The organism is Faecalibacterium sp. AF27-11BH, from assembly GCF_003603005.1.
In the GTDB taxonomy this organism is placed as follows: Bacteria; Bacillota; Clostridia; order Oscillospirales; family Ruminococcaceae; genus Faecalibacterium; species Faecalibacterium taiwanense.
In genome coordinates this window covers 1-183,022 of the sequence record NZ_QVGS01000003.1, presented here as the reverse complement: position 1 = coordinate 183,022, position 183,022 = coordinate 1, and the positions used below count along the sequence as shown (strand labels likewise).

The 183,022-nt window shown below is 55.2% G+C and carries 171 protein-coding genes, 4 tRNA genes, 1 other RNA gene, 4 pseudogenes and 3 riboswitches; of the genes and pseudogenes, 61 read left to right on the top strand and 119 right to left on the bottom strand.

All coding sequences use genetic code 11. From position 1 onward, the window contains the following. From DWY76_RS14185 to DWY76_RS05020, 4 genes are all read left to right on the top strand, one after another. The coding region (locus DWY76_RS14185) for a hypothetical protein (protein WP_207665828.1) at positions 1-190 on the top strand (190 nt) is incomplete at its 5' end. Positions 191-294: 104 nt separating this feature from the next. Next, positions 295-615, top strand: a complete 321-nt coding sequence (locus DWY76_RS14335) for a DUF3801 domain-containing protein (RefSeq protein ID WP_120080186.1) — start codon at positions 295-297, stop codon at positions 613-615. 138 nt (positions 616-753) lie between these two features. Further along, positions 754-1,020, top strand: coding sequence for a DUF4315 family protein (locus DWY76_RS05025; RefSeq protein ID WP_120080184.1), 267 nt, complete (start codon positions 754-756; stop codon positions 1,018-1,020). After that, positions 1,010-1,735, top strand: coding sequence for a DUF4366 domain-containing protein (locus DWY76_RS05020; RefSeq protein ID WP_165852571.1), 726 nt, complete (start codon positions 1,010-1,012; stop codon positions 1,733-1,735). The genes DWY76_RS05025 and DWY76_RS05020 overlap by 11 nt, the downstream gene beginning before the upstream one ends. Positions 1,736-1,781: 46 nt before the next feature. Here the strand turns inward: DWY76_RS05020 and DWY76_RS05015 are convergent, their stop codons facing one another. Beyond that, complete coding sequence (locus tag DWY76_RS05015) at positions 1,782-2,687, bottom strand: NYN domain-containing protein (protein ID WP_120080182.1); 906 nt, start codon at positions 2,685-2,687, stop codon at positions 1,782-1,784. 349 nt (positions 2,688-3,036) lie between these two features. Here DWY76_RS05015 and DWY76_RS05005 point away from each other — a divergent pair, with 349 nt between their 5' ends. From DWY76_RS05005 to DWY76_RS04985, 5 genes and pseudogenes are all read left to right on the top strand, one after another. Further along, positions 3,037-3,483, top strand: a complete 447-nt coding sequence (locus DWY76_RS05005; protein ID WP_120080178.1) for a DUF3846 domain-containing protein — start codon at positions 3,037-3,039, stop codon at positions 3,481-3,483. 29 nt (positions 3,484-3,512) lie between these two features. After that, positions 3,513-3,755: pseudogene (locus tag DWY76_RS05000) on the top strand (DUF6054 family protein); the annotation flags it as partial. A 19-nt stretch (positions 3,756-3,774) separates the two neighbouring features. After that, the gene (locus tag DWY76_RS04995) at positions 3,775-4,116 is read left to right on the top strand and encodes a hypothetical protein (RefSeq protein WP_243111937.1); all 342 of its coding nucleotides are present in this window, start codon (positions 3,775-3,777) and stop codon (positions 4,114-4,116) included. Positions 4,117-4,225: 109 nt separating this feature from the next. Beyond that, complete coding sequence (locus DWY76_RS04990; RefSeq protein WP_165852570.1) at positions 4,226-5,008, top strand: hypothetical protein; 783 nt, start codon at positions 4,226-4,228, stop codon at positions 5,006-5,008. Further along, on the top strand, positions 5,005-5,172 hold the full coding sequence (locus DWY76_RS04985) for a hypothetical protein (RefSeq protein WP_207665827.1): 168 nt from the start codon (positions 5,005-5,007) through the stop codon (positions 5,170-5,172). Before DWY76_RS04990 ends, DWY76_RS04985 begins: the two co-directional genes overlap by 4 nt. Before the next feature lie 66 nt (positions 5,173-5,238). On the opposite strand, the gene DWY76_RS04980 is transcribed toward DWY76_RS04985, so the two are convergent. Then, positions 5,239-5,314, bottom strand: a tRNA-Ala gene (locus tag DWY76_RS04980). Between the two features lie 537 nt (positions 5,315-5,851). Continuing rightward, on the bottom strand, positions 5,852-6,262 hold the full coding sequence (locus DWY76_RS04975) for a hypothetical protein (protein ID WP_120080174.1): 411 nt from the start codon (positions 6,260-6,262) through the stop codon (positions 5,852-5,854). Between the two features lie 248 nt (positions 6,263-6,510). Between DWY76_RS04975 and DWY76_RS04970 the strand changes: the two genes are divergently transcribed. The 3 genes from DWY76_RS04970 to sigG all read left to right on the top strand — a co-directional run bounded on the left by DWY76_RS04970 (position 6,511) and on the right by sigG (position 9,427). Beyond that, complete coding sequence (locus tag DWY76_RS04970) at positions 6,511-7,350, top strand: sigma-E processing peptidase SpoIIGA (protein ID WP_120080172.1); 840 nt, start codon at positions 6,511-6,513, stop codon at positions 7,348-7,350. Positions 7,351-7,398: 48 nt separating this feature from the next. After that, positions 7,399-8,103, top strand: coding sequence for a sigma-70 family RNA polymerase sigma factor (locus DWY76_RS04965; protein WP_005945695.1), 705 nt, complete (start codon positions 7,399-7,401; stop codon positions 8,101-8,103). Positions 8,104-8,659: 556 nt separating this feature from the next. Beyond that, complete coding sequence (gene sigG, locus DWY76_RS04960; protein ID WP_005945678.1) at positions 8,660-9,427, top strand: RNA polymerase sporulation sigma factor SigG; 768 nt, start codon at positions 8,660-8,662, stop codon at positions 9,425-9,427. 49 nt (positions 9,428-9,476) lie between these two features. On the opposite strand, the gene DWY76_RS04955 is transcribed toward sigG, so the two are convergent. Beyond that, positions 9,477-9,725, bottom strand: coding sequence for a sporulation transcriptional regulator SpoIIID (locus DWY76_RS04955; RefSeq protein WP_005945675.1), 249 nt, complete (start codon positions 9,723-9,725; stop codon positions 9,477-9,479). A 110-nt stretch (positions 9,726-9,835) separates the two neighbouring features. Continuing rightward, positions 9,836-9,935: riboswitch (TPP riboswitch) on the top strand. A gap of 82 nt (positions 9,936-10,017) precedes the next feature. Here DWY76_RS04955 and DWY76_RS04950 point away from each other — a divergent pair. The 3 genes from DWY76_RS04950 (at position 10,018) to bilS (ending at position 11,419) form a co-directional block, all read left to right on the top strand. Further along, a complete protein-coding gene (locus DWY76_RS04950; protein ID WP_097775318.1) occupies positions 10,018-10,647 on the top strand; it encodes an energy-coupled thiamine transporter ThiT in 630 nt (209 codons plus the stop codon). A gap of 141 nt (positions 10,648-10,788) precedes the next feature. Further along, a tRNA-Ala gene (locus tag DWY76_RS04945) sits at positions 10,789-10,864 on the top strand. A 63-nt stretch (positions 10,865-10,927) separates the two neighbouring features. Next, positions 10,928-11,419: a flavodoxin family protein BilS gene (gene bilS, locus DWY76_RS04940; protein ID WP_005945663.1), complete on the top strand. Its 492-nt coding sequence runs from the start codon at positions 10,928-10,930 to the stop codon at positions 11,417-11,419. A gap of 92 nt (positions 11,420-11,511) precedes the next feature. Here the strand turns inward: bilS and DWY76_RS04935 are convergent, their stop codons facing one another. Both DWY76_RS04935 and yfcE read right to left on the bottom strand, forming a co-directional pair. Continuing rightward, the gene (locus tag DWY76_RS04935) at positions 11,512-12,348 is read right to left on the bottom strand and encodes a DNA glycosylase (protein ID WP_120080170.1); all 837 of its coding nucleotides are present in this window, start codon (positions 12,346-12,348) and stop codon (positions 11,512-11,514) included. Continuing rightward, complete coding sequence (gene yfcE, locus DWY76_RS04930) at positions 12,348-12,893, bottom strand: phosphodiesterase (RefSeq protein ID WP_120080168.1); 546 nt, start codon at positions 12,891-12,893, stop codon at positions 12,348-12,350. The genes DWY76_RS04935 and yfcE overlap by 1 nt, the downstream gene beginning before the upstream one ends. A 309-nt stretch (positions 12,894-13,202) precedes the next feature. Here yfcE and DWY76_RS04925 point away from each other — a divergent pair, with 309 nt between their 5' ends. The 4 genes from DWY76_RS04925 (at position 13,203) to DWY76_RS04910 (ending at position 18,524) form a co-directional block, all read left to right on the top strand. Then, entirely contained in the window at positions 13,203-14,534 is a 1,332-nt protein-coding gene (locus DWY76_RS04925) for an MATE family efflux transporter (RefSeq protein ID WP_097775315.1), read from the top strand. 198 nt (positions 14,535-14,732) lie between these two features. Next, complete coding sequence (locus tag DWY76_RS04920; RefSeq protein WP_120080166.1) at positions 14,733-16,124, top strand: sodium:alanine symporter family protein; 1,392 nt, start codon at positions 14,733-14,735, stop codon at positions 16,122-16,124. Positions 16,125-16,540: 416 nt separating this feature from the next. Beyond that, positions 16,541-17,497 (top strand): pyruvate kinase, encoded by a 957-nt coding sequence (pyk, locus tag DWY76_RS04915; protein ID WP_120080164.1) that lies wholly within the window; start codon positions 16,541-16,543, stop codon positions 17,495-17,497. 94 nt (positions 17,498-17,591) lie between these two features. Next, complete coding sequence (locus DWY76_RS04910) at positions 17,592-18,524, top strand: carbohydrate kinase family protein (RefSeq protein ID WP_097775313.1); 933 nt, start codon at positions 17,592-17,594, stop codon at positions 18,522-18,524. A 72-nt stretch (positions 18,525-18,596) separates the two neighbouring features. On the opposite strand, the gene pyrB is transcribed toward DWY76_RS04910, so the two are convergent. The 3 genes from pyrB to DWY76_RS04895 are packed head-to-tail and all read right to left on the bottom strand — an operon-like array spanning position 18,597 to position 22,072. Continuing rightward, on the bottom strand, positions 18,597-19,544 hold the full coding sequence (gene pyrB / locus DWY76_RS04905; protein ID WP_044954226.1) for an aspartate carbamoyltransferase: 948 nt from the start codon (positions 19,542-19,544) through the stop codon (positions 18,597-18,599). Beyond that, the gene (locus DWY76_RS04900) at positions 19,541-20,842 is read right to left on the bottom strand and encodes an adenylosuccinate synthase (RefSeq protein ID WP_120080162.1); all 1,302 of its coding nucleotides are present in this window, start codon (positions 20,840-20,842) and stop codon (positions 19,541-19,543) included. Before DWY76_RS04900 ends, pyrB begins: the two co-directional genes overlap by 4 nt. 6 nt (positions 20,843-20,848) lie before the next feature. Beyond that, positions 20,849-22,072: an argininosuccinate synthase gene (locus DWY76_RS04895; protein ID WP_097775311.1), complete on the bottom strand. Its 1,224-nt coding sequence runs from the start codon at positions 22,070-22,072 to the stop codon at positions 20,849-20,851. A 152-nt stretch (positions 22,073-22,224) separates the two neighbouring features. Here DWY76_RS04895 and DWY76_RS04890 point away from each other — a divergent pair, with 152 nt between their 5' ends. After that, positions 22,225-23,136 carry a LysR family transcriptional regulator gene (locus DWY76_RS04890; protein ID WP_120080160.1) on the top strand — a complete coding sequence of 304 codons (912 nt, stop codon included), beginning with the start codon at positions 22,225-22,227 and terminating at the stop codon, positions 23,134-23,136. A gap of 195 nt (positions 23,137-23,331) precedes the next feature. On the opposite strand, the gene DWY76_RS04885 is transcribed toward DWY76_RS04890, so the two are convergent. The 6 genes from DWY76_RS04885 to DWY76_RS04860 form a co-directional block, all read right to left on the bottom strand. Continuing rightward, the gene (locus DWY76_RS04885; protein ID WP_044954198.1) at positions 23,332-23,808 is read right to left on the bottom strand and encodes a pyridoxamine 5'-phosphate oxidase family protein; all 477 of its coding nucleotides are present in this window, start codon (positions 23,806-23,808) and stop codon (positions 23,332-23,334) included. Positions 23,809-23,847: 39 nt separating this feature from the next. Next, entirely contained in the window at positions 23,848-24,261 is a 414-nt protein-coding gene (locus tag DWY76_RS04880; RefSeq protein ID WP_097775308.1) for an SseB family protein, read from the bottom strand. 52 nt (positions 24,262-24,313) lie between these two features. Beyond that, on the bottom strand, positions 24,314-25,246 hold the full coding sequence (locus DWY76_RS04875) for an AEC family transporter (RefSeq protein ID WP_120080158.1): 933 nt from the start codon (positions 25,244-25,246) through the stop codon (positions 24,314-24,316). A gap of 82 nt (positions 25,247-25,328) precedes the next feature. After that, positions 25,329-26,165, bottom strand: coding sequence for a PRD domain-containing protein (locus DWY76_RS04870; protein ID WP_005945634.1), 837 nt, complete (start codon positions 26,163-26,165; stop codon positions 25,329-25,331). A gap of 39 nt (positions 26,166-26,204) precedes the next feature. Further along, positions 26,205-27,659 carry a glycoside hydrolase family 1 protein gene (locus DWY76_RS04865; RefSeq protein WP_120080156.1) on the bottom strand — a complete coding sequence of 485 codons (1,455 nt, stop codon included), beginning with the start codon at positions 27,657-27,659 and terminating at the stop codon, positions 26,205-26,207. Next, the gene (locus tag DWY76_RS04860; RefSeq protein ID WP_120080154.1) at positions 27,656-29,530 is read right to left on the bottom strand and encodes a beta-glucoside-specific PTS transporter subunit IIABC; all 1,875 of its coding nucleotides are present in this window, start codon (positions 29,528-29,530) and stop codon (positions 27,656-27,658) included. Before DWY76_RS04860 ends, DWY76_RS04865 begins: the two co-directional genes overlap by 4 nt. Before the next feature lie 444 nt (positions 29,531-29,974). Here DWY76_RS04860 and yiaK point away from each other — a divergent pair, with 444 nt between their 5' ends. Then, the gene (gene yiaK, locus DWY76_RS04855) at positions 29,975-30,976 is read left to right on the top strand and encodes a 3-dehydro-L-gulonate 2-dehydrogenase (protein ID WP_120080152.1); all 1,002 of its coding nucleotides are present in this window, start codon (positions 29,975-29,977) and stop codon (positions 30,974-30,976) included. 54 nt (positions 30,977-31,030) lie between these two features. On the opposite strand, the gene DWY76_RS04850 is transcribed toward yiaK, so the two are convergent. From DWY76_RS04850 to DWY76_RS04775, 14 genes and pseudogenes are all read right to left on the bottom strand, one after another. Beyond that, entirely contained in the window at positions 31,031-31,930 is a 900-nt protein-coding gene (locus tag DWY76_RS04850; RefSeq protein WP_120080150.1) for an NAD(P)H-hydrate dehydratase, read from the bottom strand. 1 nt (position 31,931) lies between these two features. Next, positions 31,932-34,532 carry a TetM/TetW/TetO/TetS family tetracycline resistance ribosomal protection protein gene (locus DWY76_RS04845; protein WP_097781656.1) on the bottom strand — a complete coding sequence of 867 codons (2,601 nt, stop codon included), beginning with the start codon at positions 34,530-34,532 and terminating at the stop codon, positions 31,932-31,934. 230 nt (positions 34,533-34,762) lie between these two features. After that, the gene (gene gpmI, locus DWY76_RS04840) at positions 34,763-36,289 is read right to left on the bottom strand and encodes a 2,3-bisphosphoglycerate-independent phosphoglycerate mutase (RefSeq protein WP_120080148.1); all 1,527 of its coding nucleotides are present in this window, start codon (positions 36,287-36,289) and stop codon (positions 34,763-34,765) included. 97 nt (positions 36,290-36,386) lie between these two features. After that, complete coding sequence (gene tpiA / locus DWY76_RS04835; RefSeq protein ID WP_005945612.1) at positions 36,387-37,157, bottom strand: triose-phosphate isomerase; 771 nt, start codon at positions 37,155-37,157, stop codon at positions 36,387-36,389. 107 nt (positions 37,158-37,264) lie between these two features. Continuing rightward, positions 37,265-38,473, bottom strand: a complete 1,209-nt coding sequence (locus DWY76_RS04830) for a phosphoglycerate kinase (protein ID WP_005945608.1) — start codon at positions 38,471-38,473, stop codon at positions 37,265-37,267. Between the two features lie 490 nt (positions 38,474-38,963). Further along, positions 38,964-39,452 carry an Rpn family recombination-promoting nuclease/putative transposase gene (locus tag DWY76_RS04820; protein ID WP_243111935.1) on the bottom strand — a complete coding sequence of 163 codons (489 nt, stop codon included), beginning with the start codon at positions 39,450-39,452 and terminating at the stop codon, positions 38,964-38,966. A 140-nt stretch (positions 39,453-39,592) separates the two neighbouring features. Further along, positions 39,593-39,760, bottom strand: a pseudogene (locus tag DWY76_RS04815) (UDP-glucose 6-dehydrogenase); the annotation flags it as partial. 465 nt (positions 39,761-40,225) lie between these two features. Beyond that, positions 40,226-40,456, bottom strand: a complete 231-nt coding sequence (locus DWY76_RS04810; RefSeq protein ID WP_120080146.1) for a DUF6718 family protein — start codon at positions 40,454-40,456, stop codon at positions 40,226-40,228. 158 nt (positions 40,457-40,614) lie between these two features. Then, the gene (locus DWY76_RS04800; RefSeq protein ID WP_165852569.1) at positions 40,615-40,896 is read right to left on the bottom strand and encodes a helix-turn-helix transcriptional regulator; all 282 of its coding nucleotides are present in this window, start codon (positions 40,894-40,896) and stop codon (positions 40,615-40,617) included. 60 nt (positions 40,897-40,956) lie between these two features. Beyond that, the gene (locus DWY76_RS04795) at positions 40,957-41,328 is read right to left on the bottom strand and encodes a hypothetical protein (protein WP_133300791.1); all 372 of its coding nucleotides are present in this window, start codon (positions 41,326-41,328) and stop codon (positions 40,957-40,959) included. A gap of 14 nt (positions 41,329-41,342) precedes the next feature. Beyond that, entirely contained in the window at positions 41,343-42,161 is an 819-nt protein-coding gene (locus DWY76_RS04790; RefSeq protein ID WP_120080138.1) for a hypothetical protein, read from the bottom strand. Positions 42,162-42,174: 13 nt separating this feature from the next. Then, entirely contained in the window at positions 42,175-44,001 is a 1,827-nt protein-coding gene (locus DWY76_RS04785) for a recombinase family protein (protein WP_120080136.1), read from the bottom strand. After that, positions 43,998-44,489 carry a hypothetical protein gene (locus tag DWY76_RS04780; protein WP_120080134.1) on the bottom strand — a complete coding sequence of 164 codons (492 nt, stop codon included), beginning with the start codon at positions 44,487-44,489 and terminating at the stop codon, positions 43,998-44,000. Before DWY76_RS04780 ends, DWY76_RS04785 begins: the two co-directional genes overlap by 4 nt. Next, positions 44,473-45,462, bottom strand: a complete 990-nt coding sequence (locus DWY76_RS04775) for an AAA family ATPase (RefSeq protein ID WP_120080132.1) — start codon at positions 45,460-45,462, stop codon at positions 44,473-44,475. Before DWY76_RS04775 ends, DWY76_RS04780 begins: the two co-directional genes overlap by 17 nt. 525 nt (positions 45,463-45,987) lie before the next feature. On the opposite strand from DWY76_RS04775, the gene DWY76_RS04770 reads away from it, so the two are divergent. Then, on the top strand, positions 45,988-46,332 hold the full coding sequence (locus DWY76_RS04770) for a helix-turn-helix transcriptional regulator (protein ID WP_120080130.1): 345 nt from the start codon (positions 45,988-45,990) through the stop codon (positions 46,330-46,332). Between the two features lie 173 nt (positions 46,333-46,505). On the opposite strand, the gene DWY76_RS04765 is transcribed toward DWY76_RS04770, so the two are convergent. The 10 genes from DWY76_RS04765 to DWY76_RS04720 form a co-directional block, all read right to left on the bottom strand. Beyond that, positions 46,506-48,173 carry an AAA family ATPase gene (locus tag DWY76_RS04765; protein ID WP_120080128.1) on the bottom strand — a complete coding sequence of 556 codons (1,668 nt, stop codon included), beginning with the start codon at positions 48,171-48,173 and terminating at the stop codon, positions 46,506-46,508. A gap of 114 nt (positions 48,174-48,287) precedes the next feature. Beyond that, positions 48,288-49,898, bottom strand: a complete 1,611-nt coding sequence (locus DWY76_RS04760; protein ID WP_133300790.1) for a recombinase family protein — start codon at positions 49,896-49,898, stop codon at positions 48,288-48,290. Positions 49,899-49,905: 7 nt separating this feature from the next. After that, positions 49,906-50,298, bottom strand: coding sequence for a TnpV protein (locus tag DWY76_RS04755; protein ID WP_120080124.1), 393 nt, complete (start codon positions 50,296-50,298; stop codon positions 49,906-49,908). 20 nt (positions 50,299-50,318) lie between these two features. Further along, complete coding sequence (locus tag DWY76_RS04750; protein WP_120080122.1) at positions 50,319-51,896, bottom strand: recombinase family protein; 1,578 nt, start codon at positions 51,894-51,896, stop codon at positions 50,319-50,321. 16 nt (positions 51,897-51,912) lie between these two features. Beyond that, positions 51,913-53,520, bottom strand: a complete 1,608-nt coding sequence (locus DWY76_RS04745; protein ID WP_207665826.1) for a recombinase family protein — start codon at positions 53,518-53,520, stop codon at positions 51,913-51,915. Positions 53,521-53,821: 301 nt separating this feature from the next. Then, a complete protein-coding gene (locus tag DWY76_RS04740) occupies positions 53,822-54,097 on the bottom strand; it encodes a DUF6870 family protein (RefSeq protein WP_133300789.1) in 276 nt (91 codons plus the stop codon). Between the two features lie 15 nt (positions 54,098-54,112). Then, positions 54,113-54,949, bottom strand: a complete 837-nt coding sequence (locus tag DWY76_RS04735; protein WP_120080116.1) for an ATP-binding protein — start codon at positions 54,947-54,949, stop codon at positions 54,113-54,115. Further along, positions 54,946-55,647 carry a replication initiator protein A gene (locus DWY76_RS04730; protein WP_120080114.1) on the bottom strand — a complete coding sequence of 234 codons (702 nt, stop codon included), beginning with the start codon at positions 55,645-55,647 and terminating at the stop codon, positions 54,946-54,948. The genes DWY76_RS04735 and DWY76_RS04730 overlap by 4 nt, the downstream gene beginning before the upstream one ends. 105 nt (positions 55,648-55,752) lie before the next feature. Further along, the gene (locus tag DWY76_RS04725) at positions 55,753-57,414 is read right to left on the bottom strand and encodes a relaxase/mobilization nuclease domain-containing protein (RefSeq protein ID WP_165852567.1); all 1,662 of its coding nucleotides are present in this window, start codon (positions 57,412-57,414) and stop codon (positions 55,753-55,755) included. Next, complete coding sequence (locus DWY76_RS04720) at positions 57,386-57,781, bottom strand: plasmid mobilization relaxosome protein MobC (RefSeq protein WP_120080110.1); 396 nt, start codon at positions 57,779-57,781, stop codon at positions 57,386-57,388. The genes DWY76_RS04725 and DWY76_RS04720 overlap by 29 nt, the downstream gene beginning before the upstream one ends. A gap of 997 nt (positions 57,782-58,778) precedes the next feature. Between DWY76_RS04720 and DWY76_RS04715 the strand changes: the two genes are divergently transcribed. Further along, entirely contained in the window at positions 58,779-59,165 is a 387-nt protein-coding gene (locus DWY76_RS04715; protein WP_165852566.1) for an alpha/beta hydrolase, read from the top strand. 40 nt (positions 59,166-59,205) lie between these two features. Then, complete coding sequence (locus tag DWY76_RS04710; protein WP_120080107.1) at positions 59,206-59,517, top strand: hypothetical protein; 312 nt, start codon at positions 59,206-59,208, stop codon at positions 59,515-59,517. Between the two features lie 119 nt (positions 59,518-59,636). On the opposite strand, the gene DWY76_RS14325 is transcribed toward DWY76_RS04710, so the two are convergent. The 26 genes and pseudogenes from DWY76_RS14325 to DWY76_RS04580 all read right to left on the bottom strand — a co-directional run bounded on the left by DWY76_RS14325 (position 59,637) and on the right by DWY76_RS04580 (position 84,664). Next, entirely contained in the window at positions 59,637-60,431 is a 795-nt protein-coding gene (locus DWY76_RS14325) for a hypothetical protein (protein ID WP_243111933.1), read from the bottom strand. A 2-nt stretch (positions 60,432-60,433) separates the two neighbouring features. Further along, the gene (locus DWY76_RS04700) at positions 60,434-60,817 is read right to left on the bottom strand and encodes a VOC family protein (RefSeq protein ID WP_120080105.1); all 384 of its coding nucleotides are present in this window, start codon (positions 60,815-60,817) and stop codon (positions 60,434-60,436) included. 131 nt (positions 60,818-60,948) lie between these two features. Further along, on the bottom strand, positions 60,949-61,278 hold the full coding sequence (locus DWY76_RS04695; protein WP_120080103.1) for a hypothetical protein: 330 nt from the start codon (positions 61,276-61,278) through the stop codon (positions 60,949-60,951). Between the two features lie 74 nt (positions 61,279-61,352). Continuing rightward, positions 61,353-62,147 carry a hypothetical protein gene (locus DWY76_RS04690; RefSeq protein WP_120080101.1) on the bottom strand — a complete coding sequence of 265 codons (795 nt, stop codon included), beginning with the start codon at positions 62,145-62,147 and terminating at the stop codon, positions 61,353-61,355. Positions 62,148-62,277: 130 nt separating this feature from the next. Beyond that, positions 62,278-63,180 carry a sugar phosphate nucleotidyltransferase gene (locus DWY76_RS14320; protein ID WP_243111947.1) on the bottom strand — a complete coding sequence of 301 codons (903 nt, stop codon included), beginning with the start codon at positions 63,178-63,180 and terminating at the stop codon, positions 62,278-62,280. A gap of 48 nt (positions 63,181-63,228) precedes the next feature. Beyond that, positions 63,229-63,552: pseudogene (locus DWY76_RS14495) on the bottom strand (VanZ family protein); the annotation flags it as partial. Between the two features lie 447 nt (positions 63,553-63,999). Further along, complete coding sequence (locus tag DWY76_RS04680; protein ID WP_120080097.1) at positions 64,000-64,776, bottom strand: acyltransferase; 777 nt, start codon at positions 64,774-64,776, stop codon at positions 64,000-64,002. A 16-nt stretch (positions 64,777-64,792) separates the two neighbouring features. Further along, the gene (locus DWY76_RS04675) at positions 64,793-66,235 is read right to left on the bottom strand and encodes an oligosaccharide flippase family protein (RefSeq protein ID WP_120080095.1); all 1,443 of its coding nucleotides are present in this window, start codon (positions 66,233-66,235) and stop codon (positions 64,793-64,795) included. 68 nt (positions 66,236-66,303) lie between these two features. After that, a pseudogene (locus tag DWY76_RS04670) lies at positions 66,304-67,122 on the bottom strand (glycosyltransferase); the annotation flags it as partial. 49 nt (positions 67,123-67,171) lie between these two features. Then, complete coding sequence (locus DWY76_RS04665; RefSeq protein ID WP_120080091.1) at positions 67,172-68,152, bottom strand: DUF6625 family protein; 981 nt, start codon at positions 68,150-68,152, stop codon at positions 67,172-67,174. Beyond that, positions 68,133-68,615 carry an acyltransferase gene (locus DWY76_RS04660; RefSeq protein WP_347562225.1) on the bottom strand — a complete coding sequence of 161 codons (483 nt, stop codon included), beginning with the start codon at positions 68,613-68,615 and terminating at the stop codon, positions 68,133-68,135. The genes DWY76_RS04665 and DWY76_RS04660 overlap by 20 nt, the downstream gene beginning before the upstream one ends. Before the next feature lie 240 nt (positions 68,616-68,855). Continuing rightward, positions 68,856-70,133, bottom strand: a complete 1,278-nt coding sequence (locus DWY76_RS04655) for a hypothetical protein (protein WP_120080089.1) — start codon at positions 70,131-70,133, stop codon at positions 68,856-68,858. A gap of 4 nt (positions 70,134-70,137) precedes the next feature. Then, positions 70,138-71,202, bottom strand: a complete 1,065-nt coding sequence (locus DWY76_RS04650; RefSeq protein WP_120080087.1) for a glycosyltransferase — start codon at positions 71,200-71,202, stop codon at positions 70,138-70,140. A gap of 51 nt (positions 71,203-71,253) precedes the next feature. Then, positions 71,254-72,465 (bottom strand): glycosyltransferase family 4 protein, encoded by a 1,212-nt coding sequence (locus DWY76_RS04645; RefSeq protein WP_120080085.1) that lies wholly within the window; start codon positions 72,463-72,465, stop codon positions 71,254-71,256. A 1-nt stretch (position 72,466) separates the two neighbouring features. Continuing rightward, entirely contained in the window at positions 72,467-73,471 is a 1,005-nt protein-coding gene (locus DWY76_RS04640) for an acyltransferase (RefSeq protein ID WP_120080083.1), read from the bottom strand. After that, the gene (locus DWY76_RS04635) at positions 73,458-73,748 is read right to left on the bottom strand and encodes a hypothetical protein (RefSeq protein ID WP_207665825.1); all 291 of its coding nucleotides are present in this window, start codon (positions 73,746-73,748) and stop codon (positions 73,458-73,460) included. The genes DWY76_RS04640 and DWY76_RS04635 overlap by 14 nt, the downstream gene beginning before the upstream one ends. 67 nt (positions 73,749-73,815) lie before the next feature. Next, positions 73,816-74,706 carry a glycosyltransferase family 2 protein gene (locus tag DWY76_RS04630; RefSeq protein WP_008369183.1) on the bottom strand — a complete coding sequence of 297 codons (891 nt, stop codon included), beginning with the start codon at positions 74,704-74,706 and terminating at the stop codon, positions 73,816-73,818. A gap of 18 nt (positions 74,707-74,724) precedes the next feature. Beyond that, positions 74,725-75,354: an acyltransferase family protein gene (locus DWY76_RS04625; protein ID WP_279221594.1), complete on the bottom strand. Its 630-nt coding sequence runs from the start codon at positions 75,352-75,354 to the stop codon at positions 74,725-74,727. 339 nt (positions 75,355-75,693) lie between these two features. Beyond that, positions 75,694-76,875, bottom strand: coding sequence for a radical SAM protein (locus DWY76_RS04615; protein WP_055260470.1), 1,182 nt, complete (start codon positions 76,873-76,875; stop codon positions 75,694-75,696). Further along, positions 76,868-77,929, bottom strand: coding sequence for an acyltransferase (locus DWY76_RS04610; RefSeq protein ID WP_243111930.1), 1,062 nt, complete (start codon positions 77,927-77,929; stop codon positions 76,868-76,870). Before DWY76_RS04610 ends, DWY76_RS04615 begins: the two co-directional genes overlap by 8 nt. 24 nt (positions 77,930-77,953) lie before the next feature. Next, entirely contained in the window at positions 77,954-79,153 is a 1,200-nt protein-coding gene (locus DWY76_RS04605) for a glycosyltransferase (RefSeq protein WP_120080077.1), read from the bottom strand. A gap of 3 nt (positions 79,154-79,156) precedes the next feature. Further along, positions 79,157-80,287 carry a glycosyltransferase family 4 protein gene (locus tag DWY76_RS04600; RefSeq protein ID WP_120080075.1) on the bottom strand — a complete coding sequence of 377 codons (1,131 nt, stop codon included), beginning with the start codon at positions 80,285-80,287 and terminating at the stop codon, positions 79,157-79,159. Positions 80,288-80,376: 89 nt separating this feature from the next. Continuing rightward, positions 80,377-80,775, bottom strand: a complete 399-nt coding sequence (locus DWY76_RS14540; protein ID WP_207665824.1) for a hypothetical protein — start codon at positions 80,773-80,775, stop codon at positions 80,377-80,379. A gap of 503 nt (positions 80,776-81,278) precedes the next feature. Beyond that, positions 81,279-82,310 (bottom strand): type I glyceraldehyde-3-phosphate dehydrogenase, encoded by a 1,032-nt coding sequence (gap, locus tag DWY76_RS04590; protein ID WP_005945602.1) that lies wholly within the window; start codon positions 82,308-82,310, stop codon positions 81,279-81,281. A 198-nt stretch (positions 82,311-82,508) separates the two neighbouring features. Then, the gene (locus DWY76_RS04585; protein WP_120080073.1) at positions 82,509-83,294 is read right to left on the bottom strand and encodes a hypothetical protein; all 786 of its coding nucleotides are present in this window, start codon (positions 83,292-83,294) and stop codon (positions 82,509-82,511) included. Continuing rightward, positions 83,294-84,664, bottom strand: a complete 1,371-nt coding sequence (locus DWY76_RS04580; RefSeq protein WP_120080071.1) for a citrate synthase — start codon at positions 84,662-84,664, stop codon at positions 83,294-83,296. Before DWY76_RS04580 ends, DWY76_RS04585 begins: the two co-directional genes overlap by 1 nt. A gap of 246 nt (positions 84,665-84,910) precedes the next feature. Here DWY76_RS04580 and spoIID point away from each other — a divergent pair, with 246 nt between their 5' ends. After that, the gene (gene spoIID, locus DWY76_RS04575; RefSeq protein ID WP_120080069.1) at positions 84,911-85,915 is read left to right on the top strand and encodes a stage II sporulation protein D; all 1,005 of its coding nucleotides are present in this window, start codon (positions 84,911-84,913) and stop codon (positions 85,913-85,915) included. 53 nt (positions 85,916-85,968) lie between these two features. Here spoIID and DWY76_RS04570 read toward each other — a convergent pair whose 3' ends face one another. Beyond that, positions 85,969-86,988: an alpha-hydroxy-acid oxidizing protein gene (locus DWY76_RS04570; protein ID WP_005945594.1), complete on the bottom strand. Its 1,020-nt coding sequence runs from the start codon at positions 86,986-86,988 to the stop codon at positions 85,969-85,971. After that, a complete protein-coding gene (locus tag DWY76_RS13940; RefSeq protein ID WP_165852564.1) occupies positions 86,985-87,170 on the bottom strand; it encodes a hypothetical protein in 186 nt (61 codons plus the stop codon). Before DWY76_RS13940 ends, DWY76_RS04570 begins: the two co-directional genes overlap by 4 nt. 66 nt (positions 87,171-87,236) lie before the next feature. On the opposite strand from DWY76_RS13940, the gene DWY76_RS04565 reads away from it, so the two are divergent. From DWY76_RS04565 to DWY76_RS04555, 3 genes are all read left to right on the top strand, one after another. Continuing rightward, positions 87,237-87,328: transfer RNA gene (locus tag DWY76_RS04565), tRNA-Ser, on the top strand. Between the two features lie 130 nt (positions 87,329-87,458). Beyond that, a tRNA-Ser gene (locus tag DWY76_RS04560) sits at positions 87,459-87,550 on the top strand. A 117-nt stretch (positions 87,551-87,667) separates the two neighbouring features. Then, a complete protein-coding gene (locus tag DWY76_RS04555; RefSeq protein ID WP_165852563.1) occupies positions 87,668-88,543 on the top strand; it encodes a hypothetical protein in 876 nt (291 codons plus the stop codon). A 63-nt stretch (positions 88,544-88,606) separates the two neighbouring features. Here the strand turns inward: DWY76_RS04555 and DWY76_RS04550 are convergent, their stop codons facing one another. Next, a complete protein-coding gene (locus DWY76_RS04550; RefSeq protein ID WP_120080067.1) occupies positions 88,607-89,335 on the bottom strand; it encodes a 4Fe-4S dicluster domain-containing protein in 729 nt (242 codons plus the stop codon). A gap of 86 nt (positions 89,336-89,421) precedes the next feature. Here DWY76_RS04550 and DWY76_RS04545 point away from each other — a divergent pair, with 86 nt between their 5' ends. Then, a complete protein-coding gene (locus DWY76_RS04545; protein WP_120080065.1) occupies positions 89,422-90,072 on the top strand; it encodes a Crp/Fnr family transcriptional regulator in 651 nt (216 codons plus the stop codon). 71 nt (positions 90,073-90,143) lie between these two features. On the opposite strand, the gene DWY76_RS04540 is transcribed toward DWY76_RS04545, so the two are convergent. Further along, positions 90,144-90,953: an RICIN domain-containing protein gene (locus DWY76_RS04540; RefSeq protein ID WP_120080063.1), complete on the bottom strand. Its 810-nt coding sequence runs from the start codon at positions 90,951-90,953 to the stop codon at positions 90,144-90,146. Between the two features lie 373 nt (positions 90,954-91,326). Between DWY76_RS04540 and DWY76_RS04535 the strand changes: the two genes are divergently transcribed. The 4 genes from DWY76_RS04535 to DWY76_RS04520 all read left to right on the top strand — a co-directional run bounded on the left by DWY76_RS04535 (position 91,327) and on the right by DWY76_RS04520 (position 96,164). After that, positions 91,327-92,709 carry an MATE family efflux transporter gene (locus DWY76_RS04535; protein WP_120080061.1) on the top strand — a complete coding sequence of 461 codons (1,383 nt, stop codon included), beginning with the start codon at positions 91,327-91,329 and terminating at the stop codon, positions 92,707-92,709. A 141-nt stretch (positions 92,710-92,850) separates the two neighbouring features. Further along, complete coding sequence (locus DWY76_RS04530) at positions 92,851-94,470, top strand: DUF5046 domain-containing protein (protein ID WP_120080059.1); 1,620 nt, start codon at positions 92,851-92,853, stop codon at positions 94,468-94,470. A gap of 20 nt (positions 94,471-94,490) precedes the next feature. After that, the gene (locus DWY76_RS04525) at positions 94,491-95,492 is read left to right on the top strand and encodes a substrate-binding domain-containing protein (RefSeq protein ID WP_097775289.1); all 1,002 of its coding nucleotides are present in this window, start codon (positions 94,491-94,493) and stop codon (positions 95,490-95,492) included. An 84-nt stretch (positions 95,493-95,576) separates the two neighbouring features. After that, positions 95,577-96,164, top strand: coding sequence for a transporter (locus DWY76_RS04520; protein ID WP_097781646.1), 588 nt, complete (start codon positions 95,577-95,579; stop codon positions 96,162-96,164). Positions 96,165-96,230: 66 nt separating this feature from the next. Here DWY76_RS04520 and plsY read toward each other — a convergent pair whose 3' ends face one another. The 8 genes from plsY to DWY76_RS04480 all read right to left on the bottom strand — a co-directional run bounded on the left by plsY (position 96,231) and on the right by DWY76_RS04480 (position 103,933). Beyond that, positions 96,231-96,893: a glycerol-3-phosphate 1-O-acyltransferase PlsY gene (plsY, locus tag DWY76_RS04515; protein ID WP_005944253.1), complete on the bottom strand. Its 663-nt coding sequence runs from the start codon at positions 96,891-96,893 to the stop codon at positions 96,231-96,233. A gap of 27 nt (positions 96,894-96,920) precedes the next feature. Then, on the bottom strand, positions 96,921-98,264 hold the full coding sequence (der, locus tag DWY76_RS04510) for a ribosome biogenesis GTPase Der (RefSeq protein WP_120080057.1): 1,344 nt from the start codon (positions 98,262-98,264) through the stop codon (positions 96,921-96,923). Positions 98,265-98,420: 156 nt separating this feature from the next. Further along, positions 98,421-99,752 carry a DUF512 domain-containing protein gene (locus DWY76_RS04505; RefSeq protein ID WP_165852562.1) on the bottom strand — a complete coding sequence of 444 codons (1,332 nt, stop codon included), beginning with the start codon at positions 99,750-99,752 and terminating at the stop codon, positions 98,421-98,423. A 93-nt stretch (positions 99,753-99,845) separates the two neighbouring features. Next, complete coding sequence (gene rpmF / locus DWY76_RS04500; protein WP_005920250.1) at positions 99,846-100,025, bottom strand: 50S ribosomal protein L32; 180 nt, start codon at positions 100,023-100,025, stop codon at positions 99,846-99,848. 26 nt (positions 100,026-100,051) lie between these two features. Continuing rightward, positions 100,052-100,552 carry a YceD family protein gene (locus tag DWY76_RS04495; protein WP_097781644.1) on the bottom strand — a complete coding sequence of 167 codons (501 nt, stop codon included), beginning with the start codon at positions 100,550-100,552 and terminating at the stop codon, positions 100,052-100,054. Between the two features lie 141 nt (positions 100,553-100,693). Continuing rightward, positions 100,694-101,098 carry a hypothetical protein gene (locus DWY76_RS04490; protein ID WP_005944262.1) on the bottom strand — a complete coding sequence of 135 codons (405 nt, stop codon included), beginning with the start codon at positions 101,096-101,098 and terminating at the stop codon, positions 100,694-100,696. A 51-nt stretch (positions 101,099-101,149) separates the two neighbouring features. Next, complete coding sequence (locus DWY76_RS04485) at positions 101,150-102,481, bottom strand: glucose-6-phosphate isomerase (protein ID WP_097775285.1); 1,332 nt, start codon at positions 102,479-102,481, stop codon at positions 101,150-101,152. Between the two features lie 213 nt (positions 102,482-102,694). Continuing rightward, entirely contained in the window at positions 102,695-103,933 is a 1,239-nt protein-coding gene (locus DWY76_RS04480; RefSeq protein WP_120080056.1) for a D-alanyl-D-alanine carboxypeptidase family protein, read from the bottom strand. A 214-nt stretch (positions 103,934-104,147) separates the two neighbouring features. Between DWY76_RS04480 and DWY76_RS04475 the strand changes: the two genes are divergently transcribed. From DWY76_RS04475 to DWY76_RS04460, 4 genes are all read left to right on the top strand, one after another. Further along, on the top strand, positions 104,148-104,504 hold the full coding sequence (locus DWY76_RS04475; protein WP_120080054.1) for a twin-arginine translocation signal domain-containing protein: 357 nt from the start codon (positions 104,148-104,150) through the stop codon (positions 104,502-104,504). A 177-nt stretch (positions 104,505-104,681) separates the two neighbouring features. Beyond that, on the top strand, positions 104,682-105,977 hold the full coding sequence (mtaB, locus tag DWY76_RS04470; protein WP_097776570.1) for a tRNA (N(6)-L-threonylcarbamoyladenosine(37)-C(2))-methylthiotransferase MtaB: 1,296 nt from the start codon (positions 104,682-104,684) through the stop codon (positions 105,975-105,977). A gap of 250 nt (positions 105,978-106,227) precedes the next feature. Then, positions 106,228-107,778 (top strand): 4Fe-4S dicluster domain-containing protein, encoded by a 1,551-nt coding sequence (locus DWY76_RS04465; RefSeq protein ID WP_120080052.1) that lies wholly within the window; start codon positions 106,228-106,230, stop codon positions 107,776-107,778. A 208-nt stretch (positions 107,779-107,986) separates the two neighbouring features. Next, positions 107,987-108,460 (top strand): pilin, encoded by a 474-nt coding sequence (locus DWY76_RS04460; protein WP_097775281.1) that lies wholly within the window; start codon positions 107,987-107,989, stop codon positions 108,458-108,460. Between the two features lie 54 nt (positions 108,461-108,514). Here the strand turns inward: DWY76_RS04460 and DWY76_RS04455 are convergent, their stop codons facing one another. Beyond that, complete coding sequence (locus tag DWY76_RS04455; RefSeq protein WP_044954007.1) at positions 108,515-108,718, bottom strand: hypothetical protein; 204 nt, start codon at positions 108,716-108,718, stop codon at positions 108,515-108,517. Positions 108,719-108,901: 183 nt separating this feature from the next. Here DWY76_RS04455 and DWY76_RS04450 point away from each other — a divergent pair, with 183 nt between their 5' ends. The 7 genes from DWY76_RS04450 to DWY76_RS04415 all read left to right on the top strand — a co-directional run bounded on the left by DWY76_RS04450 (position 108,902) and on the right by DWY76_RS04415 (position 117,201). Continuing rightward, the gene (locus DWY76_RS04450; protein ID WP_242702906.1) at positions 108,902-109,738 is read left to right on the top strand and encodes a bifunctional hydroxymethylpyrimidine kinase/phosphomethylpyrimidine kinase; all 837 of its coding nucleotides are present in this window, start codon (positions 108,902-108,904) and stop codon (positions 109,736-109,738) included. Between the two features lie 14 nt (positions 109,739-109,752). Then, positions 109,753-110,259, top strand: coding sequence for a tRNA (cytidine(34)-2'-O)-methyltransferase (locus DWY76_RS04445; protein ID WP_120080048.1), 507 nt, complete (start codon positions 109,753-109,755; stop codon positions 110,257-110,259). Further along, the gene (locus tag DWY76_RS04440) at positions 110,250-111,140 is read left to right on the top strand and encodes a DegV family protein (protein ID WP_005944288.1); all 891 of its coding nucleotides are present in this window, start codon (positions 110,250-110,252) and stop codon (positions 111,138-111,140) included. The genes DWY76_RS04445 and DWY76_RS04440 overlap by 10 nt, the downstream gene beginning before the upstream one ends. 224 nt (positions 111,141-111,364) lie before the next feature. Continuing rightward, a riboswitch (PreQ1-III riboswitch) is annotated at positions 111,365-111,465 on the top strand. A gap of 7 nt (positions 111,466-111,472) precedes the next feature. After that, positions 111,473-111,997, top strand: a complete 525-nt coding sequence (locus tag DWY76_RS04430) for a QueT transporter family protein (protein WP_005944292.1) — start codon at positions 111,473-111,475, stop codon at positions 111,995-111,997. A 19-nt stretch (positions 111,998-112,016) separates the two neighbouring features. Next, the gene (locus tag DWY76_RS04425; RefSeq protein WP_120080046.1) at positions 112,017-112,667 is read left to right on the top strand and encodes an HAD family hydrolase; all 651 of its coding nucleotides are present in this window, start codon (positions 112,017-112,019) and stop codon (positions 112,665-112,667) included. Between the two features lie 396 nt (positions 112,668-113,063). Beyond that, complete coding sequence (gene secA / locus DWY76_RS04420; protein ID WP_120080044.1) at positions 113,064-115,904, top strand: preprotein translocase subunit SecA; 2,841 nt, start codon at positions 113,064-113,066, stop codon at positions 115,902-115,904. A 76-nt stretch (positions 115,905-115,980) separates the two neighbouring features. Then, entirely contained in the window at positions 115,981-117,201 is a 1,221-nt protein-coding gene (locus DWY76_RS04415) for a M20 family metallopeptidase (protein ID WP_120080042.1), read from the top strand. A 195-nt stretch (positions 117,202-117,396) separates the two neighbouring features. Here the strand turns inward: DWY76_RS04415 and DWY76_RS04410 are convergent, their stop codons facing one another. From DWY76_RS04410 to DWY76_RS04395, 4 genes are all read right to left on the bottom strand, one after another. Further along, positions 117,397-118,320, bottom strand: coding sequence for a hypothetical protein (locus DWY76_RS04410; protein ID WP_243111928.1), 924 nt, complete (start codon positions 118,318-118,320; stop codon positions 117,397-117,399). A gap of 24 nt (positions 118,321-118,344) precedes the next feature. Continuing rightward, the gene (locus tag DWY76_RS04405) at positions 118,345-119,664 is read right to left on the bottom strand and encodes a competence/damage-inducible protein A (protein WP_120080038.1); all 1,320 of its coding nucleotides are present in this window, start codon (positions 119,662-119,664) and stop codon (positions 118,345-118,347) included. A 5-nt stretch (positions 119,665-119,669) separates the two neighbouring features. Next, entirely contained in the window at positions 119,670-120,869 is a 1,200-nt protein-coding gene (gene thiI / locus DWY76_RS04400; protein ID WP_005944312.1) for a tRNA uracil 4-sulfurtransferase ThiI, read from the bottom strand. Between the two features lie 355 nt (positions 120,870-121,224). Continuing rightward, positions 121,225-122,376, bottom strand: coding sequence for a cysteine desulfurase family protein (locus DWY76_RS04395; RefSeq protein ID WP_120080036.1), 1,152 nt, complete (start codon positions 122,374-122,376; stop codon positions 121,225-121,227). 233 nt (positions 122,377-122,609) lie between these two features. Further along, a riboswitch (ZMP/ZTP riboswitch) is annotated at positions 122,610-122,696 on the top strand. 212 nt (positions 122,697-122,908) lie between these two features. On the opposite strand from DWY76_RS04395, the gene DWY76_RS04385 reads away from it, so the two are divergent. After that, positions 122,909-124,570, top strand: coding sequence for a formate--tetrahydrofolate ligase (locus DWY76_RS04385; protein ID WP_120080034.1), 1,662 nt, complete (start codon positions 122,909-122,911; stop codon positions 124,568-124,570). 50 nt (positions 124,571-124,620) lie between these two features. Here the strand turns inward: DWY76_RS04385 and DWY76_RS04380 are convergent, their stop codons facing one another. Further along, the gene (locus DWY76_RS04380) at positions 124,621-125,523 is read right to left on the bottom strand and encodes a GDSL-type esterase/lipase family protein (RefSeq protein WP_005944322.1); all 903 of its coding nucleotides are present in this window, start codon (positions 125,521-125,523) and stop codon (positions 124,621-124,623) included. 240 nt (positions 125,524-125,763) lie between these two features. Here DWY76_RS04380 and DWY76_RS04375 point away from each other — a divergent pair, with 240 nt between their 5' ends. Continuing rightward, positions 125,764-126,048: a hypothetical protein gene (locus DWY76_RS04375; RefSeq protein ID WP_097775268.1), complete on the top strand. Its 285-nt coding sequence runs from the start codon at positions 125,764-125,766 to the stop codon at positions 126,046-126,048. Positions 126,049-126,091: 43 nt separating this feature from the next. On the opposite strand, the gene DWY76_RS04370 is transcribed toward DWY76_RS04375, so the two are convergent. From DWY76_RS04370 to DWY76_RS04250, 25 genes are all read right to left on the bottom strand, one after another. Then, positions 126,092-126,682: a CD1247 N-terminal domain-containing protein gene (locus tag DWY76_RS04370; RefSeq protein ID WP_118526304.1), complete on the bottom strand. Its 591-nt coding sequence runs from the start codon at positions 126,680-126,682 to the stop codon at positions 126,092-126,094. Positions 126,683-126,768: 86 nt separating this feature from the next. Beyond that, a complete protein-coding gene (efp, locus tag DWY76_RS04365; RefSeq protein ID WP_005928281.1) occupies positions 126,769-127,326 on the bottom strand; it encodes an elongation factor P in 558 nt (185 codons plus the stop codon). Between the two features lie 119 nt (positions 127,327-127,445). Beyond that, the gene (locus DWY76_RS04360) at positions 127,446-128,312 is read right to left on the bottom strand and encodes a TIM barrel protein (protein WP_120080032.1); all 867 of its coding nucleotides are present in this window, start codon (positions 128,310-128,312) and stop codon (positions 127,446-127,448) included. Then, positions 128,309-128,812 carry a YqeG family HAD IIIA-type phosphatase gene (locus tag DWY76_RS04355; protein ID WP_120080030.1) on the bottom strand — a complete coding sequence of 168 codons (504 nt, stop codon included), beginning with the start codon at positions 128,810-128,812 and terminating at the stop codon, positions 128,309-128,311. Before DWY76_RS04355 ends, DWY76_RS04360 begins: the two co-directional genes overlap by 4 nt. Before the next feature lie 108 nt (positions 128,813-128,920). After that, on the bottom strand, positions 128,921-129,097 hold the full coding sequence (rpsU, locus tag DWY76_RS04350; protein WP_005928271.1) for a 30S ribosomal protein S21: 177 nt from the start codon (positions 129,095-129,097) through the stop codon (positions 128,921-128,923). A 221-nt stretch (positions 129,098-129,318) separates the two neighbouring features. Beyond that, a complete protein-coding gene (leuS, locus tag DWY76_RS04345; RefSeq protein ID WP_120080028.1) occupies positions 129,319-131,868 on the bottom strand; it encodes a leucine--tRNA ligase in 2,550 nt (849 codons plus the stop codon). 248 nt (positions 131,869-132,116) lie between these two features. Further along, positions 132,117-132,500, bottom strand: a complete 384-nt coding sequence (gene rsfS / locus DWY76_RS04340) for a ribosome silencing factor (protein ID WP_005944348.1) — start codon at positions 132,498-132,500, stop codon at positions 132,117-132,119. Between the two features lie 22 nt (positions 132,501-132,522). Continuing rightward, the gene (locus DWY76_RS04335) at positions 132,523-133,896 is read right to left on the bottom strand and encodes an LCP family protein (RefSeq protein ID WP_242961883.1); all 1,374 of its coding nucleotides are present in this window, start codon (positions 133,894-133,896) and stop codon (positions 132,523-132,525) included. Between the two features lie 138 nt (positions 133,897-134,034). After that, on the bottom strand, positions 134,035-134,613 hold the full coding sequence (gene yqeK / locus DWY76_RS04330; protein WP_005944360.1) for a bis(5'-nucleosyl)-tetraphosphatase (symmetrical) YqeK: 579 nt from the start codon (positions 134,611-134,613) through the stop codon (positions 134,035-134,037). Further along, positions 134,564-135,247 (bottom strand): nicotinate (nicotinamide) nucleotide adenylyltransferase, encoded by a 684-nt coding sequence (gene nadD / locus DWY76_RS04325; protein WP_120080026.1) that lies wholly within the window; start codon positions 135,245-135,247, stop codon positions 134,564-134,566. Before nadD ends, yqeK begins: the two co-directional genes overlap by 50 nt. A 2-nt stretch (positions 135,248-135,249) precedes the next feature. Then, positions 135,250-135,546, bottom strand: coding sequence for a YhbY family RNA-binding protein (locus tag DWY76_RS04320; protein WP_005944364.1), 297 nt, complete (start codon positions 135,544-135,546; stop codon positions 135,250-135,252). A 14-nt stretch (positions 135,547-135,560) separates the two neighbouring features. After that, a complete protein-coding gene (gene rdgB / locus DWY76_RS04315) occupies positions 135,561-136,193 on the bottom strand; it encodes an RdgB/HAM1 family non-canonical purine NTP pyrophosphatase (protein WP_120080024.1) in 633 nt (210 codons plus the stop codon). Between the two features lie 13 nt (positions 136,194-136,206). Then, a complete protein-coding gene (gene ftsY / locus DWY76_RS04310; RefSeq protein ID WP_120080022.1) occupies positions 136,207-137,157 on the bottom strand; it encodes a signal recognition particle-docking protein FtsY in 951 nt (316 codons plus the stop codon). 31 nt (positions 137,158-137,188) lie between these two features. Then, positions 137,189-140,746, bottom strand: a complete 3,558-nt coding sequence (gene smc, locus DWY76_RS04305; RefSeq protein WP_005944372.1) for a chromosome segregation protein SMC — start codon at positions 140,744-140,746, stop codon at positions 137,189-137,191. Beyond that, positions 140,747-141,421 carry a ribonuclease III gene (gene rnc, locus DWY76_RS04300; RefSeq protein ID WP_005944374.1) on the bottom strand — a complete coding sequence of 225 codons (675 nt, stop codon included), beginning with the start codon at positions 141,419-141,421 and terminating at the stop codon, positions 140,747-140,749. Between the two features lie 231 nt (positions 141,422-141,652). Beyond that, complete coding sequence (plsX, locus tag DWY76_RS04295) at positions 141,653-142,669, bottom strand: phosphate acyltransferase PlsX (protein WP_120080020.1); 1,017 nt, start codon at positions 142,667-142,669, stop codon at positions 141,653-141,655. Between the two features lie 15 nt (positions 142,670-142,684). After that, positions 142,685-144,058, bottom strand: coding sequence for a methylenetetrahydrofolate--tRNA-(uracil(54)-C(5))-methyltransferase (FADH(2)-oxidizing) TrmFO (trmFO, locus tag DWY76_RS04290; RefSeq protein WP_120080018.1), 1,374 nt, complete (start codon positions 144,056-144,058; stop codon positions 142,685-142,687). A gap of 12 nt (positions 144,059-144,070) precedes the next feature. Further along, positions 144,071-146,155: a type I DNA topoisomerase gene (gene topA / locus DWY76_RS04285; protein ID WP_097781621.1), complete on the bottom strand. Its 2,085-nt coding sequence runs from the start codon at positions 146,153-146,155 to the stop codon at positions 144,071-144,073. A 128-nt stretch (positions 146,156-146,283) separates the two neighbouring features. After that, a complete protein-coding gene (gene dprA, locus DWY76_RS04280) occupies positions 146,284-147,420 on the bottom strand; it encodes a DNA-processing protein DprA (protein ID WP_120080016.1) in 1,137 nt (378 codons plus the stop codon). Beyond that, positions 147,417-148,199, bottom strand: a complete 783-nt coding sequence (locus tag DWY76_RS04275) for an RNA methyltransferase (RefSeq protein ID WP_120080014.1) — start codon at positions 148,197-148,199, stop codon at positions 147,417-147,419. The genes dprA and DWY76_RS04275 overlap by 4 nt, the downstream gene beginning before the upstream one ends. A 203-nt stretch (positions 148,200-148,402) precedes the next feature. Further along, a complete protein-coding gene (gene rplT / locus DWY76_RS04270; protein ID WP_005928218.1) occupies positions 148,403-148,753 on the bottom strand; it encodes a 50S ribosomal protein L20 in 351 nt (116 codons plus the stop codon). 54 nt (positions 148,754-148,807) lie between these two features. Then, on the bottom strand, positions 148,808-149,011 hold the full coding sequence (gene rpmI / locus DWY76_RS04265; RefSeq protein WP_005935556.1) for a 50S ribosomal protein L35: 204 nt from the start codon (positions 149,009-149,011) through the stop codon (positions 148,808-148,810). 18 nt (positions 149,012-149,029) lie between these two features. Beyond that, complete coding sequence (gene infC, locus DWY76_RS04260) at positions 149,030-149,581, bottom strand: translation initiation factor IF-3 (RefSeq protein ID WP_101956507.1); 552 nt, start codon at positions 149,579-149,581, stop codon at positions 149,030-149,032. A gap of 389 nt (positions 149,582-149,970) precedes the next feature. Beyond that, positions 149,971-153,693 carry a UvrD-helicase domain-containing protein gene (locus tag DWY76_RS04255; protein WP_120080012.1) on the bottom strand — a complete coding sequence of 1,241 codons (3,723 nt, stop codon included), beginning with the start codon at positions 153,691-153,693 and terminating at the stop codon, positions 149,971-149,973. Further along, the gene (locus DWY76_RS04250) at positions 153,690-157,046 is read right to left on the bottom strand and encodes a PD-(D/E)XK nuclease family protein (RefSeq protein ID WP_120080011.1); all 3,357 of its coding nucleotides are present in this window, start codon (positions 157,044-157,046) and stop codon (positions 153,690-153,692) included. Before DWY76_RS04250 ends, DWY76_RS04255 begins: the two co-directional genes overlap by 4 nt. A gap of 151 nt (positions 157,047-157,197) precedes the next feature. Between DWY76_RS04250 and ruvX the strand changes: the two genes are divergently transcribed. Continuing rightward, positions 157,198-157,629, top strand: a complete 432-nt coding sequence (ruvX, locus tag DWY76_RS04245) for a Holliday junction resolvase RuvX (protein WP_044954016.1) — start codon at positions 157,198-157,200, stop codon at positions 157,627-157,629. 231 nt (positions 157,630-157,860) lie between these two features. On the opposite strand, the gene DWY76_RS04240 is transcribed toward ruvX, so the two are convergent. Beyond that, entirely contained in the window at positions 157,861-158,604 is a 744-nt protein-coding gene (locus DWY76_RS04240) for a peptidylprolyl isomerase (RefSeq protein ID WP_243111926.1), read from the bottom strand. Between the two features lie 239 nt (positions 158,605-158,843). Here DWY76_RS04240 and DWY76_RS04235 point away from each other — a divergent pair, with 239 nt between their 5' ends. From DWY76_RS04235 to DWY76_RS04225, 3 genes are all read left to right on the top strand, one after another. After that, the gene (locus DWY76_RS04235; protein ID WP_044954017.1) at positions 158,844-159,155 is read left to right on the top strand and encodes a DUF1292 domain-containing protein; all 312 of its coding nucleotides are present in this window, start codon (positions 158,844-158,846) and stop codon (positions 159,153-159,155) included. A 22-nt stretch (positions 159,156-159,177) separates the two neighbouring features. After that, a non-coding RNA gene (ssrS, locus tag DWY76_RS04230) (6S RNA) lies at positions 159,178-159,382 on the top strand. Positions 159,383-159,474: 92 nt separating this feature from the next. Beyond that, positions 159,475-160,122: an AhpC/TSA family protein gene (locus tag DWY76_RS04225; RefSeq protein ID WP_097776540.1), complete on the top strand. Its 648-nt coding sequence runs from the start codon at positions 159,475-159,477 to the stop codon at positions 160,120-160,122. A gap of 152 nt (positions 160,123-160,274) precedes the next feature. Here the strand turns inward: DWY76_RS04225 and DWY76_RS04220 are convergent, their stop codons facing one another. Genes DWY76_RS04220 through DWY76_RS04205 form a run of 4 tightly spaced genes read right to left on the bottom strand, consistent with a single transcriptional unit; the run spans position 160,275 to position 163,087 of the window. Further along, positions 160,275-160,478, bottom strand: coding sequence for a DUF378 domain-containing protein (locus DWY76_RS04220; protein ID WP_243111924.1), 204 nt, complete (start codon positions 160,476-160,478; stop codon positions 160,275-160,277). A 59-nt stretch (positions 160,479-160,537) separates the two neighbouring features. Continuing rightward, the gene (gene ispE, locus DWY76_RS04215; RefSeq protein ID WP_097781615.1) at positions 160,538-161,413 is read right to left on the bottom strand and encodes a 4-(cytidine 5'-diphospho)-2-C-methyl-D-erythritol kinase; all 876 of its coding nucleotides are present in this window, start codon (positions 161,411-161,413) and stop codon (positions 160,538-160,540) included. A gap of 10 nt (positions 161,414-161,423) precedes the next feature. Beyond that, on the bottom strand, positions 161,424-162,608 hold the full coding sequence (locus DWY76_RS04210) for an aminotransferase class I/II-fold pyridoxal phosphate-dependent enzyme (RefSeq protein WP_005944411.1): 1,185 nt from the start codon (positions 162,606-162,608) through the stop codon (positions 161,424-161,426). After that, a complete protein-coding gene (locus DWY76_RS04205; RefSeq protein WP_005935606.1) occupies positions 162,608-163,087 on the bottom strand; it encodes an Lrp/AsnC family transcriptional regulator in 480 nt (159 codons plus the stop codon). The genes DWY76_RS04210 and DWY76_RS04205 overlap by 1 nt, the downstream gene beginning before the upstream one ends. 232 nt (positions 163,088-163,319) lie before the next feature. Here DWY76_RS04205 and DWY76_RS04195 point away from each other — a divergent pair, with 232 nt between their 5' ends. From DWY76_RS04195 to DWY76_RS04155, 9 genes are all read left to right on the top strand, one after another. Further along, positions 163,320-163,589 carry an ACT domain-containing protein gene (locus tag DWY76_RS04195; protein WP_005944416.1) on the top strand — a complete coding sequence of 90 codons (270 nt, stop codon included), beginning with the start codon at positions 163,320-163,322 and terminating at the stop codon, positions 163,587-163,589. Between the two features lie 18 nt (positions 163,590-163,607). Then, a complete protein-coding gene (locus tag DWY76_RS04190; protein ID WP_120080007.1) occupies positions 163,608-164,975 on the top strand; it encodes a PFL family protein in 1,368 nt (455 codons plus the stop codon). A 77-nt stretch (positions 164,976-165,052) separates the two neighbouring features. Further along, complete coding sequence (locus DWY76_RS04185) at positions 165,053-165,670, top strand: stage II sporulation protein R (RefSeq protein ID WP_243111922.1); 618 nt, start codon at positions 165,053-165,055, stop codon at positions 165,668-165,670. 52 nt (positions 165,671-165,722) lie between these two features. After that, on the top strand, positions 165,723-166,193 hold the full coding sequence (locus DWY76_RS04180) for a peptidoglycan-binding protein (protein ID WP_120080005.1): 471 nt from the start codon (positions 165,723-165,725) through the stop codon (positions 166,191-166,193). A 213-nt stretch (positions 166,194-166,406) separates the two neighbouring features. Beyond that, on the top strand, positions 166,407-167,549 hold the full coding sequence (locus DWY76_RS04175; protein WP_120080003.1) for an exonuclease SbcCD subunit D: 1,143 nt from the start codon (positions 166,407-166,409) through the stop codon (positions 167,547-167,549). Then, positions 167,546-170,350 (top strand): SMC family ATPase, encoded by a 2,805-nt coding sequence (locus tag DWY76_RS04170; RefSeq protein WP_120080001.1) that lies wholly within the window; start codon positions 167,546-167,548, stop codon positions 170,348-170,350. Before DWY76_RS04175 ends, DWY76_RS04170 begins: the two co-directional genes overlap by 4 nt. 66 nt (positions 170,351-170,416) lie before the next feature. Then, positions 170,417-170,845, top strand: coding sequence for a hypothetical protein (locus DWY76_RS04165; RefSeq protein ID WP_243111920.1), 429 nt, complete (start codon positions 170,417-170,419; stop codon positions 170,843-170,845). Positions 170,846-170,941: 96 nt separating this feature from the next. Then, the gene (locus tag DWY76_RS04160) at positions 170,942-171,163 is read left to right on the top strand and encodes a PC4/YdbC family ssDNA-binding protein (protein ID WP_120079997.1); all 222 of its coding nucleotides are present in this window, start codon (positions 170,942-170,944) and stop codon (positions 171,161-171,163) included. A 2-nt stretch (positions 171,164-171,165) separates the two neighbouring features. After that, entirely contained in the window at positions 171,166-171,747 is a 582-nt protein-coding gene (locus DWY76_RS04155) for a hydrolase (protein ID WP_120079995.1), read from the top strand. Between the two features lie 64 nt (positions 171,748-171,811). Here DWY76_RS04155 and DWY76_RS04150 read toward each other — a convergent pair whose 3' ends face one another. The 5 genes from DWY76_RS04150 to DWY76_RS04130 all read right to left on the bottom strand — a co-directional run bounded on the left by DWY76_RS04150 (position 171,812) and on the right by DWY76_RS04130 (position 178,762). After that, the gene (locus tag DWY76_RS04150; RefSeq protein WP_120079993.1) at positions 171,812-174,160 is read right to left on the bottom strand and encodes a diguanylate cyclase; all 2,349 of its coding nucleotides are present in this window, start codon (positions 174,158-174,160) and stop codon (positions 171,812-171,814) included. Between the two features lie 148 nt (positions 174,161-174,308). Continuing rightward, positions 174,309-174,848: a hypothetical protein gene (locus tag DWY76_RS04145; RefSeq protein WP_133300786.1), complete on the bottom strand. Its 540-nt coding sequence runs from the start codon at positions 174,846-174,848 to the stop codon at positions 174,309-174,311. Positions 174,849-174,883: 35 nt separating this feature from the next. Continuing rightward, entirely contained in the window at positions 174,884-176,056 is a 1,173-nt protein-coding gene (ftsZ, locus tag DWY76_RS04140; RefSeq protein ID WP_044954030.1) for a cell division protein FtsZ, read from the bottom strand. 108 nt (positions 176,057-176,164) lie between these two features. Continuing rightward, positions 176,165-177,469, bottom strand: coding sequence for a UDP-N-acetylglucosamine 1-carboxyvinyltransferase (locus tag DWY76_RS04135; protein ID WP_120079989.1), 1,305 nt, complete (start codon positions 177,467-177,469; stop codon positions 176,165-176,167). A gap of 153 nt (positions 177,470-177,622) precedes the next feature. After that, the gene (locus DWY76_RS04130; RefSeq protein ID WP_120079987.1) at positions 177,623-178,762 is read right to left on the bottom strand and encodes a putative peptidoglycan glycosyltransferase FtsW; all 1,140 of its coding nucleotides are present in this window, start codon (positions 178,760-178,762) and stop codon (positions 177,623-177,625) included. A 102-nt stretch (positions 178,763-178,864) separates the two neighbouring features. On the opposite strand from DWY76_RS04130, the gene DWY76_RS04125 reads away from it, so the two are divergent. Further along, on the top strand, positions 178,865-180,754 hold the full coding sequence (locus DWY76_RS04125) for a penicillin-binding transpeptidase domain-containing protein (RefSeq protein WP_120079985.1): 1,890 nt from the start codon (positions 178,865-178,867) through the stop codon (positions 180,752-180,754). Positions 180,755-180,811: 57 nt separating this feature from the next. Here DWY76_RS04125 and DWY76_RS04120 read toward each other — a convergent pair whose 3' ends face one another. After that, positions 180,812-181,405 (bottom strand): xanthine phosphoribosyltransferase, encoded by a 594-nt coding sequence (locus tag DWY76_RS04120; protein ID WP_005944437.1) that lies wholly within the window; start codon positions 181,403-181,405, stop codon positions 180,812-180,814. A 228-nt stretch (positions 181,406-181,633) separates the two neighbouring features. On the opposite strand from DWY76_RS04120, the gene DWY76_RS04115 reads away from it, so the two are divergent. Next, the gene (locus tag DWY76_RS04115; RefSeq protein ID WP_097775237.1) at positions 181,634-182,503 is read left to right on the top strand and encodes a patatin family protein; all 870 of its coding nucleotides are present in this window, start codon (positions 181,634-181,636) and stop codon (positions 182,501-182,503) included. The last annotated feature ends 519 nt before the right edge of the window (positions 182,504-183,022 follow it).

The following is a 183,022-nucleotide window of genomic DNA, read 5'->3' as shown; positions in this document are numbered from 1 at the left end:
CCTTTTTCTGCGTCTGTATAAAAAGAAAAGCACCATACTTCCTACGAAGTACAGTGCTTTTTTGGTGGAGAATACCGGGCCGATTCTGATCACGGTGACCCTCTTGCAGTCCATGCACGGCGCTCTCCTGGGTGAGCTAAGCCCTCACTCGTTTGGCAACAACAAAAAAGCACCACACGTTTCTGTGTAGTGCTTTTTCCTTCTGGTGGAGATTACCGGGCCGATTCTGATCACGGTGACCCTCTTGCAGTCCATGCACGGCGCTCTCTTGGGTGAGCTAAGTCATTCAACATTATGATCTCCACCACCAAGCTGTCTGCCCGGACTGTCCTGCGGGCAATAAAGGCGGCGTTTCGGCTGTACCAGTCCAAGGCGTCCCAAGGCAAGCAGAGCGTCCGAACTCTGTTGCGGCAAAACCGGGGCGTGTCCAGCATCTCTGCCCTGAAAAATATCCGCAAGTATATCGACATGGTGCTGAATAAGCAGCAGCTTTCCGCACCGGGCGGTAAGACCCCGGAGAAGGAGTCGGTGCTGAAGAAGTTGAACGATAGCAAGGCAGCACTTGAACAGAAAAAATCACAGACCCAGCCAAAAGAAAGCGAACACACATTGTAAAAGGAGAAGCGCAAGTGAGCAAAACTATCACATTGACCAAACATCGCCCCGCTGACGGACTGTTGACCATTCACTCGTCCTACTGGGAGAAGCATCTCGCCGGGTTCGGACGGCTTTCAAAATGATTGGAGGAGTTTTATGAGCGAAAAATCGGATAAGCTGCGGGCGATGTTGGCAAAAGAGAAGGAACGCCGCATCAAACTGAACAATCGTATCGAAATTTTGGAGCGGCGCATTCAGGAGGAGGATTCCGCCGAGGTCAACGAGATGGTGCGGACTGCAAAGGTCACGCCGGAACAGCTTGCCGCCCTGCTGCGGCAGTCGGCCACCACTACCCCGAACCCGGCTGCGCTGTCCGCTGTGGGTGCAACTTTTGAGAAGGAGGACGATTCGGATGAAGATTAAGAGATTTGGCACACTGCTGGTGTCGGCGGTTCTGTGCATCGGCATGGCAGCTCCCGCTTTTGCCTTTGAGGGCGATTCCACCCCGGTGGAACAGCCGGTTCTGCCGGAAGTGGTGGAGGAAGATGTTGTCACCGTCACGGACGAAACCTCTGGTGCCCTGACCCCGGAAGGCAACCTGACGCTGGTGGACGACTACCACACCAACTATTCTGATGGCAGCGGACAGCAGTTCATTACGCTGGTGTCGAAGTCGGGTGCGACTTTCTATCTGGTGATTGACCGCAACGCCAAGGGGCAGCAGACCGTCCACTTTATGAACCTTGTAGACGAAGCCGACCTTCTGGCTCTGATGGAGGAAGATGCTGCCGATGCCTATACCGCTGAAAAAGAAGCAGCGGCGCAGGCTGAACAGGATAAGCTGAAAGCCGAGGAAGAAGCCAAGAAAGCCGCAGAAGAAGCGGCGGCATCCGGCGAGGAACAGCCCAAGGAAAACAAGGTCACAAAGATCGCATCCGGCTTTCTGGGCGTAGTCGTGCTGATTGCGCTGGCGGCAGGCGGCATTTTCTACGCTTTCGCAAAGCAGAAGCAGAAAAAGCAGGCCGAAAAAGAAGCCCTTGACCCCGATGCAAACTACACCGAGGACAAGGGCGATTTTGAGATTCCCACCGAGGACGAGCCGGAGGACACCGGTGAGGAGAACAACACAGAAGCATAATTTATTGGCGGCGTTTGCCGCCTTACATATACATCCGACAGTCTGTTTAGTCGTTTTCGTTGCTCACACAACGGTATACGGCAATGATGTTGGGCTTTTCTCCGACTATTTTCACATCATACTTTTCAGGGAAGTTCTTGAGGAAAAGGCTCAACTTTTGGAAACCATAAGTTCGGCTATCAAAGTCTGGCTTTGCTCTTCTTAAGAACAGTCCTACCTTTGCTACATTGACCCACCCATCCTCGTCTTGGAAGGTATCATAGGCTTTTTCCAATAAAGCATGAATTTCGTTTAGATCATTTTTCTTTTCGGAATTCTCTTCAGCGGGGACAGAACTAGCAATTGGAGTTGAATCCGTTTTCTGTGCATCCTCCTTGAGTTGCTTTGTAGATTCTTCTTTTTCGTTGTTCGGAGATATAGGCACTTCCGCTTTTTCTTTTTGGGGAGAACTAGCAGCATCTTGTTCATCGCTTGGGGAAGAACTAGCAACATCGTGTGCATCGTTCCCTTCAACTGAAGAAGAGCAGTTTTCCAAGAAGAGAAACTCATCGCAGGCATTCCGGAAAGCAACAGGGGTTTTTTGCTCACCAACTCCCATAACATAAACCCCTGCTTCACGCAATTTTATTGCCAACGGAGTATAGTCACTGTCGCTTGAAACAATAACAAACGCATCATAAAGGTTTGTATACAAAAGTTCTATGGTATCAATTACCAGTGCCATGTCTGTTGCGTTCTTGCCCGAAACATAGTCGAATTGCTGCTCAGCTTTGATTGCCAACCGTTTGATGATCTCACCCCAGTTTTTTAACGTTGGTTTATGCCAGTTGCCATAAGCACGCTTTACTACAATTCTGCCGCGTGTTGAGATTTCATGAAACACATCTTCCAATTTTGAAATTTGGGTATTATCGGCATCAATCACCACGGCGATTTTTTGAAGTTCCTGCATTGAAATTCACCCCTTCTGTTGCTTTTATAATCATTATATCTCGCACTATATGAAAATTCAACTCAAATATACAGCCTTTCTCTGCCGGAAGGACAATGACCACTTCCTTATTCTTCCGAGCATTTATGAGAAGCTGGACTTGGATGACTGGCTTCTGGCACACCTGTTTTTCTACGACAAAGACGGAAAACGGTGTATCGGTGTGGAACTGTCGGAGGTTGACTGATGCGATTTGTCTTTGGGTTTATGCTGTTTGAAACCGGCGCTTTTTTCGGCTTCTTTGTGGCAGCGCTGTTGAATGCCGCCCGTGCCGGGCAGGAGATCACCATCAAATTCAAGGAGGACGATAATGGAACAGAACGAGAACACTCTGTCGGTGCTGAAAATTGCACCGGGACAGTATCCGCAGCAGGTCGAGATCGATAACGACTTGAAGGCTTTGCAGCAGGTTGTGGGCGGCTCCATCGGCGCAAGCTATCCTTTTGAAGATCCGGTCGCCATTGTCTACAACGATGATGGCAAGCTCATGGGTCTGCCGCTGAACCGTGCCCTGTGGGACGAGGACGGGCTTATGTACGATGTCATTGCCGGAACCTTTCTGGTGGTGGGACTGGGAGAGGAGGATTTCACATCGCTCTCCCCGGAACTGGCGCAGAAGTACGAAGAAGAATTCCATCAACCCGAAGCCTTTCTCCCTCTGGGGCGTCGCCTGATGGTCATTCCGGTGCCGGATGAATCGATTCGGAGTGATGCAGAAAAGGCTGTGAGCAAGCCCCCGGTGGAACATGACCGTTAAGCTGAATTCCTCTCAGGGAGGTGGTAACGATGCAGGAAGAAATCGAGCATAAGACGGTCAACTTTGCCATCTCGACCACAAAATTGTCTGCCCGCACCTTGCTGCGCGGGATGCAGTTTCTGCTGCGGCAGTACGACAAGCACGCTTCACAGGGCAAGCAGTCCATGAAGCGGCTGGTACGGCAAAACCGTGGCGTGACCAATGGAGATAACCCGATTCGGCTGTCTGCAATTACCGCAGGCGGCAGTCAAGCGGTCTTCTTCAAAATCAATCAACATATTTACTAATGGTATGTATCTTTGGGGATTGCCCCGCATAAATGATATTCAGTCTGTAAATATCACGTATCCGAGTGTCACGGATGATGTTAAAGAAATTTCGAGCAGTGAGGACATTGAGTTAGCCTTAAAGCTAACGGGATTTCTGAAATATGATTTATTTGGGGAAGTGAATAGCGAAGAAGAACCCGCTATTACAATTACTTATTTTCTCAAGGATGGAACAAGCAAAACAATCTCCGCTAATAACACTACTGTCTGGTGGAACAATAAAATTCATGTAATCAAGGACAAGGAAATGTTTGTCAACCTAACAGAGGGAATTTTCTTTCTGGAAGATTTACAAACAAAGTAAATCAATTCCTGTTTGACGGACTATCAAATTATTACACACCCTCTGCGGGCGACCCTCAAAACGGTTGCCCGCTATTTTTATACCCTAAAATCTGAAGAAGGAGGCCAAAATGCCAAGCAAAACCGAAGAATACCTTGCCCTTGCCCAGCGCACGGCGAACGGCTTGACTCGGTACTGGGAAAGCTGGACGGACTATCTGACCACCGCATCCCGGCTGTACAAGTACCCCTTTGCAGACCAGTTGATGATCTACGCTCAGCGGCCCGATGCTACCGCCTGCGCCGACTACGATATCTGGAACAACCGGATGAACCGCTATGTGCGCAGGGGCTCCAAAGGCATCGCTCTGCTGGATGAATCCAGCGGATACCCGCGTCTGCACTACGTTTTTGATGTGTCGGACACCGGTGTGCGCCGCAATTCTCGTGACCCCGACCTGTGGCAGTATAACGATGATTTGAAACAGCCTGTTTCCGATGCGCTGACTGCCGCATACGGCATCAGCCATGAACGGGTCAGTCAGCAGCTTGCCGATATTGCCGGAAAGCTGGTCGCAGATTATTGGGACAACAACAGTGAAGATATCCGCGCCATCGTTGACGGTTCGTTCCTGATGGACTATGATAGTGCCGGGTTGGAAATGCAGTTCAAGTCTGCCGCCGCAATCAGCATCACTTACACGCTGCTGGAACGGTGCGGATTTGAACCGGATGGCTATTTTGACAAAGACAGTTTTCAGGCTATCTACAATTTTTCCACCCCGGACACTGTCTACACACTCGGTGCCGCAGTCAGCGACATCAGCCGCGAAGTCCTGCGCACCGTAGAGCGGGCAGTCAAAACGACCATCCGCCGCCGAAACAATGAAAGGAGCCAGCATACGAAGAATTGATCTCTTACGCAGACCTGTACGATAGTGCCAGCTTTGAAGCAAAAAAGATGATCGTCAGCCAGCTTATCCGCAGGGTAGAAGTTTATCGCGGATACCAAATCCATGTGGACTTCAACTTTGATCTTGCACAGTATTTGGAGAATAGCGATGAACTTGCTTGCTGACAAACACAAAAACACCGTTGACTTCGATTTGAAATCAACGGTGTTTGTAACTCTTATTTGAGCCAATGGTGGAGAATACCGGGATCGAACCGGTGACCTCTTGCATGCCATGCAAGCGCTCTCCCAGCTGAGCTAATCCCCCATAATTTTCCAGAAGTAGAAACCTCTGGAAAAGAGATGCTCAAACAAGAAACGTTTTATGAAGTTCAGTCATGGGGGTGCGTGAGCGCACTGCTTGGGCTCCCAGCTGAGCTAATCCCCCATAAATTCCAGAAGCAAGCCTCTGGAATGGAAAATCTTTAGTGGGAACTTAATCGTCATCAGCCATCGCTGTGGGGGTGTGTTTCTGGGTGCATCGTGCTCCCAGCTGAGCTAATCCCCCAGATGTTCGTGCCGTGCCTGACGACGTGATTTATTATATCAGCACATCCGGGAGTTGTCAACTGTTTTTTGAAAAATTCTGCAGCAGTTTGTCTGCCATCGGGAAATTGTTTTTGAATGGGTTATTCTCATTCCATCCCTGCGCCGTTTTCCCACAGCCTGCTAAGTTTTTTATGCAAACAAAAACCCCGCACAAAACAATTGCTTGTCTTGTGCGGGGCCTCTCTAGCTCTTTTACCTGACACAACAAACGCTATGTCAAATCAAACTATCTATCCTATTCAGGAAAGATTAGTTATTAGAGAGTGGGCAGAGTGCCTTTCTTAGTTTCCAGACCGATGGAGCCGCTGCCCAGGGTGTAGATAGCGGACAGGCCGCCCAGGATCTGCATGCCAGCATTCAGAGCGCCAACAGCAAAGCCCCAGTTGCCGCCGAAGGTGTTGTAGCCCTTGTTGTAAGCCTTATCCAGATTCGTAACAGAGAAGCCGATCACATCGCCGGGAACGTAGTTGCCATCGAACAGCTGGCCCAGAATGGAGCTGGTGTACGCATCCAGGAAAGAGTTGCCAACGATCTTGATCACGTTAGCGGAAACGTTCTGCCAGTTCTCAGTCTTCATAGCAGGAGCCAGGACATCAACCAGGCTACCACCAACAACGTAGGTCATCTCGTTTTCTGCAACAGCAGAGAAGTTTGCAGGCATCATCATAATGAATTTCTCCCTTCAAATTTAGAAAGATATTTGCAAGCCATTTGTTTGGCTTACGTCCCTTACTAGGATGGCAATAATATACCACACTTTCCAGAAATGTTCAAGTACTTTTTTGAAAAAAATGTGAAAAATGTGATAGACTGTGAAAATCCGGTCTCAAAATTCTTACAGAAGCCGCTTTTTTGCACACAGCGACATGGTTTTTTGCAGAATTGGAAGATACTGGAATTTGAAAGGGATCGTGTATGAAAACCGTGATCTATCTGGACGAACTGCTGCTGACGAACTTTCTGGCCGCAGCAGCGCTGCTTTTGGGCGCAGGGCTTTTGTGTGCGCGGCAGTGCAGCGGCCTGCGGCTGATGGCGGGCAGTGCGGCAGCGGCAGCAGCTTCGCTGGGCATTCTGCTGCCGGAGCTGCCCGGCCCTGCAGCTTTCCTTTATAAGGTGTTCACCTGCTGTGCCGCTGTAGCTGCGGCTTACGGCGTGCCGGGCCTGCGCAATTTTGTGCAGCTGTGTGTGTGGTATCTGCTGCTGAACCTGCTGCTGTGCGGAGCCGTGCTGCTGCCCGGAGTGCAAAGCGCAAATCTCTGCGTCTATCTGCCGCTGTCTCCGGGCCGGCTGCTGCTGTGCTGCGGTGCAGTGCTTGCCGTGCTGCGCGGCGTACTGTTCTGCTTTGGCCGTGCAGGCACCCGCTGCTTTGCCGCTGTGCTGGAGCTGGAAGGTGCAGCCCTCTCCGTACAGGCTTTCTGCGACACCGGCTTCTCAGTGCAGGACCCGCTGACCGGGCAGGCAGTGGTTCTGGTCTATTATCCTGCCGTGCGCAGCGCCCTGCCGCAGGAGCTGCGCACATTTCTGGACCGTTATTTTGCCTGCGGCACGGCACCGCCGCCGGAGCTGCGGGTGCGGCTGGTGCCCTGCACCACCATTGCCGGGCACTGCGTGCTGCCTGCCGTTCCGGCCAAGGCCCTGCGCACCAGCAAAGGCAGTGCAGCGGGCATTCTGGCCGCATTCTGCCGCCCGGAAACGCAGCAGCCATGGACAGCTCTGCTGGGCAGCGAACTGGCCGTACAGCTGGGCATCCGCTGAGAAGCGTTTGATGCGATCGATACTTATAGATGTACAGGAGGGGTATTCATGTTTCATGTTCTGCACCGGTTCTGGCGTTGGCTCCTTGCACGGCTGGGCTATTGCGGCGGCGCACATTTTCTGGCGGGCGCGCCCAGCCTGCCCCCGCCCCTGACCCCGGAACAGGAAAAAGTCCTGCTCTCCCGTATGGCTGCAGGCGATGCCGCTGCCCGGGACGACCTGATCACCCACAACCTGCGGCTGGTGGTGTACCTTGCCAAAAAGTATGAAAGCAGCGGTGTGCCTGCCGAGGACATGATCAGCATTGGCACCATCGGGCTGATCAAGGCGGTGAACACCTTCACGCCGGAGCGCAGCATCAAGCTGGCCACCTACGCCAGCCGCTGCATCGGCAATGAAATTCTGATGTACTTACGCAAAAGCTCCAACCGCCGTCAGGAAGCCAGCATCGACGAACCGCTGAACGTGGATGGCGACGGCAACGAGCTGCTGCTTTCCGATATTCTGGGCAGTGATGAGAACCAGATCAGCCAGCGGCTGGAGCAGGATGCGGAGCGCGCCGTTCTTCGCCGGGCCGTGGACAGCCTGTCCCCTCGGGAACGGCAGATCATGGAGCTGCGCTTTGGTCTGGCGGACGGCATTGAGCGCACCCAGAAGGAGGCCGCCGACGCACTGGGCATCAGCCAAAGCTACATTTCCCGGCTGGAAAAACGGATCATCCATACCTTAAAAGTACAATTGGAAAACGAGTGAGGTGAAAAAACGCGGACTGCCGCCCGCTGGGCTTGACAATCCACGCTGATTTGCGTATAATAAAACTACAAAAGGCGCTGGCCCTGCAAACGGCTAGTTCCTTACCGGATTAGTCAAGAAAAGATGACCGCTCGGATTGGGACTCGAGGCGGTCATTTTTTCTTTTTGTCATCACTGTGAGAAACAGTCCATGTAATTTCAAACGTAACGTAGATTGCTCCGCCGAGAAGCGTGAGCAGAAGCACGACCTGTTCAAACGTCATGGTGCATCCCCCCTTTCCGCCTTTGGGCATCCGGGGAGAACGAGATCTTCAAGAAAAAATCGTCTTTAGCCGGCACCCAAGTACCGGTAAGGACTAGCCGCCTGCGTTTGTGGGCACAGCGCCTGATGGCGGCGTTGCCGCCGCAAATACAGCATATCATAAATCTGCACGAAAAACAATATTTTGCCGCGCTTTCCTGTCAAACGGGAAAGCGCACAGTTTTTTCCACGCATACAATGCCGCTGCGCATCCCATACTCCCGGTGAAGATCAAAACAGACCGGGGGCGTTTGGATGTACAACAAAGTGGAGCTGTGCGGCATGAACACTGCAAAGCTGCCTGTGCTGACCGAAGCCGAAAAGCGGGAACTGCTGGCCCGCGCCCACGCCGGTGATGCGGCAGCCCGGGAACAAATGGTGGAAGGCAACCTGCGGCTGGTGCTCAGCGTGGTGCAGCGGTTCGCCCAGCGCGGCGAAAATCTGGACGACCTGTTTCAGGTGGGGTGCATCGGGCTTATCAAGGCCATCGATCATTTTGACCCCGCTCAGCCGGTGCGCTTTTCCACCTACGGCGTGCCCATGATCATTGGCGAGATCCGGCGCTTTCTGCGGGACAACAACGCCCTGCGGGTGAGCCGCAGCCTGCGGGATACCGCCTACCGGGCCATGCAGAGCCGCGAAGCGCTGGAAAAGCAGCTGGGCCGCGAGCCGACCATGGACGAGATTGCCCAGGCGGCGGGCCTTGCCCGGCGCGAAGTGACCGCCGCGCTGGAATCGGTGGTGGAGCCGATCAGTCTGGAAGAGCCGGTGTACACCGATGGCGGCGATGCGATGTATGTGATCGATCAGGTGCGGGACCCGGACGGCGAGGACAGCTGGATCAGCGGGCTGCAGTTCCGGCAGACCGTGGCCGGGCTGACCCCGCGGGAAAAGCGGATCATGGAGCTGCGCTACCTGCAGGGCAAGACCCAGATGGAGGTGGCGCGGGAGATCGGCATCAGTCAGGCACAGGTCAGCCGGTTGGAAAAAGGCGCACTGAGCCAGTTCCGCACCCGGGACTGAACCTAAAAAGGCGGCACAGCTTCCGTTTTGTTCGGAAGTGTGCCGTCTTTTATCTGCGGCTGTATTTGCGCCGGGTGGCCGCACCGCCGCGCAGATGCCGCTCTGCCTTATTACAGGCCAGAACCGCACGCACCTGCCGGAACAGCTCCGGCTGCAGCGTCCGCAGCCGCACCGCAACATCCTTGTGCACGGTGGACTTGCTGCACCCGAACACCGCTGCCGCCGCACGCACTGTGGCCCGGTTGGCCGCGATATATTCGCCCAGCTGTACCGCCCTCTGTTCGGGGTCTCCCTTCATATCCAGACTCCTCCCATTGTGAACTTATGGTACAGCCTATGCACAGGCCGGGGCAGATATGTTCCGCCGGGGCTTGACTTTTGCGCCGGACGCGCTATACTTTTGCATGGACATAAAAACAGGGGTGCCGAAAGGCTGAGATCCGCGTTTTGCGGAGTACCCTTTTACCTGACCGGACAATGCCGGCGTGGGAGTTTGCAGAACTGTCCGTTCTTTCACAAACCCCGTGCGCCTGCTGGAAAGCGGGCGCATTTTGTTTTTGTGTACTATCGTTCTGAGAAGAGGAATCCCTATGACCAAAACCTATTCCAAAACCCGCATTCTGGTGGAGGGTGCGCTGATGATCGCTCTGTCCACCGTTTTGAGCATGATCCAGATCCCGCTCATGCCCCACGGCGGTTCCATCACCCTGTTCAGCATGGTGCCCATTCTGGTAATGAGCTACCGCCACGGCGCAAAGTGGGGCATCATGACCGCTTTCGTCAACAGCCTGATCCAGCTTGTGCAGGGCCTTGGCAATCTGGCATACTGCCAGACCCTCACGGCACAGGTGGGCTGCGTGCTGCTGGACTACCTTCTGGCCTTCACGGTGCTGGGCTTTGCCTGCCTGATCGCAAAGCCTTTCCGCAGCCGCACCGTGGGTGTCGGTGTCAGCGCCTTTGTGGTGTGCCTGCTGCGCTTTTTGTGCAGCTTTCTGTCCGGTTACATCGTCTGGAAGGACTACGACTACGCTTTCAGCTGGATGACCGAGATCGGCTTTCCCGGCATCTCCAACATGAGCGTGGACGGTCTGTGCTGGCTGTACAGCGCCGTGTACAACGCCACCTACATGCTGCCCGAAGCCATTCTGACCACGGTCCTTGTGGTGATCCTGATCCGTGTCGCACCGCAGATCTTCGACCCGCAGAACGCAAGAGCGTAAGTTTTTTCGCAGTCATTTTTCCCGCCGGGAAGGGCATTTCCCCGGCGGGAATTTTTTTGCAGAAAATCCCAAAAAAGCTGTTGACAATCCGGCAAAGCGCTGGTATAATTACTCCTGTCGTCAGGCACGGCACAAACATCTGGGGGATTAGCTCAGCTGGGAGAGCGCTTGCATGGCATGCAAGAGGTCACCGGTTCGATCCCGGTATTCTCCACCAGAAGGAAAAGCACCGCACGGAAACGTGTGGTGTTTTTTGTTGTTACCGACCAAAGGAGAAACTATGAGCTACGCGATCGTATTCAGCAGTAAAACAGGCAACACAAAATTATTGGCAGACACGCTGCACGCCTGTCTGCCACAGGAAAACTGCTGCTATTTTGGCACCCCGGACCCTGCTGCCATGGAAGCGGACGACCTCTATGTGGGCTTCTGGACAGACAAGGGAAACGCTGACGAAAGCACTTTGGACTTTTTGAAGCAGCTGCACGGCAAAAACATCTTCCTTTTTGGCACCGCCGGCTTTGGCGGCAGTGAGGAGTATTTCAACAAGATCCTGAAAAAGGTGGAGCGTTCACTGGACAGGAGCAACACGGTCTTCGGCCGTTATATGTGTCAGGGCAAGATGCCGCTTTCGGTACGCCAGCGGTATGAGGGCATGAAAAAGCAGCCGATCCATCTGCCCAATCTGGATGCGCTGATCGAGAATTTTGACAACGCCCTTTCTCACCCGGATGCAGAAGATCTGGAACGGTTAAAGCAGGCGGTAAAATGATAAAAAGGCAGCGGTTTTCCTCAAACAGAGGAGGCCGTTGCCTTTTTTGCTTAGCGGATGATCCTACGCTCCTGCCTGCGGCTCCGCGGTTCTTATCCCACGCTTCTTTTATAAAAGAACAGGTACTGCTGCACGATGCCTGCTTCCAGCCCGAACTGCGGGAACGGGTCCTGCCCGGCAAACTCGTCCCGGATGAGCCGTTCGATCCAGACATCCACCGGCACACGGCCCACACGGCCATAGCCGAACAGACACACGCAGTTTGCCACCTTTTTGCCCACACCGTCCAGTTCCATCAAACGGGCAAAAAGTGCTTCATCGGGCAGGGAAGCCAGCTTCTTCAGGTCCAGTGTGCCCTCTGCCGCCTGCTGCGCCGCATGCAGCACGTAGCGGGTGCGGTAGCCAAGACCGCACTCCTGCAGCGCCTGCTCCCCGGCACAGCAGAGCGCTTCTGCTGTCGGGAACGCATACACCGGCCCTTCGCTATCGCTGCCCAGCCGCTCGCCAAACCGCTCCGAAAGCAGCTCTACCGCCCTGCGGATAGCCGGGATGCTCTTTCGCTGCGAGATGATGAAGCTGACCAGCATCTCCCACTCATCCTGACGCAGCACCCGGATGCCCCGGCCATATTCCATGGCACGCTGCAGAAAGTCGTCCCTGCTGTCCAGCTTTCCGCGCAGGGCGGCATAGCTGCGGCCAAGGTCGAAGTAACCGTGCCAGAAGGTTTCCCATGCGCCCGGCTCACACCGCACCGTGTAGGTTCCGCTGCGCAGTGGTCTGAGGTAAAGCAGCCGTCTCCCGGAAACAAACCGATACCAGCCCTCCGCCTGCTTCCGGGGGCGAAAGCACTGGCCGCTTTCCAGAATTTTGTCCGGGTCGAAATCATCCCGGATCTGAACCGTTTTCTCTTCCAGCTCCATTTCCCCCATCACAGCTCCAGCTCCCGGTACACTTCGCCTTCCAGCGTTTTCCAAAGGAAAGTCTCCCCTTCCAGTGTCATATAGCTATGTGCACTCCCCTCCTTCGGGATGCTCACAGAACCGGGATTCAGGTAGAGATTGCCTTCGCCGAACTCTGTCCACGCCGGAATGTGGGTGTGGCCATGCAGCAGGATATCTCCCGGAGCCAGCGGCGGCAGATTTTTCAGGTTGTGCACATGACCGTGGGTAGCGTAAACGAGCCGCCTGCCCACCGGCAGCACCGCATAGTCGGCCAGAATGGGAAAATCCAGCACCATCTGATCCACCTCAGCGTCACAGTTGCCCCGCACGCACAAAAGCGCCGGCTTCAGCCCGTTCAGGAGCGGGATGACCTCCTTCGGGGCATAGCCCTCCGGCAGGTCGTTGCGGGGGCCGTGATACAAAAGATCCCCCAGCAAAAGCAGCCGGTCTGCTCTCTCCCGCTCAAACGCTTTGATCATTTTTTTGCAATAAAACGCCGACCCGTGCAGGTCGGATGCGATCATCCATTTCATGGCAGGATTCTCCTTATTTTATAAAGTATCTATTTTTATTTTAGCCTCCCAGTGAAAAATGGTCAAGTCTATAAAAGTCATACTTTATCCGTTTGACCTCTTGACATCTGCCGGAAGCCGTGTTATCCTACAGTTAATAAAATTCGTGTGGATTTTTACAGCAGTATGCTACTTTTCGCCACACAATGACTTCAAAAAAGCCATTGTGTGGCTTTTTTGCGTCTGCGTTTGTTTTCGAGCAGTCTCGCCCTGACGATTCCGCGGCTGCAGCAATTCATTCCTTTTCTCTACAGGAGCAATGCAAACACTATGAACGAGACCTTTATGAAAGAAAAACCGGTGCTGCCGCTGTTGGTATCCATGGCGCTGCCCAATGTTATTTCCATGCTGGTGAACAGTCTGTACAACATCGTGGACAGCCTGTTCGTGGCCCGCATCAGCGAAGACGCCATGACTGCGTTGTCGCTGGTGTTCCCGATCCAGAATTTTGCCAACGCCATCGCCATCGGCTTCGGTATCGGCATCAATGCCATGATCGCACTGTACCTTGGCGCGGGCGACCACAAAAAGGCCGAGACTGCCGCCACCCACGGTATGGCGCTGAGCCTGATGCACGGCATTCTCATCACCATTGTCAGCATTGTCATCATGCCGGGCTTTTTGCGCCGGTTCACCAGCGACGCAGGCCTGATCGCATCCGGCATCACCTACTCCACCATCGTATTCCTGTTTGCCACCATCAACATGGCGGCACTGGCCTTTGAAAAGATGTTTCAGGCCGTGGGCCGCATGAAGGTGACTATGGCGGCGCTGATCTTTGGCTGTGTGTGCAATATCCTTCTGGACCCCATCCTGATCTTCGGCCTTGGCCCGGTGCCTGCCATGGGCATTGCGGGTGCGGCCCTTGCCACCGGCATCGGCCAGCTGCTGAGCCTGTGCGTTTACCTTTTCGTTTACGTCCGTACTGAGCTGCCTATCCGACTGCGCCGCAGCTGCCTGCGCCCGGATGCTGCACTGGACGGCAAACTGTATGCCATCGGCGTGCCGGCCATCCTCAATCTGGCCCTGCCCTCTCTGCTGGTTACCTTCCTGAACGGCCTGCTGGCGGGCTTTTCCCAGAGCTACGTGGTGGTGCTGGGCATTTACTACAAGCTGCAGACCTTCCTGTATCTGCCCGCCAATGGCATCGTGCAGGGTATGCGCCCGCTCATTGGCTACAATTACGGTGCCAAACAGCACGCCCGCGTGAAAAAGCTCTACGAACTCACCCTCATCATGAGTGCTGCCATCATGGCTGCGGGCACGGTCATCTGCCTGTTCGCTTCCCGCCCGCTGATGCAGCTGTTCACTTCCAACCCCGAAACCGTCGCCATCGGCCAGACTGCCCTGCGCATCATCTGTCTGGGCTTTGTGGTTTCTGCCGTATCCACCACCTCTTCCGGTGCACTGGAAGGCCTTGGCAAGGGCGCAGAATCGCTGGTCATCTCGCTGTGCCGCTACATCGTATTCATCATGCCGCTGGCCGCTGTGCTGTGCCATTTCCTTGGTGCCAACGGCGTGTGGCATGCATTCTGGATCACCGAAGTGCTGTCCGCCATCGTGGCTTACCCGGTGTACCGCAAGGCAGTTGGAAAGTGCTGAGCCTTCTTGAAAGCGCTGGACGGCGAAGGACAAGTAAAATAAAATAGTTTCAAGCAGTTGAGGGAGAGTTTGCCAAAAATCCTCCCTCTTTTTTGTGCATTTTATTTGACAGTACGCAAAAACTGCGGTAAAATAAGGTGTTTGTTTTCCGGCATTTCGGCTGGAAAAGCGCAATTTAACAGAGGATGTGGGAAAAATATGATCGAGACGATCACGGCCGTCAATCAGACGGTCAACCAATTCATCTGGGGCGTGCCCGCCATGGTGTGCATCATCGGCGTAGGCCTGCTCCTGAGCGTTCGCACGGGCTTTTTGCAGATCCGCAAATTTCCCTACGCCATCAAGATCACCATTGGACGCATGTTCCGCAAAAAAGACGCTTCCGATGGCGCCATGACTCCCTTTCAGGCAGTGTGCACCGCGCTGGCCGGCACCGTGGGCACCGGCAACATTGCCGGTGTGGCAGGCGCGATCGCCATTGGCGGACCGGGTGCCGTGTTCTGGATGTGGTGTTCTGCCCTGCTGGGCATGTGCACCAAGTTTGCCGAGGTCACGCTGGCGGTGCACTACCGTGAGCGCAGCGAGGCGGGCGAATGGGTAGGCGGCCCCATGTACTACATTAAAAACGGCCTGAGCAAGCATTGGCAGTTTCTTGCTGTGCTGTATTCCCTGTTTGGCGTGCTGACCGTGTTTGGCACCGGCAATGCCACACAGGTAAATACCATCGTTGCCGCTATCGATACCGCTCTGCTGGAGTACGGCGTGGTGGGCGGCGGTGCGCTTTCTACCCTGAACCTCGTGGTTGGCATCGCAGTGGCCATGCTGGTGGCCATGGTGCTGCTGGGCGGCATCAAGCGCATTGGCAGCGTGAGCGAAAAGCTGGTGCCCTTTATGGCTCTGTTCTACATCGTGCTGTCCGTGGGCGTTATGGTGCTGAACTTTGAGCGCCTGCCCTATGTGTTCGAGTCCATCATTGCGGGCGCGTTCAACCCGGCAGCGTTCACCGGCGGCACCATCGGCAGCCTGTTCGTCAGTATGCAGAAGGGTGTGTCCCGCGGCATTTTCTCCAACGAGGCCGGCCTTGGCACCGGCTCCATTGCCCACGCCTGCGCCGACACCAAAAAGCCGGTCAAGCAGGGCATGTTCGGCATCTTTGAAGTGTTTGCCGATACCATCGTCATCTGCACCCTGACTGCCATGGTCATTCTGTGCAGCGGCACCACCGTGAACTACGGCACCGCTGCCGGTGCAGAGCTGACCATCAGCGGCTTTACCACCACCTACGGCGGCTGGGCTTCCATCTTTACCGCCGTGGCCCTGTGCTGCTTTGCTTTTTCCACCATCATCGGCTGGGGCCTGTATGGTTCCCGGTTTCTGGTGTTCCTGTGCCGCAGCGATAAGGTGGCAAAGCCCTTCTTTCTGGTCTACTCCTTTGTGTCCATTCTGGGCGCAACGATGGATCTGGGCCTGCTGTGGAGCATTGCCGATACCTTCAACGGCCTGATGAGCATTCCGAACCTGCTCGCGTTGCTGCTGCTTTCCGGCACGGTGGTCAGGCTGACCAAAGAATTTTTTGCATCGGAGGGCTGATTGCCCACAACAAAAAGAGGCTGTTGCACTTTCGGCTAAAACGATGTGCAACAGCCTCTTTTGTTATTCGGGCAGGTGTACCGGTACCCGCGTCACACAATGCACCCAGCAATCGCCGTCCTTGCGGGTATTTCCTGCCGCGGGAGCGGGTGGTGCGCCTGTGGGAGGGCTTCAAAAAGCGTCTCGGCCTTTGCCGATAAAAAGCATCCAAAAAATACTGTACGATACCCGGAACTTTTTCAGGGCCAAACGGTTCTAAAAAGGTTCCGGGTCTTTGATTTTTCGCAATTTCCCTGCGCAGGCTGCTACCGCATTTTTTCAATCCCCTTATTCTGCCCGCGTCCGGCTCTTTTCAACCCGGACAGTTCATGTTACAATATACATTAGAAATAAAAAATGAATCGAGGGAATGAACCTTGGATTTTTATGGTACCATCGGCCCGGCCTGCGCACAGCCGGCGATCTTGCAGCACATGGTGGAAGCCGGCATGACCGGCATCCGCATGAATCTTTCCCACGGGCCGCTGGCGGCGCACACCGACTGGCTGGCCATGATCCGCGCAGCCGGCATCCGCCAGCTGCTGATCGACCTGCAGGGGCCGGAACTGCGCATCGGCACGCTGGCAGAGCCTGTTGCTCTGGTTGAGGGCAGCTCTGTACGCCTTGGCGCAGACGGCGTACCTTGCCCGGCAGCTCTGGTACAGGCGGCTGCGCCCGGGCAGCAGCTTCTGCTGGACGACGGCAAGCTTCTGGTGCAGGTCACACAGGTATTGCCGGAAGCCCTTGTGTGCACCGTGGTGCGCGGCGGCACCCTGCAGAGCCGCAAAAGCATTGCTGCACCGGGCCTTGCGGTGCCCTCGCCTACCCTGACGGAGGAAGACCTGCAGAACCTGAAAATTGCAAAGCAGTGCGGTGTTACCGGTGTGATGCTGCCTTTTGTGCGCGGCAAAGCAGATATTCTGGCCCTGCGCCATGCGCTGGAAGAAGCCGGGGCTGCGGATATCCGTATCTTTGCCAAAATTGAAAACATGACCGGTGTGCGTGCCCTGCCGGAATTCATCCACCTTGTGGATGAGGTGGTGATCGCCCGCGGAGACCTTGGCAATGCCATGCCGCTGTGGGAGCTGCCCCGCTGCCAGAAGCAGCTTTCCGCCGCCTGCCGGGCTGCAGGCGTGCCCTTTATGGTAGTGACCCAGATGCTGGACAGCATGTGCACCCGCGCCGTGCCCACCCGTGCCGAGGTGAGTGACATTTACAACGCCGTGCTGGACGGCGCGGCCAGCGTGATGCTGACCGGTGAGACTGCTGCCGGACAGTACCCGATGCAGGCCATGGAATATCTGGTGCGCACAGCGCAGACAGCCCTTGCCTGACCTTTGCGGAGTTTTTGCGCAAAAGGGATGGCGCATTGTGTCAGAATACGGTATAATAGACGTAAATATTTCTTGTTCAGAAAGGTTTTTTGCTATGGGAATCGTTGTGCTCGGTGCTGTTTTTGTGGATATCAAAGGCTATCCCCTTTCCGCCTATATTCCGGGCGGGCGCAATGCCGGCCGCATTGAGCAGGTACACGGCGGAGTGAGCCGCAACGTGGTGGAGGATATCGCCAATGTAGAGCTGCGCCCTACCTTTGTCAGTCTGGTGGACGACACCGGCATGGGACAGGATGTGATCAACAAGCTGGAGAACCACAAGGTGAACACCAAGTACATCCAGCGTGTGCCGGACGGCATGGGCACCTGGCTGGCCATCTTTGACAACGACGGCGATGTGCATGCAGCCATTTCCAAACGGCCGGATACCACTCCCCTCACCGGCCTTTTAAAGGAAAAGGGCGACGAGATCTTTGCCGACTGCGATGCCATTGCGCTGGAGCTGGATCTGGAAAAAGATACTGTAAAACAGGTGCTGCACTACGCCAAAAAGTACAACAAAAAGGTTTTTGCGGCCATTTCCAACATGAGTATTGCCATGGAGCGCCGGGATTTTCTGCAGCAGATCGATTGCTTTGTGTGCAACCAGCAGGAAGCCGGGCTGCTGTTCTCCGATGATTACGGCCATCTGGCCCCGGACGAGATGTGCAGGGTTCTGGCCGCCAATGTGCACAGCGCCAACATTCCCAGTATGGTGATCACCATGGGCGGTCAGGGTGCCGTATATGCCCGCGCCAACGGCGAGTGCGGCGTGGTGCCTGCCAAGAAGGTGGATGTGATCGACACCACCGGCGCAGGCGATGCCTTCTTTGCCGGCACCACTATCGGCCTGACCTACGGCAAAACGCTGGCCGAGTCCTGCGAGATCGGCAGCCGACTGGCCGCATCGGTCATCTGCATCACCGAGAACGTCTGCCCCCGCTTCCGCCCGCTGGAATTCGGGCTGAACATTCCGGTGGTGGATTAAAGTAATATCAGAAAGCCGGGCAGACTGCGGTCTGCCCGGCTTTCTTTTTAGGATTCGGGGAAGAGGTTTATATCATGCTTCCAGCACCTTTTTGCCGGTAACTGGATCAGGGATATCAAGCAACGCCAGAATGATAGCCATGCGGATATACACGCCATTGTGCACTTGATCAAAGTAGGCGGCACGCGGGTCGTCATCCACATCCTTTTTGATCTCGTCGATGCGGGGCAGCGGATGCAGCACCGGCATATCCTGCGGTGCCTTCTGCAGCAGCGCTTCGTCCAGCTGGTAGCAGCCTTTCAGGCGCAGGTATTCTTCCTCGTTGAAAAAGCGCTCCTGCTGGATACGAGTCATGTACAGCACATCCAGATGCGGCAGCTCGGCTTCAAGGTCAGCCGTTTCCTTATAGATCTGATGGGTCGGCTCCAGCGATTCATTCTTCACATACTGCGGCAGGCGCAGATCTTCCGGCGAGATGAACACGAACCGGTTGCCCTCAAACTGGCTCAGCGCAGCGGTCAGGGAGTGGACCGTGCGGCCAAACTTGAGGTCGCCGCAGAAGCCGATAGTCAAATGATCCAGCCGCCCCTTGCGCTGGCGGATCGTCATGAGGTCGATCATGGTCTGGCTGGGATGCGCGTGCCCACCGTCGCCTGCATTGATCACCGGCACACGTGCAGAAAGGGATGCCCGCAGCGGTGCGCCCTCTTTGGGGTGGCGCATGGCGATCACATCGGCGTAGTTGCTCACCACGCGGGCGGTGTCCTCCACCGTCTCGCCCTTGCTGGCGGAAGAAAGCTGTGCCCCTGCAAAGCCCAGTGTCTTGCCGCCCAGCCGCAGCATGGCCGATTCAAACGAAAGGCGGGTGCGGGTGGAAGGCTCGTAGAACAGCGTTGCCAGAATGCGCCCATCGCACAGGTGGGCATAGGGTGCCGGGTCGGCCTCCATCCGGTCGGCAAGATCCAGAAGGGCCAGCTGCTCTTCCAGAGAAAAGCTGTTGGGCTCAATAAAGTGTCTCACAGCCATTCTCCTTTCAGCACGAACTTCTCGCGCTCGGCTCCGGTAGAGACGAACTGGATCTCATGGCCCAGCTGCTTTTCCAGAAATTCCACGTAAGCCTTGGCCTCTTTGGGCAGCTCATCCCAGCTCTTGCAGCCGGAGATATCCTTGTTCCAGCCGGGCAGCATAGTGACCACCGGCTCTACACGGTCAAGGTCGGACAGCGGGTCGAAGCTGGGGACTTGCACGCCATCCAATGTGTAACCGGTGATCACCGGGATCTCTTTCATGCTGCTGAGCACATCCAGCTTCGTCAGGGCGATCTTGTCTGCGCCCTGACAGGTAAGGCCGTAGCGGCTGGCCACACAGTCGAAGGGGCCGACACGGCGCGGACGGCCGGTGGCCGCACCATACTCGCCGCCTGCCTTGCGCAGCTGTTCATTCCAATCCTCGCTCATGGCGTTCTCGGCGGCAAAGGGGCCTGCACCCACGCAGGTGGAGTAGGCTTTCAGCACGCCCACCACATGGTCAAGACGGCAGTTCGGAATGCCTGCGCCCAGCGGCGCATAGGCTGCCAGCGTGTTGGAGCTGGAAGTGAACGGGAAGATACCATAATCGATATCACGCATGGCACCCAGCTGGGCTTCCAGCACGATGCGCTTGCCGCTGTCGTGAGCCTGCTGCAAAAATGCACCCACATCACAGATATACGGTGCAAACTGTCCGGCCTGCATCCGGCACCATTCCAGCAGAGCATCGTAGCTCATGGGTTCCTGATGATAGCAGCCACCCAGCTCCAGATTCTTGGATTCCAGGATCATGTGCAGGCGGTCCTGCACGCGCTTTTCGTCCAGATGCAGCAGATCGCCCAGACGCAGGGTCTTTTTGCGGTATTTGTCGCTGTAGGCGTAGGCAATGCCGCGGCGGGTAGAACCAAAGGCCGCACCCTTCTGGGCAAGGCGGTCCTCTTCCAAGCCGTCCTGCACCTTGTGCCACGGCATGGAGATGGTGGCCTTATCTGAAAGTTTCAGGTTTTCTGAGCCTACCTTTACGCCGCGCTCCTCAATGGCATCCATTTCTCCGGCCAGATGGTCGAGGTCGATCACCATGCCCGCACCCAGTACGCAGACAACGTCCGGGTGCAGGATGCCGGAGGGCAGCAGGTTCAGGATGAACTTGCCCTGCTCCGTTACAACGGTGTGGCCGGCATTGTTGCCGCCCTGATAGCGGGCAACAACATCGGCATGTTCGGCTAACAGATCGATGACGCGGCCCTTGCCCTCATCGCCCCAATTGATACCAGTAACTGCGGTAAGCATAACTTCTTATTTACCTTCTTTTTCGTTATTTACAATAGCCTGTACCTTGGTGGGCAGACCATAGATGCTGATAAAACCGGTAGCATCACTCTGCTTGTAGTCGCCGCCGGCGGCAAAAGTTGCAATGTCCTCACGGTAGAGGGAATACGGAGACCAGACACCGGCATTGATCATGTTACCCTTGTACAACTCCAGACGCACCTTACCGGTAACGTTTTCCTGCGTGGAGGTGACGAAGGCGCTCAGAGCTTTGCGCAGGGGGCTGAACCACTGGCCGTCATAGACCAGCTCACCAAATGTGATGGCCAGCTCGCGCTTTTTGTGGGCAGTGAGCTTATCCAGAGTCAGAGTTTCCAGCACCTCATGAGCCTTATAGAGAATGGTACCACCGGGCGTCTCGTACACACCGCGGCTCTTCATGCCCACCAGACGGTTCTCCACCACATCGTACAGGCCGATGCCATTGCGGCCGCCGATCTCATTCAGCTTGGCAATGAGGACGGCGGGCTTCATCTTTTCGCCGTTCAGGCTCACCGGCACGCCCTTTTCAAATGCCAGCTCCACGAACTCGGACTTGTCCGGTGCGGTCTTGGGGCTGACACCCAGCTCCAAAAAGCCCGGCTTATCGTACTGCGGCTCGTTGCCCGGGTCCTCAAGGTCAAGGCCCTCATGGCTCAGGTGCCACAGGTTCTTATCCTTGGAGTAGTTGGTCTCGCGGTTGATCTTCAGCGGGATGTGATGTGCCTCGGCATAGTCGATCTCTTCGTCACGGCTCTGGATATCCCACTCACGCCACGGAGTGATGATCTTCAGGTCCGGTGCAAAGTGCATGATGGCCAGTTCAAAGCGCACCTGATCGTTGCCCTTGCCGGTGCTGCCGTGGCACACGGCATCTGCACCCTCGGCACGGGCGATCTCCACCACACGCTTTGCCAGAATGGGTCGTGCAAAGCTGGTGCCCAGCAGATAGCCCTCGTAATCGGCCCCGGCCTGCATGGTGGGGATGACGTAATCCTCCACAAATTCATCGGTCAGATCTTCTACGTACAGCTTGGAAGCACCGCTTGCCTTGGCGCGCTCTTCCAGACCTTCCAGCTCGCCCTTCTGGCCCACATTGCCGCACACTGCAATGACCTCGCAGTTGTTGTAATGCTCTTTCAGCCATGGGATGATAATGGAAGTATCCAGACCGCCGGAATAGGCCAGCACGACCTTTTTGATCTCAGACATAAGAACCGCCTCCGTTCAAACCACTTTATACTTTTGAATTCCCTCTTGCAATTTTTGATTGCGGTGTTATTATACTAGCAAGCAGAGAATGTGTAAAAAGTATCCTGCACATGATCACGATACAAAATTGACATGAAAGAGGGCACGCCGCCATGTATGTGGACTGGGAATATTACAAAATCTTTTATTATGTCGCGAAATATCAGAATTTCACCAAAGCCGCGCGGGTGCTGGGCAACAACCAGCCCAACATCACCCACTCGATGAACCGGCTGGAAAGCCAGCTGAATTGTGTACTGTTCATCCGCTCCAACCGCGGCGTTACCCTTACCCCGGAGGGTGAACTGCTTTACTCCCGCATTGCATCTGCGGCGGTGCAGATCCAGGATGCAGAAGAAGAGCTGAGCGCCAGCGCCACGCTGGAACACGGTGCGATCAGCATCAGCGCTACCGAAACTGCGCTGAACATCTACCTTGCAGAAAAGCTGCGCGCCTTCCACACGGACTATCCCGGCATCCGCCTGCGCATCTCCAACCACTCCACGCCGCAGGCTTTGCAGGCCGTGAAAAACGGCGAGGTGGATTTTGCCGTCATCACCACCCCTGCCGAGGTGGAAAGCGGCCTGAAAATGGTGGAGCTGAAGCCCTTTTATGAGGTGCTTGTGGGCGGCAGGACCTTTACTGCCCTTGCCAGCCAGAACCTTTCGCTGAAGGAGCTGAACAATTATCCGCTGATCTCCCTGAGCGACGAAAGCATGACCCGCGCCTTTTACCGGCAGTTCTTTCTGGATCACGGTGCGGTGCTGAAGCCGGATACCGAGGCTGCCACCACCGACCAGATGCTGACCCTTGTCAAAAGTGAGCTGGGCATTGCATTCCTGCCCCAGACCATGGCACAGGATGCACTGGCCCGCGGTGAGATCGTGCAGCTGCATCTGCAGGAGATCATCCCTCAGCGCTCCATCTGCCTTGTGTACGACCATCACCGCCCGCTGAACACGGCAGCCCGCAAGTTCCAGCAGATGCTGACCAAGGCGGCCCCCACGCGCCCGGAACACAGATAACCGCCGGGCCTTTCCCTGCAAACTGATCCATACGGGACTGTTGCAAAATAGCTTTCTGAAAAACCAATGCACAAAACCCGGAACCTTTTCACAGCCAAAACGGCTTAAAAAAGGCTCCGGGTTTTTGATTTTGTGCTATTTCTTTGTGCAAGTTGCTATCGCATTTTTATTTTGCAACAGTCCCCTGTTTTATTTTTACTTTTCCTGGATCTGTTTGCCGGTGAGGTGTTCAATGGTGATCTCGTAAAGCTGCACGGCCTTGATGTCCAGCGCAATTTCCTTTTCCACCTCTTCCTTGCCGGGGTAATACTTCATGCCAAGCTCCCGCACGCGGGCCTCGGTAGCAGCGGCATCGTCGATCAGATGGCAGCGGCCAAACACCACGGTGCTCTGCACATAAGGTGCCCAGTCGCCCGGCTCAAAGTGTTCGTTGCCGTAAACGGTAAAGCATACCTTATCATTCTGTTTCAGCGCGTCCACCTTCTGGCCGGACTTTGCACCGTGGAAGTAGATTTTGTCGTGCTCCTGATCGTAGTAATAATTTACCGGGATCGCAAAGGGATAGCCGTTGTCGCCGTTCACTGCCAGCACGCCCCGCCGGGACTGCTGCAGCAGGTGCTTTGCAGCTTCTTCCGGGATGGCGCGGCTGGCTCTTCTCATGGGTCTGAACATTTTTGTTTCCTCCATGTATCGCAGGTTTGCGGTGCGCACTCATGCACCCTTGATAATGCGGATGAGGGTCTTATCCAGCTGGATGGTGCGGTTCCACGGGTTCAGGATGATCCCGCTGATCTCCGGCACGGCAAGCGCTGCATCAAACAGCTTTTCCATATCCACAAGAAAGGTGGACTGCACCGGCTCGGCTCCCTTCATTTCCTCGTCAAAGCTGGTGAATGCATACCACCAGCTTGCGCCATCGGCCGTCCGGATGGCCCGCAGCTGCATCTGTTCACTGCCCAAATTGGGCTCCACCGCCACGACAAGCTGGCCATGCTCCTTTATGCGCCGCCGGATCACGGTAAGGGTGTGGGCCAGCTGTTCCTGTGTGGGCTCCTGCTGCAGGGCGGCTACCGCCTGCTCGATCTTTTCGTTGCCGTTCAGGCCCTTGTCTCTGGGTTGATTCATTGAGGTTGGTTCCTTTCTATTGTATTTTGGCAGAGGGAATAAGCGCAGCTCATCACAGCAGCAGATCGAACAGGCCGATCATTACCGGCATAGACACAATGGAAAGCAGAGTGGTCAGCACATACAGCGCGCTGGAATGCGCCGCATCGCGGTCATAGAGCTGAGCCATGGAGGTAACAGTAGCACAGGCAGGGGTGATGGCGGCAAGGTAGACCGTCATCAGGATGTTCTTGCCGTCGGCCACCCAGCTGGATGCATGGCAGACCCACAGCAGCACCAGAACCACCAGCGGGCATACCACCAGACGCAGCACTGTGGGCAGATAGTTGCGGCGGGTGCAGAACACCTCCCGCAGCGGCTTTTCTGCAATGGCCATACCGGCCAGCAGCATGCCCATCGGTCCCATCATGTTGCCCACTGTGCTCATGGTATTCTGCAGCGGTGTAGGCAGCACCACACGGAACCAGTACAGCAGTGCACCGGCTGCAATGGCGATCATGTTGATATTGGTGAGAACCTTTTTCCAGTCCAGCGCACTGCTGCCCTGCAAAAGGGAACTGGCGTGGGTCCACAGCAGCACCAGCTGCACAATGATGAATGCGCAGGAGTAAATGACATACGCATCGCCCATCAGAGCCTTGACCAACGGGATCACCAGTGCAGCGGCGTTGCTGTAGATCACATTCACCTGTTCCACGGCATCCAGCTTGAGCGGGCGGCTCAGCAGGGCGCTGAGCACCAGCAGCACTACATGGATAGCCGCCGCAATAGCCATGGAGTACAAAAGGCCCTTGCGGATCTCCGGCGTATCGTCGATCTGGAATGCGTTGATGATCACGCAGGGCGTGACCAGATACACCATGACCACCGAGAGCACCCGGCTGTCGCTGGCCTTCAGCAGCCCTACCTTGACCACAGCATAGCCCATGATCAGAATGAGGAACAGCTGTGCGATCTGCTGCATCAATAACAGACTTATCTCCATTGTTTTTTCCTTTCCCCTTCCCTTTTTCAAAACCCAAAGGGAGAGCCGCCTTCCGCAAGGCAGCTCTCCCCTTTTTCTGATTTTATTTGCCGCTCGTCAGCCGCGCCACATGCAGTGCCAGATAGGCGGTTTCCTCGTTGGGCAAAAACACGCCGTACTTGCGCAGCACAAAGGTGCGTATTTTTTCCGCGCAGGTCACCGCTGCCGGATAATTCTGCTGCATCTGCTGGAACAAAAAGTCGTCTTCGCTGTCCATCAGTTTGCCGGAGAAGAACCGCTCGGCAAAATACTGCAGGTGGCTCACGAACCGCGCATAGTGGATGCTCTCGGTGCTCACCGGGCAGTGCATACTGTAGGTGACAATGTTGGACAGCTCACCGATCAGCTGCGCTGCCCGCATGGCATCGTAGCCGGCCTGCGGGTCCTGCCGGGCGTTGACGATATGGAAGGCGATGTTGCCTGCCTCTTCGTCCGGCAGCTCGATGCCAAGCTTTGCCTTTACCTTCTGCAGGCCGCGCTGGCCCACCGCGTACTCCTTGGGATAAAAATGCTTGATTTCCCAGAAGATGCGGTTGGTCACCACAAGACCCTTTTGCTGGCGCTCCACTGCAAAATGCAGGTGGTCGGTCAGCAGCAGATAGATGTGCGCCGAAAGCTTGACTCCCAGCGACTGCTCTGCGTCGTCCACAATGTCCTGCGTCAGTTCCAGATAGGATGCCGGAATGCTGGAAAACAGCTCCAGCATAGGCTGTGCGTCCGGGTTGGACAATGGAAGGAACACGCGGTCTGAGGGCTGCCGTTCAATGGGCTCGCCCGCCTTGCGGCCATAGCCGATGCCCTTGCCCAGCAGGATGGATTCCTCGCCGCTGTCATCCTGCACCAGCACAACACTGCTGTTCAGCACCTTCTGAATGTGCATCGGTCCCTCCTCCTTCCGTTGAAACCTTAAGACTGCCGCTTAGTCCAGATCTTCGCCGTTGGAAGCAATGACCTTCTTGTACCAGTAGAAGCTGTCCTTACGGCTGCGGGCCAGAGTACCGTTGCCCAGATCATCCTGATCCACATAGATAAAGCCATAGCGTTTGGACATCTGGTTGGTGGATGCAGAGATCAGGTCGATGGGTGCCCATGTGGTGTAGCCCCACATCTCAACACCCTCATCGATGGCCTTGCCCATTTCGCTGATGTGCTGGCGGAAGTACTCTACACGGTAGGGGTCGTGGATGGAGCCGTCGGCCTCCACCACATCCTTGGCACCCATGCCGTTCTCCACCACCATCAGCGGCTTGCGGTAACGGTCATACAGCTCGATCAGGCTGTAGCGCAGGCCCTTGGGGTCGATCTGCCAGCCCCAGTCGGTGGAGGGCAGATACGGGTTCTTGACACCCAGCACGGTGTTGCCGGGGGTACGCTCTGCGTTCGGGTCCACAGACTCGGTCATGGTCATATAGTAGCTGCAGGAAACAAAGTCCACACAGCCTGCCTTCAGGGTGGCGGCATCCTCGGGCAGCATTTCCACATGGATGCCCTTGCGCTCGAACATCTTGAGGATCAGGCGGGGGTACTCGCCCCAGACATGCACATCGGCGTAGAACAGGTTTTCCAGATTCTTTGCCTGAGTAGCCAGCTCATCATCGGGTGCGCAGGTGCGGGCATAGGTGGTGAGCTTGGTCAGCATGCAGCCCACCTTGCTGCCGGGGATGATCTCGTGGCAGTCCTTTACTACCATAGCGCTGGCCACCAGCTGGTGGTGCAGGGCCTGATAGCAGGTCTCCAGCATCTTATCCTCGGGCACGCGGCTGGGGATGATGCCGGCGGTGGTGAAGGGGTGACGGATCACGCTGTCCACCTCGTTGAAGGTGAGCCAGTACTTGACCTGATCCTTGTAGCGCTCAAAGCACGCATGGCAGAACTTTGCAAAGCAGTCGATCACGCGGCGATCCACCCAGCCATTGTACTTGGTGGCCAGTGCCAGCGGCATTTCATAGTGGCTCAACGTGACCAGCGGCTCGATGCCGTTCTTGTGCATCTCAGCGAACAGGTCGCTGTAGAACTGCAGGCCCTTTTCGTTCGGCTCTGCTTCCTCGCCGGTGGGGAAGATGCGGGTCCATGCAATGGAAACGCGCAGCATGGTAAAGCCCATCTCGGCAAACAGCTTCAGGTCTTCTTTGTAATGATGGTAGAAGTCGATGCCGCGGCGCTTGGGATAATAGGTATCATCCGGGTCGGCCATGGCGGCAGCAATGTGTGCGTCGTCCATGGCAACATGGGACTTGTAATCCTTCACGTCGGTGTTGGGCTTGTAGGTGGCAACATCGGCCACGCTGGGGCCTTTGCCATCCACGTTCCATGCGCCCTCTACCTGGTTCGCGGCAACAGCGCCGCCCCAGAAAAAGCCTTTGGGGAAACTCATTTATTTGCCTCCAGTTTCAGCAGTGCGGCACCGGGCACCACAGCGCCCTCGGCCACAGTCTTGATGGTGAACTCATCGGCGTTGGTCACGACGATGGGGGTAGTTACATCATAACCGTCTGCTTTGATTCCGTCAAGGTCAAACTTCATCAGCAGCTGGCCCTTCTTGACAGTCTCGCCGTCCTTGACCTGCGGATCAAAGCCCTTGCCGTCGCGCTTGACGGTATCCATGCCGATGTGCATGAGCAGTTCAGCACCGGCATTGGTCTTCATGGAGATGGCGTGCTTGGTGCCGAACACGGACTCGATCACGCCGTCAGCGGGAGCGTACAGCTCACCCTTCTCGGGCACCACGGCAATGCCGTCGCCCAGGATCTTCTGGGAGAAAACTTCATCCTTGACCTCTTCCAGAGCAATGGCCTTGCCCTGCAGGGGGCTGCTGATGGTGGAATCCGCAGCTGCTGCGTCTGCAGCAGTCTCGGGAGCGGGTGCAGCGGTCTCATCCTCTGCGGGGGTCTCGTCCTTATACAGGAAGAAGGACAGTGCGAAGGAAGCCACAACAGAGATCACCAGACCAACTGCAGCCCACAGGATGTTCTTGCCGTTATCCGGGTCAACGAACATGGCCATGCCAGCCAGACCGGGGCCCATGGCAACGAATGCCTTGACCTTCATCAGGCCAACGAACAGACCGCCGATGAAGCTGGAGGCCACAACGGACATCATGACCTTCTTGTGCTGCAGGGTAACACCGTACAGAGCAGGCTCGGTGATGCCGAACAGGCCGGAGATGCCAGCGGAAATTGCGGTAGCGCGCAGGTTCTCGTCCTTGGTCTTCAGTGCAACGCCGAGGCAGGCACCGCCCTCAGAGATGTTGTGTGCCAGAGAAGCAGGCATGTACAGCATTTCAAAGCCGGGGTCAGAAATAGAAGCAACTGCGTAGGGGACCAGAGCCTTATGCATGCCCATGGAGATCATGAAGGGCAGCACGGCAGCCAGCAGAGCAACGGCCAGCCAGCCCAGCGTGTTGTACAGAGCCAGGATCACGGTGGTCAGCAGAGCACCGATGTTGTAGCCCAGAGGTCCGAGGACGACCAGTGCCACAGGGAAGCCAATGCCGAAGCACAGCATGGGCACAAAGAACACGCGGATGGCCTTGGGGCACCACTTGTTGGCCCACTTTTCAATAAAGGACATGAAAATGACGGTCAGGATGGCCGGGAACACCTGGCCGCCGTAAGCGATGTTCTGCAGCTTGATGCCGAGGAAGTAAGCACCGCCCTCGGTAGCCAGCAGAGCGGAAACGCTGGGGTGGATCATGGCAGCAGCCAGAGCCACAGACACCAGCTTGTTGCAGTTGAACTTGGTTGCAGTGGTGAAGGCGACCATGACGGGCAGGTAGTACAGAGCTGCATCTGCCACGCCGACGAACACCTTATAGGCGATATCTCCGCTGCTCATCAGGCCCAGAGTGCTCAGCAGCACCATCAGAGCCTTCAGAACGCCTGCACCTGCAATGGCGGGGACCAGCGGCTGGAAGATGCCGACCATGTAGTCCAGAATAATGCCGCCGATCTCTTTTTTGCCCTTGGGGGCAGCGGGAGCTGCAGCCTGACCTGCGTTGAAGGTGCCCAGCTTGAGCAGCTCATCGTACACTTCGATAACATCGTTGCCGATGACCACCTGACACTGCGGGCCGCTGGAAATAACGCCCATAACGCCGGCAGTCTTTTTCAGGGCTGCAGCATCCACCTTGGAGGTGTCTGCCAGAGTGAAGCGCAGGCGGGTGGAGCAGTGCTCGACCTGCACAACGTTCTTCTCGCCGCCAACCAAACGCAGCACGTCGGAGGCAGTCTGCTTGTAGTTCTTCATTTTGTTCTCCTTTATCTTGTGTGTGGTGGCATTTCCCTGCCGCCCGGCCGAAGCGGACAAAAGAAAAAAGACCCAACAGAATGACCCCATGTACAATTTCTCCCGGAATCATAGTATCTGGCTACAATTCACCCAAAAGAAAAGGTATTCGTCATTCCATCAGATCCTGCCTGCATTACCAGTAACATGTCCAACTGGATATTGTGGTATTAGTATATCAATCCTCTTTTCGTTTTTCAATATGACTTTTTCACAAAATAACTCTTAAAAAATTATGAAGTTCGTATATTCATTTGTTTTTTCACATAGCTGTCGGTGTGTGCTCGTGTACTCCTTTCACCGCCTGCACTGATGCCGGCCGCACATCTTGCGCACCGCGCCGCCGCTTGTTATAATAAGTGTAACGATCTGTTTATTACTTTTTACATACAGGAGGTACAATCCATGCGCATTGCTTACGAGACGATGCTGGCCGAATTTGAGCGGGTCCTGACCAAATACGGTTTCAGCCCAAAGCGTGCCCACGAAGCAGCCGAGATCTTTGCCCAGAACAGTCTGGCCGGCGTGTTCAGCCACGGGTTGAACCGCTTCCCCCGCGTGGTGGAATACCTGCGCAAGGGCGAGATTGATCCCGCCGCTGAGGCCGAGTGCATTGCCAGCTTTGGTGCCATGGAGCGCTGGGATGGCAAGCGCGGCTTTGGCCCTCTGAACGCCAAGCACGCCATGGACCGTGCCGTAGAGCTGGCACATCAGTTCGGTATTGGCATGGTGGCGCTGGGCAACAACAACCACTGGATGCGCGGCGGCACCTACGGCTGGCAGGCCGCAGACGCGGGCTGCATCGGCATCTGCTGGTCCAACACCTGCCCCAACATGCCTGCATGGGGCGCAAAGGACAACCACATCGGCAACAACCCGCTCATTCTGGCCGTGCCGCGCTCGAACGGGGAGCACATCATGGTGGATTGTGCCCTGAGCCAGTTCAGCTACGGCAAGCTGGAAACGATGCGTCTGGCCGGCAAACAGCTGCCTGTGGTAGGCGGCTACGATGCAGACGGCAGCCTGACCACCGACCCCGCTGCCATTGAAGAGACCCGCCGCATGATCCCCATTGGCTACTGGAAGGGCAGCGGTCTTTCCATCCTGCTGGATATGATCGGTACTATCCTGACGGGCGCAAACTCGGTGGCAACGATCGGCACCTTTGGCGATGAAGTGGGCCTGACCCAGATCATGATCGCCATTGATCCTGCAAAGTTCCAGTCCGCCGACCTCACCGATGCCGTCATTGATGCCATTGCCGCCGATGTGGCATCCAGTGAGCCTGCAGAGCCGGGCCGTGAGGTGCGCTGCCCCGGCATGGGTGAGCACCGCAGCCGCAAGGAAAACATGGAGCTTGGCATCCCGGCAGCCGAGGAAAAGTGGGCCGAAGTGCTGGCGATGTGATGCAATGTTAAAAGGGGTGTCTCTTCGGCAGACAGAGAGACACCCCTTTTCTTTTTATCTGTGGTTTTCCGCAAATATCCGGCCCAGCTGGGACAAGATATCATGCGGCAGCATTCCGTACTCGCCAAGCGCAGCAGCGGCACGGTCGGCAGCGGCACCGTGCAGATACACCGCGCAGGCCGCAGCTTCGTATGCAGGCAGGCCGCAGGCCAGCAGGGCCGCCGTCATACCGGCCAGTACATCTCCGCTGCCGCCCCGGGCAAGGCCTGGGTTTCCGGTAGGGTTTGTGCACACGCGGCCATCCGGTGCAGCCACCACGGTACGGCAGCCCTTGAGTACCACCACAGCGTTCCATTTTTCTGCATACTGGCAGGCAGTATTTTCACGGTCCGCATTGATCTGCGCCACCGAAAGCCCGGTGAGCCGGGCCATCTCGCCGGGGTGCGGGGTCACGATCAGCTCTCCCGCCGGGTGCGGCAGCGTTTTGCCCTCGGCCAGCAGCTGCGCGGCGGCGTTCAGGCCGTCCGCATCCAGCACCGCGCTGCCTGCAAAGCCGGGCAGCAGCTTCTGCACCAGCGTGCGTGTTTCGGCCGCGCGGCCTGTGCTCTGGGCTGTACCGCCAAGGCCCGGGCCCAGCAGCAGCACCGTCGCCTTCTGGCGCTGGAGCTGTGGAATGCTCTCCGGTGAGATGCCGCCTTCGGCCCCCACCACGCAGGGACACAGGCAGCATTCCGGCAGGCGGGCCACCGCAGCTGCCAATACCGGCTCCACGCTGGCCAGCGTTACAATGCCCGCACCGGTGCGCAGCGCACCCTCGGCAGCCAGCAGGGCCGCACCTCGGTAATATGCGCTGCCTGCCACAGCCAATACGGTGCCAAAGCTGCCCTTGTGGCTGTCGCGCGGGCGCGGCGGGATGTTGTGCCAGACAAATTCGGATGTGATCTCGGTTGACATTTTATGCTTCCCCCTGCACCAGTTTGCGGATCTGCTTTTCCACATTCTGCACTTCCTCATGGAACATGCGGGCGGAGACACGCAGCGCGCCGTGGCCCAGAATGATGATCTGCTCCATGCCGTCGGAAGTAGCCACACGCACCCGCCGCCCCTTGCCGATCTCATGAGTAACGTGCTCGATGAACATATCTGCGGTTTCGGCTTCCTTGGTGTAGACCACATGGATATTGTGGTACTGCTCAATGCTGCCGGGGCTGCCCGGCACACGATAGGCATCGAATACAAGAATAAGATTACACTTCTGGTAGCCCTGATAGTTGCACAGAATATCCATCAGCTTGTGACGGGCCGCTTCCAGACTGTCCTTTGCAAGGGCGTTCAGCTCATCCCACGCAAAGATGATATTGTAGCCGTCCACCAGCAGATATTCGGGCAGGATTTCCCACTGCTGGGCATCAAAATCCGGGCGTTCCCGCTTTTGCACCGGGCGGAATGCCGCCAGCGGGTCCCGTTTGATGGGGCCATAGGTGCGCTCGAAGATTTTGAGCAGCTCGGCATCCTCTTCCAGTGTTGCGCGGTAAGCCGCTGTCCGGCGCTGGGGCACGGTCTGCGTCTCCTGCTCCGGGCTTTTGCTTTTTCCCCAGCCGCTGTCCACATGCATGTGGCTGCGCACCTGATCCCAAGGCACCACAAAGCCCGCGCCATGGGCACAGAACACCGAATCTGCCGGGTTGTCAAGGTCGTGCTCCGGCTCGTAGCCCACAGCTTCAATGATCTCCGCCGCATTGTGGCAGGGCCGGTAGCCGTCCAGCGTCAGGGTCAGGTGTCCCCGGCCCCGGGTATAGCCCACCACCTCCATGGGGTAGCTGCGCATGGTGGCCACCGGTGCAAAACCGGTGAGCACAGCAGCCTCTTCCCCGCTTTCTGGCGGGTCAAAGCTGCCCTCCATGCGCTGGATATCGGTCATGGCACGGCCAAGGTTCTCCACCGGCACTTCCAGCCGAAAGGCATACCATGGCTCCAGCAGCTGGCTTTTGGCCAGCATCAGACCCTGCCGCACCGCGCGATAGGTGGCCTGCCGAAAATCTCCGCCCTCCGTGTGTTTAAGATGGGCGCGGCCCGCAATGAGGGTGATCTTCACGTCCGTCAGCGGCGCACCGGTCAGCACACCAAGGTGCTGCTTTTCTTCCAGATGGGTCAGCACAAGGCGCTGCCAGTTCTTGTCCAGCACTTCTTCCCGGCAGTCGGCGGCAAACTGCATCCCGCTGCCGCGGGGCAGGGGCTCCAGCTTGACATGCACCTCCGCATAGTGGCGCAGCGGCTCATAGTGGCCCACGCCCTCCATAGGCTCCGTGATGGTCTCCTTGTACAGAATGCCGCCGGGGCCGAACTCCACGTTCAGGCCAAAGCGCTCTGCCAACAAACTGCGCAGCACTTCCAGCTGCACCTCGCCCATGAGCTGCACATGGATTTCGCCCAAAGTCTCGTTCCATACCACATGGAGCTGCGGCTCCTCTTCTTCCAGCCGGTGCAGCTTGCCCAGTGCCGCGTGCACATCAGCCCCCTCCGGCAGCAGCACCTGATAGCTCAGCACCGGTTCCAGAACCGGCACATCGCTGTCGCGTTCCGCGCCAAGGCCCTCGCCCGGGCGCGCCTTGGTCAGGCCGGTGACGGCGCACACCTGCCCCGGGCCGATGGCTTCCGCCAGCGTATACTTTACGCCGGAGTACAGCCGCAGCTGGTTTGCCTTTTCCTCCCACGGCTCACCATCTGCTTCGCCGGAGAGCTGGGCCTTTACCTTCAGTTCGCCGCCAGTCACGCGCAGCCATGTCAGGCGCGTGCCCTGCTCATCCTGCGACACCTTAAACACCTTGGCGCCAAAGGCATCCAGCGCGGGAGCCGGACGGGTATAGCGGTCGATGCCGTCCATCAGAGCGTCCACGCTTTCCAGTGCATCGTTTTCGGTACGCCGCAGCGCCGAACCGAACCAGCACGGGAACACATGCCGGCGTGCAACGGCCGGGATGAGGTCCGCATCGGTCAACTGCCCGGCATCCAGCATCCGATCCATCAGGTTTTCGTCACACAGAGCCAGTGCTTCGTCCCGGTCGGCCTGCGGCACATCAAAGGCCACAAAGCCCTCGCCCAGACGGTGGTTCAGCTGGGCGAGCAGCTCTTCCCTGCTCTTGCCGGGCAGGTCCATCTTGTTCACGAACACAAAGGTGGGCACATGGTAGCGCCGCAGCAGCCGCCAGAGCGTCTCGGTGTGGCTCTGCACGCCGTCGGTGCCGCTTACCACCAGCACAGCATAGTCCAGCACCTGCAGGGTGCGCTCTGTCTCGGTGGAAAAATCCACATGGCCGGGGGTGTCCAGCAATGTGATATCCGTATTGCCCGCTGTCAACAGGGCCTGCTTGGAAAAGATGGTGATGCCGCGCGCTTTTTCAAGCGTGTCGGTATCCAGAAAGGCATCCTTGTGATCCACGCGGCCCAGCTTGCGGATCGCGCCGGAGCGGTAGAGCATGGCTTCCGAAAGGGTGGTCTTGCCGGAGTCCACATGGGCAAGGATGCCCAGAACGATTTGTTTATGCGTTGTTTCCATCCGCTTCTCCTACAATCAAAAACTCATTTTTATTGTAGCACGGATGGGGAAAAAAGAAAAGTTTTTGATTTAGAATGGGGTCGAAGCCCAAAAACGCAATTTATCTTATCGGCTTTTCGCGTGAAAAAACAGCTCTGGAAAATCCGCAGATTTTCCAGAGCTGTAAATATAAGAATAACAATTCCGCTATTCATAGCCAAAGCGAACGCGTCGGCCATTTTAACGGTCAATTACTCCACAATGATGCTCTTGCCGGTCATTTCAGCAGGCACGGGCAGACCGATATACGGCAGCATGGTGGGAGCGATATCGGCAAGGCAGCCGCCCTCACGCAGCTTCACATCGCCGCAGCCAACAGCCACAAAGGGCACCACGTTGGTGGTGTGTGCGGTGAAGGGGGTGCCGTCCGGGTTCATCATCTTCTCGGCGTTGCCGTGGTCGGCGGTGATGAAGGCGCAGCCGCCGGCCTTCAGCACAGCGGACACCACCTGATCCACAGCAGTGTCAACGGCTTCCACGGCCTTGACCGCAGCATCGAACACGCCGGTGTGGCCGACCATATCGCAGTTTGCAAAGTTCAGGATCACCACATCGTACTTGCCGCTCTCGATGCGCTTGACGCACTCGGCAGCAACCTCAGGGGCGCTCATCTCGGGCTTCAGGTCATAGGTGGCGACCTTCGGGCTGGGGATCACGCAGCGGTCCTCGCCCTCGTAGGGAGCCTCCACGCCGCCGTTGAAGAAGAAGGTGACATGAGCGTACTTCTCGGTCTCGGCAATGCGCAGCTGAGTCTTGCCATTCTCGGACAGGTACTGGCCCAGAACGTTCTTCAGCTCCACAGGCGGATAGGCGACCTCGCAGTTGGGCATGGTGGCATCGTATTCGGCCATGCAGACATAGTTCACCTGCTTGCGGCCACCGCGGCGCTCAAAGCCGGTGAACGCATCGTCGCAGAAGATGCGGGTCATCTGGCGGGCACGATCGGGACGGAAGTTCATGAAGATCACAGTGTCGCCATCCTGCACGCGGCCACCCTCACAGGTGACGCAGGGCAGAACGAACTCGTCGGTCTTGTCTGCTGCATAGGATGCCTCGATGGCCTCGGCAGCGTTGGCGGCATGATTGCCCTCGCCGTAGACAAAGGCAGCGTATGCCTTCTCTTCACGATCCCAGTTGTTATCGCGGTCCATGGCGTAGTAACGGCCGGAGACGCTGGCGATCTTGCCGATGCCCAACTCGTCCAGCTTGGCCTGCAGGTCGGCCAGGAAGCCCTTGCCGGAGTGCGGGTCGGTATCACGGCCATCAGTGATGCAGTGCAGGTAAACGTTCTTTGCACCCAGATGTTTTGCCATTTCCAGCACGCCGAACCAGTGGTCTGCGTGGCTGTGCACACCGCCGGTGCCCACCAGACCCATCAGATGGATGGCCTTGCCGGCGTCGATGGCAGCCTGCATGTTCTTGACCAGAACAGGGTTCTTGAGCATCTCACCGTCCTTGATGGACTTGGTGATGAGGGTGAGCTGCTGGTACACGATGCGGCCAGCGCCCATGTTGGTGTGGCCAACCTCGGAGTTGCCCATCTGGCCGTCGGGCAGGCCGACTGCCATGCCGGAAGCCTCGATGGTGGTCATGGGGTACTTTTCCATCAGAGCATCCAGATGGGGGGTCTTGGCGGCCACCACGGCGTTGCCGAAGGTCTCCTCCGGCACCCAGCCGAAGCCATCCATGATGCACAGAAGAACAGGTTTCTTTGCCATAAAATTGAATCTCCTTTGAATTTAACAAATCAGCGCCCGGCACAGCGCTGGAAATGCGGCGCAGCCGGGCGCTGAAACAGCTGATTTAAACCGTCGATCAGCCCTTGGTGGCTGCGTTAACGATCACTGCAAAGTCGGGAGCCTTCAGGGATGCGCCGCCGATCAGGCCGCCGTCCACATCCTTTTTGCTCAGCAGCTCCTCGCAGTTCTTGGCGTTCATGCTGCCGCCGTACTGGACAGTAGTAGCCTCGGCAACTGCCTCGCCGTACACCTCACCGATGACCTTGCGGATCTGGCCGCAGACTTCCTCAGCCTGATCGGCGGTAGCGGTCTTGCCGGTGCCGATGGCCCAGATGGGCTCGTAGGCGATCACGACATTTGCCATCTGCTCAGCGGTCACGTCGCGCAGAGCGATCTTGGTCTGCATCCGGACCAGCTCCTCGGTGACGCCCTCCTCACGCTGCTGCAGGCTCTCGCCCACGCAGATGATGACCTTCAGGCCGGCGTTCAGAGCAGCCAGAGCGCGCTTGTTCACGGTCTGGTCGGTCTCTGCAAAGTACTGGCGGCGCTCAGAGTGGCCCACGATGACGTACTCCACGCCCAGATCTACCAGCATGTCAGCGCTGATCTCGCCGGTGAAAGCGCCGGACTTCTCGAAGTGAACATTCTCAGCACCCACATGGATGTTGGTGCCCTTGGTCTTTTCCACAGCGGTGACCAGATCGGTATACGGGGTGCAGATAACCACCTCGCAGCCTGCGTCCTGCACGGCGGGGACCAGCTCGTCCACCAGAACAGCAGCCTCGGAGGCAGTCTTGTTCATCTTCCAGTTGCCTGCAATGATAGCCTTACGCTTTGCCTTATCCATGATACTCTATCTCCTTTATTTACCTTCTATCGTGCAGAAAGCTCTGCACAAACAAAAAGATGCGGCGGCGCTAAAGCCGCCGCACCCATTATGATGCCGGGATCAGATTATGCGTTCTGAATGACTGCGATGCCGGGCAGCTCCTTGCCCTCCAGATACTCCAGAGAAGCGCCGCCGCCGGTGGAGATGTGGGTCATCTTGTCGCCCAGACCCATCTGCTGCACAGCTGCTGCGCTGTCGCCGCCGCCGATCACGGTGGTAGCATCGCTCTCAGCCATAGCCTTGGCAACTGCCAGAGTGCCAGCTGCCAGAGTGGGGTTCTCGAACACGCCCATGGGGCCGTTCCACACAACGGTCTTGGATGCCTTGACAGCATCGGCAAACAGCTTCATGGTCTCGGGGCCGATGTCGCAGCCTTCCATGTCAGCCGGGATCGCGGTGACGGGAACAACAGTGGTCTCAACCGGAGCGTCGATGGGATCGGGGAAGTCCTTGATGCAGACAGCATCAACAGGCAGCAGCAGCTTCACGCCCTTCTCCTGAGCCTTGGCCATCATTTCCTTGCAGTAATCCAGCTTGGAATCGTCGCACAGGCTCTTGCCGACCTCGTAGCCCTGAGCCTTGACGAAGGTGTAAGCCATGCCGCCGCCGATGATCAGGGTATCGACCTTCTCCAGCAGGTTGGAGATAACATTCAGCTTGTCTGCGACCTTTGCGCCGCCCAGAATAGCAGTGAAGGGACGAACGGGATCGTTCACAGCGTTGCCCAGATACTTAATCTCCTTCTCCATCAGGTAGCCGACAGCGGTATCCTTGATGAAGTCGGTGACACCTGCAGTGGAGCAGTGTGCACGGTGGCAGCTGCCGAATGCATCGTCAACATATGCATCAGCCAGAGAAGCCAGCTCTTCGCTGAACTCAGGCATGTTCTTGGTCTCTTCCTTGCGGAAACGGGTGTTCTGCAGCAGAACGACATCGCCGTTGTTCATGGCAGCAACAGCAGCCTTTGCGTTCTCGCCCACAACGTTGTCGTCGTCAGCAAACACAACGGTCTTGCCCAGCTTTGCGCTCAGAGCCACAGCAACGGGTGCCAGGCTGAACTTTGCCTCGGGGCCGTTCTTGGGCTTGCCCAGATGGCTGCACAGGATGACCTTTGCGCCATCGTTGACCAGCTTCTGGATGGTGGGCAGAGCTGCGTTGATGCGGTTCTCGTTGGTGATCACACCGTCCTTCATCGGGACGTTGAAATCGCAACGGACAAGCACCTTCTTGCCGCAGTAGTTCTGATCGTCGATCGTCTTCTTACCTAAACCCATGGTAATAAACTCCTCTCAAGTTTTAATTTCTGAACTAGAGTTTCGCTCACATTCGGGGGATCTTGCCCCGTTACTCTACTATTATAAACAAAAACCGTGCACATTGCAAGGTCGCAAGATAGATAATAGTTTAACAAACATTTGCCGCTGATGCACGGAAATGTGTGTATTTTGACCGAAAGCCGCTGCCTTACCGTGTTTTCCGGCAGAACATTCCGCAAATGCGGTCATACATTCCCCATATGAACTTCTGGTTCCGCTGATCCCGCTCAAAAATTGCTTCCACACCAGCATAGCCGCTCGCCTTATACTTCCTGAAAATATTCTGCTTTCAGAGGATTATTCGACACTTCTTTTTCAAAGAATTCTTTGAAGCCTTCCTCCAATACATCCAGAAAATCCGGAGTCACCCCCCCACATATTCATGGATATCAGATAATTTTTCTGTGACCCAGCAGGTCACTTGTTCCTTAAAATGTGACCTACTGGGTCACATTTTGGCCTCAGAAGCCATCTCCGCTAGAGGGGAAAAAAGAAAATTCTGACTTCTATTGTCAAAATACGTATTTTCAAAACCATCTGACGGCTGAGTACAAATCCAGATGGAGTAGACCTTACGAATCTTCTCATATTCAGATTTTGTAAAAATCGGACCGTGCTGTGCAGAAATCATTCTGCTACAATAATAGATTGCCCGTTTCGTCAATGGGTATCCCGGCTTGAATTTTGTCTGTGCTTCCACATTGATAATCAGACGAATGACTTCTTCCTGTTCTGCACTGTCCGCAGATTTCGGTGCGATTGCGTCAAAGCGAACATCGTAGAACAATGTTCCCTCGGTCAGCGTAGAGTCCTCGTTGTTACTACCCTTGATTACATCTGTTGACTTTTTGGGTCTGTTCGTATCATCGACATGAACACCAACAGAGCCAACCTCCGGGGTTCCCTCGATGTATTTCTCAACAATATCATTCCTCATCGTGGAAGTTCAGCATTTTCACTTCCTGATAAGGCGGGCTGGAATCGCCATCGTATTTTGCCGCCTCAGCACGGTCATGCAGCTTCAGGATCATCTGGCTCAGTTTTTTCTCTTTCATCATGCGTCTTTCTTCTCCCTGTATACTTCTCAATATAATCATCTTGAATTGGAGATTTATGATTGTTAATCATATCCACTTTCGCTTGCACAATGTCAACAGCCATCACTTGATTATGCTGTGCTAACAGAACGCTAAGGGAAAGGCCGACGTATCCAGTGCCTGCTACGGCAATTTTATAATTTTTCATATTTTCATTCTCCTCACTTTTCTCTTTATAAAACAGCAATAAGCCTACGGCGGGTCGCACAAAGGCAATCCACCGTAGGCTTGAACTCTCCTTCAATCTTTATTTGCTGCTCCTTTTTGTGGGTCAAAACAGAGCTTCCAAAAGCCTCCTACATATAACCCCCAGGATTTCCCGCTTCTTGCAGTCTTTTCAACAAATAAACTTTTGAAGGACAACTCAAGCTGTCAAAACCCTTTAGTTATCGTATTTTTTCTTGGTTGACCCTATGCGGTTGTCAAGTAAGGAACAAAAATTTTTGTAAAAAAAAGCCCTACAAGGCTTTCAATCGGTTCTTACACCAATTTGAGCCTTGTAGGGCTTATCTTCTTATTCATAATTCGGGGGCTTAACCTGACTACAGATGGTATTATTCCAGCACACACCAATCGCCTGAACTGAAATACACCGCTCCCACGTACAGCATTTTTATGGACGAAGACCCTTTACAAGAGTCTGAAATTCCTGTTCTGTATCCGCAAAGTGGTAAGGCGCATACTCACCATACGCTGTTGGCCTGCTGATTGTTACAAGCTGTACTCCCTTATATCCAACCTCTGTGTTCAATTCTCTTTTTAATTCCACCAGATGCTTCCCATGCGTCGTTTTTAGAGCAAAACAACCATGTGCATTACGATCTTTTGCTACTAAATAGTACATTATTCAGCACCTCCTTAAATTCATGTTCATTCCGAATCAATCCATTTTCATACTTTTCACGCATTATCTTCCCTGTTTCCACGGGATAATTCTTTTTATATTGCTCTTTTTTCGGCATAATGCCGTCATTTAAATTGATGTTTTCCCCTGTCACCAAATCATTTGCCTTCAATAGTTTTCAATTCTTCAAGGTAATAGTCACCATGATAGAATTTAGAAACATCCATATCAAGAGCTTCAACTACCCGACAGGCCAAGCCAAAAGAGGAAGTCAAAATATTTCTTTCCCCAGATTCCAGCCTTTGATATTGACGTAAAGTTATATTGGCTCGATCAGCAACCTCTTGTTGCGTCATCCTTAACATTTGTCGTCTTTCCGATAAGACAGCCGCTGCTGTTGGAATTATCGTTTGAAAACTATCTAAAATTCCACCACTCATAATATTGGTTCCCTTCATCACGTCCATTTGGACGTATTATACGACCAAGTGGACGTGATGTCAAGTTGTACACTTTTGAGGCGAGAGGGCACTTTGTTCATCTTTTTCAAGCGAAATGATAACTGCATTTTTCTCGGCATCATACCGTCCTTTAAACTGATGGTCTTTTCCTGCCGCTAGACCATTTGCTTCCAGCAACACCTGAATGAACTGTATTCCGTTAATCATCATCCGACACTGCCCATCGGTCAGCAGCCTGTCCGGGACCTTAAAGGACATGGGATGCTCCGCAGCACACGGCGTGATTGCAATAGACTTCCGATCTTTCCTCTGCAAAACGCAGATATAGGCCGGACTTCCAAGAATACGGATAACATCCTTTCCCACATTCATTCTTCGGCTTTCTGCCGGAATTGTCACCAGCAGATTCATAATTCGTCCAGAACTCATGTCAGCATTCCTTTCTCAACAACCTCACTGCCCGGTCGTTGTACATTTTCAGGCTGTTCCGGCAAATCTGGTAATGGTGTATTTTCTGAGTCTTCACCTTGCGGTATCGGTACTGAAGTAGTGCCTGCTTCCCGTTCAGTCTCATCCAATACTGCAGAGCCCTGATACCCAATAAAATCTTCAAACAGATTCATCTGATGGCCTGCAATGTAATCAGTATAAGATTTCCCGATCCGATCCTTATAGACATCCGGGAAGAATTTTATCTGTTTCTTCTTTGTCTCACCCGTAACAGGGTCTGTGTATTCCTGTGGTTTTGGGGTGAACATGATTGCTTCTTCCAAGTCGAATAACATACAAAGGCCCTGATCTGAGTTCGCCACCCGTCCGAGTATCTTATAGCGGCATTCACGGTTCCAACTCATGATTTTGAAGATATTTTCCACAAATTCCAAAGAGGTAATATCCTTATTCACCCAGTTTTCGTCCTTCTGTCTTGCCCATTCAACAGATGCACTGTCCTCTTCCGGGCACATAATCAACGCAAGCCGCTTCTTGTTTGGATGCAGAATTGGAAGAACATACTTAATTCCTTCAAAAAGCCGGATACAGGCCATATTGAATTTCATAACGCCATATTTTATGCTTACTGCTGGCTTATTCAGCATGGAAAACTGTGTGCGCGGCGGCAGCTCATACCCATCAAATTTTTCGTACTCCAGCTCTCTTTTATACTCTTTTCGTATCTGTGCCAACTCACGAATCAGCGAGATCTCCCGAGCACTCATTTCCTGCTCCCTGCTTTTTTCTTCCATTTCACAAATCCTCCTACATCGACATTAAAAGGTCATCCAGTTCACGTTGAACTTCATTTCTGCTTGGAATTGCACCAATCATGGGGTTTTCTACGACTTGGCCGGATTCCATCACATCACGGGCCGTAATGCTCTGAACCCACTTACGCCGATATAGCCTGCATTCCAGGTTCATCGAGTATCCCTCAGCCTGTTCATAATGATTTTTCCCAATCAAAATCCGGGACTCATCCAACTCAAAGAGCAGGAATTTTGCGTTTTCCCGTTCCTGGCAGATACCACGGCACTGATAGCGGCAATTCCTTCTCCAGTTCAATGTTTGGAAGACCAGTCCAGAAAATGCTCTGGCTGAAAAAGCACTATGAACGTCATTGTCATCTCTCCAGCGCATCGCCGTTGAAGACTTACAATTGTTCTTCCGCAGGATCACGACCTGCAGAATCGGATGATAAAGCAATTCAACATCTTCGCAGTCGTCCAACCGGGTATGGCATGCCTTGCTGAAACGGATTTCATTTTTAGAAATTGTCATAACCGGGCTGCTCTGGTTGATAAAGCAAGTGCCTGAAACCGTCAGATAATCAGATAACAATGCCATATCCGACTTCTTTCCAGACCACATTTCCGTCATATCGTTCAGTTCGACCACTTCTTCCGGCAGATAGGCATTCAGGCAAAGGCTGCGGATGCTTTCGGCATTGATGCCGCTCCAATTCGGATGGATGCCAATAAATCCTTTCAATGCTCCCTGCTGGATTACCACAATATCCTGCACACCGCACTTCTTATTGCTGGATGCCACGAGATGTGCAGCCCGTGCAATCTCCGGCGAAACAATTGCTTGGTGATGTTCTGGAACGTAGGCAGAGCAGCGATTCCCGTTATTCTTTGTGACTTTGCCCAACTTGTAGTCCACCACGATGCTCTTCCGGGCTTCCAGATCACCCCAGCGACGTTCGTTTTTCATGATGTTAGCCACCATCATGCCATTCCACTCCTGCCTGCCGCGCAGGGTGCTGCGCTTCTTCTGCGTCAGGATCATTGCAATCTGCTCATAGTTGTACCCTTGAATAAATGCCAGAAAGATAAAACGTACCGTCTTTGCTTCTTCCGGCTCAATCACAAGCTGTCCATCCTTCGTATGCCGATACCCCATCAGGTCGGCCACCGGGTACTGGCCTGTCATAATACGCTGGTCATACGAAAGGATCATCCGGCGACTCTTGTTGCCCGATTCCCAATCTGCCAGAAGTGCTTGAATGTCCAAACTATATTGGCTGCTTGGATTCAGCGTGTAGATGTTTTCAGTTTCAAAGTACACGCCAATGGGATGTGCCGGGTGCATGGTTTTCAGTGCTGCGATCTGCGTCATACAATCCGAAAAATTTCGCGCAAACCGCGAAATGCTGGCGCAGATAATCAAATCCATCTTCTGGTCTTTGGCATCTCGCATCATTCGCTTAAACGCATCCCGTTTCCGCAGTGAAGTACCCGATTTTCCTTCGTCACTGTAAATATCTTCCAGACTCCAATTCTCTGTTTCCGCTATTTTTTGAGTATAATAGAGGGTTTGGTTCTCAATAGAGGAAATCTGCTCCTCGCTGGATGTACTGACACGGGCATAAACCGCCACACGTTTCAGGTCGCTGTCGTAAATCGACGGTGTCGGTTTTGCCGGACGAAAGTAATCTTTTGCCGTTTTCTGGCCCTGTTCTGTCTGCTTATGGATTCTGTCACGAATCTCTGCTTTTCGCCTTTCAGATTCCAGATGTCGGCTCTGCCAGTCTGCTCCACACGGCAGCACGTCCACATCTTCTGCCGGGATATGTTCTACGTTCATTTCTCTCCAGCCTTTGTCATTTCATGTTCCAGTCGGATTCTCCACTCAAGATAATCTTTTCTTCGGATCGATGTATATTTTTCAGCCAATTCTTTCAGGTTCTGACGCTGATTCTCAATATCAAGAATGGTGTCGACTCTTTGGTCGTCATCATCTGTAACAATGTCCACCCGCATCGGCAAATCAAACAGATATTTCAGCAGGAAACAGAAATCACAGGTATTCGCTGCAAGGTAGGCCCTTGTCTGTGAAAAAATCAGATTGACGGCACCCTTTTTGCAATCTTTGAGCAGATGCACCATTTCCGGGCGTTTATAAATTTCCTTATTCCCTGTGATGTCAATATAAACACCAACCAGCTTTTTATCGCTATCAGTTTTAAACTTTTCAGCATAGTAGGAACTGTGATAGGCTACTGCTGCATCCTTAGCGCGTTCCCACAGTTTTGCAAGTTTCACATAGCCGCCAACCTTATACTTGCGATCCATTCATAGCACCTTCTTCCGGCTGAACGCTCCAATACCATTTCCGCTTTTTCTGGTAGCAGTGGATTCCCATTTCTGTTTTTACCATCCGCGCTACTCGTTTGCTGACACCTTCATTATCTAAGCGACAATACATTTCATTTGCGCTCATATCGCCTTTTTCAAGGAAATGCTTAATCCAGTAGACAGCTTTCTGTTGCTCGGTATCAAATTCAGGTTCGGTGTCCGGCTGTTGTTTTTCAAAGAGCTGTGGCCTACATTCAAGCCACTGAAAACCACTTTCGGCAGAAATAGAGAAACGGATGTCTTCTGCCGTAGGCGCAAGACTGTTTTTGATTTGATGTACGATTCTTATATCAGGGTTCTCTGTATCTCGCTCCACCTGCAGGACGCTTCGTGCTGCTGCCACAACATCAATGCTGCCAAGGCTGCGGTACAGCCCTTTGGAGCCTTCTTTTTTATTGAGGTGCCCAATCAGAACAATAGCGCAGTCGTAGCCAGCAGCCCACATTCCAAGGCGGCGCATAAGTTTCCGTGCCCTGCCTGCGATCTGCAAATCTGAATCACTGCCAAGATAGGCCTGAATTGGGTCGATCACGACCAAGCGCGGCCGGAATTCAATGATTGCCTGACGGATGCGCTCATCGTCCAATGTAAGGCCGTTATAGACTTCTTCATTGATGAAAGCGATCTTCCCGCAATCTGCTCCGCAGCGTTCCAGACGGGGCTTTATCGTGTCTGAAACGCCATCCTCGGAGCACTGATAAATCACCTTTTGCGGCGCACCGATCTTACAGCCATCCGGGGTCTTACCTCCTGTTGAAAGTTCCGCAATCAGATTCATCATCATGCTAGACTTTCCATCGCCGGGATCACCCTGCAGCAGTGTGATTTTCCCGATTGCAATAAAGGGATACCACAGCCACCGTACATCCGTTGACTGAACTTCGCTATACAGTGTCAGCAGCCGTTCCATTTCGTTTTCCCCACTTTATTTTCGCAGCTTGATTTCATGCTTTTATTATACTCTTATCAGATGATTTTTTCTGTGAAGTGGCACTTCACATGTGCAGCAAATTGTGATGTAACACTTCACAAAATTGCCTCAGAACACACGACTGCTAGGGGTGGCCCCGCCAAATTCTGAGCCACATTTTCATCATTTTCTCTATACAAATGAAAGTACATCCGTTAACTGAACCCCGCTGTACAGCGTCAGTAACTTTTTCACTTCGTTCTCACTCACATTATCGTGCTGTTCAATTTTATGGTTTTATTATACACCTGTCAGATAATTTTTCTGTGACCCAGCAGGTCACTTATTCCTTAAAATGTGACCTACTGGGTCACATTTTGGCCTCAGAAGCCATCTCCGCTAGAGGGGAAAAACGAAAATTCTGACTTCTATGTTGGCTGCTCTTTTCGTTCTTCTTGATTCGTTTTTCCATAGGCCAGATAATAAAAGTACTCTTATGCGGGCATTCGAAAGGAAGATTTACTTATGTCCGTCAATTATGTTGCTTTGGGAAAACGTATTAGTTATTTCAGAATGCAGTGTGGTAATATCACCCAGGAAGCCTTAGCCTCTAAAATCAATCGCAGTCGTGAATTTCTGGCCAAAATTGAAAAAGGCACAGAACACCCCAGCGTTGCCACTCTGGTCGATATTACCGACGCCCTCTGCATTTCCATTGATGATTTGTTGATAGACAGTCTTCACTATTCCGTTTCAACTTCCAACACCGAATTGCATCGTCTGTTATTGGACTGCAACGAAACTGAGCAGGAAATCATTATCCGCACGGCGAAGGAGTTAAAGGCCACTCTTGTCAGCCTTGGAATTTAACATCCATCCGTATTAAAATCACAAAATAAAAAGGCCCGCATAAGCCGCAGACGCACCCTCGAATCATCTTGGGTGCTGTCTGTGGTTTATGCGAGCTTCTCTTATAATTCTTTTTCTGTATTTTAACTTATTTTAAGTTATAATACAGAATTCAAGTTAAGATTTGCTGTGAATCACTTTTTCTTTACCATGCAGCGTTTTTTAAAGAACGAAATGCCGTAGCAAAGAATTTGATCGTAATCATCCTCATACTCCTTTGCATACATCCGATCATCAATTTGCTGCAAGGCTATATCGCATTCACTTTCCAGATTTTCCAAAGCCTTCGTGTACTTTGCTTCAAAGATTGCAACGCGGGCATTAATGGAATCGTAAACGACTACATCGCTTCGGCCTTCGCCATGCTCCTTATTAGAATCCACCATATATCCGGCACCCGTGAAGATGCCCGCAAGAAAAGCATGATAGAAGTCTTCCCGATAGTCATGGTAGCTTATGGTGCGCCGGAGCAGAGCATTCATTTCCTTGGTAATGCCTTCGCTGTCACCGTTCCAGACTGCATCAAACAAAGCATTTCGATTCCACTTCTTCGTACTGTCATCGAACCATTTGATAACTGTTGTTTCAAAAATCTCTTTGATTTCTGCATTCGGAATCATAAGGGCAACCATGCCATCCGGCAACTCACCCTTATAATCTTCTTCACGCGCCTTGGTCAAGTACCCTGTCAGATACAGCGTACTCCAGAGATTATCTTCTGAGGAATGCAGGTAATCATAGGTCAGGCTTTCATCCACACGCTGAACAATGCAGCCGCCAGCCATCAGGATTTCAAGTTTATTTGTGATGGTACTCCCCGCATAGTCAATAAAGGAACGGATGATTGCATTATCGCTGGTGTTCTTCCAGTAGCTGATAGGCTTAGCTTTCGGATTGCGCTGCAGTTCCAGCAAATAATTCATTACATCCCACGGGCAGTAAACATCAAAGGCTCCGAAATGGTATCCATCATACCATTTCTTGATGTTCTCAGCCTGCGTTGTCAAGTCAGCATCCTTTAGCAGCAGGTCAACCTCACTTTGTACAAATCCGAAATACTCGTTCAGACGAGAATTTGTGATAGTATCCGATACAAAATTATTTGTTCCCGTAAAAATGCTTTCTTTCGCAATCTTTAAGCAGCCCGTAACAACTGCAAACTGAAGTGCTTGATTGTCTTTTAGGGCCTGCATCAAGCCTTTCATAACATCGAGCATTTCATTATAATAACCGTTGTTATTTGCTTTTGCTACAGGGACATCATACTCGTCTATAAGAAGAATTACAGGCTTTGCATAATAGCTCTGCATCATCGTTGTCAAAAGCATAAGGCTGCTCTTAACTTCTTTTATAGAACCATTGCCATGTGCAAGATGCTCAAACGCTGTTTTTTGGAATTCTGTAGCACTTTTACTATCAAGCAAATAAAGATGTTTGTTGTACAAATCCGCTATCACCATTGTGAGCATATCGTATGCCCCAGTGAAATCCAAACCGTCTACCTGTCGGAATGAAACAAAGACTGTAGGATACTGATTCATCCACTCATCACATAATACCTGATGCTCTGCAATTTCCAGCCCATCAAACAGTTCTTTGCTGTCTTTACGGATGTCAAAGAAGCTTTCTAGCATACTCATGCCAAGCGTCTTACCGAAACGCCGTGGTCGAGTGATAAGTGTCACTTCTGCTTTTTCGTCCAAAATTTCCGTAATCAGGCCAGATTTGTCAATATAATAAAACCCACCGTTCCGAATCTTCTCAAAGTCCGAAATACCAACTGGGATGTTCAATTTTTTCATCTCTGCTGCTCCTTTCGCGTAGCCACACACAGACTTTTTATTGCTTCTATGATACCATGAAACTCATGTTCTTACAAGAAAAACTCTGCTTACTGCATTGATTCTGGCTACGGCTCATTCTGCATAGCCTGCCAGCACATCTTCAAATGTAAAACGAATTTTCACGCTTTCATCGTTGAAAACCTCAATGCGGTCAATAAAGGTTTCCACCACATTCTGCGACAAGTGCATCACATCGCCTGCTCCTCCCACAGTATCCATCACGGCTTGCAAATTATCCGTATCCTTCTTCACAGGCTGGAAAATTTGATTTTTCTCGGTGCGAAGCCGTTGGATCTGCTCCATCTTTTCATCTTCCTGCACTCTGTAGGCATCTCTCTGCCGGATGAACTCTTCCTTACTCATATTCCCGTCGGCGTATTGCTCATACAGCGCGACGCGCTGTTTTACGATCTCTGCCTTTTCTTCACTCAGCTTTTCTTCCTGCCGTTCCAGTGCGGAGAAGCAAATCAACGCTTTGCGTTCCCGTTCGTGCAGGATTTCCAGTATATGCTCCGCCTGCTTTATCTGCACTGTCAGCGCGTTTCGGACAATCTCTTCCAGCAGTTTCTCAGAGATCGGGATTCGCTTGCAAGGGCTGTCCACCGCTGTGGCCGAAAATCTGCAGTTAAACGAGGGGCCAAGCTTCTTGAGTACACGATATTTCATCAGCTTCTGGCAGTAGCCGCAATAGACCTTGCCTTTCAAGGGATACTGGTGTTTTGTGTAGTTCCCGGCCTGATGCTTCCCATGCTGCAGCATAATGACCTTTTGTGCTTGTTCAAATTCCTCCGGGGTCACAATGGCGGCATGACTGTCCTCAATTCGTACCTGCTGTTTCAAGGGAGCGCGCAGGACCCGATGCTTGCAAGGAACCGGCATAATGAATTTCGCGCCCACATAAGTTCCCTTATACTTCTCATTTTTCAGAACATAGTAAACCGTTCCACTTGTCCAATGGCTGCGCTGCAGATCCCATGCTTTCTGCTCACTGTACACATGGTTTTCCGCCACATGATACGCTGCCGGGGTCGGGATCTGCTTTTCATTCAGGATTTTTGCGATGGTGCCTGTTCTGTTGCCCTGCAATGCCAGTTCAAAAATCAACCGCACATATCGACTGGCTACCGGGTCGAGGATTAGCTTATGACAGTCGTTCGGGTCCGGCAGGAATCCAAACGGGCGGTATCCTCCGAGATACATTCCTTTCTTCTGCATCACATGGTCGGCTGCTGCGATTTTAGCGGAAAGATCACGGCTGTAAGATGCGTTGATGATGTTCTTAATAGCTACTTCCAGTCCGCGTACATCGTTCCCGGCCTGCATTCCACTGTCATACCCATCGTTGACAGAGATGAATCGAACGCCCAGCAATGGAAAAATGCGCTCCATATAATCGCCTGCTTCGATATAATCGCGGGCAAACCGGGAAAAGTCCTTTACGATAATTGTTTTCACCTTGCCATCCTGCGCGTCCTGAATCAGCCGCTGGAACGCCGGGCGGCTCGTGGAGGTGCCGGAGTAGCCATCGTCCACATACTCCTGACGCGGCTCTGCAGCCAGTTCCGGGCGAGCCATGATATACCCCTCTACCAGTCCGCGCTGGCCCTGAATGCTGTTGCTCTCGGCCTTATCAGCACCCACATCCTCGTCTGCAAGGGAAAGCCGGTAATAGGTTCCGATCATCTGCTGCTCACCGCCTTTCAAATGTGTAGATCAATTCTGCCTTTATGATTTCCTCTGCACGATTTTCCAGATTTCTCATGCGGCGCACCCACTCCATCTGATTTTCTTCTTTCAGTTTTTCTGAAATGCTCTCCCGCTGGCTCATCTGCTCGATCAAAACCTCATATCGCTCTGCTGCCTGTTCTTCCACGTCTGCCAAAACAGCGTCCAGCTTTCCATTCAGCAGCAGGCTCTGATAATAGGCTGGTTTTCGCAGTTTCAGGTACGCCTTGTGCAGCATCCCCCAGCGGCCAACCGGACGAGTCCGTGGCACTTTCAAGGCTGGCAGGTAATAATCGCCAATCAAAATATATTCCATCCCTGTCCGGGCTTCGTAGATTTTCTCTTTCATTTCTTTCATTGCTTTGTTCTCCTTTTTCATCACAATAAAAATTCTGTATAAGTGATTTTTCCGCGGTCCACTTCGATTTTCTTTACATACTGCTGCAGATTATCTGCCGTCAAAAGGACTTCTGTGCTGCCTGCGATCTGCTTTTCCCGTTGCAATTCTTCTTGAACAACGGCCAGTTCTTTCTCTTTTTCAGCTTTCGTCTGTTTCAGTGTTGTGATTTCATTTTCCAAACCCTGCTTCAGTTCCAGAAATTTTTCTTTTGAAAGTTTTCCGAGAACATACTGCTCATAGCCACTGCGCTTCTGTGATTCCAGTCGAACGATATTGCCTGACGCCTGTTCAATTTTACGTTTTGTAGTTATTTCTTTTGATTGGAGTTTGCTTTTTCCAGAGCTTTTCCGTACCAGCTTCTGCAAATCACGGTGTTCTTCCATCCGCTGGTGCAACTCCTTGTTAATGCCGTTCCAGAGGTCTTTCTCTGAGATGGAAACATGGCAAGATGCACAGTAAAAATACAGCGTGCCATCACTTTGCCAATGACAAGCCAATTTTTCTCCGCACTTTTTGCAAAAGATTCTGCCTTTGAAGATGTTCGGATTGTTCTTTCTGCGCTGTCTGCACCACTTTTTTCGCTCTTCCTTGACTGCTTGCTCGGCTTCCCGTAATGCGGAAACTTCATCAAACAATTCCCAGCTGATAATCGCCGGATGGTTGTCCGGCACCATCCGCCAGCTTTCCCGTGGATTTTCTCCGATTTTTCGATACATTTCATCGTAGGCGATGCGGTTATAGACCATTGTTCCTGTGTAGATTGGATTTTCCAGCACCTTTGTCACGAAAACGGTCTGCCATACTGGGTCCTTTACCCGCAAGGTGTTTTTCAGGTATCCCAGCTGACAGCGGCGTGTAAAAGGTGTCTGGATTCCCTGCGCAGACAGCTTCTTTGCAATCTCGCGCTCTTTCATGCCGGATTTCTTCCAGAGAAAAATCCGAACTACCACATCGCTGACTTCCTCGTCCAGAATCAAATGATTCTGCTGATTTCTCTTGTAACCGAACGGAACAGGCGTATAGATTTCTCCTCGTGCTTCCTTGGAGCGAAAGCATGACTGAATTTTCTGGGACAGGTCTTTCGAGTACATTTCATTGATCATGCTCTTGATCGGCACCAGCATCCCGTCCCGGCTCTGGCTGTTCAGGCTATCATAATTATCATTGATGGCGATAAATCTTACGCCAAACAGTGGAAACACTTGCTCCAGATACTGACCTGTTTCCACGAAATTACGACCCAGTCGGGAGAAGTCCTTTACCACAATGCAGTTGACTTTCCGCTCCTGCAGTGCTTTCAGCAGCCGTTCAAATTCCGGGCGGTCAAAATTTGTTCCTGTGCACCGCTTGTCCGCAAACACATCCAGCAGCATCAGATCGTCCCGGTGGTTGATATACTCCTTGATATAGGAAATCTGCACTTCCAGCGATTCCGTATCCCGAAGTACATCATCGAAATCAGACAATCGTGCGTAAATTGCGGTTTTCCAGATACGGTGCGGTGCGTTTTCCGCTTCCCGCTGCGCCGCACTTACCTTCTTGCTTACTCTTGCCATAAGTCACAGCCCCCTTTTAAGCAGACACTTCACGCTGCCCCATCTGCTTTTGATGCAGTTCTTCCAGCAGGTCCGCAATTTCATCCTGGAATCGGAACGTAATTTCTACCCGATTGCCCTCATACACTTCGATTTTCTCAATCAGTTCCACGACCATCGGACGGGTGATTTCTTCCAATTTCCGATACTTACGGTACACATCCAGAAACGGATAAGCATTCGGGGCAGTCTGTAGGTTTTGCCGTTCTGCTTCCAGTTCTGTGATTTTGCGGTTATACTCTTCGATTCGCTTGCTGTACAGTTCGTTGTAGTTCAGAAAATCCTCCCGTGTGAGGATTTCGTCTGCATAATCCCCGTACAGCTTTTCCTTAATTCCCTGTGTATGGGCCTTTTCTGCAGTCAGCTGCCGAATCTGCCGTTCAATGCGCCGCACACGGTAGGGTTCCTGCTGGGCCTGCCGGATGCTTTCCACAAATTCCGCTTCCTCCATCACAATCTGGATCTGCATCAGAAGCGCGTTCCGCACGACGTTATAGAGTTTTTCATCCCGCAGATTATGGCTCGTGCAACTGCCTTTGTTCTGTTTGCTGCCGGAGCACTGATAATAGATGTACCGCTTTCCTTTATAGCTGGCCGACCTGCGTACCAGCCGGCTGCCGCAGTCCCCACAGTAAAGAAATCCTGCAAACAGGGCCACCGTTTCGGCATCGTTCGGTCTGCGAGTTTCGGTTTCCAGAATCCGCTGCACCAGTTCAAACTGCTCTGCCGAAATGATTGCTTCATGGGTATTGTCCACGATTGTCCAGTCCCGCATCGGCACATTCATTTTCTTTTTGGAGCGATAGTCCAGTCTCCTTGTCTTTCCCTGCACCAGTTTTCCGATATAGACCTCGTTGTGCAGAATGCGGTCCACTGCCTTGGCAGACCACGGCGGCTCATCGCTCTTGCGGAAATGCAGGCTCAGCTTTGCACCGCTCTGCAACTTTCGCGCAGCCGGGGACGGCACTTTTTTCGCATTCAATCGGTCTGCGATGCTCTGATTATTCATGCCACTGATCTTCCAGCGGAAAATATCTTGCACTGTTTCCGCTGCCAGTTCGTCCACAATCAGCTTGGTATGATTGCTGGGATCCTTCTGGTATCCATAGGCTGCAAAACTTCCCACAAAATCACCGCGTTTCCGCTTGACCGCAAGCTGGCTCTTGATTTTGACGGAAATGTCCCGGCAGTACGCATCGTTGAGCAGGTTCCGCATTGGGACCATGATGGAATCGCTGGTCTTCCACGCAGATTGACTGTCATAGTTGTCCGTCACTGCAATCAGCCGGACCCGCATGACCGGGAAAATACGTTCCAGATAACGCCCCACTTCAATGTAATTTCGTCCAAAGCGGGACAGATCTTTCACCAGAACACAGTTTATGGTCCCCTGCTCCAGTTCCCTGAACAGGTTTTGGAACGCAGGCCGTTCAAAGTTTGAGCCGGAGTAGCCATCATCCACAAACTCATCCACGATGCACAGTTCCGGGTGGTCTGCAGTATAGGCTTCCAGCAGGGTGCGCTGGTTTGCAATACTGTCGCTCTCTGTCTTATCGCCATCTTCACGGGATAAACGCAAATACAAAGCTGTACGATAACGAGTTGAATTTTGCTGTGTTCTCTTCCGCGAATTTATATCAGGGTATAACAAAAGCCTTCCACCTCCTTAACGAATCGGCAATACTGTTCGTCAGAGAAGCGAAAGGCTCCACATTTTTTTGTAGAACAAGCCTACCGAGCAAGTTCTGCTCAGTTTGCACATTCCTATTTTCTTACCCACAAACAGCTTACCAGAATCATCATCCTTTGTCCAGTGCTTTATCACATTAAAGTATGAAATTTTCTGTGTGATTTTTCAGCAGCTTGCCGAAATATTCTCTGCCTTTTCAGCTGGCCGATTGAAAACACCTGCCAATGCGCTCAGACAGTGTACTGCTCCCTCTCGGTACAAAGTTCAGCTTCACAATGATTCCGTTGTCCAGATAGCAATAAGGATTTCCGACCTTATCCAGCAGATTTTTCAGCCTTTCCTCTTGTGGCAATCCGTGTTCCACTGCATCCCGCGGCAGTTCCTGCAGTTCATGCTGTTCTATCGTGCGGATGTCCCGGTTCTTCATCTGGCGGATCTGCGCCAGCCAATTCATTGTGCCGTTTTCTTTCAATCGCGTTCCTCCCATTCAGGCCAGAAGTGTTTTCAGCAAGTTCAATTTTGCCTGTCCTATGTTCTTTCTCATACTGGGACCTGTGCAGGCAATCGGTGTACACAGTTCCAGCAGACGGTCATAGATACGGGCGTGTGCGGTATCCTGCGAGTTCTTCAACTCCGTCAGAGTCAGGTTCGTGGTAATGATCAGCGGTTTCTGGCTGCGGTAGCGGCTGTCGATGATGTTATAAATTTGCTCCAATGCATATTCCGTGCCGCGCTCCATGCCAAAATCATCAATGACAAGCAACGGATAGCCGCAGAGCCTATCCACGACTTCATTCCGCCCGGAAAAGGCGTTATTCAGTTCATTCATAATTCGGGCAAAATTCGTCATGCAGACGGCCACTTCCTGTTCCATCAGGGCATTGGCAATGCAACCCGCCATAAAACTCTTGCCTGTACCAACACCGCCCCAGAGCAGCAGCCCCACATTCTTTCCCCGCATTTCCGGCCAATAGTCCACATACCGCTGCGCCAGATGCATCTGTGGGTTCTGCCCATGATCGTTTTCAAATGTCCAGTGCTGCATCGCCCAGTCGGTAAAGCCCTGCAGCTTCAACCGCCGCACGTTCTCGTGATGCAGCCTTGCCCGCTCTTCTTCCTCCTGCTTTTTCCTAGCTTCTTGTCGGCACTGGCATTCAGCCGGATGGCGGTCACGCCCAAACAGCTTTCTTCCGTTTGGGAAGAACGCTTCCTTGGGGGTATTGCAGCTGCCGCAGTACAGCAGCCCATCTTCTGCAACATAGTCCTGCGGTTCCACAGAGATCGTCATAAGCCTGTCCATCGCTGTCTGGATCGTTTCCGTCATAAACTTTCCTCCTTGTTGTAGGTATAGTCCGGGATGCCTGCTCCCGGTTTCTGTTGTCTTTTCTTCCGTGCCGACCAACTGCGCAGGGTCGCCGCATGGTCTGCGTACTTCCTGCCTGTAGACTGCATATAGATTGAAAGGTCATCAATCAAGGAATCCAACTCTGCAATTTCCATTTCCAGTTCCGAATAATCTTCCAGAAAAACATTCCGATATCGCCCATACGCTTCTTTAGTTCTATTCAGTTGGTTCAATCTTAGGTTGTTCTTATTTATTTGGTTAGGTGTGCAGTTTTGCGCAACCGTATTGCCCACTTTTGAGCAATCAGGCTGCTCATTTTTGACCATCTCGACTGTGCATTTCTGCGCAGTAGATGGGAAGCTTAGGAACACCTGGTTTGGCTTGGAAAAGCCATTGGACCGCCGTTCGATCAGCCGTGCGGCTTCCAGTTCCCGCAGGGCACGGGTGACACTGGAAATGCTGCTCTGAAGATCTTCCGCCAGCCCTGCCAACGGATAGAGCACATATGCCCGGCCCTGCACATCCACCCAGCCGTTCTTCTGCGAAAGAGTCATACGGTCCAGCAACAGAACATACGTCAATCGTGCCGTATGGGAAAGGCTCATCTGCAGCAGAAATTTCGGATAAGGGAAATAAGCGGGTAGTGGGGTTTGTGCTTTGATGTACTCTTTACTCAAACTTCCTCCTAATCGTTTTCAAAAGTCCCTGCCGAATGGGAAAGCCCTGCACAGGCTTACGCATCCGGCAGGGTTCCGGGGTGCGGGGTGGAAGACCCTGCTGATTTACAGGCTCATATCATAGCTGCGCTTCTTGCGTTTCGGTTGACGCTCGCGCTGTTCCTGTCGAGCCTGCTCCTGCCTTGCCTTTTCGCGGACTCTAGCCTCCCACTCGCGTTTCCATGCAAGGTCGGATTTCATTTCATCGTTTTTTCGGAAGATGCTGTACACATTATCCGATGCAATTTCCAGACGCCGGGATTCTTCCCTCAGGGGAGCATATGCCTTTTTCCTCTCCGCGATTTCTTTCGTCAGTTCTTCTTTCCGCTGTTTCAAGGATTTCAGCGATGGCAGCTTTCCATCGTTTTCTTCCCGGAAATATTTCACGGATTCTGCATAGGCGTCCAATTCCTTGGAATGCTCTGCACGGAATTTCTTCTTGAAAATTGCTTTCGCAAATTGCTGCTGGACATCTTTTGTAGAAAGATACTGCCCCGCATAATGAATCTGTTCATTGGTTTTGTACAGTTCATCCTCTGCCTGTGACAGCCGTTCATACGCTGCCTGCGCATTGGACTGTGCTGTCTTACACAGATCGTTCAGTTCCGTCAGGTCGTTGATGTTGTTTTCCTGTACCCATACCAGCGTTTCAGCCATTTTCTGCAAATTGCTGATTTTGACCTTTAGCGCATACGCCAGATTTTCCTGTGCCTTGACATTCTCCTGCAGGTCCACAACGAGCCGCAGCCTAGTTCTGGTCGTAAAGATCAGTATGGGGTCTTCCTTGTACCGCAGATTCTTCTCGGCGTTCTGAACAAAGAATCCTTCCAGACATTCTCTTTTGCAGCTTTCTCCCAGAGAACGCTCCGATATGAACTTGTTCCGTTCCGGCGGCAGATAGCTGTAACGCCCACGTTGTGTTTTGACAAAAATGTCATATTCATCCTGTAGGATGTTTTGAAAATCTTCATACGAGATTGCTTTCTCACGAGCAGCGGCAACGGCATCCCGGATAAGCTGTTTCTGTGTTTGAAATTTTGTCGGGTTTGGCGTAAAACCTTCCTTTTCGATTTCCTGTTTTTTCTCATCCAGCCGCCGCTGCGCCCAATACTCCGCTTCGGTCACGCCCGTTCTGGATGGCGACAGCAAATCGACCTGATGCAGAAATTCGCGTTGGCATAAATCCATGAGGGATTTCTGCAGATGCTTCAGGTACTCGTTTGTTACATGGTGCTTGTACCCTGCCTTGCAGTCGATGGGTCGCTCCATGAAGGGCTGCTGGGGCACATCCAATTTTCGCAAGCTGTTGATTACGATATGGACATGAATGTTGCCGCTGCCATTGTGCCCGTCCATGTGCGTACAGACCAAAGCCTGATGCCCCGGAAAATTCGCTTTTGCATATTCCAGTCCAAGCTCCTGCGCCCGTTTCCCCGTCAAACAATTTTCTGTGCTGTCCCGTGGATCAAAGCTGATGATGTAATGGTGGCTTTTGATTTCATTCTTGTTTTTGTTCTTCTGATATTCGCGGTTCAACTGCTGGCAGGCCGCATCAAAGGAATAGGGTTCACAGTTCAGACCGTCCAGATAAAACTCATCCCGCATGATGCGATTTCCGTTTTGGTCAAGGATCGGAGTTTTCCGAAGCTCGTCATGTTTGAAAATCAGATACTCCAGCGCAGCACCATAGTTGGAACTCTTACTTGCGATATGCTTTAAGATTGCCATAGTTCTTTCCTGCCATTTCTGCGACCTGCTCCCGCATTTCAAAAATGCAGGAAATCGCATGGTTGATGTTTTCGTGCATCGCACAGGACTGGATACCGCCGCTGTTGATGAAAGCCGCGATCTGGTTCAGGTTGTTTCCGATGGCGGCAAACTCCCGTGTGATGGCTTCGATCTCGTCCGGGTGGACATAGAACACATACGAGGTATTCACGCGACCTTTCATCAGCATCTGCGCTGCAAATTGAGAGAGGGTCATCCCGGCATCTTCTGCCTGCCGGTATAAAAGTTCATGTACTGTTTCTGTAACTCGTGCGGAGATTACTTTTGTCTTTACGATAGATTTCACTTTTTTCTTCGTCCGTGGCATGGGGTCTCCTTTCCAAAATCAAAAATTTGATTTTCCCGGCAGTGCATCTGCACTCCGGCTGTGACCTGCTGCGACAGGCCACCAACAGGCAAAATCATGTGATTTTGCACGATGTGAGGGTATGGGGAGCACAATCCCCATCAAGATGCCGCCGTAGAAAAATCGCCCGTAGGAGCGGTTTCGTATACAAAGGCGAATCTTGCTCTTAACTACCGTCCACTCTGTCCCAGCCCGTTCCTGCCCGATTCTCTCCGACGTTTTTTCTGGTAAGACGCGCAGAATGCACATTCAGTACCGGAGGTATCCTGCTGGGGTGGCTCATGCGATTTTCAAGGTGCGATGTGACTTTGTAAGGAATTAGGGATTTTCACAAGTGAATCCAACAGCGAATAGGTCTGTTTAGAAAAATAGTCCTTACACCCTATACAAACTCAAAGGGGGATTTTTAAACCGGATCTTTTTAAAATTCAAAGAAATTTCACTTTTTCAGCATTCCCCTATACCTATAACATTCTAAAAGGGGTGTTTGGCAACCAGTTTTTTGAATTTTGTTGAACTACCTAATTTTAGAACATAGATTTTGTTTATTTTCCACTCATAAAACTAGAGGAAAGCCGTTTCACAAAAGATTTTGAAAACCCCTACACTAATAGGAATCCGCAGAGCTGTTTTGGAATACAGTTCTGAAAAAATTTATAATTTTAAATAAAAAGAAAAACGGCAAAGTTCAAAATCGAACCTTACCGTCATCCATAGAGATGTCTTATAAAGTAAAAATACTGCGGCAGACAGGTGTTGCGCCTGCTCATCGTGGACATATTGCTATTTTAACATTGTGTAACTGTTACTGATATTCATGCACTGAAAATTTTTGTAGATTACAGCAGTGCAGTTTCTATCAAGCTATTGCTTTTCTCTTTTTCAGATATATAATTCAGACAAGCCAATTCGATTTATAGGTTTTGTTGGGAGGTTTTCTCATGGCAAAGGTAAACCGTTGGTCTTCATTCCCGGCCTGACCTTCTCTGGTGAGATTTTCAAGAACCAACTGGAGTATTTCTCCTCTGAATATCGTGCCATTGCTATCGATCCTCGCGGCCAAGGCTATTCTGCCAAAACCGTGGATGGCAACGACTACCTGACTCACGGCCGCGATGTAGCAGGTCTGATTGATGCATTGGGTCTCAAAGATATTGTCCTGATTGGCTGGAGCACGGGCAACCTTGACACATGGAGCTACGTGCAGCAGTTCGGCAAAGACAAGCTGCGCGGCGTTGTGACTATCGATATGTCTCCGCTCCCGCTCTCCCCTGACCCGAAGTGGTGGACTGAGGGCACGATTGAAGAGCTGTCAGGTCGCCACACAGGTGTTGACTTCTTCTGAGGGATGCCGTGAGTTCTTTAGCGAGTATGCGACTGGCATCATGATCCAGCATAAGATGGAGCCTGATGAGCTGGAGTATCTGCTGGATATTTCCGGCCGCACGCCGTACTGGATCTGCCGTCAGCTGTTCTGCGACGCTGTGTTCTCCAACTATCTTGAAATCGCAAAAGATGTCGGTGCAACGATGCCCAGCCTGATGTTCATTGCAGAACACTGGCAGGGCATTGCAAAGCCCTTTGTCGAAGCACATCTTCCCGGTTACGACACCTACGTCATGGGTGGTCACCTGATGTTCTATGAGTACCCCGAAAAGTGGAACCGTGTTCTGGAAGACTTTTTGAATAAGCTATAATGTGATTTCAGCCGCCTGTGGTTCATTCCGCAGGCGTTTTTTGTATAATCTCCAGGAGTTCACGCAGTGACTCAAACATTGGGTGATTCTTCTTTTCCGCACCCTCTGCGGCATCCGTGTCAGGACGATTTGCTGAACGCTTTCTTCATCTTTTCTTTTGCTTCATCCGGCACGTCGATCAGTCCAAACCGATAGAACATTCCATATATATAGGTCACACCCCGGATATCGCCCAGTGCTTTCGGTCGTTCAACTACTTCTCCTACCTTTTTAATATGGCCCAGAGCCAGCCGCACAGAACTCCACGCCAGGCTTTTACTATTCTCTCTGCGATCGATCCACAGTTCTTTTGTGTACTCGCCGTTACTGCCCTTTTTAATTTCGTAAGAGAATGGCAACCCGGAGTAGGTCTTAAATTTTACTCCAGTATAGGCCAGAACCACACCCCAGAAGTTTTCTTCTGTCGGATCAACCCTCCATCGCTTTATTGCTCTAAATCTCCGCTGCCGCTCTGCTCCTACGCTGATTTTCTCTTTATCTGCTGCGCTTGGGAAGTACACGCCTTTTTCATAAGGCAGGTACGATGTGACGGAGGCTTTGGAAAGTTTAAGAACTGCTGCAGTTGATAGTATGGCGGTTTTGTAGTCCTGTGTTTTTCTATACTCTTCAAAAGTGTTTTTCACTTTCTTCGCCGCATTCGACTTATACACTCCAGCTGTGATGAGTAGCTTTCTCACTTTGATTGGGTTTAGGTTTAGCACATCGGCGATGGATTGGAGGGAGCAGTCCTCCTCATAGAGCGCCACAGCCGCATCCATCTGATCTTTCAGATTCTTCCCGGCATCGTATTCCGGCTTTAACTTTTTCCGGCCGCCGCCAGGCTTTCTGGCTTTATATGCTCTTTTCTCTCCCATAATTATTCGTGCAGTTCCAGCGGCAGTCCATCCGGGTCGTGGAAGAATGTCATCTTCTTGCCGGTGTAATCATCCACACGGATTGGCTCACATTCAATCCCTATCTCCGCCAGCTCTTTCACCGTCTGCTCCACGCTCTCCACACAGAATGCAAGATGACGCAGGCCACAGGCTTCGGGACGGTTCACACGCTTCGGCGGGTTTTCTTCTGCGAAAATCTCGAGCTCTGTGTGCTTATTGACACGAAGATCTAGCTTCCAGTCCTTACGCTCTGGACGGTAGTTCTCTCTGATGACAGAGAAGCCCAGCTTGTTCACATAAAAATTCTTTGCGGCTTCGTAGTCAGATACGATAATTGCAATATGATGTATTTTAGATAAGTTCATTTTCTCACGCTCCATTTTTTTAAATTTTGTTCTTCTTTTATTTTCGTTACAAACTATACGGCATCCTTCAAAAAATACCGTGTGAACTCCTAGAGTTCAGTTTGTCCACACGGCATTTATTTTTTTCTTGGTTATTTCAGTTTTTCGAGGATCTCGTCCGCACTCATACCGCTTGCCAGTAACTTCTTCAGCACAGCCTCTGCTTCGGTCTTCTTCGCTTCTTCAGCGGCCTTAGCATCTGCCTTGGCCTTCTTTGCTTCCAGAGATGCCACTTCTTTTTCGGCCTTCTTCAGAGCAGTCTTTTTCACTTTCAGATCAGCCTTCAAAGTGTCAATGTTTGCCGTGATGGATGCGATTTCCGCTGTGAGTGCTTCCTTTGCGGACTGCTTCTCTGCAATCTGCGTTGCGAAACCAGCAGTCACAGTTTTGGGCTTATTCTTGCTACCTTTTGTTCTGGGCATGAAATCCTACCTCATTTCATTTTATAATGCTATCTAAGTATAACATTGTGAGTGAAAAAATACAATTATTTGATTTACGATTGTCCATTTTGTAATTTCACTTTATTTATTTCCTGCGTATACTTCGCAATCAATTTTCTCTCTTCTCTTGCTTTTAGATATAACGTCACATAGGACTTCATCACATTGCCATTCAATTTACCTTTTGCATTTTGAGCAACCCAATCATTGTCTTTACTCTTAATCATATTGGTCATTGCTGTGATTATTAGTTTTCTATTATCTAAATCATCAACTGTAAGTGGCCAAAGAACAATCTCCTTTTCATCTGATTTTATATATATCCTATAGAATTCCGTCAAAGTATCCAGCAATTCTGGATAAAACTCAAAATTGACATTCTCTATAACATTCATTACATACTTTGCCAACTTCTCTTCATTTTCATAGTAAATTTCAATAGAAGATTTTGCACCCTTTTTCGGAATCATGAGTGAGGCATCATACATTCCTGCCAAATCCGTAAATGCAAACTCATCATCTTCTGCCACATTGATATGAATCTCACTTACATCCAATTTATTAGGGATTGCAATACTTGCATACCCTTCCAAATAAAGCAAAATAAATTGCTGCATAATTCTATCATGCCTTAGGATTTCGTTTGTTTCTGCGGCTTTTCTGTTTTTTGTTTCCACAGCATCAATATATTTTTGTGCAAAGAAAATGGTGATAATCAATCCAAAAATGTTCGTACTCAATCCCAAAAGAAAATTAAAAAAATAACTCAAGGTGTTATCTGACAATGTGAAAGCTATTACTGCAATAGCTAAACCGGTTCCAAACAATAACCAAAATAGTTTCTTCACAATATCGCTCCTGTTTACATAATTAAATTCCTATATTCTTAATCTCCTTGCTGCGTTGCTTGCTGACTGCACAAAACAGTATACAAAGTTTCAAACAACAAGAGCCACGGCTTCCCGTGGCTCCAGTATATCATAAATCGCTAAACAAATCTGTCTTATAGACACCCTTTTCTAACATTTTCTTGAAGCTGTCCTTTACGGCTGCAACATCTTCGTGGTAGGTCATGCCGTACCAGGTGTCGTTGGTCTTCAGAACCTTCACAGACATCTTGCCCTGCTCCAGCAGCTCACCGATGAAGATAGGAATCAGATACTCCGCCTTCAGAGGATTGCCCGGAACCTCTTTCTCGAAGAATTCTTTGAAACCTTCCTCCAGCACATCCAAGAACTCTGGAGTCAGGCCCCACATATTCATGGATACCAGAGAATTCACATCAACAACCACACCGTCTGCCTCTGCTCCATCTGCAGTCTTGACGATGTTCTTGGTTTCCACAACCTCAGTCAAGTTTCCATTCTCATCCATTTTGCAGATGCCACGAGTCACGCCACCGTTATCAGACAGGGTATTCTTCAGTACAAAACCAGCCATGCAAGACTCACCGCCATTTACCAGATACTCGTGGACGGCCTTGAAGCCTTCTTTACCATAGTAGTCATCTGCATTGATGACAATGAACGGAGTATCAATCACATTTTTCGCCGCAAGGACGGCCTGGCCAGTCCCCCACGGCTTTGTCCGGCCTGCCGGAAGTTCTCCCGGAATATCGTTGATATCCTGAAATGCGTAGTCCACAGTTACATTGTGGGACTTGCAAATGGAGGCAATGCGATCACCGATGACCTCTTTGAACTCCTTCTCGATATCCTTGCGGATGATAAACACCACATGATTGAAGCCAGCCTCGATTGCATCATGAATCGAGTAATCCATGATGATATGGTTAGAAGCATCCACCGGCTCCAGCTGTTTAATTCCCGTTCCGAAACGGCTACCGATACCGGCTGCCATGATAAGTAATGTTGTGTTCATATTTTTTCTTCCTCTTTTCATTATTTTTTGTTGCATAGCCCAAACAGCTATACCTATAAAGCCACCAAGCGTATTTTGGAAAATATCCGATAACTGAAATGTTCCTACTCTTAAAAAAAGCTGACATATTTCAATTAAACATGAAAAACCAAAGGAAGTCTTTACAATATTAAACAAGATTTCCTTGTCCAATCCATCTTGTTGAAAAAATCCCAGAACTCCAAAATAAGCAAGTGGGACAAACAGAAGAACATTAAGCATCCCTTCCGTATTCAGAGTGCCATCTGAAGCGAAAACTCCCCATTCCCCAATTATATTTTCCCATGGACATTGCCATATACTGCGGCAAATCAAAGTTCTAGACAGCACCATAAACAGGATGGTAAAGAATGCAAATTTATATCGAGTGATCTTATCCGTTCTAAGCTTATGCCACTGATGAATAAGGCACTTCTTTAATCCTTTATGTTCTACTTCGGGCAAGGCAATCATGCATATTACTGCGAAAATCAGCCCGAATCCTAAATATTGATATATGCTATAAAAAACGTCATCAGCTACTGCTTGCATCTTTTCCTTTCCCTAATGTAATTGAATAGTATAGCAATTAAAGTCGCACTTCCTGCGCAGATAAAGAAGGATACGAGATTATGGTAATCTTCCTTATACAAAACAAGTGCACACAATGCCACAAAGTACATATGGACAAAATATATTGTTCCACTTAAGTTTCTCAGTTTCTTATAAAAATCTCCATGAAGTTCCATCTTTGGACATTTATATATAATCAGGCAGAATAGCATGAAAAAGATTGGAAGGTCAAGCATCTGGCTGAGGTACTGCCCCCCCGATAAGGCTTATAGGAATTTTTATTAGATAAGCAAATAGTGCAATCTTTCCCTTGTGAAGAATTTTTGTCAACTCACCCGACTTCTCAATGTCAGCAATATACATACCCAAAGAAACAAATACTAACGATTGAAAGAGACCATTTCTTGTTGTTGCAAAGATTGAGAAATAAATATTAACTGGACATGCTAATAATGCCGGTAACTTGTCTTGATGTCCCCCAAAAGCGGTAAGAACTATACCAACAAGATATGCCACTGATCCAAAACCTACAATCTTTTCTATTGAAATTCTTTTTGATAAAATATCTATAAGAATCAAGGCGAAGATTAAACCATTGAGATACCATAGCGCCCATGAATAAAAATTATCTCCCACGAGGATATAATTCCGAATACAAAGAGCTGCATATTCTACTGTTTTATTTCCTTCAATAAACCATCCATAAACTGTCACTGGCAAATACACGATAGACCATATGATATAAATATTAAAGATCTTTTTTATGCGGTAGCCAAGTTTTGTATGCAAATCTTTTTCCGGTTGTTTAACAATCAAGAAATATCCAGTACATGCATAAAAGAACGGTACTGCATAGTTTGATATATTATAGTACACAACTTTGTCTAAGAGAACACTAACAGCTTGAAGTGGTCTCGTGTGTATCCCAACTACAAGATATGCACACAAAAATTTTATCAAATCTATCAGTTTGTATTCATTATTGTGTTGCACTTCATCCACCATCCCACTTTCTTCATATTTAGGCCTTATGTGAGATTTTCCCTTTCACTTTATTCACAATCTCGAATATCAAGGTGTTCTTCATAACCAAGTTTACTGCTGTGTATGCGATAACACCACATGAAATCTCTAATATAAGCCCAACAGTATTTGGCAATTTAAACTGCATAATGATGTAGACACTCAGTGCCATCACTGCTGTACTGATAAGTCCCTTCGTCAATGCTTTCATATTAATAGAAAACTTCACTTTTTTCTTCATATAAATGAATTGTACAGCATTCGTAACCAATTCACTAAACACAGATGCTATTACGGCACCATTTTGAAGAAGTGTCGGAATTAAAGCTGCATTCGTTATAATATTTATCACAGATGCAGATGCTGAAGCAGGCAAAATAATCTTTTCGCTCTTTGTACTATAAACAAGCTGGTAGCAGAACAAATCTCCAAAGCCTTTGATTAGAATCAGGGGACACATCAAGCGTATCGTTAAAACAGCAGGTTCAAAGGCCTCACCGTATAAGAACTCAACTGCTTGCGGAGCAACAAGCACCATTCCTACTGTCATTGGAAAAGTCATAAAACACAAGACTTGAAAACCTTTATCTAATAATTTATAAAATCCTTGTCTATCATTGTCATAGTAATAGCTAAGTCTTGGTAACAATGCAGCAGTAATAGCATTCGCCATGGTCAAAACCATTGTAATTGTCTTCTGTGCGTATGTGTAGTACCCAACAGATTCATCCGTTGCCAAGATGTTGAGCATTGTCACATCAATTTTATTGTAAATACTCGATAAGAATATAATACACGCAATTAAAAGAACAGGTTTCATATGACGTTTTAACTCGATTCTAGAGAAATCAAGTGCGACATATTTTCTTGCGTTCAGAACATTAAAAACATAATTTCCGCCTGTGGCCAAACTAGATATAAGCGCATATATTACATAATCTTCCCTTGTTTTCACAAATAAAAATAATGCCAAAAGAGAGAGGCCTTTAATAAGTAAGCTTCGCCCTGTAATATATCCATATTCTTCCAGGCCCTGATACATCCAGTCAATATTAAGATAATTAAAGGCAATAGAAAGACCACAGGCTGCATAAAGTGCCCATTGTCCACTAAAACCCTCATTAACAACCACTAGACCAATGAATCCAACAACTGCCAAAGTTGTCGATATAATATTCACAAGTAGAAGCTCGGTGAACAATTTGTTTCTTTCATATTTTTTTTCTCTAACTTTTGCAAACTCTCGTACTCCATAGGATGGCAATCCAAGTGCTGCAAGTGTCACAAAATAGGAAACAATATTCTGTGCAGAAGCCACTTTACCAACGCCGGCCGGCAGAAGAATCCTTGAGACATAAATAGATGTAGCAAAAGGAAACAGGATATTAGCTATCGTATAAATTACGTTATATATTGAATTTTTAGTTAATGATTTTTGCATTATCTTTTACGGACTATTGTCCAAGAACTCCTTCCATTATTTAACATCGAATTTCTACACAGTCAACCTTATTGGGACTTTTTCACTATTTTAGTTATCTTTTTTTCTACTCTATACGGCAAAGAAATAATCTTAGTAACCGTATGAGCAAATCCATATCCAAACCGTTCTGTAAGATTCCATTCTATATTCTGAAGTTTTCTTTCTTTTGCATTAATCCAAGTCATTGAAAATTGATGGATACTTACAGTTTTGTTTGTAATTGTTGTTTTCCCTGTTAGTGGTGACTTCGGCGAAAACACTTCTTCTTCATAGACCACAATTCCTGCATCTAAGTGTTGATATGTTCTCCTTGTATCATCTAGTCCATATTCTTTTAGGATTTCCGTTTGATAATGCGGACACGCCATTAAATTCAGAGTTCCATCTTCGTTATAAAAGGAAATCCTATCATATAAATCAAGAATCTTTTTCAAAGCTGGATGGCCTTTCTCTGCACCAAATCCCAATCCAAACGCCACTGAATTCTCATAGCTTCTTCCCAGTTTGTCTAGCAATGGGTCTCTCATTTCCCACCCACAATACATTCTATCATTTAAAAAACTATCAAGCTCCTTTACTAACTCAACATCAGTGTCCATATATATGCCACCGTACTTATACACGACATCAATTCTGGCATAATCAGATACAAAAGCCCATTTTTTTTCTTTATAAGCGGCTTTCATATATTCATTGCTATTCACATCGTAATTATTTTCATTCCACTCTATTATCTTGTAGTCTGGACAATACTTTTTCCATGATTCAATACAACGCTTTGCTTCTTCTGGAAGAGGATTCCCTCCAAACCAGCAATAGTGTATTACTTTAGGTATCATAAATTCATCCTCGTCTTCCTTGTACTCTTAAATAACTAGGTCACAATATATATATTCAGATTGTCTTTCTAACGATCTGCTTCCACTTTCTGATTACCCGCTTCTTATAATTATCAATCCAGTACAAATATGGCCATCCGATTGTTAACAAATGTAGTTCGCTACGATTTTTCGGCAACTCTTGCTCAACAAACCTATCTGGTAAGATTTCAAAGCATGCATCTTGTACAGACACTTTAACACGCATTTTACGCATTTGGAGATGAATATAAGCAAATTCTGTCTTCACAAGTTCACTACCATTCCACTCGATTCGCAAAACATTTCCATTATTCCAATAATACCGTGCCTTTTTATACATTTCATTAACAAAGTCGTGTTTAGAAACATCATAAAATGCTCTAATAAATTTTGCAGAAAAGACAGAAGGATTCATGCTCAAATCCTTTTCATAAATCCTTGCTCCATCTTCACGAAAAATGCTATGGACATTGTCATGACTATTACAGTCTTCATCAAACACAAAAATTTTGTCCGTTGTAAATGCTTCTTTATATAAAACACGTCCTTTATAAGACTTCATAAAGCGACGATTATTTTCATACGTGTTTTTATATATTGTCAAATGTCCCGCAGCGAACAATTTATCATAGTCCTCGTTCAACAATGGCGTAACATTTTTTTCGAGGTTTCCAAAAATCAAATCGCAATCACAGTGGCCCCAGTAATCAAAGTCCTTAATGTATTTCTCAAATAGAAACCCATAGGCAGGTTTGTAATCACATAATTTATATGCTGATTCAAGTACAATCTTAAATCCAAATTTTTCGTTAGCTATCTTACGTATTTCATCAAGTGTAGTTTTAATAACATGAACATTTTCTGGACAGGCATACTTAAACTCATTGTCAGTAAAAATCATCCATGTGTATGTAGGGTTGGCCTCACATGATTTAAGAAAAAGCGGGAAATAATTATTAAATTGTCCAAAGTAGGGTAAAATCAAGACACATCTTTTATTTTTCTTCCTCATCATCAAAACAATACCTCATAAATTCTTCATAATTAGAAAATTCAGGAGCATGTTCTTCCATATACTCAATTGACTGCTTTTCTGTATTGCCTAGCTTAAGCTTATTTGAAAACACATTGTTTATTAAAACGCTACTTTTTGTTTCAAACAGCATAAAGTACTCATGAAAAACCTCTGGATCGGGCCGACGTTTAAAACGCTCATAATACCTCTGAGCTAATTCTTTCGCTTCAGCCTTTTGTTTAGCGTAACGTTTGTCAAAGAATTCATTAATACTCATCAACTTTCTCGCTGGAACGCCCGCATAAACGCTGTCAGACTCGCAATCCTTTGTAACTAGACTCCCTGCTCCAACCACAACGTTATCGCCTATTTTCACATTTCTTTCTATAATTGTATTCATACCAATAAATACATTGTTTCCTATTTCGACTATACCACTAGCTCCAAGGACCCCCCCCGACAATTTTTAAGAACCGACCATGAATAATCGTGTGTTAAAATTTTTACACCCTCAGTAATCCTTACATGATCACCAATAGTAATCATCCACGGATACTGCTCATCAATTAGCGTCTTTGTCGGGACATATATAATGCAATCGCTTCCAATTTTCATTCCTATCGATCTTAAGTGTTCAATATAAGATGATGATTCTGCCTTATACCCATAAGCGGTCTTTCTCAAAATGCTTTTTATATTCACTTTAGCAATCCTCCTTAATTTCATTGCTATCATACTGCATTGCTACAAAACCAATTGCCATTCCAAAATAAATTATATAAGCTGTATCCACTCGAATTGCTGAGCTGTGCCACATCAAAAAAATCATAGCGACTGTGAAAATAGCACTTGCAATCATATATGGCCGAATCGCATTAGGATACCTTTTTAACTTTGCCAACAACGTAATAATCAATGTAACAAAGAAAAACACGTACAATCCAAAACCGCCAATTCCGCATTCCAAATACGTCCATTGATTTGTAAACCAGCGATAATTATAGTCTCCATAAGCTCTGTAAAAGTCACTCTGTAAAAATGAAAATGCAGATGTGTCACAATTACCAATACCCAAACCAAACCACTCTTTAATCGGAGTTCTCAGGAATAAATTATTAATCACTTGGAATGATCCGACACGTGGAATTCTATACCCCTCATCAAAAGTCGCAGTTGCATAATCCATAAAATTCTTTTTATTAAAAAGAATATTCAACATATCCGGTGCCAAACGATCAACCAAATTGATAACAACCACAAAGCCCAGTAATAAACCAACTAGAATACCTAACTTTCTAACTGTAAGACCTTTTTCAACATATTGATTAATCAGTGCTGACAAAATAATGCATAACACGGCCAACATTAACATCATCTTTTCCTCAGCCATTGCACCTAGCATAAATGTAGCCGCAATAATAAACGCAAATTTTTTGAATGTAGTTTTTTTAGCAAAATAAAGGCTTGAGTAAAAGCATAAAAGCAACAGGCAGAATGGATTCAAGCCACCACCGCCCCAAAAAATTCCTCCACCAAAATCATCGCTAAAAAGCCCAAGGACAAAATACTTATATATACCAACAAGCGCATTAAGTATTTGTGATGCAAAATAAAATCGAATCACTTTTTCGACATCATCAAGTGTAAAAAAGAGAATTACTCCAAAAAACAATATAAAATAGCGGCAGAGATTTCTTATTCCCCAAAAAATGAGCAACGGTTTTACATAATTTATTCCAGCGCCAACCATTAAAAACAGCAAAAGTGCAATCAAAATATAGAGAAGAGGGGCGCATCGATTTTTAATCTCCTTAATATACTTTGCTTCAAAGTAAAGCAACATCAAATTCAAAACATCACACAAATAGAATGTTGAAAGGCTAATACCAAACAAACTATACGCTACAGAGAACACAATGCATGCGTATAGTATCCAAAATATGCACTTCTTTGGTGTAACTATAAATAATTCTCTTCGCATACTTTTATCTCCCTAAATATTGTTGAGCTCTTATCAACACGATAGTGCTGAAACTCATCTTATGTCTAATACAAAAATGAATCATTCTTCTTGCTCTTGAAAAACTAGCATCTGGTACCATCCATACAATTTTTTGAACCATCTTATTTGTACACATTTGGGAAATCGAACGATGGATTTCTTTAACACCAATTTCTTTTATACAATTGACTTCGCTTTTCATACAAGCAAGCAAGTTATCCAAAAAAGGTCTTTTAATCCTGTATCTCACTTCATCGCTGTAGACATCTGATGCACATAATTCTTCTAAATGCAGTTGAAATGCGACAAGCTTTTCAAAGCGATCTGGCTTATATACATGTGTAAGCGACTGGTCATTTTCGCAATAATAATAATATGCCTTATGTACAACATTAACACTATGTACATTCGGCATGAGTTTCATTAGCGAATACACATCTTCACTAATATACTTTCTTTCGGAGACAAAATGGAAGTTGCATTCTGCCAATAGTTGTCTTCTATATAAGCAACTCCACGCGCTCATTAACAAGTCACTGGCTGTTCCTGTTTTAGGATCTGTACAAATCAACTCTGGTAGGAATTTTGATAAAACTTCTTCACCTTCATACTTTTCCAACGGTGTTTTTGGAATAAATGTTTTGGTAATATTTCCCTGTCTATCAACGTCATGATGTCCAAATTCAATCAAATCTGGATTATCGGAAATTATGACTGTATATAATTCTTCAAACAGTCTTGTATCAATATAGTCATCACTATCAAAAAAAGCAATATAATCTCCAGTAGCAACATCTAAGCCAGAATTTCTCGCCTCACCCAGACCAGCATTTTTTTTATGTACAACCTTAATACGATCATCAACTTTTTCCCAATTATCACACATTTGTGGGCAATTATCCGGAGAGCCGTCATCAACAAGAATAATTTCAAGCTTTTTGTAGGTCTGATTCATGACACTATCAAGGCATCTATTCAGATATTTTTCCACATTATAAATTGGCAGTACAACACTAAATTTAATTTTTTCTTCTGTTTGCTTCATCATATTCTCCTCATAGATGCGCTAAACTGTATTTTTCATACAGCAGTACTACAATTACATATCGTTAACAATAATTCTATACTTCTCATCCCATGTTAGCTTACTGTTCACATATTTATAACCATTTAGTCCCATCTGCTTTGCCAGTTCTTTGTCCTGTCCTAATGTTACAATTGCTTTGCACCAGTCTTCCTTGATGCCTTCAAGTGCCTGGTCCGTATTTACGAATACACCGCAGTCAACTTCTTTTAGCAGCCTACAAAAACTTGTATCAAATGCAACTATTGGCACTGCATATGCCATTGCCTCGAGCAGCACATTTCCACTTGTTTCTCTAAGACTCGGCAAAACAAAAACATCTGCCTGCTGATATGCTTCAGCAATTTGATTCAGCGGACGGTTACCCATTAATTTTACATTTTTTCCAATACCACTATCTGCTATTTGTTTTTCAATTAATGCATGATCATCGCCATCACCAAAAATCAAGAGTTCCCAATTCATATCGGTAGGCATCAAAGAAAGAGCGTCAACAAGAAAAGCTATTCCTTTTTTTCCAATCAATCTTCCTACAAAAACGATTTTGAGAATATCGTTGTTTCCTTTCCGAATAGGAAGATTTTTGTATTCATCTCTTAATGCCAACTCCGGCATTAATGGCACATCTTTTCCTACGATGCGAGAAATTTGCTTTTGAGTTTCATTATTTATGCAATATATCTTATAATATGAGCGCAGTGCTTTCTTATAAAAGGGATTCCATGAACAGCTCTTATTTACAAACTCTCTAAAACTCGCAACCAGTTGATTCTTTTCATAGACCTTCAATGGCCTTGGTGTTACCTGCGCACCTCCCATTGGCCCCCAAATCACCTTTGCACCTTTAGCCTTATATAACTCACTTGGGATTCTGTAATCATTCATAGTAACATGATGAATTACATCAAAATGGATTCCTGAATGTTTAACCCAAAGCCATGCCCAATGCTGCCATAAAATATAATACATATGATGAAAAGCGGAATGCTTTTCTCTGAACCAGTTAAGTGCATTAGGGACATCAACAATAACTAATTCGACATGTTGTATATTAAATTCTTTGAGGCCTCTTCTCGTGTCCTTCTCATTGAATTTCTTAGTAAGAAGGATTATTCTATCTCCTTCTTTATAGTTTTTCTCGTACTGTAAAACCCAATTCCAACCAATACTATCCTCTGAACCCTTATAAGGGTTCACGCTATATGCAGAAATAAGATAATTCACCATTTCACCTCCCAAGAATCAATGTTGAAAGCATATGATTTTTTCTAACGACGTATTTTGACAGAAAAATCGGAGCAATCAATCCCAAAAACAGCATCATCCATGCGTATACTAAATAATCAAATCCTAAAATTTTGCCGCATACAACAAAAATCGCCTGCTGCACATAATAACCAATCATATATATATCCATTCCATAATCACCTAGCACCATCCATAGCTTTTCTCCACAATGGTAATGTTCAATCTGCACTGCAATAACAAAAAGCAGAAATACGCCAATAACGGTTACTGCAGTTGCCAAACTCCAAGACTGAGACTTATAAATACTAACAAACGCAAGCATCATATATCCTACGGAAACAACCGCTATTAACACTATTCCTTTTACTGACATGAGTAGTTCGGAATTCTTTATTATTTCAAAAAGATGCTTTCTCACAGCACCGCCCATAAAGTAAATCCATGCGTAACTCAGGAAAAAGCCAACAATATATCCAGACTGTTTTAATACAACAGTGTTTAGCATATATAGTACAAACATAACACCCGCTAAAACCGTACGACTCACATTATCAAATAAGATTCCAAAAATAGAAATAACAAACAAAGCATACAGAAACCAAAGACCACCATTCGGATTGTTTCTTCCAATTAAAACATCTACTGCAAGAGTAGAATAATTAAGTGGATTCCTTGCAAATGCTCCAAATAATAGCTTAAGAACGGCTGTGACCACTGTTAAAAAGAAATACGGCACCATCAGCCGCTTAGCTTTTTTTACAATAGCTTGTTTCTTTTCGCTAATGCTACGTCTTTTCTCGCCTTCAAGAAATCCGCTAATAAAGAAAAAAGCTGGCATATGAAAACAATAAACAAAACTTTTTATAAAACCCAAAATAGTAGGCGTTTCTGTCGGATTAAAAGAATGTCCAATGACGACACAAAGCACAGCCATTCCACGCATTATATTTATTTCATTAAAATATTGTTTTTTACTTTTTTCCATCGTCAAGCCTTTCTCTTTCTATCTCTAAAAATTGTTCTACCCTTTGTTTTGTAGAAAGTTTGTATCTGTATTTCATGCAGTTTTCAATATACATTTCACTGTTAGAAATCACGTCATTCAAATCGGATTTATTCCACTGTTTCTTCGCAATGCCAAGTTGATAATCTTTGATATAGGTAGAATTTAGCGGAACGTCTATTGTGACAATAGACGTTCTAACTTCAAACTCTTTGGGAAGATGGTCAAAATACGGCAAAATATATGCTTCCCTCTTCATTCCCTAATCCTTGTCCTCTCCACATCTTCCTCAATCCCACTTTAACTAAAGCAGTTGCATGACATAATTATTCTTTTATATCTCGTTTCCACTTTCCATACAATAATTGACTCGGAAGGAAAAGAGCACAATATAAAATTTTGTCACTACTATTACTCAAAAGCTCACCACTTTTTCTTCCAGCGAACTTTCCGTATATTTGATACTGCAGCATTGATTTGATTCTTATTTTCATGCAAGCATTCGAGTCCAAGAATGCCTCTGCTCTAGCTATGCATCCATTCGGGGACTTTATATTGTGTTTTCTACGGTTATTAGTCAGACCATCTTCGAGATAATCTGAAATGTAAATTACGCGATTAAAGAATCGCATTTTATACTTTTCAGACATTCTAACCCAAACGATATCCTCACCTAGAAACTTTTCCCCTTGAAACTCAGGAAATAGATATTCTTTTAGACAGTGCGTATACCACACTTCCGCCATATCTCCACCAATATTTCTATTAATTCGGCACTCAACATAGGATTCTTTCATCCCATCCTGTGGCACACCAGATGTACTTAGATATCCACCATCCGGCTTTCCTCTCAAAAAGCTAAAGCCACAAAGATCACTCTCGTTTTTGTACTTTTTATAAATCTCATTGACACAAGAAATTGCATCTACTGTAAGAGAATCATCGCTGTCAACAATAAATGTCAACGGAGCCTTTATAAACTGATATGCATAATTCAGAGCCGTGTGCTTTCCGCCATTTTCTTTTTTATGATAAGAAATTGGAAAATCTGCCGTCTGCTTCATTTGCTCGACACGTTCGCTTGTATCATCCGTACTACCATCATCTACAATGAGCCACTCAAAGTCCTTACAGTCCTGAGCACATAAGGATTCATATAGTTTTTCCAGAAGTTTTCCTCTATTGTAGGCGGGTGTAAGAACTGTTATATTGCTCATTTTAGACCCCTATCATTTTTATAATTTCACTTTTCTAACTAAATTATCCTGGACAATCTGCAACACACTTGACAAAAGTAGGGTTAATCCAATTGTCCACAATACAATTTCCAAGTTACCTACTTGTTTTCCTTCCGTTGTCTCCTTTTCAAAGAAATAAAGAATAAACGGATGGATGATATAAATTTCATAAGATATTGTTCCTAACCAAATCAGAAATCTTTTCTGTATCTTCACTTTTTTCAATAATTCAATTAGAGGAACAATAAATGCTATCGTGATAATATTCCGAAGAACCGACTGAAACAATTGATTATCAAAACCCACCACACTTAATGTGAGTCTTCCGATAAACAAAATTACAAAAGCTACAATTGCAACAATTTCTTTCCTCAAAAAACCGATTTCAAAATAAGAATCTATTTTTCTCTCATACATCGCCCACAAAATGCCGAGAGGCATTCCAATAATAGATGCATACATTTCATCTCGCGGGTTAACAAAAGCACTTATCAAGATATAAGCAATAGTTATAACCGCAAACCAATATGCTCCTACATTGATTTCTGTATGGTTAAACACTGCATAGAATACAATGTATACGGCTATAATCACCCATATAAACCAAAGTGGTTGGATGTATCGAATTGTAAATGCTTCAGCGATTGCTCTTACAGGTGTCTGCCCCCCCCCAGATAATTTCTAGCCCTATCCAGGTGATTGCGACTATCACATAGGGGACAATAATATTCAAAAGCCTTTTGGACAGAAACCCTTGAAGATAATTCTTCTTTTGCAGTAACCCACAGGTCAAGCCATAGCCTGACATAAAGAAGAAGAACCCCACTATCGGAAATGCAATGTACCAAATCGGTTTCACATACACAGGTAAATTTGATACTCGAAAAGATATGTGGTGCAACATGATAATTATTGCCGCAATTCCTTTACAGCAATTCGTAGTCGTCCTATCCAATCGGCCATCCATTACTTCGTCTCCATCTGCTGTGCGATATCAGCATCCACAATTTCCTCGCCGGTCTTATGCTTCAGCTGCTCCTTAGAAGCCTCACTCAGACCGTTGTTGATCACACAGTTCATATCGCAGGTGCTACACTTATCCAGTTCCTCTTTAGTGACTTTGCCATCACGGTAGTCACGGCAGATCTTCAACTCGTACATGCTGTACGGATGCTTGGTAAACAGAGCCTTAAACTTGTGAACCAGAACCCAGGTAGCAGGTTTCCAGATATACTTGTGCATAGCCGGGCTGACAGAACCAATCATCCAGCAGTCACGGTCGCAGCAACGAACCTTTGCACGAACCTTCTCTGCTTCCGGGCTGTTCCACAGCTCATCCCAAGTCTGGTTGTTCAGGTTGCCCATGACCTCTTTATCCTTGGTGCCATTGCAAGGCATAACATCGCCATACGGATCGATGAAGAAGGTGTCAAAACTCATGTCGCAAGGCAGCAGACGCTTCTGTCCATAGATGTAGTTGATCAGACCATGGTTAAAGTAAGCGCGGAACCACTTCTTCGGGCTGTTGCTGCGGAGCAGTTCGTTGACCAGATTCTCGAAGTTCTTTGCGACCATCGGACGATCGTGGATGATATTCTTCGCCTCAACGAAGTAGAAGCTGTTATGCAGAGAAGCAGTTGCAAACTCCATGCCCATCTCATCGGAAATCTTGTACAGCGGAACCAGGTCAGGAGCATTCTTGTCCTGAACGGTCATACCAAAACCGACATCCTTCATGCCCATTTCACGCAGCTTCTTCAGTGTGCCGTAACCACGCTGGTAGCCGTTCTGCAGGCCACGAATCTCATTATTGGTCTGCTCCAGACCTTCGATAGAGATACGAATACCAATCTGCGGGAACTCTTTGCACAGGTCAACGATACGGTCAGTGAAGAAACCGTTCGTGGAAATAACGATACGGTCAGACTTCTTGTACAGTTCACGCACGATATCCTTCAGGTCAGTGCGGATGAACGGCTCACCACCGGTGATGTTCGTAAAGTACATCTTCGGCAGCTTCTTGATGGTTTCGATGCTGATTTCTTCTTCAGGCTTGGAAGGCGCTTTATAACGGTTGCACATAGAGCAACGAGCGTTGCAGCGATAAGTGACGATGACCGTACCATTTAACTTCTTTTCTTCAGACATGATTAACTCTCCTATTGTTTACTCTCTCTTTTAAGAATGTTTCGATTTTATTTAAGAACCACTTAGCACATACCGAGAACACAACCGAACCGCAGATGACTGCAACCGCTGTGAAGATATATGCCAGCAGACCATTTCCAAATAGATGAACAATGTGTAACTTCTCAAGCACACGATAAATTACCATGTGGCACAGGTAAATCTCGAAGCAGATACCGCCGAGGAACTTGGCAACTGGATTGACCAGTACCCCCCCCCACTTGCACCCGAGGGTATAGACCAATGCTGCCACACAGAAGAACAGCATCGTAAGTGTAGAACCACCTATTGCAAAATAAGCAACTGTGGCAATCAGCAGAATTGCTCCAGCAATAATCTTGTGCTTTGATGCAAACTCAGCCAGTTCCTCACGATAGAGGAAGATCAAGTCGCCAGCGATAAAGTAAATCGCATCGTAGACGATATTTAATCTAGGGGTAAAGCCAACACTAAGTGAATCTACGATGTGGTTTCCATCAAAGAAATAAACTCCACACAGCCAATTAAATACCAGTGCCGTAACTGCCACACCCCACGCTCTCTTCTTGTTTCCAATCAGGAAACAGAAGAACGGGAACAGCATGTAGAACACAAAAATGACTGCCAGTGTCCAACTCACGCCAATAACCGAAATCTTGGCATTCGGCAGAAGCCCCTGACACAAAGTCAAGTTTGCAAAGATTTCAAATAGTGATTCTTTGCTCGGTGAAATCACAAAATCCAACGCACAAAGCAATGCAAAATACGGCCAGATCTTGATGTACCGTTTCTTGTAGAAATCCTCTACGCTAATCTTCTGGTCAATAATTTTCTGGTAATAGCCGCAGCACATTCCAAAACCACTGACCATCATAAAAAGGAAAACGAGGTTTGTGAAAGATGGTATCAGCCTCTCAAACACAAATCCTCCTATCCCATATTCTCCGTTTGCGAGGACGTGCATCAGTGCAATGCCAATGATGGCATATGCCTTCAAACCATCTATTCCCTCATATCTATCCGCTTTTGTAGCCACAAATTCTCTCCTCACATACCAGTCTTACTGATACACCTTCATAATTTTCTCGTAATACTCATCAATGGTATCGAAGCTGATGTCCTTACAGTTCGCACTGTACTCCGCACACAGCTTCTTATCACCCCAGAGCTTCTCGATCTTCTTCTTCAGATCTTCGGCATTACCGCTTTCAAACAACTCGCCGGTCTTACCAACCTGAATCAGTTCCGGGATGCCACCGATATTCGCTCCCAGCACCGGTGTGCCATACATCTGGGATTCCATTACGGAGAACGGGCAGTTCTCATACCACTCAGACGGGTAAATGGAGAACCGTGCCTCACGGATCAGCTTCTCCAGTGCTTCGCCTTTCTGGAAACCAACATTCTTGATGTTCTTAATACCATTTACTGTCTCTTCCAGCGGGCCAGTACCGGCGAAGACGAACTGCACATTCGGCAGTTCCTTGCAGACCTTGATGAGTGTGCCGATGCCCTTCTCTTCAGAGAAGCGGCCGAAGTAGAGGACGTAATTCTTCTTCTCCGTATCTTTCCACTCCACCTTGTCGATGAAGTTGTGCATTGCCACGGTCTTCGTTGCAAACAGAGGATTACTGTCCATCTTGCTCTTCATGAACTCCGAGCAGCAGATCATGGTGTCAATGTACTTGTAGGTACCCTTCCACTTCCAGAACTCGGCTTCCATCATGCCGATGGCAGATTTCGCCGTGGAACCGTGGATGCACTTGCCTTTCATGCAGTTCACGAAATGACCGCCGAGGCACTTCTCACAGTTCTGGTGGGTGTTCGGATTGTTCAGCATGTGGTTCGGGCAGACCAGCTGGTAGTCATGTGCCGTGAAGATGATCTTACAATCTCTTCCGGTCTCCTTGCGCCACTTCACGATTTCCAGAATGATGGAAGGTGTCAGCTGGTAGTTAAAATTGTTCAGGTGACAGACATCCGGCTTGAAGTCGTCCAGAACTTTTCTCAGCTGCACCCGTGCTTCCTTGCTGTAGATGGTCTTGATCGGGTAGGTCAGCTTGCTCAGTTTGCTGCCGCCGTGGAAGTCCATACCAGATGTATAAGCATTGACCCGGTTGCCCACGCAGCGGCCTTCATGCTCCATACCGAAGTACTGAACCTCATGTCCGTGCTGCTCTAGCGCCTCACCCAGCTTAAATATGTAGGTTTCTGATCCACCGTTTGGATATAGAAATTTATTTATTATCAATACTCTCATCTATTATTTTCTCCTGTACAGTTTCATCGTTTCCTTTACAACTTCATCCCAGTTGTATTTCTCGCAGATAAAGTCAGCTGCCTGATTCTTCATTTTCATAACCATTTCTGGATGGTCACAGGCATCTTGCAGTTTTTCTCGCAAGTCCTCTACATCTGACTTTTTGAAAATCAATGCCTTATCTTCCACAACCTCTGCGCACTCCGGAATATCCGAAACCAAACAGCAGTTGCCGTAGCTCATCGCCTCCAGCAGACTTAATGGCATTCCTTCCAGATCGGACGGCAGCGTGTAGATGTAAGCGTTGCTGTACAGTTCATCCAGCATTGCTCCCTGCACAAACCCAGTAAAAAGAATCCGATCGTCACCCTTCGCCAGTTCTTTCAATTCCTCCATAAAGGAATCCGTATCACTAGAGCCACCTGCGATGACCAGTTTTTTATCTGTCTTGACATTCTTGAAGGCCTCAACCAGATATCGAATGCCCTTCTCCGGCACCAGACGACCGAGGAACAATATGTAGGAATCCTTTTCCAGTCCAAAATGATCCTTGATCAGCTTTGCTTCCCGAATCTGCGGCCTATTCACGCCATTAGGGATAAAGTGCGTTTCTCTTCCATAAGTTTCCTTAAAATAATCCTGCACGCCTTTGCTCAGAACAATGACCTCGTCCGCATATTTCGCAGCATTTTTTTCGCCTTGGTGGATAAACTTAGAGCCAAGTCCTGATTGCCATTTCTCGCGCTGCCAATCAATGCCATGGACGGTAACAACAACTCTTTTCCCAAACATCTTCGGCAGCCATGCAAAGAACGCTGGTCCTTCGGCGTGGATGTGCACCACATCGTATTTTCCAAATGCACTATAAAGTGCCGCAAATGCGGAGGAGCTGACTGCAGCAAGTCCGCGCCGTTCAATGGTCGGAACAGACTTCTGACGGATTCCCTCGTACTCCGTTTTACCAGCATCGTCATATTCTGCACCACTCACATGATGGCCTGCTCTATTGTAGCAAGTTACATCACAACCCTTCTGTGCCATTCGGGTGCAGAGTTCTTTGACAACGATCTCTACTCCGCCCTCTCTTGATAATCGCTTCTGTCCGAACATCGCAATCGCAAGTTTCTTACTCATAAATCTTTCCCACAATCCCACTCAATTTCTTCATCAATATCTCGGCCAACACAAAGAGCGGATAGGCTCGCTTGCCTGTCCGCTGGCTGTCACCCCACCCTCATGGTCGAGATTTCTTTCTGGATGGCATTGCTGCCACACAGAAAGATCAATCGTTCATTCTTCGGGTAAGAAAATATGAACTTCGGGTTGCGGAGCCTTTCATTCTCTGCCGTACCCTTGTCCCTATTATGACAGCCGCGTATTATATCTCTAGCCCCTCTCCGCTGAATGGTCGGAACAGACTTCTGACGGATTCCCTCGTACTCCGCTTTACCAGCATCGTCATATTCCGCACCGCTCACATGATGGCCTGCTCTGTTGTAGCATGTCACCTGACAGCCCTGCTGCGCCATCCGTGTGCACAGCTCTTTTACCACGATCTCCACGCCGCCCTCTCTCGACCACCTTTTGTGGCCAAAAACAGCAAGCCTCAATTTCTCTTTCATTTTCCCTTTCCTGTCGCTTTCCCCATTTAGGAATCTCATCCCCATACCGTGCCAAACTCCGGCCCGGTTTCCTTTACATCAGAAAAAGCCCGGACGCATCTACGCCCAGGTTTTTGACTGATTTACGCCGCAATTCATTGACATTTTATTTCCAGAATCATCAATATCAATTTCGTAAATGTATTTATTGACACTAAAAATATTTTACCATTTTTTCCTCTGGGGTACAATACTTTGCAGCTGTATCATTGCCTGCATCATGGCTAAGATTTCCGTACTTTATTCCGTCTTTTTGTTGCAACATATTCATTTTAGAAAGGAACTCGTTCCATTGCTTTTTTGCAGCAAAAAAACACCCTTCCTCTCACGGAAACCCGCAAAAGGAAGGGTGTTGAACTCGTTATCCTGTTGTCGTACCAATCACAGCATGTTCGTACCAGCAAAGCCGGTACCAGCCGTCATTCAGCACGGCACCTCAAGCACTTTTGAGCGTAGAGCTGTGATTAGCAGTTCTCAGCGAAGTACTTAATGGTACGGACCATCTGAGAGGTGTAGGAGTTCTCGTTGTCGTACCAAGACACGACCTGAACCTGATAAGTGTCGTCGTCGATCTTAGCGACCATGGTCTGGGTAGCATCGAACAGAGAGCCGTAACGCATGCCGATGACATCGGAAGAAACGATCTGATCCTCGTTGTAGCCGAAGGACTCAGAAGTAGCAGCCTTCATAGCAGCATTGATGGACTCCTTGGTGACGTCCTTGCCCTTGACGACAGCAACCAGAATGGTGGTAGAGCCGGTGGGAACAGGCACACGCTGAGCAGAACCGATCAGCTTGCCGTTCAGCTCGGGGATGACCAGGCCGATAGCCTTAGCAGCGCCGGTGGTGTTGGGAACGATGTTCTGTGCGCCAGCACGAGCACGGCGCAGATCGCCCTTGCGCTGAGGACCATCCAGGATCATCTGGTCGCCGGTGTAAGCATGAACAGTGGTCATGATACCGGAGACGATGGGGTAGGTCTTGTTCAGGGTGTTAGCCATGGGAGCCAGGCAGTTGGTGGTGCAGGAAGCAGCAGAAATGACCTGATCCTCAGCGGTCAGGGTCTTCTCGTTGACGGAGAAGACAATGGTCTTCAGATCGTTGCCTGCGGGAGCAGAGATAACGACCTTCTTTGCGCCAGCCTGAATGTGAGCCATGCTCTTCTCCTTGCTGGTGTAGAAGCCGGTGCACTCCAGAACGACATCAACGTTCAGTTCGCCCCAGGGAGCGTCCTTTGCGTCCTTAACAGCGTAGATCTTGATCTCCTTGCCGTCAACAATGATGGAGTCCTCGGTAGCCTCGACGGTGTGCTTGCCCTCGCCGATCTTGCCGCAGAAAGAACCCTGAGCAGTATCGTACTTCAGCAGGTGAGCCAGCATCTTGGGGCTGGTCAGGTCGTTGATTGCGACGACCTCGTAACCCTCAGCATCAAACATCTGACGGAAAGCCAGACGACCAATACGACCGAAACCATTGATAGCAACTCTAACAGCCATGTTAATAGTACCTCCTAATTATTTTACCCATAATCGGATAAATCACGGTATCTTTATTTTAGACCAAAACGCAGAAAGTTTCAAGTGTCTGCCAAAAAATTAACAAGACATTCACTGCATTTTTTGCTTTTGTACGATTTTAATTCCTTTCATTCCCTGCTTTTCGGCAATTGCGCCAACAGAGTGCCAACATTTTTGTCAGCTCTCCCCGTTCAAGCAGGCTGTAACGCACGCTCCGCCAATGCCGCCCACGCAGCAAAGGCCCAGTCCGGCAAAGATCTCCGGCCAGACAGCCGGTGCGGCCCAACTCAGGCCGCTCATCAAAACCAGTACATGGGGCAGCTGCCAGCACAGGCAAAGTGCAAATGCGGCAAGCCCGGCTGCGCACAGTGTTTTGCCATTGCCCGGCTGCGGGACATGCAGCGCCCGGGCCAGCGCTGCCAAAAATACCAGTGCCGCAAGCGCCTGCCACACCGCCGCTGTAGGGGTCACGCGGTGCCAGCTGGAGCTGTTCTCCATAAAGCGCAGCAGCACGTTCCAGTAGAACAGCAGACTGCCCGCCACGGCCAGATACAGCCCGCCAAAGGGCTTTTTCCACTCGTTGTGGCTGAGCCAGCAGCGGCCCATGGTGCTGAGCCACGCGGAGCACAGGCATTCCAGAATGCACCGCACAAAGCCGCCCAGACCGGAAGCTGCGCCCAGCGCGATCTGTGCACCCGCTGCGGCCAGAAAACATACTGCACCGACAAAAGCCAGAATACCGGCCAGCGGCCTGCGGCTACGCACCGCTTCCGAGCGGGAAGGCTGTGTACGGCCCACAAGCACTGCAGCCAGCACCACGATACCCAGTGCCAGATAGCGCCACCACACAGAGCCGACCACGCACAGACCGGTGACGGCATCGGTGCCAAAGGCAAGGTCTGCCGCGCGCAGCACGCCCAGCAGAATGCTCAGGATAAAAACGAACAAAACAGAAGGATTCATCAGCGTTCCTCAATCGGCTTATATTTCTGGCGCACGCCCAGATACTTGTAAGCGGGACGAATGATACGGTTGGCGAATACCACCTCTTCCACGCGGTGTGCACACCAGCCGGGCACACGGGCAATGGCGAACAGCGGGGTGTAGATATCCTCAGAGATGCCAAGCATGTTGTAGATCAGGCCGCTGAACAGGTCCACGTTGGCGCACACCGGCTTGGTACTGCCCTTTTCCTCGGCAAAGATGCCGGGGGCCAGCCGTTCGATGCTGCACAGCATATTATACTCTTCCTCAAAACCTTTGTCGTAGGCCAGATGGCGGGCGCGCTGCTTCAGGACCACCTCACGAGGGTCGCTGATGGTGTACACCGCGTGGCCCATGCCGTAGATCAGGCCGGAGCCATCGCCCGCCTGCTTGCGCAGGATGCGGCGCAGATACTCGCGCACCTCATCGTCGTCCTCGGGGTTTTCCACATGCTTGAGGATATCCTTCAGCTGACGGTTCACCATCAGGTTGGCACCGCCGTGCTTGGGGCCCTTCAGTGCACCGATGGCCGCCGCGATTGCGGAGTAGGTATCGGTTCCGGAGGAGGACAACACACGGGTGGTAAAGGTGGAGCAGTTGCCGCCGCCGTGGTCGGCGTGCACCAGCAGGCACATATCCAGCAGCTTTGCTTCCTCGTGGGTGAACTTCTGGTCCGGACGGTAGGTGCTGAGGATGTGCTCTGCCGTGCTCTGGCCGGGCTTGGGCAGGTGGAAGAACATGCTCTGCTTATCGTAGTAGCGGCGCTTCATCTGGTAAGCGTTCACCATCATGGTGGGCATGCTGGCGATCAGATTGATGCTCTGGCTCAGGATGTTCTCCAGACTCAGATCCTCGGCGTGCTCATCATAAGAGTAAAGGCCCAGCACGCAGCGCTGCAGCTTATTCATGATATTGGGCGAGGGGGCGTTCATGGTGTCCATGAAGCCTTCCGGCAGGGCGCGGTGCTCTGCCAGGATCTCACAGAAATCGTCCAGCTGCTCCCGGTTGGGCAGACTGCCGAACAGCAGCAGCCAGATCACCTCTTCAAACACAAAGCGGTCATTGCGGTAGGCCTCGTCCACGATCTCGTTGATGTTCACACCGCGGTAGATCAGCTTGCCGGGAGTGGGGATCACATGGCCTTCCTGATCCTTTTTATAGCCCACAACGTCGCAGACGTTGGTCAGGCCGGCCAGCACACCGGTGCCATCCGGGTTGCGCAGGCCGCGCTTGACCCCCAGACGCTCGCTCGTCTCCGGATCGATGTAGTTGTTGGCAACATATTCCTCACACAAAGTCCGCATCGTGTTCGGGTCCAGCGTTGCCACCTCCGAATGTGCAAAATTCATAAGGGGAATTCTCCTTTCATCCTATTTATATACTTTCCCGCCCACCCTCAATGATGGGTATAATTCTATATTATCGCTTTTGACGAGTAAATTCAAGCATTAACTGCACCGTTCAGCGCTCAAAAAGTCGGTTTGGTGCTTTTTTGCACTTGCACCACAAAAGGCTTTTTCCCTGTTTCGCATCTTTTTTCAGGGTATATCCGGTATTCTGATTAAAAAAACACCGCTGTCGGAGGGTTTGGGACTATGAAAAAGTTTTTTCTGCCAATCTTTGCGGTCCTGCTGGTGCTGGGCACCATTCTGCCGCTGGCTGCCTACCGGATCACACGCGCCGTGCTCAGCGGGGCAGAGCCCGCATCTTCTGCCTTATCTTCGCCTGCAGCATCTGCGCAGCCGCCAAGTGCCGTGCCTTCTGCGGATGCCGAGACCTTTCTGGTGGAGGATCAGGCCACCGGACAGGTGCTGGAGCTTTCCCGTCAGGAATACGTTCTGGGTGCTGTCGCCGCCGAGATGCCGGTGAGCTGGCCGGACGAAGCGCTCAAGGCACAGGCCGTTGCCGCCCACAGCTATGCGCTCTACTGCCGGGACCACACCACCCTGCAAAGCGGTGCTTGGCTCACTGCCGACCCAGCCCGGCGGCAGGGCTGCCTGACCGAGCCGGTGCTGCGCAGCTACTGGGGCACAGCCTACGAGCAGAATTACGCCCGCCTCTCCGCCCTTGTGGACGAGGTCTTGGATGAGATACTTTATTATGAGAATGCTCCTGCCTGCGCCAGCTACTTTGCCATTTCCAATGGGCAGACCGAGGCCAGCGAAAATGTATGGGGTTCCGCCCTGCCCTACCTCATTTCAGTGGACAGCAGCACCGACCGTTCCGCTGACAACTACGAATACACCGTCACCTTTTCCGCAGAGCAGGTGCAGCAGGCCCTTGCAGGCCTTGGCATTTCTGCCGACCTCGCCGCGCCGGAGGGCTGGTTCGGCCCGGCAGCGCTGACCAGCGCCGGATACACAAAAGCCGTCACGGTCTGTGGGCAGACCGTGACCGGCACGACCCTGCGCCGGGCGCTGGGCCTGCGCAGCACATGCTTTACGGTACAGTACCAGAGCGGGAATTTCAGCTTTACCACCCGGGGTTACGGCCACGGCGTGGGCCTGAGCCAGTGGGGCACAAAGGCCATGGCGGAGCAGGGCAAAAGCTATGCCGATATTCTGGCACACTACTACCCCGGCACACAGCTGCAAGGATGAAAAAGCGGCCCGCACCGCAAAGGCACAGACCGCTTTTCTATTCACTCTTTTTCTTATACCCGCACCATATCCGGGGTGATTTCAGCCAGAGAATGCGCACCGCACATCTGCATGGTGTCGGCCAGCTCACCGGCCAGCTTATCAATGTAGCACTTCACGCCTTCCTCGCCGCCGCCATACACAGCCGTGACGAACGGGCGGCAGATCAGCACGCCGTCTGCACCCAGTGCCAGTGCTTTGAACACATCCACACCGGTGCGGATGCCGCCGTCCACCAGGATCTTCACGCCGGTGCCCTTGAGGGCTGCTGCGATCTCCGGCAGCACCTCGGCAGTGGCCGGGCACTGATCCAGCACGCGGCCGCCATGGTTGGACACCACGATAGCAGCCGCGCCGGCTTCCTTTGCCTTCAGTGCGCCCTTAACGGTCATAACGCCCTTGACGATGAAGGGGCGCTCGGCCAGCTTGACGATCTCGGCAAGCTCTGCCACGCTCTTGCTGCCTGCGGGCGGAGTCATGTTCTTCAGGAAGGGCAGACCGGCTGCGTCCACATCCATGGCCACGGCAAAGCAGCCGCTGGCCTTGGCCTCGGCCATCTTTTCCTTAATGGTATCAATGTTCCAGGGCTTGATGGTGGGCACGCCGCAGCCGTTTGCTGCGCCAATGGCCTTGGTGGCCATCTCCATAACGGTGGGGTTGGTGCCGTCGCCGGTAAAGGCAGCGATGCCGTTCTCTGCACAGGCGCGCACCAGCACATCATTATAGGTCATATCGGTATAGGCTTCCGAGTAGTGCAGGTTCACAGCACCCACCGGGCCTGCAAAGAACGGGTACTTGAAGCTCTTGCCAAACAGCTCAATATGGGTGTCCGGGGTACCGCCCTCGCACAGGGTGTCCATGTTCACGCGGATCTCGGCCCACTTATTATAATTGCGGATGGCCGTATCGCCCACACCCTTGGCACCGGGGCCGGGGATCTGGTTTTTGCAGGCCACGCCGTTGCACACCGGGCAGGCCTTGCAGTATTTGCCAATGCACTCACGGGCATTGGCCAGCACTTCAGGATAAGTCATAAGAAAGCATCCTCCTTTTTTATTCCACTCTGCGGCCGCAAAGATTTCCCGCCGCAGTACTCTCCTGCTTCATCATAGTCCGGTTCAACCGCTTCGTCAAGGGTTTTTGCTGCATCCCTGAATTTTTTGCCGTTTTTTGCCTGCACAGAGATGTCGTTTTGAAAAAAACCCATTTTTTTCAAAAAATCCTTGACAAAAGCGGTTCTTTCAGGTATTATAGTGTGGCGCTACGGCGTACAACCGAATATGGAAAGATGGCTGAGTTGGTCTAAGGCGCACGACTGGAAATCGTGTAACGTGTCAAAAGCGTTCTGGGGTTCGAATCCCCATCTTTCCGCCAGAAATCCGGAACCTTTGGGTCCCGGATTTTTTGTTTTATCTTCTCATTTTTCATTTTTTTAAAAAAAGTGCTTGACAAATGCGCACCTTTCAGGTATTATAGTAGAGCGTTGTGACGCACAACTGAATATGGAAAGATGGCTGAGTTGGTCTAAGGCGCACGACTGGAAATCGTGTAACGTGTCAAAAGCGTTCTGGGGTTCGAATCCCCATCTTTCCGCCAGGAATCCGAAACCTTACGGTTTCGGATTTTTTGTTTTTTTCAGCGCTTCTCTGTTCCGCCTTGACTTTTGTCCGCTGTTCCGCTATGCTGAATAAAACATCTGAGGGAGGATTTTTTATGGCATCTTCCAAACGAAAAAAGCACGGCGCGGGCTATGTGGTCCTGATCGCAGTGCTCATTCTTGTACTGCTTGCAGTCGTGGCCGCTGTAACCGGGTACAGTCTGGTAGCCCGCCGGGTGAAAGCGCTGCAGGCAGGCGCGGCCTTTACCTTTGATTATGAGATCACATCCACAGCCGATTCCCCTGCCCTTTACACCATCCTGCAAAAGACAGGCTCCACCAAGGGCACCGTCAGCGGCCTGTATGCGCCGGACGCACTGCAGCTGAGCATCTCGGCCCCGGATGCCGTTATCCCGGCAGGCCCGCTCACCCGGGTGTATATCAGCAGCAGCGAGACCTTATACGATGTCGGGCAGCTGTACAAAAATATCCGCTCTTCCATCACCGACAGCTACCCGCTGGCAAGCCTTCTGCTGCCGGACTGGAGCCTTGGCAGTTATATCTCGCAGGCCCAGCTGGCAAGCCTGCTGGGTGTGGACACCACAGCCACCAGCCTGCAGGACATGACCGAGTTTGAGCTGCCGCAGAAAAAGCTGCAGCGCGTACAGCCGGAAAACGCAAAGGACGGCTACCTTTATTTTCAGCTGGATACCGGTGATGCCAGCGCCAATGCACCGGTACTTGTTATCGGGCTGGAAAAGAGCAGGTTCTTTGCGGATGCCATCCCGGTGCACATCCTGCTCACCATCCCGGAACACGGGGTCAGCATCCAGCTCACTGGCACCGTGAGTGCCCAGACCGTGGTGCTCACTGCGCCCACATCCCGCATGAAGGACGAAGACATCCAGACGCTGGTGCAGATCCGCGATACCATCCAGAGCGTGCTGCAGTTCGTGCAGACCGCTGCCAACAGCGTACAGAACGCGGGCTGATCTTTCCGCAAACATCAAAAGCCAGAAACGGCAGCAGTCGTTTCTGGCTTTTGTTCTGTCATTTTACCGGTCGAGGATGCGGCCATCGGTGGAGAAGGTGACTACATTCCACGGGATGAACTTGCCGCTGTTCTTCAGAGCAGTGATGGCAGCGTGCTCCAGCCCGCCGCAGCAGGGCACCTCCATGCGCAGCACGGTCACGCTCTTGATATCATTGCTGCGGATGATCTCGGTCAGCTTTTCGCTGTAATCCACAGCATCCAGCTTCGGGCAGCCGATGATGGTCACATGGCCCCTCATGAACTCCTCGTGGATATTGGCGTAGGCATAGGCGGTGCAGTCGGCGGCGATCAGCAGCTTGGCACCGTCAAAGTAGGGCGCGTTCACCGGCACCAGCTTGATCTGGCAAGGCCACTGTGCCAGCTGGGACTGCATGGGCACTGCGGCTGCGGCAGGTGCGGTCTGCTCACGGTGGAACTGTCTCATCATGCTGCCCGGGCAGCCATGGAACGCCGGTGCGGCGGGCTGTGCCTGCTGCTGGGCGGCAGCGGCCTTTTTCTGCTTGTTTTCCAGCACAGCCTGCTCGTCATAAGCGGCGGCTTCGCGCTCGGTAAAGGTGATGGCACCGGTGGGGCATCCGGGCAGGCAGTCGCCAAAGCCGTCGCAGTAGTCGTCCCGCATCAGCTTGGCCTTGCCGTTCACAAGGCCGATGGCACCCTCGTGGCAGGCGGTGACGCAGGCACCGCAGCCGTTGCATTTTTCTTCGTCTATATGAATGATTTTGCGGATCATGGAAAAATCCTCCTTGCTTTGATGTTCTGAGTATACTATAATCAGACCGTGCTTTCGGTTGTTATAACCACAGAAAGAGGATTTTTATGAAAAAGATCGCGTCGCCCCTGTTTCAGGATCTTTCAGAAGCCGAGCTGGATACCCTTGCCGCTGCCGGGCACCTGCGCACCCGGCAGTTTGCAAAGCACGAGGTCATCTTCCACGCCGGAAGCTGTGTGCGGGAGATCGGCATTGTGCTGCGTGGTTCCGTGCACATTGAAAATCTGGATCTCTGGGGCACCAAAAGCATCCTGAGCAGCGTAGGTGCCGGGCAGGCCTTTGCCGAGACCTACGCCTTTTGCGGCGAGGCCTTGATGGTGGATGCTGTTGCGGCCGAACATTGCGAAATACTGTTCCTGCACACTGCCGCCTTTACCGATGCGCGGATCGAGCCAGCGCTGAAAGACAAGCTGCTGCGCCGCCTGCTGGCGGTGTCCATGCGCAAGAACCTCAGCCTTTCGCAGCGCATCTTCTGCACAACGCCCAAGACTGTTCGCGGACGGCTGCTGACCTATTTTTCCGCACAGGCAGCACGCTGCGGCAGGATGGCGTTCGAGGTGCCCTTCAACCGCCAGCAGATGGCCGACTACCTCAATCTGGACCGCAGCGCCCTCTCCAAAGAGCTGTGCAAAATGCGGGACGAAGGTTTGCTGGAATTTGATAAAAACCGCTTTGTTTTAAAGCAGCTTCCAGAATAACCAAAAGCGCCCGCCGGGCAGGGCTGGACCTCCGGCGGGCGCTTTCATTTTAACAGGTCAATAGAACGAGATCAGACCGTCTCCTTCTTCTTGCGGGGTGCGCACTTGCGCTTGGGCTTCTCCGCAGCGGGCTTTTCCTCTGCAGGTGCTTCTGCCTTTGCAGGCTCTGCTTTTTCGGCAGCCTTGGCGGCGGTCTTTTTTGCGGCGGTCTTACGGGCAGGCTTTGCGGGCTTTTCTGCCGGTGCTGCGGTCTCTGCCTTCCCCTCTTCTGCAGCTTCTGCCTTGGCGGCAACCGCCTTTTTGGTGGTGCGGGGCTTGCGGGCCGCAGTCTTCTTGGCCGGTGCCTTTTCTGCAGCGGGTGCAGCTTCAGCGGCAGCCTCCACAGCAGGCGCCTCGGCCTTCTTTGCGGCACGCTTTGCGCGCTCCTTCACCTCGGCAATGGTCCACAGCTGGTCATCTGCGCCGGATACCTCCTGCCAGATCTGCAGCACAGTGCCAACCGCAGCGCCCATGCCAACGGTGTCCACGCACTTGCCGCCGGCCCAGGAAGAGCGCAGGCGCACAGTTCCTTCCGGGGTGGGCTGAACGGTCCACATCTGAGAGGTGCCGCCCACATCCTCCCACAGGTGCAGCCAGGTGCCGTTGGCGGTGCCGGTCATGGTCAGGTCCAGCAGCTTGCCGGATGCGCGGTTGCGGATGCGGTAAACGCCGTCACCCACGCGGATAAAGCTCCACTCCTGCTCAGGCTTATGCTCGTACTTGCCCAGACGGACGGTACCGGCTTCCTTGGTGCCCTCCACGGCCTGAATGACGTTGCCGGTGTGCGCGGCAATGGTGTAAAAGTGATCGGCTTCGATCACGGTCTGTGCAACAGTTTTCATGGTTTGTTCCTCCTATAGATCGCAGCCGCCCGGCTCTGCCTGCGGCTACCACTTGTATTTTGTATGCAGCCTGTACAGATGTGCAGGCTCTTTTGTTTCCCTTATGGTAAATGATACCACATATCGTGATTTTCTACAAGCAATTCGACCAGCCTTTAGCAAAACAGACAAAAACAGTCAAGCTTTCCGTCCGTTTTTCTCCCGCTCCATGGGCATTTCAGGCACCATTCTGTACCGGTTCGGCTCTCGACTTTTTGCCGCAGCTGCGTTATACTATGGAACGTGCATCCCGTGCACACATTCAAATTTTCCGCCGCTCTGCTGCTGGGCGGCTTTTCTTGACCTATTCCTTATGATAAAAGGAGGTTCTTTCATGTCAGCAGACGAGCTCAACATTCAGCAATACAAAAAAATGACCGAGACACCCATTCCAAAGCTGATCCTCGGTCTTGCCGCCCCTACCATTTTAAGTATGCTCATCACCAGCATCTACAACTTGGCCGATACCTTTTTTGTGGGCCAAATCTCCACCAGCGCTTCCGGTGCGGTGGGCATTGTTTCCAGCCTGATGGCCATTATTCAGGCGCTTGGCTTTACACTGGGCCACGGCTCCGGCACCATCATCAGCCGCAGCCTTGGCAGTCGGAACACCGATGCCGCCACCCGCTTTGCTTCCACCAGCTTTTTTACTGCTCTGGCCGTTGGCGTGGTGCTGGCCGTTGTGGGCCTTGCCACTCTGCCCAGCTTCATGATGCTGCTGGGCAGCACCGAGACCATTCTGCCCCACGCCTGCGCTTATGCACGGCCCATCCTCATTGCAGCCCCGCTTATGATCTCCAGCCTTGTGATGAACAACATCCTGCGCTATGAGGGCAAGGCGAACTTTGCCATGATCGGCCTTGTGACCGGCGGCGTGCTGAACATTGTGCTGGACCCCATCTTTATGTTCGGCTTGGGCCTTGGCACCGCCGGTGCAGGCATTGCTACGGCTCTCAGCCAAAGCATCAGCTTCTGCATCCTGCTGTCCATGTTCCTGCGGGGCAAAACCGTCAGTCAGTTCCGTATTGCTGCCGTCACCCGTGAAGCGCGGGAGTTCGGCATGATTCTGGTGGGCGGCGCGCCCAGCTTTGGCCGTCAGGGCCTGCAGAGCATCGGCGGCATGCTGCTGAACATTGCCGCCCGCAGCTACGGCGATGCCGCTGTGGCCGGCATGAGCATCATTTCCCGCATTTTCATGTTCATCATCTCGGTAGCCATTGGCGTTGGGCAGGGTCTGCAGCCGGTGGCCGCGTTCAACTACGGTGCACGCAAATTCCGCCGGGTGCAAAAAGCCGCAGTTTTTACCATGGGTGCAGCCTTTTGTATGCTGGTGGTGCTGGTGAGCCTGTGCTGGGTCAACAGTGATGCCCTCATCCGCCTGTTCCGCGACGACCCGGAAGTTACCGCCGTGGCGCTGCCCGCCTTCCACTATCAGTGCCTTGCCATTCTGCTGCAGCCGGTCATTGTGGTGGCAAACATGACCTTCCAGAGCGTGGGCAAAGCCGGACGCGCCACCTTTCTGGCCTGCTGCCGTCAGGGCGTGTTCTTTATCCCGCTCATCCTCATTCTGCCCCGCACTTTCGGCCTTGTAGGCGTAGAGATCTGCCAGCCCATTGCGGATGCGCTCACCTTTATTGTTTCCCTGCCGTTCCTGCTGGCCTTCCTCAAGCAGCTGGACCGGATGGACGATGCTGAAAAAGCCAAAGCACAGTCCTGAAAGTCTGTCATAAAACTGTAATCAACAGCCGCGTTTTCCTGCAATGGAATGCGCGGCTGTTTCGTATTATAATTGAACTGGAAAACCTTTCCGGCTTTCTTTTAAACTTTGTTCCTTTCCATACTGTAAGGAGTGATCTTTATGAAGCGTAACGTTTGCCGCATAGGCAGCTCTGCTGTATGCGCTGCCCTGTGCCTTACCCTTGGCTGCAGCTGCAGCGTGCTGCCGCCCGCTTCCGGCAAGCCTGCTGCTCCTGCTTCCTCAGTGCCCACCGATGCACACGGGGATCCGCTTTACGACAGCTCCCGGCTGGACGACGGAAAGCTGCGGATGCTTTACGGTTACGACAATTCCGGCGGTGCCTGCACCGTTCTGTGCGGCAGCAAGGTGCTGTACCAGTCCTTCCGCAGCGAGAACGTGAACCTTCTGCAGGACACCGTGACCGGTGAGACCAACTACTGGTTCCGCACCTGGGCCGACCCGGACGCTTATTGCGGACGGCGCAGCGGCCTGTTTGACAAAGACGGCAATGAAGTCATGACCTTTGAGGGGGAGCAGAACGCCTCCATGCAGAACGGTCTGCTGGTGCTGCAGGAAGCCCACGCCGTGAACGGCAGCTACGAAAACGGCTACGACGATTACGGCACCTGTCAGGTGATCGACCTTTCCACCGGTGAACGTCTGCCCGTGCCGGATGGCGCATACCGCTGCATCGTGTGCGGGGACAGGCTGGTGTTCACCTGCTATGCCCGCCCAGCAGACCTTGCCGAGGACGCATGGGACGATGAACCCGCCCTGCACAGCTGGGTCATTATACAGACGAAGGACGGTACACAGACTTACGGCGCAGATGCCACTACTGCCCTGAGCCTTTCCTATGCACCGGACAACCTGACCGACTGGGTGGAGCTGGACACCTGCCACGCCAGCGGCGAACCAACGGACGAAACGCTCTATAACCCCGCCACCGGCGAAGGCTTCACCGGCTTCCGACAGGTATGCGGCAGCGGCACCGCCTGCTTCGAGACCAGCGATGGCCGCTACGAGCTGCGGGATCTCGCCACCGTGGACCGCACCCTCATTGGCACCTTCGACGACCAGCCCAGCAGCTATTTCCCGGGCTATGTGGTCACATGGCGCACGAGCGGCGACTTCGGCTATGATCTGCACGACCTTGTTACCGGTGAGGTGACGCCGCTGTACGCTTCCAGCGTCATGAGCGACACCATCGCCCTTTACTATGAGGACGGACGGTTGAAGGTGTTCAACACCGAAACCGGCGATTTGATCACTGATACCACCGTGGAGCCAGTGGAGGGCCAGCAAAGCGTGATGATGGATAACAAGGGTGACGGCTACGTCTGGCTGGAGCTGCGGGATAACGATAACTTTGAGACCACCGCCACCCGCGTGTACGGCCCCGAGGGCCTTGTCTCCGACCTGACCCATCTGCAGGACAAGTACTATGCCCTGAACTATCTCATCACCACACCGGAGGGCAGGCCGCTGTACTGTGGCAACGCCAATGCGCCCAGCAGCAACGGCTCAATGTGTGACGTGCTGGATGAAAACGGCAACATTGTGTTCTATGGCCTTGGCAGCTGCTACAGCTACTACGACAACAGCCTGAACCAGCTGCCAGAACACGTGTTCGTTGCAAAACGCGGCTTTTACTACGGCTGGATGGACACGAACGGCAAATGGCTTTACTGCCAAAGCATCTTCTCTTCCATCAACGCCGACGATGAAATGGGCTACTGACCCAATAGGAGGAACGCCTTATGAAAAATGCTAAAATTTCCCGCCGCAGCTTTCTGCTTGGCCTTGCCGCCTGCTCTGCCGCAGGCATTCTCACTGCCTGCAAGGGGGATGACACCCCCGCCAGCAGCGCTTCCACCTCGCCGGAAGCACCCGCTTCTTCCGTGAGCGAGCTTGAACCCATCGGGCTGTTTACCGTGGAAGATTTTCCCAAGCTGGACGGCAGCACTGCCTGCATCCCGCTGATGGCCCAGATGATGGCCGATACCACCGGCATCGATCTGGAAGTAGCCCAGAGCGGCATTTCGGTCAGCACCACGGCCTATGCGTGGGAAAACTTCGGCCTATACCCGGATGAGGAGTACACTGCCAGGATGCTGGTGGTCTACGAAGCGCCGGACTACGTAAAGGAAGAGCTGAAAGAAGCAAACGCCCAGCTGGAACAGAAACCCATTGGCCGGGACGCACTGGTGTTCATCGTGAACGAGAACAATCCGGTCAAGAGCCTGACCCGGCAGCAGCTGAAGGATATCTATGCCGGTAAGATCACCAACTGGAAAGAAGTGGGCGGCGAGGATCTTGCCATCGTGCCCTTCCAGCGGGGCGAAGACTCCGGCAGCCAGACCCTGTTCCGCAAGCTGCTCATTCAGGGCGGCGAACTGATGGACCCGCCCACCGAGCTGGCTCCCGCTGCCATGGGTGAGCTGGTGGATAGCATCGCCGCCTACAACAACAGCGCCAATGCCATCGGCTTCTCGGTCTACTACTACATCGACCAGATGTACTCCCAGCCCGGCCTGCGTCTGCTGGCCGTGGACGGCGTGACCCCTTCCAACGACACCATCGCCAGCGAAAGCTACCCGCTGTGCAACGAGTTCTATGCCGTTCTCCATGCGGACGCTGCCGCCGACAGCCCGGAACGCCAGCTTTACGACTGGCTGGATACCGCCGCCGGACAGGACTGCATCAAAAAATCCGGCTATGTAGCGGTGGCACCCGCCACTGCAGCGAACAGTGCCGTCTGATCTTCCAGCAATTGACAGCTTTCTGCATTTCTGTTACAATATTACACATGAATGTTGAAACTTTTTTGCAAAGGAAGGCTCAATATGGACAATTCCTCCTCCCATGTGGAAAGCCGCTGGCGCACCCAGCTGCGCAACCGCATCATTCAGGCGTCCAGTCTGCTGGAAATTTTGCTCTCCGGCCTTGTGCTCATCGGCCTACTGCTCAGCGCTGTGCCGCTCATCAAGTGGATGCCCGGCCTGCTGTTTGACGGTAACGAAGTGGAGATCCGCATTTTTCTGGAGCGGAGCCTTGACATCGTGATCGGCATCGAGTTCATCAAGATGCTGGCCAAGCACAGCCCCGGCAGCAGTCTGGAAGTGCTGCTCTACGCCATTGCCCGTCATCTGGTAGTGGGCCATGACTCGGCAGTAGAAAACCTGCTCAGCGTAGGAGCCATCGCCCTGATCTTCATTGTGCGCAAGTTCTTCTTTGTGCCGGCCTTTGGTGCCCACCTGCCGGACGGCCATCCGGCACCGGATCTTTCACCTCGCCAGAGCGGCATCCCCGCCGATGCGTTTCTCTCCCGCCTGAAGGAGCGCGCCAAGGCCGAGGTGGCCGAGGCCATTCCTTCCGAAGAAGAGACTTTTGACGAGTACGATTTTGAGCAGGCCGCCCCGGAACCAAAATAACATAAACAAAAATGCCCCACAGCACTGCCGGAAAACCAGCAGGCTGCGGGGCATTTTATAATGCTTTTATTTTTTATTGTGCTTTCCGAAGCGGTACTCTTTGCCCTCACGGATGCGCTGGATATTGGCGCGGTGCATATAGATCACCATGCCGGACATAAAGCCGGAGCCAATGGCGCACACCAGCATATCACCGGCGGCATAGCCCTGCAGGGAACCGTAAATGATGGTCAGCACCGGGTAGAGTGCTGCCATGGCCACGCTGCCCAGCGACACCATGCCGGTGGGGATCAGGCACACCAGAAAGATAATGGCCAGAAACGGCAGCAGCACCGGCTGGATGGCCAGAATGGCACCAGCTGCCACCAGCACGCCCTTGCCGCCTTTGAACCCGAAGTACAGCGGGTACAGATGGCCCAGCACTGCAAAGATGGCGGCCAGATAGACACCCAGATACGGCGACACACCAGCATCGGCGGGCAGCATGTGGAACAGCCACCGGCCGATGCACACGGCCAGCACGCCCTTGAGCACATCGCCTGTCGCGGTCATGGCGGCAGCCTTCTTGCCAAAGGTGCGCAGCATGTTGGTCATGCCGGCCGCACCGCTGCCATGATTGCGCACGTCGTCATGATATACGAATTTGCTGACGAGGATGCCGGTATCCACACTGCCCAGCAGGTACGCCTGCAGGATGGTGGCTGCGGCGATCAGGATCGCTTTCATCATAGAAACGGATGCCTCCTTTGCGGGCGCTTACACGTCCTTTGCTCCCACTTCGCCGGAGCCGCGCTCGCGGATCACCAGACGGATGGGAGTGTGTTCCAGACCAAAGTTCTCGCGGATCTGGTTAATCAGATACCGCTGGTAGCTGAAATGGAACAGCTGCTTCGAATTCACAAAGGCCACGAACGTGGGCGGGCGGGTGGATGCCTGAGTCAGATAGAAGATCTTCAGGCGGCGGCCCTTGTCGCTGGGCGGCTGCATCCGGGCTGTGGCGCGGGCCAGCATCTCGTTCAGCACGCCGGTGGGCACGCGGGCACCGTTTTGGCTGTCCACATCGCGGATCAGCTGCATGAGCTTGTTCACGTTGTAGCCGGTCTGAGCCGAGATGAAGATGATAGGAGCATAACCCATAAAGCTGAAGCACTCGGCATAATCGCGGCGCTGCAGCTCCATGGTGTTGGTCTCCTTGCCTTCCACCGCGTCCCACTTGTTGACGACGATGATGCACGCCTTGCCCTGATCGTGGGCATAACCGGCCACCTTGCTGTCCTGCTCGGTAAAGCCAACGGTGGCATCCACAAGGATCAGCGCCACGCGGCTGCGCTCCACAGCGGCCAGTGCGCGCACTACCATATAACGCTCCAGACCGTCGGTGATGTTGCTGCGCTTGCGCAGACCGGCGGTATCGGTAAAGATGAACTTGCCGTAAGCGTTGTCCACCGGGGTGTCAATGGCATCACGGGTGGTGCCCGCCTCGTTTGCCACGATCATGCGGTTCTCGCCCAGAATGCGGTTGGTCAGGCTGGACTTGCCCACATTCGGGCGGCCGATGATGGCAACCGGGATGCGGTTCTCTTCCACCACCGTCTCGCTGAAGTCCAGATGGGCGCACACAGCGTCCAGCAGGTCGCCGGTGCCGTGGCCGTGCACGGACGAAATGGGCATCACCTCGTCAAAGCCGAGGTTGTAGAACTCGTACATCTCCATGGGGGCATCGCCCACCTTGTCGCACTTGTTCACGGCCAGAATGATGGGCTTGTGGCTGCGGCGCAGCATGTGGGCCACATCCTCGTCCGCGGCGGTCAGGCCGTCGCGCACGTCCACCACCATGATGATGCAGTCTGCAGTGTCAATGGCGATCTGGGCCTGCTCCCGCATGTGGGCCAGAATGCCCTCGGTAGCCTTTGGCTCAATACCGCCGGTGTCCACCAGCAGGAAGTCATGGCCGTTCCACTCGCAGTTGGCAAAAATGCGGTCACGGGTAATGCCCGGCGTGTCCTCCACAATGGCAAGGCGCTGACCGCACAGCTTGTTGAACAGGGTGGATTTGCCCACGTTGGGGCGGCCCACCACTGCTACGATCGGTTTGCTCATAGGGGTTCCTCCTTTCTTACAACCCTCTCAGGCACGGCTTACGCCGCGCCAGCTCCCCCGAAAGGGGGAGCTTTTATCACTTCTGCCGAAAGATGCATAAAACCTCGCCCTTCGGGAGAGGTGGCATCGCGCAGCGATGACGGAGAGGGTTTTCTTTTATGCTCTTCTTCTCCTTGCAATGTGCAGGCCGCTGCGCAGCAGGGCGCGGGCTTCGTCGCCGCCAGAGGTCGGCAGCACCTCCACCTTCACGCCAAGGCGCTGGGCCAGCTGGTCGGTGGTGATGTCGTCCAGAAAGGTGTCTTTTTCCTCCCGCAGCATCACGGCGGGCACGCCCAACGTGCCGCTGGTCAGCTTGCCCTCGCACTGAGCAATGATATCGGTCGCCGTTACAAGCCCGGCCACACCCACATTGCCGCCGAAGAATTTGTTCTTGATGGTGTGCACCGTCACCTCGACCATGGGGTACTGGCGGTGCAGCTCAGCCATCATCTGGTGGATGAGCGGCGAAGCCATTTCGCCCGTGACCACGTCCATCTTTTTGGTGCCGTAGATGCGGTGGGGCTTTTCCAGTTCCGCCAGGAATTCCGAGGCATACAGGCGCATCATGCCCACGCCGTTTTCCAGCTGGTCGAAGTCCTCGTAGAACTCTTCCGGCGGGATGGGCCTGCCTGCCTTGAGGTACCATTCATCACTGGGATAAATGATGCGCTTGCCGTGGCGGCGCTTGCACTCATCGCCGAATTCTTCCATGATGTCGATGACTTCGGCGCTGGTCTTTGCATCATACGGTGTCTGCTTGAACAGCTTCTCGCGGTAGTCCGTCACACCGCAGGGCACCGCAGCGATGCTCTGCACCATAGGGGTCAGCTCCAAAAGGTCGGAGAGGGTACGGCGCAGTTCGTCGCCGTCGTTGATGCCACGGCACAGCACCAGCTGACAGTTGACGGCGATGCCGCCCTCCACCAGACGGGGCAGATACTTGAGCACCTCGCCGCCGCGCTTGTTGGCCAGCATCCGCACACGGAGCTGCGGGTTCGTGGTGTGTACTGAAATGTTGATGGGCGAAATGTGCATCTTGATGATGCGGTCGATCTCGTGGTCCTGCATGTTCGTCATGGTGATATAGTTGCCGAACAAAAAGGAAAGCCGCTCGTCATCGTCCTTGAAGTAAAGGCTCTCGCGCATACCAGGGGGCAGCTGGTCGATGAAGCAGAACATGCAGTGGTTGGAGCAGGAGTGCTTCTGATCGCCCAGATAGGTCTGGAAATCGCAGCCAAAGGGACCGCGCTCCGTGCGCTGCACATCCCACTCGCGGATGCCGTCTGCCACCCTTGCTTTCAGGTGGAAGCTTTTGCTGTCGGTGTAGAAATCGTAGTCCAGACTGTCGTTCAGCTCGTTTTCGTCCACGCTCAAAAGCTCGTCACCCGGGCCAAGGCCCAGCACTTCCGCTTCGCTGCCGGGTTCCACCCGTGCGATCTTCATTGCCACCGCATCCACCTCCTTTCAGACAGAACAAGAAGGGGAAGGCATGCGCCCTCCCCTTCTGTACATAACACCATTATGCCACCAATTACGCGCAAATTAGGCCTTCTTGATGACTTCCTCGCCCTTGTAGTAACCGCAGTTGCCACATGCCTGGTGGGGGAGCTTCAGAGAGCCGCAGTTGCTGCACTTGACCAGTGCGGGGGCCTCCAGCTTCCAAACATTGCTGCGACGCTTGTCGCGGCGGGCCTTGGAAAGATGTCTCTTAGGTACTGCCATATTTTTGCACCTCCTTGATGGGTTTATCAGTTCAGCAGTGATTTAAGGATTGCGAGCCTTGTGTCTACGGGAGCTTCGGCATGCTCTGCCGGCTGGCAGGTGCATTCCGCCTTCTTTTTGCCGCACACGGGGCAAAGCCCGGCGCAGTCGGCACTGCAAAGCAGCACCGTGGGGATCTGGAACATAAACTCCTGATTGAGCCATTCATCTACATCCAGATGTCCTTTTTCGTCCAGCGGAAGGTCAAAATCCGGGTCATCCAGATCTCGTTCCTTTACCGTCCACTCCGTATCGACCGTCTCCTCCCGAATGACCGGGTCCAGACAGCGGGCGCACTCTCCGTGCACCGATGCGTTTGCCCGCAGTGTCATCCGGACCTCGTCGCCGTCCGTCTCCGCTTCAAAAACAGCGGTGACCGGCTGCGGGATCCTTGCCCCGGCATAATCATGTGCAGATAAATCACACTGAAACTCTGCATGATAGGGTTGTCTGCCGGTGGCGATAAACTTTCTCAGGTCAAATTGCATAGTACACCTCTAAAAGGCTGCTTTGTTAGTATAGCGCCAACGCAGCCCTTTGTCAACACCAAAACAGGCAGAAAACCGAAAAAATTTAAATTTCCCGGTTCTCTGCCTGTTCAAAGTGGTTCAGATCCCGATTTTCCGGAATTACAGGTACTTCTTCACATCGTGGGGCAGTGCAGCCTCGTCAGCGCTGACGGTAACAGTCACCTTCACGCTGTCGCCTGCAATGGCTGCCATCTCGTCCAGCACAACACCCAGACGGTTGATGTCATGATCCAGCACCTTCAGGATGCCGTCAATGTACAGGTCGGTGATATCGTAGTTGCTTGCCATCAGGCCGGCAACAAAGCCGTACAGCATTTCGCCGCCGGAGATCTTGTACTCGTCCAGGTCGATCAGACGTGCAGCAGGAGCGATGTCGTAGGTGAGCTTCATGCCCTTTTCAACGACGACCACGTTGCCCTTGGAGGTCTTGACCGCATCATTGATCTGGTCGATCATAGCCTTGGTCTTGCCGGAGCCCTTGGTACCAACAATCAGTTTAATCATAGTTCAGTCCTCCTGTATTTTCCACGCCTTGCGGCGGGAGATCATTTTTATTTACTTCAGCTTTGCTTCCAGCTCGGCGGTCAGGCCTTCGTAGCCCGGCTTGCCCAGCAGAGCAAACATATTCTTTTTATAGCTCTCAACGCCCGGCTGGTTGAAGGGATTGACGCTGAGCAGATAACCGCTGCAGGCACATGCACGCCAGAAGAAGTAGATCAGGTAGCCCACATTGTAAGCGGTCAGGTCGTCCACCTCGATCAGCACCTCGGGCACGCCGCCGTCGGTGTGGGCGAGGATGGTACCCTCCATGGCCTTGCGGTTGACAACGCTCATGTTCTGGTTTGCCAGGAAGTTCAGGCCGTCAAAGTTGCCTTCCAGCGGGTCGATGAACAGATCCTGTGCAGGCTTCTTCACGTCCACGATGGTCTCGAACATGGTGCGGGAGCCTTCCTGAATGAACTGACCCATGGAGTGCAGATCGGTGGAGAAGATGCAGCTTGCGGGGAACAGGCCCTTGTTGTCCTTGCCCTCGCTCTCGCCGAACAGCTGCTTGTACCACTCGTTCATCAGGGCGAAGTCCGGCTCGTAGCACTCCAGAATTTCAACGCTCTTGCCCTTGCGGTACAGGATGTTGCGGATGGCAGCATACTTGTAAGCGTCGTTGTCCTTGCTCAGAACGGAGAAGCGCTCCATGGAATCGGCAGCGCCCTTCATCAGGTCGTCGATGCTGATACCGGCAGCAGCAATAGGCAGCAGGCCCACAGCGCTCAGCACGGAGTAGCGGCCGCCCACGTCGTCGGGGACCACGAAGGTGGGCCAGCCCTGTGCGTCGGCCAGCTGCTTCAGGGTGCCCTTGGCACGGTCGGTGGTGGCGTAGATGCGCTTGTTGGCTTCTTCCACGCCCATCTCCTTTTCCAGCAGTTCACGCAGCACGCGGAATGCCAGAGAAGTCTCGGTGGTAGTGCCGGACTTGGAAATGACGTTGATGGAGAAGCGCTTGCCCTTGCACAGGCTGATGATGTTGTTCAGGTAGGTGGGGCTGATGCTGTTGCCGCAGAAGTAGATCTTGGGGCCATTTTCCAGCTCATTGTGGAACTGGCCCTTGACGGCCTCGATGACAGCGCGTGCGCCCAGATAGCTGCCGCCGATGCCGGCCACCACCAGCACATCGGAATCCTCGCGGATCTTTGCGGCGGCTTCCTTGATGCGGGCGAACTCTTCCTTATCATAATCACGGGGCAGATACATCCAGCCGAGGAAATCATTGCCCGGGCCGGACTTTGCTTCCAGCTGGTTATGGGCAGCTTCCACCTGCGGATAGATGGCTGCATATTCCTCTTCGCTGATAAAGCTGGAGAGGTGTTTTGTGTTCAGTGCGACGCTCATTTTATTATAACCTCCAAACGATTTGCCGGGCCTTTGCCCTGCGAGGAAATATCTTGGTATAAGTGTACCGTTCCCTCCGGGCAAAGTCAAGGTCAAAATCCTTGGATTTCATACAATTTTAATAGTGTTTTTTTGTTTCTTCATCCAGAATTGTTCACACAGACAGTTCCACGCAGCTTACCGCAGCGCGCTTTTGTACGCTGAAGCGTGCATTCAGCTTTCGCAGCCGGTCAAAGCGTCCCACAACAGGCCGAATGCGGTGCCAAAGTCCATTTTTTCAGCATCGGCAGCGGCGCGCACCTCGTACTCGCCCAGTTGGGTCTCCCCGCTCAGGATGCGCACCGTGCCAACGGTCTGGCCCAGCTGCACCGGTGCTTCCAGCTCCTGCGGCAGATCCAGCTGCGCGGTGAGGGCGGCGGCGTTTTCCTTGGGCATCAGCAGCGTTTCGGGCAGAGCGGTGTAGTCCAGCGGTACGCTTTCCTCTGCACTGCCCTTTACTTTTATAAGAAGAGGCCGGTCCTCCATGGCGGGCAGCGGCACGGCGGCGTAGGCCGCAAAGCCGTAGTCCAGCAGGGTGGTGGCCGCTGTGAACCGCTCCGAGCTGGAGAGCGACCCCAGCACCACGGCGATGAGGTCCAGCCCGTCGCGGGTGGCGCTGGCGCTGATGCACACGCCCGCGCCGCTGGTGGTGCCGGTTTTCAGGCCGGTGATGCCGTTGTAGCGCTTGAGCAGCTTGTTGGTGTTCACCAGCTGGGTGGCACCGCCGCGCAGGGTGTCCGTCCAGATGCCGGTATAGTGCAGCACCTCCGGGCAGGTGTTCAAAATCTCGCGGCTCATGATGGCAACATCGTGGGCGGTGGAAAGATGCCCTTCGGTGTCCAGCCCGCAGGCATTGTGGAAGGTGGTGTTCACCATGCCCAGCTCTGCGGCGCGGGCGTTCATCATCTGCACAAAGCCCGGCTCACTGCCGCCCACCAGCTCTGCCACAGCCACAGCGGCATCATTGGCAGAGGACACACAAATGGCTTTGATCATCTCGTCCAGCGTGAACTGCTCCCCCGGCTCCAGCCAGATCTGACTGCCGCCCATGTGGTAGGCGTGTTCACTTACCGGCACCAGCGTGTCCATGGCAATGCGGCCGTCGTGCACGGCTTCAAAGGTGAGCAGCAGGGTCATTACCTTGGTAATGGATGCAATGGGCATCTGCTGGTCGGCGTTCTTTTCATATAATATAGTGCCCGTCTGCTGGTCGATCAGGCAGGCGGCGCGGCAGGGCAGCTCCAAGGCAGGCTGTGCCGCCGCGGGCTGCACCGGCTGGGTCTGGTCTGCAGCTGCCTGCACCGCCGGGTTTTGCTGCCGCAGCCCATTGCCCTGCGCCGTGCCAAAGGCCAGCGCAAACAGCCAGAAGCACACCACCCCTGCACACAAAAGCGCCAAGTTTTTCCGCTCCATTTCGGTCCCTCCCTGCGCAATGTCTCTTGCTGAGAGAGTATGCAGGGGCCTTTTTGTTTAGAATATCCTGCGCCCGCACCGCAGCCCACATTTTTTATTTTGTCTTTTTCTACAAAAGGTCTTGACTTTTGTCCCTCTTATAGTGTAAATTGGAGATGGCCCAAAAAGGCTGTATTGCTTCATTTGTGGAATTATTTTTTAGGAGGATACTATTATGATTCTGTCTCGTCGTTCTTTCCTGAAGATGGCTGGTCTGACCGTTGTTGCTGCTGCAGGTGCTTCCATGTTCACCGGCTGTGGCCTTTTCAGCACCACGCCTATCAAGGTAGTCGCCGCTAAGGATTCTACCAAGGAGTTCCAGGCTGCTGTTGCAGAGCTGAACAAAAAGAAGCTGGTCGTATGGCCTGCTGATGCAAACGGCGCTTATCTGAACAGCTTCCTGATGACCAATCTGGCCGCTAATGGTCTCTCCGGCTTCGCTGTGGAAAAGGCCGAGTATAAGACCGCTAAGGACGCAGAGACTGGTAAAGAGTACAAGTATCTGGAAGTCACCGTTAAGTCCACTAAATAATTTTTCTAAAGTTCTCTTTGAGAGACGGGCGTTTGCCCGTCTCTTTTTGTTTTGCCCGCTTTCCAGCAAAAAAGTGCCTGCTGCTGTGCATCCGGTCTTGCGCCGCACCGCCGCTGTGATATATAATAAAGAGCAATGCAAACACCACCCCGTTTTTTGTCGAAAGGATATCCCCTCATGCGAGTTTGTTTTTATACCCTTGGCTGCAAGGTCAACCTGAATGAGACCGGTGCGCTGGAACAGATGTTCCGCGCCAACGGCTTTACCATTGCGCAGGAGAACGAGCCTGCGGATGTTTTTGTGGTGAACAGCTGCACCGTAACCAACTTTGGCGACCAGAAAAGCCGCAAGTGGCTGCGCCGCAAAAAGCGCGAGAACCCCGGCGCGGTCACGGTGCTTACCGGCTGCTACCCGCAGGCTTTCCCGGAGGAAGCCGCCCAGTTCACTGAGGCCGACCTTGTGTGCGGCAACGGCGACCGCAAGGCCATTTTGGATAACGTTCTCAAGCTGCTGGACGGCCATGAGCGCATTGTGGCCATCACGCCCCACCAGCGCGGCGAAAAATTTGAAGAGCTGCCCGTGGAGCGGTTCGAGACCCACACCCGTGCCTTTATCAAGGTAGAGGACGGCTGCAACCGCCAGTGCGCCTACTGCGTCATCCCACGGGCCCGCGGCCCGGTGCGCAGCCGCGACGAAGCCAGCATCCTTGCCGAATTGCGCCAGCTGGCGGCTTCCGGCTACCGCGAGGTGGTGCTCAGCGCCATCTCCCTGCCCAGCTATGGTCTGGATACCGGCACCAACCTTGTGGAGCTGGTGGAGCACTGCGCTCAGGTGGAGGGCATCCAGCGCATCCGTCTGGGCAGTCTGGACCCGGATATGCTCACGCCGGAGTTCATCACCCGCCTTGCCGCCGTGGAAAAGCTCTGCCCGCAGTTCCACCTGAGCCTGCAGAGCGGCTGCACCGCCACCCTGCGCCGGATGCGCCGCGTGTACACCGCCGAGCAGTACGCACAGGTGGTGGACCAGCTGCGCGCCGCCTACGGGGAGCGCCCGGTCAGCTTTACCACCGACTGCATCTGCGGCTTTCCCGGCGAGACGCAGGCCGATTTTGAAGAGAGCTGCGAATTTTTGAAAAAGATCGGCTTTCTCAAGGTGCATGTGTTCCCCTACTCCCGCCGCAGCGGCACCCCGGCCTACGATTTCCCGGAGCAGGTGCACGAGCGGGAAAAGCAGGAGCGCAGCCGCGTGATGAACGGCATTGCCGAGGAGGTGCGCCGCGAAGTGCTGGCCGCCTATGTGGGCACCGAGGACGACGTGCTGCTGGAGACCCCGCTTTCCGGCACGCTGTTCACTGGCTACACCCGGCTGTACATTCCGGTGGTGGTGTCCGCCCCCGGCCACGAAAGCGGGCAGATCGTGCACGTAACGCTTGGCGAGTACGACGGCGAGCGCGTGCGTGCAGCACTTTGCTAAGTTTACGCGCTTAAAACTGTTGATTCTGTACACGAGGACAAATACAACAAATTTTTAACAAATTTTGCGTTTTATCCCTTTTCATCCGGCACGCTTTATGCTAAAATGAAAGTGGATCATCCCGGGCACAGCGCTGTTTGCAGCAGTGTGTTACCAATGTGCCCTGTAACGCGCCCGCCCTGCGCGGCAGAACGCTGTCGGCAGCCGGGTGCAGCCCGTTTGTTTTTAGCAAAGCAAGGAGAGAATTGGAATGAGTTTCAGAGGAATCAATACCACGGTCATCCAGATCCGCCGTCAGGTGTTCACCGAGGTGGCACGCATGGCTTACGCCAACGTCAAGGGCGAGCAGGCCAACCACCTGATGCGCAAGATCCCCTACACCATCATCCCCGGCGAGGAAGGCAAGCTGCGCAAGGACATCTTCCTGGAGCGCGCCATCGTTGAGGAGCGCGTGCGTCTGGCCATGGGCCTGCCCACCCGCCGCATGGACGAGCACAACAGCGTCGTCTCCGGTCTGGAGGATGCATCCATCGCCGATAAGTATTATGATCCCCCGCTGGTGAACGTGATCAAGTTTGCCTGCAACCGCTGCCCGGAAAAGCTGGTCAAGGTCTCCGACCTGTGTCAGGGCTGCCTTGCCCACCCCTGTATGGAAGTGTGCCCCAAGAAGGCCATCACATGGGAGAGCGGCCGTTCCATCATCGATCAGGACAAGTGCATCAAGTGCGGCCGCTGCGTCGGCGTGTGCCCCTACAACGCCATCGTCAAGACCGAGCGTCCCTGCGCTGCAGCCTGCGGCATGGGTGCCATCCACTCCGATGAGCTGGGCCGTGCCGAGATCGATTACAGCAAGTGCGTTTCCTGCGGCCAGTGTCTGGTCAACTGCCCCTTCGGTGCCATTGCCGACAAGGGCCAGATCTATCAGCTGATCCAGGGCTTCAACCGCGGCGACCGCATCTACGCGCTGGTGGCTCCCGCCTTCATCAACCAGTTCCCGGGTCTGGCTTCCACCGGCAAGCTCAAGGCCGCCCTGAAGGCCGTCGGCTTCTACGATGTGGTGGAGGTTGCCATTGGTGCCGACCTGTGCACCGTGGACGAAGCACACGACTTCCTGGAGGAAGTGCCCGAGAAGCTCAGCTTCATGGCAACTTCCTGCTGCCCGGCATGGAGCATGATGGCAAAGACCGCTTTCCCGGATCTTGCCAAGAATATCTCCATGACCATGACCCCCATGGTGTTCACCGCCCGCATGATGAAGCAGAAGGACCCCGAGGCCCGTATGTGCTTCATTGGACCCTGCGCCGCAAAGAAGCTGGAAGCTTCCCGCCGCACCGTCCGCTCCGATGTGGACTTCGTGCTCACCTTTGAAGAGCTGGCCGGTATCATCGAGGCCAAGGATGTGGACACCAGCCTGCTGGAAGTGGACGAGGCCGAAGCTCTGCACGCTGCATCCGCAGCAGGCCGCGGCTTTGCACAGTCCGGCGGCGTTGCCAAGGCTGTTGCCGATAAGATCAAGGAATGGCACCCGGATATGGATGTCAAGATCGCATCCGCACAGGGCCTTGCCGAGTGCAAGAAGCTGCTCATGCTGGCCAAGGCCGGCAAGTACAACGGCTACCTGCTGGAAGGCATGGGCTGCCCGGGCGGCTGCATCGGCGGCGCAGGCACCATTGCCGACCCTGCACGCACGGCCATCCAGCTGAACAAGTACGTCAAGGAAGCTCCCTTCGCCGACCCGGAGCAGAGCCCCTTTATGAGCGAGATCCATGTTCTGAAGGACGACCCCGACTTTGAACTTTAAGCGCTGATTTTTCAAGAACCGCTTCTCCTGCCGGAGGGGCGGTTCTTCGTCATCTTCGCCCACCATATTTTATCAATGTGCAACATTTCTGTGAAAGCTTCACGAAGCGGATTGACAATTTTGCACAGCCATGCTATTTTAGCATTGACAAACCGGTATTACCGCAATTGTTCAACGCCGCCTCTGTGGCAGGAAAGGCAGATCATTCATGACGAACACTTATAAGCGCGTAAGCGCCGCCCTGCTCTCAGTGCTGCTGCTGTGCATGTTCACCTTTGGTGCAAGCGCTGCTTCCAGCCTGAACGTAGGCATTAAATTCTGGAAAGAAAGATCCGATAAGGAATCCATGGCCAACACCGGCATCGATGCCAGCCGTGATGTCACCCTCACCCGCCAGTCCAACGGCACCTACACGCTCACCCTGCCCATCCAGCAGGTAAGCAAGATGGGTGTCACCGGCTATCTGTCCGGCCTGACCATTGGTGATGTGACCTACACCGGCACCGTCTCCGGCGATGTTGCCAAGGGCACCGGCGTGCTCACCATCAAGAACATGCCCGCCTCGGTGCTGACCGGCAGTGATGTGAACAAGGCACTCACCGTTACCTGCAACATTCAGATGGATCTGAGCGTGCTGGGCGAGATCAACACCGCGGCCCGCATGTGCATCTGGAACAAGTAAGTTTTTTCAAGCAAAGAACGGCGTTCCCCACCGGAACGCCGTTCTTTGCTTTTATCACTCCATGTGCTTTTCCACAAAGTCGCCAACCATTTTGTCCAGCTGCAGCACAGCGTTCTCGGCACCCTTCATCACCTTGCGGGTGGTGCGGCGCAGCTGGCGCTGGTTCTGGGTGGCGGCCATCACGCCCACGGCACCCAGTGCCGCCCCCGCGGCCATGCCAAGCAGCATCCCGGAAGAACTGGTGGATTCATGTTTCATAGTAAAACTCCTTTCGGTGAAAAAGATCCGGTCTCCGGCGTTATTATTTCCTGTAAACTATCTGGTATCCGCTTTTTTTATGCAGAAATTTGTGGTATACTGTTCTACGATGTTTTAATGGGCGGGTGTGCCCGGCTAAAAAGTGCACTGCTCATTCCGCATACTGGTAAGGAGGTTCCTTATTTGATACACCCTGTTGAACCCAAAAAAGTCCTTTGCATCCACGATCTTTCCGGCATGGGCCGCTGCAGCCTTGCAGTGATCCTGCCGGTGCTGTCGGTCATGGGCGTGCAGCCGGTAGCCCTGCCCACGGTGGTGCTTTCCACCCACACAGGCGGGCTTGGCACACCTGCACGGCTGGACGGCTGCGCCTACGGCGAACAGGCGCTGGAGCATTACCATGCGCTCGGCGTGGAGTTTGACTGCATCTATACCGGCTATCTGGGCGGTGAGGATCAGGTGGCACTGGCCGAAAAAGCCTTTGCCCTCTGGCCCGCAGCCAAAAAGATCGTTGACCCGGTCATGGGCGACAACGGCAAGGCTTACTCCACCGTAACGCCTGCTTTGATCGACCGCATCCGTGCACTGTGCGGTGCTGCCGATCTGATCCTGCCCAACTACACCGAGGCACAGATCCTGCTGCAGCGCCAGCCGCAGACCGAGCTGCTCACCGATGAAGCCGCACAGGCTCTGGCTGACGAGCTGACCGCTCTGGCCCCCGGGGCTGTCGTCACCGGCCTGCCGCTGGGCAAATACATCGGCTGTGCAGGCAGCGGAAAAGACCGCTTCCTCATCAAAAAGCTGCACATCAGCCGCAGCTTTCCCGGCACCGGCGACCTGTACGGTGCGGTGCTCATCGGCTCGCTGCTGCAGGGCAACGCCCTGAGTGCCGCCGCCGACAACGCTGCCGAGTTCGTGGCGCTTTCCATCCAGAACACGCCCGCCGCGCAGGATACCCGCTACGGGGTCTGGTTCGAGCCGCTTCTGCCGCGCCTGTGCCCGGCAAGCTCGGCGGAATAAGGGGAGGTACACCGATGAACGAAAAGCCAACCTTGAACATCGTTCTGGTGGAGCCGCGCATCCCGCAGAACACCGGCAATGTGGCCCGCACCTGTGCCTGCACTGCCTGTCGGCTGCATCTGGTAGGCCCCATGGGCTTTGCCATCGATGATAAAAAGCTCAAGCATGCGGGTCTGGATTACTGGCACTACCTCGACATCAGCTATTACGACAGTCTGGACGAGTTCTTTGCCAAAAACAGCGGCCCCTATTACTATTTTACCACCAAGGCACCGCAGCGCCACACCGATGTGAGCTACCCGGACGGTGCATACCTCGTGTTCGGACGCGAGGATGCCGGCCTGCCCGAAGCCTTGCTTGCCGCCAATCAGGAGCACTGCATCCGAATGCCCATGCGCGACACCTGCCGCAGCCTGAACCTTTCCAACAGCGTGGCCGTGGGCGTGTATGAAGTGCTGCGCCAGTGGGACTTTCCGGAGCTTTTGGACCACGGACACTTACGAGACTACGAATGGAAATGAGGGACATTATGAGCAAGATTGCGATCCTGACCGATTCCTCCTGCGATATCCCGCAGGAGATGGCCGAAAAATACGGCATCGACATCATGAGCTTCCACATCCTGCTGGACGATGTGGACTACGTGGAGCGTGAAAGCTGCACCAACACCGAATTTTACGATAAGATGCGTGCCGCTAAGGGCGTGCCCTCCACTGCCGCCATCACCCCCATCCAGTTCTGCGAAAAATACTGCCAGTACGTGGACGAGGGCTATACGGATGTCATTCATGTACCCATCAACAAATCCGGCTCTTCCACCTACAATAACGCCCTCATGGCACAGGGGATGCTGCGGGAAGAGCGCCCGGAGCACCACTTGAAGATTCATCTGCTGGACCCCCACACCTATTCCATGGTGTTCGGCTGGTATCTGTGCGAAATGGCCCGCAAGCTGAAGAACGGCGCAGAGATCAGCCATGTGATCCGGGAGTTTGAAAAGCAGATGGACTGCATGGAGATCGTTCTGGGCCCCTACAGCCTGAAGCAGATGAAAAAGAGCGGACGCATCTCTGCCGCTGCTGCTGTTATGGGCGAGCTGATGGGCATTCGTCCCATCATCACCCTGATCGACGGCAAGACCAAGGTGGAAGCCAAGGTACGCGGCGATGACAAGGTGGTGCCCGCCATGGTGGAGCTGTGCAAACAGCGCAGCGAAGGCGTGGAGAACTTTGATTATATGATCGGCCACACCAACATCCCGCAGACCGCCGATCTGGAAAAGGCCTGCCGCAAGGCCTTTGGCAAGCCGCCGCTGCTGGTGTTTGAGCTGGGCGGTGTCGTTTCCGCCAACACCGGCCCCGACACGGTGGCTCTGGTATACACCGGACACCCCAGAGGGTAACACACGATTTTAATAGCCTCCGCTTTCGCTCTGGCTATTTCAGCGGTAATTTTATTTTTATTTTGAGGTTCCGAAAAGCCTGCGGGCTTTTCGGAACCTCTTTTTCACCGGAAGGGTCCAAACCAAAAACTGCATCTGTACCTGATTCTGCGAAAATTCGTTGCAATCTGCCAAAAATTATGCTATACTGCCTTTTGCTGTGCTTTTTGTGCGGCATCCTTTCAGAGCAACTTAGGATTTTAGGCTCCCCGGCGTGTCTCGAACCATGCCGGGCCAAACCCACAGGGGCTGGCGGCCCTGTGCGGTCAAAATCATCCCGCTGGAGTATTATCATGAATCAGAATCCTTCCGTCCGTAAACTGGTGCGCTGCGGCGTGGTCGCAGCCATTTATGTTGTTCTCTGCATGGCTCTGCAGCCGCTCTCCTATGGTGCGGTACAGGTGCGTGTGGCTGAGGCGCTCTGCCTGCTCCCGGTGTTCGGTGCCGAGTACATTGCCGGTGTGGTACTGGGCTGCTTTTTGGCAAACCTGCTGGGCTCCACCATCGTGGATGTCATCTTTGGCACCCTTGCCACCCTGCTGGCTTGCCTTGTCACCTACAAGCTGCGGAACATCCGCATCAAGGGTCTGGCTGTGGCGGCTTCTCTGCCGCCGGTGCTGTTCAATGCCGTGATCATCGGCATTGAGATTGCCGTCATGTTCCCGGACCCCACCTCCAGCGCTCCCATCTGGCTGGCCTGCATCACCAACGGCATCTCCGTAGGTATCGGCGAGCTCATCAGCTGCACCGTTCTGGGTGTGCTGCTGGTGAAGATCATCGAGAGCAGCAAGGCCCTGCGCAAAATTTTTGCAGCTTAATGACCGCAAGGAGGTTTCCATGCAGGCAAACGGAATGATCTTCTGGGACTGGAACGGCACTTTGATGGATGATGTTGATTTCACCCACAGCTGTCTCAACTGGATGCTGGAGACCCACGGTTATCCGCAGCGGTACGATCTTGCCGCTTACCGGGAAATTTTCGGTTTTCCCATTGAGGAATACTACATCCGCGCCGGTTTCAACTTTGCAAAGCACCCTTATGCAGAGCTGGCCGAGCGCTTTATGGAACATTATAACGCAGGTGTGGATGCCTGTCCCCCCTCTGCACACGCTGCCGAGACGCTGGCCGAACTTTCGCGCCGGGGCTGGCGGCAGAGCGTGCTTTCCGCCTCCCGCCGGGACTACCTGATCGAGCAGGTAGCCGCACGGGGCCTGCAGGGCTATTTTACTGAGTTGCTCGGCCTTGCAGACATCTATGGCGTAAGCAAAGTGCAGGTGGGCAAACAGTGGCTTGCACAAAGCGGCATCGCCCCTGCTGCCTGCGTGATGGTGGGCGACACCCAGCACGATGCCGAAGTTGCAAAGGCCCTTGGCACAAAATGCGTGCTCTACACCGGCGGCCACCAGTCCCGCGCGCGGCTCGAGGCTGTGTGCCCAAATGTCATCGACGATCTGGCACAGCTGCCGCAGTTGCTGGAAACCTTATAATGTACATCTGACCACTTCTGATTTGCAAAAATCAGAGGTGGTTTTTGTTTTAGCTGGCTCGCCCTCTCAGTCTCGCATTCGCTCGCCAGCTCCCCCAAAGGGGGAGCCTCTGGCGAAACCGGAAACTTTGCGTGGATTGCCAAGGCCTCCCACTTTGGGGGAGGTGGATGCGACCAGCGGGAGCAGACGGAGAGGGCGAGGCTGTTCGCCTCCACCACATATCTTTTCCTTTTATGAACCCCCTTCCAGCGCAAATTTACAGAAAATTCATTCAAAATCCGGCTAAAATAACCTTGCAGGTTTGACGCGTCTGCCGCTTTGGTGTATCATATATGTGTGTATTTATGTCTATCTCCGGGAAGCATTTTCCCGAATTTGATCTATGAGGTGTTACCAATGTCCCTTGTTGAAAAACTCTTTGGCAGCTTCTCGGACCGGGAGCTGAAAAAGATCAACCCCATTGCCAAGCAGGTGCTGGCTCTGGAAGAAAAATATGCCGCCATGCCGGATGCCGACCTGCAGGCACAGACCGCTGTGTTCAAGCAGCAGCTGGCCGACGGCAAGACCACCGATGATATCCTGCCCGATGCCTTTGCCGTCTGCCGCGAAGCCGCATGGCGCGTGCTGGGCATGAAGCACTTCCCTGTGCAGGTCATCGGCGGCATTGCCCTGCACCGCGGCGATATTTCCGAGATGCAGACCGGTGAAGGCAAGACTCTTGTGGCTACCCTGCCCGCCTACCTGAATGCCCTCACCGGTGAGGGCGTGCATGTTGTCACCGTCAACGATTACCTTGCCAAGCGCGACAGCGAGTGGATGGGCAAGCTCTACCGCTGGCTGGGCCTTTCTGTCGGCCTGATCGCACAGGGCATGGACGGTGATGCACGCCGCGCCGCCTATGCTGCCGACATCACCTACGGTACCAACAACGAGTTCGGCTTTGACTACCTGCGTGACAACATGGTGACCTATAAGGCCAACATGGTGCAGCGCGGCCACGCCTATGCCATCGTCGATGAAGTGGACTCCATCCTGATCGATGAAGCCCGCACGCCCCTGATCATTTCCGGCCGCGGCGAGGATTCCTCCAGCCTGTACACACAGGTGGACCGCTTTGTGCGTACCCTGCGCAAGAGCGTGGTGGTAGAGCTGGAGGATAAAGTCTCTACCGACGAGCAGACCGACGGTGATTACGTCGTGGACGAAAAACACAAGACCTGTACCCTGACTGCCAGCGGCATCAAGAAAGCGGAAGCCTACTTCAAGGTCGAGAACCTTGCCGCCGCCGAGAACATGACCCTTGCCCATCACATCGATCAGGCCATCAAGGCTTACGGCGTGATGCAGCGGGACATCGATTACGTGGTCAAGGATGGTCAGGTCATCATCGTGGACGAGTTCACCGGCCGTCTGATGATCGGCCGCCGCTACAACGAAGGCCTGCATCAGGCCATCGAAGCCAAGGAGGGCGTGAAGATCGCCGCCGAGAGCAAAACGCTGGCTACCATCACCTTCCAGAACTACTTCCGCATGTACAAAAAGCTGTCCGGTATGACCGGTACCGCCAAGACAGAAGCCACCGAGTTCACCGAGATCTACGGCCTGAACATCGTTACGGTGCCCACCAACCGCCCCCGTCAGCGCATCGATTATCCGGATGCCATCTACAAGACGGTCAACGGCAAATACAATGCCGTTATCCAGCAGGTGCTGGAATGCCACCAGAAGGGCCAGCCCGTGCTGGTGGGTACGGTCAGCGTGGAAAAGAGTGAGACCCTTGCCAAGATGCTGCAGAAATACACCCGCGACTTCAACGTGCTGAACGCAAAGAACCACGAGCGTGAAGCCGAGATCGTGGCGCAGGCCGGCAAAAAGGGTGCCATTACCATTGCCACCAACATGGCAGGCCGTGGTACCGATATCATGCTGGGCGGCAACGCCGAGTTCATGGCCAAGGCCCAGATGCGCAAGGAACACTTCTGCGAAAACCTGCTGAACCCGGAAAAGCCCGAGGATGCCGACCCGGCTGCAGTGGAAATGCTGCTGACCGAAGCCAACGGTCACGGCGATACCGAGGATGCCAACATCCTTGCTGCCCGCAAGCGCTTCGATGAGCTGTACGCCCAGTGCAAGCCCCAGATCGATGCCGAAGCTGAGCAGGTGCGCGCTGCAGGCGGCCTGTTCATCATCGGCACCGAACGCCACGAGAGCCGCCGCATCGACAACCAGCTGCGCGGCCGTGCCGGCCGTCAGGGCGACCCGGGTGCTTCCCGCTTCTATCTGAGCCTGGAAGATGACCTGATGCGCCTGTTCGGCGGCGACCGCGTCTCCAGCCTGATGGATACCCTCAAGATCGATGAGGACACTCCCATCGAGAACCGCATGATCACCAACACGCTGGAAAGCGCCCAGAAAAAGCTGGAAGGCCGCAACTTCGAGATCCGCAAGAACGTGCTGAAGTACGACGACGTGATGAACCAGCAGCGCGAGATCATCTATGGTCAGCGCCGCAAGGTGCTGGATGGCGAGGACATCAGCACCGAGATGCACAAGATGCTGCGCGAGAACATCGATTCCAGCTGCGACCAGTTCCTGGCCGGTGATGTGAAGGACGACTGGGACTTTGGTGCCCTGCGCCGCCACTATCTGGGCTGGCTGACCACCGAGGAAGACCTCCACTACACCGTGGCCGACTTTGACGATATCTCCCGCAAGGGCATTGCCGACCAGCTCTATGACCGCGGCATGAAGATCCTCGCCGACAAGGAGCAGCGCTACGGTGCTCCCATCATGCGTGAGCTGGAGCGCATCTGCCTGCTCAAGTGCGTGGACCGCATGTGGATGGACCACATCGACAACATGGACCAGCTGCGTCAGGGCATTGCGCTGCGCGGCTACGGCCAGAAGGACCCCGTTGTGGAGTACCGCATCGAGGGCTTTGACATGTTCGACCAGATGGTGGATTCCATCCGTGAGTCCAGTGTGAAGATGCTGCTGACCATCGAGATCCGTCAGGCCGGTGCTGCCCCCAAGCGTGAGCAGGTGGCAAAGCCCACCGGCGAAGGCTTTGTGCCCGGCAACGGTGCACCCGGTGCCAAGGGTGCACCCCACGGCCAGCCTGTGCGTGTCATCAAAATTGGCCGCAATGACCCCTGCCCCTGCGGCAGCGGCCTGAAGTGGAAAAAGTGCACCTGCGCCAAGTACCACCCGGAAGGCACATCGACGAACGAAAACTAAGTAAAAAACCTCTCAGGCTCTGCCATAAGGCAGGGTCTGGGAGGTTTTTGATAAAATAGAGGGAGTTGATTTTGGAATGATCACACCAGAAAAACTGCTCGAATCCGCAAAGGAGCTGGAAACCCAGCTGCGCACATGGCGGCGCACCCTGCACCGCCACCCGGAGGTAGGCTTTGACCTGCCCGAGACAAAAGCGCTGGTCAAAAAAGCCCTGACCGAGATGGGCTATGCCCCGCAGGACTGCGGCAAGTGCGGCGTACTCGCGCTAGCGGGCGGCAAGCGCCCCGGCAAGACCATCCTGCTGCGCGGTGACATGGATGCTTTGCCCATTCAGGAAGAATCCGGTGAGGAGTTTGCTTCCGAGATCCCGGGCCGGATGCACGGCTGCGGCCACGATATGCACACCGCCATGATGCTGGGTGCGGCAAAGCTGCTCAAAGAACACGAGGACAAGATCGAGGGCACCATCAAGCTGGAATTCCAGCCTGCAGAGGAGATCTTTCAGGGTTCGCTGGACATGCTGAAAAACGGCCTGCTGGAAAACCCGAAGGTGGACGCTGCCGTGATGTTCCACGTTCTGGCCGGGATGCCCCTGCCCGTTGGCACCGTGCTGGTGCCGGGCGGCGGCATCACCATGGCAAGCTGTGAGCAGTACCACATCACCGTACACGGCAAGGGCGGCCATGGCTCCATGCCCAACGCCTGCATCGACCCCATCACCGCAGCGGCCCACATCCACATTGCCCTGCAGGAGATCAACAGCCGTGAGCTGGACCCCGCCAAGTTTGGCGTGTTCACCACGGGCCGGTTTGAAGCTGGCAAGGCATCCAACGTCATCCCGGATTCTGCCGATATGTGGGGCACTATCCGCACGGTGGACCCCGAAGGTGCCGTGAGCGAGCAGATCCACCAGCGCATGACCGAGATCGCGCAGGGCGTGGCGGCAGCCTATCGCTGCACTGCTGATGTGGAGTTCAGCGACCACTGCCCCTGCATGGTGGTGGATACGCCTCTTGCCAAGAATGCCCTGACCTATATGACCGAACTGCTGGGCCGTGGTGCCATGGATATGACCGTCCTCACCGGCGGCAAGCCCGGCGGCGGCAGCGAGGACTTTGCCTTTGTCAGTCATGAAGTGCCTACCGTGAGCATGTTCCTCTCCGCCGGAAATGCCAAGGAGGGCTATGTTTACGGCCAGCACCACCCCAAGGTGCGCTTTGACGACAGCGTGCTGTACGAGGGCTCTGCGGCCTATGTTTATATGGCTCTGCGCTGGCTGAGCGACCACAAGGCATAACCATTTAGAATAGCCGCCATTTCATTCTGGCTATCTTCAGCGGAAAATTTATTATTTATTTGAACCTCCGAAAAATCCGCGGATTTTCCGGAGGTTCTTTTTCACGGATGGGTTCGGAGCAGCACACTGCATCTCTTAAAAAAACGCCTTTATAAACAAAAAATCCCGGAAGGTTCGCACCCTCCGGGGTCTTTTTTATATCAGTTTTGCCCCCGCATGGGGCAGGCTGTCGGCGCCAAGGCTCTGCAACCTCTGGGGCAGGGCGGCGAGGTCGCCGCCGGTGTAATACCACGCAGCGGCAAACGCGGCCAGTGCCAGAATCAGCAGAAAAATCAGGGCATTCCGCACCCTGTGCCGTTTGCGCGGCGCTGCTGTCGGTGCATCCGGCTCCGGCTTGTCCGGCAGGCGCTGCGCCGTCAGGGCATCTGCCGGGATGGCCCTGCCATACTTCTGCCAGATCGTTCCCGCCGCCTGCGGCAGACCGGAAGCCGCCCGGCGGATCATATCCAGCAGCCACAAAGCAGGCGTATCTGCATTGGCCACCGTGCGCACCCAGCAGCCTTTCCGGCCGCCCAGAAACAGCACCGTGTCCTCGGCGCGCTCCAGACACCCGGCTGCAAAGTCTGCACCCACAAGGCGCTGCGCTGCCCGCACACGGGTAAGCTTTGCCGGCACCGGCCCGCCCTTGACCCGGCAGACCTTTGCGCTCAGCTTTTCCCGCACCTTTGCATCGGCATAGCTCATGGCTCCAAAATCAAACACTTTTTCTGCGCCGGCCACCGTTTCCATCCGGGCTTCCAGCAGAGTGCCTGCGTCGGCATCGCAGCACACCAGCAGCCTGTGGTGCGTTTCCAGCGCCTGCACCGCTGCATGAACAAGGGTCATCTCCCCTTCTCCGTACAGCTCTGCCGCAAAGCGGCCGTTCAGGGCCTTGCGGGCCTTTTCCAGCCCGGCAGGCGTTTCGGCCTGCAGGGCCGCAAGCACCTCTGCCCCACGGCCACGGCACTGGGCAGCAAGTCCTGTCTGCTGCACTGCCTGTTGTACTGCCCACAGCGGTGCGCCAAACAACCGCAGCACACAGGTGGTCTGCGTTTTTTCTTCGTGTATCAACTGCTTCACCCCCGCGGCCCGGGGCCGCTCGTATTAACCCTTGAGGAAGGTGCTGTCCAGTGCCGTCAGAGCCGCAGCATCATGCCGGGCGCTTTTTGCCAGTGCCTGTGTATCTGCAGGAACTTTGCCCTGAGCCAGACGCAGCGCCAGTTCCAGTGCCGCCTGTGCCGCGCGGGCACGCACCAGCGCACGGTCGGGGCGGGAGACGAAGAGCTTTTTTACATAGACGGTCTCACCGCAGGCAGCACCCAGATACACCGTGCCCACCGGGCGGACGGCATCGCCGCCGTTGGGGCCTGCCAGACCGGTGACGCTGACAGCGATATCGGCCCCGGCAGCTTCGGCTGCGCCCAGTGCCATCTGTGCTGCCACCGGTGCGGACACCACATTGTACTTTGCGATCGCCGCCGGGTCTACACCGATCATCTTTGCCTTGGCCTGCTCCCAGTAGGTAACAAAGCCGAAGCCGAACACCTCACTTGCACCGGACACATTGGTCAGCCGCTGGGCGATCATGCCGCCTGTGCAGCTTTCTGCCGTGGCAATGGTGAGTCCCTTTTTCTTCAGGGTGTGCACCAGAGTCTCTTCCAGACCGGTCACATCCTCATCATACACCGCATCACCCAGCAGATCATAGAACTTTGTGGCGTATGCGCGGCACATTTTTTCGGCTGAACTGTCGGTTTCTGCCCGGGCAGTAATGCGGATCTCGCACTCGCCGGTCTTGCAGTAGATGGCGGCGGTGGGATTTGCGTTTTCCAGCAGATGCCGCACACGGTATTCGATATCGCTTTCGCCGCCCAGCACCCGCAGCGTGATGGAATGCAGGGTGCAGTTCTGACGGGCCAGCAGCAGCGGGCGCACGCTCTCCTCCCACATGGCCTTCATTTCGTGAGGCACGCCGGGCATGAGCACAGCACAGTGGCCATCCTGTTCAAACCATGCACCGGGGGCCGTGCCGTGGTTGTTGATGACCTTGTGGCCGTGCACCGGCACCATGGCCTGCTTGCGGTTGTTTGGGGTCGTCTTGCGCCCGGTACGAGTGAAGAAATCCACGATCTTCTGCCATTCTTCCGGGTCAAAAGCCAGCGTGTCGCCGTAGCATCCAGCAACCGTCTCCTTGGTCAGGTCATCCGCCGTGGGGCCAAGGCCGCCGGTGAACACCAGCAGGTCGCACCGCTGCTTTGCTTCGTTGACGAAATCCGCCAAACGGCCGTGGTTGTCGCCAATGGTGCTCTCGCGCTGGACGGTGATGCCCAGAGCCGCCAGTTCCCGGCTGAGGTACTGGGCGTTGGTGTTGAGAATGTTGCCGAGCAGCAGCTCGGTGCCCACACTGATGATCTCTGCTGTCATGGCTTTCACCCCTCAAATTCGACCTGATCGGTGATACGGATGCGGATGCGCTCGGCGCTCTCTGCTGCTTCGGCTTCCAGCGCGGCAAGGCCGGGCATGGCGGCTTCGGCTTCCAGAATTTCGGCCAGCTCCGGGCGGATCTTCGGATGCGGCGGGGTGAAGATGGTGCAGCAGTCCTCGTAGGGCAGGATGCTGGTCTCAAAGGTGTTGATGTGGCGGGCCGTCTCCACGATCTCGGTCTTGTCCATGCCGATGAGCGGGCGCAGGATGGGCAGATCCTGCGCAGCATCGGTGCACTGCAGGGCCTTGACGGTCTGGCTGGCTACCTGAGCCAGACTCTCGCCGGTAACAAGGGCTTCGCAGCCCTGCTTCTTGGCAATAACGTTGGCAATGCGCATCATGCTGCGGCGCATCAGCACCGTGAACAGCACATCCGGAGCATTATCCCGGATGTACTCCTGCGGCTTGGTGTAGGGCACGACGAACAGATTGGAGCTGCCCGTATAGATGCTGGTGAGCTGCGCCAGAGCTTTTACCTTGAGCTTTGCGCGCTCCGAAGTGTACGGCGGAGACGCAAAGTGGATGTGGTCCAGTGCCAGACCGCGCTTTGCCATGCGGTAAGCTGCCACGGGACTGTCGATGCCGCCAGACAGCATGTTCAATGCACGGCCGCTGGTGCCCACGGGCAGACCGCCCTCGCCGGGCACTTTGGGGCCGTGGATGTAGGCACCGTAATCACGAATTTCTACGATCACCTTGAAATCCGGGTTATGCACATCCACCTTGAGGTAGTTGTGTTTGCCCAGCAGATAGGCACCCAGCTCCCGCATCAATTCAGGGCTGGTCATGGGGTAGGTCTTGTCGGAGCGGCGGGCTTCCACCTTGAAGGTGCGGATGCCGTGCAGACTGGCACCGAGGTAATCCTCAGCGGTCTGGCAGATGGTGTCAAAGTCCTTGTCGCAGACCACGGCGCGGCTGAGCGCCGCAAGGCCGAACACCTTGCTCACCCGGTCAAAGGCGAGGTCCATATCCACGTCCTCTTCCTCAGGCTCCATGTAAAAGGTGGACTGGGTGCAGTAGACCTTGAACTTGCCCACGGTCTTGAGCCGGTAGCGCAGAATTTTCATCATCGCCGACTCGAACTGGTTGCGGTTGAGGCCTTTCAGGGACATTTCACCCTGATAGCCCATGATAATTTCATGCATAAATGTTGTATCTCCTAGGTTACGATTTAACATGGCCTCCGCTTGCGCTCTGGCCATTCTCAGCGGAAATTTTAATATTTATATTTGTGTTCTGAAAATGACTGCGGTCATTTCCAGAACACTTTTTCACGGGCAGGGTCGTAACGGTCAGCGGCATCCATCCTCCTATTCGCGAAAGTATCCTGACGAAAAATACAGAGGAACAATTTGCTGCATCTGCCGGTCCGGACCCCTTCCGTAAAAATGCGTTTGGAGTGCCCCGCAGGGCACGACAAACGCCCTAATCAGAATGATCCTTCCTCTAAACATGGCCAGAGCAAAGCGGCGGCCATTCCAGATGGTCCTGCCTGTGGAATCACTTCCGGATCCTCTGCAAGCTCTTCATTCCGTCCTCAAAGCGGTTGAGGAAAGCATCCACATCCTCGGGGGTGTTGTCGCCGCAGAAGGACACGCGGATGGCCGTGTCGATGGCAAGCGGGTCTTTGCCCATTGCCGCCAGCGTGTGGCTGGGCTGGCCGCGGCCGCAGGCACTTGCCGAGGAAACATATACCTGTGCTTCGGCCAGCCATGCCAGCATCGTCTCGCTCTTGATGCACATCTCACTGAAGTTCAGCACCTCGGGCACCGCGTTTTCCGGGCTGTTGAGCTCCACCTCCGGAAAGGCCTTCAGGCCGTCCCGCAGACGCTGGTTCAAGGCCTTCATAGCGGTGTCACGGCTCTTCATGGTCTTGGCAAGACGGGTGGCGGCTGCGGCAAGACCCATGGCATAGGGCAGGTTCTCGGTGCCCGGGCGCAGGCCGCGCTCCTGCTCACCGCCGAGGTACGGCGGCCGGAACGCCTGCACCAGACGGTCAGAAAGATACAGCGCGCCAATGCCCTTGGGAGCGTGGATCTTGTGGCCGCTCACCGACAGGGTGTCGATGTTCGTCAACTTGATGGGCACACGCATCCACGCCTGCACTGCGTCCACATGGACAATGGTGCGGCTGTTGCGGCGCTTGACCTCGGCGGCAAGGCGTTCCACATCGTTGCGGGTGCCCACCTCGTTGTTCACCATCATGCAGGCCACGAGGATGGTGTTCTTGTCCACATGCTCCAGCATTTCGTTGATATCCAATGTGCCGTCCGGGCGGGGCTTGACTACCGTGACGTTGTAGCCCTGCTTCGCCAGCTCTTCCAGCGGGCGCTGGACGCTGGGGTGCTCAAAGCCGGACACCACGATGCCCTTGCCGAAAGTGCGGGTGCGCACCGCGCCCAGCAGGGCCAGATTGTTGCTCTCGCTGCCGCAGGAGGTAAAATACAGCTCCTTTGGCTTGCAGCCCAGTGTACGGGCCACAGCGGCACGGGCGGCGTTCAGTGCTTCCTCGCTGCGGGCACCGGGGCCGTACAGGCTGGACGGGTTTGCCCAGTGTTCCCGCATGGCCTTGTCGATGACATCCGCCACCTCGGAAGCCACCATGGTGGTAGCGGCGTTATCCAGATAATGCAATTCAGGGTTTTGCAGCATAAAAGGGATTCCTGCTTTCTGTTTTTATAATAATCCAGTTTAATTATAGCACAGAAAGCTGTAGAACGCAAAATATTCGCGTTTGCGAACGCAGCGCAGCAATGAAAGCCCCAGTGGGGCTTTTAAGCGACAGAACGGTCTTGCGCAGCAAGATGGAGGGGCCTCGCCCCGACAAGTTCGTATATGTTTTTCCTTGACAAACACCCCGGCATTGTGCTATCTTTACTGCATAGAGACCGTATCTCTGCTGACGGAACCTTGTGGAGCACCACAGTGCAGGGATGGCGGGAGAGTCAATGCCGACCGTCTGGGCAGCCTTGCGCAATTGCTGCGCAAAGCTGCCTTTTTTGTTGTCGGAAGTTGTTTTTATAAGCAGGGTGCGTTGAATGGCGGGATTTTTTGTCCGCAGACAAGGCGATTTTTCGCAGCAATCCTGACGGATTGCAAGGGAAAGCAACGCAGGATGCGAGCAAAAAGGCCGTTCAGGCGGCGTGCAATGCTTGTAAAAACGACTTCCAAAGGAGGATGTCTGATGAAAACCGATATCGAGATCGCACAGGAAGCCAAAATGAGACCCATCACCGAGATCGCCGCCCAGCTGGGCCTTTCCGATGAGCACGTGATTCCCTATGGCCGCTACAAGGCCAAGATCGACCACCGCCTGATCCACGATGCCAAAAAGCAGGGCAAGCTGATCCTCGTCACCGCCATCAGCCCCACCCCGGCGGGCGAGGGCAAAACCACCACCAGCGTGGGTCTGGCCGATGCCATGAACGCTCTGGGCAAAAAGACCATGCTCTGCCTGCGTGAGCCCAGCCTTGGCCCGGTGTTCGGTGTCAAGGGCGGCGCAGCCGGCGGCGGCTACGCACAGGTGGTGCCCATGGAGGATATCAACCTGCACTTTACCGGCGATCTGCACGCCATCGGCACAGCCAACAACCTGCTGGCTGCCATGATCGATAACAGCATCCAGCAGGGCAACCCGCTGAACATCGACCCCCGCCGCATCACATGGAAGCGCTGCATGGACATGAACGACCGCCAGCTGCGGTTCATCGTGGACGGTCTGGGCGGCAAGGTGAACGGTACCCCCCGCGAGGACGGCTTTGATATCACCGTTGCCAGCGAGGTGATGGCAATTTTCTGCCTTGCCACCAGCATTTCCGATCTGAAGGAGCGTCTTTCCAAGATCGTGTGCGCCTACACCTACGACGGCAAACCCGTCACTGCCGGTGAGATCGGTGCTGCCGGTGCCATGACCGCCCTGCTGAAGGACGCGCTGGACCCGAACCTTGTACAGACGCTGGAAAACAACCCCGCCATCATCCACGGCGGTCCCTTTGCCAACATCGCCCACGGCTGCAACAGCGTGCTGGCTACCAAGCTGAGCCTTTCTCTGGCCGACTACACTATCACTGAGGCCGGTTTCGGTGCCGATCTGGGCGCAGAGAAGTTTTTGGATATCAAGTGCCGCTACGCCGGTATCGCTCCCTCTGCCTGCGTGCTGGTGGCCACTGTGCGTGCCCTCAAGAGCCACGGCGGCGTGGCAAAGGCCGATCTGAGCCAGCCCAACCTCGAAGCCGTCAAGGCCGGTGCATCCAACCTCATCCGCCACATCGACAACCTGAAAAATGGCTTCGGCCTGCCGGTGGTGGTCGCCATCAATGCCTTCCCCACCGATACCGCCGAAGAGCAGGCCTACGTGGAGCAGGTGTGCGCCGAGCAGGGTGTTCCCTGCGTGCTGAGCGAGGTGTTCGCCAAGGGCGGCGAGGGCGGCAAGGCGCTGGCCGAGAAGGTGCTGGAGGTGCTGGAGGATCGTCCCATCCAGTACACCTACCCGCTGGAAATGCCCCTGAAGGACAAGATCAACGCCATCGCCACCAAAATTTACCGGGCCGACGGCGTGAACTACAGCGCCGCCGCCAGCAAGACACTGGCCGAGCTGACTGAGATGGGTTACGGAAACCTGCCCGTGTGCATCGCCAAGACCCAGTACAGCTTCAGCGACAACGCAAAGCTCATCGGTGCCCCCACCGGCTTTACCATGGAGGTGCGCGAGGTGCGCCTTGCTGCTGGTGCCGGTTTCGTGGTGGTCATCTGCGGTAATATCATGACCATGCCGGGCCTGCCCAAGAAGCCCGCCGCTGTGGGCATCGATGTGGATGCCAACGGCAAGATCACCGGCCTGTTCTAAGTTTCAAGTAAAAAATAAGAGGTTCGCTCAGTGAACGAACCTCTTATTTTTTATCCTTCTGTGTGGCTGCACAGATAATCCGTCCATACGGCATACCCGGCGGGTCTCAAATGGTAGCCGTCCGGCTGGGCGTAGCTTTCGATCAGGTCGCCGTTTTCATCTGCCAGCACTTCCCACAGGTTGAGAAAATAGCAGTTCTTTTCCAGCGCAATGGCTGCCAGCTCATTGTTGATCTGGCACAGGCGGTCGCGGTTCAAGCCCTCATGGCCGGACTTCTGGCATACTTCCGGCCGCACCGGCGTGATGGACTGCACATAGATCTTTGCATTTGGCAGTGTCTGGCTCAGCATGTCCAGCATCAGCCGGTAATAGGTCAAAAAGCTGCTATAATCGGTATCGCGGCCCAGCACGTTGGTGCCCAGCAGAACATAAATAGCTCTGGGCTGCTGGGCGGTCAACGCTTCTAGCGGCACCTCAGCCACGCCGTCGGTGCGCTTGCAGGTGGTGCCGTTGACGATCACGTTCGGCCCAACACCCTTGTACGCACAGAACATGGCGTTCTGCATTCCCTCCTCGTACAGCTGCATACCCTGCGTCAGGCTGTCGCCCACAAAGCTCACGTCATTGAACCATTCCTTGCCCACAGCCGTGCTGCTCTTTGGCAGCGCCGCCATACGGAAATCCAGCGCAGTGGCCGCGCTGTCTGCAAGCGTCTGCACCGTGAGCTGCCGCGCCACCGCGTAGGAGGCCGTGTTCCAAGTATTATCCTGTGTTACCTCCTGCAGGATGGTGTTCTGCCCAACGCCGGAGGGCCGCTGTTCCCGGTGCAGGCTCTTCCACAACATCCCGATGGCTCCCACCAGCAAAAGCAGCAGCAGCAAAGCTGTCGCCATGAACCGCCTGCGCCAGCGTTTGCGCAACACGCGCCGCCGGTATTCCTGATAGTCTGCCATGCTGTCTCCCTCACTTTTCTGCCCGGGCTATGCTGCGGGCTTTCTCGTTCTTAGTATACCATATCTGTGCATTCCGGCAAGACCCGTTTTCTGCCAGAGTGCCTAAAATTGCAGATTCTTTTGCACGCAGGCATGCCATTGTGTGCAAAAAGCCCGCCTTCTATTGGGTCAAAAGCTTGCATCCTGTACCATAGATGTGTTATACTGAACTGAACTACTATTGATAGGGAGGCTTTCACGATGGCATTTACTCCAAAACTGACTTATAAAGGCAAGCCCCTCGTCCGCAAGGACAATGAGCTGTACTACGGCAATATGACCGACCCATATGTGCTCTATCTGCAGATCACGACCACCAAGCCTGTGGGCGACCAGCAGGTTGCAGACAAGGTCCACCTGATGCTGCTCTCTACCGACACCACCAAGGCTCCGCAGGAGCGCGTGATGCGTCAGACCACCAAGATCGGCCTGTACAACGCTTTGGACATCGGCAGCATCTGGCTGCAGAAGGCAAACGCACAGTAAACAAAAAAAGACCGCTGCACCGGAGTGCAGCGGTCTTTTTTGCTTATTCTTCGGTCACTTCAAAGTCGAGGGGCTTGCCGCAGTTCGGGCACTTGGGTGCGCCGTCCAGCAGTTCGTCTTCCTCAAACACGGCGGTAGTGCCGCAGTCCGGGCAGGTCACTTCGTACTGCACGGGGCCATCCTCGGCATCCTCTTCGCCGTCCCCTTCCAGAGCGACCTCAAAGGTCACGCCGCAGTGCGCGCAGTTGGCTTCGCCTGCATCCAGATCATCCTCGCTGACGTAAACGGTCTCGCCGCAGTTGGGGCAGGCCACTTCATAGAACGGCTCGCTGGCGATGTCATCATCCTTGGCATCGTCGTCGCCATCGGTGTCCTCATCCTCAGCGTCCTCGCTTTCGCCGTCTTCGTCCTCCTCCTCGTACAGATCTGCTTCCAGATCTTCCAGCTCATCGCTCAGGTCGTTGATCTGGTCGTAGGCGCGGGAAAGATCTTCGTCCACGCTCTCGATGACCTCAGCCATTTCACCCAGCAGTGCGCTCATGGCCTTGATGATCTTGCCCTCTTTGGTGGTATCATCAATGCCCAGACCATCGACCAGACCCTGCAGATAAGCTGCCTTTTTGTTCAGTTCCATACGAATGCCCTCCTTAAAATGAAAAAATCGGAGTTTTAAAAAACCGGGCAGACGGTTGCCCGCAGCCCGGTTTGGCGTTAAAGAGATCAGACGCGCTCCATATACTCGCCGGTGCGGGTATCGATGCGGATGTGGTCGCCCTCGTTGATGAACAGAGGCACACGAATCTCAGCACCGGTCTCGACGGTAGCGGGCTTCAGGGTGTTGGTGGCAGTGTTGCCCTTGACACCCGGCTCGGTCTGGGTAACTTCCAGCTCGATGAAGTTGGGGATCTCGACGCTGAACACCTTGCCCTTGTAGCTCAGCAGCTTGCACAGCTCGTTCTCCTTGCAGAACTTGAAGTTATCGGGCACATCGGCTGCGTTGACGGGGATGTCATCGTAGGTCTCGTTGTCCATGAAGTGGTACAGATCGCCATCCTCGTAGCTATAGGTCACATCCTTGCGCTCGATGAAAGCCTGCGGGAACTTTGCGGTCGGGTTGTAGCTGGTCTCAACCACAGAGCCGGTAATCACGTTCTTGGTCTTGGTACGGACAAAGGCAGCGCCCTTGCCGGGCTTCACGTGCTGGAACTCAACGACCTGAAGAACCTGGCCGTCCTGCTCAAAGGTCACGCCATTGCGAAACTCGCCTGCAGAAATCATAGGAATTCCTCCATTAGTTTAATCTCAAATGCTTAACGCATATCTCTATTTATTTTACCCAATCCGTTTGCATTTGGCAAGGGGTTTCGGCAAAAAAGACGATAAAAACACAAAATTTTTTACGTTTTGCACGCTGCATGGTACATCTGCTGCATAGCCCCGGCATCCTCAGCCTGCGTGCCTGCGCTCTCGCAGATGATAACCGGCTGCAGCTTCCGCTCAGCCAGCAGTTCCATCAGCGGCTGCGGCTCCGGGCCGAACTGGGTCTCGGCAAAGGTCCAGTGGCGCTTTTCGCCACCCGCCGAATACTCGATGCGGGAAAAATGCACATGGAACCGTTCTGCCCGTTGGTCCCCCAGCTTTTCTGCCATGCGGTCAAAGATGGCAGCGTAGTCCTCTTTCGAGCGGATGCCGCCCAGAGTGCGGGCATTCAGGTGGCCGAAGTCGATGCAGGGCGTAATGCGCTTATCCACGCCGCACAGCGCCAGCACCTCGTCCAGTGTGCCCAGCTGGCCGATCTTACCCATGGTTTCCGGGCAGAGAGTCATATCGGCAAAGCCTGCTTCGTCCAGCGCTTCCACGGCACGGCGCATGGTATCCAGCGCTTTTTCAAGGGCCGCTTCCCGGCTCTGCTTGCCGCAGCTGCCGGAGTGGAAGATGATGCGTCTGCCGCCCAGCGCTTTGCACACCGCCGCACTTTGCAGCAGATACTGGATGCTGTTGAGCCGCTTTTCCTCTTCCAGACTGGACATGCTGATATAATACGGTGCATGCACGCTGAACAGGATATCCTTTGGCCCGGCCAGTGCGGCCATTTTTGCAGCCTTGTCCAGCCCCAGACGCACGCCCCGTCCGCACTGGTACTCGAAGGCGTTCAGCCCCATCTTTGCAGTGTACTCCGGCACATCCAGACTGCTCTTGTACCCTTGGGCTGCAAAGCTGTCGCTGGTGCCTGCGGTGCCGAACCGGATCTTCCAATCGCTCACAGAGTCTTGCCTCCCCGGTCATAGTATTTCTGCCAGTGTTTTTTCTCCCACTTACGCTTGAGGATGACCTGCGCACCGAGGTCCGGGCCGCGGGGCACCACCATCAGGCCCGGAATGCCGTACAGCGCTGCCGCCATGCGGTCGGCATAGAGCTGGTCGCCCACCATCGCCATCTGACGGCGCTTCACGCCCATGCGGTGCTGCGCCGCCATCAGAGCAAAGGGCAGCGGCTTTGCAGAGCGGTACAGGTACGCAAGGCCCAGCTTCTGGGCAAAGGGCCGCACCCGCTTTTCCGCACCGTTGGACACGATGGTGAGCCTGACATCCGCCCTGCGCATAGTGTCCAACCACACGGCTACATCTTCCGGCAGCTCCTGACTGCGGTCGGCGGTGAGGGTGTTATCGATATCCAGCACCAGCGCAGTGATGCCTTTTGCCGCCAGCCATTCCGGCGTGATGTGGGTGACATCCTTGAAAACGTATTCGGGGGTGATGAGCATAGTATTTCTCCCTGCAATGAAAATAGGGGAGCCTGCAATACAGGCTCCCCTACATCGGCGTTAGCAACGCGTATGAAATCTAAAGCAACAGCGACTTCAAGTGATCAATTACTTGAACTTGCGCTTGCGGGCTGCTTCGGACTTCTTCTTGCGCTTGACAGACGGCTTCTCGTAAGCCTCGCGCTTACGGACCTCTGCGAGCACACCGCTGCGAGCGGTGCTGCGCTTGAAGCGACGCAGTGCGCTTTCCAGCGACTCGCCCTCTTTAACACGAATTTCCGACATCTTATTCCCTCCCTTGGACCGTGAGGCAGGAATTTCGTTGTTACATGGTAACTAACAGTAGACAGTATAGCGCATTTTCTCCGGTTCGTCAACCTTTTTTTGAAAGTTTTTTGCGCAAAATCTTTGAAAAGATTTTGAATAAACGTTCCCGGGTGTTTTATGCGCCAGTCCGCCTCTGCGGGTAGTTGTATATCCAGCCTTTCGGCAGGGTATCGGTTGGTTTAGCCCTTGACAGCCAGATTGACCAGACGGCCCTTGACGTAGATCTCCTTGACCAGCTGCTTGCCTTCCAGAGCGGCAGCAACAGCGGGGTCAGCCTTGGCGGCAGCAATGGCGGCAGCAGCGTCAATGTCGGCAGCCACCTTCAGGCGGGCCTTCACCTTGCCGTTCACCTGCACAGCGATCTCCACTGTGCTTTCCACGCACTTGGCCTCTTCGTACTTGGGCCAAGGGTAGTAAGCCAGCTGCTCGTCGTGGCTGTGGCCCAGCTTCTCCCACAGCTCTTCGGTCATGTGGGGAGCAAACGGGTTCAGCAGCTGAACAACGGTCTCCAGCTCGGCCTTGGTCGCGCCGCCGTTGTCGTACAGGGCGTTCACCAGCGTCATGAGCTGGGCAATGGCGGTGTTCATCTTCAGAGTCTCGATGTCAGCGCCCACCTTCTTGATGGTCTGGTGCATCAGGGTCTCGATCTGCGGGCGATAGCCCTCGCCCTCCACCAGCTTGTCGCTCAGCGTCCACACGCGGTCCAGGAAGCGGTTGCAGCCTGCAATGGCAGAGGTCTGCCACGGTGCAGCCTGTTCAAAGTCGCCCATGAACATCTCGTACAGACGCATGGTGTCAGCACCGTACTGGTCCACCACCTCGTCCGGGTTGATGACGTTGCCCAGAGACTTGGACATCTTCACGATGGGGTGGCGTGACATTTCGCCGTACTTTTCTTCCAGAGCCTTTTCAGCGGCCTTCTGGCTGCCGTACTCCTTCAGCAGCTTTTCCTGCTCCTCAGCGGGCAGGTTGACAAAGCTGTGGGGGTTCAGGCCCAGGATCATGCCGTGAGCGGTACGCTTCTGGTAGGGTTCCGGAGAAGGCACAGCGCCGATATCATACAGGAACTTATGCCAGAAACGGCTGTACAGCAGATGCAGGGTGGTGTGCTCCATGCCGCCGTTGTACCAGTCCACCGGAGACCAGTATTCCAGAGCTTCCTTGGAAGCAATGGCATCCTTGCAGTGGGGATCCATGTAGCGCAGGAAGTACCAGGAAGAACCGGCCCACTGGGGCATGGTGTCAGTCTCGCGGGTAGCGGGGCCGCCGCAGCAGGGGCAGGTAGTCTTGACCCAGTCCTTGTGGCGGGCCAGCGGAGATTCTCCGTCCGGACCCGGCTCAAAATCGGTGATGTCCGGCAGGGTCAGGGGCAGGCTGCTCTCGGGCAGGGGCTGCCAGCCGCACTTTTCACACTTGACCATGGGGATGGGTTCGCCCCAGTAGCGCTGACGGCTGAACACCCAGTCGCGCAGCTTGTAGTTGACCTTATCGCAGCCCTTGCCGTTTGCCTCCAGCCAGTCGATCATCTTTTTCTTTGCATCGGTGACGGACAGGCCGTTCAGGAAGCCGGAGTTGACCAGCGTGCCGGTGGCCACATCGGTGAAGGCGGCTTCGTCCAGATTGGACGGGGTATTGCCCTTGACCACCTCGATGATGGGCAGGCCGAACTTCTTGGCAAACTCCCAGTCGCGGGTATCGTGGGCGGGCACAGCCATGATGGCACCGGTGCCGTAGGTGGACAGAACGTAGTCGGAGATGAAAATAGGGATCTCGGTATCGTTGACCGGGTTGATGCCCATGACGCCTTCCAGCTTGACACCGGTCTTTTCCTTGTTCAGCTCGCTGCGCTCAAAGTCGCTTTTGCGGGCTGCCTCGGCCTGATAGGCCTTGACGGCATCGGCATTCTTGAGGATGCCCTTGTCCAGCCACTCCTTGACCATAGCGTGCTCCGGAGAAACGACCATGTAGGTGGCACCAAACAGGGTGTCACAGCGGGTGGTGTACACGGTCAGGGTATCGCCTGCGGTGGTGCCGAAGTTGACCTCTGCGCCGTGGCTGCGGCCGATCCAGTTCTTCTGCTGGGTGGCAACGCGCTCAATGTAATCCAGACCGTCCAGACCATCGATCAGCTTATCGGCATAAGCGGTGATCTTGAGCATCCACTGGCTCTTGACGCGGTGAACGACCTCGCTGCCGCAGCGCTCGCACACGCCGTTGACAACTTCCTCGTTGGCCAGCACGCACTTGCAGCCGGTGCACCAGTTGACGTTCATTTCCTTCTTGTAAGCCAGACCATGCTTATACAGCTGCAGGAAGATCCACTGGGTCCACTTGTAGTACTCGGGGTCGGTGGTATTGATCTCGCGGTCCCAGTCAAAGGAGAAGCCCAAAGCCTTCAGCTGACTGCGGAAGTGGTCCACATTGTTCTTGGTGACAATGGCCGGGTGGATGTGGTTCTTCATGGCAAAGTTCTCAGTGGGCAGGCCAAAAGCGTCCCAGCCCATGGGGTACAGCACATTGTAGCCGTTCTGACGGCGCTTGCGGCTGACCACGTCCAGCGCGGTGTAGCTGCGGGGATGGCCTACATGCAGGCCGGCACCCGACGGATACGGGAACTCGACCAGTGCATAGAACTTGGGTTTTTTGTGGTCGATCTCGACATGGAAGGTCTTTTCGTCCTCCCACACCTTCTGCCACTTGGCTTCAACTGCCTTGTAATCGTACTTCATGTTGTTAATCAGCTCCAGACTTTATCCAAAATACCGTTGCTTGGGGGCGTATGCTTTCAAGCTATCTGCCTTTGCCAGAAAACCCTCTCCGTCATCGCTGCGCGATGCCACCTCTCCCGAAGGGGAGAGGTTTTATGCAGACCGCAGCCTTCCCTCTTTTGCGCAAGCTCCCCCTTTCGGGGGAGCTGTCAGGGCGGACGCCCTGACTGAGAGGGTTCTTTTTTCAGGTAGACAGCTGTTTGCCTGAATCATTCAAGGGTGCTGTCAGGGGTGAGGTACTCGGAGATATCAATGGGCTCACCATCTGCCCACAGGTGCTCCAGATCGTAATAGGTGCGGGTGTTGGGCACGAATACGTGCACGATGACGTTGGAATAATCCAGCAGCACCCAGTTCTTGGAGTCGTAGCCCTCCGTGCTGTAGGGCTCCAGACCCTTCTGGGAAAGCTCGTACTCCACCTCGTCGGCCAGAGACGCCACCTGCGTGGTGGAAGTGCCGGAGGCAATGACAAAGTAATCGGTGAGCACGGTCAGGCTTTCCACCTTGAGCACGCGCACATCGTGGGCCTTTTTCTTATCCAGGATCTTTGCGATCTCAATGGCAAGCGCCTTGCTGTCGTTGAAGTTCTCCATATGTTTTTCCTTTCTGTCAGTTTCAGTTTGCGGAGCCTGCGGCCTGACCGTCGGTGGTAACAGCGCCATCAAGGTCTGTATCGCCGTTCAGGATGGCATCGTCCGACTCCTTATCGATGCGGCCCATATACTGCACGTTGGCATCGGTGGATGCACTGCCGTGGGGCCACTCGTCGGTGACAAGGTTCATTTCGCTCACATCAATGGGGCCGGTGTAGGTGCAGAAATACTGGTTGAGCAGGTTTGCAATGGAACCCGCATCCGGCACCACGCAGGAGTAACCGGCAAAGGTGTCGGTCTTGCCCACATTGGGCACGCCCATGAACACCGGCGTCTGCGCCAGAATGATGTTGGAGCTGTCGAGCTTGAGGAAGGACACCACCAGCTTTGCAATGGTGGAAATGTCCATATCCGTCTTGATATAGTTCTTGAACACCAGCGGCAGCTGGTTCAGGATATCGGTAACGCCCATGGCGCGGGCACGCTTGAACAGGCCGGCATAGAAATAGCGCTGCATGTTCAGGCGGTCGATATCGGAATTGGCGTAGCCGTCGCCGTGGCGGCAGCGCACAAAGAACTCTGCCGATGCACCGTTCAGATTGCGGTAGCCCTTGAGCAGCTTGCTGCCGCCGTAGGACATATCGTGAGGGATATACACCTCAATGCCGCCAAAGTTATCCACCATATCCACCAGTGCCTGCATATCCACCGTCACATAGTAATCGATGGGCAGTCGGAACTGATCGTAGATGACATCGGCCAGAGCGGCGATGCTGCCGCCGTTGGAGATTGCCACCGAGTTGATCTGATAATTCGTGGCGGCGTAGGTCTTGCCATTGGAAAGGGTGATCTTTTTGTTCTTGGTGGTGACAAGGCTGTTGCGGGGGATCTGCAGCATCCGCAGTGCACCGTTCTTGATGTCGAACTGCACGTACAGGATCATATCGGTCATGCCGTCGTTAGAGGTGGGGTCGTTGGAATAATTGCGGCCCTCTTCATAGTCGATGCCGCAGACCAGAATGTTCACCACATCGCCCTTGTATTCCTCGGCTGTCTTCACCTCTTCCTCAATGGTAGGGGTGCTGTCGTCCGGGCGGATGCTGTCCTCCACCTTGTTTACAAGGCTGACTCCGTACACCACCACACCGGAGATCACCGCGATGATGGCCATGACCACTGCAAAAGGCAGCCAGAGGGGCATTTTCTTTTTCTTTTTGCGGCGGCGCGGCGGCTTCTGCCCTGCTCCCTGTGCCGGGCGGCGCGGCGGCTCATTGTGTGCACCGCCTGCGCTCTGCTTTGCATCCGTGCTGGACGCAGCGTGGCGCGGTGCGGCTGCTGCCGGATCTGGCCGGTTCAGAGAACGCGAAGTATTGATATGGCGTGGCGTCTGGCTCATGCTTTTTTGTATCCTCCAGATTTTCGCGGTCCTGCAAAAAAATGTTCCTGCAGACCTGTCATGCTCTTAAGTATAGCATTATCCGACGAAATCTGCAATCCGTTTTCTGTTTCCGCTTGTTTCAGAGCAGCTGTGCTCTCACCGTTCATTCTTCCCGCTGCGGGCAAGGATATCCTCATAGGCAGCCTTGGACATCGGGTCAAGGGGCTTGCCCTGCGAGAGCACAAAATCGTTGGTCTGCTTCAGCGCGGCCAGCATAGCGGCATCCAGATTCTTTTTTTCCAGCTTGCGCAGCTTTTCCACGCCGGGCCAATCCCGCTCCGCGCTGGTCATATCGGCCAGATACAAAATTTTGTCAAGCCGGGTCATGCCGGGTTTGCCCGCCGTGTGGCAGGCAATAGCGCTAAGCACCGCTTCGTCGGTCACACCCCACTGGGTGCGGGCCAGAATGGCGGCGCACACGCCGTGCCACACCGGGGCCGGGCGCTCTTCGCCGCCCTCGGCATACTGGGGGTAAGCGCGCAGAATCTCGCGCATCTCATCCTTGCTGATTTCCTTGGCGGAGTCGTGCAGCAGGGCTGCCAGCGCGGCGCGCTCCTCATCCTCACCGTAGATCTTTGCCAGCTTGACGGCCATTTTTTTTACATTCAAGGTATGCTCATAGCGCTTATCGCTCAAGCGGCCGCGCACAAGCTCCTTTGCCTGTTTGAGGTTCATTGGCTGATACTTCCTTTTTGTAGAGTTTCTCCCGGCGGATGACCGCCCGCACCGCCTCCGGCAGCTCAGCTTCACACCCTTCGCCTGCAGTCAGACGGGTGCGGATGTCGCTGCTGGCCATGGGCAGCGCCTGTACCGGTGCAAACAGGATGCGTGCCCCGGTGGGGTCCAGCCGGAGAGCCTTTGCGTGCAGCTCGGGGTCGTCGCCCATATGGCGGCTGGTGACCACCAGATGGGCAAGGCGCAGGATATCCTGCCAGCGGTGCCAGCCGTCAAAGCTCAGCAGCATATCGCTGCCAATGGCAAGGTACAGCTGTGCCCCGGGGTAGTCCCGGGCCAGTTTTTCCACCGTGAGCACCGTATAGTTGCGGTTTCCGGCAGCGGCCTGCTCGATCTCCCAGCCGCTGACTTCCAGCTGCGGGATAGTGTCCGCATCCTCTTCCAGTGCATGGAAGCAGCTGCACATTTCCAGCCGCAGTGCGCCCGGCGCAGAGGTCTTCTGCTTGAAGGGCGAAAGCCCGGCAGGCATCACCACCACCTTATCCGGTTGCACGCGGGCAGCGGCAGCGCGCAGATTGTTCAGGTGTCCGTTATGGGGCGGGTCAAATGTACCGCCGTAGAGAAGAACTTTCATTTTTACTTCAGCAGATCAGCGTAGGCGCTGTCCTTTTTCTTCTGCAGGTACAGCACGAACTTGGAGCCGATCACCTGTACGCAGTCGGCACCGGTGGCCTCAGCCAGCTTGACCGAAGCTTCACGGGCATTGTACATGCTGTTTTCCAGCACCTTGAGCTTGATGAGCTCACGGGCATCCAGACAGTCCTTCACGCCCTGGATCATGGTCTCGTCGATCTCGCCCTTACCCACGATGAAAACGGGGTCCATGGTGTTTGCCTTGCCGCGCAGAATGGCGCGCTGTTTGCTTGTCAGCATAGTTTTTTCTCCTTTTATTTCAAAAAATCAGGTAGTTCTTTTTCCAATTCCGCCAGCGCATTGCCGCGGTGGCTGATGGCATCCTTTTCGTCGGGCATCAGCTGGGCGTAGCTGCGCTCCTCGGTGTTGGGGCGCTTATCGTGCTTTCCCACGCCGCAGTCGGCGGGGATGAACAGCGGGTCGTAGCCAAAGCCGTAGTCCCCGCACAGCCGCTCAAAGGCGATGCTGCCCGGGCACTCGCCCATGCAGGTCAGATGCCGCCCATCCGGCAGGATGAAGCACACCGCGGACACGAACTTTGCACCCCGCTGCCCGGCAGGCACAGCCTGCATGACATCCAGAAGCTTGTCGTTGTTGGCTTCGTCGTCGCCGTGGCGGCCGCAGTAGCGGGCGCTGTAGACGCCAGGCGCACCGCCCAGCGCATCCACGCACAGGCCGGAGTCATCGGCGATGGTGGGCAGACCGCATGCCCTGCAGATAGTCTCGGCCTTGATGAGGGCGTTCTCGGCAAAGGTGGTGCCGGTCTCCTCCGGCTCGATGGTGATGCCCAGCTCCTTCTGGCTGACCACCTCGTGGCCCTGCGCTTCCAGAATGCGGCGCAGTTCGCGGAGCTTTCCGGCGTTGCCGGTAGCTGCACAAATTTTCATGCTGCGACCCTCCTTAGTGCTTCCACTGGCGCGGGAGCAGCTCTTCCACAAAGCCCTCCGGGGTGAAGGGCAGCAGGTCGTCGATGCCCTCGCCCACGCCGATGAAGCGCACCGGCAGTCCCAGACGCTGTTTGACCGCTACCACGCAGCCGCCCTTGGCGGTGCCGTCCAGCTTGGTCAGGATGATGCCGGTAGCATCTGCAGCCTTGCAGAATTCCTTGGCCTGACTGATGGCGTTCTGGCCGGTGATGGCATCCAGCACCAGCAGCGTTTCAAGGCTGGCTTCCGGGCTGGCCTTCTTGACGCTGCGGCTGATCTTGGAAAGCTCTGCCATCAGGTTTGCCTTGTTGTGCAAACGGCCTGCGGTGTCGGCAATGACCATGTCATAACCGCGTGCGGTGGCAGACTTTACGGTGTCGAAAATGACAGCCGCCGGGTCTGCGCCCTCGCCTGCGCTCACAATGGGCACACCGGCGCGGTCGGCCCAGATCTCCAGCTGTTCGCTGGCTGCGGCACGGAAGGTATCGCCTGCGGCCAGCATCACCTTTTTGCCCTCGCGGGTATAGTGATCGGCCAGCTTGGCAATGCTGGTGGTCTTGCCCACGCCGTTCACGCCAATGACCAGAATGACGGCCGGCTTGCCGGAAAGATTCATCTCGGCATCCGGTGTCATTTCCTCGGCAATGATGTCGCGCAGGGCATCCGCCGCCTCTTCGCCGGTCTTCAGGCCCTTTTCGTGCACACGGTCGCGCAGCTTGTCCACCAGACGCACGGCCACCTCGCCGCCCACATCCGCAAGGATGAGCTGCTCTTCCAGATCATCGTACATATCATCGTCGATGACGCTGCCGGTGAGGGTGTTGAGGATATTGCCCCAGAAACCGGTGCGGGTCTTTTCCAGACCCGTTTTCATTTTTTCCTGTTCTTTTTCTTTGTTTTTCTTGCCAAATCCGAAGAACCCCATGGTGTCCTCCTATCTTTTTCTTTAATATATATCAGGAAACCAGCGTTGCGTCAACCTGTTCCAGATCAAGCTTGAGCAGCTTGGACACGCCGTCCTCCTGCATGGTAACGCCGTAAAGCACATTCGCGGCTTCCATCGTACCGCGGCGGTGGGTGATGACGATGAACTGGGTCTTGTCGCTCACCCGGCGTAAGTACTGGGCAAAACGCACCACATTGGCATCGTCCAGAGCGGCTTCGATCTCGTCCAGAATACAGAACGGGGCCGGGTTGACCGCCAGAATGGCAAAGTAGATGCTGATGGCCACCAGCGCCTGCTCGCCGCCGGAAAGCGCTTCCAGATTCTTGATCACCTTGCCCGGCGGTGCCACCCGGATGCCAATGCCGCAGGAGAGCACATCGCTTTCATCCTCCAGCACAAGGCTGGCTTCGCCGCCGCCGAACAGCTCGGTAAATACGCGGCCAAAGTTTTCGTTGATGGCGCGGAAGCTGTCGGAGAAGATCTCCCGCATCTGTGTCGAAAGCTTGGAGATCATGCGGGTCAGCTCATTGCGGCTTTCCTCCACATCGGTCACCTGATGTATCAGGGCATCGTAGCGGGCCTTGACCTCCTTGTATTCCTCGATGGCGCTCACATTCACGCTGCCAAGGGCGCGAATTTTGCCGCGCAGGTCGGCCACCTGTGCGCGCAGGGCCGTCAGGCTTTCAAACTCCACGCAAAGGTTCTCCGCCTGACTGACCGAGAGCTGGTATTCATCCCACAGCTTTGCCACGGTCTGGTCGTACTCGGTCTCGGCAGCGGCCTTGCGCTCTGCAAGGCGGGCCATCTCGCGCCCCATTTCCTCGCGGCTGTCGGAGGATGTGCGCGCCCGGCTCAGTGCCGCTGTTTCAGCCTGCTGGCGTTCCAGCCGCTGTTCCGTGGCTTCGCGGATGGCCTTTTCTTTTTGGGCGATCTCGGTCTGGCTGTCGGACTTTGCCTGCCGGATGGCTGCAATTTCTGCCCGACAGCTCTCGCTGCGCTGTGCCAGTGCCGCAAGGCTTTCTTCCAGCGTGGCGCGGCGGGCAGCGGCATCCTGTGCCCGCTGTTGCAGCGCTGCGATCTGGCTGTAGGCCAGTTCTGCATCCTTCTGGCGGGTCACCTGTTCCAGCCGCTTTGCGCTGAGCTTTTGGCTCAGTTCGGTCTGCTGGGCCACAAAGTTGTCGTCACCTTCGGCAATTCGGTTCATCTCCGCCGTCAGCAGGTCGATCTTTGCCGTCAGCCGGGCCTGCAGGCTGGCAGCTTCCTCTGCTTTGCCACGGCTCTCTGTCAAGGCCGCCTGCAAAGCATCGATCTGCTGCTGGCCGTTGCTGCGGGCCGTTTCCAGCTGGGCGGCAGCAGCTTCCAGCCGCTTCTGCTCTGCCTCGGCACGCACTTTGTCGTTGGCGGCGGTGATCTGTTCACTGGCCGTGGCGGTCAGCTCTGCCTGAAGGGCATCCACCTGCTCTTTGCAGCGGTCGGTCTTTTCCTGTGCAGCAAGGCAGTCTTTTTGTAACTTGGCCGCTTTCACCCGCAGCTCTTCCATCTCCTGCTTGCGGGTGAACAGGCCTGCGCTGCGCTGGACGCTGCCGCCGGTAAAGCTGCCGCCTGCATTGATCACCTGACCATCCATGGTCACGACCTTGCTGCGGAAGCCGTTGTCCCGCGCCACGCGAGAAGCTTCGTTGATGTCGTCCACCACGATGATGCGGCCCAGCAGGTTCGATACGATGTTGTCATACCGACGGTCGGCCTGCACCAGACTGGAGGCAAGCCGTGCCGTACCGGAGAGTCGGCCACGGAACACGCCGGGCTGGACGGTATCCAGCGGCAGGAAGGTGGCGCGGCCTGCATTGTCATTGCGCAGCAGGGCAATGGCCGCTTTGGCAGCGGCTTCGTTCTCTACCACGATGTTCTGCAGCGCACCGCCCAGAGCCGTTTCCACAGCCACTTCACAGCCCGGCTCCACCTTTAAGATGGCGGACACCGGCCCGATGATGCCCCGCAGGCGGCGTGCACCGGCAGCACGCATGACGGCCTTGACCGAGTTCTGGTAGCCGTCCATGTTCTTTTCCAGTTCCCGCAGCACGGAAAGGCGCTGGCGGGCCGCATCCAGCTCACGGCCAAGGCACTGCTCTGCTGCGTCGGCATCGTCCAGCGCAGCCTTGCGGCCTTTCAGCTTGAGTTCCACGCCGGAACGGACATTTGCCAGCTGCTTCTCGTTTTCTTCCAGCATCCGGCGATACTTGATGGTGTCGTCCAGATCCTGCTTTGCTTCGTCCCGCTGGGCGGTGCTTTCCTGCACGCTCTGCTCAAGGGCAGGCAGGCGCTGGCGGGCTGTTTCCACGGCAGCTTCGGCAGCCGCCTGCGCCACCTGCGCTTCGGTGCGCCGGGCTGTCAGGCCGGCAAGTTCTGCTTTCAGGGTATCCTTGCGGGCACCGCTGGCACTGCTGGCATCGGTCAGACGTGCGATCTCCGCGTTCAGTGCTTCGATCTCTGCCGCCAGCTTTTCGCCCTCCGCTTCCATGGTCTTTGCCACGGCCCGGTGGCGTTGCAAGGCGGCCTGTGCCTCGGTGCTGTCCTGTTCCCCGGCGCTGATCTCTTCCTGCAGGGATGCGGCGCTCTCCTCGTTGCGGAGGATGTCGTTTTCCAGCACAGCGATACGGCTCTCCGACCCGCTGATCTGCTCGGTGATGCTGCGGATATCCCCATTCAGGCGCTCAACAGCAACCGTAAGCTGCTGTGCCTGCATCCGGATCTCCTCAGCCTCCTGCTCGGCGGCTTTCGTCTCCCGGTCAAAGCGCTCGTAGTCGGCCTGTGCTGTCTCGTAGTCCCGCACCTGCTGGCGCACGGCTTCGCGCGCGCGGTGCACACCGTCGGTCCACAGGGTCACTTCCAGCGTTTTGCGCTGTGCGGCCAGCTCGAGGAACTTTTCTGCCTTGGCGCTCTCTTTTTCCAGCGGGCCTACCCGGCTTTCCAGCTCACCAAGGATGTCCCGCAGGCGTTCAAGGTTTTCGCCCGCCGCAGCAAGGCGGCGTTCTGCCTCGGTCTTGCGGTAGCGGTACTTGGCAATGCCGCAGGCTTCCTCAAAGATCTCGCGGCGCTCACTGCTTTTTGCGGCCACGATCTCCGCAATGCGGCCCTGCCCGATCACCGAGTAGCCGTCGCGGCCAATGCCGGTATCCAGCAAAAGTTCGTACACATCCTTCAACCGGCACACCTGCCCGTTGATGGTATACTCGCTGTCGCCGGAGCGGTAATATTTGCGGCCAATGGTCACTTCGTCCGCATCCACATCAAAGGTGTGGTCTGCGTTATCCAGCGTCAGCCGCACCTGCGCAAAGCCCATGGCTCCGCGCCGCCGGGTGCCGCCGAAGATCACGTCCTCCATCTTGCCTGCCGCACGCAGCTGGCGGGAGCTGGTCTCGCCCAGCACCCAGCGCACTGCGTCCGAAAGGTTCGACTTGCCGGAGCCGTTGGGACCCACCACACCGGTAACGCCTGCGTCGAACCGAATTTTGACTTTATCGGGAAAGCTCTTGAAGCCCTGGATCTCCAGTTCCTTGAATACCATTTACTTTTCCTTTATCACGCCCAGCAGCTTGAGCGCTTCTTTGGCGGCGCACTGCTCAGCGGCCTTTTTGCTGCGGCCTTCGCCACGGGCCACGCGGTCAGAGTTGAACCGCACAGCCACCACGAAATGCTTGTCGTGATCCGGGCCGGACTCGCTTTCTACTACATAGCTCAACCGCTCTTCCGGGTTCTGCTGCACGATCTCCTGCAGGCGGGTCTTATAGTCAGCCTCGGCGTGCTTGCCCTCGGTGATAAAGGGCAGGATGAAGCTGCGGGCCACATCCATGCCGCCATCCAGATACAAAGCCGCGATCAGCGCTTCAAACGCATCGGACACCACGCTGGGGCGGGTGCGTCCGCCGCAGCGCTCCTCGCCGCGGCCAAGGCGCAGGTACTCGCCCAGATCGATCTCCTGCGCGAACTGGAACAGTGCACCCTCGCTGACAAGGCTGGCGCGGATGCGGGTCAGATCGCCCTCCGGCCGGTCGGCATAGGCGTGGAACAGATAGTCTGCCGAGACGATCTGCAGCACGCTGTCGCCCAGAAATTCCAGCCGCTCGTTGTGCTTGACCGGGGTGCGGCTCTCGTTGGCATAGCTGGTATGGGTGAGCGCGATCTCCAGCAGCTCCGGGTTTTTGAACTTATAACCAATAATTGTTTCCAACTGATGGCTCATATGTTTTAGCTCCCTTATTGATGGTCAGCATCCTCGCCCTCTCAGGCTCACGTCCGTTCGCCAGCTCCCCCAAAGGGGGAGCCCTTGGCAAATCGATGCAGTCTGCACGAACTGCCAAAGCCTCTCACTCTGAGGAAAGACTCTCCCCGGCCGGGGAGAGATGTCGCAATAGCGACAGAGTGGGGAATGTGGCATTGCGAAGCAATGACGGAGAGGGCAAGCCCGCTTCCCTTATTCCTCAGTTTTCTGTGCCGCAGCCAGCTCGTCCAGCGCAGACTGCATGGTGCCGCACAGATCGTTCTCCACGCAGATCTTTGCCTGACGGATGGCGTTCTTGATGCCCTTGGCCTTGGAAGAGCCGTGGGCTTTGATGACCGGCTGCTTGGCCCCCAGGAAGGGTGCGCCGCCGTACTCCTCGCTGTCCATCTGATGCTTCAGGTCTGCCACGCTGCCCTTGAGCAGCAGGTAGGCCAGCTTGCCGCCGAGGTTTGCGAGGAACATTTGCTTCAGCATGCCCAGCAGCATTTTTGCCACGCCCTCAGTCAGCTTGAGGATGACGTTGCCGGTGAAGCCGTCGCACACCACCACGTCCACTTCGCCATTAGGCACATCGCGGGGTTCAATATTGCCCACAAAGCGGATGCCGGGGGTGGTCTTGAGCAGCTGGTGGGCTTCCTTGAGCATGGGGGTGCCCTTGCTCTCCTCCGCACCGTTGTTGGCGAGCGCCACGCTGGGGCTGCGGCGGCCCTCCACCCTGTTCACATAGCAGCTGCCCATCACGGCAAAAGCTGCCAGCATCTCGGGGCGGCACTCCACATTGGCACCGCAGTCCAGCAGCAGATAAGCCTGCTTTTTGGCGGGCACCATGGTAGCCAGAGCCGGGCGCTTGATGCCCTTGAGGGTGCGCACAATCAGGCTTGCGCCCACATGCAGCGCACCGGTGCTGCCGGCGGAAACAAAGGCATCGCCCTTGCCGTCCTTGAGCATGTTCAGGCCCACCACGATGGAGGAATCCTTCTTCTGGCGGATGGCACGGGCAGGCTCATCGCACATATCGATGACCTCGGTGCAGTTCACCAGCTCAATGCCATCCAGCGGGATGCTGTTCTCCTGTGCGGTCCTGCGCACCAGCGCTTCGTCGCCCACACCTACGACGGTGATGCCGTACTCTTTCACGGCCTGTGCGGCACCCTCCAGCACAGCCAGAGGGGCGTTGTCGCCGCCCATCATGTCCACGATAATCTTCATAGCTTTTCTCCCTTCTTAAAGAGAAGTTTCATCCAGCCAGTGCTGGAAGCTGGCAACAGCGCGCTGGGCCTGTGCCATGTAACGCAGGCGCTTGTCCCGCGGGCGGCTCTCCTCCGGCAGCGGAGGAAGGATGCCCATATTCGCGCCCATGGGCTGGAAGTGCTTGTTCTCGGTGGTCAGGTACTGCACCAGCGCACCGCACATGGTGTCGGCAGGCGGGGCGGGCAGCTCTTTGCCTTCCAGCCGGGCATACAGGCTGCGGGCCGCCAGCAGGCCGCAGGCAGCGCTTTCCATATAGCCCTCAAAGCCGGTGATCTGGCCCGCAAAGAACACATTGGGGTGTTCTTTCAGGCACAGCTGGGCGCTGAGCACCCGGGGCGCATCGAGAAAGGTGTTGCGGTGCATGACGCCATACCGCACGAACTCGGCATTTTCCAGCCCGGGGATCATGCTGAACACCCGCTTCTGTTCGCCCCACTTGAGGTTGGTCTGGAAGCCCACGATGTTATACAGGGTGCGCTCCTTGTTTTCGGCCCGCAGCTGGACATTGGCCCACGGACGGTGTCCGGTGTTAGGATTCACAAGGCCCACCGGGCGCAGCGGACCGAACCGCATGGTGTCGGCACCCCGGGCGGCCATGATCTCGATGGGCATACAGCCCTCGTAGACCGTGACGGTATCGGCCTTTTTGCCGTGGGCATCCGGGTCGGGCTGAGCAGACTGCTCGGCCCCGGTGTCAAAGTCGTGCAGCGGTGCGCGCTCTGCCGAAGCGAGAGCCGCGTGGAAATTCTCGTACTCTTCCTTGTTGAACGGGCAGTTCAGGTAGTCGGCCTCGCCCCGGTCATAGCGGGAGGCGGCAAACACCTTGTTGTAGTCCAGACTTTCAGCGGTAACGATGGGGGCCACGGCATCGTAGAAGTGCAGACGCTCGTCACCGGTCAAGGCCCCGATCTCATCGGCCAGTGCGCCGTCGGTCAGAGGACCGGTGGCCACCAGAATGGGGGCAGATGCATCGATGTGCTCCACCTGCTCCCGGTGGACAGTGATATTTTCACAGCTTTCCACCATGCGGGTCACTTCGGCGCTGAATGCATCGCGGTCCACCGCCAGCGCACCGCCAGCGGCCACGCGGGCCGTCTCGGCGGCGTTCAGCAGCTGGCTGCCCATCCGGCGCATCTCTTCCTTCAGCAGGCCGGAAGCAGAGTCCAGCCGCTCAGCTTTCAGGCTGTTGGAGCAGATCAGCTCTGCAAAGCCTGCGCTTTTATGTGCGGGCGAAAAATGCACGGGCTTCTGCTCGTACAGGTCCACCTGCACGCCCTTACCCGCCAGCCAGAGGGCGGCTTCACAGCCCGCAAGACCAGCGCCCAGCACGGTTACTTTATAGTTCATAGTTTTATCCTTTTAGTCCTTTTTCGGCACCGGCATCTCGTAGCCGCAGCCTTCCTTTGCGCAATACAGCTTGGAGCCTTTGCGGAACATGGTGCTGCCGCACTTGGGGCACTTGGTGGGCACCGGCATGTCCCATGTCATAAAGTCGCAGTCCGGGTAGCGCTCGCAGCCATAATAGATGCGGCCCTTGGAGCTTTTGCGCTCCAGCATACGGCCCTTGCCGCACTTGGGGCAGATGCCGCCGGTATCCTTGACCAGCCGCTTTGTGCCCCGGCACTCCGGGAAGCCGCTGCAGGCCAAAAACTTGCCGTACTTGCCCACCTTGATGACCATGGGCCGGCCGCACAGGTCGCACACCTCACTGGAAGGCTCATCCGGCACCTTGACCTTCTTGCCTTCCATGTTCTTTTCGGCCTGCTCCAGACTGGCAGCAAAGCCCTGATAGAAGTCATCCACGGTCTTGTGCCAGTCGGCCTTGCCGCTCTCGATCTTATCCAGATTCTTTTCCATCTGGGCAGAGAAGTCCACATCCACGATGTGGGGGAACTGCTCCAGCATCAGGCCATCCACCGCCCGGCCCAGCAGAGTGGGCTTGAGCTTTTTCTGGTCGCGCTCCACATAGCCGCGGTCGATGATGGTGGTGATAATGGGTGCGTAGGTGGAAGGACGGCCGATGCCGTTTTCTTCCAGTGCCTTGATGAGGGTCGCTTCGGTGTAGCGGGCGGGCGGCTGGGTGAACTTCTGCTCGCTCTTCAGGTCGCGCAGCTTCAGCACCTGACCCTGCTCCAGCGGAGGCAGGGCGGTCTCCTTCTTTTCCTTTTCGTCGGTGGCTTCCTCGTACAGGACGGTGAAACCGTCAAAGGTAACGGTATAGCCACTGGCCTTGAAACGGTAGTCCGCCGCGCTGACCGTGACAGACACGGTGTCCTGCTGACAGTCTGCCATCTGGCTGGCCATGAAGCGGCTCCAGATCATGCGGTAGAGCTTTGCTGTGTCGCCGCTGATGCTCTTGTCCACCTCGTCCGGTGTCAGGGACGGCACCGAGGGACGGATGGCCTCGTGGGCATCCTGTGCGGCAGTGGCGCTCTTGGTCTTCCATGTGCGCTTGTAGGGGCAGATATAGGCTTCACCGTAGGCCCCTGCGATATATTCCTTTGCGGCGGCAACAGCTTCATCCGAGATGCGCAGGCTGTCGGTACGCATGTAGGTGATCAGACCCATGGTGCCGTGGCCCGCAATGTCCACGCCTTCGTACAGGGTCTGGGCAGCGCGCATGGTACGGGTGGCCGTAAAGCCCAAGCGGCGGGATGCCTCCTGCTGCAGGGTACTGGTGATAAAAGCCGGAGTGGGCTGCTTTGCCCGCTTGCCCTTTTTCAGCTCTGCCACCACGTACTCGGCCCCTTCCAGACCCTTTTCAATGGCGCGGGCCTCGGCTTCGCTTTTGGGCAGCAGCTTTTTGCCGCTGGCATCGGTGGCCAGCCGGGCGGTAAAACTCTTGTGGCCTGCGCCGAGGGTGGCATCCACGTTCCAGTATTCGTCGGGCTTGAAGCTCTCGATCTCCTTTTCGCGGTCATCGATCAGGCGCACGGCCACGCTCTGCACGCGGCCTGCGGAAAGGCCCCGGCGCACCTTGCGCCAGAGGAACGGGCTGAGCTTGTAGCCCACCAGACGGTCCAGCACACGGCGGGCCTGCTGTGCGTTGAACAGATCTTCGTCGATGGCGCGGGGATGGGCCATGCCCTCCTTCACGCCCTTTTTGGTGATCTCGTCAAAGGTCACACGGTTCGGCTCGTGGGGGTCCAGCCCCAGAATGTTTGCCAGATGCCAGCTGATGGCTTCGCCCTCACGGTCCGGGTCGGTTGCCAGCAGCACGCCGTCTGCGTGTTTGGCCTTGCTCTTCAATTCCTTGATGAGCTTTTCCTTGCCTTTGATGCTGATGTACTGTGGGGCATAGCCGTGCTCCACATCGATGCCCAGCTGGGAAGCGGGCAGGTCACGGATATGGCCCATGCTTGCGGTGACCTCGTAATCATCGCCCAGATACTTGCCAATGGTTTTCGCCTTAGCAGGCGACTCCACGATAACCAGTTTCGCCATTCGAGTTTACTCCCATTTCAAATTTTCTTTCTTCTCTATCAGGAACGCACCGTGCAACTGCACAGTACGGGATTCTCTATTTTTATATCATACCACAGCTGTTGTGTGCTGCGCCAGCAGAAATTATACTATTTTATCACATACCGCTTGCCCGGCATGCACAGCACCCGGCCGGAAAGCTCCAGCTTCATCAGGGTGCCCAGCAGCACCGCTGTGGGCAGGCCGCTGCGCACGCAAAGCTCCTCAATGCCAAGGGGCTGCGGCCCGATGCAGGAAAGCACCTTCCGCTCGTTCTCGCTCAGAGGCTCCGGCTGCTTTGCCGTCACCGCCGCTGCGCTCTGCCGGTGCAGGCCCAGCGGGCCAAGCAGGTCCGCAGCAGAACACACGGCACGCGCTCTGCCGTCCCGCAAAAGGCCGTTTGTGCCTGCGGAATTGGGCGAGTAGATGCTGCCCGGCACCGCGAACACCGGCTTGCCATAGCGTTCGGCGTGAGACACGGTGGACATGGTGCCGCTTTTTTCCTGCGCTTCCACCACCAGCAATGCAGAGCTGAGCGCCGCAATGAGCCGGTTGCGCTGCAAAAATCCATTTGGGCCAACGCCCTCACTGCGGGGCGGGTACTCACTGATCACGCAGCCCTTCTGCTCGATCTTGTGCCGCAGCACCACATTGGCCGCAGGATAGGTGCGGTCGATGGGCACGCCCATCACAGCAATGGTAGGGCAGTTGTTTTTGACAGCAGCGCGGTGCCCGGCGCTGTCCAGCCCGTCCGCAAGGCCGCTGACGATCAAAGCGCCGCTTTGGGCCAGTTCCCCGCCAATGTCCGCCGCTGCGTTCAGGCCGTATTCGGTAGGCTTGCGGCTGCCCACGATGCCCACTGCGCCCGGCTCGTTGAGCCAGAGCGGATCGCCGGTGCAGTAGAGCACCAGCGGCATATCCGGGATGCGGGAAAACGCCAGCGGATAGTCCGGGTCGTCAAACGGCAGGATGCGCACACCCAGATCATCGCACCGCATCACCAGCGGGTGGTACTGTTCCGGGGCCAGCTGCTGCGCCCGCAGAGCTGCTGCCTCCCCCGCTGCAAGACGAAATTCTGCCGTATCGCGGGCTTCCCATGCTTCCTGTGCACCGCCAAAGGCATCCAGCACACGGCCCGCGTGAACGCTGGCCGGGCCAAGCACATGGGCCAGCCACAGCCAGCACAGCAGCGGATCCGGGGCAGGCTCCGGCGGGAAAAGGCTGGTCTGCCCTGCAAGGCCGCTCATAAGCTTTCCTCCCGGAAATGCCACAGCAGGATGCTGCCCGCAATGCCGGCGTTCAGGCTTTCCACCCGGTCGGTCATGGGGATGCGCACCGTGCTGCTGCAGGCAGCAATGGTCTCATCGGTCAGGCCCTGACCCTCGCTGCCGATGACGACGCAGACGCCACCGGGATAGCTTGCCTGCGCCGCGCTCAGCGGCTGAGACTTGTACAGCGCGGCAGCAAGGCAGGTGATACCCTTTGCGCGCAGCTGGGTGATGGCATCGGGCATGGCACCGGCTTCGATTACCGGGATGCGCGCGGCGGCTCCCATGGAAGCCCGCAGGGTCTTTGGGGCATACACACTGGCACAGCCGTCGCTCAGGATCACACCGTCAAAGCCAAAGGCCGCAGCAGAGCGCAGCAGGGTGCCCACATTGCCGGGGTCCTGCACCCGTTCCAGCGCCAGATACCGCCCGCCGGCCTTCACTTCGTCCAGTGTGTGCACCGGGGTGCGGAACACGCCGAACACCCCCTGATGGGTGCCCACATCGGCCAGCTTATCGGCCACATGGTCTTCCACAAGGTAGTGTTCACCGGGCAGCCCGGCAAGCTCCGGGCACTTTGCCATAGCGCTTTCCGTATAAAATAAGGTCTCCAGCTGCGCACCGCGGGCAAGCTCCGGGCAGAGCTTGCGGCCCTCGGCCAGAAAGCGGCCCTCGCTGCGGCGGAATGCCGCGCTGGAAGAAAGGCGGCAGGCGTATTTGATCTTTGCGTTTTCCCTGCTGGTGATTTTTTCGTCCATCGTGTGTATTCAACCTTTCGCTGTACTGTCGTTCAAAAAGTAGTCTGCCGTCTTGTTCAAAAAATGCAAAAAGGGCAGCGTCTGCCACAAAGCGTTCCTGCGGCAGGGCGCTGCCCTGAAAAACATGTTCCCCTGCCGTAAGAACCCCGGATACAAAACGGACGCCCGCGTATACGCGCGGGCGTCACGATTCAAGTTCCTAATCAGGCGTTCTTGACGGTCTCGACCAGAGCTGCAAAGCTCTTGGGATCGTTAATAGCCATCTCAGACAGCATCTTGCGGTTCAGCTCGATGCCAGCCTTCTTCAGACCAGCCATGAAGGTGGAGTAGTTCATGCCCAGAGGACGAACTGCGTTGTTGATGCGGCAGATCCACAGGTTGCGGAACTGACGCTTCTTCATGCGGCGGCCAGCCAGAGCGTAGTTGCCGCTCTTCATGACCTGCTGCTTGGCCATCTTAAAGTGCTTGCTCTTGCAGCCGTAGAAGCCCTTGGCCAGCTTCAGCATCTTCTTACGACGTTTGTGAGTCATGGTTGCGCCCTTGATACGTGCCATTTTTTATATCTCCTTTAGTTGTCTCAATAGAATGTGTTTGCCTGCGGCTCGCTCTTAGGCGTAGGGCAGCATGCTCTTGATGGTAGCTGCGTTGGTCTTATCAACGTAGTTGGGCTGACGGTAGCCACGGGTCAGCTTGGTGGTCTTCTTGGTCAGGATGTGGCTGCGGAATGCGTGGCCGCGCTTGATCTTGCCGTTCTTGGTCAGCTTAAAGCGCTTCTTAGCGCCGGAGTGCGTCTTCAGTTTCATCTTAGCCATTTTAGTTTCCTCCTAAAATTAGTCCTTATTGGGTTTCGGGATCAGCAGAATGGACATCGTGCGGCCCTCGAGCACCGGCGGCTTATCGGTGGATGCCTGAGGCAGAGCCTCGGCAAAACGTTTCAGCACGTCTGCGCCCAGAGCACTGTGCGCCATTTCACGGCCGCGGAAGCGGATCGAAACCTTAACCTTGTGGCCAGCTGCCAGGAATTTGGCAGTCTGGTTCAGCTTGGTATTGAAGTCGTTGGTGTCAATGTTGAGCGAAAGGCGGGTCTCTTTAACTTCGACCACCTTCTGGTTCTTCTTGGCTTCCTTCTCCTTCTTCTGCTGTTCAAAACGGTACTTGCCGTAATCCAGCACCTTGCACACAGGCGGAACAGCCTGCGGTGCGATCTTGACCAGATCCAGACCAGCATCTTCAGCAGCGCGCATGGCCACCTGAATGGACACAACGCCCTTCTGCTCGCCGTCTGCACCGATCAGACGGACCTCACGGTCACGGATCTGACCGTTGATCTCCAGTTCCTTCGACTTTCCAGCGGTAGCGATAATGAATGCACCTCCAAACAAAATCCATTTTGTTGCAATATTTGGCATAGAAAACGCGGCCGCCCATTTTCAGGACAGCCGCGCAAAAATTCACTCAAAGCCGCAGTCCACTCACAATGAACTGCCTTCAGGTATAGCCCGGGGGATCTTTCCCTCGCAAGGCGAGCGCGGCACAGGCCGTAGCTGCTTTCTTTACTCGGTTATTTTACCACAGGCAGAAAGCGCTGTCAAGCACTTTTTATGCGTTTTGCGGGAAAAATATGACTTTTGAACCCTCTCAGGCGCTGACGCGCCAGCTCCCCCGAATGGGGGAGCTTTTACCGAGAAGGCAAACTTTCCGGTTATTGCACAAAGCTCGCCCTTCGGGAGAGCTGGCAGCGCCGCAGGCGATGCCTGAGAGGGTTTTCCTCCTACGCTTCGATCAGCCTCCCCAGCTCCAGCGAGTAGATACCCTTATACGTTACCTTCTTCGGCGCAAAGCGCTTATCGATGGCAAGGGCATAGAGGTTCAGCTGCGGGCGGTAGGCGCTCAGGAAGTCCGCTTCGGTCTTGCGGCGGTCGGTCTTGTAATCCAGCAGTTCCAGATGATCCGGGAACACCAGCACAAGGTCTGCAATGCCCTGCACCAGCACCTGCTCATCCTGCACGGCGGCGGCTTCCTGCGCGGAAGCTCCCTGTGCCGTCAGCACGGCCGACGCGGGCAGCGCCGTGATAAAGGCCAGCTCCCGCAGGACTTTTTCGGCTGCGCAGATCTTTGCAAAGGCTTCGCTCTCGGCAAAGCGGCGGATGCGGCCTGCATTGAGTTTTTCCGCAATTTCCGGGGCCACCAGCCGGGTGTCCACCTGCCGCTGGCGCTCTGCAAGGATGGCTTCTTCCAGCGTGCCCGCCGCTTTGGCAGCAGCAAGGGAGGCAAAGTCCGCATGTTCCAGAAAAGCGTGCAGAGCCGTGCCCATCTCGGCGGCAGTCAGGCCGTCTTTGGAGAGGAAAGCAGGGCGTTCCAGCGTGGTCTGCTCGGCCTTGTGCACGATGCTGGTCACGCTGACCTTGGCGGGCACCGCAGCCAGTTTTGCCGCCGGATACCGCCATGCAAAGCCCTCCTGCAGCTGAGCCACCAATGCCGGGTCTGCCGGGACAGGCTCTGCCGCTTCCGGTTCCTGTTCCGGTGTTTCCGGCTCCGACTGAGCTTCCTGCACCGTGACCATGATCTCGCTTTCCGTAAACACAAAGGGCAGTTCCAGATCTCCTGCCAGCCGCCGCAGCGGCCCGCCGAAGGGATGCACCAGCAGCGCTGCACGCAGCCAGTCGGCAAAGCTGCCCGCCTGCTGGTTCAGCGTTTCTCCCGCGCCCGCAGCAAGGAATGCTGCCGCCTTGGCAAAAGGATTGCCGGTCTTGGTCATGCCCAGCGGCACCGTGAGGATCAGCTTATCCTGTGCACGGGTGAGCGCCACATATAAAAGGCGCATCTGCTCGCTGCGCGTTTCCTGCGCATGGACGCTGGCAAGGGCTGCGTAGGCTGCAGTCTTGTACATGCTCTCGCCCTGTTCCGGGCGCAGGCGCAGGCCCGCGCCGTATTCCCGGTGCAGCAACACCGGCTGGTAAGTGTCGCTCAGGTTGAAGTGCCGGGCCGTGTCGCCCACGAACACCACCGGGAACTGCAGGCCTTTAGAGCGGTGGATGGTCATGATGGTCACACAGCCAGGCCGCGCACCGCCGGGCACAGTGTCCTGCCCGGTAGAACCGGCCTGCGCCGCCGCGTCGATGGCTCGCACCAGCGCCGAGATGCCGTTTGCACCGATCTGTGCGCAGAAAGCCGCAAAGCGCCGGGCATCTTCCCGGCGGTGCGCACCGTTTTCCAGCACGCCCAGCGCAGCAAGATAGCCGGTGGAGACAAAGATCTCTTCCAGCAGCTGTTCTGCCGGGGCACTGCGGGCCATGCGCCGCAGTGCGGTGAGTCGGTCATAAAAGTCTTTCACCTTTCGGGTGAATGGTGTTTCATCGTCATTCTGCACCACCTGCAGCACTGCGCCGTACAGACTCATGCGGGAAGCCCTTTTGCCCGTTTCCTTCGCGCCCTGTTCCTCCTGCGCCTTTTTCTGCATTGCGGCGCTCTGGGCACGCAGGCGTACAAGGTCGTCGTCCGTAAAGCCGAACATCGGCCCCAGCATGGCGGCGGCAAGGTAGATATCCTGCGCCGGGTTGTCGATGACCTTCAAAAGCGAGATCAGCGGCCGGATGTGCGCTGCTTCCATCAAGTTTTCGCGCGCATCCGCATACACCGGGATGCCCCGGGCCGTGAGCGCTTCCTCATAAGCGAGGAAGTCGCCGCGCGCCGCCAGCAGGATGCAGCAATCCTCGTACTGCACCGGGCGGGTGGAGCTGCCGTCCCGCACTGGTTCGCCGTTTTTCACCAGTTCTTCAACGCGCTGGGCGATCCACGCCGCGTCGGTCTCAGCGGTGTCGTCGGGCAGGAAGTGCGCTTCCACGCTGCCGGCATATTCGCCGGGTGCACCGCACACCAGCCGCTGACCGTCGCCATAGGCAGTATCGCCCAGCTGGGGTGTCATGAGCTGTTCAAAGATAAAGTTGATGCCTGCCACCACCTGCGGGGCGGAGCGGAAGTTCGCATCCAGCGCCAGCAGAGCGTTTCCGCCTGCCGTACCCTCCTCCGGGCGGGGGCGGGCAGTGCCGCTGGGCAACGGTGCCCATGCGTTCAGCTTAGCCCGGAAGATGCTGGGGTCGGCCTGACGGAAGCGGTAGATGCTCTGCTTCAGGTCGCCCACAAGGAACAGGTCATCCCCCGCCGGGGAAGCAAGGCAGCGGTAAATGGCATCCTGCAAAGCGTTCGTGTCCTGATATTCGTCCACCATCACGGCGGCATAGCTCTGCCGGATGCTCTGGCACAGCGGGGTGCACACGCCATCCGGTGTGCGCAGCAGCCGCAGGGCCTGATGCTCAAAATCGCTGAATTCCAGCAGCTTGCGTTCCTTTTTCTTTGCCGAGAAGCGGGCATCAAAATCCCGCACGGCGGCAAACAGCGCCCGCAGCCGGGGCAGGGCCGCTCTGCGGTCCGCTTCGGCTTCCTCCTCGCTGCAGGAGACAAGCTCCGTAATGTGCTCAAACAGCTTGGCGGCTTCGTCTGCGCGGGTCCTGACCGCCGCCTTATGATCGCCGGTCAGCCGTTTTTTCATGCCCTTGAAGCCGGGTATCTCCTCCATGCCCAGCACATAGGGTGTCAGCTTATCGTACAGCGGTGTCCACTGCCCTGCCGCAGCCAGCCGTTCCACCTCGCCCAGCAGGGCGGCGGCGCTTTCCAGCCGGGAGAGCGGCTCTGCAAATTTATCGTTGACACCGGCCACGGCCTTTGCCTTGGAAGCAGCGGTCTTGCCTTTTTCCTCGGCCTGTGCCTGTGCAAGGACAAAATCTTCCTTACAGTCTGCCAGTGCTGCCGTCAGCAGTTCCCGCGCGGCCTTTGCGCAGCGGGCCGCTTCCGCCAGCAGCAGGTCATGCCAGCAGGTAAAAGCAAAGCCGTTTTCCCGCTGCCATGGAGCCAGATATTCGTCCAGCCTGCGGTCGTAGTCCGGCAGAGCGCGCAGAAAATCGTACACATGCAGGATGGTATTGCCTGCGGCCTGATCGGTGCGGCCCTTTCCGTAAAGGTCTGCAAAGGCGCAGAAGTCCGGGTCGCGGTAGGCATTTTCCAGCGTTTCGGCCAGCGCCGAAGCCCGCAGCACCTCCACGCTGCCGGGATCTGCCGGGGCAAAGTCCGGCGGGATGTCCAGTGCCTGAAAGTGCTTGTGCAGCAGGTCCAGACAGAACGCGTCAATGGTGCAGATGGGTGCGCGCTGCAAAAGCATCCGCTGGCGGCGCAGGCTCGTGTTGTGGGGCTGCTGCTGGCTGAGCCGCAGCAGTGCCTGCCCGATGCGTGCCCGCAGCTCTGCCGCCGCCGCATTGGTAAAGGTGACGATGAGCAGTTTGTCCGCATCCACCGGGTGGTCCGGATCGGTGATGAGCCGCACGGCGCGTTCGGTCAACACGGCTGTTTTGCCGCTGCCCGCCGCTGCGCTCACCAGCAGCGCACCACCCCGGTCCTCAATAGCAGCGCGCTGGGCCGGAGTCCATTTGGGCTCACTCATGCCTGCTCACCTTCCTTCTCGTTCTCAGTCTCTTCCGGCTCAAAGGGTTTGGCCGGGGCTTCCAGTGCCCGCTCGCCGATGACGGTCTCGTGGCAGCAGATAAAGCTGTAGTCGCACCAGACGCAGGGGTTCCTGCCTGCGCCTGCCACCAGCGGTTCCGCAGCGATCTGCCCATCGTAAAGCTGCTGGCCCATCTGGGTGACAAGATCATCCAGATGCAGCTGGATGCGGTTGAGCTTTGCAATATCGGCACGCTTATCCTTCTGGCTGGGGCTGGGTACACCGTTGCGGTAGCCAAAGGGCAGGTAGCGGCCCGTCTCATCCGCATCCATGGCATCGAACACCTTCTGCTCGTCCCTCACAAGGCCGTCTAGCTCGTACTGCACGTCCTGCTGTGCCTGCTGGCGGTTGGTGGTCTTGGGGGCCGGGTCTGCCAGCAGGTACAGAACACCTGCGGGTTCCGCACCGGTAAAGCGGCCGCTCTTATCCCGCGTCAGGCTGAACAGATACAAAAGCATCTGGCAGTCCAGCCCGCAGTATACCTCTTTCAGGTTCAGCTTTTTGGCGCCGGTCTTATAGTCCACCACCCGCACCCAGCGGGTGCCGTCTTCCTCCACCCACTCGTCGGCGCGGTCCACCGTGCCCACCAGCTGCACGGTGCGCCCATCCGAGAGATGATACACCTGCCCGGGCACGGCGTCCTCCCCGGAGCCGATGCGCAGCTCACAGGCTGCCGGGTGGAAGCAGGACTGCTTCTGTTCGTCCCGCAGGTAGCACAAAAGGCTTGTCATGCTTTTTTTGAGCCGCGAGAGCAGATAGGCGAACCGGGCTGTATCCTCCGGCAGATAACGCTTTGCATATTTATCCACCAGCAGGCCGGCAAGGCCTGCCATGGCTTCGTCGTCCAGCTCCAGAAATGGGGCCAGCCCGGCGCAGGGATTATCCGCGTCCGGGTGCGGGTCCAGCGCCATCTGCAGCACCCAGTGCATCAGGGTGCCGCTCTGGTCGGCAGAAAGCTCGGCCCGTCTGCGGGGCTTCAGGCCCAGCACATACTGCAAAAAATAGCCGTAACGGCAGGTATAGTATTTTTCCAGCTGGCTGGGCGAAATGCGCAGCCGCTGCCCCAGCAGGCCGCTCAGCGCGGACAGATCGTTCACCTGCCGGGGCGGGTTCTCCTCCATGCGCTGCAGCAGCGCAAGGCCCCGGGGCGCATCCGTCTGCGGCAGACGCAGCGCCTCAGTCAGGCTGGCGCGTTCCGTGTCGGTCAGCGGCCAGCCGCCCAGCGTATCCAGTGCATCGGCGGGGGTGGCTGCAAGGTCGGGAAGCTCCAGCTCCGGTGCCGCCGGGTGCAGGGCCTCCACGATGGGTTCCAGCGCTGCGCACAGGGTCTTGCCCTGCCCCTTGGGCCAGCTGAGCCACAACCCCTTTGCCGGTGCGGTGAGGGCTTTGTAAACGCACACCTGCTCGCGCACCACGCGGTTCTCAAAGCAGTCCGGCAGATCGATTTGCTTTGCCATCAGAACATCGCGGTCGGCGTGGGTCAGAAGGCCCGTCTCGGACGGTGCACAGGGAAATTCGCCCTCCGCAAGGCCCAGCACGAACACATAGTCCGGCGCGTCCAGACGCATTTTGCCCGCGCTTGCCAGCACCACGGCATCCAGCGTCTGCGGGATGTGCCCAAGGTCCGAAGAGCGCAGCAGCAGGCTGAACAGGTCCTCATATTCTGCAAAGGTCACACCCTGCCCGCCCAACAGGTGGGCCATCTCGTTGAGCAGCTGCATCACCACGTTCCACTCGCGGGCCGCTTCCTCTGCCGCCGGGATGCCCCGGGCAGTGCGGACGGCTTCCACCAGCGCTGCCTGCTGCTCTTCTGCACCCAGCTTTTTCAGGCAGAAATACAGTTCCCGGCTGATCTGTTCGGCGCTGCCGCCCCGCACCTTGCTGCGCAGTTCGTCCACGGCTGTTACCAGCAGCTGGCGGGCAGTCTCGGCATCCTCCAGCGTTTTTGCATCCTCATCGGACAGTTCATTTTCGCCGAAGCCCTTGGGGCTTTTCTCAAATTTTGTGCGCCATGCCGCCGCATTGGGTGACCAGGTATAGGCATAGTTTTCCAGCGCGCAGACCTGCGGCTCGGTCAGAGCGCACAGGCCGGTCTTGGCAAGAATGGTCAGGTTTTCGGTCATATCCGCACCGCGCAGCAGTGCCAGCAGTGCACGCACCGCCGTAGCCGGGGCGCTGAACTCCGGGGTGGTGGGTTCATCGCAGTAAAGCGGGATATCTGCCATGCGGAACTCGTATCGGATGGCCGCACGGTAATCCGGGATATTGCGGCAGACCACGGCCATTTTGCCGCAGCGCACGCCCTGCCGCATCAGGCGGCGGATGGCCGCAGCGGTGCAGCGGGCTTCCTCTTCCCGGCTGGCAGCGGCAAACAACCGCACCTCCGGCGCAGCGGGCGGCACCTCACAGGTGCCAGTCTCCAAAAGCTCTGTCACAGCCGCAAGTCCGGGCGCATCCTTATGGCGCAGGTCGCGGCGCAGCAGCTCCGGCACTGCCGCATCAGCACCGTTTTTGCGGGCCAGCTGCCGCAGCTGTGCGGCCACCTGCTTTGCGCCGGAAAAAAGCCCCATATCCCCCGGCACCATGGGCGCACCATCGTCGCACAGGGCCACCGTGACGGTGGGCAGCGCCGCCAGCATCGCGCCCATCAGCCGCTTTTTGGGTGCGTTGAAGGTATCGAACTCGTCAATGAACACTTCCCGCTCCCGCAGAAAGTCCGGCAGTTCACCCCGGGCAAGAGCGGCTTCCAGCCGGTCAGCCGCCAGCTCCAGCCGGTCGGCGGGGTCCATGCCGGTGCCCGCCAGCAGCGTTTCGTACCCCTGAAAGATCAGTGCCAGCTCGCTCAGCTTGCCGCTTTCCGGCCCGCAGTCCGGCGCAAGCTCTGCCAGCTGTGCGCCGGAAAGGCCGGCACTTTTCAGCTCGTCGATGGTCTGGGCCGCCATCTGGCAGAAGGCCGCACTGCGGCGGTGGCGGTAGTAGTAGTGCACATGATCCTGCAGCTCTTCCAGCGCGCGGCGCACCAGCACGGCGCGGCCCGCGTCCGAAAGGGTCTGCACCGCCGCGCCGCCCTCGGCAGAGAGGATGCGCTCGGCCAGACTGGTAAAGGAAAAGCTTTCCACCATGCCGGAAAGAGCATCGCCCAGCTCCCGGTAGATGCGGCCCTCCGTGCTGGAAGTGAACTGTTCCGGCACCAGAAGGATGCTGCGCCGGCCCTGTTCGGCCCGGGCCTTGATGCGGGAATAGAGCAGGGTGGTCTTGCCGCTGCCGGAGCCGCCTAAAACCAGTTTGAGCATGGGGCACTTCCTCCTAAAAAAACGATCTGTGTTTATTGTAACACGAAAATCCTCTCAAAAAAAGTGTGATTCTCTACCTTTTAGCCTGCAGCTGTGGTACACTTGGACCGACAAACTTTTCCACACATTCCACACAAGAGAGGAAGCCTGTATGAAAATTTTAGCTGTTGACTACGGCGACAGCCGCACCGGCCTTGCCACCTGTGACCGCACCGAGTTCCTTACAACGGCCATCACCCCGCAGATCACCCTGAAAGCCCGCAACAAGGTGGCGGCACGGGTGTGCGAAGTGGCCAAGGAGATCGGAGCCGAGCTGATCGTGATCGGCCTGCCGCTGAACATGGATGGTACCGAGGGCGAACGCGCCATCAAGAGCCGCAAGCTGGCAAAGACGGTCGAAATCTGGAGCGGCCTGCCGGTACGCATGTGGGACGAGCGCCAGACCACCTGCGCCGCCGCCGACATTCTGGATGAGAGCGGCACCTTTGGCACAAAGCGCAAGGAGATCCTGGATTCGGTCAGCGCCACCGTCATTCTGGACGATTATCTTGCATGGCGGAAGGAACATCCGGGGGAAATCTGATTCAACTCCTTCCGTCATCGCTGGCGCGATGCCACTGCTCCCCTTTTTGTCACTTGCGTGACATCTTCCCCCGGCCGGGGGAAGTCTTTCTCATTGAGGGAGGCTCTGGCGAAAAGGAAAACTTTGCCGCACTGCCAAGGGCTCCCTCTTTGAGGGAGCTGTCGCCGCAGGCGACTGAAGGAGTTATAAAAAAGGCACCCACAGTTTTGAACGCTGCGGGTGCCTTTTGGTTCACTGATAGGTCTCGATGCTCACGCTGTTGATGATGATGTCCTCACAGGGCTTCTGGTTTTCGTCCACGGCGGTCTGGCCGATGGCATCCACCACGTCCATGCCCTCGTACACCTGCCCCAGCACGGTATCGGTGTAGTCAAGATAAGGCGCGCCGCCGGCGGTCTGATAGGCCGAAACCACCTCCGCGCGGTAGCCCGCGCTGTTCATCTGGTCCACAAGCTCCTGCGTCACCGACTGGTCTCCCGGCAGGGTCTGCACCACGTAAAAGACGCTGGCACACTCGCCGGAAGCATCCGTGCCCATGCACAGGGCACCGGAATAATGGTGCAGGCTGTCGGTGGTCTCAGCCGGGTAGCGGCTGCCGTTCCAGATGGTACTGCCCCTGCCGTCGGCCCCCTGTCCGGCCTCCACCACAAAGCCGCTCTCCACACGGGAGACTGTCAGGCCGTTGTAGTAGCCTGCCTGCACAAGGCCTGCAAAGTTATCATAGGCCTGCGGGGCCTTATCCGGGAAAAGCACCGCCTTGAACACGCCTGCCGAGGTATCGAACACCGCAATGGTGTCCCCCGCCGCAGGGTGGGCAAACTGCAGCTCTGCCGATTCCACTGCCGGGCGGTCGATCTTCTGGACTGTACTGCCGCCGCTGCCTTTGCCAAAGTGCAGAAAGCTCCCGGCACTGCAGCCCGTCAGCGCCAGCGCCGCTGCCAGCACAAACGCCGCCCATCTTTTTTTATGCATCATTTCCGCCCACGCTCCATACTCTATAGTAACCTGCACGGCACACCGTGCACAGAAGATTCAGAGGATAGTATATCATATTCTGCCGCAGAGTGCGAGAGCAAATGCGTGAAAATTTGCTGCACAATTTCTGTGCGAAAAAGCATCTTGACGAGCAGGCAAAAAAACGCTACACTATATGCAGGCCAAGCGGGCGGCGCACAAACAGCCCGTTTTATGACACGATACAGGAGACAATATCTATGTCTGACGAAATCAAGAACCCTAATACCGAAGAAGATCAGCCCGACCTGATGACCCTGGAGGATGAGGACGGCAACGAGATCACATTTGAGGTGATCGATGCGCTGGACCACAAGGGTGTGCATTATCTGGCTGCTGTGGAATACGCCGAGACCGAAGAGGAAGCTGAGAATGCTCAGCTGGTCATTCTGAGCGTTGGCGAGGATGATGAAGGCGAATATCTGGATGTCGTGGACGACGACGAGCTGCTGCTGGAGCTGGGCAAGCTGTTTGAAGAGCGCCTGAGCGACGAGTACGACATCGAGGAATAATTCCAGACAAATTACCCGGCAAAACTTCCTGCCCGGCTCGATTTGTTGCGGTTTATATGATCCTACTAATCATTCAACGGGAGCTTGGAGTTCCCCGGTGGATTGCAGACCTCCCCGTCATGGGGCGACCATGAAGGCTCGATGAGGAAGCGCGAACCCGGAGACAGGGCACCCACCTGTCCGTAAGGGTAGGTTTGATTGACCGCAGACGACCGGGCGGGATCTTTTTATAGCAATCCATCCACCTCTGTCCTCTGCACTTTCTGCAGAGATGCAGTGTGTGGATTTTTTATTATCTTGAAAGGATGTGCATTGCGGCATGAAGTCAGAACATCTGGTGGGCACCTCCATCCCCCGCTTTACCTTTGATACCCCCACCACACCGGGCAATGATTTTTACAAGCTGTGCGAAGGGGAGCACCCTCTGGTCATGATCTTCCTGCCTGCCTTTGACCACCCTGTCACCCGGGAATATCTGACCCGCTACCTGCAGACCCTGCCCAGACTGCGCGGCGTGCGGCTAGCCTGCGTGGTGCGTTCCTCTCCCCGCATGGTGGCAAAAGCCACGCAGGGGGCCGAGTTTCCCTTCACCCTCATCTGCGACGCGCCGGGGGTGCTGTACGGCTACCTTGGCGTAGAACAGGCCCGCGGCATCCTGAGCTGGAGCTTTGCGGCCCAGCGCATCTACAAAGCGGCCAAAGAGCAGGGCTACCGCTACAACAGCAATGCTCCACAGCAGCTGCCGCTGACGCTGGTGGTGGGCCACATGGGTAAGATCCTGTTTACCCACTCCGGCCGCAGCCAGACCGACCTGCCGGAGGACTGCGCCGCCATCCGCGAGATCACCCGCGAGGTGGTGCGCACCATGGCCGAGGACCAGCGGCGTGCACACCCCCACTGCTCCGACGAAACGCTCACCCTGCCGGATCTGGTAGGCTGGGATGATCTTGACGGAAGCAGCCATTGACTCAAACCAGCAAAAGCACCTGTCATTGACCCTCTCAGGCGCTGACGCGCCAGCTCTCCCGAAGGGAGAGCTTTTTTACTTCTGGAGGACAGGCACAATAAAGCTCCCCCTTTCGGGGGAGCTGGCAATGCCGTAGGCATTGACTGAGAGGGTCATTCATCCGTTTCATCCGAAAACAGCCCCGGGATGCCGCACAGGGCTGCAATGCCCACCAGCGTGAACACGATGCGCGACCAGATGGATGCGCTGCCGCCCAGCAGCCAGCCCACAAAATCGAATTGGAACAGCCCCACAAGGCCCCAGTTGATGCCGCCCACGATCATTAAGATCAGACAGATTTTATAAAAGGTCTGCACAAAAAAGACCTCCTTCCTTTGCGGGCAGTATGCCCCGTAGGAAGGAGGTCTATGCATTTTTATCGGCTCACCCGTGCGCCGCCGCGGTCAGGCTGCGCCACGTACACCTGCTTCCAGCGCCGCTTTGCGGCCTGTGCAGCAGCCCGTGCGGCCCCTTCGTCCCGGAATACGCCGAACACCGCCGCACCGCTGCCGGTCATCAGGGCGGTGACAGCGCCATGCTCCCGCAGCAGGGCCTTGATGGCCCCGGTATCCTTTGCCCCGCTGCACTCTTCCAGCGCATTGCCGGCGGCGGCACAAAGGGCATCCAGATCTCCGGCACGGATAGCGGCTTCCTGCGCTCCGCAGTCCGGGTGGATGCTGCTGCCCACCCGGTCGTAGGCCGCAAAGGCCTCCGGGGTGGAAACGCCGTAGTCCGGCATCACCACCGTGAACCAGCACTCCGGCACCGGCGGCAGCGCCTTGAGAAAATCGCCCACACCCTGCACCCGGCAGGTGCCGCCCATCAGGGCAAAGGGCACATCCGCACCGATCTTTGCGCCCAGCGCGCACAGCTCACTCATGGAAAGGTGCGCACCGTACAGCTCGTTCATGCCCACCAGCACAGCGGCAGCATCGGCACTGCCGCCCGCCATGCCCGCCCGCACCGGGGTATTTTTATAAATGGTGATGTCCACGCCCGCCAGAAGGCCGGTGTAGTCAAAAAAGGCCAGCGCTGCCTTGATGGCAGTATTTTTGTTATTGGGGGCCACCAGACTGCCCGGCAGACGCAGGTTCAGGTAGGGGCTGCGGCGCAGCACCACCCGCTCGTACAGGGTGATGGCCTGCATGGTCATGTCCAGATCATGGTAGCCGCTCGGCAGAAGGCCCACCACGTCCAGCGCCAGATTGAGCTTTGCGGGGGCCAGAACGGTCACGCAGTTCAGCCTTGCCATTTGTTCCTCCTCAGATACCGTGATAGATGCCGTTTTCCTGCAGGAATTCCCGGATGCGCCGGAGCGCTTCCTTCAGATGCTCCACGCTGTAGGCGTAGGAAATGCGGGCGTAGCCTTCGCCGGAAGCGCCAAAGGCGTCGCCGGGGATGATGGCCACATGCTTCTGTTCCAGCAGCTTCGTGCAGAAATCCTGACTGCTCATGCCCGTGCTCTTGATGCAGGGGAAGGCGTAGAACGCACCGCGCGGCTCAAAGCAGGTCAGGCCCATATCGTTAAAGGACTTCACCACAAGGCGGCGGCGCATATTGTATTCGTCGCGCATGCGGTCGATCTCGCCGTCGCACTCCTTCAGAGCAGTGATGGCGGCGTACTGGCTGGTGGTGGGGGCACTCATGATAGCACTCTGGTGGATCTTGGTCATGATCCGGATGATGGGTGCCGGGCCGCAGGCATAGCCCAGACGCCAACCGGTCATGGCGTAAGTCTTGGAGAAGCCGTTCACCACGATGGTGCGCTCGGCCATGCCGGGCAGGGTGGCAATGGAAACATGAGGCCGCAGGCCATAGTTCAGCTCGGCGTAGATCTCATCCGATAGCACCATGATGTTGGTACCGCGCAGTACCTCAGCTACAGCTTCCAGATCCTCGCGCTCCATCACCGCACCGGTGGGGTTGTTGGGAAACGGCATGATGAGCAGCTTTGTCTTGGGGGTGATGGCTGCTTTCAGCGCATCGGCACGCAGGCGGAACTCGTCCTCCTGACGGCAGGCCACATGCACCGGCACACCGCCGGACAGGGTGGTGATGGGCTCGTAGCACACAAAGCAGGGCTCCGGGATGATGACCTCGTCCCCGGGCTGCACCAGCGTGCGGATGCACATATCAATGGCTTCGCTGCCGCCCACCGTGATGAGCACCTCGTGCAGCGGGTCGTAGTGCAGGCCCATGCGGCGCTCCAGATACTTTGCCACCTCGGCGCGCAGCTCCTTCAGGCCTGCGTTGGAGGTGTAGCGGGTGCGGCCATGCTCCAGACTCTCAATGCCGGCTTCGCGCACAGCCCATGGCGTTTTAAAGTCCGGCTCGCCCACGCCCAGACTGATGCACTCGGGCATTTCGGCAGCCAGATCGAAAAATTTGCGGATGCCGGAGGGGCGCATGGCCTCAGCGGCAGGCGCGATCAGTTTATCGTAGTCCATCACAGCACCGTGCACTCTCTTTCATCGATTTCTTCGTCCTGATACAGGCGGCCCTCCTTTTTATAGGTGCGCAGCACAAAATGGGTGGCGGTGGACAGCACATCGTCCAGCGGAGAAAGGCGCTTTGCCACGAACAGGGCGATCTCCTGGAAGGTCTGGCCCTTGATCACCAGCTGCAGGTCGTAGCCGCCGCTCATCAGCAGCACGCTCTCCACCTCGTCAAAGGCGGCAATGGTGGCTGCGATCTCGTCAAAGCCGCGGCTCTTCTTGGGGCTGACGTTCAGCTCGATGACGGCCTCCACACGGTTCACACCGGCCTTTTCCCAGTCCACAAGGGTCTTGTAGCCCTTGATGATGCCCTGCGCCCGGGCCAGATCGATCATGGCCGCCACCTCGGCGGGGGATTTATTCAGCATCGTGGCGATATCCTCAATGGGCAGCCGCGCATTGTCTTCCAGGATCTTCAAAAGCTGTTCCATAGTATTTTGCTCCTTCTCAGCCCGTAATCGGGAAATAAATTATTTATAAGTATAGCACAAGCTGTAAAAGATTGCACCCAATTTTGGGGATAGAATGTCTTTTTCCCCTCGTGTCTGTTCTTTTTTACAAAAAGTGTGTTCAAATTTTGCCAAATCTGCTATACTGGAAGGGTAAGAGTGTGCCGGAACGCTTGCGGCACCGTTCATCAAAAGGAAAACGAGGGTGGAAACGATGAAAGCATTCATTACCGTCATTGGTCACGATACCGTGGGCGTTGTTGCCAAGGTCGCTGGTCTGTGCACCGAACTGAACATCAATATCGAGGACGTGACCCAGAGCATCCTGCAGGGCATGTTCGCCATGATCATGCTGGTGGATATCAGCAACTGCAATGTGAGCCACGAAGAGCTGCACAAGCGCACCGACGCGCTGGCTGCCGAGATGGGCATGCAGATCAACGTGACCCGTCAGGAAGTTTTTGATGCCATGCACACCATCTGATGGAGGGAGTACACAGCTATGAGTATGTTTAATACCGGTGACATCCTCGAGACCATCGAGATGTTCACTCAGGACAATCTGGACGTGCGCACCGTCACCATGGGCATCAGCCTGCTGGACTGCATCGACCCGGACCCGAAGAAGGCGTGCGAGAACATCTATAACAAGATCACCACCAAGGCCGCAAACCTTGTGCCCACGGTGGAGCATATCAGTGCCGAGTACGGTATTCCCATCATCAACAAACGCATCAGTGTCACACCCATCGCCATGCTGCTGGGTGCCTGCCCGGATGCCGACCCTGTGGAGTTTGCAAAAACTCTGGATGCCGCCGGTAAAAAGGTGGGTGTAAACTTTGTGGGCGGCTACAGTGCTCTGGTGCACAAGGGCTTTTCTGCCGGTGACCGCCGCCTGATCGAGTCCATTCCCCGCGCACTGGCCGAGACCGACATCGTGTGCAGCTCGGTGAACATCGGTGCCACCAAGGCAGGACTGAATATGGACGCCGTCAAGCTCATGGGCGAGGCCGTCAAGAAGGCCAGTGAGCTGACGGCTGATCGTCAGTGCATCGGTGCCGCAAAGCTGGTGGTGTTCTGCAACGCACCGGAGGACAACCCCTTCATGGCCGGTGCATTCCACGGCCCCGGCGAGCCGGACTGTGAGATCCACGTGGGCGTTTCCGGTCCCGGCGCTGTGCGCGCTGCACTGGCCCGCCTGCCCAAGGATGCCCCCATCGACGAGGTGGCAGAGCTGGTCAAGCGCACCGCCTTCAAGATCACTCGCGTGGGCCAGCTGGTGGCCAATCTGGCTTCTCAGGCACTGGGTGTGCCCGCCGGCATCATTGATCTTTCGCTGGCACCTACCCCCGCCATTGGCGACAGTGTGGCCAACATTCTGGAAGAGATGGGCCTTGAGACCTGCGGCTGCTGCGGCACCACCGCCTGCCTCGCCCTGCTGAACGATGCCGTGAAGAAGGGCGGCGTGATGGCCTCCAACCACGTGGGCGGTCTGTCCGGTGCCTTCATCCCGGTCAGCGAGGATGCCGGCATGATCCACGCCGCCGAGATCGGCTGCCTGACCATTGAAAAGCTGGAAGCCATGACCGCCGTCTGCTCGGTGGGCATCGATATGGTCATCATCCCGGGCGACACCACCCCGGCTGTCATCAGCGCCCTGATCGCTGACGAAGCCGCCATCGGCATGGTGAACAGCAAGACCACCGCCGTGCGCGTCATTCCCGCCATTGGCCGCAAGGCCGGCGAGGTGCTGGACTTTGGCGGTCTGCTGGGCTATGGCCCCATCATGGCCGTGAACCAGCACGACCCGTCCGTGTTCATCAACCGCGGCGGCCGCCTGCCTGCCCCCATGCAGTCGCTGAAGAACTAAGAGAATAAATCTACTCCAACAGGCCCATCCTCTGGATAACATTTCCAGAAGAAGGGTCTGTTTTTATGTTATCCAGAATGCTTACACGTTCTCAGATGGCTCTGCTCTGCCTTGGCCTGTTTCTCGCCCTTGCTCTGTGTGGCGCATGGCAGGCATTTGCATGGGGCCGCACCCAGCTGGACACCGGGGCGCTGGTGTGCGCCGACACCCTGCGCCTGCACATCCGGGCTGAGAGCGATTCCATTGCCAGCCAGAGCGCAAAGCTCCATGTGCGGGATGCCGTGCTTGCCTATCTGGACACCGCCTGCCCGGCACAGAGCAAACCGGAAGCGATCGCCTGGGCGGCGCGGCATCTATTTGAGCTGCAACTCACGGCCCGGCACGCGCTGGCACAGCTGAACATCCGCACGCCGGTGCGGGTGCAGCTGATAAACATGTACTTTTCCACCCGGCGCTACGCTTCGGGCATCCTTCCCGCCGGGCGGTACGACGCGCTGCGCATCGATCTCGGTGCCGGAAAAGGCCGCAACTGGTGGTGCGTGCTCTATCCGGGCCTGTGCCGCTCTGCCTGCGGGGGCTACGCCCGGCCCGCCGAAAACGACCTCGTCTGCGGGAACTACATTCTCCGGCTCCGGCTGGTGGAATGGGTGCAGCAGCGCACCGCCCGCCGGGAGGACGTGGTGCTGCTTGGGTAACGCCCGGTGCTTTCGCCGCATAGCATAGGGCGAAAGGAGTGTGTTATCCACTATGGCGATCCCTGCTTATTATTCCCTGCTCCAGCGCGGCTCCTCCGGGCCGGACGTAGCTCTTGTGCAGACCTGGCTCAACGGTGTGCGCGACGCCTGCACATGGTACAGCGAGCTGAAGGCCGATGGAAAATTCGGCATTTCCACCGAGAACGCCGTGAAGGAGTTCCAGCTGAAAAACAAGATGAATGTGGACGGCAAGGTGGGCGCGAACACATGGAACGTGCTCTACACCCGCTACACGGCCAAGCACGGCCTGCATGTGCCCTACCCCGGCATTGCCCTGCGCAGCGGCTCTTCCGGCGGCACGGTGCGTCTGGTGCAGCAGAAGCTCAACTCTCTGGGTGAACGGCTGACCGCCGACGGCAGGTTCGGCGCGGCAACGGCAGCGGCTGTGCAGCGGCTCCAGCGCCGCAACGGCCTTACCGCCGACGGCGCGGTCGGCGAAGGAACATGGGAGAAGATGTTCTGATTTAAGGGAAGCGAACTCCTTCAGTCACGGCTTGTGCCGTGCCAGCTCCCTCAAAGAGGGAGCCTCTGGCAAAACCGGAAGCTTTTCCGCACTGCCAAAGGCCCCATCCCCGAGGGGGCTGGCATCGCGCAGCGATGACTGGGGGAGTTTTCCTTGCCCCCACCCCCGCCCTGCTGTATAATAAAGAAAACTCTGAAAAGGCGGTGTTTCCGTTTGCGTTTTCTGCATCTTTCCGACCTGCATCTGGGCAAGCGGGTGTGCGAGTTCTCCATGCTGGACGACCAGCGGTACATTCTGGAACAGATCCTCTCCCTGCTGGACAGCAAGCCCGTGGACGGTGTGCTGCTGGCGGGCGACCTCTACGATAAGCCCGTTCCCCCTGCCGAAGCCGTGCGCCTGCTGGACTGGTTCCTCACCCAGCTGGCCGAACGCAGGCTGCCAGTGTTCGCCATCAGCGGCAACCACGACTCCGCTGACCGCATCGCCTTCGGCTCTGCCCTGCTGCAAAACAGCCGGGTGTACGTCAGCCCGGTGTTCTCCGGTGCGCCGGTGCCCATCCCCCTCACCGACGAATACGGCACGCTGGATGTGTACCTTCTGCCCTTCCTCAAGCCCGCCATGGTGCGGCATGTCTGGCCGGACGAGCCTGTGGAGAGCTACAACGATGCCCTTGCCTGCGTGCTGCGCCACTGCCCGCTGGACCCGGCCCACCGCAGCGTGCTGGTGGCCCATCAGTTCGCAGCCGGCGCCGCCTGCTGCGAGAGCGAGGAAGTCTCGGTGGGCGGTGTGGACAGCGTGGATGCCAGCCTGTTCGATGCCTTTGACTATGTGGCCCTCGGCCATCTGCACAGCCCCCAGAAGGTGGGCCGCGATGCCGTGCGCTATTGCGGCACCCCGCTGAAATACTCCTTTTCGGAAGCAGGCCAGCACAAAAGCGCCACCTTTGTGGAGTTCGGTCTCAAGGGCGACGTTTCCATCACCACCGCGCCGCTCACCCCGAAGCACGACCTGCGGGAAGTGCGCGGCAGCTACATGGAGCTGACCGACCGCCGCAATTACGACGGCACTGCGGTGGACGACTACCTGCACATTACCCTGACCGATGAGCAGGACGTGCCGGATGCGCTGGCCCGCCTGCGGGTGATCTACCCGAACCTGATGCGGCTGGACTACGATAACCTCCGCACCCGGGAAGATCAGGAGATCACCGCACCGGAGCGCGCCGAGAGCATCACCCCGCTGGAGCACTTCTCGGCGTTCTACCAGCTGCAGAACAATCAACCGCTGACGGCGGAGCAGGCGGCATTCTGCCAGCAGCTCATTGAGGAGATCTGGAAGGAGGGCGAGGACGCATGAGACCGCTGAAGCTCACTCTTTCGGCCTTTGGCCCCTATGCCGCCGAGACGGTTCTGGAACTGGCAAAGCTGGGCAGGGGTGGCTTATACCTTGTCACCGGCGATACCGGCGCAGGCAAGACCACCCTGTTCGATGCCATTACATACGCCCTGTACGATCATTCCAGCGGCGGCGTACGCGAGGGTACCATGCTGCGCTGCAAATATGCCGGCCCTAAAACGCCCACCTTTGTGGAGCTGGAATTTGAGGTGAACGGCCAGCGCTATACCGTGCGCCGCAACCCGGAGTACCAGCGCCCCAAAAACCGCGGCGAGGGCATGACCACCGAGAAAGCGGATGCCACCCTCACCTATTCCGATGGCCGTCCGCCGGTGACCAAAGCCAAGGATGTGACTGCCGCCGTGCAGGAGATCATCGGGCTGGACTACAGCCAGTTCTGCCAGATCGCCATGATCGCGCAGGGGCAGTTCACAAAGCTGCTCAACGCTTCCACCGAGGAGCGCAGCCGCATTTTCCGCAAGCTGTTCCGCACCCAGCGCTATGCCCGCCTGCAGGAGCGCCTGCAGGCCGAAAGCGCCGCCCTCAGCCAGCAGCGCACCACCCAGAATGCAAAGCTGGACAGTCTGCTCTCCGGCATCCGGTTTTCTCCCGACGACCCGGATGCCGATGCCCTTGCCGCACTGAACGCCCAGACCGAGCCGGAAACGGCCCTTGCCCTGCTGGAAGGTCTGCTGGCCCGCCAGCAGGCCGCGCAGGAGACCGTTGCTGCTGCCCTCAAGAACACCGAAGCCAAGCTGGACGAAGTACAACGTCAGCTGGGTGCTGCCCAGCAGGCCCGACAGCTGGCCGCACAGCTGGCCGCAAAGCAGGCAGAGCTTACCGCTGCCCTGCCTGTGCTGGAAGCTGCCCGTGCCGAGAGCGCCCGCCACGCAGGCGATGCCGCCCAGCTGGATGTTCTTGCCGGACAGGTGACGCAGGCACAGACGGCCCTTGCCGCCTACGATGAGCTGGATACCCTGTGCCATCAGCAGCAGGCCGCGCGGGATGCTGCCCAGCTGGCCGCTGCCAAGGCCAAAGCGAAACGCACCCAGCTGGCCGCACTGGACACAGCGCTGGCCGCTGCTGAAAAGGAGCTGACCGCGCTGGAAGATGCTCCCACCCGGCTGCTGGCCTTGCAGAACCGGGAAAAGGAGCTGGCCCAGCGCAGCACCGCCCTTACCACCCTGAACCAGCGGCTTGCTGCCTGCCAGCAGCAGGCACAAAAGGCCCACCGTGCGCAGGATGCCTACCGCACTGCCGCCGAAGCCAAGGAGCAGGCCCATGCCCGGCGGGATGCGCTGGACAAAGCCTTTCTGGACGCACAGGCCGGACTGCTGGCGCAGGCGCTGGCCGAGGGTGCGCCCTGCCCCGTGTGCGGCAGCGTCCACCACCCGGCAAAGGCCCAACTGCCCCACACAGCCCCCATGCAGGCGCAGGTGGATGCCGCCAAGCAGGAAGCCGAAAAGGCCGATGCACTGGCTCAGACTGCCAGCACTGCCGCACAGAGCGCCCTTGCCGCCGCCGACGAAGCCCGCCGCTCCCTGCGCCGGGATGCTGAGAGCCTATTGCCAGAGCGCTTCACTTCCCCGGATGGGACGGTACAGCTGACCTTCAAGGGGATGAACGCTGTCCTGACGGAAGAAGCCTGTGCCCTGCACGCAGCACAGGCCGAGTGTGTCGCCGCGTTTCGGCAGGCCGAAGCAGACTGCGCCCGCCGCACCGCATTGGAGACCGACCGTCAGGCAAAAAGCCGCCAGCGCCCGGCACTGGAACAGGCCGCCGCTGAAGCTGACAGCACCGTCGCCGCGCAGAATGCCAGCGCCGATGCACTGGAACAGCAGGCCGCTGCCGCTCGTGCAGCCCTGCCCTACCCGCAGCGGGCCGAGGCACAGGCCGCGCTGGATGCATTGGAAGCCAGCCGCACCGCCTTGCGCACCGGTATGGAGCAGGCTCAGCATTCCCTCAAGCAGGCAGAGCAGGCCTATGCCGCTGCCAAAGCCGCTGTGGATGCCCTGCAGACCCAGCAAGCCACTGCCGAAACCGCCGGGCCTGCCCAGCCGCTGGAAGAGTTACAGGCCCGGCAGACCCGGCTCACCGCTGCCCGGAGCACCCTGCGCGAGCAGGCACAGCAGCTGGCAGCACAGCTGCTGCCCAACTGCGCTGCGGCAGAAAAATACCGCGCAGCCGCTGCCGCCCGCACCCAGCTGGAACAGCGCTGGCAGTGGGTGAGTGCCCTTGCCGCCACGGCGGGCGGCACCTTGACCAGCAAACAGAAGATCAAATTGGAAGCCTACATCCAGATGAACTATCTGGACCGCATCCTGCGCCACGCCAACACCCGCCTGATGCAGATGACCGCCGGGCAGTACGAGCTGGAGCGCATTGGTGCCGAGAACCAGCGCAGCCAGTCCGGCTTGGACCTTGGCATCATCGACCACTACAACGGCACCCGCCGCAGCGTCAAGACCCTTTCCGGCGGCGAAAGCTTCAAGGCATCGCTGGCGCTGGCACTGGGCCTTTCGGACGAAGTACAGAGCGCGGCAGGCGGCATCCGTCTGGACACGCTCTTCCTCGACGAGGGCTTCGGCAGTCTGGATGACGAATCGCTGGAACAGGCCATGCGCGTACTTGCAGGGCTGACCGAGGGCGACCGGCTGGTGGGCATCATCTCCCACGTAGGCGCTCTGAAAGACCGCATCGACCGACAGGTGGTGGTGCGCAAAGCCCGCACCGGCGGCTCTACCGTAGAATTGATCGTGTGAAACACCGCAGGCCTCTTTATAAGTTACATCTTTCCGGGGCATCCTATGGGCGGAGGTGATTTTTCAATGAGCTTGACGCCCTTTATCCGCCACGAGCTGGAACACCAGCCCGGCACTGCCGCCGCACCGGAAAACAGCTGCACCCGCTGCAGCCCGCCGCTAGGCAGGGAGCCGGATATCCTGCTGCCAGGCGACCCCGCTGCCCCCGGCACACAGGTGCCGCCGCAGATCGAAACACCGGGCCAGACCCCGCACCCGGACACAAACAGCGCCCCGCAGGGTGTGCCCATGACCAACGGCACCCCGGCCGCCTGTTACCAGAAGAACGTCCGGGAATTTTTAGCCGGGGATGTGCAGACCAGCGTGATGGCCCACTATGCACCCGGACTGTTCAGCACAGACCAGCACACCCATTCCTGCCATCCGGCCCCGGACGAGGATGCTTCTCAGGTGCTGAGCCTTGTGGACTGGCGTGAGGATGCACCTTACGGCTAACAAAAATTTTTCAAATTATTTTTGCTCTACCTGTTGAAATCTGCGTCCGCTTCCCTTATTATGGTAGCAAACAAAGATAAAGGCAGGTTTTGCATCATGGCAGAGATCAAATATGAAGTTGTTCAGCGCATTGCAGTTCTCTCGGAGCGTCCCCGCGGCTGGGAGCGTCAGCTGAACCTCATCAGCTGGAACGACGGCGAACCCAAGTACGACATCCGCGACTGGTCCCCGGACGGCACCCGCATGGGCAAGGGCATTTCCCTGAGCCACGACGAAATGGCCATCCTCAAGGGCCTTCTGGACGAGCTGGAGCTGTAAGCATGGGCGGCCGCGAAGAGTTTTTGCAGATCTGGCAGCAGCACGTCACCCGCCCCGGCAGCGAAAAACTGCTGGACTGGCTGGACCATAAGACGGATTTCTTTACGGCACCGGCCTCCACCCGGTTCCACGGTGCCTGTGAGGGCGGGCTGTGTATGCACAGCCTGAACGTCTACCATGCGCTGCACGACACCTTTTTTACCGAGGGCGACAGCGAGGAGACCTTTGCCATCTGTGCACTGCTGCACGATCTGTGCAAGGCCAACTACTACAAGCCCGGCACCCGCAACGTGAAAAACGAAGCGACCGGCCAGTGGGAAAAGGTGCCCAGCTACAGCGTGGAGGATCTGTTCCCCTACGGTCACGGCGAAAAGAGCGTGTTCCTCATCGAGCGGTTCATGAAGCTGCGGGTCGAGGAGGCCGTTGCCATCCGCTGGCACATGGGCGGCTTTGACGATGCGGCCCGGGGCGGCTGCTTTGCCATCTCGGAAGCCTATGACAAGTATCCCCTTGCCGTCAAGCTGCACATCGCTGATCTGGAAGCCACCTATCTGATGGAGCACCGCACCAGCGCTGTGCGCTGAAAAAACAAAATACCCGGACAGGCACAGCAGTGCGATACTGCAGCCTGTCCGGGCTTTGTTTTGTTTAATTTTTGCGCTCGGCCTTGTTCTGGTACATTTTTTCATCTGCCTGACGGATGGCCTCGGTGAGCGGATGTACACCGCACACACCGCCAACACTGGCCGAAAGCTCCAGCTCCGGGTAGCCTTCCACTCTGGCACTGGCCGCAGCCTCCCGCACGCGCTGTATCACATGTTCCCCGGGCCGGATGTGCGGCACCAGCAGCAGGAATTCATCGCCGCCATAGCGCACCAGCACATCGGTCTGGCGCAGGTTGCTCAGGATGGACTGTGCCACGCTCTGCAGGGCCTTATCGCCCACCAGATGGCCGAACCGGTCGTTGACCTCCTTGAAGCGATCCACGTCGATCATCACTACGCCTTCCACCTGTTCGCTCTCCGCAAGGAAGCACTCGAAGTACTGGCGGGAGTATGCCCCGGTCAGCGAATCCACAAAGGCGCTGCGGTCAAAGTTGGAGCCGCGGTCCAGCAGCATCCGGCGGCCGCCCATATCCAGCCAGCGTCCGTCCGAAAGCTTGGACACCATTTCCAGCACGCAGCCGCGTCCGCCTACTTCCACATACTTTGCCATGACAAAATAAGCCTGATCGTCCTTGAACTCGATCTTGTTCAGGGATTCCTTGCGGGCAAGGGCCTTACTGGAAATGCAGTTTTCGCACCGGCCCGATTTGTTCCACACCATGTGGCAGGTGCCAGGCATCTCGGTCAGCCGGCCATCCTTGCCCAGGCTCAGCACCTTGGTGCTTTCCGGGTCCACCAGACGCACAATGTCAAAAATGCCCTTCAGGCGTTCCAGCAGTGCTTCCGGCTGGTCGCTGTTCACATCGCCCAGCATCAGCTCCTGCAGGCGGACATGGTCATCTGTGATCTGGCCCACCACGCTTACGCAGTGGCGCACACCGGCGCGGCTCCACATGGTGTGCATCACCAGCCGGTGCAGCCGGTATTCCTGATCCACCGCGATCAGCACCGGGAATGCGGCATCCGGCTCTTCCGGCGTTGCGGCTGCAATGGCATCCAGCAGCTTGCGGCGGTCCTTGCCGGAGAGAAATGTCAGGCCCATGCCCTTATCAAAGTCCAGCTTCTGGGTTCGGTTGACCGGGTCCTCGTAGCGGTTCACCACGGTCACGCTGCCGCTGAGTATATCGTAATCGAACTGAATACCGCCGCGCTGCTCGGCATAAAAAGCGGTGCGCTCCCGTTCCAGATCCAGCAGGCGCTGGGCACGATCCTCACGGGGCAGAGCTTCGCGGTGCAGGATCTCCTCCGAAAGGCGACGGGTCTCGTGGCGGAAACCGCGGTCATACTCCGAGCGCTGCAGCTCTGTGCGCAGCAACTCCGAGGATTCTTTCAGGCATTCCATCAGCAGCGGATTGAAGCTGCCGCACTCGCCGTGCATAATCATGTCAACGGCCTTTTCGTGGCTGTAGGACTGCTTATAACAGCGCTCGCTGGTCAGTGCGTCGTACACATCGGCCAGTGCCACCACCTGTGCTGCAATGGGGATCTCGTCGCCCTTGAGCCTGTCCGGGTAGCCGCCGCCGTCCCACCGCTCGTGGTGCCAGCGGCAGATAGCGTGTGCCACCTTTACCAGCGGTTCGTCCTGCCCGATGGCAAGCCCCTTCAGGATCCTGGCACCCTCGGTGGTGTGGGTCTTGATGGTGGCGTACTCTTCCTCGGTCAGGCGGCCGGGCTTGTTCAGGATCTCTTCCGGGATCATGATTTTGCCGATATCGTGCAGCGCCGACGCTGTGCTGATCAGCGAGATATCACTCTCGTCCAGCTGGTAACGGTCCGTCTTCTGCACCAGCTGATGCAGGAGCAGGTCGGTCAGGGTGCGGATGTGCAGCACATGCTGGCCGCTCTCGCTGTTGCGGAACTCCACCACATGGCTCAGAATGCTGATCATCAGCACACCGTTGTGCTCTTTTTCGTACACCTGATCGGTCACAAGGCGGGTAAGGCGCTTCTGCTTTGCGTAAAGCATGAGCGCATTCTTCACCCGGCGCAGCACCATGACCCGCTCGAACGGGCGGCGGATGTAATCGGCCACGCCCATATCATAGGCGCGCTCGACGCTTCGGGTGTCCTCTGCCGCGCTGATCACAATGACCGGGATTTCCTCCTGCCATGCATAGCACTGCATCACCCGCAGCACATCAAAGCCGTCCATTTCCGGCATGATCAGGTCCAGCAGCACCAGCGCGATATCGGTGCGTCTGCGCAGAATTTCGATCGCGCGCAGGCCGTTCTCGGCTTCCAGATATTCGTAGCCCTCGCCCAGAATCTCCTTGAGCATAGCGCGGTTGATCTCCGAGTCATCCACGATCAGTATTTTCTGTTTTGGTTCCATCTCAACCGCTCCTCGCTCCTGTACTTCCGGCCGCAGGGTCTTCCGTTTCCTACCGGACCACAAAAAAGCTGCTGCAACAGCTTTGCGCTTTGCAGCAGCTTTTCATTTCACTCATATCTGCTTTTTTTGCAGGTCATCCAGCTTTCCGTCATGCGCCCATCATATCGTCGAACCAGTTCATCAGCTCCACCGAGAGGTGCTCCAATCTGGTCTGGGGTTTCCAGTCCGGCTGAGCAGGCTGCGGAGCCTCCGGTCCGGGCTGTGGAGGCTGTTCGGCCTCCGGCTCCGGCCGCGGACTCTGCGCTGCCGATGGTTCCGGCTGCGGGGGCGTATGTGCCGCAACCGGCACAGGCCGCACAGCTTCCGCATGGCGGGCCAGCTCCTGACGCAGCTGCTCTGCATGAGCGCCCGCGCACTCAGCCTCCTGCCGCGCCTGCTCACAGGCCGCTTCCAGCTGGGCATTTTCCTGCCGCAGCGCGGCCATCTGCCGTTCACAGGCAAACAGACGGGTCTGATAGCGCAAAATTTCCGCACTGGCCGCTGCCAGCTTTCGGTTCATCTGCTCCAGCTGGGCACACACCGCCTTGGGCGGCTCTGCCGGAGCCTTTGCCGCGGCAGACTGGGCACAGCGCTGCCGCGAACCATTGTTCTGCTGCCTGCCCTGCGCCATGGTGTCCCTCCGATCCATCCGATACGCCTGATCCGCTTATGACGGCCAGCCTTTTATCTGCGCTTGTTCAGCATGGCCATCAGCTGGTCGTAATAGCCATTATCGCTGTTGTCCTCTTCCACGGGCTTTTCAGCAGTGGGTGCCGGTGCAGCGCCGCCTGCGGCAGAAGCTGCCGGGCTTGCAGTCTCGCTGCTAAACACAGCAGACGGAGTGGACTGTGCGCCGCCCATTGCATTGCTGATGCTGCTGCGCAGGTCGCTTGCGCTCTTGTTGTCAAAACCGGTAGCAACCACGGTCACACGCATCTCGTCCGAGAGGTTCTCGTCGAACGCAGTACCCCAGATGATGTTTGCATCGGGATGTGCGCTCTGGGTAATGAGACCTGCTGCGGTCTCCACATCCTCCAGACCGATGTCCGGGCTGGAAGTGATGTTGATGATCACGCCGTGTGCACCGGCAATGCTGGTCTCCAGCAACGGAGAAGAAATGGCAGCCTTTGCGGCGTTCTCGGCTTTGCCTGCGCCCTTGGCACTGCCCACGCCCATGTGTGCGTAGCCGGCATCCTTCATGATGGAGCGCACGTCGGCGAAGTCCAGGTTGATGAAGGCAGGCACATTGATCAGAGCGGAAATGGACTCAACGCCCTGACGCAGCACGTTATCGGCTGCCTGGAAGGCATTCATCAGGGTGATCTTTTCCTGGCTGATCATCTTCAGGCGCTCATTGGGAATGACGATCAGACTGTCCACATGCATGAGCAGGTTTGCAATGCCCTGCTCTGCCAGGCCCATCTTGCGCTTGCCCTCAAAGGAGAAGGGCTTGGTGACGATGCCAACGGTCAGGATGCCCAGATCATGTGCCACCTCGGCCACAACGGGTGCTGCACCGGTGCCGGTTCCGCCGCCCATACCGGCAGTGATAAACACCATCTGGGAACCCTTGAGCGCATTTGCGATCTCGTCCTTGCTCTCTTCAGCGGCGCGCTGGCCGATCTCGGGGTCTGCACCGGCACCGCGGCCCTTGGTCAGCTTGGAACCCAGCTGCACCTTGGTGGCAGCGTGGTTCTTGGCCAGAGCCTGCTGGTCGGTGTTCATTGCGATAAATTCGACGCCCTGCAGGCCGTCGCTGACCATGCGGTTGACAGCGTTGCCGCCGCCGCCGCCCACGCCGATCACCTTGATCGTCGTAACGTTTTCGTCCATTTCTTCATCGAGCATGAGTGCCATAACTTTGTCCTCCATCGGATTTTATCGTAAAACTGCGCATAGCGCACAGAAATTATCTGCTTACACTTATATAACTGTATCGTATCATCTTTTTGCCCTGAATGCAAGTCAATTTTGCTTTTTTGAAGGTGTTTTTTTCTCGCTGGCGCTTTCCCGCGGCATTTCCCGCTCAATTTGGGCACCAAGTTCCGCCAGCATCTGTGCAAAACCGGCATATCCGCGGTCGATGTAACCGGTGTCGGTAATGCGGCTCCGTCCCCTTGCCGCCAGCGCGGCCACCACCAGTGCCGCGCCTCCGCGCAGGTCCGCAGCCCGTGCACACGCGCCCTGCAGCTGCCGCACCGGCCGGATGTCCAGTGTGCGTCCCTGCACCTGCACAGCGGCTCCAAAAGCCGCAAAACCCTCTGCACAGCCGAATCTCCGCTCAAACACCACATCCTCGATGCTGCTGGCGCTGTCGGCGGCAAGCATGGCAGCAGCAAGCAGCGGCGCTGCGTCTGTTGCCAGTGCCGGGTATACCCCGGTAAACACTCTGCCCGCGCCGTGCAGCGCGCCCAGCCGGGTAATGACCGCACTTTCCGGCCCTGTTTCTACCCTGCAGCCCATTTGTGCCAGAATTTCCAGCAGCGGTGCATAGGTCTCCGGCCTGCAGCCGGTCAGTTCCACCCGGCCTCCTGCCGCCGCGCAGGCACAGGCAAGGGTGGATGCCACGATGCGGTCGGCCATGGGCGCAAAGCTGCAGCTATACAGCATTCGTCTGCCCTGCACCCGGATGGTGCTGGTGCCCGCGCCCTGTACACAGCCGCCGCAGCGGTTCAGGAATGCTGCCAGATCGCTGATCTCCGGTTCTCGTGCAGCCCCGCGCAGGACCGTCTCGCCCTGCGCCGCAGCTGCTGCCAGAAGCAGGGTCTCGGTAGCACCCACGCTGGGGAACCCAAGTGTGATGTCCGCACCGTGCAGTCCGGCAGGCGCTGTCAGGATCAGCCTTGCCCCCTCCTCCCGGCAGTGCACGCCCATCTGCGCAAGGCCGGAAAGGTGCAGGTCCACCGGCCTTGCACCAATGCGGCACCCGCCGGGCAGCACCGTTTCCACCCGGCCAAGCCGTGCCAGAAGCGGTGCGCAGAACAAAATGGATGCCCGCATCCGCGCGGCGGCTTCCGGCGCAAGGCGGCAGGTGGAAGGCACGCCCTGCACCGTGATGTCGCTGCCCTGCCAGCGGGCCGTGCAGCCCGCACCCTGCAAAAGCTCCACGCTGGTGTCCACATCCGCAAGATGCGGCACCTGCAGAAAACGCACCGTGCCATTGCACAAAAGGGCCGCTGCCAGCAGCGGCAGCACGCTGTTTTTGGCTGCCGGGATGTGTACTGTGCCGTTCAGCGGCATGCCGCCTGTGATGATAAGATCTCCGCCCATGCAAAAAGCCCCCGTTCCGCAAAAGATACCTCATGCTATGCGGCGCGAAGGCTTTTTGTTTATTTTGTCTGCAGTTGTGTCATTTGTTTGTCCGGTCATTTGTGGCTGCACCGGCAGCGGATGCTGTCGTTTTATGGCAGGGAGCGCCCGGTTTTATGTCTCCCCGCGGGACACCGACAGTACGATGCCCATTTCGCCCAGCAGCATCATCAGACTGGTGCCGCCGGAGGAAAAAAACGGCAGGCTGATGCCGGTATTGGGGATGGTGTTGGTGACTACCGCCATATTCAGCACTGCCTGCAGGGCCACCTGCACCACAAAGCCCACTACCAGCAGCGCACCGAACCGATCCGGTGCATGCGCCGCCAGCGTGATGCCCCGCCACAGCAGCAGCGCAAACAGCAGGATCACCGCGCAGGCTCCCACAAAGCCAAGCTCCTCGCACAGGATGGAAAAGATGAAGTCGTTCTGCGGTTCGGGCACGAACAGGTGCTTCTGGCGGCTGCTGCCAAGGCCAAGGCCCGCCGCACCCCCGGAGCCGATGGCATACAGGCTCTGGATGGTCTGGTGGCCGTCGCCCAGCGGGTCGGCAAAGGGATCCAGCCATGAGCTGAGACGGCTGGCCGCGTAGGGCACAAGGTCCGGCATAATGATGACGGCAGCTCCAATGGCCGCTGCACCGCCCGCCCCGGCCAGCACGAACCACTTGAGGCCGGTGCCGCCCACGAACATGAGCACCGCGCCGATGCCCAAAATGAGCACGGTGCCGGAAAGGTGCGGTTCCAGCAGCATGAGCACGGCCACCGCTCCCAGCACCAGTGCAAAGGGCAGCACCCCCACCGCAAAGCTGCCCATGCGGTCGTGGTTGAGCGCAATGATATGCGCAAACACCAGCACCACCGCAAATTTGGCGATCTCGCTGGGCTGCAGTGTGCCCAGGCCCGGCAGCACCAGCCAGCGCTTGCAGCCGTTGTACTCCGGCATGAACAGCACCGCCGTCAGCAACACCATTGAAAGCGCCAGCAGCGGCCATGCCAGCTTGTGGTAAACATGGTAGTCCACCCGGCTTGCCACCCACATGGCCCCGATGCCCAGCGCAGCATACAGCAGCTGCGGCCGCAGGTAGGCAAAAGCATCGCCCCGCCGGTACAGCGCCACTGCACTGCTGGCACTGCCCAGCATTACAAGGCCAAAGCCCACCAGCGTGAGCACCAGCATCAGAAACGGCAGGTCCATGGCCGGCAGATGCCGCAGCGGCAGGCCGCGCTTTGCATGGGCAGCAGCTTTGTGCATCCGTATCACCTCCGTTCCTTTATTGTACGCGGCGGCGGTGCCGGTTAGTCATATCCCCAGCGCACCGGCGCATACATTCCATTTGAAAGAGAGGTGCCTGCCATGCCAAAACCGGAGCCGCGCCCCTTGCGCACCCTGCCGGAACGGGCATTCCATGCCCGGGCACGGCTGGTGGCCGCGTTGATGTGCTGCGTCTGCTTTGCGGGGCTTGCCGCGCGGCTGGCGTATCTGCAGCTGTTTTCAGACGACTGGTATACGAGCCGTGCCCTCGGCCAGCAATTGCGCGATACTGTGGTGCCTGCCGACCGGGGCCGTATCTACAGCGCCGACGGTGTACTGCTTGCCGCCAACAGCAGCTGCTGGACATTGCGGACCTCCCCGCGCGAGATGCCAGAGGAAAAGCTCAGCCTTGCCGCGCAGGGCCTTGCGGAAATATTGGAGCTGGACGAAGCGAAGCTGCTGGAAAAATTCAGTGACCGCACCTCCAACGACTGCCTTTTGCGCTACCGCGTGGAGCGCGACACCGCCGACCGCGTGCGGGATTTTTGTGAAGAGAACGGCATCACCGGCATCCGCATCAATCAGGACTCCAAGCGCTGGTACCCGGAGGGGGAATTTCTGGCCAGCGTGCTGGGCTTTACCAATGTTGACAACGCCGGTGTGAGCGGGCTGGAGCTGAAATACAACGATGTGCTCACCGGGCAGAATGGTGTGGTGCTCACCGCCGTCAATGCTTGGGGCTACACACTGGAGCAGAGCTACGAGACCGAAAAAGTGCCCTTGGAAGGCAGCGGCCTGCGGCTGACTGTCGATGCCAACATCCAGCATTACCTTGAAAACGCGCTGGATTATGCGGTCAAGGAGCATCATGTGGCGGCGCGCGCCGTGGGCATCGTGATGGACGTGAACACCGGGGCCGTGCTGGCCATGTCCACCACGCCCGCCTACGACTCGAACCAGCCGCGCGTGATCTACGATGCAGCCGCCCGCAAGGCCGTGGATGCCCTTACCGGCAGCAAGCGCGCTGCCGCCCTGCAGCTGGCCCAGCAGACCCAGTGGCGCAACAAGGCCGTCAGCGACCTGTACGAGCCGGGCAGCGTGTTCAAGCTCATCACCTGCGCCGCCGCGCTGGATGCCGGGGCTGTGAGCAAAAACTCCACCTTTTACTGCGGCGAGTCCATCTCGGTGGCGGGCACACGGTTCCACTGCGCCAACCACAAGCGCCACGGCAGCCAGACCGTGACCCAGGCGCTGGAAAATTCCTGCAACCAGAGCTTTATCCAGATCGGCGCGCGGCTGGGCAAGGAAGCCTTCTGCGATTACTTTGCCGCTTTCGGCCTGCGGGAGCCAACCGGGGTCGATCTGCCCGCCGAACCCAAAAAGAGTCTGTACTACACCGCCGACCGCATGGGGCCGGTGGAGCTGGCCTCCTGCGCCTTCGGCCAGAGCAGCAAGATCTCCTATATGGAAATGGCCGCAGCCGTGTGCGCTGTGGTGAACGGCGGCAGGCTGATGCAGCCTTATCTTGTCAGCGATATCCTGAACCCGGACGGCAGCATTCTGCAGCACACAGAGCCGGTGTGCAGGCGGCAGGTGATCAAACCGGAAACTTCTGAAACCATGCGTGAGATGATGGAAGCCGTGGTGCTCTACGGCGGCGGGCGCAATGCCCGCATCCAAGGCTACCGGGTGGGCGGCAAGAGCGGCACCAGCCAGAAGCTGGACAGCGCCGACGAAAAAGCCCGTATTGCCAGCTTTGTGGCCGTGGCTCCCATCGACGACCCGCAGTTTTTGTGTCTGGTGTGCTTGGACGAACCCCACAGCTGGACGACTGCCGGCGGCAGCCTTTCAGCCCCGGTGTGCGCCGAGGTGCTGGAACAGACGCTGGTGTACAAGGGCGTGCCCCGCGCCGTGGAACCGGAAACCGATACCGATCCCGCCCAGACCGCTGCCGACCTGCCCGCCGACGGTGACAGCTTTGACGGGGCGTAAGCAAAAAACGGCCCCGGAAAGGTCTTCCGACTTTCCCGGGGCTGCAATGTTTTTTGTTTAATTCTGCTGCGGCTGCTCGCGGAAGACGATCTCGCCGGTCTCGCTGTTCATGGACTCCACAATGGCAAGGCTCTCCAGCTGGATGCCCTTGCTGCGGATCAGCTCGCCGCCCTGCTGGAAGCCCTTTTCCACGGCAATGCCGATGCCCTCCACTGTGGCACCGGCCTCCTGGGCCAGATCCAGCAGGCCCATCAGGGCACAGCCGTTGGCAAGGAAATCGTCAATGATCAGCACATGGTCTTCCGGGGTGAGGAACTTTTTGGAGACGATCACATTGTAGATCTTTTTGTGGGTGAAGGACTGGATCTTGGTTTCGTAGTTGTTGTAGTCCAGATTGATGCTCATGGACTTTTTGGCAAATACCACCGGCACGTTGAACTCGCTGGCCACGATGGCTGCAATGCCAATGCCGCTGGCCTCGATGGTGAGCACCTTGTTGATGGGCTTGCCTGCAAACAGGCGCTTCCACTCCTTTGCCATCTCCCGGAACAGCGGAATGTCCATCTGGTGGTTGATAAAGCTATCCACCTTGAGCACATTGCCCTCGCGTACGATACCATCTTTGCGAATACGATCTTCCAGCATCTTCATAGTGCAGCAGTTCCTCCAACCTGATCTTTTCCATGCCCATGCGTTTGCAGCGCATATTTCTCTTTTTATTTCACTTAGTATACCGGATGCTCTTTCCTTTGGCAAGAGGTTTTCTTGATAAATTTATAGGTTTTCCGCTCTTGTACTTTTTACAGATTCGAGTATACTGTAGTTAATATAAGGTGTGTCCGGCATCTGTGCACCGGCACACAGGAGGGGAGAGCATATATGAAAACGGGTCTTGTGCTGGAAGGCGGTGCCATGCGCGGCATGTTTACCGCCGGTGTTCTGGATGTATTGATGGAGCATGGCATCGTGCTGGATGGTGCCATTGGCGTTTCGGCCGGTGCGGTGTTCGGCTGCAACTACAAGTCCCATCAGATCGGCCGTGTGATCCGCTACAACACCCAGTATTGCAACGATAAGCGCTACGCAAGCTTCGGCAACCTGCTGCGCACCGGCAACCTGTACAGTGAGCAGTTCTGCTACCACACCGTGCCGGAAAAGCTGGACGTGTTCGACGCAAAGGCATTTGCAGAGAACCCCATGGACTTTTTTGTGGTGTGCACCGATGTGCGTACCGGCGACCCCATCTATCACAAGTGCCGCACCGGCGATGCCGAGGATATCCAGTGGATGCAGGCATCCGCTTCCATGCCGCTGGCGGCCAAGATCGTAAAGATCGGCCATTATCAGCTGCTGGACGGCGGCATTGCCGATTCCATCCCCGTGCGGTTCTTCGAGTCCATCGGCTACAAACGCAACCTCATTGTGCTGACCCAGCCCAAGGGCTTTGTGAAAAAGAAGAACAAGATGCTGCCCGTCATCCGGGCACGCTACATGCGCTACCCCGCTTTCGTGGAAGCCGTTGCCGACCGTCACGAACGCTACAACGAAACGCTGGATCACATTGCCATGCTGGAGCAGACCGGCAAGGCGTTCGTCATCCGCCCGCCCATCCCGCTGGAGATCGGCTCTATGGAGCGCGATCCGGTCCAGCTGCGCCGCGTCTACGAGACCGGCCGTGCCGTTGCCGAAATTCAGGTGGATAAGATTGCCGCCTTTGTGAACGAATCCAAGGCTGCAGCGGAAGAGTAACGGCGGCACAAACAGATATCCTGCATGTGCATAGCCCCCACAGGGAAGCAGCTCTTTTGATCGAAGCGCAGGTGCGCAGCCAGAAGGTCTACATGTGATGTTTTCACGGCATCACGAAAATGTTAACGTCAACAAAATCATGGTATAGCAGCAGCCCCGGTGAACCTGACGGTCCATCGGGGCTGTTTTTGCGCCGTCTTCAACGACATCGCCGCAGCTGTTCGAATCCACCCGCCCGGTGAGTTTAGCCTTGTCGCAAAACAAAAACCTCAGCGTACTTTCTCATACGTTGAGGTTTTTTGGTGGGCGCGGGTGGATGTCGCGAGCCGCGCATCTAAAAAAGCCCCGCAGGGGCTTTTTTGCCCTCCGGACTATTCGGCGGGCCGATGCTGTTCGAATCCACCCGCCCAATAAGTCTGGTTTTGCAGTAATACAAAAACCTCAGCGTACTTGCATACGTTGAGGTTTTTTTGGTGGGCGCGGGTGGATGTCGCGAGCCGCGCATCTAAAAAAGCCCCA

Excerpts from the sequence above, each read along its gene's own strand:
- DWY76_RS04875 (WP_120080158.1), bottom strand. The coding sequence starts at position 25,246 with ATGGAGATAAGTCTGTTATTGATGCAGCAGATCGCACAGCTGTTCCTC.
- DWY76_RS04150 (WP_120079993.1), bottom strand. The coding sequence starts at position 174,160 with ATGGAACCAAAACAGAAAATACTGATCGTGGATGACTCGGAGATCAAC.
- rdgB (WP_120080024.1), bottom strand. The coding sequence starts at position 136,193 with ATGAAAATTTGTGCAGCTACCGGCAACGCCGGAAAGCTCCGCGAACTG.
- DWY76_RS04530 (WP_120080059.1), top strand. The coding sequence starts at position 92,851 with ATGAAGCGTAACGTTTGCCGCATAGGCAGCTCTGCTGTATGCGCTGCC.
- DWY76_RS04535 (WP_120080061.1), top strand. The coding sequence starts at position 91,327 with ATGTCAGCAGACGAGCTCAACATTCAGCAATACAAAAAAATGACCGAG.
- DWY76_RS04765 (WP_120080128.1), bottom strand. The coding sequence starts at position 48,173 with ATGAAAAAATTGAACATCCCAGTTGGTATTTCGGACTTTGAGAAGATT.
- DWY76_RS04605 (WP_120080077.1), bottom strand. The coding sequence starts at position 79,153 with ATGAGAGTATTGATAATAAATAAATTTCTATATCCAAACGGTGGATCA.
- DWY76_RS04995 (WP_243111937.1), top strand. The coding sequence starts at position 3,775 with ATGTATCTTTGGGGATTGCCCCGCATAAATGATATTCAGTCTGTAAAT.
- gap (WP_005945602.1), bottom strand. The coding sequence starts at position 82,310 with ATGGCTGTTAGAGTTGCTATCAATGGTTTCGGTCGTATTGGTCGTCTG.
- DWY76_RS05015 (WP_120080182.1), bottom strand. The coding sequence starts at position 2,687 with ATGCAGGAACTTCAAAAAATCGCCGTGGTGATTGATGCCGATAATACC.
- efp (WP_005928281.1), bottom strand. The coding sequence starts at position 127,326 with ATGATTTCTGCAGGCGAGTTTCGCAATGGCGTGACCTTTGAGCAGGAC.
- DWY76_RS04485 (WP_097775285.1), bottom strand. The coding sequence starts at position 102,481 with ATGAGCGTCGCACTGAACACAAAACACCTCTCCAGCTTTATCAGCGAA.
- DWY76_RS04750 (WP_120080122.1), bottom strand. The coding sequence starts at position 51,896 with ATGGCAAGAGTAAGCAAGAAGGTAAGTGCGGCGCAGCGGGAAGCGGAA.
- DWY76_RS04490 (WP_005944262.1), bottom strand. The coding sequence starts at position 101,098 with ATGATTAAACTGATTGTTGGTACCAAGGGCTCCGGCAAGACCAAGGCT.
- DWY76_RS05025 (WP_120080184.1), top strand. The coding sequence starts at position 754 with ATGAGCGAAAAATCGGATAAGCTGCGGGCGATGTTGGCAAAAGAGAAG.
- DWY76_RS04760 (WP_133300790.1), bottom strand. The coding sequence starts at position 49,898 with ATGATCGGAACCTATTACCGGCTTTCCCTTGCAGACGAGGATGTGGGT.
- DWY76_RS04125 (WP_120079985.1), top strand. The coding sequence starts at position 178,865 with ATGCCAAAACCGGAGCCGCGCCCCTTGCGCACCCTGCCGGAACGGGCA.
- DWY76_RS04700 (WP_120080105.1), bottom strand. The coding sequence starts at position 60,817 with ATGAACTTATCTAAAATACATCATATTGCAATTATCGTATCTGACTAC.
- smc (WP_005944372.1), bottom strand. The coding sequence starts at position 140,746 with ATGGTATTCAAGGAACTGGAGATCCAGGGCTTCAAGAGCTTTCCCGAT.
- DWY76_RS04895 (WP_097775311.1), bottom strand. The coding sequence starts at position 22,072 with ATGTCTGAGATCAAAAAGGTCGTGCTGGCCTATTCCGGCGGTCTGGAT.
- DWY76_RS04195 (WP_005944416.1), top strand. The coding sequence starts at position 163,320 with ATGAAAGCATTCATTACCGTCATTGGTCACGATACCGTGGGCGTTGTT.
- DWY76_RS04975 (WP_120080174.1), bottom strand. The coding sequence starts at position 6,262 with ATGATGATGCCTGCAAACTTCTCTGCTGTTGCAGAAAACGAGATGACC.
- DWY76_RS04430 (WP_005944292.1), top strand. The coding sequence starts at position 111,473 with ATGAATCAGAATCCTTCCGTCCGTAAACTGGTGCGCTGCGGCGTGGTC.
- yiaK (WP_120080152.1), top strand. The coding sequence starts at position 29,975 with ATGCGCATTGCTTACGAGACGATGCTGGCCGAATTTGAGCGGGTCCTG.
- DWY76_RS04735 (WP_120080116.1), bottom strand. The coding sequence starts at position 54,949 with ATGACGGAAACGATCCAGACAGCGATGGACAGGCTTATGACGATCTCT.
- DWY76_RS04615 (WP_055260470.1), bottom strand. The coding sequence starts at position 76,875 with ATGTCTGAAGAAAAGAAGTTAAATGGTACGGTCATCGTCACTTATCGC.
- bilS (WP_005945663.1), top strand. The coding sequence starts at position 10,928 with ATGAGCTACGCGATCGTATTCAGCAGTAAAACAGGCAACACAAAATTA.
- DWY76_RS04380 (WP_005944322.1), bottom strand. The coding sequence starts at position 125,523 with ATGGCAGACTATCAGGAATACCGGCGGCGCGTGTTGCGCAAACGCTGG.
- DWY76_RS04640 (WP_120080083.1), bottom strand. The coding sequence starts at position 73,471 with ATGGAAAAAAGTAAAAAACAATATTTTAATGAAATAAATATAATGCGT.
- DWY76_RS04370 (WP_118526304.1), bottom strand. The coding sequence starts at position 126,682 with ATGGAACTGAACAAAAAGGCAGCTTATCTGCAGGGTCTGGTCGATGGT.
- DWY76_RS04555 (WP_165852563.1), top strand. The coding sequence starts at position 87,668 with ATGGCATCTTCCAAACGAAAAAAGCACGGCGCGGGCTATGTGGTCCTG.
- DWY76_RS04210 (WP_005944411.1), bottom strand. The coding sequence starts at position 162,608 with ATGGACTACGATAAACTGATCGCGCCTGCCGCTGAGGCCATGCGCCCC.
- DWY76_RS04145 (WP_133300786.1), bottom strand. The coding sequence starts at position 174,848 with ATGGATCGGAGGGACACCATGGCGCAGGGCAGGCAGCAGAACAATGGT.
- DWY76_RS04925 (WP_097775315.1), top strand. The coding sequence starts at position 13,203 with ATGAACGAGACCTTTATGAAAGAAAAACCGGTGCTGCCGCTGTTGGTA.
- DWY76_RS05020 (WP_165852571.1), top strand. The coding sequence starts at position 1,010 with ATGAAGATTAAGAGATTTGGCACACTGCTGGTGTCGGCGGTTCTGTGC.
- DWY76_RS04770 (WP_120080130.1), top strand. The coding sequence starts at position 45,988 with ATGTCCGTCAATTATGTTGCTTTGGGAAAACGTATTAGTTATTTCAGA.
- DWY76_RS04180 (WP_120080005.1), top strand. The coding sequence starts at position 165,723 with ATGGCGATCCCTGCTTATTATTCCCTGCTCCAGCGCGGCTCCTCCGGG.
- DWY76_RS04395 (WP_120080036.1), bottom strand. The coding sequence starts at position 122,376 with ATGCTGCAAAACCCTGAATTGCATTATCTGGATAACGCCGCTACCACC.
- DWY76_RS04385 (WP_120080034.1), top strand. The coding sequence starts at position 122,909 with ATGAAAACCGATATCGAGATCGCACAGGAAGCCAAAATGAGACCCATC.
- ispE (WP_097781615.1), bottom strand. The coding sequence starts at position 161,413 with ATGGCAAGGCTGAACTGCGTGACCGTTCTGGCCCCCGCAAAGCTCAAT.
- DWY76_RS04520 (WP_097781646.1), top strand. The coding sequence starts at position 95,577 with ATGGACAATTCCTCCTCCCATGTGGAAAGCCGCTGGCGCACCCAGCTG.
- DWY76_RS04845 (WP_097781656.1), bottom strand. The coding sequence starts at position 34,532 with ATGGAAACAACGCATAAACAAATCGTTCTGGGCATCCTTGCCCATGTG.
- DWY76_RS04320 (WP_005944364.1), bottom strand. The coding sequence starts at position 135,546 with ATGCTGACAAGCAAACAGCGCGCCATTCTGCGCGGCAAGGCAAACACC.
- DWY76_RS04155 (WP_120079995.1), top strand. The coding sequence starts at position 171,166 with ATGGGCGGCCGCGAAGAGTTTTTGCAGATCTGGCAGCAGCACGTCACC.
- DWY76_RS04755 (WP_120080124.1), bottom strand. The coding sequence starts at position 50,298 with ATGAAAGAAATGAAAGAGAAAATCTACGAAGCCCGGACAGGGATGGAA.
- DWY76_RS04445 (WP_120080048.1), top strand. The coding sequence starts at position 109,753 with ATGAACGAAAAGCCAACCTTGAACATCGTTCTGGTGGAGCCGCGCATC.
- DWY76_RS04635 (WP_207665825.1), bottom strand. The coding sequence starts at position 73,748 with ATGAAGAGGGAAGCATATATTTTGCCGTATTTTGACCATCTTCCCAAA.
- nadD (WP_120080026.1), bottom strand. The coding sequence starts at position 135,247 with ATGAAAGTTCTTCTCTACGGCGGTACATTTGACCCGCCCCATAACGGA.
- DWY76_RS04965 (WP_005945695.1), top strand. The coding sequence starts at position 7,399 with ATGTTTCATGTTCTGCACCGGTTCTGGCGTTGGCTCCTTGCACGGCTG.
- DWY76_RS04475 (WP_120080054.1), top strand. The coding sequence starts at position 104,148 with ATGATTCTGTCTCGTCGTTCTTTCCTGAAGATGGCTGGTCTGACCGTT.
- DWY76_RS04355 (WP_120080030.1), bottom strand. The coding sequence starts at position 128,812 with ATGCTCATCACCCCCGAATACGTTTTCAAGGATGTCACCCACATCACG.
- DWY76_RS04795 (WP_133300791.1), bottom strand. The coding sequence starts at position 41,328 with ATGAATCTGCTGGTGACAATTCCGGCAGAAAGCCGAAGAATGAATGTG.
- rsfS (WP_005944348.1), bottom strand. The coding sequence starts at position 132,500 with ATGGAGAACTTCAACGACAGCAAGGCGCTTGCCATTGAGATCGCAAAG.
- plsY (WP_005944253.1), bottom strand. The coding sequence starts at position 96,893 with ATGATGAAAGCGATCCTGATCGCCGCAGCCACCATCCTGCAGGCGTAC.
- DWY76_RS04375 (WP_097775268.1), top strand. The coding sequence starts at position 125,764 with ATGGCATTTACTCCAAAACTGACTTATAAAGGCAAGCCCCTCGTCCGC.
- DWY76_RS04205 (WP_005935606.1), bottom strand. The coding sequence starts at position 163,087 with ATGGAACAGCTTTTGAAGATCCTGGAAGACAATGCGCGGCTGCCCATT.
- rnc (WP_005944374.1), bottom strand. The coding sequence starts at position 141,421 with ATGAGCCATCAGTTGGAAACAATTATTGGTTATAAGTTCAAAAACCCG.
- rpsU (WP_005928271.1), bottom strand. The coding sequence starts at position 129,097 with ATGTCGGAAATTCGTGTTAAAGAGGGCGAGTCGCTGGAAAGCGCACTG.
- DWY76_RS04580 (WP_120080071.1), bottom strand. The coding sequence starts at position 84,664 with ATGAATTTTGCACATTCGGAGGTGGCAACGCTGGACCCGAACACGATG.
- DWY76_RS04585 (WP_120080073.1), bottom strand. The coding sequence starts at position 83,294 with ATGAATCCTTCTGTTTTGTTCGTTTTTATCCTGAGCATTCTGCTGGGC.
- DWY76_RS04820 (WP_243111935.1), bottom strand. The coding sequence starts at position 39,452 with ATGAGGAATGATATTGTTGAGAAATACATCGAGGGAACCCCGGAGGTT.
- DWY76_RS04460 (WP_097775281.1), top strand. The coding sequence starts at position 107,987 with ATGACGAACACTTATAAGCGCGTAAGCGCCGCCCTGCTCTCAGTGCTG.
- DWY76_RS04935 (WP_120080170.1), bottom strand. The coding sequence starts at position 12,348 with ATGGGGGAAATGGAGCTGGAAGAGAAAACGGTTCAGATCCGGGATGAT.
- DWY76_RS14335 (WP_120080186.1), top strand. The coding sequence starts at position 295 with ATGATCTCCACCACCAAGCTGTCTGCCCGGACTGTCCTGCGGGCAATA.
- DWY76_RS04540 (WP_120080063.1), bottom strand. The coding sequence starts at position 90,953 with ATGAAAACTGTTGCACAGACCGTGATCGAAGCCGATCACTTTTACACC.
- DWY76_RS14540 (WP_207665824.1), bottom strand. The coding sequence starts at position 80,775 with ATGAAAGAGAAATTGAGGCTTGCTGTTTTTGGCCACAAAAGGTGGTCG.
- plsX (WP_120080020.1), bottom strand. The coding sequence starts at position 142,669 with ATGAAGATTATCGTGGACATGATGGGCGGCGACAACGCCCCTCTGGCT.
- DWY76_RS04630 (WP_008369183.1), bottom strand. The coding sequence starts at position 74,706 with ATGAGCAATATAACAGTTCTTACACCCGCCTACAATAGAGGAAAACTT.
- DWY76_RS04870 (WP_005945634.1), bottom strand. The coding sequence starts at position 26,165 with ATGCACATTCAGAAGGTGCTGAACAGCAGTGTTGTGCTGGTGCAGGAT.
- rpmI (WP_005935556.1), bottom strand. The coding sequence starts at position 149,011 with ATGGCTAAGATGAAACTGAAGACGCACTCCGGCGCTAAGAAGCGCTTT.
- DWY76_RS04255 (WP_120080012.1), bottom strand. The coding sequence starts at position 153,693 with ATGAGTGAGCCCAAATGGACTCCGGCCCAGCGCGCTGCTATTGAGGAC.
- DWY76_RS04645 (WP_120080085.1), bottom strand. The coding sequence starts at position 72,465 with ATGGTGAATTATCTTATTTCTGCATATAGCGTGAACCCTTATAAGGGT.
- DWY76_RS04955 (WP_005945675.1), bottom strand. The coding sequence starts at position 9,725 with ATGAAGGGAGACCCCGAACAGAGGGCGGTACAGCTGGGCGAATATATC.
- DWY76_RS04780 (WP_120080134.1), bottom strand. The coding sequence starts at position 44,489 with ATGGATCGCAAGTATAAGGTTGGCGGCTATGTGAAACTTGCAAAACTG.
- DWY76_RS04725 (WP_165852567.1), bottom strand. The coding sequence starts at position 57,414 with ATGGCAATCTTAAAGCATATCGCAAGTAAGAGTTCCAACTATGGTGCT.
- dprA (WP_120080016.1), bottom strand. The coding sequence starts at position 147,420 with ATGAGCGGCCTTGCAGGGCAGACCAGCCTTTTCCCGCCGGAGCCTGCC.
- DWY76_RS04440 (WP_005944288.1), top strand. The coding sequence starts at position 110,250 with ATGGAAATGAGGGACATTATGAGCAAGATTGCGATCCTGACCGATTCC.
- DWY76_RS04860 (WP_120080154.1), bottom strand. The coding sequence starts at position 29,530 with ATGAAGAACTACAAGCAGACTGCCTCCGACGTGCTGCGTTTGGTTGGC.
- DWY76_RS04550 (WP_120080067.1), bottom strand. The coding sequence starts at position 89,335 with ATGATCCGCAAAATCATTCATATAGACGAAGAAAAATGCAACGGCTGC.
- DWY76_RS04335 (WP_242961883.1), bottom strand. The coding sequence starts at position 133,896 with ATGAGCCAGACGCCACGCCATATCAATACTTCGCGTTCTCTGAACCGG.
- DWY76_RS04600 (WP_120080075.1), bottom strand. The coding sequence starts at position 80,287 with ATGAGTAAGAAACTTGCGATTGCGATGTTCGGACAGAAGCGATTATCA.
- DWY76_RS04405 (WP_120080038.1), bottom strand. The coding sequence starts at position 119,664 with ATGACAGCAGAGATCATCAGTGTGGGCACCGAGCTGCTGCTCGGCAAC.
- rplT (WP_005928218.1), bottom strand. The coding sequence starts at position 148,753 with ATGGCACGTATCAAGGGCGCAACCATGACTCACAAACGTCGTAAGAAG.
- DWY76_RS04720 (WP_120080110.1), bottom strand. The coding sequence starts at position 57,781 with ATGCCACGGACGAAGAAAAAAGTGAAATCTATCGTAAAGACAAAAGTA.
- yfcE (WP_120080168.1), bottom strand. The coding sequence starts at position 12,893 with ATGAAATGGATGATCGCATCCGACCTGCACGGGTCGGCGTTTTATTGC.
- DWY76_RS04890 (WP_120080160.1), top strand. The coding sequence starts at position 22,225 with ATGTATGTGGACTGGGAATATTACAAAATCTTTTATTATGTCGCGAAA.
- DWY76_RS04465 (WP_120080052.1), top strand. The coding sequence starts at position 106,228 with ATGAGTTTCAGAGGAATCAATACCACGGTCATCCAGATCCGCCGTCAG.
- DWY76_RS04785 (WP_120080136.1), bottom strand. The coding sequence starts at position 44,001 with ATGAACGTAGAACATATCCCGGCAGAAGATGTGGACGTGCTGCCGTGT.
- tpiA (WP_005945612.1), bottom strand. The coding sequence starts at position 37,157 with ATGGATAAGGCAAAGCGTAAGGCTATCATTGCAGGCAACTGGAAGATG.
- DWY76_RS04920 (WP_120080166.1), top strand. The coding sequence starts at position 14,733 with ATGATCGAGACGATCACGGCCGTCAATCAGACGGTCAACCAATTCATC.
- DWY76_RS04525 (WP_097775289.1), top strand. The coding sequence starts at position 94,491 with ATGAAAAATGCTAAAATTTCCCGCCGCAGCTTTCTGCTTGGCCTTGCC.
- DWY76_RS04225 (WP_097776540.1), top strand. The coding sequence starts at position 159,475 with ATGAAGTCAGAACATCTGGTGGGCACCTCCATCCCCCGCTTTACCTTT.
- DWY76_RS04665 (WP_120080091.1), bottom strand. The coding sequence starts at position 68,152 with ATGATGAGGAAGAAAAATAAAAGATGTGTCTTGATTTTACCCTACTTT.
- gpmI (WP_120080148.1), bottom strand. The coding sequence starts at position 36,289 with ATGGCAAAGAAACCTGTTCTTCTGTGCATCATGGATGGCTTCGGCTGG.
- sigG (WP_005945678.1), top strand. The coding sequence starts at position 8,660 with ATGTACAACAAAGTGGAGCTGTGCGGCATGAACACTGCAAAGCTGCCT.
- DWY76_RS04415 (WP_120080042.1), top strand. The coding sequence starts at position 115,981 with ATGATCACACCAGAAAAACTGCTCGAATCCGCAAAGGAGCTGGAAACC.
- DWY76_RS04950 (WP_097775318.1), top strand. The coding sequence starts at position 10,018 with ATGACCAAAACCTATTCCAAAACCCGCATTCTGGTGGAGGGTGCGCTG.
- spoIID (WP_120080069.1), top strand. The coding sequence starts at position 84,911 with ATGAAAAAGTTTTTTCTGCCAATCTTTGCGGTCCTGCTGGTGCTGGGC.
- DWY76_RS14325 (WP_243111933.1), bottom strand. The coding sequence starts at position 60,431 with ATGGGAGAGAAAAGAGCATATAAAGCCAGAAAGCCTGGCGGCGGCCGG.
- DWY76_RS04165 (WP_243111920.1), top strand. The coding sequence starts at position 170,417 with ATGAGCTTGACGCCCTTTATCCGCCACGAGCTGGAACACCAGCCCGGC.
- DWY76_RS04480 (WP_120080056.1), bottom strand. The coding sequence starts at position 103,933 with ATGGAGCGGAAAAACTTGGCGCTTTTGTGTGCAGGGGTGGTGTGCTTC.
- DWY76_RS04850 (WP_120080150.1), bottom strand. The coding sequence starts at position 31,930 with ATGTCAACCGAGATCACATCCGAATTTGTCTGGCACAACATCCCGCCG.
- secA (WP_120080044.1), top strand. The coding sequence starts at position 113,064 with ATGTCCCTTGTTGAAAAACTCTTTGGCAGCTTCTCGGACCGGGAGCTG.
- DWY76_RS04655 (WP_120080089.1), bottom strand. The coding sequence starts at position 70,133 with ATGCGAAGAGAATTATTTATAGTTACACCAAAGAAGTGCATATTTTGG.
- DWY76_RS04120 (WP_005944437.1), bottom strand. The coding sequence starts at position 181,405 with ATGAAGATGCTGGAAGATCGTATTCGCAAAGATGGTATCGTACGCGAG.
- DWY76_RS04570 (WP_005945594.1), bottom strand. The coding sequence starts at position 86,988 with ATGACTTATCCTGAAGTGCTGGCCAATGCCCGTGAGTGCATTGGCAAA.
- DWY76_RS04275 (WP_120080014.1), bottom strand. The coding sequence starts at position 148,199 with ATGGACGAAAAAATCACCAGCAGGGAAAACGCAAAGATCAAATACGCC.
- DWY76_RS04250 (WP_120080011.1), bottom strand. The coding sequence starts at position 157,046 with ATGCTCAAACTGGTTTTAGGCGGCTCCGGCAGCGGCAAGACCACCCTG.
- DWY76_RS04185 (WP_243111922.1), top strand. The coding sequence starts at position 165,053 with ATGCTTACACGTTCTCAGATGGCTCTGCTCTGCCTTGGCCTGTTTCTC.
- DWY76_RS04170 (WP_120080001.1), top strand. The coding sequence starts at position 167,546 with ATGAGACCGCTGAAGCTCACTCTTTCGGCCTTTGGCCCCTATGCCGCC.
- DWY76_RS04775 (WP_120080132.1), bottom strand. The coding sequence starts at position 45,462 with ATGGAACGGCTGCTGACACTGTATAGCGAAGTTCAGTCAACGGATGTA.
- DWY76_RS04240 (WP_243111926.1), bottom strand. The coding sequence starts at position 158,604 with ATGATGCATAAAAAAAGATGGGCGGCGTTTGTGCTGGCAGCGGCGCTG.
- DWY76_RS04865 (WP_120080156.1), bottom strand. The coding sequence starts at position 27,659 with ATGAGTTTCCCCAAAGGCTTTTTCTGGGGCGGCGCTGTTGCCGCGAAC.
- DWY76_RS04695 (WP_120080103.1), bottom strand. The coding sequence starts at position 61,278 with ATGCCCAGAACAAAAGGTAGCAAGAATAAGCCCAAAACTGTGACTGCT.
- DWY76_RS04880 (WP_097775308.1), bottom strand. The coding sequence starts at position 24,261 with ATGAATCAACCCAGAGACAAGGGCCTGAACGGCAACGAAAAGATCGAG.
- DWY76_RS04830 (WP_005945608.1), bottom strand. The coding sequence starts at position 38,473 with ATGGGTTTAGGTAAGAAGACGATCGACGATCAGAACTACTGCGGCAAG.
- ftsY (WP_120080022.1), bottom strand. The coding sequence starts at position 137,157 with ATGGGGTTCTTCGGATTTGGCAAGAAAAACAAAGAAAAAGAACAGGAA.
- DWY76_RS04650 (WP_120080087.1), bottom strand. The coding sequence starts at position 71,202 with ATGATGAAGCAAACAGAAGAAAAAATTAAATTTAGTGTTGTACTGCCA.
- ftsZ (WP_044954030.1), bottom strand. The coding sequence starts at position 176,056 with ATGGCACTCATGCTCGATGAAGAAATGGACGAAAACGTTACGACGATC.
- DWY76_RS04160 (WP_120079997.1), top strand. The coding sequence starts at position 170,942 with ATGGCAGAGATCAAATATGAAGTTGTTCAGCGCATTGCAGTTCTCTCG.
- ruvX (WP_044954016.1), top strand. The coding sequence starts at position 157,198 with ATGAAAATTTTAGCTGTTGACTACGGCGACAGCCGCACCGGCCTTGCC.
- DWY76_RS04190 (WP_120080007.1), top strand. The coding sequence starts at position 163,608 with ATGAGTATGTTTAATACCGGTGACATCCTCGAGACCATCGAGATGTTC.
- topA (WP_097781621.1), bottom strand. The coding sequence starts at position 146,155 with ATGGCGAAACTGGTTATCGTGGAGTCGCCTGCTAAGGCGAAAACCATT.
- DWY76_RS04970 (WP_120080172.1), top strand. The coding sequence starts at position 6,511 with ATGAAAACCGTGATCTATCTGGACGAACTGCTGCTGACGAACTTTCTG.
- DWY76_RS14320 (WP_243111947.1), bottom strand. The coding sequence starts at position 63,180 with ATGAACACAACATTACTTATCATGGCAGCCGGTATCGGTAGCCGTTTC.
- DWY76_RS05005 (WP_120080178.1), top strand. The coding sequence starts at position 3,037 with ATGGAACAGAACGAGAACACTCTGTCGGTGCTGAAAATTGCACCGGGA.
- DWY76_RS04710 (WP_120080107.1), top strand. The coding sequence starts at position 59,206 with ATGATCCAGCATAAGATGGAGCCTGATGAGCTGGAGTATCTGCTGGAT.
- der (WP_120080057.1), bottom strand. The coding sequence starts at position 98,264 with ATGAGCAAACCGATCGTAGCAGTGGTGGGCCGCCCCAACGTGGGCAAA.
- DWY76_RS04675 (WP_120080095.1), bottom strand. The coding sequence starts at position 66,235 with ATGCAAAAATCATTAACTAAAAATTCAATATATAACGTAATTTATACG.
- DWY76_RS04910 (WP_097775313.1), top strand. The coding sequence starts at position 17,592 with ATGGGAATCGTTGTGCTCGGTGCTGTTTTTGTGGATATCAAAGGCTAT.
- mtaB (WP_097776570.1), top strand. The coding sequence starts at position 104,682 with ATGCGAGTTTGTTTTTATACCCTTGGCTGCAAGGTCAACCTGAATGAG.
- yqeK (WP_005944360.1), bottom strand. The coding sequence starts at position 134,613 with ATGAACCTCAAACAGGCAAAGGAGCTTGTGCGCGGCCGCTTGAGCGAT.
- DWY76_RS04680 (WP_120080097.1), bottom strand. The coding sequence starts at position 64,776 with ATGGTGGATGAAGTGCAACACAATAATGAATACAAACTGATAGATTTG.
- trmFO (WP_120080018.1), bottom strand. The coding sequence starts at position 144,058 with ATGAACTATAAAGTAACCGTGCTGGGCGCTGGTCTTGCGGGCTGTGAA.
- DWY76_RS04235 (WP_044954017.1), top strand. The coding sequence starts at position 158,844 with ATGTCTGACGAAATCAAGAACCCTAATACCGAAGAAGATCAGCCCGAC.
- DWY76_RS04545 (WP_120080065.1), top strand. The coding sequence starts at position 89,422 with ATGAAAAAGATCGCGTCGCCCCTGTTTCAGGATCTTTCAGAAGCCGAG.
- DWY76_RS04800 (WP_165852569.1), bottom strand. The coding sequence starts at position 40,896 with ATGAGTGGTGGAATTTTAGATAGTTTTCAAACGATAATTCCAACAGCA.
- rpmF (WP_005920250.1), bottom strand. The coding sequence starts at position 100,025 with ATGGCAGTACCTAAGAGACATCTTTCCAAGGCCCGCCGCGACAAGCGT.
- DWY76_RS04900 (WP_120080162.1), bottom strand. The coding sequence starts at position 20,842 with ATGCTTACCGCAGTTACTGGTATCAATTGGGGCGATGAGGGCAAGGGC.
- DWY76_RS04115 (WP_097775237.1), top strand. The coding sequence starts at position 181,634 with ATGAAAACGGGTCTTGTGCTGGAAGGCGGTGCCATGCGCGGCATGTTT.
- DWY76_RS04885 (WP_044954198.1), bottom strand. The coding sequence starts at position 23,808 with ATGTTCAGACCCATGAGAAGAGCCAGCCGCGCCATCCCGGAAGAAGCT.
- DWY76_RS04495 (WP_097781644.1), bottom strand. The coding sequence starts at position 100,552 with ATGCAATTTGACCTGAGAAAGTTTATCGCCACCGGCAGACAACCCTAT.
- DWY76_RS04425 (WP_120080046.1), top strand. The coding sequence starts at position 112,017 with ATGCAGGCAAACGGAATGATCTTCTGGGACTGGAACGGCACTTTGATG.
- thiI (WP_005944312.1), bottom strand. The coding sequence starts at position 120,869 with ATGCATGAAATTATCATGGGCTATCAGGGTGAAATGTCCCTGAAAGGC.
- DWY76_RS04810 (WP_120080146.1), bottom strand. The coding sequence starts at position 40,456 with ATGTACTATTTAGTAGCAAAAGATCGTAATGCACATGGTTGTTTTGCT.
- DWY76_RS04135 (WP_120079989.1), bottom strand. The coding sequence starts at position 177,469 with ATGGGCGGAGATCTTATCATCACAGGCGGCATGCCGCTGAACGGCACA.
- DWY76_RS04130 (WP_120079987.1), bottom strand. The coding sequence starts at position 178,762 with ATGCACAAAGCTGCTGCCCATGCAAAGCGCGGCCTGCCGCTGCGGCAT.
- leuS (WP_120080028.1), bottom strand. The coding sequence starts at position 131,868 with ATGAAGTACGATTACAAGGCAGTTGAAGCCAAGTGGCAGAAGGTGTGG.
- DWY76_RS04990 (WP_165852570.1), top strand. The coding sequence starts at position 4,226 with ATGCCAAGCAAAACCGAAGAATACCTTGCCCTTGCCCAGCGCACGGCG.
- DWY76_RS04455 (WP_044954007.1), bottom strand. The coding sequence starts at position 108,718 with ATGAAACATGAATCCACCAGTTCTTCCGGGATGCTGCTTGGCATGGCC.
- DWY76_RS04790 (WP_120080138.1), bottom strand. The coding sequence starts at position 42,161 with ATGGAAGAAAAAAGCAGGGAGCAGGAAATGAGTGCTCGGGAGATCTCG.